Origin of the sequence: Proteus genomosp. 4 str. ATCC 51469, assembly GCF_003144375.1 — a bacterium.
Classification (GTDB): Bacteria; Pseudomonadota; Gammaproteobacteria; order Enterobacterales; family Enterobacteriaceae; genus Proteus.
This window is the reverse complement of the sequence record NZ_PENV01000004.1, coordinates 1-230,686: the sequence shown is the minus strand read 5'-3', so window position 1 is coordinate 230,686 and position 230,686 is coordinate 1. Positions and strand designations below refer to the sequence as shown.

Genomic DNA, 230,686 nt, shown 5'->3' with positions numbered 1-230,686 from the left:
AATCTTCGCGTATTGCAGAAATACCTGATAAATTTGTTGTGATCTTCGTTACATAGTTATATTTACCCGGTGTAAACGCCTCGCATAAATTTTCATCAGAGCTTGCGCTGAATGTTTGCCAACCATTACCTAAAAGAGAGCCTGATGGTTGTTTTTGAGCTATATCATCAATAATAAAACTATTAATACCGAGGTAAAAAGTACCATCACTTAATGCCTGAGATGAAAACAAGGTTAAAGAAGTAGCAATAATAAATTGTTTAATATTCATAATGAAGATCCTCTTAATTAACGGCAATTGACAGTTAAGGTTGGCAAATGCTGTTTTAATTGCTCTGCCGTTAAATGATAATCTGCAATACATTGATCTTGCGTGTTTTTGCCCCATGACACGGTAAGTTGTCCTTTCTCTGGCATTCCACTGAGATAGACATCCCCATTCTCATCGGCAATACCTGTACTTACCTCTTGTTCATTGGTTTGTTGTGATAATTGAGCTAAAGCACCAAATGGAACAGGTTTACCGTTGTTAATAACAGTAAATAACACGCGATATCCCACATGAGTTTGATAATCAGCAAGCATAGCGGCTCCCTTCGTTGGGATAAGCGTGACGGTATTATTCTTTAATTCAACGTTGTCAGGTAATGAGCTGATATCTAATGTAATTTCATTCTTAGAATATGCGTTTAAATAAGGTACGATGGCATAGCCTCGCCAATCGGTGGAAACGCCTGTGCGATTTTGAATTTGCACATTTTTGGCATCTGGCGCTCTAACAATGGCGAATGAATCATAAATAGGTTGTGACAGCGTCACGCCATAAGGATGAGCAACCACAGCACCTGTTAATCCATAATTAGCTCGTTGTGAATGTTTGTCATAACCATAGCCTACATTAGCGACACCATAACTTGCGCGATAAGAAGCAGATGCATTACCACTAGCATTATTTTCTTTATTGCCATAAGACTGCTGGACTGAATAATTTAGGTTATTGTTCTCAAGCAAACTGCCACTAATACCGGCCATCATGTCAGCATTACCGTTATTATCTGTTGTTACACTGCTGTTTAATGACGTGTAACTTCCCGCCATGCTATCCAGAGGTATAGAAACAGAGAACGCAAATCGATTATCTGACTTACGCTGATTAGGTGTGCTTGAATAGCTATAATTTAAATTATAAGAAATTCCGCCCATATTATTACTATAACCAGAGCTTATGGAGCGCTCTTTTCCTGAACGATCCCAATAATCTTGCTGATAGGTAGAAAAATAAATACTGCCGTAGTCATTTAAAGACTGGCTCAATGTTATTTGAAAGCGATTCTTTTTATTGTCATGATGTAACTCATCGTTGTAATGGTTATTGGCTTCAGTAAAGCTGTAATAACCTTCTGTTGAATAGCGATAATTAGCCAATGTGACAGAGGTTCCCGTTGTCATCATATTTTTAGAATATTGGAAGCGATAAGACTGCCCACTATTATTATTTTTACCTGCTAAGTTTTGAGTATTCGCATGTGTAATATCTGTTGAAAACGCCCCTAAACTGCCTAAGTTAACACCAACACCAGCAACATAAGATTGATGATCTTTTGAGAGCAATACGCCTGTATAACCTGTAACACCTTTAGGTAAACCATAAATGGCCGTACCTTGCACAAATTCTGGCTCTTTGGCGTTGTCAGCATTAGATTTAAATTTTCCCCCTGTGAGTGAATATTTTAATTGCCCCTCACGTTGCATAATGGCAATTGATGAAAATGGCACAACAAAAGAGCGCTCTGTACCATCCGCTTCTTTAATTAGCACCGTTAAGTCACCGCTAGTTCCTGTTGAATAGAGATCATCAATTTCAAAAGCACCTGGCGCGACATAAGCTTGGTAAATTACATAATTATTTTGTTTGATGGTAATTTCTGCATTACTTTGTGCAATACCACGGATCACGGGAGCAAAACCACGCATTGAGCTTGGTAACATTGCCTCATCACTTTGTAATTGAATGCCTCGAAATTGAAAGCTGTCAAATACGTCACTTGGTGTTGAGGTATCACCCATAATTAATTGTGATTTTAGGCTATTAATCCCTCTCTCTAGGCTCGTTTCGATGCTTTTCCACTCTCTACCTGCTGAACTTTCGCTAAAAGTTGAATAGTTTTTTAAGCGCCAAGGGCCTAAATTTGCACTACTGCGAAAGTTTACATAGTGATTATTAGTGTCTTGACCTCCTGTGCGGCTCCAGTTATTTGAACCGCTATAGTAGTAATTTAAAACGAATGCTGGTAACCCATTTTCCCATTTACTACTTGGAATTGTTCCCGGCACTATTTTTTCCATCGCAATTTGGGGGATAGAAAACATTAATTTTTGCTGATTTAATGCTAATTCTGTTTTTGCATCAGCAATATAATCGCTGATATCAGTAATTTCATGTGTTGGTGCTAATGAAGCCAAATCAGAAATAGAATCAACTTTGATACCCCAATCATTTAAATCTTCTTTTTTTAATACAGGCATTAATTGACCTGTTTTTTCATTACTAATAAATGTAATATTTTTTGCATCAACAACAATATTATTAATAATAATATCGACGTGATAATTTCCAGCTAATTGCCCTCCTGGTTTGGAAAATTGCTCAAGGCTTTCTATATCTGCAATGTTCTGCCCATCAATAATACTTAATGAATTTGGACTAAAATAGTCATTTGCAATGGAATAATTCGCTGTTGCTCCAACAATAATAATAGTAGCAATAGCTTGAGATATTCTTTTAAATTGAAATGTAAGTAATCCATTATGCGAAGAGATAATGTATTTATTACAATTTTTTTCTGTTTTTTTGTGATTTGTAATAAGGCGCATAATGAATAATCATCCAATTATTATTTCAATGTTTGTGTTTTATTATCCGTGATTGAACCGTGATCGTTAACTGCATTCCATGTCACTTGGTTGGCTTGAATACCAGAGATATTCCACGAGGCTTCAGCCATTGGAGGTACCATGCCTGGGTTATCTAATTCTTTATTACCTACAACTAATTGACCAAATGAAACATAATAAGGTGTTGGATTTTTAGCTTTTAATTGGTTGCCTTGTTTTTCAAACGTTAAGGTTTCATAAGCTGTCGCCGCCGCTGATTTCGATAAGTTTGCAGGTCTATAAATAAGCTTAATTTTATTATTAACAGAAATAGTCAAATTATTGACAGCATTAGGATCTGTTGGTGGAATAGATTTTATATTTAACCAATAAACAGATTCTTTATTTGTTGATAAACGAGGATCTGTTAATACAATACGCACTGCATTTGCTGATTCTGCTTCAATTCTAAATAAAGGTGGTGTTACTGAAAATGGCGGTTTAGTTGAGTCATTATTATCAAAATTTTCAATCCATGATTGAACTAGATAAGGTATTTTTTCATTATTTCTAACGGAGATTGATGCCTCTTTTTTGTCACCTTCATAAATAACTCGAGTACCACCTAATACTACACTCGCATTAGCATTAATAGTAACTAGGCTTAAAAGTGATAAGGCAATAATTGATTTTTTCATTTATATTTCCTTTGAGAAAAAAGAGGGAACCTACGTTCCCCTTTGACGTAAATACGGGGTAATTAAATATAGAGTAATAAATTATTGAGTATATTTAATTGTCACAGTAACATCCGCATTAGCATTTCCTGGTGATACTTCTTCTGCCGTGGTTACATAACGCGCATAATATGTTTTTTGACCTTGATTACCTTTTAGTGTAATACCTTCTGCTTCAGTATTTGGCGTGAAATAAGTCTCACTGTTAGGATCACCTAAAAGACCGATACCAACACCTTTTGCGTCACTTACTTTATATAAACTAGGGTTTTCATTATCTTCAGTTCCCTCAAATGTCACTCGTGCGGTTCCTAATGTTGCAGGGCAACCACTTAATCCGATGGTAAATGGCATTGCTTCTGTTTTTTCACCGACAGCATTAAAGGTATTTGTTAACCAAGTACCTAATTGGACAGTGCCTTCATTTTGATTTTGGTTATTAGTTTCAACTGTGCAAGTTGAATCAATAAATTGACCTTTAAAATGAATAACACCAGTTGTGTTACCATTAGCAGGTGCTGCATTTGCAATACCAGAAAATGAAGCTGCAATAATAGATGTGATTAAAAGTGTTTTAGAAAAAGTCATAAGTTTTCTCGTTAAATTAAATAATGTTTATTTATTTAGTCGGCAATATTTCGAGGATTTAAATATTAAATATGTGCCGGTATGTTCAACTCGAAAAAATTATATTTACTTTTTCTTATGAGATCTACATTGCAATACCTTTTCAAAAATTTGCTGTAGTTTGAAATATTAAATTTTTAAATATCATTTTTGTACCTTATTTTTAGTGATTTAATCTGGAATTTGACTTGTGAGTAATATTAAAATCTAACATTAAGCGTCTTGTGAGTGCTTGATATAATGTTCGAAATTGTAACGTAAAATTTCAGAGGACATAGAATTTAACGCTTTCTTAGGATTTATCCTTATATTAGATAAATAATATAAATGTTTGATCGCGCGCAGTATAAAATTTAGACTCTACGTATAAATCGCTAGTTCTAATAAAATAAAAGTTAATAACCTGTATTACAGATTAATTTTATTTAAATAAAGTGATGGTACAAAGAAATGATATTATTCATTGTGGCTAAAGAGTTAATGACTCTGTTGTAATCAAGCTTTAAACACTGTGGTTATAATGGAATGTTAAACTTAAAAATGAGAATGGGGAGTATCATGAGAAAACAATATAAGAAGATGGCCACTTATTTTTCGTTTTTATTTATTGTTTCGGCATTGGGTGCGTACTATTGGCTTAAACTGCCCTATTCTTTTTCTTATCAGCGTCAACTTGCTACTAATTTTATTAGTAATATCAATAATGAAGAATATGAACAGGCATTTAATCTGACACAACGAAACATGTACACAGGGAAAACATTAGAAGAGTTTAAAGCTAAAGCGATAAGAGAAATTCCTGCTTCTGGATATCAATTTGCTTATAGTTTTCCAAAACAGACAAATGGAAATCGACTACGTCGCTGGTTTAATGGCACTGAAGTCGAAATGCAGGATATCAATATCGAATTTAAAGGCCCCACTGATCTTAGGATCACGCTAAGGCATACTGGCGATGACAAATGGGAAGTTTTTTATATTACAAGTCATGCTGGATAATAACGCTTCATCTCTATTTTTATTCAGCCCATTTTATTGCCACTTCCTCGGCTTTCTTGTACTCTGCACCGCTTCTTACCTTGAAATTAATAATACGTATTTGAGAAAATCATGACAGGACATATTTCTAAAGATCCACTACATGGCGTCACTCTTGAAATGCAGGTAAATGCACTGGTGGCTAAATATGGTTGGGCTAAATTAGGTCAACTTATCAAGATTAACTGCTTTAGAAGTGATCCTAGCGTGAAATCAAGTTTGAAATTTTTGCGCAGAACTCCTTGGGCACGCGCTGAAGTGGAAGCGCTCTATCTTGATTCTCTTGAAGCTGATATTGATGATGTGATTGAAGTTATCGACCATCCTGATTGTGATCCTTGGGCGAATAGCCGTCGAAAGTAAAATACCTAGAATCGATAAAATAGTATTGAAAATATTACTCTCACTCATCCCTAAATTCTTTCGGTGTCATACCAAATTCTTTTTTAAAGATAGAGTAAAAGTATTGCAATGACGGATAGCCACACATCACGGAAATTTCTTGGATTGCGAGTGTTGTGGTGGCTAATAAATTTTGAGCGCGTTTGAGTTTCTCTTCATAAATAACAGTATGAATTGTCTTGCCAATTTCCTTTTTAAACCGTTGCTCTAAATTAGAACGCGACATATTAACCGCATCTAAAACTTGCTCTGTTTTTATCCCTTTACAGGCATTGTAATAAATATAATGCATAGCTTGAACTACAGTGGGATCGTTAAATGAGTGAAAATCAGTTGAGCGCCGTTCAACAATTTTAACGGGGGGAACTAATATTCTTTGCTGTTTATCTGTTACATGCCCTTCTAGAGTTTGATGTAATAATTTTGCAGCTAAATATCCCATTTGCCTTGAACCTTGCACAACAGAAGATAATGCAATGCGGGATAAATAACGTGTCATATCTTCATCATCAATACCAATAATACTTATTTCTTCAGGTACATTAATATTTAAATTGTCGCAAACTTGCAGTAAATGCCGTGCCCTTGCATCGGTGACAGCAATAATTCCTGTTTGTGGCGGTAACGTTTGTATCCAATCAGATAAACGATTTTGTGCGTGTTGCCAATTTTCTTGGGTAATATCCATGCCGTTATAAACAATACCTGGATATTTTTCACTGGTGACTAATTGACGAAAAGCGTGCTCTCGTTCATTAGACCAATGGGGATGATCTTTTGCGGGTAAACCATAAAAAGCAAAATGCTTAAGCCCTTTCTGTTTTAAATGCAAAAAGGCTTGCTGAACTAATTCATAATTATCAGTGGCGATATAAGGTACTGGCGGGTAATTTTTTTCTTGGTGATAAGAGCCACCTACACCAATTACCGCTAACGATGATTGGCTTAAATGCTTAGCAATAATTGGATCGTCAAAATCTGCAATAATACCGTCACAAACCCAGTGATTAATATTATCCAGTCGCGTACGAAAATCCTCTTCAATAAAAACATCCCAATGGCACTGTGATGCCTGAAGGTATTCTCCAACCCCCTCAACTACTTGACGGTCGTACACTTTATTAGCATTGAATAACAGCACAATACGAAAGTATGTATCTTTTTTCATTTTTGTTTACCTATTCCCCAAGGCTGGCATTAAACCATAGCTTTAGATTTGTAAGAACTTGCTTTCATCGCTATGTGATTACTATCACACAAGCCAAATTTCGTAATAGCAAAGTAAAAAATAGGAATAACCAATGTTAAGAACAACGAGTATTTTGTTTTTAAACACGATTGCCGAGGAGATTTTTCATGTATCAGAATAACTTTAATAAATTAATTTCTAGGCAAAATACCTATAGCGCAAAATGGTGTAATAGTAACGCCAATGTTATTCCATTATCTGTTGCAGATATGGAAATTGCTGCACCTGATTTTATTACAAACAAACTTGCTGAATTTAATCACAAGGGAATTTATGGTTATACCGATCTTAGCCATGATTGGAATAACGTTGCCGCTAATTGGTTTAAAAGCCAATATCAATGGATAGTTGCCCCTGAGAAGATTGTATTTTGTCCTCGTGTTATACAAGCGGTTTCACTTTATATCCAGAATTTCACACAAATAGGCGATAAAGTCACAACGCTGTCTCCAGCTTATCATCCTATTAGTAATGCTGTTTGTGTAAATAACCGTGAGTTATTAGAAAGCCCATTAATTTATCGTGATGGTTATTATGAAATTGATTTTGACGATCTAGAAAATAAGTTTAAACAGTCGGTCTGTTTTATGTTGCTCTCACCACACAATCCAACAGGTACGGTATGGCAACAAACTGACTTAATAAAAATAGCAAAGCTTGCACAAAAATATCACGTTTTTATTATTTCTGATGATGTGCACGCAGATTTTGTTTTTGATGATGCTCTCTATCACCCTATTTCATCCTTAAACACTTATGTAGAACAGCACTCTTTTATTTGTACATCTCCAGCTAAAACTTTCAATTTAGCAGGACTAGAGATAGCGAATATTGTGATTGCTAACCCTGAATATCGTGAAAAATTTAAACAGTGTTTGATTGCCGCTGGTATTCACAATCCAGGATATTTTTCTGTTCCCGCTTTTTTACAAGCTTATACCTTACAAGGCCAACAATGGCTTAGTGAATTAAAAACGTACCTTGCTGATAACCGACGTTGGGTAAAAGAACAATGTGAACGTCACTTTCCTGATTGGGTTGTCACACAAAGTCATGGCACCTACATGCTATGGATTAATTACCAAAAAATGCAGTTAACCGAAGAACAACTAAAACATTGGTTTGTTTCATTAGCCGAAGTGGAAATGAGTTGGGGGCGCGGTTTTGGTGCGGTTGGGGATGGTTTTTTCCGCATTAATATCGCGACACCTCGTTCAATATTAGAAACCGTTTTCACTCGGCTTATTCGTACCTTACCTCACGCCAGTTTGGAATAAATTACAATGAAAACGCAAACGATAAACAGCCCAAGAACGCCTACGCTTCTTGAATCACTTTTTCCTATTCTCACTATGGTGGTGTTATTAGGAGGAGGCTATGCCGCTTTTGATTTACCACCAGAACCATTAATGGTGCTTTCGACCGTTGTGGCTGCACTGTTAGTAAAACGGTTGGGATATCGCTATGACGAAATCTTAACAGCTATCTCACAAAAGATTGCTAAAACTATGCCAGCATTGCTGATTTTAATCAGTGTGGGCTTGTTAATAGGCACATGGATGATTGGTGGCACCATTCCACTGATGATCTATTATGGCTTGAAAATGATCAGCCCAGAAATGCTATATGTTACAGCATTATTGGTCACGTCATTGGTGTCGGTCTGTACAGGAACATCATGGGGTTCTGCTGGAACCATCGGTGTTGCATTTATGGGCGTTGCAGTGGGCATGGAAGCAAACCTTGCAGCTACAGCGGGTGCCGTAGTTGCTGGGGCTTATTTTGGTGACAAGCTTTCACCATTATCAGGTGATACTAACCTTGCCGCAATGGCAGCAAGGATCGACCTTTATCAACATATTTGGCACTTACTTTATACCACACTGCCTTCGCTGATTTTAACGGCGATTGTGATGACGGTTTATGGCATGAATGGCGATTTAGCGGGTCAAGGTGTGCCAGAAAAAGTGACATTAATTACCAATGGTCTTGAGAATGTTTATAACTTCAATCTTATTCTTCTCATTCCAGTATTAGTGATTTTATATGGTTCAGTAACGAAAAAACCCACTATCCCAGTGATGTTAGCTTCTGCCGCAATTGCGATGCTTAACGCTTATCTTATTCAAGGTTTTGGTTTACATGACATCGTAAAAAGTGCGGTTGATGGTTTCAACGTCTCGATGATCCAAGGTAAAGAAGTTCCTGAATTGTTAGGTAATTTGCTAAATCGTGGTGGCATGAACTCCATGATGAGTACTCTGCTTATCTGTTTCTGCGCCCTCTCTTTTGCTGGTACTTTATCGCTAAGTGGCGCATTAGAAGTGATTGTCCATGCATTGTTAAAAATGGTGCACTCAACAGGTTCAATGATCTTAGCCACAATTGCCTGCGGACTAACCATGATTGGCGTGACCTGTAATGGACAAATCTCAATCCTTATTCCTATTGAAATGTTACGTGGTGCCTATATTGAACGAGGCTTACATCCTAAAAATCTGGCGCGTACTGTAGAAGACTCCGCCACTATCTTTGAACCTATTTTACCGTGGACTGCTGCAGGCGCTTATATGGCGGGTACGTTAGGTGTTGCAACCTTAAGTTACTTACCTTGGGCTGTATTGTGCTGGAGTGGCATCTTCTTTGCCATGCTGTGGGGTTTTACGGGCTTTGGCATTGCCAAATTAACACCAGAAGAGCAGGAAGAAATGACTGCTGAGCTCGGATCACATTCAGAATTACAACTTGATACTAAATAAGGACGGTTCCATGTCTTACTTTGATAAAATTGAACAAATTCAATATGAAGGCACAACAAGCGATAACCCATTAGCATTTCGTTACTATAACCCTGATGAGATTATTTTGGGTAAACGAATGGAAGATCACCTAAGATTTGCAGCTTGTTATTGGCATAACTTCTGCTGGAATGGTTCTGATATGTTCGGTATCGGCACTTTTGATAGACCGTGGCAAACACCTGGTGAAGCTTTAGAGCAAGCTAAGCGTAAAGCAGATGTGGCCTTTGAGTTCTTTCATAAGCTCAATGTTCCTTTCTACTGTTTTCATGATGTCGATGTAATTTCTGAAGGGAATAGCATCAATGAATATATTTCTAACATGGCGGCGATCACCGACGTATTAGCGAAAAAACAAGAAGAAACTAACGTTAAGTTATTATGGGGAACTGCAAATTGCTTCACTAATCCTCGTTATGGTGCAGGTGCAGCAACTAACCCTGATCCTGATGTTTTTGCATGGGCTGCGACACAAGTTTGTGAAGCAATGAAAGCGACAAAAGCGCTGGGTGGCGAAAACTATGTATTATGGGGTGGACGCGAAGGCTATGAAACGCTGTTAAATACTGATTTACGCCAAGAAAGAGAGCAAATTGGCCGCTTTATGCAGATGGTGGTTGAGCACAAACACAAAATTGGTTTCCAAGGCACATTATTGATTGAGCCAAAACCTCAAGAGCCAACAAAACATCAGTATGATTATGACACTGCAACCGTTTATGGCTTCTTAAAGCAGTTTGGTCTTGAAAAAGAAGTGAAAGTAAACATTGAAGCAAACCACGCAACATTAGCAGGACATAGCTTCCACCATGAGATTGCAACTGCGATTGCGTTAGGCATTTTAGGCTCAGTTGATGCTAACCGTGGTGATCCACAATTAGGTTGGGATACAGACCAATTCCCAAATAGTGTAGAAGAAAATGCACTAGTCATGTATGAAATTCTTAAATCAGGTGGCTTTACTACAGGTGGATTAAACTTTGATGCTAAAGTTCGTCGCCAAAGCAATGATAAATATGACCTATTCTACGGGCATATTTCAGGAATGGACACAATGGCAATGGCATTACGCATTGCGGCAAGAATGATCCAAGATGGTGGCCTTGATAAATTTACAGCACAGCGCTATTCAGGTTGGAGTGCTGAATTTGGCCAAAATATCTTACAAGGTAAATTAAGCCTTGAAGATGTGGCGAAATATGCACAAAGCAATACATTAGCACCACAGTTACAAAGTGGACGTCAAGAAATGCTAGAAAGTTTAGTGAATCGCTATATTTTTGGTTAATGGCATAAATGTAATAACACAGCGGGTTTTCCGCTGTGTTTATTAATTAGATACAGGTCATGAGGTAATTTCATGTATTTAGGGCTAGATTTAGGTACTTCAAGCGTTAAAGCGATCATCATGAATGAGCAAGGCGATGTTGTTACCAGCCATTCTGTTTCTTTAGCAATATCACGCCCTCACCCTCAATGGTCAGAACAAGATCCACTGCAATGGTGGCAAGCAACGGAAGAAGCTATTCTCCAGCTTGGGCGCAATTATCCGATGGAACAAATAGAGGCAATTGGATTAAGCGGACAAATGCATGGGGCCGTTTTACTTGATGCTCAACAAGTCGTTTTACGCCCTGCGATCTTATGGAACGATGGTCGTAGTTTTAAACAGTGTCAGACGCTTGAGGCTAAATATCCTCAATTTAAAAAAATCACTGGTAACTTAGTTATGCCCGGCTTTACGGCACCAAAATTACAATGGGTTGCTGAAAACGAGCCTGAAAACTTTCAACGTATTGCGCATGTTTTATTACCGAAAGATTTTTTACGTTGGAAGATGAGTGGTAATTTTGCCAGTGATATGTCGGATGCCGCAGGTACGCTTTGGTTGGATATGCAAAAGCGTGACTGGAGTGATGAACTTTTAGGTGCAACAGGATTAACGCGTCGGCAGATGCCAACATTGTTTGAAGGTAATCAAATCACCGGTTATCTATTAGCTGATGTGGCTAAAAAATGGCAAATGAAGCAAGTACCTATTATTGCGGGTGGCGGTGATAATGCTGCGGGGGCAATCGGTGTTGGCGTTTACCAACCCGGTCAGGCGATGCTCTCTTTAGGTACTTCTGGTGTTTATTTTGTTGTTAGCGAAAAATTTCTCCAAAATAGTGACGATGCAGTACACAGTTTTTGTCACGCATTACCCAATACTTGGCACTTAATGTCAGTGATGTTAAGTGCGGCATCATGTCTTGATTGGGTGTGTCAATTGACAGGAATTGAGAGTGTGAGTGCGATGTTTGAAGAGTTTGAACACGCTACTTTTGCTGATTGCCCTCTACTCTTTTTACCTTATCTTTCAGGTGAACGAACTCCTTATAACAACCCTAATGCCAAAGGTGTTTTTTGGGGATTAACTCATGAACATCAACGTGCTGATTTATGCCTAGCTGTTCTTGAGGGTGTAAGTTTTGCATTACGACAAGGGATTGAAGTTGCTGATAATGCTGGGCAATTAGCGGATAACATTACGTTAATTGGTGGTGGTGCAAGAAGCGAATATTGGCGACAACTTCTGGCAGATATTACAGGAAAAACCCTTGATTATCGCCAAGGTGGTGATGTTGGCCCTGCACTTGGTGCAGCAAGACTGGCACAATTAGCAGTAAACCCTACTCATTCATCACAAGTAATTCTTTCTCAACCTAAGCTTGAAAAACGCCATACACCCAATTTAGAAAAACATAAAACATACGAAAAAAAATATCATGCTTTTAAAAAGCTATATTCATTGATTGATACGATGGAAATATAGCAATATTGCGTCAATATCAGGGTAATACTTAAAACCACTCAATAAAGAGTGGTTTTATTTTTCACTTACAGTTGTAAGATAAGATGCACTATGAGATCTCTCTATATTGAAAACATAATAGATAAGAAGGCAAAATGAAAAAATTAGGTTTAGTTATCATCGGAGTATCATTGCTAACGGGTTGTATGACTAAATCGTGTTTTTTTATTTAACAATAGTAATTGAAAATACGACTTTCAAGGTAATTCCTTGCTAGTAATAGGGCTTACTAGCAAGGAAAAAAATTAACGATACCCACTACGATGGTTTTTGGCTGACCAACTATAAGTTTCATCACTAGGGGCTAATTTCTGTTTTTTCTTGAGGGCTTGTGCTTTTTTGGTGGCTTTTTCAACTTCGAGGGAGATTTCGGTAATAATGGAGTCTTTGGTTCTGTTCATTTCAGCATTAGTTAATTCACGTCCGAACTTCTTTTTCTCTTGAGCTATTCGGGTTCTTACTCGCATTCGTTGGGCATCTGTCATTTCTTGGAGTGTCAGTTTCTTCATTCTTTTACCCTACTTATGTTGAGTGAGGAGAGATTAATATAACACTATTAAGATTCCTCTCCATCATTATATTTAAAATTGGAGAAATCAATTTATTATTACATTAAAAATGCATTACGCCTGAATAAGTGCGTAATGCATAAACAATAACTGTAAATAACAAATTAAACTAATTGCAGAAATGCTGTTTTAAATCCATCGATATCTTGCTGTGTTGTTGCCCAAGAAGTACAAAGACGTAAGCAACTCAAATTAGGATCTTCAAGTAATACACGATGAAAAACAAACTGTTGTGTTAATTTTTCCGCAATCGTGTTTGGCAGAATAACAAAAACTTGGTTAGATTCTGGCGGTGCTAAAAATTCAAAACCTTGTGCAGTAAAGAATTCGGTTAATTGTGATGCCATTTCATTAAGGTGTTTGCCTAATTTAAAATAGAGATCATCTTTAAATAAAGCTTCAAATTGCGCACCTAATAACCAACCTTTTGCTTGTAATCCACCCTTTTGTTTTAAGCTAAAACGAAAATCAGATTTTAATGCAGGATGGCAAATCACTAGCGTTTCAGCTGACATTGCACCGATTTTAGTACCACCAATATAAAACGCATCGGTTAAACTGGCGATATCTTCAATAGTCAGATCACTTTGAGCTGACATTAATCCTGCGGCTAAACGCGCACCATCAAGGTACAACCACAAATTATGCTCGTTACAGAAATCACGGAGTGCTTGTAGTTCTGTTTTACGATAAACCGTACCAATTTCGGTGGCATTCGTAATATAAACAAGCTTAGGTTGAACCCAATGTTCATCGTTATGTTCAGCAAGAATAGGTTTTAATAATGCAGGGGTTAATTTACCATCAGCCGAAAATGTGGTGATAACTTTATGCCCTGTTGCTTCAATAGCGCCGGTTTCATGTGTTGCAATATGTCCTGTACTCACAGAAATAACAGCTTGGTGTGGGCGTAAAAAATGAGAAATCGCGGTTAAATTAGTGATGGTACCACCATTAAAAAAGTGAATATCCGCATCAGGCTGTTGAATACGCTGTTTTATTGAGTGAGCAGCTTGATGACAAAGCGTATCCATGCCATATCCATCATAGCGTTGACCCACTGTATCCGTGATTGCCTTCATGACCGCGGGATGTGCAATTTCATTATAATCATTTTGGAAGCGGTACATGTGTTCTCCTGTCAAATGTTGTATTTTTTTATTGTGTTTTATAAATAAAAACGCTCCACATCTAATCAATACACCGATTAAATGTAAAGCGCTTTAATATCTTGAAAATGTAAGTTATTTAAAGCAGACCTCGCCCCAGCGTGCTAATCCTGCGGTAACCGATCCAAAATCATTCCCTTTCACAATAGGAATATTAGGTAATTGTTGTTCTATTGCTTGGCATAAAATCGGTGAACGCGCTGAGCCACCCGTCATAAAGATAGCATCCGGTTTTATTCCCCCTTGTTGAACAGCGTCATTAACTAATTCAATCATTTTACTTTTAGGGGATTCAATCGACTCCACCATTTGTTCACGTTCAATAGTGCATTCTAATGTTTCACTTAATAAGGCGATATTAGCAATATATTCAGGAGAATCTGATAAGGCAATTTTAGCTTCTTCAGCACGTCGAACAATGCTATAACCCAGTGTTTCATTATATACTTCGATTAGACGAGCTATTTTTTCAGGTTCTTTTGCATCTCGTCTAAGTTGATTTAATGCGGCTAAATTTTGACGAGAATAAAAATCTTTTTGTGCTTCGACATTATTAATCGCAATGGGGTCCCAGAATTGTTTCAGTGGTAATTTAATACCAGAAGAAGTTAATCCTGTCATACCGAATAAAGGCATAAGCTGTTTAAAAGCAAGATAAATATCAAGATCATTACCACCAACACGTTGTCCACTATGGGCTAGTAAGGTGTTTGAACGGTCAGTTTTTCCTTGATAACTCGGCCCCATCTGAATTAATGAACAATCTGTTGTACCTCCGCCAATATCAACGACGAGCACTGTTTGGTCTTTATTTAAGGTTGATTCATATTCAAGCCCAGCCGCTACTGGTTCAAATTCAAACATAATATTCTTAAAGCCAGCTCTTTTAGCTGCGCGGATAAGAATACTTTCTGCTTGTTTATTTGACGTTTCACCACCTAACCCATTAAAATTAATAGGTTTTCCAATAACGGTATCTGTAATTGCTTCTTGTGTGCTTTTTTCTGCTTGATGTTTAATATTCGCCATCATGGCGCACACTAAATCTTCAAAGAAGCTAATTTGTATATCATGTAGGCCAGAAGCCCCTAAAAAGGATTTCGGTGATTTAACGTAATAGACATCGCGCGGATCACGTAGATATAAACTTAGTGCGGATTGTCCGAAAAGAATATCTTCAGGTACTAATTCAATATCTTCTTCTCGATTAAACGCAATCGACTTTCTTAGTAATTGTTCGCCAATTTCACTGGAAGGTTTAATATTTAAATGGCGAAATAAGTGCTCAGAAACAGATTCACGGGTTGGCGCACAAAGGGTCGATGGAATATAGACATCATTGCCTTCTAAAGGCAAAAGAGTCGGTTTTCCTTCTTTCATGATTGCAACAGAACAATTCGATGTTCCGTAATCAAAGCCTATAAACATTCAGCCTCCCCAATAGACTTCATTAAAAAAAGACTGAGCACTCTACATCAAGATTTTTGCAATTACCACCAGATTATAAAGTCAAAAAGAGTGTCAATGAGCCAAGTAATTTAGTGTATGGGGGGCTTATAATATTCTTAACAAAATTAAAATGGTTATAAAATAATTAGAGATTTTTTCAAGAAGGCGCAAAAAACATGAAGATAATTTATTTATGCATTATAGGTATATCTGGTTATGAAGGCCCTGATTTTATTTTAGGGGCTTTTGACAACAGAGAAGCTGCTGAAAAAGCAAAAATGACTTTCATTAAAGATAATCAAAACGAAGAAAATCAAGTTAAAGTTCTCACTGAAAAGGACAGATGGATCGAAGTTGAAGAAGTGAAATTAGACACTTTTAGTTGTAATATCCCTCTTTCGGATTTTTATTATATTGTTTCACGTTTTAGTGAAGGTTTTGGTCAGATCTATCGAGATATTGAAGTTATTTTTGATAACTATGAAAATGCACTCTCTAAATTAGAACAACTTGAAAGAGAGTCTGATGAATCAGATATCTCATTCCCTGAATACTTTGCGATTGAAAAGCTACAAGCAAATCAAATTAATGCTAAAACCATAACGCAGTGGTTAACAGGTGACTTTTTCGGTGATGATAATCGTTTATTGTGATCATTTTCTTTCAATGTTGCGTTGGTAGTCGCTATGAACACCAAACTGCTCTTTTAAGAAATCAACAAATAGCGTTATCTTGCGAGGAAGATTTTTTTTATCAGGATAAACTACATAAATAAAGTGTTCAGGTAAATCGAAGTGCGTCAGTATTGGGATAAGTTTTTTATCTGTATTTGATAAAGCTGTTTGAGTAATAAAATGAGGGAGTAAAGCAATACCTATTCCCTGCAAAACGGCTTGTAATAATGCTTCACTGTTATTGGCACGATAACTACCTTTAGGAATATGGCTATATTTTTTACCTCTTTGATAAAAAATCCACTCTAAGCCAGCTTGATATAATGAATACGATAAGCAATTGTGATTTTTTAGCTCAGAAACTTGTGTGGGTTCACCATATTTCTCAAGATACTCTGAAGAAGCGTAAAGTTGGCTATGACAAGGTGATAATTGACGCGCTATTAATGAGGAATCGGGTAATTCACCAATTCTAATTGCAAGATCGTACCCTTCTGCTACTAAATCCGTTACTTTATCATCAAATAAAAGTTGTACCTCAAGCTCTGGGTACTTCTGCATAAATAAAGGCATTATTTTAGCAAGATGTAACGTACCAAATGACATGGGCGCTGAAATTTTAATGTTGCCTTTGGCTTTATCGCTAAATTGTGAAATGGCCTCTTCTGCCATTACAGCTAACTTATAAGATCCCCGAATATAGCCAATATAGACAATACCCTCTTCAGTTAAGCTGACACTTCTTGTCGTTCTATGAAATAGGCGTATACCTAATTTCTCTTCTACACCTTGGATAGCCTTACTGACTGCTGATTTTGTCATATTCAATGTTTTGGCTGCTTTGGTAATACTCAAATGCTCAGCCACAGCAATCAGAATGGGAAAAACGTTCATATCATTCATATTGTCAACCTAGAGTAAACAGTGTGTTTCCTTGCCAGTATTCTAAAAAAGGAATATTTTAAGCCTACACAAAAATAATTTATACAAATTTAATATTATGAATAACAAGTATATTCTCTCTCTTGTTGCGGTCTTTTCTGGCGTTTTACTTTCATTAATGATTATGAGTAATAGTTATTTAGCTAGTTTTACAACACCATTAACCGCATCCTGGATAACACACGCTATAGGAACTATTTTCTCTTTAATTATATATATTTTATATTTGAGAAAGAATCAACAGAACAAGAAAAATAATAATAAGATAAAAATTCTATGGTATTTGGGAGGGATACCTGGTGCTTTTACGGTGTTATTAGCTGCAATTACAGTAAATAGCTCATTATCGCTTTCAGGTAGTATTATTTTAATGATAACAGGACAAATTCTTTTTAGTGTTATTGTTGATGCAATGGGATGGTTCGGGGTTGAAAAAAGAAAAATTATCCTACGCGATTTATTTATGTGTTTTTTACTTATTTCTGGTAGCACATTATTAATTATAGGTAGATAACTAATGAGTATTTTTATTTTAATTGCATTGTTTAATGGTGTCTGTATTGTAACAAGCCGTACTTTAAATGGTAAGTTAGCACAAAATAGTAATGCTTTTTATAGCTCTTTAATCAATCACTTAATTGGTTTTATATTCTTAACCATCTTTGTTTTATGGATAAAAGATTATCATTCTATTGAACTATCAACGATCCCTTTAATTGCCTTTGCTGGTGGTATTATTGGCGCGTTCTTCGTTGTCATTAATAGTTATGTTTTACCGCTATTGGGTGTCATGTTAACTTCTGTTTTAGCCATCTGCGGACAAATGATCTCAAGTCTGATTATTGATATATGCAGTGGTGTTGAAAGCAATAACCTACTATTGCAAATAATAGGTATTTTATTGATTATTGGTGGTGTATTAATAAAATTCACTAAGCAATTTAAATAAAAAATAAAGGGAAGTTTATCCCTCCCTTTTTATTTTTCCTATTTTTGACTAATAAAGTTATTACTGAAATTGGATATAAAGTAATTTTTATCACAACTCATCGTTATTGTTAGATTGGGTTTTAATCCACCTAAATAGCAGTCAACCGAGTCGGTAAATAAATGGAATAAACATCCTACTGCAATGGCTTTTAATTTCCATGAAGGTAAAAACCATATACCCAAATAAACCAAAGCGGCCCAACCCGTGTGTAATGGATGAAATCCAATACTACAACGATTGGGATCAAAAATAGGTGTTGCTAGCAAATGGTCAATATCAATGGCCATTGTTCCGATCATAAGCAGTGAGGCTATCTTCCAATTCTTACGCCAGAAAAAATAGCCTAATAAAATGGGTGCCAGAAAATGTAAGCTGTAGTGTAAAAGTGTTCTAAAAATTTCAAGTATCACAAGATCCCCAATGTTCTAAAAATATTTATTATTTAATTACCAAATAGTTGTTGTATTCTTTATTTGAACTAACTTTAAAGGAGTTTTTTAATTAAGGAATTTATAATGAAACGCAATACAATATTGGTTGGCTTATTATCCTCATTACTCGCTGTTTCAGTAGCGAGTGAAGCCTGCTCTAGTTTGGCTATACTTGATAAAAATAATAACGTTTACCAAGGTAGAACACTTGAACTGACGGCAGATTTACCTTCATGGGTTACTTTTTATCCTAAAAACACACAATTTACAAAAAAAGCTCCTAATGGTGAAAATAGCCTAAGTTATAACAATAAATATGACATATTAGCCGTTACAACCGATATCTTTTTTGATGGTGATGATCATAACTTATTACAAGGTTTAAATAGTGCGGGTTTATCATTTAGCGCCAATATGATAACAGAAGCTGAATTATCACCGCTTGATAAAAACGATTATGATAAAGCCATTCCCGTTACTTCTATCGGTGAATGGGCATTAGCTAATTTTTCAACAGTTGAAGAAGTACAAAAAGCGGTTGAGTCAGGTTATTTTTGGGCTCCCGTGTTAAAAAACTTTGGCAATCTAAAATCACCTTTTCACTATGCCTTCTATGATAAAAAAGGTGGCAGTATCGTCGTTGAAGCCACAAATGGTAAATTACACGTTTATCAAAATCCAACCCGTGTAATGACAAATGGTCCAGACTTTCCTTGGCATTTAACTAACCTTAATAATTATAGCCAATTAACTAATATTGATAAATCTTCAGGTAAATTGGCTAATATCAATGTCGTACAGCCTGATAGTGGCATTGCAACATCTCAATTACCTTCATCAGATACGTCTGTCGGTCGTTTTATCCGCGCGGTTTATTTTTCAACCTATGCACCAACAGCCGAATCGACACCTGAAGCGATGAATACCCTAGCGCACATTATGAATCGCTTTGATAGAACAAAAAATATCACGGCTGATATCATGGGAGAAAGTCAAAGTACCAGTAATCAACTGCAAACGGAATACACGGTTTGGACAACGTTATCTGATTTAACGAATGGTGTAATGAAAATAAGAGGCTATAACGATATCAACTATACCGAATATTCTCTTTCACAGTTTAAAGATATGAATAAACCTGTTTTTGAACAGATTAACGTGAGTAAATAATCTTTCATCGTTGTGTTAGAGGCTGGCGGCTTATTATTAACGCCGCCTCTACTAAGATAACAATATACAAAAGAAATATTTTTAATATGATGCTGAATTAGGCAATGCCCTACCTATTTCACCTAATGCAAATGCTAAATCAACGGCTGCAATCTGTGATCCTGTATAGGCATCAATCTGAGACATTTGTGCATTTAATAATGCAATTTCTGCGGTATTAATTTCGGTTACTGTTCCCAATCCGTTACGATAAAATTCTACACTGGCGGTATAGGTTAATTGTGTTGTCTCTACTAAATTTTTAGACGCTTTATTTGCCTCAAGTGCCGACTTGAGTGTATTTTCGCTAATTGAAATCTCTTTTATTGCAAGATCTTGGCTTTTGCGTAAATTTTCTTGAGCTAGCCTAATTTCTGACTGTGCATTTGCCATTCTAGATTGACGTATTCCGCCTTCATATAATGGAATACTGACTCCAATCAAGATATTAGAAGATGACGTTCTTTGGCTAATATCAGGAAGTCCCTGAACATCAAAGCTACCTGTTCCTCCTGCAAGTGCACCAGCAAGATATACTTTAGGGAAATAGTCAGATTCGACAGAATTAGCAGCCTTAATTGCGGCTTGCTGTAATTCATATTGCGCTAAAACATCAGGACGTTGTGCAAGTGCTTTTTTTATCACATCATGAGTTAATGGTGAAATATCATCAGGAAGAAAATTATCATCGGCATAATTAATGGTTATTTTTTCAAAAGGTGAAACGCCAATAGCAGACAATAAGATTTGATATTGATCTTTTTCATGACCTTTAGCTAACACGTTTTGTAATTCAATTTGTGCAACTTGTTGTTTTGCTAATGCTACATCCAATACGGTCGCTAATCCCTTCACTTGTTTTTGCTCAACGGCATATAAAATATCTTTACTTCTTTGAAGGGCCATTTGAGTAATATTCACCTTTTTTTGTGCAGCACCATAGCTAAAATAGGCAACCGAGACATCATGAATAATCTTCTGATGCATCAGATTAAAATTAAGATTTATTGCTAATGAAGTATGTTTGGCAGCATCGACTAATGCTCCTCGTTTACCAAAATCAAAAATAAGCCACCTAAATGTAAGTGCTGGAATAAAAGCGCTACTAGATGTTTTTATATCATCAACAATAGGATTTTTAGGTAAATCAATTTTTCCATGTTGATATCCTGCGAGCGCTGTTGCTGTGATAATTGGCAAATATGTACTTTCTACCATACCAATATCAGTGGCTGATTTTTTGGCTAATTCCCATGCAATACGTGTGTCTGGGTTATTTTGTTGCCCTAAATCTATCAGGTCAGCTAAAGCATAGTGAGATTTAACCGTTCGTTCTTGAGGGAGAGATAAGTATTGCTCAGCCGGTGAGGAAAGATATTGAGTATTATCATAAGCGATAGGCTCTTGAGAATATTGCTTAAATGAACTGCTTGTGTCAACACAACCAACAAGTAATAGGCTTAACAGAGATGACAGAATATTTTTCTTGTTATTAATGACTAAATTTATCATTATAGTTTTTCTCTTATTAAATGTTTAAATACAAGCTCTCTTTCATCTGCTGGTAATATTTTCATTTCTTTGTTAAGGATGTCTTTTTTAAATTCATATTTTGAATTTTCATCGATAATTGAATAAGAAAAATTATCTTCAAAAATAAATTTATGAGCGTAATTATGATAGCTAATATAAGAAATTTTATTTAATGACTCTTTAAAAAAAAGCATTAGGTTTTTATTTCTTTCTCTATCTTTTTTTTCAAAAATGAGTAAGTTTATATTGTCTTTTGACTGTGTGATAGCTTCATTTACGGATGAAACTAAATCTAACATATCGTTTTTATTCGTCGAATATCTTAGGTCTATATAATTATCTAAAATAGAGGTGATTTGTTTGTATATTGTATTAACAATACTTGAAGGCCATACTTTTGTGAAAATAATGTACATCACAATATTACCTAACAAAATACCTAAAATACGATCAGAGACCACGTCCATATCAAAACTAGGTTTAAATCCATGTAATGTTGTTAATAAAAATGCTAAACCGACTTGTACGCCGGCATAAGAGATACGTTCATTACCAACCGCAACCCAAGCTGCAGGTAATAAACAGAAAAAGATCAGCACCATTAATTCAAAAACATCAGATAAGTTAGGGATAATATAGAGCAGTGAAATCATGCCAATTAGTGCCCCAATTAGGCATCCGGTGATCCGCAATGTTAATTTATGAACTGTTTCACCGACAGATGTTAATGCCACAACATAACAAGTGATCATTGCAGTATGAATACCCTGCCATTTAAAGTAATCATAAAAAATATAACATAGAATAGCGGCTATAGTGGTTTTTAAAGCGAAGTATTTATGGTTAGGATTTGTAAATGCATCACTAACAAAAAAAGGTGTTTTTTTCTGTACCGGTTTAGTTTCTCTTTTATTAGATAAAATCTTATCAAAAGTATTTAATAAGCGAAGTTTACTTATTGTATATTGTTCTTGTTGTTTATCTTTTATTTTATCTATTTGATGATGTGTAAAACAATCGGCAATTTCTAAACATCTGTTAGAAAGAAGAAAACGTATAGAAGTTGGTGTATTTTTATCAAAAGTTAATGACATAATTAATATTTTATAAGAGTTATCAATAATGTTCTCTAACCATTGAATATCTTCTCTTCCCCGCAAATAAAATATTTTAATAAACATTAAATAACGTTTACATTCTGTTTGTGTACTCAGTAATTCACTAATTTCGAGTTGGCTTTCTTTTCTTCCTAAAAAGAAATCACTTGCAGTAGAAAAGCGTTTGGCGATTCTGTTTAACAGTAATTTTCTTGGGCTAATGCCAACAAAGAAATTAAATAAAATAACCAATAACATTGGAGATACTGCCATCAATAATGCGTAAAGTAATGCTCTTGTTGCAACATCTCCGACAGGGATATCATCAATTAAAGTCATTAAAAAGGCGATAACTAAAGCGACTAAATTACCAATATCACCAAGGCTACTAGCCGATGCTAAGTACATAAAAACGGCTGAAAACAAAGCCATAAAGAAGAATCGTAAAATAATGTTTTGTATCGTGAGATTAAAAAGAACAAAGATAATACACACGACAATAGAACATAAAATAATTACGCCAACAGATAATAATATATTTTGTACAGCATCAGCTTTGATTAAATAGATAATTAAATAGCAACTTATTGCAGATTCGGGAATTTCATAAATCATCGCAATAGCAGCCATTAAGGCACAAAGCAATGCAATGCGCCAAGTAGTTGCTAAACGAAAATCAAAGGGTAACAAGTCTTTTTTGACTTGTTTCACTATTAGAGAGGGTTTAACAATCATCGTCGTTAGCTATTATATTAACAGTTGCAGTAGCGCCAACCCGCATAAGATCTTCTGGTGGATTGGTGATAGTGACTTTAACAGGAAACCGTTGTTGAACTCTAACCCAATTTAATGATTTAGGTACATAAGGTAAGTCTCTTGGAATATTAATAAGATCAGTTGACATGATCCCTCGGCTAATACCTTCTACTTTGCCTTTAATGGGATGTTTATTATCAATCATTGAATAAATAACGACGCAGTTGCCTATTTTTATATTATTTAAATCGGTCTCTTTAAAATAAGCTGAAGCATACCAAGTATCAGTATCAATTAAGGTAAAAACAGACTGTCCAGAAATAATAAATTCACCTGGTGATAGCACTAATCCAGCAACGTAGCCATTGCTTGGCGCTTTTACTTCAGTATTACTTAATTCCCATTCAGCCATTGCCAATGAGGTTTTTAACGATTTCACTAATGCTACTTCTGAATCTGTATTATTAATTAAGGCTTCTGAGGCAACATTTTGTTTTTGTGCCTGTTTTAATGTAACTTCAGCATCATGTTTTAATGTTCTAGCATCATCAACTTGTTGTGCGGTCACAAATCCTTTTGCTAATAATGGCTCTAATCTATTGAGTGATTGAGTCGCTAATAACAAATTGACTTGAGCACGTTTTATTTGTGCTTCTGCAACTTCTGAATTTGATGTTTCTGCAATAATAATACGTTGCTTGTTACTTAATGTTGCTTCAGCAATCATGAGCTGTTCTTTTGCTTGCTGAACTCTTAATGCGTACATAGTGGGATCGATAGTAAACAGTAAATCCCCTTTATTAACCTTGCTATTTTCTTTGACGTAAATAGCACTAATTCGACCTGGCACAGTTGATGATATGTTAATTTTATTGGCATCAATTATTGCATCTTCACTGAGTGGATTTAACGCTGATAATTGAATGTTTTTCCACAATAAGATGAGTGTAATCACAAAAACGCTCACCGTGATTATAAGTGCCAGCTTTTTTTTGATTTTTTTATCCATAATTTTTTAATAAGAAAAATAAAATAAAGAGATGGTTAAAGAAATTGATAACAATATTGCAAAATAAAAGATTAAAGGAAGTGGCAATTTATCATCAATACCCCAATAGATAAGTAACACACGTATGACCAAAGCCCCTAATAAGCCGATAAATGTACATAACATCCAATATGGGAAATAGGCGCCTAACATACTAATAAAAGGAGAATGGCCTCGAGAACAACCTGATAACAGCAATATCATTATGCTCAAGCTAATAATACGATAATATTTTTTTATTATGTCCAAGGTAATACACTCGTCATTTTACGATAAATTTTATGGTCCGTTTTCAACACGATAGTGTTTTTATTTATAGTATTTAATCAATGAATTAATCTAAAACATTCCATCAAATAGATGTTAGATGTTTTTTATCTATCAATCTATAGCCTTATCTTAAATTTTTTATTGGAAGAAGGACTCCATTTTCAAATATGACTGTAATTATGGGCGTTACATGATTTTAAGAGTATAGTAGCTAATCTTTCAGCCCGACTAGATATTACAATTTTTATTATGGAATCAGCGTTTTCTGCTCAAAACATTCGACATATTCTTGCTACTAACACACCTATTATTGATGTGCGTGCACCTATTGAATTTAATCAAGGTTCGATCCCTAATGCGGTTAATTTGCCTTTAATGAATGATGAAGAGCGCGCGGCCGTGGGGACTTGTTATAAACAACAAGGCTCACAAAAAGCCGTCGATTTAGGCCATCAATTGGTTAGTGGTGAAATTCGTGATAAACGCATTGAAGCGTGGCGTGAAGCCTGTGAGCAATTTCCCAATGGTTATATCTGCTGTGCTCGTGGCGGGATGCGTTCTCATATCGTTCAGCAATGGCTTAAAGATACTGGTATAGATTTCCCATTAATTGAAGGGGGATATAAGGCATTAAGACAGGCTGTTATTGAAATGACTAATGAATTCGTTCAGCGCCCTATTATCCTTATTGGTGGATGTACTGGTAATGGAAAAACGACATTAGTGCGTTCATTACCTGAAGGTATTGATCTTGAAGGTATTGCCCATCATCGAGGCTCTTCTTTTGGTCGTACTGTTGAAGATCAATTTCCTCAAGCGACATTTGAAAACCATCTTGGTGTTGAAATGTTGAAAAAATCACAAAAATATACGAGATGGGTGCTTGAGGATGAAGGTCGTGCTATTGGGGCTAATGGATTACCTGAATGTTTGCGAGCAAAAATGGCCGAGGCATCAATCGTTGTTGTTGATGATCCCTTAGAGCGACGTATTGAGCGTTTAAAAGCGGAGTATTTTGATCGTATGACTCATGATTTTTTAGAGGTATATGGCGAAGATAAAGGCTGGCAAGCTTATAGCGATTATTTACATCATGGTTTATTTGCTATCCGCCGTCGATTGGGATCTCAACGCGCTGCGGAATTAACACAATTACTCGATAATGCTTTAGAAATACAAAAAAAAGAAGCTAATACTGAAGCACACTTTACTTGGTTAACTCCTTTACTGAAAGAGTATTACGATCCTATGTATCGTTATCAATTAAGCAAAAAGGCAGATAAAATTATTTACCAAGGAAGTTACGAAGAAGTCATGCAGTGGTTTAAAAACTAATAAATAGCTAAGATTTTCTCTATTAAATACGGACACCATAGAAAAGCCTCATAAATTTATATTCTGGGGCTTTTCTAGTTTACTTGGTCAAGTTTTAGTTCGATATAACCATAACCCTAAGATTATCATTAAACCAAAGAAAAAAGGCACAGCTAAAGATAGCTCTAAGAAAATAAATCGATTAATGTTGATCCCCTGCCCTCTATTTGAGAATTGCAAAGCTAAAGGCAAAGCACATAACCCAGACAGGAAGCCGATCCCAACTAAACGATATAATTTAATACGGTTTTCTTTTTGTGTTAGATGGTCTTGTTTACGCTGATATTGAATGTATTTCCAACACAAATAAAGTAGCCCTATTACCGAGCCTAAATGTTGTAACAATTTATAAATCGCAATCTCTTGGCTGTCTGTCATTCCTTGTAATAATTGTGCTTGTAATACAGAAAAAAATCTGACGGCAGTTCCTGTTTCATGGGTAAATGAATCCCATACAATATGTGTTACTGCGCCAATATACAGGGATAAAACAAATAGACTCAATGTTCGAAGATTGAATTTTAGAGGATCATATAAAGGTATGGGCGATACACATTTTAATGGATTTCTGAATAAGTAATTTAAGATAAAAACGAAGATACAAAAAGGAAATGCAGTATAAAACCAACCTAATAAATCATGTGCCGTTGTTGCTGATTGATATAAACCAAAAGAATAGAGTAAATCAGGTGAAGTGCTTCCTACAATTAATGCAGGTAAATTAAGGTATTTACCTATTCGAGACTGTTTTATAGGGAAAACAATGGAAGGATGTGAAAAAGTCCACGGCATAGAAATATCTCTACAAAATAAAGTGAATAACAAAATAAGCATGAGTATATCAGCAGGTGAGTTAAGCTTTATCTGATATCACTGTGATCTGATGGATTAATAAAAAGCCCTCTTATTAATGCAAATTAATGCAAAAAACGCCATAAATGGTGAGAACATTAATGGCGTTATATAATGGGGTATTGATTATTTACACATTACTTTTTTGTGGATATATCAACAATTCGTTCTTCTCTAGGCATGTTTATCGTAGCTTTTTGCTTAATATATTCAATAACGGCCGTTGCTGCGCTGGTATTAGGAATATCTTTAGTATTTTGACCATGAGTAAAGGCAGTAAAACCATCACCACCTCTCGCTAAGAAAGAATTAGCAATAATGGGATAGTAAGTATTATCTTCCACTTGTTTTCCATTAATAGAAACAGAGATAACACGCTCGTTAACAGGTTTAGAGCTATCATATTTCATTTCAAAACCGCTAGAAGCTTGCAATACACCATTAGTTAAATTTGCAGAGTGATTCATTAAATCCCGTAAGTCTTTACCACTTAATTCCATGTAAGTTAAATCATCTGGGAATGGGAACATGCTAATAATATCCCCGATCGTAATATCACCTTTATGGATCTCGTTACGAATACCACCACTATTAACAAAAGCAATTTGAGCGCGGTTATCTGTGACTAGAAAAGCATCGGTAATTAAATTACCAATTTCAGAAGACTCACCATAAGAGCGTGTTAGTTCATTATTAGCATTACCTATTTTTTGTTGTGCAATTTCATCTAATTTTTTAGTCCATGTCTCTATTTTTTTCTGTGTATCCGGATCAGGCTTGTGTTCATCAGCAAAGATATTAACTAACTCGCCTTTATAGTTATCAATTTTTTTAGTTTTGTCATTTATATCTAACACCAATTTTCCAACGTTAATGCCATAAGCATCCGTAGAAACAATCAGCGTGTCATTTACTTTAATAGGTTCTGGTGTACCTACATGAGCATGTCCAGTAATTAAAATATCCAACCCTTTTACTTGCTGTGCCAATTCAATATCTTTTTGTAGCATACGAGCGACATCTGTTGAGCCAAAACTAGATTGTCTTGCAGGAACACCTTCATGAACGAGTAATACGGTTATATCAACTTTCCCTTTCAATTCATTAAGATATTTATTAAGGTATTCAACTTCGTCTCTTGCTTCTACACCCTCTCGTTTATCTTTATTGACAGTATCATAGAAAGCAAATTTACCGTGTAGTCCTATTACACCAAACTTAATACCCACTTTTTCTAATATAATATACGGTTTATCCCAAACCGCTTTTCCATTATTTTCATAGAAAATATTACCTAAGAGTACAGGGAACGTTGCTTTATTAAGCTGTGTAACCATATTTTCAACACCATGGTCGAATTCATGATTTCCCACAGAAGCTGCATCAAAAGACATTTCGTTCATGATATCAATAATGGCTTCACCTTGTGTTAAGGTGCTTAAATAAGGCCCTGTAAAATAATCGCCAGCATCAAAAAATAAGACGCCTGGATTATTCTTTTTGGCATCTTTAACAATAGTCGCAATATTGGCAAAACCACCGACTAATCTATCTTGGCTAACATAAGGGGCTTTAAAAGGGACAGCATTCGCGTGCAAATCGTTAGTGTGATAAATAGTAATTTCTTGAGCAAAAACTGAAGAATTCCCTAATAACGCACCAATTAAAAGAGGCAATATAAGAATAGGCTTACGCATAATAATATCCTGTAATAATGAGAATGCGGAAATAACGCTGTTGATGTTCGGTATCTAGTTAATAACAGCTGGGTCCTTAAAAGCATGATAACTATCACAGTAAGTTAGCAATATGCCTGACTGAATTATGTTATTATCGTTTCGTGTTGGTTTTTTGTGATAAGAGCTAATGAAAATAACAAATAAAATTAATGTTAATATATGTAAAACAGAGAGTTGTGAACATTTTTCTGACGTGATAGAAGAGGTTTATATCATCCCTTCTTTTAAATTGGGCTTTCCCGCTGTTTATTGTAATGGTTGTGGTGGCAGCAGTGTATTAATCAATAATGAAGATATAAAAACATTATTAAATCCTTATATTGCTTTTTTTAATTTAAATATCAATGAACACTGTCCAAATTGTGATTCATCAGAAAAAATACATTATGGAAAAACTGCAAAAGGAACAGTGCGTTATCAATGCAAAAAGTGTAATTCTGTTTTTTCTCTTAAAAATAATATAGATTTAAAACATCTTTATAATAAGATAATTGATCTCCTTATTTTACAAACACAAACACCTAGTTATATTATCAAGAGTTTAAATATTACCCCAGCTCTGTTTTATCGAAAATTAGAGACTATTGAACAATTGATAGAAATAAAAACACGAAAATATGAACAATCTTTGAATAAAAATAAAACCTATAATTTACAAACAAATATATTTACTTTGAATTGTCGAAATAATACAACAAAAGGCTTTTCAAATGAACTTTTTGGAATTGTAACCTGTTGTTCTAATACTGGTTATGTTTTTCTTTCTAGTGTTAATTGGAGTAAGGCTGTCGTGAGTCCAGACAGTCAATATCATAACAATACTAAAAAAGAGATATTAGATAATACTCAAGGTGTATTACTCGATAATATTATTATGAGATATGAGCAAATAAACAGTAGGAAAAGTTTTGGTCAAATTCAATACACAGAAAAAATTTGCTCTGAACATATTATTGAACCTGTTGTATTATCACATTTTCATTTTCTAAAATTAAAGTTTATTCTACCAATAAATATTCAACATCACTTTATTTATCATGATAGTTTTATTCGTGGTGGATGTATGGTTGCTTATGGCAAAGAAATAAAGCAAAGAACGTCTAACCTTTATTATGTGGTTTCAACGGGAACTCGCTTAACACCAGATTTTACTTATAAAGGAAGTTATACGCTGGGTTGGTGGAATAATAAATGGTATGAGTTTATATCTCAAGATAATCGAGAGTTATTCTATCTATGTAATTTGGGGTTAAATAAAACAGATGACGTTAGTTTTTATACTAAAATTTCCCCTTCTCTTGATTACAGCCATCTATTTATTCAATCATTTAAAGATAAATTTCCTGATGTGTTTTTAAGAAAGCTATCGCCTAGTACAGTAAATATATTATTGTCTATTTATAGCTTTTATTATAATTATTGCCTTACCAATGAGAGTAAAACACCAGCACAAAAAATAGAACTAATAAAAGAGAAGATAACGATAAAGTCACTGTTTAATTAAAACACCTCATTAAAAAATTTAACAAGGCATTTTTTATATCAGCTGATTTATCTATTTTTGATGGCTATTTTTCTTAATAGCAACGTGGCACATATAGCCATAATAAAATTGAAAATCATACTAAAACTAAATGCAATCTTATATTGCTCAATCATATTTGTTGAAAGTGTGTGACTAAGACTAAATTGTAAAATAATTGAAACACAAGTTGCTCCTATAGCTGCGCCAACTTGTTGTAATGTTGCAGTTAATCCTGAAGCGATACCAACAAATTCGGATTTAACTTTTGTTAATACTAAATTAAGCATGGGTGTCATTATCATGCCTTGTGTAAAGCCAACTAAGAATAGGAATGGGATCACAAGAGAGCTATTTTCTGGCGATATTAGATAATAAATACCTCCAATTAAAAAGAGATAGCTTAAAGCATAACAAACAGCTCCCCAATAAATAATCTGCTCACCAAACTTTCTTATCCATTTAGGTGTTAATAATGATGAAAGAACAAAACCTATACTTGATGGAACAAAAATTAATCCAGAATCGAGAACAGAACGTTTAAATCCACTTTGTAATAATATCGACATCATCATAGGGAAAGCCGATGATGTTGCATATACACAAACAACAATTCCGATCCCAATTACATAAGAGCGATTAGTAAATAAAATAAGATCAAAAAGCGGTTGTTTTCCTTGCTGTTTTAATCGATTTTCATAGTAAATAAACAGTGTTAACAATATTAGTCCGAAAAGAAAAAGTAACGTACTATGTAATTTCCACCCCCAGATAGGTAGCATTAATAAAGGAAGTAATGTGAACGTTATACTTAAAGCAGATAAAACAACACCACCAATATCTAATCTTATATAATCTAGAGTCTCACTTTGCGTTAAATAGTGAGAAAGTGCCAATGCAATAATACCAATGATAAGATTAATTAAAAAAATAGTACGCCACTCAAGCCCAAAAATATTTAACGATATTAAAAGCCCTCCTAATGCTTGCCCTGCTATTGCTGCTAATCCTAATGTCATTCCTAATAAACCAAATACTTTTTTAGCTTGTATATCATCAAAATTGAGGCGAATACTTGAGTAAACTTGGGGGAACAATAACGCTGCGGTTAATCCTTGCAGACAACGAGCAATAACAAGACTTACAGCATTAGGAGAAACTGCACACAATACAGAAGTTAAAGTGAAACCAAACATACCAATGCGATAAAGGGTACGACGGCCGTAAATATCACCAAGTCGCCCTCCTGTAATTAATAATAAACCAAAGGCTAATTCGTATCCTACGATAATTAATGTGAGTTCTGTTAGTGTTGCATTGAGCGTTTGTTCAATATTCACGATAGCGACATTGACGACAAATAAATCAAATATTGTGACAAATCCTGCTAATAGCAGAACAAATAAGGCGATGCGTTGTTGGGTATTCATTTTTTTGTCTCAATGATTAAAGAAATGAGACTATAATGAGTTATTTATCCTGATACAATTTAACCATTTATACTATTACTAAAAGCAATAGGCTATGACTGAAAGAAAACGAACTCGTCCTGAATTAGCTGATTTTTTACGAACTAAAAGGCAAAGTATTTTACCTGAAACCGTGGGATTACCTGGTACTGGGCGTCGCCGTACACCAGGATTACGTCGTGAGGAAGTTGCAGCACTCTCTGGCGTTGGATTAACTTGGTATACATGGCTTGAACAAGGAAGAGATATTGGCGTATCTAGCCAATTTTTAGATAGTTTAGCCACCGCTTTACGCTTAAATAGTGCAGAAAGGCAGCACCTTTATTTGTTATCGCATATGAGAGAGCCGACAGAGACAGGAATAACAGAACATCAGGTTCCTGAAACTATTTTGCGGATTTTGGCTGACTTTCCACAAGAATATCTCTGTTATGTTTTAAATCTACATTGGGATGTATTGGCTTATAATAAAAAAGCAGATACTTATTTTCATTTTTCAGATTACAGTGCCGAAAATCGTAATTATCTTTATTTGTTGTTTATGGATACCCGTTACAAAACGCGTATTGATGATTGGGAAAATATTGCGGAGAGATTATTGGCAAGCTTTCGTCGTGACCATGCAAGAACAAAGAATGATCCCAATATTCGTAAATTAATTGCCTCGTTAAATTGCTCATCACCTGAATTTAAGAGAATGTGGGAAAAACATGAGATATATCCCCCTTGTGATGGGGTAAGAACCTTAAACTTTGATAATAAAAAAGAGTATTATGAATACACATCATTAGCGTTTGATTTGGAAAAATATAATCGGATTTTAGTGTATATCCCTAAGAAGGCGTGATTATTCATTGATAATGAGATAAATATATTATTTCCAAAATGGAAATTAGAGATTGCTTTTTTGTCATTAGGTTTCAGTTTCTTTGACGACTAAAATGCCTCTTCATTAGAATAATTGAGGTGGCTGGATGACAAAATATATCCTTTTTAGCTTTTGTTTAGTGTTGATTTACCCTCTTGGGGTGGACTTACATTTAACGGGTTTAACGGCAATTGCAAATGATTTAAACGCATCGGAAGTGACATTACATCAAGCTTTTTCAATTTATTTAATGGGCATGGTTTCATCCATGTTAGTTGCAGGATGGTGTAGTGATAATTTAGGACGTAAACCTGTTGTATTGCTTGGAACAACTATTTTCTTATTGGCTTCATTTGGTGCTGGAGTTTCGGTAACGGAAAATAACTTTTTGATAGTACGCTTCTTCCAAGGTATTGGGGCTGGATTTTGTTATGTTGTTACTTTTGCGATATTGCTTTTTTAGGTCGTGAATATTATTCAGGCTCTAAAGAAGCATTACACCTATTACCTGATGTTATCGATTGCGAAGAGCTTTTTCGTGATACACCGTTAGTTTATGTGCGAAAAGATCATCCTTTATTAAAAGAATCTTGGAATTTAGAGACATTCTTGCGTTATTCTCATATTTCAACAGAATATGATAAACGAGCACATTGGGCTTTAGATGATATTCTGGCTGAACATGGGCGTTTACGTAATATCGCCATAACCTACACGTCATTTGAGCAAGCCTTATTTATGATTTCTCAACCTAATCATGAGCTTATTACTTGTTTGCCTGGGTATTGTGTACATTATATCTCTCGTGCTTTACCTAATTTAGTCACACTACCTAAAACAATCAATGAAATTGAAATTTGTTACAACCCATTAAATCCAGTAGCTAAAACATTCTATAGCTCTTTCGGTTTTAAAGAGACTGGTATGGATAAAGATGGGGATGATATGTTAGCAGTAATAAAAATAACACAATGAAAAATATAAAATTGATCTCTTTAAAATAGAAAAAGGTGCAATTGCACCCTCTTCTATTTTTGTCAACCTGAAATGACGTAATTATAGCCCCATAACTTGTCTATTTTTAGGATAAGAAAGCGTATAATTTAATGGTAAGGATTTTTCTTGTTTTGCCTCTAATGTGATATTCCACTCTATTTCACCTGTATCTTTATCAAGTACGCCATCTTTATAAACGGCATCTGCTACATTGATATTGTTTTCTTGACTAAGTGGTAGTTGATCGTAAATAGTGACTTTTACAGGAGAGTTATAAGTGTTTCTTACTTTAATGGTATAACTCTCTTTTTGTTCAATCGTGGTACCAATAAAGATAGGCTCTTTTCTTATTTTCTCATTGTTAATACGGCTAATTTGAATGTTTTTGTCTATCCCCATCGGAATATTAAGTAACTCTTCAAGTTCATTCGTATTAATATAGCTATTACCCACAAAGCTATTCATATAGTAGATATTCGCACGACCATTAAGTAAGTTTAAATTTTCCCAATCTTTAATTTCAGCTTGTAAATAAACTTCTTCGACTAATTTCGGTGTGGCTAAATAGCGATAATCAGCGGTGACTTCTTTTTGGTTAATCACTAATGTATTAGGCTCGGTGCTATTTTTTAAGGTGTAAGGTAACGCGATAGCATGGCTTAAATTAATTCCATTATTATTCGTCGTAACATATCGAGTCACACCTTTGTTTATTTGTTTTTCTCGAGTTAGGTCTGAAACATTTTCTTCCATAACTGCGACTGGTGCAGGCATCGCCATTCTCATACTGTCTTTTCTAAATTTTGAATTATCATTATAAAGAGATAAATACCAAGGTGATAATGTTGGTGCAGTGATATTAAGTGATGGATTAGTGGATGTTAAAACCAGTTTTACTTTATCCCAATTTAGGCCTGTATTTTGAATAACATCCGCCTTATAGGTGAGTAATATCGGCTTATCCATTCCTTGACTTCGAATATCGTAAGCAGGTGACCATCCAGCATCTGGTGTTATATAAGAAATACGCATCTTACTAGTTAGATTTTTTGACGTGCCTAAAGATAAAACAATTTGTGTTTTCTCTTCAGCAATAATTGGCATATCAATTTCTAATTGTCGGTTTAATTCTTCTAATTGTTCTGTTAATTTAGCAATTTCTTCACGCGCCATTTTTTGTTGATTTAAAATAGAAGTCATTCTTTGACTAATAAAATCAAATTTTTGTGATGATTGCTCTAATGTTTGCGTTTCACCATTACCAAAAAAGGATTGATCTTTCAGTAAAATAATTTGTTCATCACCAACGCTAATGTTGATGTTTAATACTTCAATTTGTTTATTAATCTCTTTTTGTTTATCCATTAATGTCGTAATGGTGGCTGGGTAACTAGGGGCAATAGGAATTTTTTTAACGTTAATGGTGTTAATAATCACATCTTCATTATCAATACTAATTGATAAGCTTCTAGGATCAATATTGTTTGCAACATTAGACAAAACAACGTCACTCTGCCCCGCAGGTAAGTTGAGAGTGACGTTATTTTCAAGTTCAGCACCCCGTAAAAAAATTGTTGCTTGATTGAGTTTTATATCATAATTAAGTGGTTTAGTGGGATCTACGGAATTGATTTCATTAGCAAAAGCACTAGTTGTACTAATAATAGATAATGTAATAAGCGATAACGTTAATTTATTGGGTTTAATCATCATTTTCATTCTATCCATAGTTGATGAGCAGTATTGTAAGAACCGTAAAATAGAGATGCACTGTTGCACAAGTATATTTAGATAGTATTGCATCTCTAATAAATTAGATAACAGAATAAACTTAAAGATCTAATAATTTGAGGATAAAAAACAATAGATAAAACAATATGTTATTGTTTTAAATTAAATGAATCTTTGAATAATAAGGATTATCTTAATGATGGCGAGATATTTAGCTTTTATTTGCTTTATATCGTCTTGTTTAGATAGAAATAAGATAAATATTTCAATAAAACTAAATAAAGGCAGTTTAAAAATAAACTGCCTAGGATAAAGATGTTTGTTATCAATTCTTATTTAACAACTTCACCACTATCAATAACAGTTTTGCGTACTTTATCAGAGAAATCTTGTGCCTCTTTAATAATCGCTTTCTCATCAACGGTTAATAGTTGGCGATCTTCCATTAAGATTTTGCCATCTACAATGGTATGGCGAACATTACTGCCATTTGCGCCATACACTAATGCTGCATAAGGGCTATACATAGGCACCATATTAGGTGATTTTGTATCAACAACGATAATATCAGCAAGCTTACCTGATTCTAATGAGCCCAATTTATCTTCCATATGCAAGACTTTTGCTGAACCCATCGTTGCTAACTCAACAACCGTTAACGGTGGCATTGCCGCACGATCTTTATTCTCTAGCTTATGAATTTTGCCAACAAGATTTAGCTCATTCATCGTCGTTAGTGTATTACTCGACATTGGACCATCAGTCCCTAAACCGACACGGACACCCTTTTCTAGCATTGCAACGACAGGCGCGACACCTTTCGCTGATTTAGTATTCGCACTGATATTATGAGCAACACCAACATCATATTTTTTCAGTAAATCAATATCTTTATCATCAACCATAATTGCGTGAGCTGCGATAACTTTATTATTTAGCGCTCCGATATCTGCCATATATTGAACGGGACTTTTACCACCAGTACGTTTAGCTATTTCTTCTTGTTCACGGTCTGTTTCAGCTAAATGGATCATAACAGGAACATCTAGCTCTATGGATAATTTGGCAATTTTCTGAAGGTTTTCAGTAGTGTTTGTATAAGGAGCATGTGGTGCAAATGCTGGGATAATACGAGGGTGATCTTTATATTCTTTAATAAAGTTTACTGCGTATTGAATACCTTCTTCTGGTGTTTTCGCATCTGCGACAGGGAAATTAATAACAGATTCTCCTAATACAGCGCGATTTCCCATTTTATCAACGGTTTTAGCAACTTCATCCTCGAAATAGTACATATCAACATACGTTGTTACGCCACCTTTTACCATTTCGATATTTGCAAGATCAGCACCTACTCTGACCATTTCACGAGAAACCATTTTGCTTTCAAGCGGGAAAATATAACGGTGAAGTCTATCTGGAACATCATCCGCTAATGAACGAAACACAGTCATCGAACCATGTGTGTGGGTATTAATTAAACCCGGCATCACAATATCACCATCAACATCTAGGACTTTATTCGCTTGGTATTCTTTAGAAAGCTCAGGGCCCCCAACGGCAATAATTTTATTTTCTTTTACGACAACAGTGCCCTGTTCAATAATTTTATTTTGCTGATCCATAGTTAGAACAGTACCGTCAACTATCATCAAATCAGCCTGTTTTGCAGCGTAACTGGAAAAAGAGACCGCCATTACAGCCAAAGCAAGCATAGATTTAGAAAATGACATCATTACCTCTCGTCTTGATGGGAAAAATTCCCTAAGATTATAAATAAATTCATTGGTTTTTGATATCTAATGAAAGTGAAAGAGATCACCGAATAAATAATTAATTGAAGTTATTATCACTTCTTTCATCTCAATTTCTTGCAGTTGGTCTTATCAATCAAGGAGCAGTTTTAATGAGTAAAACGTTGCAACCTGGTGAAAATACATCACTAAGTGAAAATAAAGGACAAGTTAGAGTCTCTCATGCAGTAGGCAATAACCTTGATATTAATCTGACTGCTTTTTTAGTCACTGAGTCAGGCAAAGTCGTTCATGATGATGATATGGTTTTCTTTAACGCTCCTCATCATGCCTCTGGTGCTGCATCATTTATTGCACCCGTTACTCAAGATTCATTGGTTATTCATAGTATTGATTTCGACTTATCTCGTTTACCCACCAATATTACCAAAATTGCTATTACCTTGACGCAAGATGGAAGTGCTGGCGGTTTTGCTGTTGTTAATCAATTAAAAGCGCAAGTATTGATAAATAATGATGTTATTGAATTAGCACCAAGCCAATTTTCGCAAGAAACGGGCATTATTGTTTTAGAGCTATATATTCGAAATGGGCAAAATAAAGTACGTGCTGTTTGGCAAGGGTTCGCGTCTGGACTTGCTGGGCTATGCGATCTTTATGGCATTGAAGTTGAAGAGCCTGCCCCAGTTATTGTGCCTGCATCAACACCACCTGTTAATATACAAAAAAGTGTGGTGAAACTGACGAAACCAGATAGTAGCCACCGTGTTTCTTTACTAAAAGGGAGTGATGCACCTAAGCGCATTTTAGTCAGTGCAACGTGGATAGATAATGGTGATGGTAAGGATAATGATGATTTAGATCTTCGTGTGGGTATTTTGCGTCCTAATGGTCAAATGTCTATAATTCAAGCGCCAGATAAAAGTGGTGCTTTTAATGCAGATCCTTTTGTTTTCCATACGGGTGATGTGGTCAGTGTTAGTCAAGATCAGCCCGGCTGTGAAACCGTTGAAATAAACCCCGCTATTTCTCAATTAATGGGCGGAAAAGTGGCATTAGTTTGTAGTGTTTATTCTGCCATTAGTAATGGTTGTGTTTCTGTTGCATCATTAAAACCAACAATGCGTATGGAATATGGTAATCAAATCGTTGAGTGCTCTTGCGAATACAAAAAAGGCTTTTTCAATAATATGATTTACACCTATGTCATTGGTATTATTGAAATCGATCAAGACAGTATTACATTAAAACCTTCAGGTGTGACATCAAGAGCAGGTAGTGAAGCCACTCCTTGGTTAACACGTATTGGTGATGAACTTAAGTTAACGATGGATGGCCCTCATGTTTTTAAAGGAAAGAAACCAAGTATTCTAGGCAAAAAACGTTATGTTTAATTTCATTATAAAAAAGAAATAACTTAGCGTTTGTCCTAAAAAAGGAAAACGGGCAATGATTAAAATGCCCGTTTTTTTATTTATTTACTTAAAGAGATGATAACCTGTGAAATTAAGCACGTCTTTTTTGCTCTAATAGCCACTTGTCTAATTCATTAGCAAAAAGCTGGCGGTCGCGTTGGTTTAGACTTGCTGGCCCCCCCGTTTGAATACCACTGGCTCTCATCGTATCCATAAAATCACGTATATTTAAGCGTTCACGAATAGTGGCTTCAGTATAACGTTCACCCCGAGGATTTAGAGCAACCGCCCCCTTTTCAATCACTTCAGCCGCTAATGGGATATCTGCGGTGATCACCAAGTCATCTTTATTAGTACGGCGGACAATTTCGTTATCCGCAACATCAAATCCAGCGGAAACTTGTAATGTGCGTAAAAAAGGCGATGCAGGTACGCTTAATCGTTGGTTGGCAACAAAAGTAATGATCATTTTTTCTCTGTCTGCTGCTCGATATAACACTTCTTTGATTACTTTAGGACATGCGTCAGCATCAACCCAAATAGGCATAACAACTCTCTCTTTATTCTGTATTAAATATTGCATGGTTAAGGAGGTTAAAATAACACAATAATCCTAACTAAGTGATTGAAGCTTTGCTCTTGCTCGTTTTTCTGATTGCTGATTAACCCAAATACTCACTAATATCACAATCATACCGATAATTTGTAAGCTAGTTAATTGTTGTCCTAATAACGCCCAACCTAAAATAACAGCACTAAGCGGGCTTAAAAATCCTAATGATGCTACTGAGCTTGGCCCTAATAATGCCAGTCCTCTAAACCAGAAAATATAGGTTAATGCTCCACCAATTAACGTTAAATAGGCTAAGCCTAAAAGATTAATCCCCGTTAATGAAGGTAATGTAGGTTCAAATAATAACGCAAAAGGTAATAATACAGCGCCACCAGCAGTTAATTGCCACGCGGTAAACGTTAAAGGAGTAACTGGCGGTTGCCAACGGCGACTTAATACAGTACCCGCTGCCATTGATAAGGCGCCACCTAATCCTGCCATTATTCCGATAGGATCAAGTGTTGCATTAGGTGTAAGTATTAATATTGCCACACCTAATATCCCACCTAATGCTGCTGAAATAGAAAGCCATGATAAACGTGTTTGTAATAACCAACGAGACAAAAATAAGACAATTAAAGGCTGAACTGCTCCTACAGTTGCAGCAACACCACCAGGTAAACGATAAGCAGAAATAAATAATAACCACCAAAATAGTGAGAAATTTAAAATACCCAAAATGATTACGCGTAACCACCATATCCCTTGAGGCAGTTGTCTCATAATTATTAATAATAAAATACCAGCAGGTAATGCACGTAATGCAGCCAATGTCATTGGTACGTTAGCAGGCAACATTTCGGTTGTCACAATATACGTACTTCCCCAAACAATGGGAGCTGAAGCTGTTAATAAAAGCGTTGTGTATCGATTCATAAAGTGACTCAATTTATTTGTCATTGTGATTTATCTTGAGGTCAAGATAAATTGATAATACCTTGACGTCAAGATAAATAATTGACATGATAAATGCATGGACAGAATAGATAGAATTACCGAACAATGGCAACGTGAACGACCTGATCTTGATATTAGCCCAATGGGGTTAATCGGCCGGTTGGGTAATATCACTTTGCATCTTTCCCGCGAAATGGAGAAAGTTTTTTCCCAATTTGGCTTGAATACATCAAGTTTCGATGTGCTTGCCACATTACGACGAGCAGGAAATCCTTATACTCTTTCTCCTGGTGAAATGTTATCAACATTGATGGTTACATCGGGCACAATGACAAACCGTATTGATCAATTAGAAAAAGCAGGCTGGGTTATTCGTAAAGTTAATCCGCAAGATGGTCGTAGCTTTTTAGTTTCTTTAACACCACAAGGTTTGGAATTAATCAATCAAGTTATTGAAGCTCATGTTAATAATCAAAAACGTTTGGTGGCGGGTTTATCACAACAAGAACAGCAAGCATTAAATGCATTACTCAAAGTTTTCCTTAATTCCCTAGAATAATATTTTTTCCCTATTCTATTTTCTGCAAGATATTTAATAATAAAGGTAAGTATAGAAACTGAGTGTTCTTACTTACCTTCTTTTCTTTGATTGCTTAAAAACCCTTCTTTTTATGCCGTTTTTGTTTATTTAGGCACCAAATGTGCATGAAGTCACATTTTTACTTTGATTTAAATCAAAGATGCATTCTATTTACTATTTTTAGGTTGCTGAATACCAAAAGTTAAATTATAAAGCGAATGATAATCATTATTGATCTCATTAGGATCTGTAACTATGTGCATTCAATTTAAATCTTGCTTCGTCTTATCTGCTCTAACTCTCTCACTTTCTCAATACGCCATTGCTGAAACGGCGTCACCTAAAGAAGAAACGCTAGTTGTTACTACAACACGTAGTGCTTCCTCTTTATGGAATAGCCCTGCGACCATTCAAGTCATTGATAAAGAGTCATTAAGTCAATCAACAGCTTCTTCTATTGCGGATCAATTGCGTGATATTCCTGGTGTTGAAGTGACTGATAATAGCCTCGCGGGCCGTAAACAAATTCGTATTCGTGGCGAATCTTCATCACGTGTACTTTTATTGGTTGATGGACAAGAAGTCACCTATCAACGAGGTGGTCAAAACTTTGGTGCGGGTATTTTAATTGATGAATCTGCACTAGAGCGTATTGAGGTGGTTAAAGGTCCCTATTCTGTACTTTATGGTTCACAAGCTATTGGCGGTGTGGTGAATTTAATTACCCAAAAAGGTGGCGATAAGCCCTTTGGTGGTAATGTTAAAGTTGTTTATGACTCAGCAACGATGGGATGGCGTGAGTCAGCGTTAATTTCAGGCACAATAGGTGATTTTGAATACCGTTTTAATGGGAGTTATGCCGATCATGGTGATCGCGATACGCCAGATGGTCGCTTAACTAATACGCATTTTAGAAATAATGGTCAAGGAGCATGGTTAGGCTATAAAGTTGATAAACATAAATTTGGGCTTTCACTTGATCGCTATGATTTATCTACGCAATCTTATTATGCTGATGAAGGCAAATATCAAGAATTTAGCGTTAAAGTACCTAAGCTTGAGCGTGAAAAAATCGGCTTATTTTATGATTATGATATTGATGCTGATTATTTTAAGAAACTTCATATAGATGCTTATACACAACGAATTGAGCGAAAATTTGAGAACCGCGTTGGTGTTGTTACGCCAACAGGTAGCCCAAAGATTGGTAATTTAACTGTTAAAAACCGAACACAGTCAGAGGATACACAGAATACTTATGGAATGACTATGCAGGCAAACTTTACGTTACCTGCAAATAATGAACTAATTTTAGGCGCACAATATCAACAAGATAAAGTAAAACAAACCTCTGCTGGCCAAACATCTTCAAATAGTACAACGGGTTTCCCACCTGCCGTAAACTATGAAAAACAATCTCTGTTACATAATCGCAGTAAACAAACTAATGCATCTGTTTTTGCCCAAAATGATTGGAAAATAACAGAAGATTGGTCATGGACTGTGGGTGCTAGGCAGTATTGGTTAAAATCAGAATTACAAGATGGTGATGAGACTGTTAACCATGATAAAACAGGCACAAGCTATAAGACATTATCCTCTACATCTGTGAGAGATAACGCTTTTATTATTTCATCCAATCTACGTTATTCCGGATTTAAAGATACTGAATTGCGCCTTGCATTTGCACAAGGTTATGTGTTCCCTACGTTAGTTCAGCAATTTATGAATACAACGGCGGGCGGTGCGGTGACTTATGGCAATCGTGATCTTGAGGCTGAACATTCTAATAACGTGGAATTTGGGGCGCGTTATAAAGGGAATAATTGGTATGTTGATAGCGCCATTTATTATTCTGAAGCAAAAGATTACATCACCTCAGTCGCTTGTGCTGGAGAACGTATTTGTGAAGGAAATAGCAAAACAGGCCGAGCAGATTACTTCTATTATGACAATATCGATCGCGCGAAAACTTATGGTATGGAGGTAATGGCCCAATACCAAGGCTGGTCAATTACACCTTATGTTTCTGCCAATGTGATGCGTCGTCAATTTATTAGCCCAACCCTAAAAACATGGGATACAGGGGAACCTACAGTCACTACACGTATTGGTGCTAAACATCTATTATTACTCAATAATATGAATCTAATGTCAGATTTATATTTAAGATCTGCAACGCAAGCTAAAGATTATAGCAATCCAGAAAATAAACAGCATTACGCTGGCTGGACAACGGTTAATCTTTCACTTAGTAGTGAGTTTGGTCATAACGATCAATATCGTATTAACTTTGATTTAAATAATATTTTAAATAAACGTTATCAAACGGCTCATGAATCTATTCCTGCTGCGGGTATTAATGCGGCAGTTGGCCTGACATGGGCGTTTTAACAATGAAAAAAATATTAATTACTCTCAGTTTATTATTGTTACCTTTTAGCTTAACGGCAAAAGAGAATATAAAAAATGACCGTTGGGTCATTGCGGGTGGTTCTATTGTGGAATTAGTTTATGCCATGGATGCTGGCAATAAGGTTGTTGGTGTTGATGAAACTACCTCTTACCCAGAACAAACTCAGGCATTACCTCATATAGGGTATTGGAAACAATTAAGTGTTGAAGGCATTTTGTCTTTGCGTCCTTCTACTTTTGTAACATGGGATGATGCTGAGCCGAAAATGGCCTTACGTCAGCTTGCACAGCATAACGTTAAGGTGATTTCTTTACCAAGAACGCCAGCAACCTTTGAGTTAATGCTTCAAAACATCCGCACGTTAGCCGTTTCACTGGATAAGCAGGCACAAAGCGATACATTAATTGATTCATTACAATCCCGCTTAGACACTATTAAAGCTAAAAATAACCAAATTAAACAGAAAGTAAAAGTGATGTTCTTTCTTTCACCGGGAGGTGGAATTCCTCAAGTTGCAGGGAAAACCAGTGTCGCAGATGCGATCCTTCAATTAGCAGGCGGTGAGAATATCGCAACACACGAGAATTATCGTATCTATAGCGCAGAGGCCATTATTGCCGCTGATCCAGAGTTAATTGTTATTACAACACAAAGCCAGAAAAACCAAACAGGTACAATAAGAGCGTCTGAAGGATTAGCTTCTGTGCCTGGTGTGTCAATGACTCAAGCATGGAAAAATCAACGCATTATCGAAATTGATCAATCCCTTATTTTAGGAATGGGGCCTCGTATTGTGGATGCCGTAGAATTATTGCATCAACAATTTTACCCCGCTGATCTAGTAAACGGTAATAAGGTCGAATAATAAGTAGGAATGATTTAATAATGAAAGAGTCAGTCGCAACACATATTATGCCCCCTTCTACTGAAATTGATCTTACTGCTCATTTCGCTTTAGAAGGTGATAGCCCTTTTCGAGATAGACATGCCACCATGCCATGGCGAGGTTCTGTACCTATTGCGAAAGAAGAACAGCAATCTACATGGCAAGCCTTATTAGAAAGTAAAACACCAGCCTGCAAACGTTTGTTGTATATTCATATTCCTTTTTGTGCGACTCATTGTACGTTTTGTGGATTTTATCAAAATAACTATCACGAAGAAGCCTGTGCACGCTATACCGATGCATTACTGCGTGAGATATCGGCTGAGTCAGATAGCTTACTTTATCAATCAGCACCAATCCATGCGGTTTATTTTGGTGGTGGAACCCCTTCTGCGTTATCAGCTAAAGATCTTTATCGTGTGATCACGCATTTGCGCCAATCCCTCCCTTTAGCGCCAGATTGTGAAATCACCATTGAAGGTCGCGTTTTAAATTTTGATGATAATCGTATTGATGCTTGTTTAGATGCAGGCGCAAACCGTTTTTCTATTGGTATTCAAACCTTTAACAGTAAAATTCGTAAACGAATGGCAAGAACCTCAACGGGTGAAGAAGCAGCCAAATTTATGAAAGGGCTTTGTTTGCGCGATCGTGCTGCCGTGGTGTGTGATTTGTTATTTGGATTACCTGGGCAAGATGCGACGAACTGGCAAGAAGATCTCACTATTGCTCATGATATTGGTTTAGATGGTGTCGATCTCTATGCATTGAATTTATTGCCTAATACACCATTAGGTAAAGCGGTTGAAAATCAACGAATTACTGTACCTTCACCAATACAAAGACGTGATCTTTATCTTCAAGGTTGTGACTTTATGGAAAATGTGGGCTGGCGTCAGATCAGTAATAGCCATTGGGCAAGAACAACCCGTGAGCGCAATCTTTACAACCTATTAATCAAGCAAGGGGCAGATTGCCTAGCTTTTGGTTCTGGTGCTGGTGGCTCAGTGAATGGTTATTCATGGATGATTGAACGTTCACTTGATAATTATTATCAAAAAATCACAGATAACCAAAAGCCCTTAATGATGATGAGTCGTACAACCGATAGTGGTTTTCGTTGGCGTCATGAGTTACAAGCTGGCATTGAGTGCGGACGTGTTGATTTAGCCAAGTTAAGCCCACAAGCGACTCTACTCTCCCCTTTATTAAATCAATGGTATCAAGCGGGTCTTGTTGAAGACGATTTTCTTTGTATGAAATTGACCAATGAAGGTCGATTTTGGGCAAGTAACTTGCTGACATCCTTACAGCAATTAATTTTGCAATTAAATACGCCTCGTTAATTTTATTACCCTGAATATTAATTAGAAGATGGAAACAACATCATGAATACTGAATTACAACAATTTTTAATGACTGAGCCTGATGGAACATTGGAAACTATTGCTACACAATTTAATACCACATTGTTGGAGGTTGTGAGACATTTACCATCACGCTCATTAATGAGTGGCGAACAATTCGATACTGTATGGGATAGTGTGATGAAATGGGGTAATGTCACCACGCTTGTGCATACTCAAGATGTCATCTTAGAGTTTAGTGGTGAGTTGCCAAGTGGTTTCCATCGTCATGGCTATTTTAACTTACGAGGTAAAAAAGGAATGACTGGCCATATTAAAGCCGAAAATTGCCAATCCATCGCAATGATCGAACGTAAGTTTATGGGTATGGATACCGCCTCTATTTTATTTTTCAATCAACAAGGCGTTGCTATGTTTAAAATTTTCCTTGGACGAGATGAACATCGTCAATTATTGCCAGAGCAACTATCAGCCTTCCGTCAATTAGCACAACAATTAAATAAGGAATAATTGCACGTGAAAACTTGGGTTATTTTTGGTGCTGGCGGTAAAGGTATTGGCGCACATATTGCAGATATTGGCGTTACACAACAACGCCCTATTGTGGCTTTAGTTCGTTCCGAAGATGCGGCTAATCGTTTAGAAGAAAAAGGGATCAAAACAGTTATTGGTGATGCGATTGATGCTAAAGCGGTTGAAGCTGTTTTAACACTAGCAGGAAAAGAAGCAGACATTATCTCCACAATGGGCGGAGAAAATGATTATCTTGCGCATAGAACCGTGATTGATATTGCAGAAAATATGGGTTTTCAACGGATGCTCATGGTTTCTTCTTTAGGCTGTGGCGATAGTTGGGTTGCTTTATCTGACAGAGCAAAAGCCGCTTTTGGGCAAGCCGTTAGAGAAAAATCATTAGCTGAAGTATGGCTGCAAACTAGCCGTTTTGATTATGCGATAGTAAGACCTGGCGGATTACTGAATGGTGAAGAAACGGGTAAAGCTCAGCTTTATCAATATGAAGAGACTCACGGCTTAGTTAATCGTCGTGATGTCGCACGTTTGGTGACTCAACTTCTTGAAGCCGATCTTCTAGATGATCAAGTTTATGCAGTGGTTGAACCGGGTTTGGTGCCAACTAAATCATAGATATTAATATCAACATAATTAGCTTAAGAGATAACCTATGTGTTATCTCTTTTTTCTTGCTTTTATTGTGGTCAATAACTCACATTATGATGAGTTTTCTGCTCACAATGAAATTTCCTCAATAGTCATTTGTCACTTTACTGTCTTAATGGGGGTAACTTGTGGCATAATGCGGCCCCATTACCTTTTGTCATTCACTAATAATGAGTATTCGTCTTGTTAATCAGCAATAATATCACTATGCAGTTTGGCTCGAAGCCACTGTTTGAAAACATTTCTGTCAAATTCGGTGGCGGAAATCGCTATGGTTTAATCGGTGCTAACGGTAGCGGTAAATCAACCTTTATGAAAATTTTAGGTGGCGATTTAGTGCCAAGTAGCGGTAACGTATTTCTTGATCCTAATGAGCGCCTTGGTAAATTAAAACAAGACCAATTTGCTTATGAAGAATATACAGTGCTTGATACTGTGATTATGGGTCACACTGAACTTTGGGAAGTTAAACAAGAGCGCGAACGCATCTATAACTTACCAGAAATGAGTGAAGAAGATGGCTTACGAGTTGCCGATCTGGAAGTAAAATTCGGTGAAATGGACGGTTATACCGTTGAATCTCGTGCTGGCGAATTATTATTAAATGTAGGCATTCCATTAGAACAACATAATGGCCCTATGAGTGAAGTCGCACCAGGTTGGAAATTACGTGTGTTATTAGCACAAGCCCTATTCGCTGATCCGGATATTTTGTTATTGGATGAACCGACGAATAACTTGGATATTGATACTATTCGTTGGCTTGAACAAACGCTAAATGAACGTAACAGTACCATGATCATTATTTCCCATGACCGTCACTTCTTAAATATGGTCTGTACGCACATGGCTGACCTTGACTACGGTGCATTAGCCGTTCATCCAGGTAACTATGATGAATATATGTTTGCTGCAACCCAAGCGCGTGAACGTTTATTAGCGGATAATGCGAAGAAAAAAGCACAGATTAGTGAATTACAATCTTTTGTAAGTCGTTTCAGTGCTAATGCATCTAAATCACGCCAAGCAACCTCTCGTGCTAAGCAAATTGAAAAAATTCAATTGGCTGAAGTTAAAGCATCAAGTCGCCAAAACCCATTCATCCGCTTTGAACAAGAGAAAAAATTATTCCGTAATGCGCTTGAAGTGGAAAATATCTCTAAAGGCTACGATGATAATGCCCCACTGTTTAAAGACGTCAATATGATGCTTGAAGTGGGCGAAAAAGTTGCCATTCTAGGTAATAACGGTGTGGGTAAATCGACGATGATTAAAACATTAGTCGGTGAATTAACACCAGATACAGGCCGTTTAAAATGGTCTGAAAACTCAAATATCGGTTATTATGCACAAGATCACGCAACTGATTTTGAAGTAGATATGACCGTATTTGATTGGATGAGCTTATGGATGAAACCAGAAGACGACGAACAATCTGTACGTAGCGTATTAGGTCGTTTACTGTTCTCTCAAGATGACTTGAAAAAATCAGTTCAAGTTTTATCTGGTGGTGAAAAAGGCAGAATGTTATTTGGTAAGCTGATGATGCAAAAACCAAACATTCTGATTATGGATGAGCCAACCAACCACTTGGATATGGAATCTATTGAATCACTGAATATGGCATTAGAACTTTATCAAGGTACTCTGATTTTTGTTTCTCATGACCGTGAATTCGTAAGTTCATTAGCAAATCGTATTATTGAAATTACACCTGAAAAAGTGACTAATTTCCAAGGTACTTATGATGAGTTCCTTGCCAAAAAAGGTGTTACGCTTTAATTTTACAGCAGAATTAAAGTAATAAACAAACAAAGGCTTGATAACTATTTATCAGGCCTTTTTATTGTAATCAAAAGATCCCGATAATTTCACCCTTCTATTTTTTATTTCATTTATGACTCATTCTATTTTTACGGCAATACAAATATAAATGATTATCATTTATATTGACTGACAGTCGGTCGTTAGTGTATGTTACCGACCACGAGTCAATCATGGTTTATTTCATTTTTTGGGATCATTATGTTGCTACTACCTCAAACAATACATTGTCCAAATAAGCAATTAAAAAATTATTGGAAATGTGGCTATTCTTTTGTTTTACCGACATTAATTTCACTAAGCGTGATGTCACCTTCTTTCGCATCAGAAAATATTGAAAAAATTATTGTTACTTCGGCGCCAAGTTCGTCGTCTGATGCACAACCTTACGGATATGTTGCAAAACAACAGACAACGGCAACTAAAAGTGATGCCACTTTATTAGAAGCACCACAAATGGTTTCTGTTGTTAATCGTAGCCAGCTAGATAACTTGCCCTCTGAATCTATTAGTCAAGCATTACGTTATAGCTCAGGGGTTGTGAGTGAAAAATTTGGCGCTTTTGGAAGCGGTATTGATTATTCAAAAATGCGCGGATTTGATGCCGATTATTATTTAGATGGCTTAAGAATGCTTGGTAATAGTGGTATTTGGGCACCACAGATTGATAGTTGGAGTTTAGAAAGTATTGAAGCCGTACATGGCCCGGCATCTGCCTTATATGGACAAGGTGGTGCAGGTGGCGTGATTAATATGACATCGCGTCGCCCTTCCGCAGAAACGCAACACCAAGTGCAATTACAAGCGGGTAATAATAAAAATCATGGTATTAAATTTGATACCACATCAGCTCTTAATGAGGATGAAACATGGTTATATCGTGTTTCAGGGTTAGCGCTTGAACAAGAGTCGCAAATTCCCTCTTCTCGTCAAACTCGTTTTCTTATTTCACCGGCTATCACTTGGAAACCGAATGATGCACTGAGTTGGACAATATTGGGACAATATCAAAAAGAGCCTCGCCTAGGTTACTACAATACGCTACCGGCTCAAGCATTAGGTTTATTACCGAATCCTAATGGTAAAGTTGATCCTAATCGAAATTATAATAATCAAAGTCATGATAATTCACATCGTAAACAACAGTCGTTAACTTCATTGTTTGAATATGAATTGTCCCCACAGTGGCAATTTAAGCAAAACACTCGTTTTATGAAGGTTGATACGGAAATAAGCCGTGACTATACCCGTGGTTTTTTACCTGGTGATCGCTTATTAACTGCGGTTTATCAGGAAGCACCAAGTAAATCAGAAACATGGGTAACTGATTCACAATTGATTGGTAAATTAGCAACATGGGATATCAATCATACTGTGATGGCTGGTTTTGATTACCAACATGGCTATATGACAAAAGATTGGTGGGGTTCACAAACGGTTAGTTTTGATCCGTGGGCATCACATCATAAGCCTGATTTTGAGCCTTACCCTGTTTCTCGTACTTCCACAAAACAACAATTTGATCGCTATGGATACTATTTACAAGATCACCTGCGTTGGCAGCAATGGAATTTATTACTCAGTGGCCGTTATGACAGTGCGGACTTAGATACACATAATCAAATATCAGGTACGACACAGCAAAGCCATAACACAGCATGGAGTCATCGTGTTGGTTTAAGTTATCAATTTAATAATGGGTTCTCACCATGGATAAGTACATCTGATAGTTTTGATCCTGTATTGGGCACTGATGCAGATGGAAAAGCTTTTATTCCAATGAAATCAAAACAATATGAAGCAGGCGTTAAATATCAAAATCCTGAGTTAACACAACTGGTTAGTGTTTCTGTATATCAATTAACCCAAGAAAATGTCACAACACATAATCCTAGAAATCCTGATTATTATCAGCAATCAGGTGAAATTCGTTCTCGTGGACTTGAGTTTGAAAGTAAATTAGCGCTAACGCCACAAGTTAATATGATGCTCAATTATGCCTATCTTCATAATATTGTGACATCGACTAGCGATCCAACCACCTTAAATAAACACCCTGTTCAAGTACCTACTCATACGGGATCTGCATGGATAGATTATCGTTTCCATCAGCCTTATTTAGACGGTGCATTATTAGGTGCAGGTGTCCGTTATTTAGGTTCAACTTACGGCGATAATACAAATACATTTAAAGTACCCGCAGTATGGTTAGGGGATGTGAGTTTCCGCTACCAATTATCGGCAATTAATCGTGAATTACAGGGTTTAGAATTAGGATTAACTGTCAGCAATATCACGAATAAATCCTATGTTTCTAGCTGTACTAGTTCGACTTATTGCAGTGTGGGAAGCGACCGTGTTGTGCTTGGTGTCCTCAATTACTATTTTTAGGAAATGAACATGGATAACTATCGACGTTCATTACTAAAAGGTGCCAGTGCATTCTCGTTACTATTAGCAAGCCCCTTTCCTGTCTATGCAAAACCAAAACAGAGAGAAATCGTTGATATTCTGGGAAGAGAAATTGTATTACCACAAGAATTAACACGTATTTATGTGGCAGATAGTGGGTTATTTTTACTTTATGCTTCATTAAATGAAGGCGCTCTTTATGAGCGCCTTATCGGGATGCCTTCTGCATTTCGTACCGCCGACTTAAGTTTATATCATCAATATACGCGAGCATTCCCCCAATTATTGGCATTACCTGAATTTACGGCTATGTCGAGTGGGAATTTCAATAGTGAGAAACTTATCGCGCTAAAACCCGATGTCATTATTGTGGCGGTTGGAACTTATCGTGCAATTAGTGTGAATGGTGTGCTGGATTTATTAACGAAAGCGAATATTCCTGTTGTGGTGTTTGATTTGAGTATCGACCCACTTAATAACACGCCAATCAGCACATCTATTATGGGGAATTTACTGGGTAATATTTCACAAAGCCAAGCCATGAATCAATTTCGTGAAAAACAACTCACTTATATTTCTCAGCAATTAGGAAAAAAACCATTTAAACGCCCTAATGTGTTATTTGAACGAGCTGCGGGCTTTACACCTGAGTGTTGTCTTTCTTATGGTAATGGCAGTATGGGACAAATGCTACAAAATGCAGGTGGGCAAAACTTAGGCTCAGAATATATAAAAGGCACTTATGGGGTTTTGAACCAAGAAACGGTGATTTATGCCAAACCCGATAAAATTTTTTTAACAGGGGCTGATTGGAGTGGCTATAACCCGTCAGGTGATTGGATTAACTTAGGGCCTGGTGCAAATTTAGATTTGGCAAAACAGCAACTTGAAATTTTAATGCAACGGCTTGCCTACAAAACACTCGATGCGGTTAAAAATAAACAAGTATATGCCCTTTGGCACTCATTTTATGACAGCCCTTTTGGTTTTATTGCAATCTTACAAATGGCTAAATGGCTACACCCTGATCGCTTTTCTCACCTCGATGTAGACACTATTTTTTATGATTACCATACTCAATTTTTACCTGTGAAATGGGAAACGGGCTATTGGGTAACATTACTTGATCAAGATAAGGAATAATCATGTTTGATATCTATTCACCCGATCCTTTACGGGCAAAAGTTGAGTCACAGTCAGCTGGAAAAAGAACCATTTTATACTCAGCAAAAGGCCAACCTAACTATATGTACGTTGTTCCTTATTTTCGATTAAATGAGGTATCAGATAATCTTGATGATACTATTCACTCTGCATTTATTGTAAATGAAAAAGTTAAGAATGGATTTTTCTATGCGTGTTACCCCGCTTCATTGCATCAAGGTGAGTTGTTAAGTTTGCCTAACCAAAAACCGGCGACATTATTAGACTTATTGAGTTTTCAGCAATATGCACAACATACAGGGCGGGGATTTCATTTAAGTACCCATGCAGAATGGGCTGCTTTAATGCTGTGGTGTCGCCACCACAATATGATTGAAGATGGCAATACAGATTATGGACGAAGTTTTCTTCATCCAGAGCAATCTGTTAATCGCGTTGATGGTAAAGAAGCTGGTGATACTGACTTTACTACAGGTGATCCCACGACAATAACGGGACCGCAATGGTTGAATTGGTATCATGATAATAGTGAGTTTGGTATTAGTGATTTATGTGGCAACCTTTGGGAATGGCAAAGCGGTATGCAATTAAATGCCGGAGAAATACAGATCATTAAAGATAATGATTCTGTATTTTGTGGTGATCCCTCTGTAACAGAACAATGGCACTCAATAGCATTATCAACGGGGCAATTATTGTCCATCAATCATCCCGATAGCGCAAAATACGATGCCCCTTCAGATCATTGTGACAAAAATGCAGGCACTCCCATTTTATCAACTTCAATAAAACACTATAACGGCACACCAACAGATAATGGTTATCCTGCGGGATTAATGGATGGTGATTTTAATGCAATAACAGCAGAAAATAGTATTGAAATACCTACATTATTTAAAGAATTAGGATTATATCCAGCAATAAACCAACAGGACAATGATCAGGTTTATTTACGAAATTATGGTCAACGCTCTTTAATGCGCGGAGGAGCTTGGTATTCACAACAAGCTGCAGGTATGCGAACTTTGTGTTTAAGCCACAATGCATCACATTGCAGCACTTCTGTCGGTGGTCGCCTTGCTTGGATTGATACAACCAGTTAATTAATCTAAAAAATTATTATTTATAGACATTTTTGCATAAATTAATTTACCTTAGTATCGATTGCATGAATAATAGTGCTAATAGTAATCATTATTATTCGGTGGCTTATTGTGATTAATCTTTATGTATTTAAATTAAAACCGGTGGCATTGCTCTGTTCTGCCACCCTTCCTTTTGTTTTGGCTACACAGGCTTTTGCAGAAGAAGCAGTAAAGACAGAACAAGTAGAAAAGCTTGTCGTTAGTGCTCAAGCATTAAAAGTAAATACTAGTTTGCAAGAAACGCCTAAATCCGTTTCTGTCATTTCTCAAAAAGATCTCGAAATACATGCGCCTCAAAAACTTGATGAAGCTTTACGTTATACGTCAGGTGTCGTTTCTCAACCCTTTGGTGCAGATAATGATACTGACTGGCTTCGTGTGCGCGGTTTTGAAGCTGCAACGTATTTAGATAATAGTCGTCTCTTTCGTGATGGTTATTATACATGGCTACTTGAACCTTATGGTTTTGAACAAATTGAAGTTGTAAAAGGTGCTTCAGCTGTATTATTTGGTGAATCTACACCTGGTGGTGCTGTTAACGTAGTACAAAAGAAACCCAGCTTTAAACCTCAAAATGAAGTATTTCTTGAAGTTGGAAATAATGATCAACGTGGGTTTGGTTTTGATGTTTCAAGTGCCACGGATGATAAACGTGTGCGCTATCGCCTTGTTGGGTTAATGAAAAAATCAGACGGAGAATTATCTCACACAGATAGTGAGCGTATTTATCTGGCACCAAGTGTTGCGATTAACTTGACTGACGATACATCATTGACGTTTATGGCAACTTATTTGCATGATGATGGCACACCGACTAACCCGTTCTTTCCTGCAGCAGGCACTTTGATTTCATCTCCTTTTGGTAAAATTAAGCCTTCAACAAATTTAGGTGAACCAGGTTACGATAAATATAAACGTACTCAAATTTCAGCGGGTTATTTATTAGAAAGTAATATCAATGATGTTTGGCGTTTTTCTCAACGTCTAAATTATGGTTATAACGATCTGTTATTGCGTAGCGTTTATGCCTTCCCTAATTCAGATATTACCGCAACAGAACTGAATCGTGGCATCGTTTTCCGTGATGGTAAAAACCAAAGTATCTCTTTTGATAATAATGTTGTTGGTGAATGGGATACAGATAATTTCGAGCATACATTATTAGCGGGTGCTGAATTGCAATATCACCAAACTAAAGGTGATGAACAAGATAATTACAATTTTGGTACGATTAATCCGTGGAACCCTGTTTACGGTAAATATATTCCTCTTGATCCTGCTAATAATGTCAATCGCACCATCGACAAAACACAATATAGCCTTTATTCACAGTATCAAACCAAATTTGATAGTCGCTGGGTTGCAGTAGCCGGTGTACGTCAAGATTGGGTAAAAACAGAAAATAAAGCACAAACAAAAAATGAGGACAAATCACGTACCGATAGTGAGTTTAGCCTCAATGCAGGATTAATGTATCTAGCCGATAACGGTCTCTCTCCTTATGTGAGCTATTCTGAGTCTTTTGAGGTGATGAGCACTATCGACCCTGCGACGAAAGATCTGTATAAACCGTTAAAAGGCGATCAAATTGAGGCAGGGATAAAGTACACACCTGATTTTATGGATGGTTACTTTAATATTGCCTGGTTTGATATCACACAAAAAAATGCTCTTGTAGCAAACCCAACGACTTTTGTTTCAACACAAACAGGTAAAGTGACATCAAAAGGTGTTGAAGTAACAAGTGAAATGCAATTAACGGAACGTTTTGCATTAAAAGCCAATTATACCTATACCGATATGCAAACTGATGACACAGGTAATAAAGGTAAACAACAAGCAGGTTTAATTCCTAAACATACCGCATCTGCCTGGGGTAGCTACACTATTCCAATTACTGGAACTCAAGATTTAACCTTAGGAACAGGTGTTCGTTATTTAGGTAAATCTAAAGATAATCCTAAGAGTAGTGATTTAACTGTACCAAGTGCAACATTATGGGATATGGCTGCAATCTATAACGTCAATAAACAGTGGCAATTACAGTTAAATATCAACAATATTCTTGATAAAGAATATCTCTCTGGTTGTGATTATTACTGTTATTACGGTCAATCCCGTTCTGTTTTATTGAATGCTAAATATCGCTGGTAAATTTTTCTTATTCCTCCATTTATTGCTCATCGTACAATAAATGGGGGAATATTATTTTATAAATGAGTGACCATGTTTGAACTCTCAAATATTCAAATGGATCGCGGTGGACGTACTATTTTATCAATCCCCTCACTGCGTATTTCAGATTCTGGATTAACTATTGTGCTCGGCCATAATGGTTCAGGTAAATCGACTTTAGTCAGTTTATTATCTGGTCAGCAAGCCCCAGATAGTGGAAATATTACACTGAATAATTGCAATATCTCACACTATAAACCACGTGACCTAGCCAAACAGATAGCCTTTCTTCCTCAAAAACTTCCTGCTTCTGCAGGATTAACAGTAAGAGAATTAGTGCGTTTAGGCCGTTTTCCTTGGCGTGGAACATTAGGCCGTTGGAATAAAAAAGATGATGAAATAATCACAACAGCAATGGTAAAAGCGGGAGTTCTGCCCTTTGCAGACACACTCGCTGATGATTTATCTGGTGGTGAACGTCAACGTGCTTGGGTTGCAATGTTACTGGCTCAACAATCACCCATTTTAATTTTAGATGAACCTACTTCTGCTTTAGATATACATCATCAATATCAACTAATGGAACTCTTAAGTGAGCTAAATCAAACTCAACATGTTGGTATTATTGTTATTTTGCATGATCTCAACCTTGCCTTGCGTTATGCCACTCATATTATCGCGCTTAAAAAAGGGAAAATTGCATTTGAAGGTGAAGCCTCTCTACTTTTTGATGATGAGCGACTTTCAGCACTTTATGAAACACCTATTAAGCTGATTGAACACCCTGATAATCAAGGTTTACAACAACATAAGGTGGCGGTGGTATGCGTGTAATATTACAAAAAATAGTTAGATTTCTGCCTTTTTGTCTGGCTATTTTATTTATCACTCCCATTGTTAATGCTGCGCAAAATAGCAATAAAATCCCCCAACGCATTATTGTTTTAGATTGGGATCTACTGGAACAAATATTGACACTTGATGTTATTCCTGTGGGGGCAACTGAAATTGCTGGGTATAACCAATGGGTAGCTCACCCTGTTGCTCCAAATACTATTGAAGAAGTGGGTATGCGAGCAGAGCCTAATTTAGAAAAAATGGCATCGTTAAAGCCAGATCTTATTTTGGCATCAAGTTCACAACAAGATTTATTGCCTGTATTAAAAACTATTGCCCCTGTCGTATATCTGCCTAACTTCTCTCGTCAAGATAATGCCGCAGAAGTTGCTTTGGCGCATTTTAATACCCTAGCCTCTATTTTAGGAAAAACAGCGCTTGCACAAAAAAAGTTAGCGGAAATGGATAGCACTTTTACACAATTAAAGAGCAAATTACAGCAAGCATTTATTACATTACCTGAAGTGGAAGTGATCCGTTTTTCTACATTAACATCTGTTTTTTTATACACCGAAAATTCAACAACTGAATATGTAGTTAATAAGTTAGGTCTAAAATCTGCCATATCATTACCTCCTCAACCTTGGGGAATTGATCAGCGAAGAATGAATATATTGCAGCATATTAGACAAGGATACGTTCTTTATATGTTGCCATTCCCTGATGAAAGTAAACTGCAAAAATCCGTGTTATGGCAAGCCATGCCATTTGTACAGAATGGGCATTTTCATTCAGTGAAACCAGTATGGAATTATGGTGGAGTAGCATCATTAACGTTAATGGCTGAAGCTATTACAGAAAGTTTATTAGATATGGCACAGAATAATGAACATTAAGCAATTTACTTTCTATTTTTTGGCAATCATCTTATTAAGCATTACTAGCTTACAAATTGATAATTCTCTTTCATTATCTCGTCAATGGTATTTGTTAGGGCATTTAGACACAACCACCCTATTTGCCGATGTTTTTTTTATTCATGCACAATTACCTCGTTTAGCTATGACACTGCTGATTGGGGGAATTTTCGGTGTTATTGGCAGCTTAATGCAACAATTAACGCAAAATAACCTGACATCACCGTTAACATTAGGAACTTCATCAGGCGCTTGGTTAGCTTTAGTTATTGTAAATATCTGGTTTACAGATTGGGTTGCTGATCACAGCGCATTCGCTGCGACAATGGGAGCGTTATTGGCTTTCTTTTTGGTGATTATGATTGCAGGTATTCGCAATATGACCGGCTTGCCCCTTGTTGTTTCTGGTATGGTAGTGAATATCTTATTAGGTGCGATTGCAACTGCATTAGTGACGTTAAATTCTCAATTCGCCCAGAATATATTTATGTGGGGAGCTGGAGATTTAGCTCAAGATGGTTGGGATACTTTTTTTTGGTTATTACCTCGAATTGCACCTATTTTACTTATTTTTATGTTTGCACCCCGTATTCTCACTTTATTGCGATTAGGGCATGAAGGTGCAACGGCTCGAGGGCTGTCTGTTTTACCCACATTTGCATTTTTTATTATATTAAGTACTTGGTTAGTTTCTGTTTCAATTACCGTTGTTGGGGTTATTAGTTTTATCGGATTACTTGCACCTAATATTGTCAGAACATTAGGTGCAAGAACGCCTCGTCAAGAGCTTATTGCCAGTGGACTAATGGGAATATGTTTATTGCTTCTTACGGATAGTTTGGCGATATGGATTGGTCAGTGGCTTAATACCGTTATTCCAAGTGGTGTTACCGCGGCTGCAATTGGCGCACCGGCACTAATTTGGTTTAGCCGCAAGAAAATGCGAGCTCAAGATCAACTTTCGATTTCAATTCATTCTCAGGCTAAAACAGTATCAAAATATACCGTGATAGGAATATTTGTATTATTAATACTCGGATTAGCCCTTACTCTGTTCATTCATATTAATGAACAACAATGGTTATGGGAAATACCTTCTGTTTATCAATGGGCATTACGATCGCCACGTTTATTGGCTGCATTATTTGCAGGTATTGCACTGGCTATTGCTGGCGTTATTTTACAACGTCTAATCTACAATCCATTAGCTAGCCCTGATATTTTAGGGGTTTCATCTGGTGCTACTTTTGCATTGGTTTTTTCTAGCTTAATTTTAGGGAGTACCTTACAAACATCACAGTGGGGAATTGCATTATTAGGTAGCTGTATTGTGATGATTGCTCTATTAGTCTTAGGCAAAAAACACCAATATGCACCAGCCAGCTTAATATTAACGGGTATTGCCTTAACCGCGAGTTTAGAAGCCTTTATTCAATTTTTCTTAGCGAAAGGCTCATTAAGCAGCTATAAAATATTATTGTGGTTATCAGGTTCGACTTACCGTGTTAATAGTGAACAGGCTCTCTATTTTGCATTCGCAATTACATTGATTGTGGGAAGTGTCTTTTTATTAACACGCTGGCTTGCATTAATATCAATTGGTCGAAGTTTTGCTTTAGCTCGTGGTTTACATACTGAACATGCCAGTATTATTTTATTAATCATCGTTTCACTATTATGTGCTTTAGTCACTTCAACGGTAGGCCCGATTGCCTTTATTGGCTTAGTTGCTCCTCATATGGCGGTATTACTTGGTGCTCAAAAAATCAACGCACAATTAATGGTTTCAGGGTTAATTGGTGGAACATTAATGGTTTGGGCTGATTGGCTTGGACAAATATTTATTTATCCCGCACAAATTGCAGCAGGAACTTTAGTCGCTATTTTAGGTGGTAGCTATTTCCTTTGCTTAATGTTGTTAAATCGTAGCCGTTGATTGAAAAGCCTAAGATATTGGTGTTATTTTTGCTGATATTCTTAGGCTTTGATCGTTATTAATTACGCATAACTTTTACTGTTTTTATGATTAATGCGTTGAAAACCTAAAAATGCAATTAACATCACTAAAGTACTTGCTCCAATTGCAATCCATACGCCAGATTGAACTTCAGAATAATCAATAAGTTGCCCTGTTAATGTTGCACCAATTGCTGTGCCTACATTTAATCCTGCAAGTAACCATGTCATTCCTTCTGTAAGTTGATTTTCGGGTACACTTTTCTCAATAAGTGACATTGTCACGATTATCATGGGGGCAAAGAAGATCCCGGAAATTAATACCACTAAACTTAAGCTATAAATTGAGTCTACAAAAACAAGAGGCAAAATAGTGAGGAACGTTGCGATGCCACCTAAGCATAATAAGCGGTGTAACGGTGTTGATAATTTTAACGTGCCAAAGAATAGACCTGCAAAACAAGAGCCAATAGCATAGGCGGATAATACAATGCTTGCACCTGCAGGCATTTTTTGGGTATTGGCAAAAGCCACACTAAAAATATCAATGGTGCCTACAATTACACCCATAAAAATCATAATAACAGTTAAGATTTTTACGAGAGAAAAACGGATCACAGATTGTGTCTTATGATGTATTAATTCTGATGATCTCAGTGTTATTGCGGGCTCTGTATTGCGTTGTAAAACAAGAAAGAAAATACCAATAATAAGAAAAATAGCAGACATTAATAACCCTGCTTGTGGGAAAAAAGCGACACTTAAGGTGACAGATATGGGGGGCCCAAGAATAAATGTGACTTCATCAAATACACTTTCTAATGAATAAGCTGTTTGTAAACGACTGTCTTCTTTATAAATTGCGGTCCATCTCGCTCTGATCATTGCAGAAATACATGGCATAAAGCCAATCAGCACTGCAAAAATAAATAATAAACTAATATGCCATTGTAACCATGTTGCCAATAACATGCCCCCTATTCCAATAACGCTGATTAATGTGAATAAAGGTAAAATTCGATATTGCCCATAAGTATCAACTAGGCGTGATATTTGCGGTGATAACATCGCGTAAGTAAATACAAAATTAGCAGAAATTGTTCCCGCTAATGCATAGCTGCCTGTAAGTTGTGAAATCATCATGATGATACCAATACCCATCATCGGTAGTGGTAATCGTGCAACCATTCCCGCTAAGGTAAAAGATAGCGTGCCTTTATAGTTAAATAATGTCCGATAAGTGCTTATCATAGGTTTCCTTATGTTTACCCTTGCCATTTTAGCGAGGGTTAAAGATAATACATACATTACGTATGTATAAATCATATATACATACGAACTGAATGTAAATATACAAACAACACGTATGTATATTTTGAAAAAGGAGATGAAATGGCTAGACGTACTCGTGCTGAAATGGAAGAAACACGGCTGCTATTGCTAGAAACGGCAAGAAAAGTCTTTTGTGAACAAGGTTATACAGAAGCCTCGATGGATGATTTAACTGCGCAAGCGGGATTAACTCGAGGTGCGTTATATCACCATTTTGGTGATAAAAAAGGGTTATTATCGGCTGTTGTTGCACAAATAGATGCAGAGATGGATGCTCGTTTGCAGGCTATTTCCGATACTATTGACGATCCTTGGTTGGCATTTTCAATGCGTTGTCATACCTATTTAGAAATGGCTTTAGAGCCTGAAATTCAACGTATTATTATGCGAGATTCACGCGCTGTATTAAGTGATAAAGTGACTGAACTTCCCACTCATTGTGTAGTATCTATGAGTAGTATGATTGATAAACTTATCGAGAATAAAATACTTGTAGAGGCTGACTCAAAAATGTTGGCTCTATTCATTTATGGCAGTTTAGAAGCCACTGCTTTATGGATAGCGAATAGTCTCGATGGTAAGGATCAGCTAGAACATGCTAAATCTACATTAGATACCTTATTAAATCGTTTACGTATTTTGCAGAATAAATAGAATATAGCGAGGATCACGGTGATAATCCTCGCTATTGCCTATTTGATTTTTTACACATTAATTATTATTCAAATCAAAGATTATGCTATTTGCCATATTGCTTTTCCTTGCCATTGCTTTTCAATAAAATCAAGCAAATAGCGTACTTTGGGAGATAAATGGCGTTTAGACGGATAAACGGCACAAATCGGTGCAAGATCAATTGTATGTTCTAATAAAATAGGTACTAATTTATCAGATTTAATAAATTCACCCACTAAAAACTCACCTAACTGGCATATTCCATAACCCGTTAATGCCATGTCTAAAATAGCTTCTGTATTATCTAAACGTAATTTACCTTTAACGGGAAGAGCGAATTCTTTTTGATGAACTTGATATTTCCAAGGCACTGTTGAACCTTGGTGAGAAAAGGTAATTAATTGATGTTCTGATAATGCATTAGGAGATTGAGGCTTACCATTTCGCTCAAAATAATCGGGAGATGCACAGGTTATTAAACGGTGAGGTGCTAATACCTTACGCATTAATCGACTATCGTCATTCCCTCCAATACGGATAGCTAAATCAATACCATTTTTAACTAAATCAGTGTATTCATCCGAAAAGGTAATTTCAGCGTCTAATTCAGGCCATTGTGTTAAATAGGTTTGTAATATAGGCAAAATATAACGCCGACCAAAAGCAATAGGTAAATCAATACGTAAACGCCCTCTCGGACCCTTATTTAGTTTATCAAGAGCAATTCCGGCCTCTTCAATTTCATTTAGGATAAGTAGTGCATGTTGATAAAATAATTCACCTTCAGCCGTTAAACTAATACTGCGTGTAGTACGATGAAATAAACGCAAACTTAGTCGTTCTTCTAAACGCACAATACTTTTTCCTACCGCCGAGCGAGACATTTCTAAATTTTCTGCAGCGAGGGTAAAACTCAATAAATCTGTCACTCGAATAAAAACAGTAAGATCAGAAACATTATCAAAAGGCATTGTGAGTTTATTATTGGCCACTTTTATTCCCCAATGTTGTGACTTTGACGGTGTTTATCTCCAATATAGCGACAGATAGACTAAAACGCGATAAATAAAGAGCGAGTAAATGGAGCATCAATGGAAAATATCGCGTTAGCATCACAGAAAATAAATAGTAGTCATCGTCATTGGAAGGCGATTGTTGCATTAAGTCTTGCCACATTCTCTGTGGTTACCACAGAAATGTTGCCTGTGGGTTTATTAAATCCTATTCGGGATAGTTTTGGTATCTCTACGGGAATATCTGGTTTTATGGTTGTGATCCCTGCCATTATTGCCGCCTTTTTTTCACCCATTGTTGTTATTTGTGCTGGTAAGCTAGATCGTAAAAAAATACTCTTATTTTTGGCTCTACTTTTAGTTGTAGCCAACCTTATTTCAGCTTATTCAACAACAATCGTTCAGTTATTAATTGCTAGAGCTATTGTTGGTTTTTGTATTGGGGGAATTTGGGCTTTTGCTGGCGGATTGGCATTAAGATTAGTGCCAGAGAAATCAGTTGCTTTGGCCACCTCCCTTATTTTTGGTGGTGTAGCTGCGGCATCAGTATTAGGTATTCCTATAGGAGTTTTTATTGGTGAATATTTAGGTTGGCGTGGTGCATTTATAGTTATGGGACTATTTTCATTTGTAGTATTAGTATTAATGTTTATTTGTTTGCCTTTATTACCAGGTTCAACGTCTTCACTTTCTAAGGCTTTTTTTGCACAGTTTAAAAATACAAAGTTAGTCTTAGGACTATTAATCACAATTTTTCTCGTGTGTGCACATTTTATGGTATTTACTTATGTTCGCCCATTACTCGAAACCACTGCAATGTTATCTGATTCAACCTTAGCGTTGCTATTATTTGCTTATGGGATCAGTGGTATTGCAGGTAATTTTATTTTTGGGTTCCAATCAGCAAAAAGGCTCAATGTTGCGGTTTCACTTATTATCATCGGTATCTTAAGTGTATTTTTAGGCTTTTTGTTTTGGGTTTCATCTACGATGACGGCGATTATTGTGATGTTAATTTGGGGGATAATGTATGGTGGTGTATCTGTTGCATTAATGACTTGGGTTATGGTGGCGGCTCCTAAAGGTGTTGAATTAGGAAGTTCTGCATATATTGCTGTGTTTAATTTAGCAATTGCTTTTGGGGCTTATTTAGGTGGCTTGCTCGTTGATAACTACCGTTTAAATTCAACAATAATTATTGCTAACTTGTTTATTATATTGGCTTTATTTTGTGTTTTTCTCTCAAGGTTCACAAAGAACGCGGTTAAATAACAAAATGCCTTCAATATAAATTAACAAGGGTGATCATGATATTATGATCACTCTTTTCTATAAAAGTAGGTTTTTAATGTGACATTGTCACAATATAAGGTTTTGTTTTATTTTAGTAATTGGGTGAATTGTTGATATAGCATATTGCCCAGTGTTTTTGCGGTGTATTCTTCACTATGGCCTAAGTTATCAACAGCGGCATGCATACCGTGATAAATCAATGTACTGGTTAATTCAGGCTGTGTGACGTGCCACGTTTTATTTTCAGTTCCCGCAATTAACAAAGTTTGTATTTGCTGCAATGCCCTATTTTCATGAATATTACTGCTTTGATGAAAAACTTGATGAAAAAGCATATCGTGTAATTGCTGTTTCTCAACATAAGCAATTACACTAATTTCACACCATTGTTTTAATTTTTCACGGTGATCTTGCTCTGAGCAGGCATCCATTGCACTGTCTATTTTATCCAAGTACCAATCCATATAACGAGTTCTTAAGGCATCAAGAACGTCTGTTTTAGCAGAAAAATAGTGATAGTATGTTCCTTTGGCTACCCCTGCCTTTTTTACGATATCGCTCACAGTTGTTGCATCGAAGCCTTTATCTAAAAATAATGTTTCTGCCGCATTCATTAACTCTTCTAAACGAACCTCTGCGGGTTTTGTTCTTGGTTTATCTGTAGTTTGTTCTTCTAATGACATTGCTTATCTCCCTCAAAGTCGCATGTAAAGAGTACTCTATATTAAAGCGAGCCACAATGATGATAAATGAAACTCATTATCAATAGCAATTGACCGACGGTCAGTCGAGTATTATTATGCCATTATTATTCATCATTAAGGCAATAAAACTTATGACTTATTTGAAACGACTGTCACTTATCTGTGCCATTTGTTTAGGCACTTTTATGGCAACACTTGATATTAGTATTGTGAATGTAGCATTACCCACTATTCAAAATGATATTCACGCTGATATGGCAACCTTACAGTGGATTGTCGATGCTTATGCGCTCTGTTTATCTGCCTGTATTTTGTCATCGGGCCCTTTAAGTGACCGCTTTGGGCGAAAAAAAGTATGGTTATGGGGTGTGATTATTTTTACAGTAGGATCGGTGATCTGTGCGATTGCACAGCAACATGAAGTGCTTATTTTAGGTCGTATTATTCAAGGTATTGCTGCCGCAGCACTAATTCCGGGCGCATTGTCTCTAATTACACATGCTTTTCCAATTGATATTGAGCGTGTCCGTATTATAGGTATTTGGTCTTCTGTCAGTGCTTTATCACTGATTATTGGTCCTATTTTAGGGGGAATATTAGTTCACACTAGTGGTTGGGCAAGTATATTCCTTATTAATATTCCTATAGGCATAATTACTGTATTACTAGGTTGGTATGGATTAAGTGAAAGTGCTGATCCTGAAAATGTGGCACTCGATCCCTTTGGTCAATTAACCAGTATGTTAGGATTAGGCTTGTTAACTTATGGCTTAATTGAAGCTGGATCGGTTGGTTGGTCGCATTATCGAACTTTATCGACATTGATTGTAGGCATTATATTCCTCGTCCTCTTTTTAATGATTGAAAAACGTGTTAAACGCCCTTTATTACCACTTACTTTATTTAAAGATCGTGCATTTTTTCAATATAACCTTTCTTCTTTCACTTTGGGCTTTGCCACTTATAGTAATGTCTTTTTTATTGCCTTTTTTCTGCAAAAAGCACAAGGCTGGAGTGCATTAGAAACAGGCTGGAGAATGGCACCTGAATTTATTGCGATGGCCCTATTTTCAATGTCTTTTGGGCGTTTATCTGCATATTTTTCAGTCAGAAAACTCATGATCTGTGGTTTCTTATTTATTGCTATTTCTTCTTGCTTATTAGCGACATTGGCAACAAATAGCCACTATGGAATAACTGGAAGTTACCTATTTGTATTAGGTGCTGGAATGGGCTTGTCAACACCAGCAATTGGTGCGTTAGTGATGAAAAGTGTTTCACCATCTCGCTCTGGAATGGCGTCTGCAACCATGAATGCATTAAGACAAACAGGAATGACGATGGGAATTGCTTTACTAGGCACATTAATGGTGCAACAAGCAATCCATTATATGGTTATGCAAAGTCAGGTATTAGGAATATCTGTAAACTATATCGATATTGTCAGTCTAGTAACTGAAAATGCTACGAGCAATTTAGACAAAGGATTCATCACCATGTTACCAGAGGCATTTAATTCTGGGTTTGCTTATGCAATCGCAACTGCTGGGATCTCATGTTTTGTCACTTTATTTATCGTGTTATTTCCTTTTAAAGCAAAACATAGCGCACTTTCTCAGCAAATAACGGATTAATATTTATAAACGTTGAGTGAGAAACTCAAGAAAAGATTCAATATTACGAGAAAGTGTACTACGACTTGCATATATTGCGATTAAATTGATACTGGCGGGCTGTTGAGGAAATTCAATAGCTCGCAAATTCCCTGCTTTAATTGCATCAAGGCAACAATGCTCAGCTAAAATAGCAAACCCTAATCCTTTTAATACCGCAGCTCTCGCTAATATAGCGCTATTTACTCGATAATGGCTATTAATAGTAACTTTTATTGGTTTTTTATGTTCATCAAGAAATATCCAAGGTTGCCCTTCTAGTGCACTTAGACTAGAAATACAAGGCATTTGGCTTAATTGTTCGATATGAGTTGGAACTCCTGTTTTTTCTAATAACTCATTAGAGGCAACAACAATACTGCGCCACGATTTAATTAACCGTGAATGGTAACTGCTATCTGCTAGATTTCCGCGATGAAAAGTTAATAGTAAATCCATATCATCATCAATGATATTTCTTGGCATTAATTGGGTGTCACATTGAATAAGTAAATTAGGATGAAGAACGGCAAAGTCAGCTAAAATATCAGCCAGTAGTTCGCTGCCATATTCACTTGGAATGGTTAAGCGGAATGTTCCTGTTAATGGGCCATCACTGGTGATGTTACTTACAACATTATCTAACTCAGTTAAGGTTTTCTTTCCTTGCTGATAGAGTAATTTACCTTGTTCAGTAAGGCGCATCTTTCGCGTTGTTCTATCAATAAGTTTACAATTGAGTTGCTGTTCAAGCTGTTTAATTGCACGACTGATATTTGAAGTAGGCATAGATAATAGTCGAGCAGCCGCGGCAAATTGTCCTTGTTCGGCTACGGCAGAAAAAATACGTAATAAATTAAGATCGATTTGCATAAATAATTCACTGCCTACTGTATTTCTATTGCTTAATGTAGGCAGTGTATCATTCATTTTCTTTTCTCTCGTTAATAATTAACAGTAACCATGAGACATGAGTTTTTGATAACGCTTATCTAAAAGCTCTTCGGTTGAATAGCTTTTTAATAAGGCTAAGTCGGTTAATAATTGTTGTTTAAGAAATTCAGCAGCTTGTTGATGATCACGATGAGCACCACCTAATGGCTCAGGAATAATAGCGTCGATAATGCCTAATGATTGTAATTTAGGTGCCGTCATTCCCATAGTTTCTGCCGCTATTGGCGCTTTATCAGAACTTTTCCATAAAATAGAAGCACAGCCTTCTGGTGAAATTGCCGCATAAGTGCTGTATTGCAACATATTAACTTTATCACCAACACCAATTGCGAGCGCACCGCCAGAAAATCCTTCACCAGTAATAGTGCAAATAATCGGTGTTTTTAATCGTGACATTTCAAGAATGTTACGAGCAATGGCTTCTGCTTGCCCTCGTTCTTCAGCACCAACACCAGGATAAGCTCCCGCAGAATCAATAAAAATAATAACGGGTAGATGAAAACGTTCAGCCATTTTCATTAAACGTAATGCTTTTCTATAACCTTCTGGTGATGGCATACCAAAATTGCGAAGAATTTTCTCTTTTGTATCACGGCCTTTTTGTTGCCCAATCACCATGACTGGCATTTTGTCTAATCGAGCTAAACCCGCCACAATCGCTTTATCATCAGCATAAGCCCGATCACCTGCTAACTCCTGAAAGTCAGTAAAAATCGCTTTAATATAGTCAAGGGTATATGGGCGCATAGGATGACGAGCAAGTTGCACTATTTCCCAAGCCCCTAAATCAGTAAAAATAGATTTTGTCAGCGAAAGACTTTTTTGTCTTAAACGAGCAATCTCTTCATCTAAATTAATACCTGTGGGTTCATCTTGAGATTGCTTAAAGGTGAGCAATGCATCTATTTTTTCGTCTAATTCAACAATAGGTTTTTCAAATTCAAGATGAATAAAAGACATAACGACCTCGGATTTAATGCAGTAAATAAAACGATAATTAGCTCAGTTTAGAAAAAATAACAATATGGCGATAGAGAGGAATTTGATAAACACTATTATCAAAAATGGGATAATTAAATCTTACTATAAGATCAGCAAGAAAAAAGACAGGATTAAAAAGAGCTTTTTCTCTCATTTTAATCTATACAGTAATTACTAAGTCATGTATTAATACACAGTGCGATTTTGTTCTTTTTGCACCCGTAAAAGATCGCATAAATTATAAAACACTTCATAAAATACAAATAATTAGAATAAAGATAATATGTTCTCAAAAAAAACACGATCAACAACTGCACTGCTGTTTTCATCACTGCTTCTTACGATAGGAAGAGGTGCAACATTACCGTTTATGGCAATCTATTTATCACGGGAGTATCAATTACCTGTTGATGATATTGGTATTGCCATGTCTATTGCATTAACAACCGGTATTTTTTTCAGCCTTGGCTTCGGGATGCTTGCGGATAAATTTGAGAAAAAACGTTATATGTTGCTATCTATTATAACGTTCATCTTTGGTTTTGCTGCAATACCTATGGTTCATAGTACGGTTTTAGTGGTTATTTTTTTCTCGGTAATCAACTGCTCCTATTTAGTGTTTTCAACCGTGTTGAAAGCCTATTTTTCTGAAACTTTATCGATTTCAGCGAAACCTAAAATATTCTCGCTAAACTATACCTTTATCAATATGGGGTGGACGGTCGGACCGCCTATTGGCACGTTATTATTAATGTATGGAACACAATTACCCTTCTGGCTTGCTGCTATTTCTGCCAGCGTTCCACTTTTTATGATCCAGTTGTTTGTTCAGCGTTCTAAAGCAATAAATACTGGTGAAGAAAATAGTGTGAAGTGGGATCCGAAAATAATGTTAAAAGACAGAGCATTAAGTTGGTTTGTGCTCTCGACTTTTTTTGGTACTTTAACATTTGGCTCTTTTGCATCATGTATTTCGCAATACATCTTAGTCGTCTACGACGCTAAATTAGCAGAGTCCGTTATTGCGGTTGTATTACCTGTAAACGCCGCTATTGTCGTTTCTTTGCAATATATTGTGGGTAAGCATGTTACAGCCGATAGATTGCGTAAATTAATGACCTTAGGCACGTTATTTTTTATGACTGGCTTACTTGGCTTTATGTTTGCGGGTGATAACTTAATATTTTGGGCATTAGCCATTGCCGTCTTTACTTTTGGTGAGTTAATTTATGCGCCCGGTGAGTATATGATGATTGATAACATTGCACCGTTAGGAATGAAAGCAAGTTATTTTTCTGCTCAGTCATTAGGTTGGTTAGGCGCAGCATTAAATCCATTAGCTAGCGGTTTTATTTTAACGTCATTCCCTCCTATTTCTTTATTTGCAATTTTAATGGCCGTTTCTGCATTGGCTTGGTTTTGTATGATCCAAGGAATGAACGCCAGTAAAACAAGAGCTATTGCACTCTAATTTTTGACGATTTCACAAACTAAAAAGACACCTTAAAGGTGTCTTTTTTATGGTTTGTAGATGACTGATTTTGTCTCTATTTTTTCTACAATGGATTAAGTAAGGCATATTTCTTCTTAATCTTGAGTTGTATGGCTGGTTAATACCATTACCTTATTGAGTTTTAAATAAAAAACACCGAGAAATAAGATTATTTCGATGTTCTTTTGAGTATTGTTTCAATGCTAATTGGGAAGAAATCGTTGACATCAACACCAACATTAATTGCATTTTTTCCTAAAACATCTAAACGTTTACGTTGAGTTGGATCTTTTTGTGAATTGTGTACATGACCATATAAATGAATAGCGTCACGGAAAAAACCACCCCATTCTAATATAGGATAATGAAACATCACAATTTTTCGTTTTTTATAATCCAATTCAAAGTAGTCTTTCACCCATTCAAATACTGATGCATCAAATTCTGGATCATCAAGAAATTTGTCGTGATTTCCACGGATAAGGTACTTTTTACCGTTTAACCGACGTAAAATTCGGTTGGCATCCTGTCCTGTTCCTCGATAGAGAAAATCACCTAAAATATAGATTTCGTCATGATCAGATACATAAGCGTTCCAGTTATGGATTAATGTATCATTCATATGGCTTACACTATTGAAAGAGCGATCACAAAGGTTGAGGATATTTGAATGGCAAAAATGTGTATCAGAAGTAAAATAAATCATAGTAATTTCTTAATAAGTAATAAAAATCTTAACCTTAAGAAAGTATTTTCCCTCGGTCTGTATAGTGATATTTTTTCAACATAATTACCTCCTTTAGCTAAAAATAGAACAATAAATACAATATCATCTGTTTTATTGTCGTTGATGTTGTTTACGGTAACCAGATAAAGAATGCCCCGTCTCTCTTTTGAAATATCGGCATAAATAAGAAGGATCATCAAAATGAAGCTTTATTGATATCTCATTTACTGAAAGTGAAGTGTGCATTAATAATGCTTTTATTTCAAGAATAACTTGACGATTAATCAATGTCTTAGGTGAATCATTAAAAAATTGTTTTGTTATTTGTGATAAATAAAACGGCGTAATATTAAGACAATTTGCATAAAAAGCAACTTCTCTATGCTTTAAACAATGTTTTCCAATTAATTCCCAAAATTGCCAACAAAGCTTTTCTTTGCGACTAAATTCTTTTTTAGCGATAGAGAAATGTGTTGGTATTAATTCTGTGATCGCAAAGAAGAGATTTTGTAGATGGTTTTTTAACATCAATTTTCGATGTTCAGAATAGTGATTATCTATATATTTTAGTTGTTCTACCCATCTATTTAAGGCTTCTTCTTGCTCTTTTTTTGGGGAGCAAATGGGATTTTCATGGAGAAAGGCAAATAAAGTATTAGAAAGAGAATAAGCAATTTCTGAAGCAAAAGATTTATCAAGAAAACAATAAAATAAGCGAAAATTTGCTGATTTCTGGCTCAAAACAGTCATCATATCATCGCCTAAAATAAGAATATCATTCGCTTTAATCGTCTGTTTCTGAAAACCAATATTAATTACAGCCCTTCCTTCTAAGCAAACCATAACCACGATATAAGATAAGGGTAATGGGTAATTAATTTCATTTGCCATACCGCTTTCACCCATAATGGCGTGTTGGGATGTGGTATTCAATTGTGACAATACTTGGCTTAACATAAATCTATTGTTCTCTTTTTATTCTAATTTGATAGTTTTTATATTTGATGATATTGCTGTTAATAACAAGTATTTCCTTTAATTTAGTTTTCAAAAGTACTGATTTTACCTCTTTTATGCCATTCGGGTTTTTATTTCTTTTCTTTAGAATGTACATATCTTAAAAACGTAAGATAAATAGCAACATATTGATAAAAAAGAAAATTGATTGAAATGAAAACATTAAAAACTGAAAGACTCATACTGCGGCCATGGAAACTTTCTGATGCGCCAAGCCTGTATGAATACGCTAAAGATGAACGAGTTGGCCCTATCGCTGGTTGGCCAACTCATAAAAGTGTTGAAGAAAGTGCTGAAATAATTCGTACTATATTTATGCGAAATGAAGTTTATGCTGTCACATTAATCGATGATGATCGCGCTATCGGCTTAGTGGGCCTATCTTTTGCTAAAGAGAGTAATTTCTCGATAGGCGATAATGATGCTGAAGTATCTTATTGGATTGGAGTTCCGTTCTGGGGGAAAGGTTTAATTCCTGAAGCAGTGAGAGAAATTAGTCGCCATAGCTTTGAAACTTTGGAATTAGATAATCTATGGTGTGGGTATTTTGCTGATAATAATAAGTCACAAAAAGTACAAGAAAAATGTGGGTTTAAATTTCATCACATTATTGAAGATCAATACGCAGAATTTTTAGATGAAGTGAAAGTTGAAAATATTTGCCGCTTAACTAAAGATGAATGGATTGAAACCCAAAAACAGACCTATTAAACCAAAACACCAGATAATGAAATCTACATTACCTGGTGTTTTTTTAATATTAATAAGCTTATTTAATTAAGCACTTGCTAATGCTTGGGATAAATCAGCAATTAAATCTTGAGGATTTTCAATACCAATAGATAAACGAATGGTAGTGTCTTGAATACCAATATTATGACGTAATGCTATCGGCACGCCAGAATGAGTTGTTGAGCCAGGATGGCAGGCTAAAGACTCAGTTCCTCCCAAACTAACTGCCAGTTTAAAAATTTTCATAGCATTAAGAAAACGGAAAGCTTCGCTCTCTCCACCCACAATATCAAATGAGAATGTTGAACCCGCACCTGTACATTGTTTTGCAAATACTTGGCCTTCAACTGAGTTTTTATCTGCAAAAGGCAAATAGTGAATAGCTTTTACTTTTTCATGATCACGCAGAAACTCTGCAACTAATAAAGCATTCTGGTTCGCTTTTTCCATTCTAATTTGTAGTGTTTCTAAAGAGCGTCCAAGCATCCAACAAGAATGAGGATCAAGTTGTGTTCCTATTGCTCCTCGTAGTAATCGGATTTGATTAATTAGTTCACGAGAGCCCATTGCAGCACCAGCAACTAAGTCCGAATGACCACCAACATATTTAGTTAAAGAATAAACAGATATATCCGCCCCTTGCTCAATTGGGTGTTGATAGACTGGGCCAAGTAATGTGTTATCACAAACAATAATGGGACGATAGCCCTGCTTTTCTTCTAGTTTATCAGCAACAATTTTTAATGCGTTAATATCGACTAATGAATTAGTTGGGTTTGCAGGAGTTTCTGCAAAAATAACGGCAACACGCCCTTTTTGGCTAGCGTTATCGGCTTGTGCTTGGATAAGAGAAAGGTTTAATCCGTCAGTAAATGGAGTGGCTTGAATACCAAATTTAGCAAGTGTTTTTGCAATTAATGTCTCTGTTCCACCATAAAGAGGTTGAGAGTGTAAAATGACATCTCCAGGCTGAGTTAAGGCCATTAATGTTGTGGTGATTGCTGACATACCTGAAGAGAATAATACACAAGATTGTGTATTTTCATACACAGCAAGTCTATCTTCAACAATCTCACTATTGGGCTGATTAAAACGAGAATAAACCAAACCTGCTTTTTCACCTTCAGGTAAAGGTTTTCTTCCACTTACTGTATCAAAGAAAGCTTTACCTTCTTCTGCGCTTTTAAAAATAAAGGTCGATGTTAAAAACACTGGCGGTTTTACTGAACCTTCAGAAAGTAATGGATCATATCCATAACTCATCATAAGTGTTTCAGGCGATAGTTTGTGTTCACCGATATATTGTTTTTTTAGTTGAGAGTCAGCCATTTTTTTATTTCTTCTGTGTAATGGAGGATGAGTTATCATACTGAAAAAAATTCATGTTGTTAGAATGTTTTATAAAGTATAAAAACTAGCAGTTATATAAAAATAGCGAAATTAGGAATAAAAATAAGGATTAATAATGAAATGATAAGAATTGAGTGATATTTAGACAAGAAAACACACCAAATAAGAGTGGAACATTCTAGGGCAAAAATAATAAAAACTTAAAGACAAAAAGCATTCTCTCTATCTTTAAGTTAAGACGTTACCATGCTTTTACTGCATCACCTTTATACATTTCTTTAAACTTCAACTCGATTTGTCGTGAGTGAAGTACTGAAATCAACTTCTTTATATTTTCATCATCTTTGTTATCTTCGCGGGTTACGATAACATTGGCATAAGGTGAATTTTTATTTTCTAGAATTAATCCATCACGAGTTGCAATTAACCCAATTTGAGACGAAAAGTTATTATTAATAATCGCCATTGTAATTGCTGGATCATTTAGTGCTTCAGTGAGCTGTGGCGTATCGACTTCAATAAACTTAATTTCTTTAGGGTTATAGATAATGTCATCCAATGTTGGGGTGAAACCAACATTCTCATTGAGAGTAATAAGATGGTTTTCTGCTAATAATAGAAGTGCTCGGCCTCTCATACTGGCTTCATTTGAGATAGCAACAAGAGATCCTAATTGTAACTCATTTATATCGCTAATTTTTTTAGAGTATGCTGCTAAAGGAAAAATATAAGTTTTACCCGCGATATGAAATTTATAACTATTTTCTTTCATTTGCGTTTGAAGGTAAGGAATGGATTGGAATGCATTCGCATCAACTTCTTTATTATTTAATGCCTTATTAGGAAGTACATAATCATTAAAAGCGACAACTTCAACGTCTAACCCTTCTGTTAATTTCGCTAAACGAATAACTTCATCCCAAATCACTTGATCAGGTCCTGTATTAATTGCCACCTTTACCTTATGTGTATCTTCTTGTGAACAAGATACGGTAAATAGTGATATTGAGGCTAGAAGTAAACCCGTAATAATCTCCTTCATATCTCCCTCTTAAACAGCCCCCGATAAGAACAGCACTATTAATATCATTTTGATTAAGAAATATCCTAACAGTAGATTAATAACAAGGAAAAAGAAATGATACAAGTACTCAATGAATATAAAGAAAGGAATATTCTTTGTATTCTTACAATTCATTGTTTTATAAAATAAAAAAATAACACATTAAAATGTGGTGTGTTTGTTAGCAAATTGTAGATTTATTCATTGATAATTTTATTTATACAAGCATCAGAATATGAGTCTTCAACGCTAAGATAGGATAATTCAGTGACACAATAAGTATTAAATTGCCATTTGAACTGAATTTCATCCCCTTGTTTCTTTTCTGATATTTCATAACTAGAAAAACGAATCGGAGTTGGTTGTTGTAAGTTGTTTCCTACTTTTTCAGCACTTAACAATACAACCCGACCTTTTTTTTCAATGAATTCAAAATCAGAAATAGTGATATTAGTACCTTTAATCTTATTATTGTAAAGACTTAATGCATTAGAATATATGGATGGGACAATATACACTTTTTGATCGCTACCTTTGATATAAACGGTCGTCATATCAAAAGATGATGAATCATTTAATGAGCGTCGAGACTTAACCACGACATCAGGAACACCATCACCATTAAAATCGATAAGATTTACTCCATATTCGAGTTTAATTTCAGATGATATTGAAGTGAAAGGTAATGATGCAAAAAGTAATCCTAGCCCAAGTTTTAATATCTTATTCATTGTATTCGCTTCTTTTTTTTTGCTTATTACTTGAGCATCAGACTACTTTGTGGCAATGATTAGTCAAGGAATTTTGTGTTTCAAAATAATACAGAATTTACAATTATATCACTTATGAAATATTTCCATGCTAATGAATTTACTTATTTGACTATTATAAAATGATTTTTTATTTTAAGACTTAATTTTTTATTTAATATAAAGCAATATAATTTTTAAGATCATTAATTCTTTCTTTTGTTTTATCTTTTAAGCAACTGCTATATACCATTGGTGCTAAACTCCCCCCTTGATAATAATCAGCCTCATACTGACAAGAGAGATCTCTAAAATTAATCCATATTAACTGTGCTTGCTTTAATTGCTCTTTTCTAGTGCTATCTAGCTTGGCGTAATATTGCTGGTAAATGTGGTTAAGTTCTTCATCTTTCTGCTGAAAGTCTTGATGTACACATTGATTAATTTCAGTTTGCGTTGCTGCATTTCTACAATCAAAGTTATCTGCTTGTAAATGTATAGACCAAAAGAGTATACCGCCAGATATTGCACTTAATAGGATAAGTTTTTTCATCGCACCGTCCATTTTTTGATTAAAAACATCGCTAAAATATTCATTTCACTCCTTTAATATTTAATTTAAGGGGTGAGGATAAAGTAAAACCTTTATCATTTTAGCAATATTTATCATATAACAATTAGTTGAAGATAATGCAAAATCTCTCTATTTAAGACAATCAAAATAAGATTAAAATACTAATGTGTTAGTAATTATACTGTTATTTTCTTCATAAAAAATATTTATTTAAAACAAATTTAAAAAAATGATAACTAAATACCTTTTTTCTTTAACAATAAGTGTTATTTGAAAAAACACTAAACAAAATAGAACACTTTTTATATTTTTATATTACCTAGTTATTGATATAACACGTTAAAATAGCTAATGAATTTAGCTTTTATGTATTACTCATTTACCCGCGCTTGTTTAGATTGCTATCTAGTAACGGTCATAAATCAATGTGATATTTAATAATATCCTTTATTTTTATTAGTGCATCACGTAATAAACTAATTTCAACTGAAGCTAATGCGATACGGATTGCATGAGGAATATGGGGTGTTGTGGCATAAGGTTCAGCAGTGGCGACAGATATTTGTAATTGATGTAAGGAAGCGACAATTTTATCAGCTCTAATTTCTTCTGGTAGTGGGATCCATAAAAAGTAAGAAGTAGGATGATGAATATAAGCTATTCCTTCAAAGATTTCGCTGACAATTTTTTGCCGTTGCTGTGCATCTTTGCGTAATAATCGCTCTAATTTATCAACAACACCCTCTTTAACCCATTGACAGACAATCGATGTCATCAGTGCTGGTGTATTCCATGTTGTCACCCTCATCGCTCGCTCTAATGATGCAATGGTCTTTGTAGGAGCAACCATAAAACCAACTCTTAACCCTGATGCAATATTTTTAGAAAATCCTGAAATATAAAAGGTAATTTCTGGCGCTAAAGTCACAATGGGAGCAGGTGCTTTTTGAACTAAGAAAGCGTAAGTTGCATCTTCAATAATTATAAAGTGGTATTTTCGCGCTAAGACAATTAATTGTTGGCGTTGTTTTAATGTTAATACCCACCCCATTGGATTATGTAGTGTAGGAATACAATAAAGTGCTCGAATTGCCCTTTTTTTACATAGTTCTTCTAATTTATCTAAATCTGTTCCTAAAGGTGTTATGGGGATCGGTAATATTTCCAAATGATGAGCTAATGCCGCTAATTTAAATCCTGGGTAGCTTAATGCATCAACAGCAACAACATCTCCAGGTTTTAATACACCTAATAATGTAATCGCAATACCCTGTTGTGCACCGTTAGTGATAATAATATTTTCAGGTTCAACGGTGATTTTTTTATTTTTGAGGTATTGGGAAATCACTATTTTATCGTGTAATTTTCCACTATGTGGTTGATAGCGAAGTAATGATTCAATTTCACCTGAAGTCGATAATCTTTTTAGTTCAGAGCGTAATAATTCAGCTTGAATAGGTAATGATGGATAATTGAAATTCAGATCCAACATATCAGTTGCCGTAGGATTTTCTATTCCATGGTTTGTTGGAAGTGATAACTCACGAACAAATGTTCCTCTTCCTGTTTCACCAATGACTAGACCCATATTTTCTAATTCAGCATAGACACGACTTGCCGTTGCAAGAGACATTTTATGCTCTGCGGCCAAATGTCGATGTGTGGGTAAACGTGTACCAGGTAATAATTTTCCTATACGTATTTCGTTCGCCAATTTATCAACTAAAGATTTATAACGGGGCTGAACCATAGAAATTGTATCCATGACAATTATTTGATTGTCATGATTGTGACTCATAAGATAGTACTCAGCAAGCACATAATAGATACAATTATTTAAAATGAATTTTATATTCCTTTCTATTATGAAAAATATAATTCTTTGTTTTTAAAAGAAAATTAATAATAATTATGGAACATCGTATGCAACAAATAAAACAAAAAACGCAAACTAATGGTTGGATAAATGGCTTTATTGGTATGCTAATTTTTAGTGGATCTTTACCTGCTACAAAAGCTGCTGTATTAGGTTTTGAACCTTTATTTCTAACAGCTGCAAGAGCAAGTATTGCTGGATTATTATCTTTAGTAATGTTGTTGTTATATAAAGAAAAATTACCAACATTTAAACAATGGATTTCATTAACAGTCGTTTCATTAGGTGTCGTGGTAGGTTTTCCGCTGTTAACCGCTATTGCATTACAAGAGATAACATCCGCACACTCCCTCGTTTTTCTGGCTTTATTACCATTATCTACTGCAATTTTTGCTGTAATACGTGGTGGTGAAAAGCCTCGTCCTATTTTTTGGCTTTTTTCTATTGTTGGCAGTTTATTAGTGATGGGATATGCCCTTTCTCAAGGTGGAGCATCATCTATCAGTGCTGATTTATTAATGATAGCGTCAGTCATTGTTTGTGGTTTAGGTTACGCAGAAGGCGCAACATTAACGAAACAACTAGGTGGCTGGCAAGTTATCTGTTGGGCTTTAATCGTATCATTGCCTCCAATGCTTATTCTTAGCTTTATTCTTATGCCAGAAGAATTAACAAAAATTAGCCTTTCTGCATGGATTGGTTTAGGTTATGTTTCACTTTTTAGTATGCTGATTGGTTTTATTTTTTGGTACAAAGGATTATCGCAAGGTGGGATAGCAGCTGTAGGTCAGCTTCAATTATTACAGCCTTTCTTTGGATTAGGTTTAGCGGCCGTATTACTTCATGAATCTGTCAATTTATTGATGTTGCTTGTAACTGTTGGTGTTATTTTTTGCGTTGCGGGTTCACGAAAATATGCTTAATTAATATCAATGAATTAAAGCTAAAAAACACGCTAAATATTTTTATTTAGCGTGTTTTCATTTTAATTAAAGTTCACACTTCGTTTTCAAAGCAGCCGTTTTTTTATGGTGATCCAGTGCTAACTCAATTAATTTAGTAATTAACGACTGATAGCCTAAACCAGCACTTTGCCATAATTTTGGATACATACTGATATTTGTAAACCCTGGCAATGTGTTTATTTCATTAATCACAACTCGGTTATCTTGAGTTAAGAATACATCAACACGAGCCATACCTAAGCAATTAAGAACACGGTATGCTTTTAATGCCACTTGGCGAATATGTAAACTAGTGTCTTCGTTCATTATTGCTGGAACAACGACTTTTGCACCATCGTCATCAATGTATTTTGTGTTATAGGCATAGAAAGCATCGTTTAGTACGATCTCGCCACACGGGCTGACTTCAGGATTTTCGTTACCTAAAACGGCACACTCAATTTCACGACCCACAATAGCACTTTCAACAATAACTTTAAGATCATACTCAAATGCCATTGCTAATGCTGCATTAAATTCTTCTTCATTATTAACTTTGCTTATTCCTACAGAAGAACCTAGATTCGCAGGCTTAATAAATAAAGGAAGTCCTAATTGACGAACCATTTCGTTGTAAGGAATATCATCAATTTGATGTGCCATGATCGTAATAAACGGTGCGACCGCTAATCCCGCACCATCAAGAAGGCGTTTAGTGATGTCTTTATCCATACAAGCAGCGGAACTCATGATATTTGGGCCAACATACGGCATATCTATCATGTGTAATAAACCTTGCAATGTACCATCTTCGCCATAAGCGCCATGGACAATTGGAAAGACAACATCAATTTGAGGAAGTGCTTGACCGTCTTCTAAAGAAATGAATTGATTTTTTTCACTACCTGGAATAATTGCAACTGCTCTTAACGGATTACTTAATGAGATAGTTTTAGGATTATCGCTATTGAGTAGATAGTCAGCTTCTGAATATTCATGCCACTGGCCTTGTTCATTAATACCGATTAAGCAAAGGTCGAATTTCGTTCGATCTAATTCATTAATAATATTTTTTGCTGATTGTAATGAAACTTGATGTTCTGTGGATTTTCCACCAAAAATAATAGCGACTCTTAATTTACTCATTTTCTAACCTTTTATAGGACAGCTATAGCGAATAGGTAGCAATATATCATGATAAAAACCCCCAATGTAGGTAGATAGTTCTTATCTGCGAAAAATCACGATAAAATGATGAAATTCTATGATTTAGAGTGTAAAAACATCACTCTTTAAAGCGATAACAACAACAAAGCTATTCGCATAAGTTAAATGCCATGTCTGATATAAAACAATCGATTGAAATGGATATTACTGAGGTTGTAAAAACAACAGGTATTGTTTCTTTAGCAATCCGCTATTATGAGAAAAAGAACTTATTAACTTGATAGGACGTAAAAGAATTAAGCGTGAATATCATCGTGATGTTCTGGGCTGTTTGGCATTAATTTCTTTAGCACAGCAAGTTCATTTTTCTTTAGATGAAATAGCTCTACTTAGCGCCAATCAACGGATACTGATAATAGATAGAGATTGTTCTTTATTTGTTCGTCATTATCTTAAGTCCGCTTAAATAGCGGGCTTTCACACAAAATGACACCTTTTGTTTTTCTTACAGGATTGCATATCAGAAATCTATCTTGATAGAATTACATTACCGATTAACTTTTAAACTTAGAGAAGGAGGCTAATTATGCTTTTGTGTGATCTTATTGAATACTCACACTTCTTTGGTAATCGCCACAGCTCAGGCTCTCACAGTATTTTACTGCGCTAACCTGCCTGAGCGACGTTAACTATTACCTCTCCTCAGCTTACAGGGTTATCGCAAGATATTACCCAAGGCGTTGTTACGCCTAAAAAATGAGTAAGCTATGAGCACATTATTATCTACACAAAATCTGTCTTTCCATAATAACTACGGTTTGTTATTAAATAATATTTCTTTAGCTCTAATTAAAGGCGAAAAAATTGGTTTAATTGGCCATAACGGCTGTGGAAAAAGTACATTATTAAAACTTTTATCACATCAATTAACACCGAATGAAGGCGTTATTTCCATTGCTAATCAAACCGTAATGGCCTATATAGAGCAGCACCTTCCTCAAGAGCTACAGCCAATGACATTAATGGATGCTGTACTTCATAAACTTCCTGAAGAATACAGATTATCTGAAGGCTGGCGAGCTGAGTTATTGCTAAGTGAAATGGGATTTAAACTTCACGAGAAAGATCTACTTGTTTCACAATTAAGTGGTGGTCAACACACTCGTTTATTATTAGCGAGAGCGTTAATTATTGAGCCTGATTTATTATTACTTGATGAGCCGAGTAATCATCTCGATTTGCCGACTATTTTATGGTTAGAAACATTTTTAAAACAGTGGCGTGGTAGTTTTATCTTGGTTTCACATGATAATACGTTATTAGACAACGTAACGAATTGTACATGGATCATTCGTGATAAATCGCTATCTATTTTTCGTTTACCCTGCTCTCAAGCTAGAGTGGCGCAAGAAGAGCAAGATATAAGTGCACAACATCGCCATAATGCACAACAAAAAGAGATAGATAGAATAGCCCAAAGTGCAAAACAACTCGCAATATGGGGTCACGTTTATGATAACGAAAATTTATCTCGTAAAGCCAAACAGATGGAAAAACATATCGTTCGTTTAAAAGATGAACAGACTGAAGTGACGGCTGGAAATCAATGGATATTACAATTTTCTGGAACGACGTTACGAGCTGATAGACTCTGTGAATTAAATCAGCTAGCTGTTACTCCTGCTGAAAACACTCCAACTTTATACACTGTCGAAAATCAGCGTATCAAAAGTGGTGATCGGGTTGCAATAATCGGTGCTAATGGAACCGGAAAATCATCACTATTGAAGATGATCTGGTCACTTAGTTCAGTTAAAGCAAATGAACAAAATGAAATAAGGTTGCATCCTCGTATTGAACTGGGCTATTACGATCAAAAAATTGCTCAATTAATTGATAATGATACTCTTTCTGATGCATTAAAACCTTTTGCTCCATTAACAGATGAACAACGTAAAATGGCACTGATTAGTGCAGGCTTTGTTTATACTAGACATGGGCAAAAAATTAGTACATTAAGTGGTGGTGAACGCGCTCGCTTATTATTTGTTGGACTAAGTTTAGCTAAGTATTCTTTTCTTATGCTGGATGAGCCCACTAACCATATTGATATGGAAGGTAAAAAAGCATTAGCTGAACAGATCAGTCAATTTCCTGGTGGTGTTTTATTAGTTAGCCATGATAGAGAATTGATTGAAAATAGCTGTAATCGTTTTTGGTATATTCACAACGGTGTCTTAACGGAACATCATGATATTGAAGTCATTTATCAGCTTATTTCAGAAGAAGAAATGCCAGAAACTCTGCTAATGGATAAACTCAATAACTCGCAGAATATCTCATCAATGCCATTAGTTTCACATAATGATGATGATAAAAAACTCTTTAAGTTAATTGAGCTAGAGGATAAGTTAGAGGCTGATTTAGCGCGTAAAACAAGTCATCAAAAACCGGCTTTGCAGGCTCAATGGAAATTAGAGATTAGCCAGCTAAAACATGCACTTAAATTGATTTAAGATAGATAGGATTTTATTTAAACAAAAAGGATCACATCGTGATCCTTTTTTATTGTTCTTATTTTACTAATTCATATTCAATAAGATATAAAGACTGAATTGTCGGATAAATATCTTTGATAAGCGCTTTCAACACAGGAAGTGTCATACCCTCCTGTTGTGCGTGATACTCATTGATATCATCATAGCATAAAGGCGATACCGCTATGATTTTCAATTTTCCATAGTAAGTGCGATGTTCGTTAGCAAATAATTCAACAATGCTTCCTGGTTTGTAATCACTTTCGCTTTCATCTCGGATGGTAATCACTTTTTTTTCTTCAAGAATAGAAGGAATTAAACGTTCAAAAAAAGTAATTTCTGTTGGTATTGCCGACATAATATTAACTCATATACTTATTGATAAATTACTAATTATCTTATCATGCAATAACTACTCTTTACTCTTTACTCTTTTTTGGCTATTGGCGAGTTATTTAATGCCTCCACCTGAAGTAACTTAGCTTTACGCTCAATTCCCCAACGATAACCTGATAAATCACCATTTTGACGAATAACACGATGACAAGGTATCGCCACAGCAAGTTTATTAGCTGCACAGGCATTTGCTACCGCACGATATGCTTTAGGGGAACCTATTTTATTGGCAATTTCTTGATATGTCATAGTACTGCCGAAAGGGATATCTAATAATGCCTGCCATACTTTTTGTTGAAAAACAGTACCTTGAATATCAAGAGGTAAAGATAGCGGTTGTTTGGGTAATTCAATAAAACCGATAACTTGGGCTATTATTTGTTCAAATTCTTTATTTGCACCAATTAATTCAGCAAGAGGAAATTGTTTTTGTAAATCTTTTAATAACTGTTCTGCATCATCTCCTAGCATAATAGCGCAAATCCCCTTTTCGCTTTGAGCCACAAGAATATTGCCTAAAGAGCACAATGCAATTGCAAAAAAGATAGCAATATTCTTACCGCCTGTACGCCAATTTGTTGGCGTCATTCCTAATATTGCTGCTGCATTTTCATAAAAACGGCTATTAGCATTGAAGCCTGATTGATAAATCGCATCTGTAATACTGCCATCTTGAACCAATGCTTTTTTTATTAATTTTTGGCGATAAGCATTAGCATAATCTTTTGGCGTGATCCCCATCGTTGATTTAAATAAACGATGAAAATGATATGGACTAGCCATAACATGCTCAGCAATACGAGCTAGTGAAACATCACCGTTGTTTTTTTCAATAAAACGGCAAGCTTGCTCAATAAGTTGATTATGTTTACTTTCCATTATGCTAGTCCTTTAAATGCGGAATTATGGCTATTATCGGCAGACATAATGAATAAAGAACTCCGTTTATTGCTCAATTACTCTGGCTCTTTAGATAATGCCCATAAATAAAGTGATGCCGTAGAACCGTAGGGTGAATAGCGTTTTCGGTAGCGTTCGAAACGTGTTTTATCTAATGTTTTATGACGATAAAGACGCATAATCCCACGTTGAATAGCTAAATCTCCCCAACTCAAAATATCTGGTCGATTAAGTGAAGAAATTAATAGCATTTCTGCTGTCCAAACCCCAATACCTTTTAATTGAATTAAAGTATCAATAACCTCTTTATCTGTCATATCAGGAATTTTATTTAATTTTAATTCCCCAGAGATTACTGAGTTTGCAATGCCAATAATATAACCTGCTTTGCGCATTGTCATACCACATTGCTGAATTTCTTGTTCAGTTAATATACTAATACGTTCTGGTGTATAGACACCTTCACATAAATTCAATAGCCTTTGATGCACCGTTATGGCAGCAGAAACAGAAATCTGTTGCTCGATAATATTTTTAACTAATGCTGTAAATAAATCAGGTGTAATAGGACGCTTAATATCCCCCATTCTTTCAATGAGTGCAGCTAAACGCTTATCACGCTGTTTTAAGGTTTTTATCTCTTTTTCACCATATTGGAAGTACATAAATTCACTCAGATAAACTGGAAACATTAAAATTAGTATAACGTGAAAGTAGAGATACTATGCACTCCATTTTTTGCTTTTTCCTTTATGTAGATCTAATAAGATAGTAACAATTTCCTAGTGTAGGCATTACTGTTCTATCAATAGAATAAAAAGATATTAAATAATTAAATTAATATCTTTTCATATTATTACATTAACGAGAGGAACTTGTTTTTTATATGATAATAGAACATAAATATTATTACAATTAAAAACCATTAAGTTTAAAAACGAAATATAAAATAAAAAATATTAAATAATCATCTATAATTTATTTGCTTTAATGATTTTCTATATCAATTATTAACTACATCTAATTATAAGGTTTAATATGAGAAATAGTACTTTGAATTTAAAAAACAAATCAGCAGCTTTAGATTTAATGAAAAAATCAATGAGTTTTACCGTACCTGGTGCGTTAAGAGTTGCTGCTAAATTAAAAATTGCTGATTTATTGAAAGACGGTCCTAAAAATATCAATGAGATTGCAGAAGAAACAAACTCTATTCCTTCAGTTTTAAATAGAATATTAAGAATGCTAGCGTCAGAGAACATACTTTATGAATCTGAAAATCTTAATTATTCTCTTGCTCCTGCCGGGCAATTTTTATTAAGTGATCACGAATATAGCTTACGTGATGCCATATTAATGTTAACGAATGAAACATTATGGCGACCTGTCGGCGATATAACTGAATCAGTGCAAGGTAACCCGGCTTTTGAAAACTTGTATGGAATGTCCTTTTATCAATACTGGCAAGATAATACAAGAGAAGATCATGATTTTCAGGCTGGCATGAGCTCACTTTCAAAAATAGAAAATTACTTCATTATTAAATATTATGAATTTCCTGAAAATAAAATTGTTACTGATATTGCAGGAGGTTTAGGAGGATTATTATTAGAAGTATTAAAAAATAATCCAACTTTAAAAGGTCAGTTATTTGATCGTCAACATGTATTAGAACGCACTAAATTAGTAGAGTTAGGTGATGATAGCCGCTGGAAATTAGTCCCTGGAGATTTATTTGGTAAATACCCTGAATCAGATATTTATTTAATTAAGTATATTATTCATGATTGGGATGATGAAAGTGTCATTAAAATATTTAAAAATTTCCGTGAGGCAATGAAAGAAGATTCAAAAATACTTATTATTGAACCTGTCGTTTTTAAGAAGAATATTCCTGATATTGCAAAATACATGGATCTTCTTTGTGTTAGTGCGTTTCCTGAATCAGGAGAGCGCACTGAAGAAGAATTTATTAAGTTATTAGATAAAGCAGATTTGAAAATTAATAAATTTATCAAAACAGAGACATATAATTCAATATTAGAAGTAGTTATCAAATAATAAAATTTTTTCTCTAATAAATTAGAGAGATCAAAAAAGGTCACTTTATAGTGACCTTTTTAACTAAAACTATATTCTTATGCTGTTAAAGCAAGTTTGGCACCAAAAAGTAAGAACACCGCACCTATACAACTATTTGATAATGATGCTAATCGTTTGTTATGTTTTACTTTATTGGTAATAGCAACACCGCCAAAAATAAGAACTGATAAATAAAGCATACTGCATGTTTCTAAAATCGCACCTAATACAAAGAATGGAACACCTGCATTTTCATATTTAGGATCGATAAACTGAATGAAGAAAGAAACATAAAAAATGATCATTTTTGGGTTAAGCATACTCAAAAATAACGCCTTAACATAAAGACCATCTTTTGCTTTTACTATTACTTCAGATACTTGCTCTGGGGTCTCTTTTTTCTTTTGGAACGTTGCATATAATGTTTTCAACCCTAAATAGGTTAAGTAAAGAGCACCAGCATATTTAATGACAATAAAGAATACGGGTGAAGTCTTGACTAATGAAGCAACCCCCAAAAATGCCAAAAAGATTAATAATGCATCACCCGTAAAAACACCAAGAGCGGCTTTATACCCCCCTTTTACGCCATGCTTCGCACTGGAAGTAAGGACGAAAATCGAGTTTGGACCTGGTACTAAAGTAATAAAAATAACGCCTAAAAGGTATGTCCAAATATTTGAAATACCGATACTTTCTAACATACGACGCCTTTTTTAAAAAAATAACATGCTGAATATATGAGCTATCATATCCACAATAAATTTTTTGTAAAACAATAATCTTTATATAAACTAAAAATAAGTTAATTAATCTGCTTTTGTTAATAAAAAGCAGTTTGTAAGTCTTTTTTACTTGCTAATATTGGACAAAAAAACTAGTTTGACTGTGCGTTATAGTATGATGCTGAAATTAAAAATTAAACAGTGATAAATTTCAAAATAAAAAATTATTATAGCCTTATAAACTACAAACAGGACAAATATAAGAAGTAATATCCTATTGTTTATTTTGTGTTATGGTTTTTTATTCCCTTTGTGATCTATATCTACCCAATATTGTCAAAATAAAAGCAATAACAGTCAATATCCTTATGAAAAATAATGATTTTTATAAATGTATCATTGAATGTATTAGCACAAAAAGTGAGAGGATAAATAAGATTATTTTTCTCAAAACTATTATTCTGTGTTGTTTTTTATAATTAGCATAAAAATTACCTTACTTCCTATTACCGTTAAGAGAATAAAATGGATATAAGCGCCTCATCGCTATCTCAAAAAACACAAAAGAAAATTATTATTGTTGGTGCTGGTATAGTTGGTGTAATGCAAGCTTGGTATCTTGCGAAAATGAGTAACATGCAGATTATCTTATTAGATAAAACCAATGCAGGAGCTGGTGCAACAAGTGCTTCATTTGCTTGGCTAAATGTCTCTTATGGACGACCAGATGCTTATCAACAATTACGAGCAGAAGCGATCCATTGTTGGCGAGAACTTGATAAAGAGACTCAAGGAAAATTAAATATTGATTGGGCAGGTGCAATAAGTTGGATGTCTTCTGACAAAGAAACTGCTCAATTTATTCAATCACATCACCAAGCTGGCTTTAATGTCCAAGCATTAAATAAAGAACAATTGATCCATAAAGTACCTAATTTATCCAAAGCCCCTGAGCTAGCGGCTTTTGCAAGTGATGAAGGTGCTGTGAACCCTTTTCATGTTATTGACATATTATTACGGCAAGCCCAAGAAATGGGCGTAAAATACAGAGCTAACACTGAAGTCATTCGTTTGATAGAAGAAGATCATCGCATTATTGGTGTAGAAACAGAAAATATTAAAATGCATGCTGATCATGTTATTTTAACCGCGGGAGTGGGCGCTTTAGCGTTATTGTCTGAAAAAAGTATTGATTTACCTTTATATGCATCACCCAGTATTTTACTCAAATTAACAACAGATGCTGAAACGCCGTTTTTACCTTGCATTATCTCAACACCAGAAATGGAGTTACGTCACTTTGCTCAAAATGAGATTATTGCGGCTGAGGATTACATTGATAATAGTGATGAACATCACCCTGAGCACATTGCATTCCATGCACAAGCGACTTTTTATGATAATTTTACGCAAACAGGTAAACTAACGATTGAACAGGTTGCTGTTGGTGAAAGACCCATGCCTAAAGATGAAATGCCAATTATTGGAGAAATATCTCCTTATCAGGGACTATATCTTGTTACTATGCACGCCGCCGTGACGTTGTCACCTTTATTATGTAAATTGGTTGCACAAGAACTGATTTACGAAAAAGCGAATCCTCTATTAACTCCTTATCGCTTATCACGATTTAGCTAGAGAACCATTATGGATGCACAACTGTATAAAGAATTTAAAATAGTAGAAAAAGCCTTTTGGTCAGAAATTTGTGAAAATAATATTCGTATTGGTGATCATACTCATTGCTTTATGACACCAATGGATGCGCCAATTTTTAACTTTATTTATTTACGTCAAGGCGCAACAGAAAGTTCGTTTCAGCAGGCCAGTACCCTTTTCTCATCGCAAAAAAAAGATCATATTCTGGTTTTACCTGAATCATTATTGCCTGAATTTGAAGAAATTATAAAAAATGCAGGCTATACCGGTGACGGTATGACAACAGCAATGTATTTAACATTGTCAGAAGCGGTTTACCCTTCTTATCGAAATAATCCATGCGATATTATTCTCACCAATCATAACCTAGAACAATGGGCGCATCCGTTAAAAACAGCGTTCCCTGTGGGAGATGATAGCGATGATACGATTGTTAATGAATATATTCGTTATCACCAAAAAGCATTAGATAATGGTGCGGCTATTTTCCATTATGCTCTGTTAGTGGAAGGTCAGCCCGTATCGTCATTAACGCTGACGTTACATGATAAATTAGCGCGTTTTGATGATATTGGGACAGATGTTGCTTATCAAGGCAATGGCTATGCTACTCATTTGATTAAACATGTTTTAGAGTTTTGCCGTGAGCAAGGTGTAGAACGTTGTTTCTTAGATGCATCCGCAGATGGTTTGGCGCTATATCGTAAGTTTGGTTTTAAATCACTCTTTAACTATTTAAGTTTTATTAAAGAGTAACCTTATCATAAGGCTCAATAGACTTATTGAGCCTTGATTTTTAGTAATTAAAGTTTCAACCTTCTTTCTGCATCTGTTTTATCTTTATCACTGATTTGTCTTATTACACGACAGGGATTGCCAACAGCAACACAATTAGCTGGAATAGATTTTGTTACTACACTGCCCGCACCAATAACACAATTATCACCAATAGTTACACCGGGTAAAATAATGCACCCTGCACCTAACCATACAGAATTGCCAATGGTAATGGGTAATGCATATTCGAGCTCACTGCTGCGTATTTCAGGATCGATCGGATGAGTTGCAGTTAAAATACTAACATTAGGCGCACACATTACATTGTTTCCAATTTTTACAGGTGCACAATCTAATATCGTTAAATTGAAATTGGCATAAAATCTCTCTCCAATTTCAATCAATTCACCATAATCACAATGAAACGGGGGTTCAATAGTAAAGCTATCGCCTGTTTTACCCAAAAGCTGTTTTAAATATGCCTTTCTTTTTTCAACTTCAGATGGTCGCGTTACATTAAAATCATAAATAATTTCGCGAGCTTTTACTCTAAGTGGCTCTAAACTATCATCTTTACATGCATGATAAAGATGGCCTGATACCATTTTTTCGTATTCTGTCATTGTGATACTCCGAAATTGAATAAAACAGTTTAGATAAACTTCAATATTTATCACCTCATTCTAGCGTGGATTAACCTAAATTAACGGCATTTTTTAAGACCATTACGTGCTGCTTGATGAAATTGAGCATTTAGATTAGCGGTCAAACTTTGTGAAATAGCAGTCATTTCAGATCCTGCAAGTGTGGGGGAACCTGTTCCAAAAGGAGGACGAGGATCATATTCAATCGCGAGTTCAACCAATTGAGCAAAAGGTGTACCGAGTAATTGTTCTAATACTAATAATGAGGCATCAAACGAACCTGTGGCTGGCCCTGAAGTATAAATATTGCCATCAATAACAACATCACTTCCCTCTACTGCTATGGCCCCCATATCAGGTAACATCGGAACGACATTTGAATTACTGGTTGCTTTTTTACCTTTTAATAATCCTGCTGCACCTAAAACTAAAGAGCCGTAACATGTACCAATAACATAACGTGCTTTATTACCCATATTAGCAAAAAATGCCAGTGTATCTTCATCTTCAACAATTTCTGGTGGTACCATTCCTACGACGAGTACATCAAGATCTTCTGGGCATTCATCAAAAGTCATGGTGGGCATTGTTGGCCAGCCAATATACCCTTCAACTAACTCCTTCTTTTTCCAGATCAAATAAATCTCAGCACTTGCAATCGTAAAGACTGATTGAGCGCCATTAATATCCATAGGCATAAAGCCTGGACAGACAAAAATACCTATTTTCAATGGTTTTAATTGCTGTTTACGCCCGTCTTCAACAAGTTTGATAATGGAGGGCATATTTTTTCCATACAGCATTTCATTGTGATTCATTTTACTTTCCTATTTTGTACTGGTTAGTAAAATAATGACATTTGTTTTATACTGAGTAAATGAATTTCTTACTAACTGGTATAAAATGCAAAAAAAAGGTCGCCCTCGTCGTTATGATAGCGATACTGCTCTTGAAAAAATAATGGCATTATTTTGGCGAAAAGGATTTACTGCAACATCGATGGATGACTTGGTCATTGAAACTCAAATGAATAAACCAAGTCTTTACGCTGCATTTGGTAATAAAGCCGCATTGTATGAAAAAGCCATTGAACGCTTTAATCATATTGCTTCTACGCGTTATCGCCATGAATTAGAAAAACAGTCACCGAAAGATAAAATTACCGCAAGAATAAATCGTTATCTGAATTCGGCCATCCATTTTTATACAGATAATGATGGATTAACTGGTTGTATGGTACTTTCAACCGCAGTAACTGAAATTGCCGATCCTGCAATCAAAAATATGCTTAATCGGGTTATTAATGCACAAACTCAGCAAGTTGAAGATGCCTTGCAAGAAGTGTTAGAGGCCGGTGAACTAAAAGAAGGAACTGATATTCACACCATTGCATTGGGTGTGATTGCGTTATTGCATTCCATTTCTTTAAGAGCAAGATCAGGAGCTACAGTTGATGAATTGTTGCCACTCGCTGATCTCTCACTGATAATATTAGCGCCTTATTTATCAGATTATTATGATCAATAAAGAAAATAAGTAATTACATTCGTTATTTAAGAGAAAAAACCATTAAAAAGCAGTGAGCCACCAGCAAAAATTAACATGACATCTAGTAGCCCTTGGAATAGCTTAGGTGTCAGTTTTAATACCAGCTTTTTGCCAAGGAAATTTCCTATGGTTAAGCCACAACCCACTAACACTCCACTAATTAGGATAAAACTATTAACTGCACCAAGTTGGCTAAAAGTTAGGGCTTTGGTGAGATAAATAATAAACGAAGCGGCCGCTTCTGTTGCTAGTAATGGCCCTAGTGTTAACCCATATGCAGAAAATATTGGAATAGTTAATGGCCCAGTAGAAAACACCACTCCCGTTAAATAGCCGATAACCGCGCCAGCAATAATAACTTGGTAAGTTTTCATTTTAATTTGATGTTGGCGTAATAAATGAATAATTGGGATCATCAGAATGAAGAACAGCCCCATCCCGATATTGAGCCATTTTTCAGGCATAACCCATAATGTATTGGCACCTAAAATAACCGCGGGAATACCAGGTAATAAATAATAAAAAAGTGGCTTAAAACGGATACTATGACGCCATAAGTAAATGCGAGATAAATTTCCCATTACGGAGGCAAGAGCCATAATAGGCACCGCCTCTTTAGCGCCAAATACATAAGTTAATGCAGGAATAAGTAAAATAGACGAACCTGTTCCAACCACTCCGCTGATAACACCAGAAAACACTGCTAATAGAATAACCGCGATAAAACTCATTATCATCCTTTAAGTTCAATAAGTTAAAGATGCTGTATCATACCTGCCTTCTTTATTTTTACCTGTGATAAAATATCACTGTACTGTGAGTTTTAATCAGAAAGACCGCCTTATTGGAGATAAGTAAACTATAGAGAAAATTATGATGAGAAACCTTCCTCCATTACCTTCATTGCGTGCTTTCTTAGTCGCTTGTCATAGCCAAAGTTATACAGAAGCGGCACAAACACTATGTGTAACTCATGGTGCGATTAGCAGACATATTCAAGTTGTTGAAAAATGGTTTGGTGTTACGTTATTTAACAAACAAGGTTTACGTCGTGTACCAACTCCCTATGCATTAACATTGGCACAAGAATTAAGTGATGTTTTTGATAAGCTAAATGACATTGGTGTTCGTTATGGCAATGGTGGTAAAAACGACATTTTAAATATCAGTGTTCCTACAACATTATGTTTAAAATGGCTTATTCCAAGAATGGAGGATTTTTATCTTCAATATCCTAATGCCAACATTCAAATTGCATCAGCAAATAGTGAGCGATTTCACTTAATCAGCCATGATGATTTAATTATTCGTCCGCAACCTCAGCAACAAGAGTATTCATCTCTTGTTTTTCTAAAGGATGTACATTGTTTAGTTGCCTCTGAAAAGCTCCTTAAACGTTACAGCGTCACAAATGTGGAAGATGTTTTTAATTGCCCTGTCATCGATACACTTACTCGTCCTGGTCATTGGCAACAATGGCTAATAGCAGCTCAATTTAATACTCAGCGATCATTTTTGCATCAGTATCGCTTTGATCACTTTCACATTTCTCTTCAAGCAATTATCGAAGGTTTAGGAATAGGTATTGGCCCAATCTCAATTTTATCGAATGAAATAAATCGTGGAACTTTAAAAATCTTATTTCCTAACATTCAAATAGCCCCTCTTTATTACTATGCATTAACACCATTAGGTGTACAAAAAACCAAAACACACCTCGATTTTGAGCAATGGCTCACACAACAGAAAAGTTAATTCTGCTAATGAAATAAGTGTTTTTTTTTCATAAAAATGACGATTTCACTCTTATTACTTATACTTTTTAAAACTCCATATTAAATATTTAATTAAAAATATTTAATATCAGCCTCTTTTTTAGATTAGGTAAAAACGCTATTTGTGCTGTATTTATAATTCGCGATCTTACTCTACTTCTCACATCAAATATATTTGTATTCAATTAATTAAAGGCAAACTTTAAGTATATTAACCCATGATTATTATTTTGTTTTTAAATAATCTGTTAAAAACACTTATTGTTTAACTTAAATTAACGTTCTATGCTGATATTTATATATAAAATTTATTAATTTATTTGCTGGCAACGAAGGACGATAAGATGTCTGTAGCTGTGACAAAAAAAACAATAGAAAAGCTAATTAATGGGTATGAGTCTGACCCTTTTGCACTTCTTGGTATGCATGAAACATCGGCTGGTTTAGAAGTTCGTGCATTTTTACCTGATGCTGTTTCAGTTAGTGTCATCGATAGAAAGAATGGCAGAAAAGTCGCGACATTAGAACGCAAACATCCTAGTGGTTTTTTCTGTGGTGCAATCCCCCGACGTAAACGTCGTTTTAGTTATTGTTTAGATGTTACTTGGGAAAATGCACAAGGGATTGTTGATGATCCTTATCAGTTCGGTATTTTACTACAAGAAATGGATATTTGGTTTTTAGCACAAGGTCATCATTCTCGCCCTTATCAATGTTTAGGCGCTCACCCTGCTAAATTAGGTGATATTGATGGTATTACTTTTGCTGTATGGGCACCCAATGCACAAAGTGTGAGTGTGGTTGGCGATTTCTCATTTTGGGATGAAAGACGTTTTCCTATGCGATTACGTCGTGAAAGTGGAATTTGGGAGCTTTTTATTCCACAAGCTCATCTTGGTGATTGCTATAAATATGCTATTTTAGATGCCAATGGAGAACGTCGATTAAAAGCTGATCCTTATGCTTTTGAAACGCAAATACGCCCCGAAACTGCATCAATCATCAATACATTACCTCCCGTTAAGCCAATGCCATTGTCGCGTCAGCAAGCGAATCAACGTAATGCGCCTATCTCTATTTATGAAGTTCATCTAGGTTCATGGCGCCGACACACCGACGATCAAAGTTGGTTAAGTTATCGTGAACTAGCCGAACAGTTAATTCCCTACGTTAAAGAAATGGGCTTTACCCATATCGAACTATTGCCTATTAATGAGCACCCTTTTGATGGTTCATGGGGATATCAACCTTTAGGGTTATATTCACCAACTCGTCGTTTTGGCTCACCTATGGATTTTCGTGATTTTATCGAAGCGGCTCATCAGGCTGAAATTAGCGTTATTTTAGATTGGGTTCCTGGACATTTCCCTGAAGATGACTACGGTTTACGTAATTTTGACGGTACATCACTCTATGAATATGCTGATAGGCGAGAAGGCTTCCATCCTGATTGGAACACCTTAATTTATAACTATGGGCGTAATGAAGTACTGAATTACCTTTCAGGCAATTTATTGTATTGGCATGAACATTTTGCGCTTGATGGTTTCCGTTTCGATGCAGTTGCTTCCATGCTTTATCGTGATTACAGCCGAAAAGAAGGTGAATGGATACCTAATAAACACGGTGGGCGTGAGAATTTAGAAGCCATTGATTTTATTCGCCATACCAACAAATTATTGGGTACAACTTGCCCAGGTACTATCACGATTGCAGAAGAATCAACCGATTTTCCAGGTGTTACCCTACCGCCTGATGATGGTGGTTTAGGTTTTAATTACAAATGGAATATGGGTTGGATGCACGACACCTTAGCTTATATGCAACGTGATCCTATCTATCGTAAATACCACCACAATCAAATGACCTTTGGCATGCTCTATGCCTATAACGAAAACTTTGTTCTGCCTCTTTCTCACGATGAATTTGTGCATGGTAAAGGTTCGTTAATAGGTCGTATGGTGGGTGATGATTGGCAAAAATTTGCCAATTTACGGGCATATCTTGGCTTTATGTGGGCTTATCCCGGCAAAAAATTACTATTTATGGGATGTGAGTTTGCACAGTGGCGTGAATGGAACCACGACAGTAGTTTAGATTGGCATCTTCTTGAAGAGCCAAATAGCCCGCACCAAGGTGTTCAACACTTTGTACGAGATTTAAATCTTTCCTATCAAGCCAATGCCCCGCTTTATGAGTGTGATTTTGAACGCGAAGGCTTTGAATGGCTTACCGTTGATGATCACGACAATTCCGTCTTTGCTTTTTGCCGTAAAGATGCACAAGGCAATGAAATTATTGTTATCAGTAATTTCACTCCTATTGTTCATCATAATTACGTTGTCGGTGTAAACAAAGCGGGTTCATATCAAGAAATACTCAATAGTGATTCTGAGTTTTACAACGGCAGTAATGTAGGAAATTTAGGTGAAATAGAGACAACTGCAAGTGCATTTAATGGCAAGCCTCACTCCTTGTCATTGTCACTACCGCCACTTGCGACGCTGTATTTAAGATTGAAGGATTAATATGTCTTTAGATTATGGTCGCCCTTTTCCTATGGGCAGTCATTATGATGGCTATGGAGTAAATTTTACACTCTTTAGTGAAAATGCCACTAAAGTCATACTCTGCCTGTTTGATAAAGCAGGCAAAGAGATCCGTTATCCATTACCGGGTAAAACTGGCTCAATTTGGCATGGGTATTTGCCTGGTGCAGGGCCTGGTTTACATTATGGTTATCGTGTAGAAGGCGAATGGGAACCAGAAAAAGGATTATTCTATCAACCTCAACAGTTGTTATTAGATCCCTATGCGAGGCAAGTCACAGGTATAGTGGATAACACCTTGCCTTATACATCCCCTGTTTTTAATGCATTAGAACATGATGATAGTGCAATAACACCTAAAGCAATTATCACGGATGATAGTGGTTGTTTTTGTCACTATTATAAAGAAAAAGGCACTTATCAGCGTTTAAATACACCGTGGTCAGAAACCATTATTTACGAAGGGCATGTAAAGGGACTAACAAAACTACATCCTGAAATACCTGAAAAATTACGGGGTACTTATGCAGCATTAGGACACCCTGCTTTTATTTCGCACTTGAAAAAATTAGGTATTACGGCATTAGAATTATTACCTATTCAATATCATTTAACCGAGCCACATCTTCATAAAATTGGTTTAAAAAACTATTGGGGTTATAACGTATTAGCGCCTTTTGCTTTATCGACACAATATTATTCCAACACAGGTCGAAATATTATTGATGAATTTCGAGAAGCCGTAAGATGTCTGCATAAAGCCAATATTGAAGTCATCCTAGATGTGGTATTCAATCACACTGCGGAATTAAGTGATCAATTTGAAGGTTATATTGTTTCTCAACGTGGTATTGATAACCAAAGCTATTATTGGTTAAACGATGAAAATAAAGCCCAAAATTGGACGGGATGTGGTAATACTCTCAATTTAAGTCGCCCTGAAACGGTGCAGTGGGTAATGGATTGCCTACGCTATTGGGTTACTGAATTTCATATTGATGGCTTCCGCTTTGATTTGGCAACCAGTCTTGGCCGAGTTCCTTATTTTGATACACAATCGCCATTATTAACGGCTATTCGCCAAGATCCGCTTCTTTCACGCATTAAACTTATCGCAGAGCCATGGGATTTAGGCTCTGATGGTTATCAAGTCGGTAATTTCCCAGTTCCATTTACAGAATGGAATGACGGCTACCGTGATGTTATTCGTCGTTTTTGGTTATGGCGAGATGTATCTATTGCAACATTTGCAGACAACATTACTGGCTCTGCAAAGCTATACCATAAAAACGGTCGGCCTCCCTATTCTAGTATCAATATGATAACAAGCCATGATGGCTTTACACTGCGAGATTTAGTGAGTTATCAGAATAAACATAACGAGGAGAATGGAGAATCAAACCTAGATGGACATAACACCAATTACAGTGTGAATTTTGGTGAAGAGGGTTTGATAGTTAATGAAAAAATAGGTCAATACAGATTGCTTGCGACAAGGAATATGCTGGCAACCTTACTGCTTTCTAGAGGAACACCTCATTTACTCGCCGGTGATGAAGTGGGTAATACGCAATATGGTAATAACAACGCTTATTGTCAGGATAATAAAGTCAGTTGGATCAAATGGTTTCAACAACCTTATGACTTAACTGATTACATTCGCCACCTTATTGAATTACGTCACCAAATTACACCTTTAAGTTCTCTTAAATGGTGGGAAGAAGATAGTGAAAACGTTATTTGGTTCAATCAAGATACTCAACCAATGAGCGATGAAGATTGGCAACAACTTCCGCCCTCACCATTACAACTTTTTTTAGCGCAACAATGGATTTTAATGATTAACCCATTAAGAAACAGCGCTGTCTTTTCTTTACCTGAAGGGTCTTGGTCTTGCTTGCTTGATACGGCTAGCTGGCCTCTTTGTCACCCAACACAATCTCAGCATTGTGAAGTACAACCTAACAGTATCACCCTTTGGCGAAATAGCGTTTTTTATACTCAGTCTTCTACTGAAAAATTACCCAATATTTCCTCCCAAGTTAAGTAATTTGATTGGAGTGCTATAACTATGATGACAACAGAACAAGGCCAAAAATTAATGTTGGCACAACAACTTCCTAAAGAGGCGATTGCGCTCGTTTTAGCTGGAGGTCGTGGCACACGCTTGAAAGCATTGACAGCGAAACGTGCAAAACCGGCGGTTTTCTTTGGTGGGAAATTTCGAATTATCGACTTTACGCTATCAAACTGTCTTAACTCAGGGATCCGTCGTATTGGTGTAATAACCCAGTATCAATCGCACTCCCTCGTTCAACATATTCAACGCGGTTGGTCATTTTTTAACGAAGACATGAATGAATTTGTTGACTTATTACCAGCTCAACAACGTCGTAATACCGATCATTGGTATATGGGTACAGCTGATGCGATATATCAAAACCTTGATATTCTTCGTAGCTACAAAGCTAAATATGTGGTGATTTTAGCGGGTGATCATATTTATAAAATGAACTATGCGCGTTTATTACTTGATCACGTTGAAAATAAATCAAAATTCACCGTTGCCTGTATTCGAGTTCCTAAAGAAGATGCATTTCAGTTTGGTATTATGGATATCGATGAAAATCGTCGAGTACTAAATTTCCTAGAAAAACCATCAAATCCACCGTGCATTCCTGATGATCCAGAGCATTCATTAGCGAGCATGGGGATTTATGTGGTTGATAGAGATTATCTATTTGATTTACTCGAAGAAGATAGCCGTGATCCTGATTCACATCATGATTTTGGCCAAGATATTATTCCTAAAATCACTGAACGTGGTGATGTGTTAGCTCACCCATTTGAACTCTCTTGCGTTAGTTCTGATCCGTCTGTAGCACCTTATTGGCGTGATGTAGGAACCATTGAAGCGTATTGGTCTGCAAACCTTGATTTAGCCTCAGTGACACCTGAGCTTGATATGTATGCCAAAGATTGGCCAATTCGCACCTTTATGACCCCGCTACCACCTGCAAAATTTGTACAAGATAATCATGGTGAGCATGGGCAAATGATGAACTCTTTGATTGCAGATGGCTGTATTATCAATGGTTCAACCCTCTATTCTTCTATTTTATTCCCATTGGTTCGTGTTGAATCTTTCTGCCACATTGAAGATTCTGTCATTTTACCTGATGTTACCGTGAGTCATCACTGCTACTTAAAACGTTGTATCATCGAGCGTAGTTGTACTATCCCCGAAGGGACAGTCATTGGTATGAATGCAGAAGATGATGCGGCTCGTTTTCATCGTACTGAAGAAGGTATTGTGCTAGTGACAAGAGAAATGCTTGAACAATTAGCACATCAAAAAAAAGAAAACCCAATTGAGAAAAACGAAGAACAGAAACCTCAAAATGAGGAGGCATTTTCGTGAATGTGCTTCACTGTTGTTCTGAGTTATTTCCTCTGCTAAAAACAGGGGGATTAGCTGATGTTATGGGCTCTTTGCCCCTAGCTCAGAAAAAAATAGGCTTAGATGCGCGGGTTGTTATACCCGCATTTCCTGCGATTAAAGATAATATTGCTGATCTCAAATTAGTCACTGATGTTGATACCTTTGCAGGTCATATGTCTTTGCTTTATGGTCAATACCAAGGTGTTGATATTTATCTTATTGATGCACCTCATCTTTATCAACGAGCAGGCAGCCCTTATCACGATGAATATCAACATGCTTATAGTGATAATGTTTTTCGTTTTGCCCTATTAGGTTGGGTTGCCAGTGAATTATCCGCAGGATTAGATCCTTTATGGCATGCTGATATTGTTCATGCTCACGACTGGCATGCGGGATTAGCTTGCGCTTATTTGGCTGTAAAACACTACCCTGCAAAATCGGTTTTTACAGTTCATAACCTAGCTTATAAAGGCGAGTTTTCACCTTATCATCTTCATCAACTTGAATTACCTGATTACAGTTTTTCAATTAATGGGTTGGAATATTATGGACAGATTTCATTCTTAAAAGCGGGCTTGTTTTATGCAAATCATATTACGACGGTTAGCCCAACATATGCCAAAGAGATAACGCGCCCTGAATTTGGTTATGGACTTGAAGGTTTATTGCGTCAACGTACCGATGAACAGCGATTAAGTGGCATATTAAATGGCATAGATGAGGCGATTTGGGAGCCTGCAACGGATAACTTAATTACACGTCGCTATGATATAAACAACCTCAATAAGCGCCTAGAAAATAAAACAGCATTACAGAAAAAATGCGGTTTACCTGTTAATAATAATGCGCCTCTTTTTGCTGTTGTGAGCCGTTTAACATCACAAAAAGGGCTTGATTTAGTGATTGATGTATTACCTGATATTGTTGATCAAGGTGGTCAATTTGTGTTGTTAGGCACAGGTGATAGCCATCTTGAATCCGCATTTTTACATGCCCAACAACAATACCCTCAACATGTTGCTACTCATATTGGTTATGACGAAAGTTTTTCACACCAAGTTATCGCGGGTGCTGATGTGATTATGGTGCCTAGTCGTTTTGAACCTTGTGGGTTAACTCAGCTATATGGCTTGAAATATGGCGCCCTTCCTTTAGTGAGACACACCGGTGGATTAGCTGATACGGTGAATGATTGTTCATTAGAAAATCTAGCCCATCATAAAGCCACAGGTTTTGTTTTCCATGAAGCAACCCCTGATGATTTGCGTCTTGCTATCAATCGAGCCTTTACCTTGTGGGGCATGCCAAAACAGTGGCAACAAGTTCAAACAGATGCCATGAGCCAAACTATTTTTAGTTGGGAAACAGCGGCTAAGACATATGCAGCGCTGTATCACCGTTTATAGACATGATGTCTATTTGACCTGTGGATCACCAAAAGAGATTTATAATGAAAAAGTTATGTGAATTTGATTATTTATCACCAGATAAGGATGTTGAATCGTTAAAGCGTTCTATTGTTTATAAACTGATGTTTATTGTTGGTACTTCCCCTAAATACGCCACACCAACAGATTGGTTAAATGCAACTTCCTACGCGATACGAGACCGTTTAGTTGAACGTTGGTTGAAATCAACCAAAGCTGAACTTTCACCGAAAGTAAAACAGGTTTACTACATTTCGATGGAATTTCTTATGGGGCGTTTTTTAACGAACGCAATGCTTTCTTTAGGGGTTTATAACGAAGTTAAAGAAGCATTAAAAGAATTAGGACTTGATCTTGAAAAGCAAATCGAACTTGAGCCAGACCCAGGTTTAGGTAACGGCGGTTTAGGTCGTTTAGCCGCGTGTTTTCTTGATTCTTGTGCCACATTAGGTTATCCGGTGACAGGCTATGGTATTCGCTATGAATACGGTATGTTCCGTCAGCAAATTCAAAATGGTGAACAGCATGAAGTTGCGGATAACTGGCTTGAAAAAGGTAATCCTTGGGAATTCCCTCGTCATGATGTGCAATTTGAAGTGGATTTTGGTGGGCGTTTACAACAAGAAGGTGATAAAAGTTATTGGGTTGATACCTTGAATGTGCTGGCTCAACCTTATGACTCTATTGTTCCTGGTTATAACACACAAGCAACAGATACCATTAGGTTATGGTCTGCTAAAGCAAATGGTGCGTTTAATTTAGGTAAATTCAATAAAGGTGAATACCTTGAAGCTACAGAAGCCAAAGATCGCTCTGAAAATATCTCTCGTATTCTTTACCCAGATGACTCAACTATGTCAGGTAAGATGTTGCGTTTACAGCAAGAATATTTTTTAGTCAGCGCCTCTATTCAAGATATTTTGCAACGTCATTATCATCTTCATCAACGCTTTGATAATTTAAAAGATTTTATTGCCATTCACCTTAACGACACTCACCCTGTTCTTGCTATTCCTGAATTAATGCGCCAACTTATTGATAATCATGGATTTAGTTGGGATGAAGCATGGAAGCAAACAATCTGCATATTTTCATATACCAATCATACGTTAATGGGTGAAGCATTAGAAACATGGCCTGTTGATATGATAGGACGCGCACTTCCTCGCCATTTACAAATTATTTTCCAAATCAATGATAAATTCTTAAAGCAAGTTAGAGAACAATATCCTAATGATAACGACTTATTACGTCGTGTTTCTATTATTGATGAAGAAAATGGTCGTAATGTCCGTATGGCTTGGCTTGCGGTAATTATTAGTCAGCAAGTTAATGGGGTTTCTGAACTTCATAGCCAATTAATGGTGCAATCCTTATTTGCTGATTTTGCGATGATCTATCCTAAGAAATTCTGCAATATTACCAATGGTATTACCCCCCGTCGCTGGTTGGCATTAGCTAACCCTTCTCTTTCTCAAGTCATTGATAACCAGATTGGTACCAACTGGCGAACCAATTTAGAGCAATTAGGTGAATTAATGCCACTGGTGAAAGACAAAGATTTCTTACACCAATTAAAAGACTCAAAGCGACTGAATAAACAAAACTTGGCTAACATTATTCAGCAAGATTTGAATATTACCATTAATCCTGATGCGTTATTTGATGTGCAAATTAAACGTATTCATGAATATAAACGTCAACTTCTCAATGTGTTAGGTATTATCACTCGTTATAATCGTATTCTAGAAAATCCAGAGAAAAACTGGGTGCCTCGCGTATTTATTTTTGGAGGTAAAGCTGCGTCAGCTTATTATAATGCGAAAAAAATTATTAATCTTATCAACGATATTGCGGTGAAGATTAATAATGACGAGCGTATTAAAGATAAACTAAAAGTGATCTTCATTCCTAATTACGGCGTGAGCTTAGCGCAACATATTATTCCTGCTGCGGATTTATCTGAACAAATATCTTTAGCTGGCACAGAAGCTTCTGGTACAGGTAATATGAAATTTGCGTTAAATGGTGCGCTAACTATCGGAACTCTGGATGGTGCTAATATTGAAATTGGTGAGCATGTTGGTTTTGAAAATATGTTTATCTTTGGTCATAACGCACAAGAAGTTGCTGAGTTAAGACAGCGTTATTCGCCACGTCGCTATTATGATGAAGATGTTGAGCTACATACAGTGCTCAATCAAATCGCTAATGGCTTCTTTAATCCAACTTCTCCAGATAGATACAAATCAATTTTCGATAGCTTAATTGAGTTTGGCGATCATTATCAGGTATTAGCTGATTATCGTAGCTATGTGGATACTCAAGATAGTGTTGATGTTCTCTATCAAGATGAAGATGCTTGGTTGAAAAAATCTGCATTAAATATCTGCCAAATGGGCTATTTTTCTGCAGATCGTGCAGTAACAGAGTATATGCAACGAATTTGGAAAGCTTCTGCAATTACCTTGTAAAAAATAAACTTATTTTCTAAGGAAAGAACGTAACCGCGCTTTATTGCGCGGTTTTGCTTTTATTGTTCAAGACTGAATAAGATTAGATTTTAATGCGGTAAGCACAACGTCTTGCACCTTCTAAGATATATTCAACACGTTGTAATTCTACCCCTAGCGTTTCAGAAAATAGCTCTTTTTCTGTATTACAAAAACCTTGGCAAACTTTAGCTGCGGCACATATTGGGCAATGATCTTCAATAAACAGGTATTCGTTATCTTTTACTTGTTCCCAGTGTGCCATATAGCCTTCTTGACTACGCAGAGAAGCCAAAATATCTAAGCGTTCTGTTAGTTCATCAGCTTCTCTTATTGCTTGTGTGTAGCGTTCATAGCTCTGTTTTTTTCGTGCAAGAATAATTTTATCAATCGCATCTTCACCCAATTCTTCACGAATAGTCATCAGAATTTGTGCTGTTAATTCAGCATGAGTATCTGGAAATTGCTTTTGCCCTAATTCTGTTAAGTGCCAATATTGAATAGGTCGTCCAACCCCTCTTGGCTCAGTTATTGCTTCAACCAATCCTGCGCTGGCAAGCTTTACAAATTGTTGCCTTGCCGCTTCGCTACTTGTACCAAGACGTTGGCCAACATCATTTGCTTGCATTGGCCCATGTTTTTTAATTAAAAACAGAATTTTATCGCCAACACTACGTTGAGCAGGATAATTATATTCCAAGTTTTTTCTTGACATATTAGACGTCTCAGTATTTATTAATCCAAGTTTTACCTTGGTAATTTAACGAAGCTATGTCGTAATAGCAATAAAAGAAGGATGTTTTTTCTAATGATCCCAGATAACAATAGCCAATGGCGTGATCTTTTCTCAGGGAGAAATGGGGCAATTTCATTTGCACTTTCCTTTGGTGTCGTGATCCACGCAATTAATATTTTAATGGTAACCACGATTTTACCCTCAGTTGTAACCGATATTGGCGGAATGGGATTATATGCATGGAACACCACGCTATTTGTTGCGGCCTCTATTATTGGTTCGGTATTATCTGCACGCTTATTAAGTTTATTAGGTGCCAAAGGTGCCTATTTGATAGCAACAGTACTTTTTTTTATTGGTAGTTTGTTGTGTGCAATAGCACCTAAAATGGAAGTCATGCTAATTGGTCGATTTGTTCAAGGCCTTGGTGGTGGGCTTTTATTTGCACTTTCCTACGCCATGGTGAATATCGTTTATGATCAAGCACTATGGCCAAGAGCAATGGCATTAATTTCAGGAATGTGGGGGGTTGCTACATTAATTGGCCCTGCTATTGGTGGAATTTTTGCTCAATTAGATGCTTGGCGTTATGCCTTTGGTATTATGTTACCTATCATGCTTTTTTATGGTATTTACCTGTGGTTTATCTTACCAAAGAATGACAACGAGGCTCCAAAATCATCATCACAAAGTCTGCCTTATCTTCAGCTAATAATTTTAACAGCAGCAGTTTTGCTTATTTCATCAGGTAGCCTTTCTTCTTCACTCATCATCAACTTACTCAGTATCGTGGTGGTATTTGGTTTAATTGGTTTACTTATTTTTTGTGAGAAACGCCTTTCTGTTCGGTTATTACCGTCAAATACTTTTAAAGGTCTTTCTTTACATGCTCTTTTATATCTGACTATCTCGTTATTAGCGATTGGCATGACATGTGAGATCTTTGTCCCTTACTATCTACAAAGCTTGCATATGCAAACACCTTTAGCTTCTGGTTATATGAGTGCATTAATGGCGTTAGGCTGGACAGTTGCTGAAGTGATTAGTGCAAGTTGGCAAGGCGCTAAAATGCGTTTTAGTATTTTAAGTGGTCCTATTATTGTTTTTGCTGGTTTATTAGCGTTAGCTTTCGTTATTCCAAATCCACTGCTGCAATCGGAAAATGCGGTTAGTCTTTCTATTATATTATTCGCTTTATTCTTAGTGGGATATGGTATTGGTTTTGGTTGGCCACACCTATTAACACGAATATTACAAGCCGCATCAGAACAAGATAAAGATATTGCAGGTGCTTCGATTACCACGGTACAGTTATTTGCAACTGCACTCGGTTCTGCTCTTGCTGGTATGATAGTTAACTTAAATGGCTTTAATAGCGGTACACCGGAAGGACTTTCTTCTTCTGCATCTGCCCTTTTCTTATTTTTAGCATTCGCACCATTAATAGCGATTTATACAGCGTGGAAAATAACGCGGTGCTCATACTAAAGCTTCTATAGTCAAATAATTAAGAGGTGATTTTTTCACCTCTTTTTATTTTTTGTTTACATTATCTTTTTACAGCTTACATATTTCATTCTTTTTTTATCTTTAAATTAAAAATAAATATAATCGTGCATTTTATAAAAGACGTATTTACTTATTAGTCTAATAATATAATAAAGTATTATTTTTATATATTTAGGATAATGAAATGATCAATGTTTTATTTGGAAATAAATGCAGAATATCTCATAAGATAGATCAGAAAAAATCAGTAAAGATTGATGAAATTTCAAACTATCAAGCGTTGTTAAAAAATATTAATGATGCGAAAAATACATTTGCCACATTGAAATACAAAGAAAAACAGATAGATATCAATCTTAAAGATGTAAGTCAAAGACTCACAATTATGATGCTAGAAAGCACAGTAAAAGATTTAGACTCGCCAATAACTAAGAAGCTGACACTAGAACAGATGATAGGAAAATGGGAACAAGAAGAAAGAGTTACGCTTATATCAGCCATAATTAATAGAGAAATTGATCATATTTTTGCTAAAAAAGGTACACGTTTAACAGATGAAAATCGAAAAAAAATATTCGATGAATTGAGCAAGGAATATCACATTGAAATAAATAGTAAATGTGCCCAAAGTTCCATTATTCAATCACTATTACGTGATACTCAAGTAATGGAGAAAATATCATCACTAAAGATAGATGATATATTAAGAAATAATTTAGCTATTAAAACTCTTAATAATGAATTATTAAAAATAGAAAACAATTCTCAAGAAAATAATAATACCATTAGTAATATTTCTAATGATAATAATATGATGATAAATATCGAGTATTCAAAAATAAAAGGAGATTTGTATAACGATTTGGCAAAAAGTGTTTATAACACATTGTTTTATAATGATAAAATCAAACCAGTCTCTTTTGAAGATATCATTCAAAAAGTCAATTATTTAACATTAAAACAATGACAAGATCATAACCGTTCTTTGATTTTTTTATAAAAAAATTTATTGGCAAATAAGTAAATGAACTATTGATCTAATATTAGACATTATGTATAAATAAGTATACATTTTATCTAACTTAAGTGAGATAGGAAAATACCATGGCATCACATCTTACACTACAAAATATTGAAACCCTTGCCTCACCTGGTGGGCATTACTCTCATGTTGTTACTGCAAATAATATGTCATTTATTTCTGGACTATTGCCTTTAGATAAACAAGGAAACCCATTGGCAAACAAGCCAGTTGAAGTTCAAATCACACAAGTTCTTGAAAATTTAAATGCCTGTCTTCTCGGAATAAATGCAAAGAAAACCGATATTGCTCAAGTAAAAGTCTATGTGACTGATATTAATGAATGGCCCGTTGTTAATGAGTTATATGCAAAATGGATTGGCGAACATAGACCCGCAAGATTAGTCGCTGGCGTAAAAGAATTACATTTTGGAAGCAAAATTGAAATTGAAGCCGTGGTGATCAAGGAGTAATCTTATGAATAAGCTACCTATTCCTACCTATAAAGATGTTGCACAGGCCCATCAACGCATTTTGCCTTATCTTAATAAAACACCTATTTTAACTTCTCGTACTATTAATGCGCTAACCGGGGCGCAGTTTTATTTTAAATGTGAAAACTTTCAGCGTATGGGCGCATTTAAATTTCGGGGGGCAATAAATGCGTTATCACAATTTACCACACAGCAACGTAAAATGGGTGTCGTGACTTTCTCATCAGGTAACCATGCGCAAGCTATTGCTTTATCAGCAAAATTATTAAGTATTCCTGCAACAATTATCATGCCAGAAGATGCGCCAAAGGCTAAAATGGAAGCGACAAAAGGCTATGGTGGTCGTGTGATCACCTATAACCGTTATACAGAAAATCGTGAAGAAATTGGCCAACATCTGGCACAAAAAGAAGGATTAACGTTAATTCCACCTTATGATCATCCTCATATTATTGCAGGGCAAGGTACTGCAGCAAAAGAGCTATTTGATGAAGTTGGTGAATTAGATATGCTATTTGTTCCATTAGGTGGTGGTGGTTTACTTTCTGGCTCTTTATTATCAACCAAAGCCCTCTCACCAGATTGTAAAATATTTGGCGTTGAACCTTTAGCAGGAAATGACGGACAACAATCATTACGTAAAGGCGAAATCATTCATATTGATACTCCGAAAACAATTGCAGATGGTGCGCAAACACAACATCTAGGCAATTATACTTTTGAGATCATTCGTAATAATGTGGATGATATTTTAACAGCAACAGATGAAGAGTTAATTTCGGCTATGCAGTTTTATGCCCAGCGAATGAAAATAATTGTAGAGCCAACGGGCTGTTTAAGTTTAGCAGCAGCTCGTCAATTTAGTGATAAATTAAAAGGTAAGAAAATCGGAATTATTATCAGCGGTGGTAATGTCGATATCGCACAATATGGTCGTTTTTTAGCACAATAAAAAGATGTTATTAATAATTAAAAAAAGCAGTATGGATTATTTTTCATACTGCTTAAAATCATAAATATATTGCCACTCAATTAAGATAACGAAGATGTTTTTTGCTTAGTCTCTTTTAATTAAGTGAAAAAGTGATCCCTGCTTCTTTACACAATTGTGTTAAACTCTCTTTTAATTGTTGATTTTCTTCAGGTAATAAATCGAGTTGTGGCAAACGCATATGACCGCCATCTAAACCACGCATGGTTAATGCTGATTTAAATATTGCCATATTTGCCCCTGATTTTAGTGCATCACTAAATTTCACACAAAATTGTTGCCAGTGTTTTGCTTCTTGATGATCACCTGCAATATAGGCTTTATACATCTTCACAAATGGTTCAGGGAATACACAAGCACAACCTGAAACAGTACCATCACAACCTGCATCTAATAGACCTAGGAATAATTTATCGTAGCCATGAAGCACTGAAAAATTATCAGCTACAGCAAGGTAACTTAATGTTGTATTGTTATCAGCAAAACTGTATTTAATCCCAATCACATTTTTACACTGTTGTTGTACTTTTGTCGCTAATTCAGGCTTGATATTATTTGCCGCACATTGTGGAATGTTATACAGATAAACAGGGAAATTATCCGGCACACTGTTTGCCACCGTCACAAAATAATTTTCTAATTCTCTGTCTGTCGCACCAAAAAATTGTGGTGTCACTACACCAATACCATCAGCGCCAATTTCAACGGCATGTTTCGCTAACTCAATGGTTTCACTTAATGTCATTGCGCCAACATGAATAAAAACGGGTAAGCGTTTATTAGCTGTTTCGACAACAGTTTTTGCAACACTTTTACGCTCTGAAGCTGATAAACGTAGCATCTCTCCCGTAGTGCCACAAGGATAGAGGCAATCAACACCTTGAGTGACTAACATATCTGTTAATGTAGATAACGCATTAATATCCACTTGATCGTTCGAATCAAACGGAGTAACCATTGCCACTGTAACGCCAAATAATTTTTTCATATTAAGACCTTTATTAAATCAGATTGCTTCAACAATAACTTTAATTGCCAACATGCCAGGATCATCTAAACCAATAGATTTTTCTGGAAACATACGCGCTCGACCTAATAAATTAGGTTTTTGACGAAATTCAGTAAGCGTATTATCAATACTGAATAAGGCTGCCGCTTTTAATTCCGATAGAGATAAAACAGGTTTTAGCGCTTCAGATAATTGGTAAATAATATCAAGTACCGATTTTTGCCCTAACTCCCCTTTTCCTCTCGCCATCATGCTTTGATACGCGACAGTTAAAAGTGGTGAAATATCGGTGGGGGCTATTTCTTGCAGTTGATTTTCTTTGCAATATTTCGCCATTGCCATAAAAGCAGTCGCTTGCAACGTACCAAAAGAAGAAGCGCAGGCTTTTTGTAGTGATTTACTGCATTGAAAAAGTGATTTACTTAAATCGTCAGGCCAATCTTGTGCATCATCTGCAATTTGCCGCCACCCTTTTTGCATGGTGATCCCTAAATCACCATCACCTAAACGACTATCAGCTTCACACAACATTGACTGTGATTGCTCACAAGCAATAGCAATACGTGCAACGCCTTGTTTTAGCATATCAAGAGTGATATTCATCGCTAGACTCTCCAAAATGCACAATAAGCTGGTGCATTCATTAAAGCTTCGAGTTCATCATCTAATTTACACAGCGTTAAACTTACCCCCGTCATTTCCATTGATGTGGCATAACGGCCGACTAATGGATGAATAATCGTAGCACCTGTTTTTTCAATAAGCTGTGCAACTTTGTTATATAGAATATAGAGCTCTTCAAGAGGTGTTGCGCCTAATGAATTGACTAACACTGAAACCTTATCATTTGCTTTGAATGATAATTCAGCTTGCAGACGGTCGAACATTTCTTGGGCAATTTCATCAGCGCTGCGTAACTTATCACGCCAAATTCCCGGTTCACCGTGAATTCCCATGCCCATTTCCATTTCATCCTCACCAATTTCAAAGGTAGGATGTCCTACCGCTGGTAAGGTACAAGATGTTAACGCACAACCAATCGTTCGGGTATTTTCCATGGTTTTTTGAGCAATACGTGTTACTTCATCAAGTGAAGCCCCTTCTTCTGCTTTGGCGCCCGCCATTTTAAAACCATAAACCATCCCAGCTACACCACGGCGTTTATGCGCCTCTTCAGGCTTTGCTGAAGCAACATCATCCGCAGCTAATACCGTTGTGCAACGAATATTATCTTCAAAATCAACCGTTTCAGTTGCCATATCAAAATTCATTACATCGCCACCGTAATTGCCATAAAGTAGCAATACGCCTAAGCCGCTATTTGCTTCACGAATAGTATCGGCCATTAAATCCGCTGAAGGTGAAGCAAAAACATCTCCCACAGCAGCTGCATCTAATAAACCTTTACCGACATATCCTGTGAATACTGGCAAATGGCCAGAGCCTCCGCCTGTTACAATACCCACTTTCGGCTTATCTGCTTTTTTTGAACGAGCAATCAATCTTGGCTGTGGTTGACGATAAATATGGCTATGTGCAAGACATAAACCGGCTAATGTTTCATCGACATAATTTTCTGGCTTATTTAATATTTTTTTCATTCGATCACCCGATATTTTTATTTATCTGCTGATTTCTAACATCTTAAAAAACGTTATTTTGTTTATTTAAAATGAGCTTTCCCTGATACTTAAAAAGTATCTTTATATTTAATTTATTTGGTATAAAAACGAGATGCGTTATTTAGCTTTCAATGCACCTCTAATTTGCATAATAACAATGAGAAAAAATGCACTGGCTAATACCATCGAAATAGGTCTATTAACAAAATTAATAAAATCACCATCAGATTTCATTAATGATGAGAGTAAGTTCTTTTCTAACATAGGCCCTAATATCATGCCTAAAATAATTGGCGAGATTGGGAATTTTCGTTCTTGAAGGAAATAGCCAATAACACCCATAACTAACATAACCACAATAGAAGACATCGTATTTGTGATTGCATATGAGCCAACGATACTAAATAGAATGATTGCTGGGTAAATAATCGCATTATCGATAGCAACAATTTTCTTCAACAAATTGACAACAATAAAAGCAATCGGAAGTAAAATAAGATTAGCAATAAAAAAGATAATAAAGACAGCATACAATTTATCGGGATTAAATAAGAATAACGTTGGTCCCGGTTGCATATCTTTCATATATAGTACACCGATAATAATTGCAGCCGCAGAATCACCGGGAATACCAAAGACTAGAGATGGGATCCAACTTCCGGCTAAGCTTGCATTATTACTTGCTGATGCATCAACAATACCTTCCTCAGAGCCATGACCATATTTCTCTGGTTTTTTAGAGAGTTTCTTTGAAACAGCATAAGAGATCCACGCTGCAATATCGGCTCCAGCACCAGGTAAAGCACCAATTAATGTTCCTATTATTCCGCTACGGAAAATGCCGCCCTTACGTTGACGAACAACCCCCCCCACACCTTTAAAGATATTGTAAGAGTTATTTTCCACATTCACTTCTGTTAGTGTAATTTGCTTTTCTTTCCAACGTTCAACGTAATATTTGATAGCACCAGAAATAGCAAATAACCCTATCATTGCTGGAATAAAGCTGACACCTTGCATTAAAGAAACTTCACCGAAAGTAAAGCGGGCTTGACCTGTAAACTCATCATAACCAATGGTGGCTAATGCAATACCAAAGAACAGAGCTAATAAGCTTTTTCTAATATGAGAGCCGGAAACAATAGTTGCACAACTTAAACCGATTAGAGACAACCACATATATTCGTAAGAGCTAAATTTTAAAGCAAATTCAGCTAATATTGGTGCTGTTGAGGCTAATATAATCGTACCAATTACGCCACCAATCACAGAGCTGGTTAATGACATACCCAATACACGATTTGTTTTACCTTCTTTAACTAAGGAATGTGCATCATTGGTATAAGCTGCCGATGCAGGTGTACCCGGAATATTTAATAAGGCTCCGGGAATGTCCCCTGCAAATATAGATGATGCTCCAACGGAGATCATTAAGGCTAAAGCAGGAATGGGTTCAAGAAAAAAAGTAAACGGTACCATTAATGCAATAGCCATTGTTGACGTTAATCCGGGAATTGCACCAACAAATAAGCCAAATAAACAGGCACCAATAACGACAAGAATTGTTGTGTAATCAATATAAGCAAGTGCGCTAATTAATATATCCATACTGTTGTTCTCTATTTATGAAAATAGCTGAGGCAGCGGTACTAACAGTACAGCGGTAAATAAGTAATACACACCTAACACCACTCCTGCCGAAATAATAAAACTATATATAGGTTTTACTGTTGCATATTTCATCATTAATGGTGCTGTAATAATTAATCCGGTTAAAATAAATCCCAAATAATCAGATGCAAGCACATAAAAAAGAATAATACTGATAATTAATAAGACAAATTTTATTTCATGCCACGTCACTAATGGAATATCACTTTCTTGTTTACGTGAAAATATATCTATTAATGAAAATAGGATCATGCCACCGCCAATAATAGAAGGCATAAACGCAGCACCATATTCACTAAAATCGCCTAATGAATATGCACTATAAACAATAAGGAATAAACCAAAGCAACAAAATATGAGCGATAGAATATGACGATTTAGCATAGGCATAAAAACGGCTGTTGCTCAGCCGTTCCCTCAGTTATTTCTTTATAATTTCGCCAAACTTTTTATCTTCATTGGCCATAAATTGAGTGGCATCATCGCCATATAATTCGATAACTTCAAAGCCTTGTTTATTTGCAAATTCGGCTAATTCACCAGAGGCATATACTTTTTTCATGGCCGCGGTAAGTTTATCTTGTACTTCTTTATCAAGACCTTTAGGGGCAACTAACATATTCCACGCTTGCAGATCCCAATTATAAGCTGTAGCTTCTTTGAATAAGGGTACATCTGGGTAGAAAGCCGACTTTTCATTGGACATAATGGCCATATGTTTTACTAATCCCGCTTTTACCATACTATCGGCTTCACCTAATGAAGATGTCACTATATCAACACCCCCTGATGCTAATTCTTGTAACGCCGCACTCGCACCTTGAGAAGGAATAAAGCGAATAGCATTATCTGGTAATCCAGCCGCACGCAACATACCAATAGTATTCAGATGCCAAATTGAATTTAAGCCACTACCTGATGCTTTTAATTTACCTGGATTTGCTTTCGCATAATCAATAATTTCTTGTGCATTTTTAAATGGCGAAGATTTTCCAACTTGCAATCCACCATAAATAACGGCAAGACGTGTAATCGGTGTGTAATCTTGATATGTTAAATTCGTCATTCCCTGATGATGCATCATGGTAATTTCAACTGTTGCAATTCCTAATGTGTAGCCATCAGGTTTTGCATTTTTAATGGCATCATGACCTACAACACCACTGCCGCCAGTTTTATTGACTACATTAACAGTAACGCCTAATTCTTCTTGTAGTCCTTTTGCTGCTAAGCGTGCAACCGTATCGGTATTACCACCTGCAGCCCAAGGAACAACAATAGTAATCGGTTTTTCAGGGTATTGCGCGAAAGCCGGAAGTGTAAAAATGGAACTGCATAGGGTAAATGCCAGAAGTGTTTTTTTCATTATATGCACCTTTTCTCATTGCAGATTATTTGTGGCCGAATATCTTCAAGCCTTGATTTAAGGCGAGCCTGAACTTGGGAAAGCACAGGCATTGCTGTTACGCCTTTTTGTTCTATAAATGCAGAGAGGAAAGCACTGGCAAATAATACACTCTCATGCATTGTGCCTCCTGCTGCTATCTTTGATGCAAATGCGCCATTAAACGCATCTGTTGCTGCCATCGTATCTACGCGTAACGATGGCATCGGTGGAATATGAAATGTGGCTCGACCATCAAAATAAACCACACCAAGCTCATCCATATAAATAATCACTTTCTTACTTTCGTCACCGGAAATAATATTGATCGCCTGCTTTGCATCATTAATATCGTTTATTTCAAAGTCAGCCCAATGAGATGCTTGGTTCGCATTTAAAGTAATAAAATCAAGATACAAATAAAGTTGTTTTAGGTTTTCGTTATAAGGCGCAACATTTAGTATGATGATCTTATTAACCGACTTAGCAAATAAGGCGGCTTTAATATTGGCTTCTATATTAATTTCGCCTTGGAGCAATAACACATCGGCTTCACTGACATACGGCAATGAAATATCAATCTCTTGTTCAGAAAAAGTGTTATTTGCGCCTAGATAAGTTGCTGTAATATTGTTTTGTGTTTTGTCAGCTAAATAACTAATCGAACTGCCTGTTGGCTCGGTTTCTGTTTGAAAAATAGTGAAAGAATCAATGCCACTTTCTTGTAAATATTTATAAGCATATTTACTAAAATGATCTTCACCGACTTTTGTTATTAAATGGACTTTGGCATCAGAAAAACTTGCTGCCATCGCCTGATTTGTTCCTTTACCACCAGGACCTATCGAATTGCTTTTTGAATTAACTAATTCACCAACTTTCGGAAAAGATTCGACATTGGCGATGATATCTACTACAAACGATCCTAAAACACAGACTTTACCTTCCGGTTTTCTATCTTTACGTTCTCTAACAATTAATAAGTCGTGCAATAAACATGAAATATCAAAACTATCACTGAATTTACTTATTTTTTTAATTTCTTGTTTCCCTAGTATGGCGCCACCATGACAACGTTTGATCAACCCTTCTCCTTCAAGGTATTTCAAATCGCTACGGATAGTCTCCAATGTGACACTGAATTTCTCCGCAAGCTGAGCCACTTTAACTTTCTTTTGTTCCCTGATGATGGTGTAAATTTCCTGCCGCCGTTCTTCTGAAAACATATAAAGTGCCTCCGTATCATTGATAACGAGAATAAGGAGATCAGGTCTGTGATTCTGCGATGGTATTCAAAACAAAAAACCAAAAACAGAAGCAAAACCAAATCGAAGCAATTTAGATCACATTTTTTTAACACAACATCAATTGGTATACGTTAAAAATGAGAGGTGAAACGAGTCGGATAATGAATGGTAATACAGAAAAGAGAGGTAGAATCAGCCGTTCAAAGACGGATGATAAAATAACGAACTACATTAATACAAAAATGATTATTTTTAAATGTAAATATTACGTTAAATAAAATCACCTTTAGTATTCAGTTTAATAAGGCATTAAGAAGATAAAAACCAACCAAGGTCAGTAAAACCACTATTAATGTATTGCGTATTTTAAGCGCTAATCCTACACATAATAAAGTTCCCCAAAGATAAGGGTTATCTAAAATACCTTTAAATTCGCCTTTTTCTAACAGTACAATTGGCGCACAGATTGCGGTTAATAAACAGGGTGCAGAGTATCCTAAGGCTTGTCTGATCACTGGCGGTAATTTGACAGGTACTGCTGGTTCGAGAAAGAAATAACGCAGCATGAAAATGACCAGTGACAAAATTAATAATAACGACCATGTCATTTTTGCTCTCCTCTTATTCTTGCAACACAAACCGCGATAAACATACCTGTTAGCCCACCAATAACGACACCACCCTCTATATTTAACCAACTGAAAACAATTGAAAGGCAAAATGAGACAATAACACCGACTAACGTACTAAATGTTTTTATTAACGGGATCACAATTGCCAATAACGTAGCAACAATAGAGAAATCAAGATGATAACGTGATAAATCAGAAACTTGGCTTGCCATAATAATGCCAACAATACTGACCGCTACCCAGGCTAAATAAAAACATAATCCTGCACCGATCATATAAGCAGGTGTTAGTTTCACTTTAGGTTGTGCTGATACTGCAAAAAGCTCATCCGTTAATAAAAAACCTATCGTAATGCGTTGATACCATTTTAAATGAGCAACATGAGGGCGTAAGGTTAAACCATATAAAAGATGTTGGGCGGTAATAAAAAAGACAGAAACAATAATGGTTAGCATCCCTGCTCCAGAAACAACTAACCCTAATGTTACTAATTGCGCCGCACCTGCAAAAACAATGGCAGACATTCCGACACTTTGTGCAAAGGTTAATCCTGCATCCACAGCCATTGAACCTGCGAGTATTCCCCAAGGGATCACCGCAAGGCATAAAGGCAAAACATGTAAAGCGCCTAAACCAAAGGCACGCATAGTTTGCTTATCTTCAGTGTTATTTTTGATTTTTTCCATTTACCTGTCTTCACGTCTAATACATTAATTCTATAGAGAATGATTATCAGTCAGTAAAGATAAATGGGATTGTATAAAATTGCTCTTTTAATTTTTTATTACAACAAGGGGGATTTTAAAGAGGAAGATAATCGAAGCCCTTTTAAATAGTTTCCCGGTGTAACACCAATAGCGTTTTTAAAATGACGATGGAAATGGCTTTGATCTGAAAAACCACAACGTTGTGTTACATCAGTAAGTGTATGACCTAAAGAGAGTAACTGCCTTGCTTTACGAATTCGGGCTTGAATAAGCCAAGCATGGGGGGTCATACCTATTTCTTTTTTAAACTGACGTAAAAAGTGCCATGGACTTAAATTCACCATTTCAGCTAACGTGTTGAGTGAAAACTCATTTTCAGGTGTGTCATTCATTAATTCACTCACCCACTGTAACCGTTGCCCTATAGCACTTAAGGGCTTTTCTTGGGTTCTTGTTTTGCTATAACGCAAAATCAACATTGCCATTGTTGAAAGCAATAGCGATTCTTTTAAAAGATAATTATTAGGCTGTTCCAGTAATGAAAAAAGTAATAAAAGTTGCTGACTTAAACCAGGATCGTGAATAACAGCATCAGGAAACCAAGGCGTGGCACCCTGCTCTTGTTGTAGATCACGCGTTAATGTTTGCAGATATTCTGGTGTGGGATAAATAGCTTGATAAGCCCAACCAGATTCAACCGCAGAGGAGCCGGTATGAACTTCATCTGCATTAACAATAATGATATCTCCTTTAGGAGCGATATGTTCGCTTCCTGTGCGATAAAACTGCTGTGCGCCATCATCAATTACACCAATACAGAAGCCTTCATGGGTATGGCGAGAGAAAGTTTGGTGTAAATATTCAGCTTGCAGATAAGCAAGGCTATTCAGCTCAGGAAGGTGGATAAGTTTAGCCTGCTCTTGGCGCATTGAATATTGACTCCATCAACAGTAAAAATCATCAGCTTGTATCATAAACACTATACTGATGATTGCATAAAATTGCTCAGTCTTACTCATGTCGTTGATGAATTTTTGCTGGAACAAAAATTTGATGAACTTCTAAGTTTGTCTGGTTAATTAATCCCATAACCAATCGGAAACAGTGTGATGCTAATTCAGGATTATTTTGTGCAATAGTATCTATTGGTATTGATAATGAATCATACAAATAGTGATCATCAAAACCGGCTAAATAGACTTCATTTTGCATAATTTTATTTTGACTTAGATAGCGCAACACGCCATCCAATAAGCCACAAGCAGAAGTAAAAACAAACTTAGGCGATCGTCCTAACGATGCACACAAAGAGCCAAACATTTCATAACCTGAACTTGGGTGATAATGCCCATGTATGATCCACTCTGATTTTAGATTGATTTGTGCTTGTGAAAGCCCTTGGGTGAAACCTAAAAGACGATCTTTAGTTGGTGAAAGCGTTGATTGCCCACCAAGGAAATAAAACTCATCAATACCTTTTGTCGAAGCAATTTCTGCAATAATTTGTTGTGTTGCCGTTATTGAATCGGTGACAACAAAAGGTAATGTTGTTCCTTCAAAATACCGGTCAAATAACACAACAGGTATTTGCTTACTTAAACGTTGATATTCAAAATCACTTTGTAAACAAGAAGCCACAATCAAACCATCTATTTGACGTGATAATAGATGTTCTATTGCCAGCGTTTCTTGAGCCGCATTTTCATCAGTACAAGAAATAAGTAATTGAATACCTGCTTCTCTGCATAATATTTCTAGTTCATACGCCACAGAAGCAAAACCATAGTTAGTAATATCAGGAATAACCAACCCTAATGCATAACTACGATTATCACGTAAAGAGCGAGCATGAATATTAGGCTGATACTGATATTGTTCAGCAATAGCCGTAATACGCGCGATAGTATCATCAGATACACGCATTTCTTTACCACGGCCATTTAATACTAAACTTGCCGTTGTTTTTGAAACGCCCGCTAATTTTGCAATATCGGTGATCGTGATACGTTTTTGTTTTTTCACTATTATTCTACTTAATGTCACGTTCGCTAAACTTAAACTGTTTTATTGTTTATATAATTGGATCTAACTGAGTAATGCATTCTTTAATGGCCAAGCTGTGAGGTTTATTGTGTCTTTTCCCAAGAAACAAATAGTCTGTTTTTCTAAAGGGAAAAAACGGCTACTCATCACACCGGCTCCGCCATTAAAGAAAATCTCTACACTGGAGCTATCACATAATATTTGAAGATGTTTTATATCACCAGACCAGAAACGTGATTGCCACTCCCCATTTTTAACACTACGGCGTTTTAACACGGCTTGATCATCTTCAATGAATAAAGCAAGAGTATCAGAAAAATAAATAGTAAGAGAGCCAAATAGCTCTACTTCAAATTCAAACGAAAATCCGCTGATATCTGGCGCATCATCAGCAATACCCTGCCAATATGCTGGCTTTTGTCTTAATTGCTGTAACTCTTTTACGGGTTGTTGATAAAGCTTCCCTTCTTTTATATGTAATTCGCGAGGGCAAGTCATTTGGTGAATCCAGCTATTAGCAATAGTCGGTTGATACATCTCTTCACCATCAGGAACTCCCATCCAACCAAATAATAAACGTCTGCCATTCACTAATGTTGTTTGAGGTGCGTAAAACTCAAAACCTGCATCTAGTTCGACTAAATCACCATGCTGAAATTGCAATGTTGAATAATCAAAATCCCCGATTAAATAGGCACTAGAATGCGAATTTAAAAATCGTTGTTGTTCTCTTTTTATCCCTTGGGGACATGTTAATAAAATAAAGCGATCATCTAGTTCAAAGAGATCTGGACATTCCCACATATAACCCGCATCAGCTAACCCGCCTAAATAACTTCCCGCTAACTCGCCGACTAATTGCCATTGATATAAGTGAGATGCACGATAGAGTAAAACTTTACCCTGTTTATCTAAGTTCTGCGCGCCTAATACCATGTACCAGACATCATTATATTGCCAAATCTTCGGATCACGGACATGACCACTATAGCCTTCAGGAAGCCCTAATACAGGCCCTAACTTATCAAAACTTCCCTGTTGATTTTCAACGGCTAAACATTGCCATGCTGTACGTGAGCCATCCTCAAATTTGACATTACCGGTATAGCAAAGAGTTAATTTCCCTTGATAGATCACGGCACTACCAGAATAACAGCCATCTTTGTCATAAAATTCATCAGGTAGTAAAGCAATAGGTTGATGCTGCCAAGTAATCAAATCCTTTGAGCGCCAATGACCCCAACATTTATGTTTATGCTCACAAGACAAAGGGTTCCATTGATAAAACAGATGATAATATTCACCATCAAAACAAAATCCATTGGGATCATTTAATAACCCAGTTACTGGCGCTAAATGCCAATGTGGATAATATTTATCTTTTATGGCTTTAGCGCTATTACGCATGACCGATTGTAAAATCGCAGATAACCCTTCGTTTGTGTTCATTTATGCAGACTCCACTTTGTATTTCAGCAAAAGAGAGATAACAAACGCAGTCACAAAGGCAATCACAAGGCCAATAATATAGTTCATAATTGAACCTGCTTGCACGATTGCAATACCTGGAATAGCAGTCAACCCTACGGCTGTCATATAAACATGCGATCCTACAACCCAAGCACCGCCAGCTGCACCACCAATTAACGCAGCAATAAAAGGTTTTCCATAACGTAAGTTAATCCCGAAAATTGCCGCTTCAGTGATACCTAACATAGCGGAAAAACCAGATGGGATTGTGATTGCTTTAATTTTTGCATCATTAGTTTTAAACCAAACGGCTATACAAGCACCACCTTGAGCAATATTTGCCATTGCCCAAATCGGCAATAAAAAGTTAACCCCAATATTAGGGTTACCTAATAAACCCGCTTCGACAGCATGAAAACTGTGGTGAATACCCGTAATAACAATCACAGAATAAAGGCCACCAAAAATCAGCCCTGCTATCCAACCCGCTTGTGTAATTAAGGTACTTAATAATAGTGAAATACCATCACCTAAAAGGCGACCAACAGGCCCTATGACTAATAACGCCACAAAGCCCGAAATAATAACGGTTAAAAATGGCGTGATAATTAAATCGAGAGCATTAGGAACAACTTTACGTAATTGTTTCTCCAATACACTCATAAACCAAACGGCAAGCAAGACTGGAAAAACAGTACCTTGATAACCAATCATTGCCACCTCTAACCCAAAGAAGTTCATGGTGTTAAAACCAGCGGCAACGCCCCATGCGTTAGTTAATGCAGGATGCGTTAAAATTCCACCTAATGTAGCGCCAAGATAAGGATTTCCGCCAAACTCTTTTGCCGCAGTAAAACCAATCAAAATAGGCAAAATAATAAATGCCGCAGAGCTACACATATCTAACATAATATAGAGTGCATTATCAGGGCTCACCCACTGGTTAGTTTTCATTAACCCAAGTAACCCCATTAATAAACCCGATGCCACAATGGCAGGGATAATAGGTACAAAAATATTAGAAAGCAGTCTAGCTATTCGCTGAAATGGGTTAAGCTTTTTGGCTGCAATATTTGCCGCTTCAGATTTACTTGATTCACCAATACCCGCCGCAGCAATAAAGGCAGCATGCACTTTATTAACTAAGCCAGTACCAAAAATTACCTGAATTTGCCCCGCATTACTAAAACACCCTTTTACACCTTCTAATTTATTGATTGCCTCTTTATCAGCTTTAGTGTCATCGACTAATACAAGTCTTAAACGAGTAGCACAATGCGCCGCACTGGCAATGTTTTCAGCACCTCCCAATAAAGGTACTAGTTGGCGAGCAATATTCTCAATATTCATCATAGCCTCGGTAAGTCTTACTTCGTTTATAAACCAATCATTAATAGCAGTCACAAAAACTAAAACGGTTTAGCTAATAACATGATTAAATAAAAACCTATCTCGAATGGCAATAGATATACGAATAAAAGCGCTTTATTTGTGATCTAAACGACAAAAAAGACACATAGACAGTCTTAATTAGATAATAAAAAGGAAATTAAAATAACCTAATAGCTAAACAAATTATTTTTTATTTAGCTAAACAAATTAAAATAATGTTAAATAATTTTATTTTAGAAAAAAATATTCCATTCATTAATTTTATTGGCAAATTATCCAGTCAAATCTGATAGATAGTACATTATTATTTCGTCTATTCTCTGTTATCAGTAACATTATAATACTTCATCAATCGTTATATATTCTATTATATAGCAATATCAATCATTTGATTAAATTTAACTAATACAAAAACTTAAGTTAACCTCAAAAACTGGTAACGCTTGTAATAAATCACTTTTCTTTGATGTAAAGCAACTACAACTTTTAGAAAATACGTAGTATCCACATTAACAGTTGGGTTTTATTACCTACGTTAAAGTGCTTATTTTTTAACAACAATAACAATAATTATTTCTCTATAAGCTTGTTGGCTTCTTTTTTCTTAAAAATATAAATAATCAAGTGAGTAATGTATGAAAAACATCAAAGAGATGGCGTTACTTTCCACTCCCTTATCTCGCCGTCGTTTTGTAAAAACAGGTGCAGCGGGTGGTTTAGCAATAACTGCTGGGGGATTATCTCTTCCCTTTAATCAAGCCATCGCCACAGAGACAAAACCGACAACGAATAGCGAAAAAGTGGTGTGGAGTGCCTGTACAGTAAACTGTGGTAGTCGGTGCCCATTACGTATGCATGTTGTTGATGGTGAAATTAAATATGTAGAAACCGACAATACGGGTAATGATATCTACGAAGAATTACACCAAGTTCGTGCCTGTTTACGTGGTCGCTCAATGCGTCGCCGTGTTTACAACCCTGACCGTTTACGCTACCCAATGAAACGTGTGGGTAAACGTGGTGAAGGTAAATTTGAACGTATTTCATGGGATGAAGCCTTTGATACGATTTCAGATACCATGAAACGTTTGATTAAAGATTATGGTAATGAATCTATTTATTTGAACTACGGCACAGGTACTTTAGGTGGCACGATGACGAAGTCATGGCCACCAGGAGCAACATTAATTGCTCGTTTAATGAATTGTTGTGGTGGTTATCTTAATCACTACGGTGATTACAGTACGGCACAAATTGCGGCTGGCTTAAATTACACCTATGGTGGTTGGGCAGATGGTAATAGCCCTTCAGATATTGAAAACACCAAACTGGTTGTAATGTTTGGTAATAATCCAGGTGAAACACGGATGAGTGGTGGCGGTGTCACCTATTACGTTGAGCAAGCCCGTGAAAAATCTGATGCACGAATGATTATCATCGATCCGCGTTATACCGATACGGGTGCAGGTCGTGAAGATGAGTGGATACCTATTCGCCCAGGAACGGATGCAGCATTAGTCAATGCCTTAGCGTATGTCATGATCAAAGAAGACTTAGTTGATAAGCCTTTCCTAGATAAATATTGCGTAGGTTATGATGAAACCACTCTACCAGAAGGTGCGCCAAAAAATGGGCACTATAAAGCCTATATTTTAGGTGACGGCGCTGACGGTCAACCTAAAACACCAGAATGGGCAGCGCAAATTACAGGTATTCCCGCTTCACGTATTGTGAAATTGGCTCGTGAAATTGCAACAGCAAAACCAGCTTATATTACACAAGGATGGGGGCCTCAACGCCGTTCTAACGGTGAACTTGCTTCTCGTGCTATTGCGATGCTCTCTATTTTGACTGGTAATGTAGGAATTAACGGTGGTAATACTGGTGCTCGCGAAGGCTCTTACAGCATTCCTTTTGTTCGTATGCCTACGTTTACTAACCCTGTCACCACCAGCATTTCCATGTTTATGTGGACGGATGCAATCTTACGTGGCCCAGAAATGACAGCAACTCGTGATGGTGTTCGTGGTAAAGACAAACTTGATGTGCCTATTAAAATGGTATGGAACTACGCAGGTAACTGTTTAGTTAACCAACATTCTGAAATCAATCGTACTCACGATATTTTGCAAGACGATAAAAAATGCGAAATGATTGTGGTGATCGATAACCATATGACAGCATCTGCTAAATATGCCGATATTTTACTTCCTGATTGCACGGCATCAGAACAGATGGATTTCTGTATGGATGCATCGGCGGGTAATATGGCGTATGTAATTTTTGCAGATCAAGCAATAAAACCTCGCTTTGAAAGCCGTAATATCTATGAAATGACCAGCGAAATTGCAAAACGCATGGGTGTAGGTGAAAAATTCACTGAAAATCGTACTCAAGAAGAATGGTTACGTCACCTTTACGAACAATCTCGTCAAAACTTACCTGAACTTCCCACTTTTGAAGAGTTCCGTACTCAAGGGATCTTCAAAAAACGTGACCCTGAAGGTCATCATGTTGCTTATCGTAAATTCCGTGATGATCCTGAAAACAACCCATTAACGACACCATCAGGTAAAATTGAGATTTATTCTTCTCAACTTGCTGACATTAAAGCGACATGGGAACTTGCATCTGACGATGTCATTGATCCACTGCCGATTTATTCTGCTGGTTTTGAAAGTTATGGTGATCCAGCAATGGAAAAATATCCATTACAAATGACGGGTTTCCACTATAAATCACGTACTCACTCAACTTATGGCAACGTAGATGTTTTAAAAGCCGCATGTCCACAAGAAATATGGATAAACCCTGTTGATGCATCAAAACGAGGCATTAAACACGGTGATTTAGTACGTATTTATAACGATCGTGGTGAAGTTAGGATCAACGCAAAAGTGACACCTCGCATTTTACCCGGTGTAGTCGGTTTAAGTGAAGGTGCTTGGTATAACCCAGATAGTAACCGCATTGATCACGCAGGTAGCATTAACGTGTTAACGACACAACGCCCTTCGCCACTTGCCAAGGGTAATCCTTCTCACAGTAATCTTGTTGAAGTCGTCAAGGCGTAAGGAGTCTGGTTATGTCAACGCAATATGGTTTTTACATTGATTCAAGTCGTTGCACCGGCTGCAAAACCTGTGAACTGGCGTGCAAGGATTTTAAAAATTTATCCCCTGAAGTCAATTTCCGTCGGATCTATGAATATGCAGGTGGCGATTGGACTGAACAAGATGGCGTTTATACACAAAATGTTTTTGCCTATTACTTATCCATTTCGTGTAACCACTGTGATGATCCTGCTTGTGCAAAAGTTTGCCCAAGTGGTGCAATGCATAAACGTGAAGATGGCTTTGTTGTCGTTAATGAAGATATTTGTATTGGTTGTCGTTATTGTCACATGGCATGTCCTTATGGCGCACCGCAATTTGATGAAGTTAAAGGTCATATGACCAAATGTGACGGTTGTTATGAGCGTGTAGCTGAAGGCAAAAAACCGATTTGTGTTGAGTCTTGTCCATTACGTGCATTAGATATGGCACCGATTGAAGAATTACGCGCTAAATACGGTGATTTAGCTGAAATCGCCCCACTTCCTTCAGCAAAATATACCAAGCCAAATATTGTCCTTAAATTAAATGCCAATAGCCGTCCTGTGGGTGATACCACCGGTCATCTGGCAAACCCAGAGGAGGTGTAAGATGGTGGGATTGCATGAATGGCCACTGATGTTCTTTACTGTTATCGGTCAAAGTGTTGCTGGCGCTTTTATTATCATGGGATGCGCTATTCTTTCGGGGAAACTTTCTCCTGAAATGAACAGAAAAGTACATTACAGCATGTTTGGTCTTTGGGTATTAATGGGTATTGGTTTCTTATTATCCATGATGCATATGGGAACCCCATTACGCGCATTTAACTCATTACTTCGTCTGGGTCACTCATCATTAAGTAATGAAATTGCCAGCGGTTCAATTTTCTTTGCTCTGGGTGGGATCTACTGGTTACTGGCTGTACTTAATAAGATGCCGGCTGCATTGGGCAAATTATGGGTCGCCCTTGTGATAGTATTAGCTGCATTATTTATTACAGCAATATCTCGCGTATACCAAATTGATACCGTTCCAACATGGTATAACAGCTACACTACATTTAATTTTGTGCTAACCGCCTTTATCTGTGGCCCTATTTTAGCGGCACTTTTACTGCGTATTGCGGGTTTTAACCTCAATTGTGTCAGTGCATTGCCATTATTAAGTGTTATCGCAATTGTTGTGAGTGCTATTGTGGCAACATCACAATGCTTTGAATTAGGCTCTATTCAAACTTCTGTACAAAAAGCCGTAGATTTAGTCCCTAACTATGGTGCTTTAATGGGAATTAAATTAGTAGCTTTAGTTTTAGGCTTAAGTTGCTGGATTGCACCACTTCTGCGTAAAAATAACCCTTCTGTTGCTTTATTAGCATTGGGCTTTATTTTAGTGTTTGCCGGTGAGTTTATCGGACGCGGTGTGTTCTACGGTTTACATATGACTGTCGGTATGGCGGTGGTTGGTTAATTAAAAACACTGCCTTTAAACCGCCGTAATAGTTAAAAAGCCCACACTTTTTATCTGTTATGGCGGTTTTCCTTTTATAATGCGGTATCACTCTTTTTTAATCTTCGTCATTATGTTTAGATAGAAAATCGCATATAGTAAAGACAATAAATCTAAGCGGATTATAAAAATATTATGGAACAACAACTTATTACTGACATTTCTCTCACTGCCCGTATTTTAGGTGCGGCATTTTATTATGCACCCACTGAAAAAAATGACATTGTCGAACTGCTGTCGAGCCCAAAGTGGATTGATGAATGGCCGTATGGCAGTGAGGAAGAGAAGCAACGTATTGCAAGTCTACTTTCACAAACCTCATTAAATGAAGAAACTTTAGCACAAGCTTATCAGCGTTTATTTGTCGGTCCTTACGCACTTCCAGCACCGCCTTGGGGCTCAGTCTATCTTGATCATGAAAATGTATTATTTGGTAATTCAACATTAGATTTACGTGAATGGATGCTAGAAAATGGCATTGATATTGCGTTAACTCAAAATGAGCCTGAAGATCACTTTGGATTAATGGTAATGATGGTGGCATGGATTGCAGAAACTCGCCCTGAAAAGCTCAATGAGCTATTAGCAGAACACCTTCTGCCATGGGCTTATCGTTATTTAGAAAAGTTATCTTTACAGGGGGCATTCCCTTATTACGAAGGTTTAGCCATGTTGGCGACATTAACGCTCAAAAGTTGGCAATCGCAGTTAAATGTGACCCCTGCTGAAAAACAATTATTTTGTTAATTAGTCATCAATAGTAAAAATAAAAAGTCCTAAAAGTATCTGATCTTATGCTGTTACTTCAATTCTCGCTTTTAGGACTTTTATTTATAGAAAAATTAGCATCTTTAAGATTGACCAATACTGATAAAGCTCAGGTTGTATTTCATTCTCAGCTTTTATCTGTACAAATTGAAGGCCTTCTTGTTGCTCTGGTACCTTTCTTAATGCTTTAGCAATACGGGCTGTCGATAATCCGTAAGGCTCTGCATCCTCATTAGAATAAGCATAAAAAATTTTAGAGATCCCCGCCATACGCATGGCTGCAAGACACATTGGGCAAGGTTGTCCACTGGCATAAACAATACAATCATCTAATTTTGTTCGCCCTAATACTTTACCTGCTTCTCGTAATGCTAATAATTCAGCATGGGCAGTGGGATCATTTGTCGTTACTATTTGATTAACAGCACTTGCAATCACTTGATCATTATTCACAATAACCGCACCAAATGGCCTTCCCCCCACTTTCACATTATCCATTGCAAGCGATATAGCTTGTTGTATAAATTGCTTATCTGACATTATTTTGCCCCCGCTTTTTCAAGTATATTAACGATGTTTGTATAGCCTTTATCTTTAGCTAAGGTTAATGGTGTGTGGCCAGAGCCATCAGCGAGGTTAACGTTAGCTCCGCCTTCAATAAGTAAAGTCACAATCTCTTCATATTTTTGGCTACCATCACCTAAAATAATAGCTTCGATTAAAGCCGTCCAACCTAAACGATTAATATGATCAACATCCACACCAGCATCAATCAATGTTTTTACTGTTTTTACATGACCTCGCTCTGAAGCAGGAATTAATGCTGTTCCACCATAACGATTAACACTTTTAAGCGAGGCACCATGCGATAACGTTAATTCTAAGATCTCCTGTAAACCTCTAGCGCCTGAATAAAGATATGGTGAATCATGAATAGCATCACGAGCATTAACATCTGCACCATGCTCAATCAGATATTTTGCAACCTCAATTTGGTTGGCATGTGTGGCCGCCATTAGCGGTGTGCGTAACTTTAGATCACGTTGTTCAATATCTGCACCTTGTTCTATCTGACGTTTTAATTCAGATAAATTTCCCTCTTGTGCCAGTGTAACTAGGTATGCCTTATCAGAATTTGCCATCGCTTTAACCATGAAGATAGATGAAATTATTAATAAGCTTAAGAAGTATAAAAACCATTTGGCCTTTAGATAGAGAGTATTCATTCAATATCCCCTAGAGAGTGCTAATTTCTATTCACTTAATTAGCATATTATTTGAACCTAACTTAGATCTAACAAAGGCATGACATTATTTCAACCAATCAAGGAGTCAATAGATCACCTATCTGCCATTTTTATACTTTTTTTACACTTCACCTATCTCTTTTATCAACATCTTTACAGACCTTTAAGTACGCTCTCTTAATCTAAATAGTAAAAGGATCGTTCTGATGGTGATATTCGGTGCTGTGACATTAGTTGTTTTGCTCACTGCTTATCTTATTTATGTGTTATTTCATGCAGAGGCATTTTAAAAATGGCAACAACAGCGTTGATATATATTGCTGTTTTTCTTATTACACTATTTGTAATGGGAAAAATGCTTGGACATTATTTAGCTCGCCTGATTGAAGGTGATTTACCTCATTGGGTTACTCAAACTGAACATGTCATTTGGCGTTGCTGTGGTTTTAAACCCGCAGGTAAGTCTATTCAGCCTATGAGTGGGTATCAGTATATGCTCGCTCTGCTTATTTTTAATTTAATGGGGGCAATTCTATTATTTGTCATACTGCTTAACCAAGGCTATTTACCGTTAAATCCCCAATTTGCCCCTAATATGAATTGGGATTTAGCACTAAATACAACTATTAGCTTTATTACAAATACTAACTGGCAAGCTTATAGCGGTGAAACTGCTGTTAGTTATTTGAGCCAAATGATGGGGCTCGCAGTACAAAACTTTTTATCTGCCACAACGGGAATTGCGGTAGCTTTTGTTTTAATTAGAGCATTAACACAATCTTCTTGTACTTCTTTAGGGAATGCTTGGGTCGATATTGGGCGTATTACATTATATGTCTTACTACCTTTAGCGATTATCTGGTCTCTGTTATTTGTCAGCCAAGGCGTGATACAAAACTTTCAACCTGCGCTATTCAGTCAAGGTCTTGATGGTCAACAACAATGGTTGCCAATGGGGCCAGTTGCTTCTCAAGAAGCAATTAAGTTATTAGGCACAAATGGCGGTGGTTTTTTTGCGGCAAACTCTGCACATCCTTATGAAAATCCAACTTCATTAAGTAACTTCTTACAAATACTCGCTATTTTTCTTATTCCTACTGCCTTATGTTTTGCCTTTGGGCGTTTAAGTGGAGTTCAGCGCCAAGGCTACACCTTACTTTGGGCAATGACGCTGATTTTTATCGTTGCCGTTGGTGTTATTACTTGGGCTGAATGGCAAGGAAATCCAGAATTTATACTCGCAGGTACCAATAGCTCACTGAATTTTGAAGGAAAAGAAACACGATTTGGAATAATTGGTAGCGCCATTTTTGTTGCTGTCACAACGGCCGCTTCTTGTGGTGCCGTTAATGCAATGCATGATTCATTAACGGCATTAGGTGGCATGGTGCCAATGTGGTTAATGCAAACAGGTGAAGTGGTTTTTGGCGGTGTAGGCTCAGGATTTTATGGCATGATCCTTTATGTATTATTAGCTGTATTTATCGCTGGCTTAATGGTTGGTCGTGCACCGGAATATCTCGGTAAAAAGATTGGTGTTGCCGAAATGAAATGGGTAGCCGTTGCCATTTTAATCTCTCCAGCTGTTGTTTTATTAGGTACCACCCTTGCGTTATTTACTGATGTTGGTCGTGAAGCCATTTTAAACCCAGGATCTCATGGCTTTAGCGAAGTGTTATATGCTTTTACTTCTGCTGCGAATAATAACGGTAGTGCCTTTGCTGGGCTCAATGTCAATTCACCTTTTTATAATCTGTTATTAGGTATCACAATGCTCATTGGTCGCTTTGGTGTCATGTTACCTGTTTTTGCTATTGCTGGTAGTTTAGCGGTGAAAAAACGTCAACCAGAAAGCTTGGCGACACTTTCTACCACTTCACCACTGTTTATTTTTTTATTGATCCTCACGGTATTAATGATCGGTGCTTTGACCTTTGTTCCAGCATTAGCACTTGGCCCTATTGCAGAACACTTACAGCTGTTTTGGGCTAAATAAGGAAACGTATCATGAAAACAACGCAACTTTTTGACAGAAAAACCGTGATGTCGGCTTTCTTTGATGCAATAAAAAAATGCACACCTCAAGCACAATGGCGTAACCCCGTTATGTTTATTGTTTATGTAGGTGCGCTTTTAACTACCGGAATTTGGATTGCTTCGCTATTAGGATATCTCCCTAGTGATAATCATTTTACTTCACAAGTTATGTTTTGGTTATGGGTGACATTGTTGTTTGCCAATTTTGCTGAATCATTAGCAGAAAGCCGAAGTAAAGCACAAGCAGCCAGTTTACGTGGTGCGAAACAACAATCCAAAGCAGTGCGTTTGCATCACGCTGACATCAATGCACCGAAAGAAACCGTTGATTCTTTTTCATTACATAAAGGTGATATTGTTTTAGTCAACGCGGGTGAAGTTATTCCTTGTGATGGCGAAGTAATTGAAGGTGGTGCTTCAGTTGATGAAAGTGCTATTACGGGTGAGTCCGCACCTGTGATCCGTGAATCAGGTGGTGATTTTTCTTCTGTCACTGGAGGTACTCGTGTGTTATCCGATTGGTTGATCATTCGTTGTACTGCAGAAGCGGGGAATTCATTTCTCGATCGCATGATTGGAATGGTTGAAGGCGCTAAACGCAGAAAAACACCAAATGAAGTGGCTTTAACTATTTTATTAACAGCGCTCACACTTATTTTCTTATTAGCCTGCATCACCCTTTACCCGTTTAGTGTTTTCGCTGTCGAATTTCAAGGCCATGGCGACGTTATTTCAGTAGTAACCTTGATTGCTTTGTTAGTATGTCTGATCCCTACCACGATAGGTGGGTTGCTTTCATCGATTGGTGTTGCAGGTATGAGTCGAATGCTAGATGCAAATGTTATCGCAACTAGTGGTCGTGCTGTTGAAGCGGCTGGCGATGTTGACGTTTTACTACTTGATAAAACAGGCACCATTACGTTAGGTAATCGCCAAGCATCTCGTTTTATACCCCTCTCAGGGATCGGCGAAAAACAACTTGCTGATGCTGCACAGTTAAGTTCTCTTGCAGATGAAACACCAGAAGGTAGAAGTATCGTGATCCTCGCTAAACAACGTTTTAATTTACGTGAGCGTGATTTAGCATCAATGGGAGCTTCTTTTATTCCTTTTTCTGCAATGACACGAATGAGTGGTGTCAATATTGGGGAGCGCTTGATCCGCAAAGGTTCTGTTGATGCTATTCGTCGTCATATTGAAGTTAGTCACGGCCATTTTCCTGATGAAGTCACCGCTATAGTCGAACAAGTAGCAAGAGCTGGTGGAACACCACTAGTGGTCGTTGAAAATCAGAAAATTTTAGGTGTGGTTGAACTTAAAGATATTGTGAAAGGCGGTATTAAAGAACGTTTTGCCCAACTTCGCCAAATGGGGATAAAAACCGTCATGATCACCGGTGATAATCATCTTACGGCAGCAGCTATCGCAGCAGAATCTGGTGTTGATGACTTCCTCGCAGAAGCAACACCAGAGGCAAAATTAGCATTAATTCGTCAATATCAATCAGAAGGTCGATTAGTCGCAATGACAGGTGATGGTACTAATGATGCCCCTGCATTAGCACAAGCCGATGTTGCTGTTGCGATGAATTCAGGTACTCAAGCCGCTAAAGAAGCAGGCAATATGGTTGATTTAGACTCTAATCCAACAAAATTAATCGAAGTTGTGCATATTGGCAAACAAATGCTAATGACACGAGGTGCGTTAACTACTTTTAGTATTTCCAATGATATTGCTAAATATTTTGCCATTATTCCAGCAGCCTTTGCCGTCACTTATCCTCAACTCAATATGCTTAATGTGATGAATTTGCATTCACCCGTATCGGCAATGCTATCTGCGGTTATTTTTAATGCCTTAATTATTGTTTTCTTGATCCCACTTGCACTTAAAGGTGTGAATTACCGTCCAGTATCAGCACATGTATTACTTCGTCGTAATCTTTCCTTATACGGGATCAGCGGGCTATTAGTACCATTTATTGGTATTAAAGTTATCGATATGATTTTAGCGCTTATTGGGTTTTAGGAGTTATATATGCCTCTATTTCGTTCATCATTAGTAATGTTATTATTACTTACACTAATAACAGGGCTGGCCTATCCTCTTTTAGTAACGGGATTAGCTAACTTAATATTCCCATGGCAAGCGAAGGGTTCTCTTATTTATCAAGATAACACGCTCATTGGCTCTGAATTAATTGGTCAACAATTTAATCGAACCGATTATTTTAAAAGCCGTCCTTCAATGACTACAGAAATGCCTTATAACAGTATGGCATCAGGTGCTAGCCAATTGGCAGTTTCTAATCCTTTATTACTAAATGAAATCGTAAAACGTGTTCAAACATGGCAAAAAAACGTTGGTAATCATCATATAGTACCCGTGGATTTAGTAACTGCATCAGGAAGTGGGCTTGATCCACATATTTCATTACAAGCAGCCTATTACCAAGTTGAAAATATTGCACAGTTACGTCAATTTTCAAAAAATGAAATAGAACAATTAATAAAAAACAACACGATATCTCCATTAATGTCATTTATGGGAGAGCCTGTTGTGAATGTATTTATGCTGAATCAAGCACTTGATAAATTAAGTGCTGAAAAACAACAGAAAGCGAGTATTCAATAGAATGGAACACGATCAACAATGGCAACGCCCTTCTCCTGATGATTTACTCGCTTCAACGCGAACAACAACTCGTGGGCGTTTAAAAATATTTTTTGGTGCTTGTGCTGGCGTAGGGAAAACCTACGCCATGTTGCAAGAAGCTCAACGCCTCCACCAGCAAGGTATAGATATTATTGTTGGCGTGGTTGAAACACATCAACGCCAAGAAACTGCAGCATTATTAAGTGGATTGCCGGTATTGCCACCACAACGTATTCATTATCATGGTAGAAAATTAACGGCATTTGATTTAGATGCCGCTTTAGCAAGGCACCCTGCGGTGATCTTAATGGATGAATTAGCATTTAGTAATCCTCATAAATGCCGACATCCTAAACGCTGGCAAGATATTGAAGAGTTATTGGATGCAGGTATTGATGTTCTTGCTACGATAAATGTACAACATATTGAAAGTCTTAATGATATTGTTGGTAGTATTACCGGCATTCGAGTTCAAGAAACAATCCCTGACTATATTTTTGATAGTGCCGATGAAGTAGTTATGGTGGATTTACCACCTGACGATTTACAACAGCGATTACACGAAGGCAAAGTGTATATTGCAGGACAAGCCGAGCGTGCAATAGAACACTTTTTTCGTAAAGGTAATTTAATTGCCTTGCGTGAATTAGCTTTACGCCGTATGGCCGATCGTGTTGATACACAAGTTAAAGAATTTCGTGATAGTCAAGGAACAGCCCCAGTCTGGCACACTACAGATAGTTTAATGGTTTGCCTGGGGGCTCATGGTGGTAATGATAAATTAGTTCGTACAGCGGCACGTTATGCGGCTGCTTTTGGTTGCCAATGGCATGCCATTTATGTTGAAACACCTAAACTTCACCAAATTGGAGAACATAAACGCCGAGCAATTTTACATTCATTAAAGCTGGCCCAACATCTTGGTGCAAGAACCGCGATCCTCTCCGACAATCATGCAGAAAAAGCGGTGATCCGTTATGCTAGAGAGCATAATTTAGGAAAAGTCATTATTGGACAGCGCACTTATCAAAAGTGGCAGTGGCTAAAACGTTGGATACGTATGCGTTTTGCTGAAAAATTAGCGCGATACGCTCCCGACCTCCATGTTATCAGCGTTGCACTTAGTGATGAGGAGCTTCGTTACAAAACTAAAATACCACAACTGCAAAATGATAAATGGCGACAAAATCTAAAAGGTTATCTCACAGCCATTGGATTATGTTTAGTAATAACTTTATTTTCTCGTACTTTTCTATTAGCACTTGATAAGGCCAATTTAGTCACACTTTATTTATTGGGTGTTGTATTAATCGCGCTCTTTTTTGGCCGCCGCCCTTCCATTTTTGCCGCATTAATTAATGTTATTAGCTTTGACCTATTCTTTGTACAGCCTCACTTTTCTCTCGCTGTCTTAGATATGCAGTATTTAATTACATTTACTGTAATGCTTATTGTTGGGCTAGTAGTGGGAAATTTAACCGCAGGTATGCGTTATCAAACACGAGTTGCACGTTATCGAGAACAACGCACTCGCCATTTATTTGAAATGACTAGAGAACTTAGTCGCGCTGTAACGTTACAAGAAATAGCTCAGACAAGTTATCATTTTCTATCAAGTGCATTTGACGCCAAAGTTTGTTTACTTGTTCCCAATAAACAAGACGAATTAACTCCTTTTCATGCTCAAGGAATGGGGCATTTACCTCTTGATAATGCAATTGCGCGTTGGTGTTATGACAAAGACCAGATTGCTGGCGCAGGCACAGATACGCTTCCAAGTGTGCCTTATCAATTACACCCTATTACGGCATCTCAACAAGTTTTGGCTATTTTAGCCATTGAACCCAATAATCTTCGCCAGCTACTTATTCCTGAACAACAACAGTTATTACAAACGTTTAATGGACTGATTGCCAATGCACTTGAGCGATTACAACAGGCAGAAATAGCCGAACAATCACGAATTAATATAGAACGAGAACAATTACGAAATGCCCTCTTAGCGGCTCTTTCTCATGATTTAAAAACCCCTCTTACTGTGCTTTTTGGTCAATCTGAGATTTTACTTCTAGATTTAAGTGCCGAAGGTTCATCACACACTGAGCAAGTGAACCAAATTCGACAGCAAATTCTCACAACTTCACGATTAGTCAATAACTTACTGGATATGGCTCGGTTCCAATCAGGTGGATTCCATGTCAATTTACAATGGAACTCACTACAAGAAATTACAGGAAGTGCCATTCGTTCACTCTCTTATTTACTAGATAAGCATCCATTACAAATTGATATTTCAGCCGAGCTATTGCTTTACTGTGATAGCAATTTAATTGAACGAGTTATCACTAATTTGCTAGAAAATGCGGTTAAATACACAGCATCAAACACGAAGTTAGGCATAAAATCCTACACAGAAGAAACAAAAATTCATGTTGAAATTTGGGATGAAGGTCATGGTATTCCCAGTGATCAGCTACAGCTTATTTTCAATAAATTTTCACGCGCAGTAAAAGAATCGGCTATTCCTGGCGTTGGATTAGGTTTAGCGATTTGCAATGCGATTATTCGCTTACATGAAGGTGAAATTTGGGCTGAAAACAATAAAAAAGGTGGAGCAAGTTTCCACTTTGTTTTACCTTTAAAATCACTCCCTGATATTGATGAGATTGAAATAAAACAGTGACTCCATATAACATTTTAATTGTTGAAGATGAAAAAGAGATCTTACGCTTTGTTCGGCTAGCATTAGAGAACGAAGGTTTTCGTGTTTATGAGGCTTCTGAATGTCAACGAGGGTTAATTGAAGCGGCATCAAGAAAACCTGATTTGGTTATTCTTGATCTCGGTTTACCAGATAAAGACGGACTCTATTTTATTCAAGATTTTCGCCAATGGAGTAGTACGCCGGTGATCGTCCTTTCTGCAAGAGATGGTGAACAAGATAAAGTAAACGCACTTGATGCTGGAGCTGATGATTATCTAACGAAACCTTTTGGCATTAGTGAACTACTTGCCAGAGTAAGGGCTTCACTACGTCGTTTTGTAAAACAAGAAACTGAAAACACACAATTTACCTTTGGTGATATTACTATCGATTGGGTTAATCGCATTGTCACACGCCAAAATGAACAGGTTCATTTAACACCAACAGAATTTCGCTTACTGAGTGAACTGGTTAATAACAGTGGTAAAGTGCTTACTCAACGACATTTAATGCAACATGTTTGGGGACCTAACTTTGTCGAGCATAGCCATTATTTACGTATTTATATGGGGCATTTGCGTCAAAAATTAGAAACCGACCCCACATGTCCTGTACACTTAATAACAGAAACAGGGATCGGTTATCGATTTATGCCATGACTGACATTATTAGAGGATGGGTAAAGTTAATCTATTAATTAATCAGTTTTCTTGTTTATATAAAATATACATACCTAATCCTCGTAAGATCTCACCAGACCAAAAACCATAGAACATACCATTATCACTCCCGACTCTTACAGCTGGGGACCAACTTCCATTCATGGGACTTGTTGGAGACACAATTTGATAATGTTCAATAAGTTCAGTAACTGATTTTTCAATAATCCAATTTAATTTACTGTTTTTACACCCAGACATTGCTGCAAAACAAAGGCCACATAGCCACAATCCTGTCATATGACCAACAAAATCTCGCTTTTCTGGTGGTGGAGAATCCGCAGGAAATTCGCAAGGAAATCCACCTACTTTTTCGAAAAAATGAATAAGATAAGCAACCCAATTATTTGTAAATTGAATAAGATTTTCAGGAATATTTTTTTCACATAAAGCTAATTCATACCACGCTCTAGCTGCTGAAGCAAAAGCCCTAGGTTGATAACCTGCCCAAGCATCACTCCCCCAGTGATTAAAAATAAAGGTATCTGCCTCACCATACTCAATGTTATCCCAGCGATCCCAAACATAGGCCATAGCAACAGGTCCTTTCACCTTAAACTTCTCTTCATAAGCCTTTTGGGCATCAAACAAAAACTGACACATATTTTCTAAATGGGTTTGTGCATTTTCTTCATGGATATAAATAAAAGGATGTTGATAGCCAGGATAAGGTAATCCACGCCATGAATCGAATTGAGAGGAATCTTTTGTAGAATTATTGGAAAAAGGAATAATTCCGGGGGTATAAGCAAGTTTATTGAGATCGTTATAGCTAATATCACAATCACCAATAAGTCCTTCAAAACTATCATCACCTGATAGGGTTATTGAAAATTTATGCGTCCAACCATCAAGATCATTAAAATGAATGGGAATATCGTTAAAGCAATACCAAGTAAGTTCGGAGCTATTCTCTTTTTCAGCTTCATTTATAGCAAGAGTAACGCTAGATACAGCTTGTAATTTTGGATAATTAGGCTTAATTTCGTCATCTGAGTAATAAGGTTGGTAAGTCGTTAATGCAAGAGATTCAGGTGTTAGCTGAATAGTAGACCATTTGCCTCCTGTTGCAGGTAATATCCAGTGCCAGCGCCAAAATTCAGCATCATAAATAATGATTTCCCATTTATTTCTATTCAATTTATACGTAAATGATGTCGGAATCGTTTTTTCTTCTTCTGTTAACCAAAAACCCACCATCATTTTACTGCTATTTTTAAGTTCCACATGTTGTACAACAGCTGAACGACCATCAACAACATTATCCTCAAACTCAAATGAGGTTTTGATATCTTCACCAAGTTCAACATACCCTACATCATTAACAGTAAGGTATTCAATATCTTCATTTTTTTGAATAAACGAACTCACACTGAATTCATATTTTATTACGTTATTATTTGTATAAGTATGAGGTAGTGACAAAAACCAATTTTTCACAGCATGACTGTTCTTTTGCGGAATAATACCCATATTAATTCTGACGTTTAATGGGGCTTTATTTTTATCCACTCCTCCTACATTAATGGTTATTTTAGAGTTTTTATCAATTTTCTTAGAAATACTTTGCTGCTCTAAAGTCACCGTAGCATTTCCATCCGTTTTTATTCTGATAAATCCCTGTTTATTCCTATCAAGAGTAATTTGGCGATTTTTGGGGTAATGATATTCATAGGAGATCCCGTCAGTAAACGGACTTAATTCAGTAGTAGATTGTCTGAAGAACTTATCATTAGAATCAATATTTGCATATCTCATGCACATTAATGCGCTATTTCGCCAAGCTAACCAATAACGGTGTTCATTCGTTATTTTCCATAATGTATAACTTGCCTCTAAAAACCACTCTTCTGCATCAGCAGCATTCCCATAGTTCTGTTTATCAATAATAGGAATATTAAGAGGTCTATTATGCCATGCCATATTTCGTTTTATCAGAAAGCCACCTTTCTCTACAGGTTGAATATTTGCATGACACAATTTCCATAATCCATTAATTGGCGATGCCATTTTTACATAGCCTTTGGGTTCAATCGCATTTTCTTCTAATACATAACCTTGCTTATCAATTTTTCGTCCGTATAAATCAATCAACCATGCTAATTCAACGGATTCACCCTTTTTACTCCAATTAATACTTCCATCATTATTAATTCCGACAACTCTGGCATTTATATTTGAATAAGATAATACTCCACGATAGGCTTGTGTCACTATATCAAGGTATTCTCCCCAATAAGGCGTGCCATGGGGTATTTGACATATTCCATCAACAAACATAATTTCAGTATCAATAAATCCTGAATTAGTTGGTTCATCAAAATTAATTGGCCAATTAGATAATGTGGGCTCTTTACCATTAATAATCCATTGGCTTAACCATCTATTATGAGGAGGGTCGGGAATTGTTTGATCTTGATAGAAATATTTAATATAGGCATCAAAGCACCAAATTGCTTTATCTAACCAATATTTATCCTTTGTTGCCTTATATACATAAAGATAACCCAATATTTGTAAAGATTGACCTTCTGTTGTTGCATCTCCATTAGGCTGTGATTCTAAACGTGTATATCCTATTGTGTGTCTATTATTTGATAAAACACCATCAAGATTAAAGACAAAATGTTGTTTATTTCTATCCATTGTTAAACCAGTATTATTATCTAAGAATCGTTGATGACCAAATAACAAATTATATACAGACATTAAATTATCATTCTGATACATGCATACCTCCCCCAATAAATCGCCCCATCCATTTCCCGTTAAGTGCAATAAACTGGATCATATCAATAGCATTTTTATCCCATGACAATAGAGGTTTACGACCTAAAGGCCATAATACACCATCAACAAAAGTCACTTGATTTGCACCTGAACCTTGAGTGATATGAAGTAAAATTTGAGAGCCGGATGTCGCTGTAGGAAGTTGAATAAAAGTCATCGGTTCATTAAGTGTTGTGGTGTACCAAGCATTTACAGAGTGAGGTAAATATAATTTATCTCTAATTGGCTTAATATCCATTATATCTATACCAATTTGCTCTTCTTTATTAAATTTACTTTCTCTTATTGCAACTTTAAATATTCTTATTACCTTCATAAAACCAACCTTATTTAAATATTTTTAAAGTAATCGATAAAAATATATTAATTTCATTATTTTTATAATGGGTAAGGTTATTTACTAATGAGCTTTACTTAATGTCTTACCTTAAATATATTATTTACCCTTGTAAATATTAATTATTAAAACCCCATAATTAAGTAAAAACACCAAGTGGAGATGATTTAATTAATAAAAAACCTATCCACTTCTATATTTAATAATAGAAGAGAATAGGTTAAATTATCGATTAATATTTAAAATTTATTAGGCCATAGCCGAAATGGTTTTTCTAAAACGTAATAAGGCTAATGAGAAAAATACCGACCCAATAACAATTAAGACAATAAATTGAGGCCACACAATAGAGAAATCAGCACCACGATATAAAATAGCCTGAGCTAAACTCACGAAGTGTGTTGTTGGCATTGTTTGCATTACATCTTGTACAAACTGAGGCATACTTTCTCGTGATGTCATACCACCAGATAGCATATTTAATGGTAGTAAAACCATAATCATCAATAAACCAAATTGTGGCATTGAACGCGCCATTGTACCTAAGAAAATACCAATAGAAGTTGTCGCAAATAAGCTTAAAGCAACACCACACATAAACAGTAAAACCGAGCCTTCAATAGGTACATTAAGCAAGGTTTTTACCACTAAGACTAACGACATTACCGATGCCAATAGTACAACCAAACCCATTGACCATATCTTAGAAAGCATGATTTCAAACGGAGTTACAGGCATAACCAGTAAATGTTCAATGGTTCCGTGCTCTCGCTCCCTTATTAATGCGGCTCCTGTTAATACTATTGATAACATAGTGATATTATTGATAATTGCCATCACAGAGCCAAACCAAGATTGTGTTAGGTTAGGGTTAAAGCTCATTCTTACTTCTAAATCAACAGGTAATGGGTCATTGGTTCTGTTTTTGGCTAAAAAGGTTTTCGCCTCTCCCATTACAATATTTTGTATATAACTATTACCTAAAAACGCTTGGCTCATTCGTGTTGCATCGATATTAACTTGTATTTCCGGTTTACGACCCGCTAAAAGATCGCGCTGAAAATTAGGTGGAATATCTAATGCAAACGTATAAGCGCCTCGGTCTAACAAACCATCTATTTGCTCAGGAGTGATATCTGCAGGTGGCAAAAAATAAGGCATATAAAAACTATTTACAATACGTGCAGATAATTGTGATTTATCCTGATCAGCAACCGCAATCGGTGCATGGTGTAATGAACCTGGTGTTACCGTTGCAGATGAATAAATCGATACGGTAAAAGCAAACACAATTAATGCCAGCATGGCCTTATCACGTGAGAGGCTTCGTAGCTCTTTTATACCTAAGTTAAATACATTTTGCATTGTGTGCCACATTTAAGCCTCCTGCTTTTTCAAGAAAAAGACACTTAGCCCAATTACAATAGGGATAGTAATAAGCAAAGGAATAAAAGACCAAGGCAAATCAAAAAGGTTTAATCCTTTAGAAAAAGTCCCTCTTGCGATAGTTAAGAAATGAGAAGTCGGATAAATATGCCCTATCCATTTACCAATGCCTTCTAATGATGAAACAGGGTCAATCATTCCTGAAAATTGTGTTGCTGGAATTAAGGTAATAATTGAAGTACCAAAAATAGCGGCAATCTGACTTTTCATGAAACAAGAGATTAATAACCCCATCCCTGTTGCGATCGTAATATAGAGCAATGCCCCTAAAGAGAGCGTAAGCATACTGCCTTTAAAACTGACGCCAAATACAAAGACTGAAAGCGCACAGAGCATAAAAAAGTTAAACATTCCCAATAAGATATAAGGAAATTGTTTACCTAATAAAAACTCAGCCTTGGTAACAGGTGTAACATAAAGATTAATAATAGAACCCAGCTCTTTTTCACGTACCACACTCAATGCACTTAACATTGCAGGGATCATCATTAATAAAAGTGGGATAACAGCCGGTACAATAGCAGGTAAGCTTTTTACATCAGGATTATAACGATAACGTGTTTCGATATTAATTGGTGATAATTTATCAACCACGTTTGTTGGTTGACGCATTGCCATATCAAGCATCCATGTTAAGTGCATTGCCTGAATATAACCACGTACTGTTTCAGCTCGATTTGGCATCGCACCATCTATCCAAACGCCTATTTTTACAGTATTTCCCTTTGCAACATCACGGGCAAAGTTAGGCGGAATTTCAATAGCAACAGTGATATCGCCACTACGTAGCCGACGTTCAAGTTGGTCATAATCAGTGATTGGTGCTTTTTCAATAAAATAACGAGAACCTGACAGATTTTGGCTATATGCTTGACTTAAACCCGTTTGGTCTCTATCCATAATACCAAAGCGTAAGTTTTCAACGTCCATGCTAATTCCATATCCCATAATAAACATGAGAATAACCGTTCCTAATAACGCCAGTGTTAGACGCACAGGATCGCGGCGCAACTCCATCCCTTCACGAATACTATAGCTAAATAAACGTCGTAGGCTAAATCGTTGCTTTAAGGCTTTTTCTGCACTTTCATCGCTAGATGTGGGAAGTTGTAGTGTTTTTTCATTAAGTTCAGGATTTTCCTGTTCACCCGATGCCTTCTTAAGATAATCAATGAAGACTTCTTCAAGGGTATCAAATTGACTATTTTTGACTAAATTACTCGGAGTATCAGTGACTAAAACTTTACCCGCATGCATAAGTGACATTCGGTCACAGCGTGCGGCTTCATTCATGAAATGGGTTGAAATAAAAATAGTGACACCGTCACGTCTTGATAAGTCAACCATCAAGTTCCAGAACATATCTCGAGCAATAGGGTCAACCCCTGAGGTTGGTTCATCCAGTATCAACATCTCAGGTTTATGAATAACTGCGACTGCAAGGGATAAACGTTGGCGAATACCTAATGGCAAACCATCAGGAAGGACATCTTCAACATCGGTTAAATTAAAACGCTCACTCATCGCCTTAACTTGTAGAGGAATTTCTTCTTCAGGAATATGGAAAAGTTTGGCATGTAATTCTAGATTTTGTCGTACAGTTAATTCACTATAAAGTGAAAAGGCTTGCGACATATACCCCACTCGACGACGAGTTTCGATATCTTTAGGATCAACTTCTTGACCAAATAACCAAGCTCGTCCCTCACTAGCTTCTAATAATCCCGTCAGCATTTTCATTGTGGTTGATTTACCACAACCATTTGATCCCAAAAATCCAAAAATTTCGCCTTTAGGAATACGAAAGCTCACATGATCAACCGCAACAAATTGACCAAAACGCATGGTTAGATCTTTAGCTTCAATGGCAATCACATCATCGTCGCTTTTATCTCTAGGAGGAATAATTACTTTTTGATGATTCTTTTTCTTTTCTTCAGGTAACAACTCAATAAAAGCGGCTTCTAATTCATCCGTATGAGTTTGTGCTTTTAATTCATTGGCATGACCTGTTGCTAAAACTTTTCCAGCATCCATAGCAACCAGCCAATCAAAGCGCTCAGCCTCTTCCATGTAAGCAGTCGCAACTAACACGCTCATGTTTGTTTGACGTTTACGGATACGATTAATTAACTCCCAAAATTGAGCACGAGATAAAGGGTCAACCCCTGTTGTCGGTTCATCTAGAATAAGTAATTCAGGATCATGAATTAATGCACAACATAAACCCAGTTTCTGTTTCATCCCACCAGAAAGTTTACCTGCTGGTCTGTCACGAAACGGCGCTAGACCCGTACTTTCAAGTAAGTCGTTTATACGCTCTGCTCGTTCTTGTTTTGATTGACCAAATAGACGGCCAAAAAAATCAACGTTTTCAAAAACAGAAAGTGTGTGATAAAGGTTTTTACCTAATCCTTGTGGCATATAAGCAATACGGGGACAAACAGCCCTTCGATGTTCAACATCATTCATATCACCATTTAAAACAATGACTTGCCCTGTTTGAATCTCTCTGGCTCCTGAGATAAGAGAAATTAAACTCGATTTACCTACACCGTCAGGGCCTATTAGGCCGACCATTTTTCCTGCTGGAATAGTCAATGTCACATCATCAAGTGCTTTGGTATCGCCATAATGTTGGGATACATGAGTCAATTCAATGATATGAGAATGACTTTGCGTTCTCATTGTTTGACTCATTGTGGTAATTTCACCTCTAAATCAGTTGGCCAAGATTGATTGTTATCTAATCGAATATAAGCACGACCTGGTAATCCGGTTTTTACATATTCAAGATGTTTTTCAAGTAACTCAGGTGAAATTCTCGCTCTTACACGAAACATCAATTTCAGTCTTTCATTATCCGTTTCAACTGTTTTTGGCGTAAATTGAGCAACACTAGCGACATAAGTCGTTTTTGCAGGAATAACAATATGAGGGGCTGCATCTAAAATAATATGAACGTCACTACCTAAAGCTGCTTGACCTGCCGCTTCAGTTGGTAAAAAGAAGGTCATATAAACATCACTTAAATCAACCATATTTAACACACGACCGCCAGCGCCTAAAACTTCGCCTGGCTCAGCAACACGATATTGAACACGACCATTACGAGGGGCTTTTAAAATACTGTCATCTAATTCAGCCATGATGCGTCTTTCGGTTGCTGTTGCGGCATCTACTTTTGTATTTGCTTGAATAATGCCCGCTTTTGCAGATTCAATAGCTGCTACGGTTGCCGTTTCTTGCGCTTTGGCAGCTTCAACGGCAGCTCTAGCTCCTTCAGTTCTGGCGATATCATCATCTAATTGTTGAATAGAAATAGCATTGGTTTTTACTAATGCCCGAGAACGATTGAGTCTTTTTTGTGCTGCATCCAGTTCAGCAATACGTTGACGAACCACCGCTTGGGCAGCAAGTTGTTCGCTGTTACGTTGTGATAATGCAGATTGAGCAGTAACAACACTGCTTTTTGCTTGATTTAATTGTGCTTGAACTTCATGAAGTTGTTCTTTTAGTGTACGAGTATCCATGTTGGCTAAAACTTCACCCGCTTTAACAAAATCACCTTCTTGCACTAAAATAGAGTCTATTCTTCCTGGACTTTTTGTTGATATATCAATTTCGGTTGCTTCTATTCTCCCATTACTTTGAGCAAATCCAGAAGGAAGTGTCGGTGCTTGGGATTTCCACCAAAAAACACCGGCAGCAATTATCGCGATAAGAATAATACCGTAAACAAAAAAACAACTCTTTTTTTGATTTTTCATATAAATTATTTAACCTTCCTTTAGCCATAAAATAATACCCAAAATGTGTTTATCTGCTGTATGTCAGAAAATAGTTAAATAGTAAAAACTGATTAATTTTTTATTTTATCTATATTTAAAAATAGTTCATTTGTATTAATAAAGCTAACTCATACCTAATAAAAAAATAAAATGTTAAAAGCTAACCTTATGAATTATAAATATTATGTTATTATAATAGAGCCTTAACTCAAATTAATGTAGTGCTTTTATCACAGAATCCATTATCCCTTTTTGATTATTCGAAGAAGCACACAAATTGTATATAAAAAACACCTTTTTATTACATTCAAATACAAACGAAACAATAACAACTGGTTATCAATCTGTTATCAATATTAAAACGATACTTGTCTTTTTATTTTCTTTTATAAAATAACTAATTATTAGTTAACTGTAATGTAACCATCTATAGCAACTGGTTGAATTTATTAAATAAATTAATTTAATCCTATTTTTAAACACTTATTTTAAATACCTGGAAATAATCAGTAAAAATAGCATTATTAATTTTAAATTGAATATATTATTACTTACTTAACATATTGCTTCTGATATAAAAATAACCTCTAAAAAACATAACTATTTGAATATTTTATAAAATAAATCGTAAAGTAAAATCACTCTATGACCGAGATCGACAAATCAGAAATAAATTCAAGTGTTCAGACCACTTATGTCTTAAACTTTTTATATAGTGATTATTGCAGTTAGTTATTATAGCTAACTTACGTAATTAATTAGAACTTAGGAATAAAGTAGTAAGAAAATATATGAAAATATCAAATTAATTTTAATCTAAAATAAGAAGGGTTATATGAATAATATAAAGTATAAACTCGCCACAATGACACTCTGCACTCTATTTGCTACCTCTGTTTTTGCTAATACCCAATCCCCTATTCGCCTTGTTATTCATGGTGGTGCAGGCACAATTACTAAAGACACTATCACCCCTGAGCAAGAAAAAGAATATAAAGAAAAACTGACTGAAGCATTAAACGCAGGATATGCTGTTTTGAATAGCGGAGGCACTAGTATAGAAGCGGTTCAAAAATCAATTAACGTAATGGAAGATTCGCCTCTCTTTAATGCAGGAAAAGGCGCCGTTTTTACCCATGATGGACGTAATGAACTTGATGCTTCTATTATGGATGGAAAAACACGCAATGCCGGTGCTGTTGCTGGAGTCACTACAGTTAAAAATCCTATCAATGCAGCTATTGCAGTAATGGAAAAAAGCCCTCATGTTTTAATGGTATCAAATGGCGCAGATGTTTTTGCTAAAGAACAAGGGCTGACAATTGTAGACCCTTCTTATTTCCGTACCGAAAATCGCTGGCAACAACTCCAAAAAGCGATAGAAAAAGAACAAGTCGTTTTAGATCATGATGGAAAAACAGCTGCACTTTTTGTTGATCCGATGATGTACGATTATAAATATGGCACAGTAGGTGCAGTTGCTCTGGATCAACATGGTAATTTAGCAGCAGGAACTTCAACTGGCGGAATGACTAATAAACGCTATGGCCGAGTAGGCGACTCCCCTATTATTGGCGCAGGTAACTATGCCGATAATGAAACAGTTGCTGTATCTGCAACGGGTTCTGGTGAAATGTTTATCCGTACATTAACCGCCTTTAATATTGCTGCCCAAGTTAAATATCAAAATCTACCTTTAGAAACAGCGGCACAAAATGCACTTGATGAAGTCAAAGCTATTAATGGAAGTGGTGGTGTTATCGTATTAGATAAGTCAGGCAACTATACGATGAGTTTTAATTCTGAAGGTATGTACCGTGGCACAATCGGTAATGATGGAAAACCTGTTGTTGCTATTTATAAAGAGTAAATTTAAATAGTCATTTTTCTATTTCGTACCCAATTTCTTCCTTATTTTTAAACAGAGAAAAAATGAAGATCTTGGGTACGAAACCTTAGCTCATCTCCTATTGTTTGTCTTATTCCCTACATTTTTTCTGAAAGAAATCTATTCTTAATTTTAGAGACAATTCAACTCGATTACTATTTACACTAACTATGTTCAATTAATGCGCCAATTGATAGTAAAACAAACAAGATCCACTCTACTTATTAAAATGATCCTTTGAAAAAGTAGCTTTTTTCTTTTTTAGATCTGTTAGAATATTCATCATGGTTATGTTGATTTAATAAGGAAATTACAGTGGAATTTCACCATGACGATCAGAATTTAACACCTGAAACATCGCTAGTGCTGCCTGAAAAACAAGCATTATTAGATCTGAATGCAACATTCACCTCTCCATCTCACACAAATCCCGCAATGGCTTATTTAATGAGTTTGGGATCGAAACGCAGTCGTCAAACCATGGGATCGTTTTTAACTATCGTTGCCAAAATGATTGGTTTTTCTTCTCTTAAAAACTGCCAATGGGGTGCGCTTCGTCGTCATCATATTCAAGCTATTATTGATATGTTATCTGATGCCAATAAAGCCCCTGCCACAATCAATACTTATCTTGCTGCATTAAAAGGTGTTGCTTTAGAAGCATGGGCAATGAAACAAATGGATACTGAAAGTTATCAGCATATCCGCCAAGTTAAATCTGTCAGAGGAAGTCGATTACCTAAAGGTCGCGCATTAACAAGTCATGAAATTCGTGCTTTATTTAAAAGTTGTGAAAAAGACAACTCATCGAAAGGTTTAAGAGATGCTGCAATATTAAGTGTACTACTGGGGTGTGGATTACGCCGTTCAGAAATAGTCGCTATTAATTACGAGCATATTCAATTTCGTGATCAAGCTTTTCTTGTCAGAGGTAAAGGTAATAAAGAAAGAATATCTTATATGCCCGATGATACTTGGGATCGAGTTCAATTATGGATTGATGAAATAAGAGGTACTCAAGATGGCCCTCTTTTCACTCGAATTCGTCGTTTTGACGATGTAACAACTGAACGAATTACAGACCAAGCTATTTACTATATTTTAGAAACTCGTCAGCAAGAAAGCGGTATTGATAAATTTGCTCCTCATGATCTTCGAAGAACTTTTGCTTCCGCAATGCTTGATAATGGCGAAGATATTGTGACTGTAAAAGATGCAATGGGTCATGCCAGTATTATGACAACTCAGCGTTATGACAGACGTGGGGATGATCGACTAAGAAAAGCAGCACGCCATTTACGTTTTTAAATTTTATTTTTGAATAATTTACTTTTGATAAAATCAAATAAAAATCCCAAACTATTGAATTAATTATAATTTGGGATTTATTATTACTTACAATTTATCTGAAAGGTGGTTCATTAAATGTTCTCAATTTTCGAGAGTGCAAATTATTTTCTTCTTGTTTAAGTAACTCGATAGCTTGTATACCAATTTGCAAATGTTCTGATACAGCGCCCTCATAGAAATGATTAGCCTGACCAGGTAATTTAATTTCACCATGTAATGGTTTATCAGATACACATAATAATGTGCCATAAGGGACACGGAAACGATAGCCTTGTGCAGCAATAGTGGCACTTTCCATATCAACAGCAACCGCACGACTTAAATTAAATCGTCTTGCTGATACCGAAAAACGTAATTCCCAATTGCGATCATCCGTTGTAACAACGGTTCCTGTTCTTAATCTTTGTTTTATTTCATGCCCTGGTTTTCCACTGACTGCTTTAGTGGCGTCATAAAGTGCACGTTGTACTTCTGCAATATTTGGGATTGGAATATCAGGCGGTAAAACATCATCTAAAATATGGTCATCACGCAAATAAGCATGGGCTAAAACATAATCGCCAAGTTGTTGGCTTTCACGTAATCCGCCACAATGACCAATCATTAACCAAACATGAGGCCGTAAAACCGCCAAGTGGTCACAAATTGTTTTTGCATTTGAAGGGCCAACACCAATATTAACTAATGTTATTCCGGGGCCTTCTTTAGCAATTAAATGATAGGCAGGCATTTGATATTTCTTCCAAGTTAAATCTGATATTAACTTTTCAGGATCAACAGTATCTGCTGTAATTTGTTGAAACCCAGCACAGGAAAGCGCGCAATATGGACTATCTTTATCCGCAACTTGATCACATGCCCAACGAACGAATTCATCAACATAACGATTATAATTCGTATATAAAATATAGGGTTGAATATCTTCAGGCAATGTACCAGTGTAATGCTTTAAACGTGCCAGTGAGAAATCAGTACGTAAAGCATCAAAATGAGAAAGTGGCAATATTTCCCTATCACAAATTAAGCCATCGGTAATTTCATCACCAATTTTAGATAGATCAGTTGTTGGAAAGTATTTTGCTAAAGAGGCACTCATTTTTCTATCAAAACCAATACCAGTTCCATCAATTACAAAAGGATAAGGGATCTCTTGTTTTGAGGCGCTGACTTCAAAAGTTGCATGATAGGCATCAGCAATAAGTTGCAGTTGTTCTGACAAATAATTTTCAAATAAAGCAGGATTAGTAATAGTGGTGGAATAAGTACCAGAACGAGACAAACGTCCATAAGCTCTCGTTTTATCTTCTGTTTTTATTTCCCCAGACCAATATACCGTTAATTGAGGATAAGCAAATAACCCTTCTGCTCTTTGCTTTACATCGGGTAATGTTCCATTTTGTGCATAATCAACAATTGCATTACGTAAAGCATCAACGGCGCTTTGGTATTGTTGTTTTAATTTATTAATAATCTTTTGAATTTCAAGGTAATGAAGTTGTGACATAAAAAGAGCCTTTTACTTATTATTGATTTTATAGCCATCATAGCAAGAAGCTCTCTTTATCCCAAGATCAAGATTTTAATAAACTATATTCAACTTTACTTTCATTAGTAGAAATGGTTAGTTTTTTTATCAGTTCAGGATTAAATTCAAATTTGATATTCATACTTTCTTCCAGCAAAGCAAATCTATTTTGTTTATAATTAAATTTATCGCCAATGCTATCTTCCATTCTTTTCACAATTTCATTTGTGTATTCAGCTAATGCGGTATCTACTTTTTCCCTTGACATAGGAGCATCAACAAAATTTTCAACATATAAATTCATAGAGTTATAATCAAACTCATTTAAAATAACACCTGATAGTTGGCTCACTTTTTCAACATCAGATTCTATAATTTCTTTTTTATTGTTGACCGTTATAATGTATGTGTTACCTTTATTTTCTATATTAATAGATGTCTTTCCTGTAAAAGGTGAGTACATTGAAGCTATAGGCTCATATTTTTCAAATGAATCTTTTATTATTGGAAAAATACCTTGATTGAGCAATTCAAAGATAATCATAGTATCTTGATTATTTAATGATTTAAATTTATCTTCTAATAAAACAATGTCAGATATATTCTCATTATTGAATTTCAAAACATACCTTGATATATCTTTCGCTACCTGATCTCTTAGTTTTTCGTAATTATGCTGATATGCAGAATTATATATATTATCGATTAATTTTTCAGCATCAACATTGGCAACGTATTTTTTACTATTTTCTTTCAAATATTCGTATTTATCATTAAATGTTTCTTTTGCTTCAAAGGTATTTAGAGCAAACCTTTTTTCGTCAAGATGAATTTTTTTATCATTGATACATTCCATAAGAATTGCTCTAAATGCAATAAACTTTTCCTCATAATCTTTAATGTCATTACTTAATATAGATAACTTATAATAATTATTAATAAATGCATCTAGTTCTTCACTACTATAATTTTTTAAATCCAAGTTGAGTTCATTCTTTATAGCGTTAATAAATGGTGTGATATCACAGCTCGCCTCAATAAACCCATCATTAAAATCAATAATATAAGAGATATATTCATTATTTGATTTATATTGAAAATTACTTTTATACTGTTCTCCAGCGAGTTTCTTTAAATGAAAGAAATCTCTATTTTTTTCTAAGGTCGTTGTTTCTTCGCTAAAATAAATATTATGAATTAATGTTAATACTTTTTTTTCTTGACTAAACCCAAACCAGTCTTTTATTTTCCCCCAAATACTCATTACATCAGATGGTGAGTTATCTGATAATTTATTTATTTTTTCCTGACTAATATTTGCATTTAAAATTTTCATGTTAGCCTTTATTTCCATTTTAAATAAATGAAAAATAAATGTAATAAAAAATAAAATATTTTAATATAAAAAAACGCCACAAAATCATGCTTGATTTAATATAAAGAACATCTCACTTAAATAAGTATTTTAAAAAATCACCCAGATAGCAAGCTTAATACAATAGGCAATGTAATTACTGCAAACATTGTTTGAGAAGTAATAATTCCCGCCATTAGTTCAGAATCTCCGCCAAGTTGTCGAGTTAAAATATAGGAAGTAGGCGCAGTAGGAATAGAAAAGAAAATAACTAAAAGCATTGTCACTAATGGTGATAAATCAAGAAGATAAGCAATACCATATGCTATTATCGGTACGATAAGTAAACGAGTCACAGTATTAATGCTAATCATTTTACTTTCCGCTTTTAACGTTGATAGATGTAATGCGGCACCAATACAAATTAAGCCTAAAGGTAAACTGGTGGCAGCTAATAACTTAAGAAACTGATCACTGCCAAAAGGAAGCCCTATTCCAGATAAATTGATCACTATTCCTATGACACAAGAAATAATTAAAGGGTTTTTAATAATAGGTAATACCAATTGACGCAATGTTACATTTTGCCCAGCTGTTAAACAAAGTACCGAGGTCACATTTGATAGCGGAACTAAAGTTGCCAATATTAATGCCGCTATTCCTAATCCCTCAACACCAAATAAATCAGCAACAATAGCTAAACCTAAATAAGTATTAAATCGAATATTGCCTTGAACAATTGCACCAAAACGCCCTGCAAGCCAACCTGTGATTTTTTTCAATACAGTACATAACAAAGTAATAATAATGACCACAGAAAAAATAGCCCCAGCAAGGTGGGGTAATTGAGGATCAGATAAAGGTGCATTTGCTAGGCTATTGATCAGTAACGCAGGAAAAAGTAAAAAGTAATTTAGCTTTTCAGCACCAACCCAAAAAGCAGGCTCAAACGTTTTATTTCTTCTTAAAATTGCACCTAGCGCAATTAACGCAAATAAAGGCCATAACGTTAATAACACATTTTGCATAATATTTATCCTAGAGATGTCGTGATACTTTACAATATCGTAACATCAGGGCGATTGCTATTTTATGTTGTTAATACAATAACCAACTCAAAATATGATAAAAATATAGCAATATCGCATTTTCAGAATAGCATTTTTTATTTTTAGATCATTCAGTACAAATTTTCTTTTTATGTGCATAAATTCTCGAAGCTAATCTAAATCAATGTACATTCGATAACAATGTAGATTTGCTTTTGCTAAATTTGAATAGTAATCTCGCTCTTCTAATGCTTTAAAGCCCTGTTTTAAATAAAATATTACTGCGTTAGGCGTTGCATCCAAAAATAATTTTTTTTGCCCCCTCTTTATTGCTTCATGTTTCAACTGTTTTAAAATAAGTCCTGCAAATCCTTTCCCCATATATTCTGGTAATGTAAAAATTGCTTCAGCAAAACCTGTTTTGATATCTAAAAAACCAGAAGCTACTGGAATGTTATACTCTTTATAATCAATTACATAAAATGGATTATCTATAATAGCTTGTCGATACCCATCAGGCATTTCATCGGGAGTCCAAGCAGCTAAAATATCTTTTGGATAAACATTCTCACAACCAAATCGCAAAGCTTGATTTCGTAAATACCACAATCTTTTTGCTTCCTGTGGTTCAGCAAGTCTGAGTTGAATCATACTCATTTCCATCTTATTCATTAGAATTAAAAGCCTCGAATCAGTAAAAAACTATTATTCTAATAGTGCATTTTAAATTTTTTAGTGTTACTTTTTTTTAGAGCATGATATGTTTTGGCAGAAGGATAATGTAAGGAAATCTTATGCCTAATTCAATATTACCTTCCCCAATAAAAAAAACCTCCTCTTTTGTTGCTGGTTCTGAACTTCCTTTTTATTATCAATTCATATCCACTTCAATTAGAGAAATCTATTTTTCAAAAGTTTCACTTATTTACCATAATAGATCTCAATCCGAAAATACACATCCAAAGCTAATTCTTTGTAGTCATCGGAACAGTGCTTTTGATGGTTACATTGCATTGAAGGCATTTCCTAAAGCTCAGGCTTTAGCATCAATACAATTATTAAATAGTTGCATAATGAAGACTTTTTTTACGGGTATTCCCGTAGTTAGAAAAAAGGATAGACAACGTTTAGGTATAAATACAAATATATTTTCAAGCCCTTCAGAAGCAGCAATTGCACATATAAAAGCAGGCGGAGATCTACTTTTATTTCCAGAAGGCAGTAGTGAGTGGGGTTACCAGCCTTTACCTTATCAACGAGGAGCTGCAAGAATTATTAGAACATTAATCAGTGAGGGAGTAGGTTTTGATATTATCCCTATGGGATTATTTTATATCGCACCTGATAAATTCAGTTCAAAAGTTGAAGTTTATATTGGAGAGAATATATGTATAACCTCGAAAAAAGATAATTTATCAATCAGAGAATGGGAACAAAATATTCATAAAGAAGTATCTAATGCATTAAATAAAATTTCTGTTAATTGTCCAGATGTTGATATTTTTGAAAAAGCCTCATCCTATGCTTTTAATAAAAATAAAGAAGGATACTCTTATGCTGAATCCTTTATTGATTATCAAAATAATTTATCTCAAGCAGATAATAGCAATAAAACTATAGAAGAAACCTCTCAATCTTCTATTCTAATTTGGCGTTATATTTCATTTTTATTTATGTATATTTTATTCCCGATATTACTTTCATCATTTATCGCATCTCATTTTGCTGATGCACGTAATACCGTTAGCTTCTTTAAAATATTAGGTGGCGCTATTGCCTCAGCAATTTGGCTTCCGATCTTAGTCATGCTCCTATTCTTTTCACCTCTATTTATTGGTATAAGCTTAGTCAGTGCATCATTCGGCTTCATATTGATAAGGAAGAAAGGCGCCCAAATATGTTAACGACTAAAGCTAGGATGCTTTTTAACCATCTATTTTCCGTGCAACTCTTTATTATCTGGGGACTTGGTGCTTATGGTAGTTGGTTAATTCATGCTACAGAGATGCTAACACCTATTTTCTTAGGTTTGTTTTTATGGATTTTATTGGTTTTTGTCGGATATAAAAATCAACATTCAACATATCATTCGCGATTTTATTGGTTAGGTTTGTTACAACTGATTGTATGCTGGACCATTTTTCCCTTATTTAAGTCAATTCGCTATGGATTATACCAATGGAGTTTTGATGATATTTTATATACTTTGGATAAGTTTTTGTGGTTTGGAAAAAGTTTACCCGAATGGTCTATTTTTTTACAATCAGGATGGCTAAGTGAATTTCTTTCTTTTTGCTATTTTAGTTTCTATTTTCTAATTATTGGTAGTGCCCTGTTCTTCTTTTTTAGCCGGAATAACGTGCTAACTAAAAACTATTTTTTCGGTTTAATGCTGATGTATTTTTTGGGATTTATTGGTTACTTTACTATTCCAGCCGCAGGTCCTTACTCTGCATTTCCTTCTGATTTTAACTATCCCGTTTACTCTGGCGCTATGACATTATTTCTGACTGATCTCGTTGATAAGGGCATTACAGGAATGGATGTTTTTCCTTCATTGCATACAGGGATAACGCTTTATATTGTTGGTTTTTTCTATTTATCAGGTTATCAAAAAACGGCTTATTGTTTATTTCCTATCCTAATAGGGCTGATTTTGGCAACTGTATATTTACATTACCATTATGGCATTGATGTTATTGTCGGTGCTTTACTTGCATTATGGGTGCTTTACATCACAGGTAAAAATAATAAGGTCGAATATGGAACTCATTTATAAAATTAACGAGCCTATTGCTTCAGAAATTTCTATTAGCGGAGGTAAAGGTGCAAGTTTAGCGAAAACGATTCAATCACTGCCTGTTCCAGATGGTTTAATTCTTTCTTGCCAAGCTTATCAGTTATTTATTGCACCTTTGCTCCCTAAAATTAATCTTTTCTTATCAGATAAAAAGCAAGAAATTGAATCAATTAGTAATAATATTCGGCATCTTATTTTACAAGCACCTATGCCTGAAAATTTAATTCATTCTCTAAGCACAATGTTAAATAGTCTTCAGCTGAATGATACCGCTTTGGCCGTGCGATCATCCGGAACATTAGAAGATATGCCTGGAGCAGCCTTTGCTGGCCAGCATGACACGTTATTAGGAATTAAAACGTTACCTCATTTACTTGACGCTATTCGCCAATGTTATGCCTCTTTATGGCATACTCACGTCATGCTTTATCGTCAACATTTAAATTTACCGCATACTCAAGCATCAATGGCTGTTGTATTACAAAGGATGATTGATGTTCAAAAAGAAGAAGCAGCAGGCGTTGCTTTTTCTGTTGATCCTGTTCAAGGCTCTCTTTCTACCGTATTAATTAATGCAGCCTTCGGTTTAGGTGAAACCGTAGTTGCAGGTGAAGATCCTGTAGATGAATTTCTCGTTGATAGAGAAAGTTTAGAATTAAAGCAAACAACAATTTCTCAGAAAATAAATGCCATTGTGATGGTGAATAATGGTACTGAAATTTTACCTCTCGAACCTCAAAATCAATCTATACCTTCCTTAACGCCTGAACAGTGTAAACAAGTAGCTGAACTGGCTATTTCAGCAGAAAAATATTTTGATTTTCCACAAGATATAGAGTGGGCATTTCATGATGGAAAATTATGGCTTTTACAATCACGAAATGTGACACAAATTGCCCCAATTTGGACAAGAGAAGAATCAGCAGAAAGATTTCCTAATCCTATTACGCCATTAACATGGGATATGTGTGAAGCGGGTTTTCATTCATCATTAAACTTTAGCCTTAATCTTATGGGGCTTCCTTCATTTAATGGCAAATGGTTTGGGATGCAAGATTATTATATTTATGGTAACCAAAATGCGGTTTCTTTGTATAGTAATCGGCTTCCCACCTCAATGATGAATGATTTACCTACCCTACTAAAATCTTTGCCTGAAATAGCTCAAAAATTTAGTTGGGTACAAGAATTACCTATTACTTGGATGCGCGATTTAGACAAATACTTGATCTCAATCGGAGCATTAATGAATGAACCATTAGAAGACAAAAATTTGTCTCAACTATGGGATTATGTGCAAAGAATTAATAAATTAGGTGCTGATTACTTCTTACCTAATATTGCTATATCATTGACCCAACGCTCTCTCTATTCCGCACTGATGGCCTTGCTAAAACTCTTTTTTAAAGAAGAAAAATATGCACATACTGCATTCGATAATTTAATAGCAATGTCTGAAACTAAAACTGGGCAAGTGAATGCAGAACTTTGGACTCTTTCTCGTTATGTTCGTCAGCAACCTAAACTTCTTGAGCTTATAGCATCGATTGTTCCTGAAAACATTATGCAAGAAATTGAAGAATGTGATCCTCATTTTCACCAGCAATTTTCCTTATTTTTAGCAAATCACGGTCATCGAGAATTAGACTTTGATGCGTATCATCCAACTTGGCTAGATGCCCCCCATATTGTGTTGACTCAAATTAAGGCAATGGCTGATTTAGCTGATGATAAACAAGTAGATGATCCATTAGGTAAAAAAATTCTACAATCAGAAACTGAATTTTCAATTGTTTCTGATGCTCCTGAAGAGTTACGTTTTTTCTTACAAGAGATTATTCGATTAGCTCGAGTTTATACTGCACTTGATGACTTAGAACATTATCAAACAACACGACTAGCTTTACCTATGCGTCGCGGGTTAAAAGCACTAGGAGAACGACTGGTTATTCGTAGTGTCTTAGACTGCCCTATGGATATTTATTTTGCTAATGAACAACCTTTAGCCGAAGCAATTCTTGCAGATAATCCTACAACTTGGAATAAGCTACGCCATCATATATACCAAAATAAGTCTGGGTATTTAAAAGCAAAATCAGTTACCCCACAATGGATTTATGGCGAAGATGGCGGTGATGAACTGAATACAAATGAGCACCAATTAAAAGGGTTGGCTGGAAGTGCAGGCATTGTTGAAGGTGAAGTTTATCTTGTTCATGGCCCTGAAAATTTTGCCGAATTTCCACAAAATGCCATTTTAGTTGCAAGAACAACCAATCCAGCTTGGACTGCACTTTTTTATCGAGCTTCCGGCATAATTACAGAAAGTGGTGGACCATTATCTCATGGTGCTGTTACTGCTAGAGAATTGGGATTACCTGCCATTATGGGCGTTCGTAATGTATTGAATATTTTAAAGAATGGACAAAGAGTAAAAGTTGATGGACAAAAAGGAGTCATTGAGATTTTATCCTAACTTTTTGATAAACCATGAGCCATATGCCTTGATCAGAAAAAGCATCTTTTTAGATGCTTTTTCTCATTTCACACAACACATTTTTTAATTAGTTATTTTCTTTTTCTTCTGGCGTTTTATTAATGTCGATATCAACTTTATAAGCAGAAGGTGCAAGTAAAGCAACCAACCCACCTATTAATAAAACAACAAAAAGCACCATTAACATGGTTGGCGCATTAAAGAGCAAATATGGCATTAATAATATAGGACTGATAGTAAAAACAAGTGAAATAATGACTGGATAACTTATACCAATATCTCTCACTCGTTGTGATAAAATCAGAGTAAATATGTAGATTTGTATTATTAAAAGTACAATTTCGATTAAACCATATGGCGTAAAAGAAAATTGATAATAAAATGCACTTTCAATTATTGAATCTGCGCTTTCAGGATAAAGTAATATATACCAGCGATATATTAAGTTTTCGACAATAGCAAATAAAATTGACCAAGCAATTTCTAAACCTAAAAAAGAGAGCCTTCCACGTCTTTGTTTTTTCCATTGATAAGCAAGTTTAGCTTGCATCATAAATCCCTTCATTTTTTAAAAAGTAACCTTCTTATCATAATATACTTAATGTCTTTTTCCAAAAAAATGTTATTGTAGTTAGTATCAGCACAAAAATATCTTTAATATTTAATAATTAGTGCGATAATACGTTATATTATCTTTTATAATAATTAAATATGTGGTGAGTTATTATGCAGCCTATTCAGACAACCCGTTTTGCCCTTCTTCACTAAGAAAATTATTACTTAACAAGAAGGGCTTAAAAATGAATTATAAAAAAATTGATTTAGAACAATGGCATAGAAAAGAACACTTTTTACATTATCGTCATAACTTGCAATGTGGTTTTAGTTTGACAACTAAGTTAGATATTACGGCCTTAAGGGATATATTAACTAAAAATCATCTTAAGTTTTACCCTGTAATGATCTATTTGATTGCAAAAACGGTAAATTATTATCCTGAATCTAGAATGGCAATAAAGAATGATGAATTGGTTATTTGGGATTATATCGATCCTGCATATACGATTTTTCATCCAGAAACGGAAACTTTTTCAGAGTTATGGAGCAAATATGTTGAAGATTGGCGTTCTTTTTTAAAAGAATATAAGCAAGATTATCAAAAGTATAAAGATAATCTGAATCTATCTGCAAAACCTAATTTACCTGAAAATCATTTCTGTATTTCGATGATCCCTTGGGTAAGTTTTGATGGATTTAATTTAAATGTTGCTAATGTAAAAGATTATTTTCCTCCCATTTTTACTATGGGAAAATATATTCAACAAAATGACAAATTTTTATTACCAATATCCATTCAAGTACATCACGCTACTTGTGATGGTTTTCATATAGCAAGAATGGTCAATAAACTTCAAGAGTTATGTGATGAGTTTTCAGTCTAACTATATTGACTTTTAGATAAAAAACTCGCCCTTTTATCAATTAAATAAAAGAGCGAGTTATTAAAAATTTGTTCAAATATAAATCAAATCATTATCGAACTTGTTTATTGATCCATTTTATTTCTTCATTAGTGAATCGAATATTGCTTTCTTTATTTGTATCAGTATCTTGTAAAATTTTATCTTTAATTAATTTACTGACTGGAACAATAATATTAAAGTGATCACCATTTTTAATACTATATATTTTTAATGGGATATCATGCACCATTGCAACGGCACGTAGCTCATTAAACTCATTCCAAAAATAGTCTCGACCTTCAAAATAAAAAGTTGGTGTTTTTATTGATTTAATATAACGATATACAGATCGAACATTAAATTCCTCTTCCTTATTTCTATCAAAAGGTAACTCAACTATCATATCTCCTTCAGCTCTTAATTTAAGATCAGGTATTCCACCTAAAGAGAAAACAGCTCTAAATTTATCACTATATTCACTCGCTAATAATGCACGTGTTCCTCCAGTGCTATGTCCAACGATATAGATACGTTTAGCGTCAATGTAAGGCAATGATGCTAAATATTCTCTCGCTGATTCTAGATCTTCCAATTCGCCATAGAACATTTCATAACGACCAGGATTGGTATTTTCACCTCGAAAAGATGGGATCATCAGTACCATATTGGGATCTCGAAAAATAGCACCAGTTTGATCATTATCAGCCGGTTTAGGTTGCCAAAAATAGTCATCACCCCCTATTCCACCGTAGCCTCCATTTAACCAGATCACGGCAGGCAATTTCGTTTTTTTGTTTGCTGGAGGTGGTGTTAAATAGGCATACATATCACCGGGTTTGGCTGGGTATTTAATAACATTAAATATTTCTGGTGGCGCTTCCCAAGGTGGATCAATATTATCAAAACTGTCATTTATAATTTCGGTTTTAAAACGCTGATGTGCTTCAAATAAAGTTTCATCACGAATTTCGATATCTGCATTAACAGAAAAAGAGCTAATACTTACCAAAGAAAAAAGAATTGCAGGAACAATTTGTTTAAAATTCATCATTTTTATATTCATATCAATCAACTTCCCTATAGATTATTTAAGTCGTGAGATAATAGCATAGGTTGTTTGAGGTTTATGAATAGAGATTTTTCGATAAATTAAAAATTCAAGGTAGAAAAAAGCATCTCAATTGAGATGCTTTGATAATGTAAAATAGTTAATTTTTAAGCCTAGCTTGCTTATTTTGCAGTCGTACGAATTAAGTAATCAAATGCGCTTAATGAGGCTTTAGCACCTTCACCAGCAGCAATAATAATTTGCTTATAAGGTACTGTAGTACAGTCACCAGCGGCAAAAACACCTTTAATATTGGTTTCGCCACGAGCATCAACAACAATTTCGCCCACCTTATTACGCTCAACTGTACCTTCTAACCACTGCGTATTAGGTAATAAGCCGATTTGAACGAAAATACCTGCTAGCGCAATATCGTGCATAGAATCATTGGTGCGATCTTTATATTTTAGACCGGTTAATTTAGTACCATCACCATACACTTCTGTAGTTTGAGCATTTAAGATAATCTCTACATTGCTTAAGCTACGCAGTTTTTTCTGTAATACAGCGTCGGCCCTCATTTCTGGCGCAAATTCTAATACTGTGACATGTTCGACTAAGCCGGCTAAGTCAATTGCAGCTTCAACACCTGAGTTGCCACCACCAATTACAGCGACTCTTTTGCCTTTAAACAGTGGGCCATCACAGTGTGGACAATAAGTTACACCACGAGTACGGTACTCATTTTCACCGGGAACATTCATATTTCTCCAGCGAGCACCTGTTGCAATAATTAAGCTACGAGTTTTTAAAATTGCACCTGATGCTGTTTCAATTTGGTGTAATTCCCCTTCTGATGCCCCCGGAATTAAACGACTGACTGTTTGGCTATCAATCACATCCACTTGGTAATCATCAACGTGAGCTTTTAAAGCACCCGCAAGTTTTGCACCTTCTGTTTTTGGTACAGAGATATAGTTTTCAATATCAACAGTATCAAGAACTTGACCACCAAAGCGCTCACCAATAAGACCCGTGTTTAAACCTTTACGTGCTGAATAAACAGCCGCTGATGCACCTGCAGGGCCACTACCAACAATCAATACATCAAATGCATCTTTTTGGTTTAATAATTCCGCAGTACGTTTTTCTGCATTGCTGTCTACTTTGTTAACGATTTCAGCTAAAGTCATACGACCTTGACCAAACTCGTTACCATTTAAGAATACAGCAGGAACGCCCATAATATTACGTTCCTGAATTTCATTTTGGAACATGCCTCCGTCGATCGCTGTATGTGTGACCTTCGGATTTAAAATCGCCATTAAGTTTAATGCCTGAACAACATCTGGGCAGTTATGACAAGAGAGCGAATAATAGGTTTCGAAATGAAACTCACCGTCTAACTGACGAATTTGTTCAAGTAATTCTTGTGCTTCTTTTGATGGGTGACCACCAGTTTGCAGTAATGCTAAAACTAATGAAGTAAATTCATGGCCTAATGGCGAACCGGCAAAACGAACACCAGTTTCTTTTCCTGGGTTAGTAATAAGAAAAGATGGTTTACGCACATCAGCGTTATTATCTTCACGATAAGTGACTTTATCGGATAATGGTTCGATTTCTTTTAATAGCGCTTGAATATCAGCTGAATGTTTGCTGTCGTCTAATGTTGCTACTAACTCAACTGGCTGGGTTAATCGTTCTAAATAAGCTTTCAATTGAGCTTTTAAATTATTATCTAACATTTTTGCACCCTCAATAAAATCGGGTGCCGAAACACCCGATAAATAACTTTTTTAGTGGCTTAATTCTTATTTAGATTTTGCCAACTAAATCCAGTGATGGAGCTAAAGTTGCATCACCTTCTTTCCATTTTGCTGGGCAAACTTCGCCTGGGTGGCTAGCTACATACTGAGCAGCTTTAACTTTACGCAGCAGGTCTGATGCATCACGGCCAATACCTTCAGCTGTGATTTCAATTGCTTGGATGATACCTTGTGGGTCAACAACAAAAGTACCGCGGTCTGCAAGACCTTCGTTTTCACGCATATTTTCGAAGTTACGAGTTAATGCGCCAGTTGGGTCGCCAATCATACCATATTTGATTTTACCGATAGTTTCTGAGCTGCTGTGCCATGCTTTATGGGTAAAATGTGTATCGGTAGAAACTGAATAGATTTCTACGCCCATTTTTTGGAACTCAGCATAATGATCCGCTAAGTCACCTAATTCGGTTGGGCACACAAAAGTGAAGTCTGCAGGGTAAAAGAAGAAAACGCTCCATTTGCCTTCGACGTCCTTTTCAGTCACTTCTACGAATTGACCGTCTTTAAATGCCATGTTTTTGAATGGTTTGATTGGGGTATTAATTAAAGACATTGTATTTCCTCCTGTTTGGTATGGGAACTAATGTACCTATTCCACTTGAGAATAGCTAATACATTCCTGCTATCAGTTCAATAGGTTTTACCTAATGAGTTGAAGAAATTGATAGAGATAGGTTAACGAAATGTAGCTATTAATGCAATTAAACAACAATGCAGCATGCCTTACTTACTATCAACAACTCTCTCTATTTAACATCCTTGCCTTAAATGGCGATATACTTATAACATTATGAATTATAAAAATAATAATTCAACCTACAACAGATTAGTTTAATATTATTGTGCTAATTTAGCAGGTTTAAGGATAGTATAAGTACACTCAAATGCTGCCTTTTGAATACGATAAATATCTTGGTCATCCGTTGTGGATTGAACAACCGCATCACCCGGTTGAAAGCGTTGCAATTCTCCCCATGGAGCTTCCATTGCAAATGCAGGTGTAGATCCCGGTACAATAAAATAATTCATTTCGATCCCTTTTGGGATAAAAGGTTGATAATCATTAGGATAAGACACTAAATTAATTTCATTTTTCTCTGCCGTATTGTAACGTTGAGCAAATTTAGCTTTTCTTACCAATATTTCTTCATTACCTGTCTCTGGACAGATATTTTGTACGACCCAATCTCCCCCTTTTGCAGGTTCAGAGACAGTTTCAACACCTTCACCTTTAATAATGGTTGTGATGATTTCACCTTCTTTAGCCGGCCTTGCCAATACAGGCTTGGTTTTAATAGCAACACCAGTGATCCCTGCTTGCTGAGCTTGAGTAAAATAAGCTACTCGCTCTTTTTGTGGTAATTGTGATAGGTCATCTGCAAATACGAAGGAAGGAATTAAGGCCAAACCTATTAATAGTGTTTTTATTCTATTTTGCTTATAGGTCTTATTATTTGAATAACTGTTTTGTGTATAGAAAGACATTGAATTGTTTCCTGCTTAATATTAATCGTATTTAAATACGTTATTTTATGTCTGTATTTGTTAAACAGATTATGGCAGGAAATAAAACTATGGCACGAGTAAAATCAGTTATCTAGCTGAGAAAAGATCAAAAAATCGAGAGATCTCACAACTTAAAAAAGAGAACATGTAATTAAGAGAAAAAAGCTTCAAACCATTAAATAGAGCATTAAAATATCTTTCTTTGAATTTATTGAACTAAAAGGAATTACTTATGCAAATAATTTACCCTGATGATTATTCTAAAATTGGTAAACCCGATGAGGCCTTTGAGCAAGAATATCGTTGTGCCAAAGCACTCAACATCCATTGCTTGTTACTCTCATCAGAAGATGTCACGTTGGGTAAATATAAGTTTTCACATCCATTTGAATCAGAACATCCCGTTATTTGGCGAGGATGGATGTTAAATAAAAATGAGTATCAACAGTTATACCATGCTGTGGATTTTCATGGCGGAAAAATGCTTGAAACACCTGAAGATTATATTCGTAACCATCATATAACTGGTTGGTATAAATATTGTAAAGAGTTCACACCAGAAACTGTTATTGTTAATGCAGAAACAGATTTTGAAAAGTTAACTAAGCAGCTTCAATGGCCAGCTTACTTTGTGAAAGATTATGTAAAATCGCTAACGACAACGAGAGGCTCTATCGCTAAAAATGCAGATGAGATTAGGGAAATATTAAAACTGATTACACAATTTAGGGGAAATATTGAAGGTGGCGTCAGCCTTCGCCGAGTTGAAGAATTTATTAATAATAGTGAGCGTAGATATTTTGTTTTAAATCAGAAAATATTTTCTGCGGATAATGAAATTCCTGAACTTGTAAGAAAAGTAGCGAAACAGATAAACACGCCATTTTATTCCATAGATGTAGTCAGGAATGCTGCTGGAGAGTTACGCTTAGTTGAGATTGGTGATGGGCAAGTTTCGGATATTAAAGAGTGGCAGGTTGAAAAACTGGTCAAAACATTTATTTTATCAGGTATTTGAAGTTTTACATATTTACCATTTTACATACTTATCGCTATACATAAAAAGCAAAGACTTCAACTAATAACAGTACATTAAAAATTGAAGTCTTTCGATGTGGGACTGATATCTAACTTAAAGTATCAAAAATAAAATTAAAAGAGATACTTAAAGCGAATACGAGCACCATAGCGATCCTTATCACTACTATGTACATTTATCTCGTCTTTGCCATCTATCCGTGAATAATAAGCACCTAAATAGGTTTTAAAATTATCCATATCCAAGATATTAGGTAATTCATAAGAAGCAAATACTGTATTGATATTGTACTTACCAGGATTAAGCGTTAGATAGGTTTCATTTTGCTCATTATTTCCGCTTGTTTGATAGTAAGCTTTAATATCATTATGTGCATAGATATAACCTAATTGGAATTTACGCCACAATACATTACTACCAATTGAAAAATCATTTTCATCTTTAGCATCAAGATAAGCAGCACTTAAATTTGCAACAATGCCATTAATAGGATCATCAGCTAAAGTATCCCATTTTAATGTTAGACCATAACCAGTACGACGTGATTGATCTTGGAATTTTCCATTTTCATCCTCGTAACCATAAGCTTTACTTATTACGTTTGCGTCTATTGCACCTGCAATTGTTAAGTTATCTTTCTGCCATGCAACAACAGGTCGCATATAAATAACATTTTTACGATTATCAAGTTTACGCCCGTGATACTCACCATCTTTGAAAACTGAAGTTCCATCTTCAACTAATGCATTTAACTCAAAATACCAGTCGTTGTAATGTGTATTAACCATCATGCTACCGCCATCACTACTACGACCACGCCCTTCTTTCATCATATAAATATAGCCAAAACCATCACCATATAAATCATTTGCGGTATTACCTGAATATTCGACAAAAGTATCTTGATTTAAAGGGAACATATCATACGCTTCATAACGACCAATTTTATATTCCCATTTATTACGTTGACCAAAGTAAAAGGCTGCATCATCTAGATTCATTTTACCGGTCATGTCAGCCATAGGCTGAACACGAAAACCAGCATAATTGCCATTTTTTAATTCTCTCTCACCATCGATACCAATTAAAATACGCCCATTAAGTGACCACTTTTCGTTATCTTCAAAGTCTTTTTGCTTACCAGGCATCATTCTCATTGATGTTAATTGACCTTTTTTACTTGCCGCATCAATATTATATTCAACATCGCCATACAATTTGAGGTCACCCCAATTTGTATTAGTAGAGAAAAAACCTGTAGCTTCTTTATTCCCTGTATTAGCAAGCTGAACTGATTGTTTTTGTTGAAGTTCATTTAGCTGGGTTTGAGCGATATTGGCTTTAGCTTGAGCTTCATCTGATTGCTTTTCTAATACAGCAATGCGTTGCTCCATATTCATTGAAGCAACGTTATTTGTAGGTTTTCCTTTATATCCATTATTTGAATTAATGAGTTGTTCAAGACGAGCTGCTTTTTGTTCTGCAGCAGCAGCTCTTGCTTCAGCCGCATTCGCACGTTGTTCTAACGCATTTAATCTTGCTTCAATAGCACTTATATCAGTTTGCGCATTAGCACATAACGGTGTAGCGAGTATCAAACTTATCACTACAGATAATGCTTTCACTTTCATTCGAATATTCCTAAGTTAGCAAATGTTGATTCAATAGGTACGGCAAATACATAACAATCAACTTAGTCGATCGATTGTTCTATTTGATGAGCGTATTGTTATTTTTATGCGGCAATACTTTTATGAATATCAACCGCTTATTCGCATCGTTATTTCTATTCTTAACAATAAATAAACCACTATCTATGTTACTTTTCTCTAATTTATGCGCATTAAATGCATGCATTATTGAGTAAGGTATACGTTTGAAGTAATGCACTTATTCTCGTTTAAGTGCTTACGAACGTTTATTATTTTGATCTGGTATTTATTTTATTGTTATTACAAGCATATCTCTGGTTTACGTTTTCTATTTTTATAATGGCTTACTAACCTAAATAAAATAATCGCTAACATGGAACATTTCCACAATCATTTATGATTTTTTTGATATTAGTACAATAACCTAAGAAAAACACCACAAATGGCCATCAAAAAAAGATGACTTGCAGAAAATAAACGAAGGCAGTGATTGCTAAGATAGTCATTGGGAAGTAAAACAAGTTTCACAAAGAAATTGTTGGTTTCTGTTAGTTAAAAACCACTTTGTAAAGCAGTAGATAGGAGGAACAACGGGTAGAAGAAAAACTGACAGAGGTCATATCATGATAACCTCCGTCCATCATTATCATATTCTGCCAGGTTTACGTAATGCTCTACGAAAGTAAGAAACTGGCATTTTAGGGCAAATTTGCTCTTTTACAGCTGGATTATTTTCTAAATCCTCTTTTTCTATTTCATTATGTCTTCTTGTATTTTGTGGTTGAGTATCTGTTTTATTCATCTTCCCTTTCCTCTGAGATCAATGCCTCATTAATAGCTTCGATTTTCTCAACTGCTTCATTAAGAATGGAAGCAATACGTTCCGCTTTTTCCACAGAAAGCTCTTTTAACACCAGTTTATGGCGTAATACAGCCTTTAATTTTCCAACCGCAGATTCAATCTCTTCTGAAACACCACCCGCGTTTTGAGACAAGTCTCTCGCATAAGCAAGTTTTCTTTGAATATTGGCATTTATTTCCTGATGTTCAGTTAAAAATGCAGAGCCTTCAGGTGTAATGCTGTAATTTTTACGACCTTTTTCAGCAATGGTGGCAACCAGTAGATCTTGCTCTTCAAGTAATGTTAGTGTTGGATAAATAACACCGGGGCTAGGCACATATAATCCTGAAGAGGCTTCATCAATTTCACGAATAATCTCATAACCATGGCTCGGTTTTTTCGCAATCATGCTGAGTAATAAAACTCGTAAATCACCATGATCAAACATACGTTTTAATTGACGTCCTTGACCTTTACCTCGCCCACCGCATCCACGACCGCGTTGTTTACCTTGTCTTTCAGAACCATGTTCACCATGACAGCATTCACCGTGACCCTCATGTCCATGTCCATGTTCACCATGACGACATTCACCGCGACCTTCATGTCCATGACCATGCTCACCATGGCAACATTCACCGCGGCCTTCATGTCCGTGACCATGTTCACCATGACAGCAATGCTCGCCGTGATTTCCATGGTTCCGACCTTGTTTAGCTTTACCTCCACAACGCCCTTTTCCGTTTCCGTGACCATGACTACCATGTTCGCCGTTTTCAGCGCGCTGTTGATAAAGTGAGTGTAATGCTCGAATCATCATAAATATTCCCTCATTGTTTTAGATATATCGAATTTATGTAATGCAATATAAACCGATATATCTAAATGATCAAGCTTTAGATATATCTAAATGTATTACTAAATCAATTTTATCTTTAACAATATGATTTATTTATGATTATATCCATACAAGAAACAGTGTTATTATGAATGATTCTCATTCTCTAGCTTGCTTTTATGTGCTATCAATGGAAATAAAAGAAGAAAAAATCAAAATAGTTATAAAAAATAAATTTTGAGGAAGTTGTGGTCGCTCTGTTTTAGTGAGCTGATGATTGTAAGTAATAAAGAGAAAACGATAAGTGACAATGTCACTTATTTTGTAAGGGGAGCAATTAGATGCAGACATTACCCCCCCAAAAAAGCGAAGATAATGAGATATCACCCACTTCTTCGTTTTTTAGGATGGATATTTTTAGTGATCAAAAGTTATTGTTATAACTCTCTCTCTAACGCAGATAAAACGACCTTCTTAATATATTGGTACCCTGCCTCAATTTGTTGTTTATCACCTATTTGCGTACTTTTTATAGTAAGTTGTAACAGACTTAAATGCTTGATTGTTTCCCACTCATTTTTATCTAGATAACACTCATGACAAAACTGTGCAGGTGCATCATCACTATTACGAGCACAAAGTGTAAGTAAGCTTAGGTCTTGTCTGTAGTGACTTTTTACAACTAAGTGTTCATATATTTCTTTATTCAGCTTATTTTGTGTTTCTAAACACGTATTCCCTTTTTTCACAACTGCAAAATTCAATTTATTAAAATCGGATGCTGATAAAACTCGAATAAAGTAGTGCTCCCCTTCCTTCTCAAAGGCTTGAGCTTGATTAAAGAATTGTTCAAGTTTGACTCGTGTTTCCCATTGAATTTGAGCATATTTTCCATATCCCGATAAAGTAAAAGGATAAAGTTGATGTACACTCCACATCGAAGCCACTGCAGGTGCTGATTGAATACCGTCAATTTCGGGAACACCATCAGCTTGCTCTGGACATAATCTTGGTGGATTGGTTAGAAAATGACTCATGCGTGCATCTTTAATACACACGACACCCGTGGGATAAGGTGAAAAGCCAGCTTGAAAAGGCTCAAAAGAGACAGAGTCTGCAAGAGAAAGCTGTGTGACGCTTTCATATATTTCTGGCGTTAATTCAAGTAGAGGCGCTTCTTTTTTTAGTTTTTTGCACAACGTCTTATAAGGAATAAGTTCGTAATTATCATCAAGAAACAAACTTTTCATATAACCAAATTGTGAAGCATCTATATGAATGTAAAAGGAATTTTTGTATTTTTCCTCACATTCTCTTCTTAATTCAAAAAGTGGTCTTAATTTATCAATGCTGCCATAAGATGGGGAGCCTAACATACCAATAATACCCAAAATAGGTTCACCCTGTTCAATAAGGCGTAAAACAATACTACGCATTTTTTCAGTATCTGTTTTAAATGATCCATCGATAGGCAATGCAATAAGGTTGTCATATCCTAACCCCAATATATCCATTGCTTTCTTCCAAAATTCAAAACGCGAAACAGGGACAAGTAATTTTCCTAAATGCATTGTTTTTGTCATACCCGTTCCCCGGCATGTCAAATAACTAACATCATCAAAAATTTTACGTTTATGGAGTTGTTCACCCATAGCTAGAATATCTGAGATAGACATATTGAATAGCTCAAATGCTTTTTTATCGGCAACCAAATCTCGTGACTTGGGATGGCGGGCAATTGCCATTGGTAATGTTTTTAAATTTCTAAGTGCCCATAATATTTCATAACAAGCAAGGGTATGGCTTGTCGTGATATGCCCAAATGCATCTTTCGATGAAAAGCCAATTAATTTACAGAGATCTTCTATAATTTTCTTTTCTTGTTGTTTTTGTAAGGGCGAATGGTGATTAAAAACATTATCTGAATTGTAAGCCAATGCAGAAAGATAGCCGAATTTAGCCAATTGCATCACCTGTGAATGATGATGAGAAAAATAAGGCTCAATATCTGATTGAGTAAAATTGCTTTGCTGTTTTAACGACTCTAAAATAGAGTCAAAAGAATTATCTACTGCTTTTTTTTCAATCGTACAATTTTTTATTTTAGTCTCTAAATTATCACTATTATTTTTTTTTGCTTTACTTGCATTAGGAAAAGAATACTCACTATTCATTAATATTTTTGCCATCTCTCGATGATAACATGCTAGCGTATCAACGGTTCGGGTATGGTATACACGCTCTGCAGCACTCAGACAGGTTTGTTTATGATTTGCCATCATCGCACCTATATATAAATTTTTGTTATTTGTTTTAATGAGAATTGTGTTTATTAATCGTAAATAATTAATCTCTATTCAAATGATATACTACATGATGAGTAAGAATCTTCTTTATTTTATTGATATCAGTTAAGATTTTTTCAATTCAACCTAAAGTTTTCTCTATTTAATGATTAATGATTTAGTTTTATTTGTTAGTTTCTTTATTATATTATCAATTTTGATTTAAGTTACTTTTCAGTCAATGTGATATTATTTTTACTAAGGTTAATACTTAAACCTACCTTAATTAGAATTAATAAATATTTCTATCGTCCAGCATCAATTAAAAAGGATGGATAATAAATTTTATGCGCCACCAAAAATATATTTATTTAATTGTTATTCATTTTTACTTCAATATATAAAAAAACACATGATAAATTGCTCATGTGTTTTTCGGAATATTCGCTTTTTTAAACAAAAAATAACCATTACTTCTTATAACAAATAATATTTAATACCCTTAGTTACTATCATTTACGTTATAAGTCGTATTTTCCAGCATAACTTTACCAATTAAATCACCAGACTCCATTAACTGATGAGCTTTTCCTGCTTCTGTTAATGGGAAAATAGCATTAATTATTGGCTTAATTTTACCTTCAGCAATCAATGGCCACACATGTTGTTTTAATTCTTGTGCAATGTGAGCTTTTTCTTCTACTGAACGGGAACGCATCGTTGAGCCGGTATGAATTAATCGTTTAATCATCATTGGCATCATATTTACGTTTTTAGGCATCCCTTTCATCATGCCCACTTGTATTATGCGTCCAAATTTGCTCGCAACTTGGTAGTTCTTCTCGACATAATCTCCACCGATAATATCAAGTACAACATCGACACCTTTACCGTGAGTTAAGATAGGAATTTCTTTAGCAAAATCGGTTTGTTTGTAATTGATGACATAATCAGCACCAATTTTGTAAGCTACTTCCTTTTTTTCTTCAGAACCTACGGTTGTATAAATGGTTGCCCCTATAGCATGGGCAAGCATAATTGCAGTAGAACCGATCCCAGAAGTTCCACCATGAATAAGAACAGATTCGCCCTGTTTTAGTTTGCCTAACTGGAATAAATTAGCCCAGACAGTAAAGAAGTTTTCAGGTAATGCAGCTGCTTCAATATCTGTTAAATTCATTGATGGTAATGCGATGTCTTCATGTGCAATACAATATTGAGAGTAACCACCACCTGCGACTAAAGCGCAAACCCGATCACCCAATTGCCATTTAGTACAACTTTCACCTAAAGCCACTACTTCTCCAGCAACTTCAAGGCCAGGAATAGGCGAAGCATCTGCTGGTGGCGGATAGCTTCCTTGTCTTTGAAAGATATCAGGTCGATTAACACCTGAGGCGGCAACTTTAATTAAAAGATAATGAGGAGGAAGTGAAGGTATGGGTGATATTTTTGCTTGTAATTTGTCTATATCACCAGGTTCTGTAATAGCAATCTCTAACATGTTTGCAGGTAAAACATTATTCATCATATGCTCCCATTTAATTTATCCACTCTCTGATCTTAACGCTAATTAAGCTTTTTCTATCGCTTATCTTACTTATTTCAAGAAAAGTGTTCGCCAATTAAGCAATAAATAGATCAAAGTGTATTTAAAGGAAGATTATAACCAACCTTGCTTCTGATGTTGTATGCAAATCGGGCATAATGTTGCGTCAGATTTCCATGATAAGAAAGCTAACCGACATTTTTCACAGTGTGCATCATAATAGTGATAAAAAATAGGTTCGTTATTTTTAGCGACATGTTCTTTAACATGAATGGATTTAGGAAAACAAACAACTTCACAATTCATACAACCAGTACAACGTTTTTCATCCAGTTGGAATATATTGTTTTCGAGTTCAATCGCACCTTCATCACAGACCTTTGCACATGCGGAACAAAGAATACACGTTTCGGTATCTAACTGAATTTGGAACCAACTATCTTCTGGATATAGTTGTTTTCTTGCATTTAACCCTGTTCTTACTTGATCTTTATTTAATGGTTTTTCATCAAGTTTTTGACGAAAAAGCATAAAACGACGACCACTATCAATATCAGTAGGTTCTGTGATCATTAATTGCCAGATAGGCTCTTGTAATGTTTTTAGTTGAATATTTAAATTCGCCAAAACAGGAAGCCATTTATCCACTAAAGGCTGCGCTATTTTCATTCCTCTAATGTGATATTGACGATGCCACACTAACAATTCTTCTGTGCTTGCTAGTGGTTCATCATGATTAACAACAAGATAATTATCCTGATGTGTTCTTTCATGAGGTGTAATGTTTTCTATTGCATCTACAGGGCAAGTAAATAGACAATTACCGCATTGAAAACAGCGTTCATTATCTATCTTTACATCTAGATGACCAAAAGTGATAGCGCCCACAGGACACACTTTAGAGCAACTATCACATAGGCTTTGTTTGAGGCGTTTTCTAACACATTTATCATTAATAATTGGTTCAGGAGGAAGATCCACCTTAATAAAACGCCTCATACTTCACTACTCCACTACTTTACAATAAAGAATGCAAAACGATTGAGAATTTCTGCAATCAGTATTGTTGCGCTACTTGCTAATACCATACGCAATCCTGAAGTAAATACAGCATTACGATATTTCCATACGCTGTATCCCATCATTAAAATACCAAGAATTGACAAAATCCATGCAGATATTCTTAATCCGAATGTTTCATTATACGCAATGATAGGCGTATGAGGGAACGTTATTGCATCATTTGTTGAAATGACTGATGACATCCATTCTAAATAAAAGGGTTGCTCCGCCATACGTAATGTTACTGCAAGGAAAATAACCACTAATGCACTGATTACAATTCTTTTTGCTAGCTCACTATTTACAAAGGCTTTAACGCGAAGTGCTGTTATTAATAGCGCTATAGCGGCCCCAGTTGAAAATAGTGCGCCTATAAACATAAAGTAAGTATTAATGTGCATCCATGTCAGCATCGAAGTGTTGTAATACAATGACGCCATACAAATTATATCAATGATGCCAAGCAGACCAATAACCGCTAATAAGGTTTTGTTCATGTGCCCTTTAATCAAAACCACTAAGGTATAAAGGCATAACGCACCAAGATAAACAGCAGCAAATATGATTTCACGACTCAACCATGATGAAGAAATATGGCGTAATGCATGAAAAGCATTCCATGGATATCCCATATGTAACGTTGATGCTAATAATCCTAAACACCCTAAAATAGCGGCAGTTAATAACACGGGTCGCATAGCAACCGTGGCTCTTTGATTACCAATCTCTTTTTCTAACCAACAAAAATAAAGGGCTGAAAAAAGAGTTACGCCAACAGAACTCTGGACGAATAAAGTAAAGGTCACTAATGGCCATTCATTCATGCTTGAACTCCTCCCTTTTTCGTCGCACCAGTATGAGGTTTGATAACTAAATTTGGATTTGTCATCGTAAAGTCAGGTAATCCTTGAACTTGGCTTAAATGCCCATATTTCGCTCTTAACTCTTTAATCTTGCCAAACTTAATCGCATTTAGCGGGCATGTATCAACACAAATTGGATTTTTGCCTTCTGATAGTAAATCAATACAAAAATCACATTTTGACATTTGTCCGGTCTCTTCATTCATTTGTGGTGCGCCATAAGGGCATGACCATGCGCAATAACCACAACCTACACATTTAGAGGTATCAACACGAACAATGCCATCACCTTCACGTTTGTGCATTGCTGTTGTTGGGCAGTTTTTCACACAAACGGGTGATTCGCAGTGGTTACAAGAAATAGTTAATGTATATGCAAACACATTATTAACCAAACCACCTTGCCCTGTCGGTGCAAAACCGCCTCCTTTTACTTCATAAATACGGCGAAAACGACGACCAACTTCTAAATTATTTTTATCTTTACATGCTACTTGGCAAGCTTTGCAACCAGAACAACGAGAGGAATCAATAAAGAAACCGAGCTGTTCGTCGCTTACCGGTGCATATTCTTTAAAGTCACTCATGCTTTGGTTACCTCAACTAAAACAGTTAAATGTGAATTACCATGTGATAATGGTGTCATTCGTGTCGATGTTAAAACGTTAGGGCATCCCCCATGATCAACGCCGTTTTCATCGGGAGCCCACCAAGCACCAGCTTGTAAACCAACAACACCAGGAATAATGCGTTGTGTTACTAATGCTGGGATCTCAGTTATTCCGCGTTCGTTATAAATACGCACCATATCACCATTTTTGATACCTCTATTTTCAGCATCAATTGGATTTATCCACGCCTCTTGACGTTGAGCTTCTTGTAACCAAGGGTTAGCATACTGCGTTGAGTTAGCTCGATTTTTTCCTTTCCAAGTCAACATTTGTAATGGATATTTTTCTGTTAATTTGTCTTCTGGGCCTTCAATTGCTGGCACATAATGAGACAAAGCCGGAATATCCGGATTATTCATGTCATAAAGACGTTTAGAAAAAATCTCAATTTTACCTGAAGGTGTTGGGAATGGATTATTTTCAAAGTCACTGATGTTTTTTTCAAAGGCAACGAAAGGTTTATCTTTAAACAGATAACGGCGTGTTTTTTGTAACTCTTCAAAATTAGGAAAATCAGGTCTATCTTCAAAACGTGTTTTGTTAATATCAACAAGGTGAGCAATCCATTCTTTCTCACTACGACCTTCAGTGAAAGCTTCTTTTACACCCATTTTTTCAGCAACTTCTGTAATCCATTCATAATCAGAACGGCGTTCAAAAGCGGGCTCAACAACTTTTTCAGAAAGTAGGAAGTAATTTCCTGTTCCCCACGTATTTCCTATGTTCCAGCGTTCCAAGAAACTGGTTTCAGGTAAAACGAGATCGGCATATTTTGCAGAAGGTGATAAATAGAGATCACTAACAACAATAAATTCTACTTTCGAGTCATCTGCTAATAATTTTGCTGCTGCATTCACATCGGGATTTTGGTTAACTAAATAATTACCCGCTAATGAGAAGATCATTTTGATATTAGTATCAAGTTTATCTGCATCAAGAAGCCCATCTTCAGCACGAACTTTACTTGCATCTTCAACGGCCTGCATCCAGTTCATAATAGAGATTTTAGCTTTTATTGGGTTTTCGCCAATATTAGGCCCACGCATAGATTGACGGTTACCAATACCACCATATCCAGCCGCCCACGCCCCTTTCTTACCAACATTTCCTGTAATAGCAGCGAGTAATGACGAGCCTCTAGCACTGCGTTCACCACAAATATGACGTTGAGGTCCCCAGCCTTGAATTAAGGCAGCAGGTTTTGTCATGGCATATTCACGTGCAAGTTGGCGAATGGTATTTGCAGGTACTCGAGTAATTTTTTCTGCCCATTCAGGTGTTTTTTCTATTCCATCTTTTTTACCTGTCAAATAAGCTACCAAGGACTCATTAGCAGGAACACCTTCTGGCATATGCTCTTCATCAAAGCCAATAACATATTTATCAATAAAAGGTTTGTCATGAAGGTTTTCGGTGACAATGACATACATCATTGCATCCATTAAAGCATTATCAGTTGTTGGTAAAAGCGGTATCCATTGGTCAGCAAGAGATTGGGCGGTATCAGAATAACGAGGATCGACCACAATAAATTTAGTACCATTATTTTTCATCTTTTGAAAATAATGGTTAGTATGCCCAAAAATAGTTTCATTAGGGTTATGGCCCCATAAGATCACTAATGGTGTGTCTTCAAGGGTGTCTAAAGAGCTACCTGTTTTTGCAATACCATAAGTATAAGGCGTTACCTTTAAGGTGTTACCCAAGCTAACCGAATGGTAATAAGGAAGATAGCCTCCTGTTAAATTAAAGAGTTTCTTCATCATGGTATCACCAGAGAAGATCCCCCCTGTTACTGCTGTGCTCACTGTTAAAAAACGACTTGCAGCACCATGTTTTTCCGTCAAACGTGTCACATTTTCCGCAATGAGCGTTGTTGCCTCATCCCATGAAATGCGTTCAAATTTGCCTTCACCACGTTTGCCGACCCTTTTCATTGGGTATTTCAATCTATCAGCATGGTAAGAAAACTTGCGATAACCTCGTCCACGCACACATGCCCTCATAACAGGCATCGCTTCATCTAATTCATTATCTGGTCTCGTGGTAATACGAGTAACAATACCTTCCTTTATATGTGCACGGATATCACACTTACCACCACAGTCAAAAGTACTGCATGTAGCAACAACAGTGGCCGGTTCTTTATCATTTCGTGCAATAGGTAAGCTTTTATCTGTATTAGCTTGTGCATTTCGTGCGAAAAAAGGCACAGTAACTAATGCCGCACTTGTTTGAACAAAATGGCGACGACTTAAAGACATCATCCCTTTGTTTTCTTCACTTTTTTCTATTTTTTTCATTAGTTTATCATTCTCACATAACAACTCTCATCAGTGAAAATAATAGGGTATAGTGGTAAACCCTCATTGATGTACATCAATACCACTTAATAGGTAATAGAATGTTTCAATTTTCCACACTTCTTTGCAGTTCCCCCATCTTTTATAAGGAAAAGCTAATTCAAGGTAGCATTAAGTTGTATCAAAAATACACCTAGTTAACTTTACTTATTTTTTGTTAAGAAAATAAAGAGTTATGTATAAAAAACACGAATTTAAGGTAAAGCCGTAAACTAAATGTCAATATAAAGATAGAAAATATTGAAGCACACCTTCATTTTTGGCTTTTGACGAGGATAATTTAGTAATAGCACTATAATTTCATTAGAAAATCGAATAATATACCAATCGAGTATAGGGTTAGCGCAAATTGTTCTAAATAAGCCTTTAAGCAAAACATCGTTTTTATCAAGATACATGTTTTGTTACATTCAGAATTATTTCTACACGTATCGTTATTCCCCTTACCAATTACTGCAATATGTGTTAAAATTGACGCATATCAATATTTTTATTTGTAATGAGCAAGCTTATGATCCCAGAAAAACGCGTCGTTCGCCGAATCCAATCTGGCGGTTGTGCAATCCATTGTCAGGATTGCAGTATTAGCCAGCTCTGCATCCCGTTTACTTTAAACGAGCATGAGCTTGATCAACTCGATAATATTATCGAGCGTAAAAAGCCCATCCAAAAAGGTCAAACCTTGTTTAAAGCCGGTGATGAGCTGAAATCACTTTACGCCATACGTTCCGGTACTATTAAAAGTTATACCATTACGGAAGAAGGCGACGAGCAAATAACAGGATTTCATCTTGCTGGTGATTTGGTTGGATTTGACGCCATTATTAATACTGAACACCCTAGTTTCGCTCAAGCCTTAGAAACATCAATGGTTTGCGAAATTCCATTTGAGACTTTGGATGATCTGTCAGGCAAAATGCCTAACTTACGTCAACAAATGATGCGCCTGATGAGTGGTGAAATCAAAGGTGACCAAGAGATGATCTTACTGCTATCGAAAAAGAATGCAGAAGAACGTCTGGCTGCTTTTATTTATAACCTCTCTCGTCGTTTCGCTCAGCGTGGTTTTTCTCCTCGTGAATTCCGTTTAACCATGACACGCGGTGATATCGGTAATTACTTGGGTTTAACCGTTGAAACGATTAGCCGTTTATTAGGTCGCTTCCAAAAAAGTGGCATGTTAAGCGTTAAAGGTAAATATATTACCATCGAAGATGGTACGTTATTAAGTGAACTAGCTGGTAAACTTCCTTCGTCAGCTGAAGTTTAATATCTGTTACATTTCACTCGCTAATTTTATAACGGGGCACACAAATTTGTGCCCCGTTTTCTATTTTGTACTATTGCATTTTATCTTCTTGGGTTATCTTTAAATTGTAGATGGATAAATCCAGCCCTAAAGAGGATATTACAATGGAAAAATATCAAAACCTTCTCGTTGTCATTGATCCTAACCAAGATGACCAACCAGCACTTCGCCGTGCTGTCTATATCGTTCAGCGTAATGGTGGGCGGATAAAAGCTTTTCTACCTGTTTATGATCTCTCCTATGACATGACAACCCTTTTATCTCCCGATGAACGCAACGCAATGCGCAAAGGTGTTATTAGTCAAAAAGCAGCTTGGATCAAACAGCAGTCTCGCTATTACCTTGAAGCCGGTATAGAAATTGATATTAAAGTCATTTGGCATAATCGACCTTATGAAGCCATTATTGAAGAAGTTGTAGCACATCAACATGACTTACTCATAAAAATGGCTCATCAACACGATAAATTAGGTTCCCTTATTTTTACTCCTCTAGATTGGCAATTACTTAGAAAATGTCCTTGCCCTGTCTGGATGGTTAAAGATAAAGAGTGGCCTGAATACGGTACTATTGTCGTGGCAGCAAATTTATCAAATGAAGAATCTTATCATGATGCTCTTAACCTAAAACTTATCGAATTAACAACTGATTTGTCTCATCGCATACAAAAAGATCCTGATGTTCATCTACTCAGTGCTTATCCTGTTGCACCAATTAATATTGCGATTGAGTTACCTGATTTTGATCCTAATCTTTATAACAATGCACTTCGTGGTCAGCATCTTATTGCGATGAAAGAACTTCGTCAGAAATTCTGCATCCCTGAAGAGAAAACACATGTTAAAGAAGGATTACCAGAACAAGTTATTCCTCAAGTTTGTGAAGAGTTAAATGCAGGTATTGTTGTTTTAGGTATTTTAGGAAGAACTGGGCTTTCAGCAGCCTTCTTAGGAAATACCGCAGAACAACTGATAGACCATATCAAATGTGATTTATTGGCCATCAAACCAGATGGTTTTACCTGCCCTATTACAGTTGATAGCGATCACGATTGATTGTTGAAGTATCCATTAAAAAAGCCAGTCAAAATTGACTGGCTTTTCACTATTCACTATCTGTATCTATCACAGTGCTTTTAAAATTGCGTCTACGCTAGCTTTAGCATCGCCAAATAACATTTGCGTATTCTCTTTAAAGAATAGAGGATTCTGAACCCCAGCATAACCTGTATTCATGGAGCGTTTAAACACAATGACGTTTTGTGCTTTCCACACTTCTAACACTGGCATACCTGCAATTGGGCTATTTGGATCATCTTGTGCTGCTGGGTTTACCGTATCGTTAGCCCCAATAACTAAAACAGTATCAGTATCAGAGAAATCATCATTGATTTCATCCATTTCTAATACAACGTCATAAGGCACTTTAGCTTCCGCTAACAATACATTCATATGGCCCGGTAAACGCCCTGCTACCGGGTGAATACCAAAACGTACTTTCACACCACGTTGACGTAATTTCTCAGTGATGTCATGCACAGGATATTGTGCTTGAGCCACCGCTAATCCATAACCAGGAGTGATAATTACAGAAGTTGAATTTTTCAGCATATCAGCGACTTCTTCAGCCGTTGTTTCGCGATACTCTCCCATTTCACCTTCTTCAGTTGGAGCTGAACCATCTGTACCAAATCCACCTGCTATTACGCTAATAAAGGAACGATTCATCGCTTTACACATAATATAAGAAAGGATCGCACCTGAAGAACCCACTAATGCACCGGTTACGATTAACAAGTCATTACTCAACATAAAGCCTGCGGCAGCAGCAGCCCATCCTGAGTAGGAGTTCAGCATCGAAACAACCACTGGCATATCAGCGCCACCTATCGATGCAACTAAATGCCAACCAAATGCTAATGCAATTACTGTCATTACGATGATTAAGAAAACTTGTAAGCCAACACTGTCGGTTTTAACAAACCAAATCATCAATAAGAAAGAAACAACTAAAGCAGCAAGATTTAATTTATGGCGATTAGGCAACATCATCGGTTTCGACGACATTTTTCCACTTAATTTACCATAAGCAACAATCGAACCTGTGAATGTAACAGCACCAATGAAGATCCCTAAAAAGACTTCTGTTAGATGGATATTCACCATCACAGTATCCATTGCTGTGTTGTGGTCAAGATAACTGTTAAAACCTACTAAAACAGCCGCTAAACCTACAAAACTGTGTAAGATTGCAACCAATTCTGGCATTTGAGTCATTTCGACTTTTTTAGCTAAACGGATACCAATAACAGCACCGATTACCATTGCAATAATGATCCAACCTACATTGCCAGCATAAGGCCCAAAAATGGTTGCGAACAGTGCAATCGCCATCCCTGCAATACCAAAGTAGTTACCTTGTTTAGAGGTTTCATGCTTTGATAAGCCGGCAAGGCTAAAAATAAATAATATTGCGGCGACAATATATGCCGCTGTAACAACTCCGCTGGACATAATTGTCTCCCTTATCCTTTACGGAACATTTTCAACATACGTTGAGTAACAGTAAATCCACCAAAAATATTAATACTCGCAATTAAAATTGCGACAAACGAAAAGAGGCTAACCCAACCACCACTCCCAATTTGGAGTACAGCACCGACAACGATAATGCCTGAAATTGCGTTTGTAACTGACATCAATGGTGTATGCAATGAATGGCTAACATTCCACACAACGTAATATCCCACCACACAAGAAAGCGCGAATACCGTAAAGTGAGATAAAAACTCTTTTGGTGCAACATTGGCAAGCCATGCAAATAATAAGAAAGCAATAGCTAATAAGCCGTATTTCTTCCAAGGTGAAACAGGTTTAGCAACGGGTTTCTCTTGTGGTTTCGCAGCAGGTGCAACTTTAGGTTGTGCTGAAACTTGAATCGGTGGTGCAGGCCATGTTACTTCACCAGCACGAATAACAGTCACACCTCTAATAACAACATCATCAAAGTCAATATTGATATTGCCGTCTTTCTCTTTACAAAGTAATTTCAGTAAATTGACTAAGTTAGTACCGTAAAGCTGAGACGATTGTGCCGGCAAGCGAGCTGCAAGATCTGTGTAACCAATAATTTTCACGCCATGTTCTGTCGTAAAGACTTTATTAGGTACGGTATATTCGCAGTTCCCTCCATTTTGGGCAGCCAGATCAACAACCACACTCCCTGGCTTCATTGAATCAACCATTTCTTTCGTAATTAAACGAGGTGCTGGCTTTCCAGGAATTAATGCGGTTGTAATGATGATATCAACATCTTTTGCTTGCTCTGCAAATAACGCCATTTCAGCATCAATAAAGGCTTTTGACATTACCTTCGCGTAACCATCACCACTGCCTGCTTCTTCCTTAAAATCAAGCTCAAGGAATTCAGCGCCCATACTTTGAACTTGTTCTTTCACTTCAGGGCGAGTATCAAATGCACGAACAATTGCGCCAAGGCTTCCTGCAGCACCAATTGCAGCAAGACCTGCAACACCGGCACCAATCACCATCACTTTAGCTGGTGGTACTTTACCCGCAGCAGTAATTTGCCCTGTGAAGAATCGACCAAACTCATGAGCGGCTTCAACAACAGCACGATAACCAGCAATGTTTGCCATCGAGCTCAATGCATCAAGAGATTGTGCACGAGAAATACGTGGCACACTATCCATGGCCATAACATTAATGTTCTTTTCAGCTAGTTTTTCGAGCAATGGCGCATTTTGTGCTGGCCATATAAAGCTCACTAACGTTGCGCCTTCTTGCAATAATGTTATTTCATTATCAAGTGGTGCATTAACCTTCAAAATAATGTCTGACTGCCAAACATTTTGGAGGTCGAGGATTTCAGCGCCAGCTTCTTGATAAGCTTTATCTTCAAAGCTTGAAGCAATACCAGCACCATTTTCAATTGCGACTGTGAATCCTAATTTTATGAGTTGAGTTACTGTGGCTGGTGTTGCCGCAACCCTTGTTTCATTAGAAAGTCGCTCTTTGGGTATACCAATTCGCATAATTTTCCCTTCTTATCCATAGTGACCTGTTAAAACTTCTCCATTAACTTCACATTCATGCAAAAAAAATGTTAAAAATAATAATATGCATGCCATTAATCGGAGCTCTAATAACCTACTGAAAATAAAACCAATAATCTATATCTGTGTAAAGCTAAAATTGAACTTAATTGGATCATTTTAGTCGAAAAGGCATATTTATGAATTATTCACTATATTCAGGTAAATATCTGGTAACATATACTGGTCATTTGACTCTGTGGTGATTCGCTAAATAAAATAATGCGACAAATGCTATTATTACATGTAATAATTAATCCCTATGTGATAAACCACTACGTTCAGCACATGACCAATATTAATTGCGCAAGGCGGAAGGATTTTGTATGAAGCTGAAAACCTCAGTCATCGCAGCAGCGATGTTGTCTTTAACTAATATCACTGTTGCGCAGGCTGCTCAGGAATTAACACCCGAACAAGCTGCAGAACTAAAACCATTTGAAAGAATCACAGTTATCGGTCGTTTTAACGCTATTTATGAAGCCGCTGATGCGGTATCTCGTCGTGCGGATAAAGTCGGTGCTGATAGTTTCTACATTCAAGGTCTAGATGATATTAGTGATAGTGGCAACATGAGTGTTACTGCTGATCTATACCATAAAGATGCACCCAAAGCAGAAGAAGAAAGCTATCGTGTTTTTCATGGCGTAACTGAATTACCAAAACCTGAAGCAATTCTGTTACAACCATTTGATACTGTTTCTATCCGTGGTTACTTCCCAACAACCCCTGATATTAACGATGCAATTGCAAAAGCGGCTGCTAAAAAAGGTGCTGCATCATTCTTTATTGTACGTAATGTATCGACAAATGATGGTGGTAACCAAGAAGTCACAGCTTATATCTACAAAAAAGATGCACCTAAACGCGCTATTCAAGCACCAGAAGCCGTTGTTCCTTATGATTCTGATGCCGGTCGCGCACTTATTGCTGAAGGCGGAGCCTCTGCCAATAAAGTTGAAAAGCCAGGTCTTGCATCAAACACTGATTTTGATAGAAGTGTAGGTGCATTTGCTGATACACAAACTTCGGGTGCAAGTGGTCGTTACACTGTCACATTACCTGATGGTACTGAAATCCAAGAAGTTAACAAAGCAGCTGCTGCCTTAATGGACCCTTTTGATACCATTACATTTAGCGGATACTTTGTAAACTCGCCAGAAATTTCTTATCAGGTTGCTAAACGTGCTGCCGCAAAAGGTGCCAAGTATTACCATATTACCAATGAATGGCAAAGTGATGGTGGTACAGTCACTATTACTGCTGACCTATTCAAGTAATAAAACTTCCTAATTAATAAAAACCTTGCTTATGCGAGGTTTTTTTTTACTCAAAATATAATCAAATAAACCACATTTTGTAAAAGTGCATAATTTTTATGATTTAATGCATAGACAACCAAGTTAACTCTCCGTAAAATCTCGCTGTTTTTTAGTGTTTTTATCTTTATTTAAATTTGAGATATTCATATTTATTCTATTTACTGACCAAAAAACAAGAAAATACGCTATTTATTTACAATTTTAATCACGTAGGTAATTATCCTTGAATAAAAAACTTGGCTTAATATCACTCACCGCGTTAGTGTTAAGCTCAATGGTTGGTGCTGGTGTATTCAGTTTGCCTCAAAATATGGCTGAAGTTGCTAGCCCTGCTGCATTGATTATTGGCTGGGTGATAACGGGTGTTGGGATACTCTTTCTTGCCACGTCTTTATTGCTTCTCTCTCGCCTTCGCCCCGATCTTGATGGTGGTATTTTCACTTACGCTAAAGAAGGATTTGGTGAGTTTATTGGTTTTTGCTCTGCATGGGGTTATTGGGTCTGTGCGGTTGTCGCTAACGTTTCTTATCTTGTTATTGTCTTTGCTGCCTTCAGTTTTTTTACAGACTCTCCAGAAAATGTCATTTTTGGTGATGGTAATACTTGGCAGGCCTTAATAGGAGAATCCATATTACTTTGGGTTGTTCACTTTCTTATCTTGCGTGGTGTACAAACAGCAGCCAGTATTAATTTAATGGCAACAATGGCAAAACTTATTCCGCTGGGATTATTTATTATTGTCGCCCTATTAGCTTTCAATATGGACATATTTACCCTTGATTTCCAAGGAATAAATATGGGTGTTCCTGTTTGGGACCAAGTTAAAAATACAATGCTGATCACACTATGGGTATTTATTGGTATTGAAGGTGCCGTCGTCGTTTCTGCAAGAGCTAAAAATAGACGAGATGTTGGTTTAGCGACTGTACTTGCTGTTGTTATTGCTTTGATTATTTATATTCTTGTGACACTTTTATCACAAGGTTTAGTCAGCCAAGCTGATCTAGCTGCAATGAAAAACCCGTCAATGGCTCCTCTGCTTGTACAACTGATTGGTAGTATGGGTGAAATAATTATTGCTGCAGGTCTTATTTTATCTGTTTGTGGTGCATATTTAAGCTGGACTATTATGGCTGCAGAAGTTCCCTATATCGCAGCATTGCATCATTCATTCCCTAAACAACTTGGTAAGCAAAATAAAAATGATGCACCATCATCTTCATTATGGTTTACCAACTTAGCTGTTCAATTCTCTTTAGTATTAATCTGGCTAACAGGAAGTAACTACAACACATTACTGACTATCGCTTCAGAGATGATCCTTGTTCCTTACTTCTTAGTGGGTGCTTTTCTATTTAAAGTTGCTATTGCACGTAGTAGCCGTGCTTTGTTACTGATAGCCATACCCGCAAGTTTATATGGCTTATGGTTACTCTATGCGTCTGGTGTTATTAATTTATTGTTATCTGTTGTGCTTTACGCACCTGGTATCTTAATGTTTTTATATACACGCAAACAATATAAAGACAATAACCCCTTACTTTTAGGCGAGAAGATCCTGTTGGTACTTGTGTTATTTGGTGCCATTCCTGCATTAGGTTATTTATCTCTTTACTAAAGTTACTTCTAGAGGTGCGATAAAAATCGTACCTCTTTTCTCTCTTTTTTTCTCTCATGTTTGTTTCTATTAACAACCCTATTTTTTAAACCGGTAATTTTTTCCCTACTAAGCTGTCATTTTTTATATGGATGGTTAGGTGCTAATAAGTTAGCTAATCAATAGTATGTTGTAACTAATATATAGGTAGCTATTAATTGCCAAGGGTATAAAAAAACCCACGAAAAGCATTAGTTTTCGTGGGTTCAAACATGTCACTATTTAATTAGTTAAAATTAATTTGTTCCATTGCCTGCAATATACGTTTATCCGAGATTGGATAAGGTGTTCCTATCTGTTGAGCAAATAGACTCACTCTTAACTCCTCTATCATCCAGCGAATATTTTGTACATCATCTTGCTGTTTTTGTTTTTCAGTCAGTTTACCTAGCCATTGTTGCCATTGCTGTATAACATTTTCAACTCGACTCATTTGTGCACGATCACGATTAGGATCGATAGCTAATTTTTCCATTCGTTTTTCAATCGCACTCAAATAACGAGGAATATCAACAAGGCGTTTCCAGCCGTGAGAGGTAACAAAACCAGGAAAAACCAACTGCCCAAGCTGGGCTTTAATATCAGATAATGCAAAAGCAACACTAATATCAACCCGCCCTTTTAAGCGTTTATTGATGGCAAATACCTGCGTTAAAATTGTTTCAACTTGTTTTGCTATATCAACCACAGCATCATTTAGTTCTGCTCTGACATACTCTTGTAGCTTTTGATATTCGTCTTCTTGCCAAATTAAGCCGCCATAAGACGCCATAAGTTTATCAACACCACAAGCGATACAGTCATCAATTAAATCAAGCACTTTGCCATAAGGATTAAAATAAAGACCAAGTTTTGCTTTATTTGGTAATTTTTCATGCAAGTATTTAATTGGAGAAGGAATATTTAATAGTAATAACCGTCGTATCCCTTCCCACATTGATGCTTGTTGTTCAGTTTCTGTTTCAAAAAGCTTAATACCTACACTGTTTTTTTCATCAACTAAAGCAGGATAAGCCTTCACTGAATAACCACCGCGTTTTTGTTCATATCGCTGAGGCAAATCACCAAAACTCCAAATATGTAAATCTTGTTGTTCAATACCATCATCGGCTACTGCTGATAATGTTTCTTGCACTTTTTCCTTTAAGTTATCTTTTAATTTATTGAGATCTTTACTTTCTGCCAGTGTTTTATTTTTTTCGCCAACAACACGGAATGTCATTTTTAAGTGGTCGGCAACTTGATCAAGTTGCCAACTTTCTCTATCAACCATCACCCCAGTCATTCGACGTAACTCTTTTTCAAGTCTATCAAGTAAATCACCTTCAACTTGAGGTACTCGCTCTAAAAATGCAGAAGCATAATTAGGTGCAGGTACAAAATTACGACGGATAGGTTTTGGTAATGATTTAATTAGAGCCACTATTAATTCATGACGAATACCCGGAATTTGCCAGTCAAATCCTTCATTTTTTACCTGATTCAAAATAGGTAATGGAATATGAACGGTGACACCATCAGCTGCAGTGCCGGGTTCAAATTGATAAGTGAGGCGTAATTTTAAATTATCTTGTTGCCAATAGTTCGGATAATCTAATGCACTAACTCGTTTAGCATCATCTTTAATAAGCATACTTTTTTCAAAGTTAAGCAGATCAGGTGATGTTTTTTGTGTATCTTTCCACCATTTGTCAAAATGACGAGATGAAACGACGTCCTGAGGTATTCGCTGATCGTAGAAGGTAAACATTGTTTCATCATCGACAAGAATGTCACGACGACGGGATTTATGCTCTAACTCTTCAACTTCTGTCCGTAGTTTTAAGTTGTCACGGAAAAATGCATGACGAGTTTGCCAATCCCCTTCCACTAGGGCGTGTCGGATAAACAGTTCACGGCATAAAAGCGGATCAATTTGACTGTAATTTATAGGTCGAGAGGCAACGATAGGTAAACCATATAATGTCACTTTTTCATTAGCCATTACTGCGCCTTGCGCTTTTGACCAATGGGGTTCGCTATATTGATGCTTCACCAGATGTTCAGCAATAGGTTCAATCCACTCAGGTTCAATCCGAGCCGCAATCCTCCCCCATAAACGAGATGTTTCAACGAGCTCTGCCACCATTGTCCATTTAGGCGGTTTTTTGAATAGACCTGAGCCTGGATAAATAGAAAAACGAGCATTTCTTGCACCAGTGAACTCTTGTTTATCCGCATCTTTTTGTCCAACATGCGACAATAAACCGCTTAGGAGTGCAACATGAACACTTCTAAAATCAGCAGGCTCACTATTGACAGGGAAACCTAATTCTTTCACAACTTGTCTTAATTGCGTATAAACATCTTGCCACTCTCGCACGCGCATAAAATTTAAAAACTCTTGGCGACACAGTTTTCTAAACTGGGAATGACTCAACTCTTTTTGTTGAGTTTTCAAATAATCCCACATGTTTAAAAAAGACAAGAAATCAGAATCTTTATCTTGGAAGCGCCGATGTTTCTCATCAGAAGCTTGTTGTTTATCCATCGGTCTTTCACGAGGATCTTGAATTGAAAGTGCGGAAGTAATGACCATCAACTCTTTAACAGCACCATATTTACGCGCTTCAAGTACCATTCTTGCTAAACGAGGATCAATAGGAAGTTGTGCAAGTTGTTTTCCCATAGGGGTTAAACGATAAGCACCATTATTATCGGTTCCCTCTTGTAATGCACCTAGCTCTTCTAATAATCGAACACCATCTTGAATATTACGTTTATCAGGTGGCTGTACAAATGGGAATGCACTAATATCACCTAATCCTATTGAGGTCATTTGCAAAATAACAGATGCAAGATTAGTTCTTAATATTTCAGGATCAGTAAACTCAGCACGAGAAATAAAATCATCTTCTGAATAAAGACGAATACAAATACCATCAGAAACACGACCACAACGCCCTTTTCTTTGATTTGCTGAAGCTTGAGAAATAGGCTCTATTGGAAGTCGTTGTACTTTAGTCCGATAACTATAACGACTGACACGCGCAAAACCGGTATCAATAACGTATTTAATACCAGGTACAGTTAATGAAGTTTCGGCAACGTTGGTTGCTAAAATAATGCGTCTGCCATTATGAGGATGAAAAATTCGATTTTGTTCACTATTAGATAAGCGGGCAAATAAAGGTAATACTTCGGTGTGGCGAAGTTGTAATTTATTCAGAGCATCAGCAGTATCGCGAATTTCTCGTTCACCACTCATAAAAATAAGAATATCACCCGCACTTTCTCGGCTTAATTCATCAATAGCATCGATAATCCCATCAGTCATATCCTTATCACTATCCAGTTCATCACCACCAATTGGGCGATATCTCACTTCAACAGGATAAGTTCTACCTGAAACTTCAATAATTGGAGCTTGACTAAAGTGTTTAGAAAAACGCTCAGGATCAATGGTTGCTGACGTGATGATAACTTTTAAGTCAGGACGTTTAGGTAATAGCTGTTTTAAATAGCCAAGAATGAAATCAATATTTAAACTACGCTCATGGGCTTCATCGATAATAATCGTGTCATATTGCAGTAACAGTTTATCTTGCTGTAATTCTGCTAACAAAATCCCATCAGTCATCAATTTAACAAGTGTATTGTCACCAACATGATCGCTAAAACGAACTTTATAACCTACAGCTTCTCCTAACGTACTTTTTAACTCATGAGCAATACGTTCAGATACAGAGCGCGCGGCTAAACGGCGTGGTTGAGTATGGCCAATATATCCTTTGATCCCTCGCCCTAATTCAAGACAAATTTTAGGGATCTGTGTTGTTTTACCTGAGCCAGTTTCCCCTGCAATAATAACGACTTGGTTATCTTTTATTGCATTATAAATAGCATCTTTCTTTTGACTAACAGGAAGGTTTTCAGGGTAAGTAATTTCAGGACAATTAGCTTGGCGGCGAATTATCATCTGGTGTGCTGTGGTGATATCTTGCTTAATTGCATTTAATACCGCCTGTTTGGACTCTTCATTATTAATTTTAGCGACGCCATGTAGACGTTTTCTTAACCGTTGCTGCTCCCGCAACGATAATTGCTCTATTTCTTGATAGAGCATGGCAGATGATAATGTCACCTTTTATTATCCTTTTTGAGGTTATTTTCAATCAAAACTAATGCCTTTATGATATCACAACAGATTATTGGCACATAAAGGCTTGGTTAAATTTCTTAGTCTATGATTTTATATAATCAATATATTTGAATAGCATATTCAAAGGATTGAGATGTGATTTTTAAAAGATAGCGTAAAATACCGTAAACCAACAAATTTGAACAAATAGCATATTTGATAGATCAAGAGAAAATAATGAAAAAGATCCTTGTACTGAAATCTAGCATTTTAGAAAACTACTCACACAGCAATAAAATGGCTGATTACTTGATTGAAAATTGGCAGAATAACCATAAAGATGATGTTATTACTGTGCGTGACCTTGCTAAAGATACGGTGCCAACCTTAGACCAAGCTACTCTATTCGCTTTTGGAAAAGAAACAACAATGCTATCTGATGAACAAAAAGTTGCCAGAGCATTATCTGATGAATTAATTAGCGAATTAAAAGCACATGATATCATTGTTATCACTGCACCAATGTACAACTTCTCAATTCCGGCACAGTTAAAACATTACATTGATTATATCGCTCGTGCGGGTGAAACATTTAAATACACCGAAGCGGGTTCTGTAGGTTTACTTGAAGATAAACAAGCGATTGTATTAACGAGCCGTGGTGGCGTTCATAAAGATCAACCTTCTGATCTTATCGCTCCTTTCCTAAAACAATTTTTGGCATTTATTGGTATTAACGACGTACAATTTATTATGGCTGAAGGTACTGCCTTTGGTGAAGAATACGCACAGCAATCTCACCAGCAAGCACAAAAAGAAATTGATGCAATCATTAATACAAGAAGTATTACAGTAAAATAATAATTGATATTTTTCTTAAAGCACCTACTCAGGTGCTTTTTTTTATACCTAAATTTAATATTCCATTGCAATAATTATCACATTATTTTTCTTTTATAAAAAAATCATAGTTAATTTATAATTTACAAACCTTAATAGAGATAAATTCTATTTTTAATAAAACCCTTGAAATAATATTCAAACACAGGTTATTTTATTAACCATATTTTAATTTTTATCTTTTTATTCACACCATAAATAAATGTTTATATAAAAAATAAATTGGATTTATAAAGAATAAATCAATAATATTTAATCGCTTTAAGTGACATAGAAATAATTAAATAATTTTCTTAATTCAATAAATGGAACTTACAATGAAAAAAAATATACTCTCATTATTTATTCTATCTACAACTCTTTTATCTGCTCAATCAAATGCTCTTGAATATACAGAAAAAAGTGTAGGAACAATTACAATTAATGGTTCTGTTACAGCAAACCCTAGATGTCAACTAGAGGCAATAAAACCCGTTGAGTTACCATCTGTTCAAGCGAATAACTTTGATGATGATCATATTGCTAAAACTCCAGAACAGCCTCTTTCTATTGAATTTACTAACTGTAGTGGAAACATTAGTAATATACAATTAAAAATACCTAAACAACCTAAACCACTTCTAAAAAATTTAGCCAACAGCGGTAGTAATGTTGACATTGCTATTTTTAATACTGATAAAAGTATTATTGAATTAAGTAATGAAAAACCTAATGCATTTAATGCAAAGATAAACAAAGAAAATAAAAATGCACAATTTTTATTTAATGTTAACTATATGAAACCTACTGACAAAGATGCAACACCAGGTCTAGTTTCATCCACTTTAACTTTTGATGCTATATATAGCGATATTACCACAGATTAAAATTCCATAAATTAACAAAGCTGGCATTCCAGCTTTGTTTTAATGTTTATAATTTCCACTTTAACTAGCAAAAGAATATGTTTAAAAAAATTAAGTTTTTCATATTGTTTTTTATCTTTCCTACATATAGTCAGTCATCAATAGAAATAAATAAAGATAAATTTATTTTCATTGATAGTAAAAATCAAGAAATAGTCGAAATAAATAATAAAACAAACAATGACTATTTTATACAAAGTTGGATCACACATTATAATAAAGAAAATAACACTGAACTTCCTTTTATGGTAACCCCTCCTCTTTTTAAAATAGAAAAAAATGAAAGTTTTTCTTTAAAAATATTTAAAATCGATGAAATAAAAGAAAAAGATCGTGAGACATTATATAAAATAAACATTAAGAGAATACCTATTCTATCAGGCACAGACAACAATAAAAACATGCTGCATATTTCTATAAATTCCGTTTACAACTTAATATACAGACCTGCATCAATAGAAAAAAACGCAACAAATGCTTATGAAAAAATCACCTTTTTAAAAAACAAAAACAATGAGTTTATTATAAACAATCCTACACCTTATTTTATTACTCTATCTTCAATTTCTTTTAATGAAACTTTAATAATTGATGGAAGTAAAACAATCCCTCCCTTTAAAAAATATAATACAAAAAAAGAAATTTCAGAAAACGGGATCGTGAAATGGAAAACACTTAATCAATATGGAGTTGAAATAGAAGCAGTAGACAAGGAGATTATTAATGATTATTAATAATATGAAAAAAAAGGTAGCACTTTTTATTTTAATTTCTATTTATAACAAAAATACTATAGCTCAAGATAGCTCACTCTCAATTTATGCTCATTCATTTTCTAATGTTGATAATGAAACCATAAAATTACTCCTTGATAATAAAAAACCTGAAGGTTTCTACCATTCTATTATTCATATCAATAATAGAAAAAAAATGGCAAAACTCCTTTATTTTAAAAATATAGAAAACAAGTTAACACCTTGCCTTTCTATTAATGATTTTATTTCTCTTGGCATTGATACTAATTTCTATTCAATAAAAAAAGAACCTCTAGATATAATTCCTTTAAGTGATCATTCAATTAATTTCAAATACTCTTTTTCAAATCAAAAATTGAATTTAATTGTTCCACAAAAAGCATTAATAAAAAAAGAAAACTATATTATCGATAAAAAAGATTGGGATGATGGAATACCTGCATTATTTAGCCAATATTCCTATTCAATTAGACATCATCAAAAAAAAACTCTAGAACAAAAACTTAATTTACAAACAGGCCTTAATTTAGGTGCTTGGCGCATACGCAGTCAAAATAATTTTGATTGGAATAAAAATCGTTATCTATCGAAGCTTTTATCAATATATACCTATCGACAAATTAATTCTTTTCCTGCTCTCTTTTATGGAGGTAAGTTTTCACCTACAACACGAATATTACCGACTGATAAAATAATTGGCTTTCAATTAATATCCAATAATTTAATTTCAAGTAATAGTCTTTATGCTAACAAACCTATTATAGAAGGAATTGCAGACACTGAAGCTCAAGTAGTTATCAAACAAGGTGACAAAGTTATTTATGAAACTACTGTTCCCCCAGGCCCTTTTATTATAAATTCATTACCTGTATTAGGGAGTGAAAAATTCATTTTAGAAGTTAAAGAGGCAGATGGAAGAATAAAAATCTCAACACATTACTTTACATCGCTTCCAAATCAACTAAATAAAGGTAGTTATCAATATAATTTAATTTCCGGTACATTACCCAATAATCGCCATAAAGAAAATTCAATTTTCCTTTTAAGTGAATTTTCCTATGGTCTTAGCCAAAGAATTACCTCATATAGCGCAATAAAAAAACGAGATAACTATATAAATTATCTATCTGGACTATCTCTTGATTTAGGTATATTGGGCGGTTTAGCAACAGATCTAAGTTATGATAAAAATAAGAATAAATTAAAATATCAATTTCGTTATCAAAAAAGCATGATAAAAACACAAACTTATTTTACTTCTGAAATGTCTTTTTATCATTATTTAGATAATTTCCAAAAAAAAGACAGTGTTAAAAGAAATTATTCATTTTCTTTATCAAAAAACTTTAGTGATTTAGGTTATCTTTCTTTTCAGTATCACGAAAAAATATATAAAACTACATCTAAAAATTTTGAATTAGGTACTTCTTTCTCATCTTCAATAAATAAAATAAACTATAATATTAAATATAATTTTAAAAAAGATAGATCTATTTTTGATCATTCCTTCTCACTTAATCTCCATATGCCACTGGGGAACAATAGTACTCACCTTCATTGGTTTAATAATCAAACAAATTATCAAAATGATAAAAAACATTACATCAATACTACCAATATCGGAGGGACTCTACTTAATTATAATTTAGGATATTCATTAAATTATCAACACTCTTATGATGAGAAAAGAAAATCTAACCGTTTTTCTACCAATGTCCGTTATCAAAACAACTATCAATCTTACACATTTAATGCAAATAAAATGGAAGATAGTTATAATTACAATGTTTCTATTAATGGAGGAATTGTTCTTCATTCTAATGGTATTACTTTTACACCTCGTTTAGGAAGAACATTTGCATTAATTAATACACAAGGAATATCTGGGATCAAAACGTCACTTTCATCAAAAATGGAAACTGATATTTTTGGAAATCTAATTTTAAATAATATTACACCTTATCGAATAAATAGCATTAAATTAGATGTAGCGACATTACCTCAACAAGCAGAAACAGAGATTTATAGCAAAAATATTATTCCCACATTAGGTGCAGTATCTAAAATAACTTTTCCTATAAAAATAGGCTATCGTATTATTTTTAAATCAACAACTCCACTTCCTTTCGCATCAATAGTTACCGTATTAGACTCTGAGGGTAATATTACATCACATGGATTAGTGTCAGAAAATAATGTTATTTTTCTTTCTGGTGTTACAGAAAGTGGATTAGTAAAAGTAAAATGGGAGGAAGAAAAACAGTGTCAATTTAATTATGAAATTAATGATAATGAAAAGAATGCCACAATAATAAAAAAAGAAATTAACTGTATTTAAACTAAATTATTTCCATTAAAAAAATATGAAGAAAACCATCCATTTAATTATTATGTTACTACTCGTATCGTTTTCATTACCATCAAAAGCTAGACGTGGTGATCATGATATTTCTTTAAGTTGTGATATCAATTATATCTATGAAAACATTAGTGATAGATTCTCTGTTAATGAAAATGACTTTTCATCATTTGATGCGGGAACATTAGCTGATATTGATAATCAAATTATCATTATTGTTATAAACGATTGTTCTAAAAGTTATGGTGAAATTCGTTTGAAAATTGAAAATTCCAGTATTGATAATAATACTGGATATCTAAAAAATATGATTGTTGGCGATAGTGCAAGTACTAATATTGCATTTCAATTATTGTATAATATAGAGGAAAAAATCATCAATCTTAATGAAGAAAATGAATTTATTGAAACACTAAATGATGGAGCAGCAGAGTTTTATTTTTTAGTTAATTATGTAAAAAAAGATAATATGGCGCCCAACCCAGGTCATATACAATCAAATATTTTTTTCACTGTCATGATAAATGATGATGTGGTTATATTTGATGATGATGCTTAATTATAATTATAAAAAGCATGAACTCTATTTACAGTGTTCATGCTTTTTTATTTATCTAATAATTTTTAAATATCAACTTTTAATTTAGCTATTTTTTTACCCATTTTCCATTAATGCCTTTAACAAACTCACCTTCATTGGCTCTTGCCACTAATTTTTCACCAGCCAATCGAGCCACAGATTCAGGCGTTATCTGATTAGTTTTAGCGATTTCAGCATATTTGGTTTTTCTAGCTTGATTTATTTCATCAACAAGTTGTTGAGCTTGTTTGTTATTTGTCTGCACAAGTTCAATATAGCCACTAAAGGTCTCCCCTACTAATCCTTGTGATCTCGCTTCATCAAGCGTTAATGCTATGGCATTTACACTAGTTAAAGCTATCATTAGACCAAAGCTTAAGAGATATTTTTTATAATTCATCATTTATCCTTTAAAAAATGGCACTGTTATTTTTCAAGAGATCTTCGACTTGTCTGTCTATTTTCACATTAATCTCATGTTCAATTTTAACATTCATATTAATATTAATCGGCTTATCGGGCGTAGCGACTTCTAGTCGAATACATCCTGTTAACGCTGATATTCCCATCATTAAGGCCGTTAATAAAAATAGTTTTTTTAAAAATAATGGTTTCACTCTGACTCACTCCCTAAATCTGATAAGCTTTTTTCTAACCACTCTTCCAACTGTGAGCCAAATCGTAAACTTCGCCATAATTGAAAGATATTTTCTTCGTGCCGATAATTGAGATTAACTTGTCGACGTTTATCTTCTAGAGGATTCGTTCCTTGAATTTCAGCCTCTAATATTAACTCACCTAAATTGCTTAAATTGACGCGAGTCCATGAACGACTGATCTCTAAATATCGCAACCACGCCATAGCAATACCTGCTGACATATTATTATCATCGATTGAATCAACAAAATCTTTATCAAGTCTTAACGTCAAGTAAGATGAATTAGCAAGCCATCCATCTTTAATAATCCATTGATTATTGTTAATAAAGAATGGAAATTCGCCACTAACTTTACCCGATGCAGCAAACTGAGTCACTTTTAATAAAGTGAATAGATGACTTAATTGAATATTATCAAGAGAAATAATTGCCGCATCTCGTTGTGGAATAGTGAGTTTTGCCAATGAAATGGTTCCATCAAGCATAGCCACATTCACATTGGATAAAACTAATGGTTTATTTTCTGTTGCCGGATAAAAACCTTGAAGATCAGCTGTAATATTGGTCATTTCAAAAAGATTATTAACACGCTTTATTCGTAACTGAACAGGCTGTTTAACACCAAGTTGCCATTCATCACCGTTTAAACGCCAAGGTAAAATAAAATCTAACCCTTCTAAAACCCCATCTTTAAGCCACATTCCTCCTTGCTTAACAACAAGATGTCCTCCAGCAATTAAACCTTGTTCTGGTGCAATAGAAAAATCTGCTTGAGTATAGAGTTCTCCTTTATCAAGAGTAATTCCTAAATCTTCTGGCACTAAAGATTGAAAAACATTTATTGGTTGTGAAGGCCAACGCATTTGCCCTCTCAGCCTAGCACCATCCCAACGCGTATTAATTGCAATTGGTCCTATATTGGGTTTGGCACTTAATTCACCTTTCATATTAAAATTAAAGGGTGATTTACCATTGATTGTGGCAATAAAATCGGTTTTATCTAGAAAACCACCAGCAGGAAAGTCTATACGTTGACTGGTTAATTTTAATTTTCCACCAAATGTTGGTTTTTTCTCGTCTCTTACCCAACGAAATGGGCTCTCTAAAGATAATCGAGGTGCAGTCATCGTTGTATGTTGGTATTTTAAAACATCAAACCCTGTATTAAGCTTTTCAAAACTGACCAATTTATCAGCCCAATACCCTGTACCAGCAATATCCCAACGAGCTTTTAAAGGCAATAAGTTTCCTTCCCCCCAATAACGCCATTGCCACGTTCCATTATCAGGTAAAAAATCAATTGCTTTACCTTGAAAATGAATACGATAGTCGCCCCAAATACTGTCTTGTGCGACAACAATTGCATTTAAACGTCCGTTAAAACCTTTTGATGAAAATGTTGTTCCTGCTAATGGTAAACGTGCATCTTTTATAGTGAGCGTTTCAGTTAATGGGCCTTTAAAGCGAAGTAATGAACCAGATTGAAATTCAATCGTAGGATCAGCTAATGCTCCCGTCACGAAAACAGGTAATTGCGCACTGGCTTGCATTAATTGTTTATTAACCACACCAGTAATCTGAATAGGAATATGTGCATCTAGTATATTTACAGCTGTTTCAGGAATTGAAATAACTAAATTTCCTTTTCCAGCATTACCTTCTGTCATTACATTTAATCTTGCAGTTAATCTTAAATCAGACAGGCCTTTTTGCCATTGGGCAATATTAATATTAACGCCACCACGTAATGGCTGATCTAGTCCAAACCATTCCCAACGACCTTGTTCAATCTTTATATTTTCGGGAGTAACATGCCAAGGTAGCAGAGCTAATGCATGGCCTCCCCCTTGTTCAGCAAGTGAAATAGTGCCTGATTGTCCTACCCATTCAAGAATAAGAACTAAGGGATAAGCATAATGCGAGGTTAATAAAGTCGCATCAATAGTACCTTTTTCAGGTAATGAGGTAATATCAAGGGGTAATGCTATTTCAGCAGCAAGTTCAATATTATTGTCATCAGGTAAATTTATTTTAAACTGCTTTATATCCAGCCATTTATTGTCTCTAATAAAAATACCAAGTTGAACATTTTCTCCTTGATACGTCACTAATCGGCCACCTTGTTGTGTCTTTAGCTGTAGCGCACCTTGATAGCGAGTATTTTCTTTTAAAAATACATTTTCTACATTGACGGCTAAGTAAGGTATCGATGTTAATAATGAATTTATCTCAACAGGCACTGTTGCTGTTTCTTCCTGTTTATTAGGTGGCATCGTTGAAAAACAATGTTCATCAATACTGAGCTGCTGGCTATTAAATTGCAGTTTATCAATCTGTTCTTTTCGATAAGAAAAAGCAAAGTTGTCAATATTTGCTAAAGTACAATGGGCTGTCGTTAATGCAATATTTTCAATAGAAATGCCTGTTCGCTGTAATTGAGGCTGAGATAATGAAAGAGAGACTCCTTCAGGTAGGTAAGATTTTGCAATAACAGGCAACCAACGAGGGATAGACACCCACAACGCCGTACCGATTAGGCCTATACCTACCAGTATCGTCCCTGTCCATTTGATTGTTTTTCTTAACAACACATCATATTCCTTTTAAACAAACCTGAATCATCCACTTACCTCGTTAAATTGTTTATAATGATAGTATTAATTTCTTTCATATTGGGGCTGGATAATTCTTGTTTTTCCAGTCTCTGAACAAAATTTTAATCGAGAGTAGAGAAAACTGGATGAAAATCGTTTCCTATAGTACTAAACATTATGATCGTAAACACATGGAATGGGTCAATCAGCATAATGGATATCATTATGATATTGAATATTTCGATTTTAATTTGACAGAACAAACCGCAAAAAATGCCGTTGGCGCAGATGCTGTTTGTATCTTCGTCAATGACGATGCCAATCGCGCGGTTTTGCAAGAACTTGCTAGCCTTAATATTCGCATACTTGCTTTACGCTGTGCGGGCTTTAATAATGTTGACTTAGATGCAGCCGCTGAATTGGGTATCACTGTTGTCCGTGTGCCAGCCTATTCACCAGAGGCTATTGCAGAACATGCTGTTGGTATGATGCTCTCCTTAAATCGTCGTATACACAGAGCTTATCAGCGTACTCGTGATGCAAACTTCTCATTAGAAGGCCTAACTGGCTTTAATATGCATAATCGCACTGCCGGTATTATTGGCACAGGCAAAATTGGGTTAGCAACATTACGCATATTAAAAGGCTTTGGTATGAAATTACTAGCCTATGATCCTTACCCAAATCAAGCCGTACTTGATTTAGGTGCTGAATATGTCGATTTAGCTACAATTTATGAAAACTCTCATGTGATTTCATTACATTGTCCATTAACCGCAGATAACCACCATTTATTAAATGAATCTGCTTTTGCACAAATGAAAGACGGCGTGATGATTATTAACACCAGCCGTGGTGCATTAATTGACTCTGCTGCAGCGATTAATGCTTTAAAACAAGGAAAAATTGGTGCATTGGGTATGGATGTTTATGAGAATGAACGTGATCTTTTCTTTGAAGATAAATCCAATGACGTTATTCAAGACGATATTTTCCGTCGCCTTTCATCTTGTCATAATGTGTTATTTACAGGGCATCAAGCATTCTTAACAGAAGAAGCCTTGATTAGTATTAGTGAAACTACATTACATAATATTAAAGAAGTTTCTTCAGGCAATACCTGTATAAACCAGATTAAAGCGTAATACTCAGCATTCAGATTAAAAGTAATAAAAAAGCAAAAGCCCCCTTCGGCATAATTTAGCCAAGGGGGCTTTTTTATCAGCGAGCAATGTTGTATTTATTTCTCTTGGGTATCGAGAACATCAGCCGATTTTGTAACACCAAAACGAGATAATTTTTCGTTATCTTCATCAACTTTAAATTGTGAAACCAATTTAGCTAACTGATGGGCTTCATCATCCATATTGGCTGTAATTGCTGCTGATTCTTCAACTAATGCCGCATTTTGCTGCGTCACAGTATCCATCTCACTGACTGCTAACGCAATTTGATTGATCCCCATACTCTGCTCATTAGAAGCAAGGGCAATCTGTTGCATAAAATCATTTACTTGATTAATTGTCGTAACGATCTCTGACATCGAACGACCCGCTTGAGCCACTTGCTGAGAGCCTACATGTACTTTATTAACAGAATGGGTGATCAGTTCATTAATCTCTTTGGCGGCTTCTGCACTGCGACTTGCTAAATTACGCACTTCCGATGCAACAACGGTAAATCCACGACCTTGCTCACCAGCTCTAGCAGCTTCAACGGCAGCATTTAATGATAAAATATTGGTTTGGTTTGCAATGCTATTAATGATGTCATTAATATCTGCGATTTTCTTCGCACTTTCAGAGATTGAAGACATGGTTTCTACCACGCTATCCATAACACTCTCCCCATTTTGAGCAGAGCTTGTCGCTGTTAGAGCTAATTTACTGGCTTCTCGTGAATTATCCGCATTTTTTTCAACTGTTGTTTTAATTTGCTCCATACTTGCAACCGTTTCTTGTAATGCACTTGCTTGCTCTTCGGTACGAGAAGATAAATCAGTGTTTCCTGTCGCAATTTCGCTTGCACTCACACTAATGGTATTAACAGCATTTTTGACAGAAGAGATCATGTGGCTGAGTGAATTTTTCATCTTATTCATTTCATTGAATAATTGACCAAATTCATTAGTCCCATGATTATCCACTCGCATACTTAAATCACCTTGGCTCATCTTACTAAAAATATCGATAAGTATTTTGATATTGCCAATAAAGGTATGAGAGAACCAACGTAATATAAAGATAAATAATAGAATAACGATAATGCCAGTTGTGATCGACACTATCATTAAGCGTTCTTGTGATACTTTTGCAATATCGATATAGCTATTTTCAATACCATTAGCCACAGCATAATATTGCATGGTGATATCATTTAGCTCGTCCATTTTTACGCTAGCAGAATGTGTTGTCAGCTCACCTCGACGCAATCGTTCTAACGCTCCCGTAAAAATATCAAGCAGTTCATCAAAGCGTTTTGTCATATCATCTGCTATTTCACGCCCTTCCATCGTTAACTTTTCAGCATCTGCCCAACGGTGGATCTCTTCACGGGTAATTTCAATATACTCAGCTGTTTGATGAAAATATTTTGCAGATGGTTTTTCATTAACTCTTAATTGCCCATCTAAGCCATTAATATTTGCCCTTATCACAGCCATTTGATATCGAGCTTTGCCCATTAGTAACATTTGCTGGCTTAGGCTATTTGATGAAACGAAATTATTATAAGATCGAGTGGAAGCATCATAACTAAAATAAATAATGCTCATAATCAACGCAAATAAAATGGCCAGCATGACCTTAACGGTCTTTTCTATACTGATATTTTTAAACATGGTCATATTCCATCAAAATATACAGAGTTTTTTATCTGTACATTTGTAAGATATCAGAATGCACTCTTTCTCTGACAAAGAGTGTATTCCCTGGTGTAATAAAATAAGGCTAAAATTTACTCATTAGAATATAAAGGCACGTAAGATCTGCCTTTGCTTATAATGTCGGTAATAATGAGAGAAAACTTTAGAGTGCAGTGAAAAGCATTTTTCATTTACCAAATAAACGATTGTTTTATCCAGCCAGAGATAAATTAACTCTATAATATCCCGCAATGATGCTGATTTTACTCAGAAAAAGATAATTTATTAAATATTTTTTAGTTTTTATACTTTTTTTATTTGTTTTTATCTTATTAAAAAATAAGTGTATTTACTTATTATCATTAATTTATTTAATTACAGTGTTAATTTATATCAAATATTAAAGATGATTTATTTCCAAATAAAAAAAGACAGTTTCTAAAAACCGTCTTTATTGCTTATTTATTAGGATTAATTTAGTTTTATTGAGAAATTTAAATAATTTTTTCTATTAATAACTTTTCAGTTAGTTCAATAAGTCTTATCACATTCAACGGTGCTTTTCTTTTTTTTAGTTCATCTAAAGAAAGCCATTGGAAAGATTTATTTGCCAATTGACTATTTTTTAGCGGTTTGCAAAGGTAAATCATATCAATGTGATAATGAAATCCTTGTTTTTTATCGTGAATAGGTTCTTTTAAAATAGCGAGGGGTTTAACAAGCTCAATAACATCACCATTATTTAAATCAAGATTTAAACCAAGGTTAAATTCTGGCTGGTAGCACAAGCACTCACACAATAATCCCGTTTCTTCTTCTATTTCTCTTAATACGGCATTTTGTGGTTCTTCGTTTTCTTCGATATGGCCTCCTGGTGGTAGCCAATATCCTATCTTAGGATGTAAATGGAAAAGAAATTGCCCCTGTTGATTAAATACAATACCTGTTGCAGTGAAATGGCTTTTAGGTACTTCTATTGACATAACATGCGTATCCTTAAGTTTTATAATCTTGTTCCAATGTACATCAAGTCACTCTACTTTTTGTGCTATTGATTATTTTTCGCATTTGTTGAAGCTTGTTTTATCCCCATCAAAAAATCAAAAAAGATCTTCTTAAAATCCTTGCAGGCATTTTCTGGTAATGTGGCTTCATTTTTTAAGTTAATCGCAATATGTGTGAGAAAACCATAGATTAAATTAACGACAACATCAGGAGAGTAAGTGCAAATTTCTTGCTTAGAATAGAGTGTTTCTACGCAGAATTTGATTCGAGGAATAAGAATTTGTGCATCTATTTCATCCCACTCTTTCCAACCTAAAACTGAAATAATCTCTTGTAGCGGAATAAGCTTGTCTTTATTTTGGTAGATATGATCAACACAAAAACTAAAAATAGCCTCAAGCTCTTGCCATTTATCATCATAAATAGGAATTTTAACTAGTTGCTTCATAACGTTATCAACTTGAAAAAGATAGCACTCTTTTAACAACGCTTTCTTATTACTAAAATGATGATAAAACGCCCCTTTCGTCACTCTTGCGTGACGTGATATTTCATCTATGGAAACATCACAATAGTTTTGATTTATAAATAGTTCTTGCGCTGCTTCACGTAATGCTGTGCGTGTTTGCTCTGAATTCTCTTGTTGCCGTGATTTTATTTTCATGATAAAACCCTTAAAACATACCATAAGTATGTAATAATATATGGGTATCAGTTTCGTGTAAACTGAACAAAATATTTTCAGGAAATTATCATGTCATCTCCGTACAATGGGTTTGCTCCCTTAAATACCTTATCCACATTTAATATAGAAATTATCAAAGAACTTCTTCTCTGGATTGAGGTAAATCTGGAAAAACCGTTGCTACTTGATGATGTTGCGATTAAATCTGGCTATACAAAATGGCATTTACAACGAGTATTTAAGCAGGCTACAGGTTTAACATTGGCTTCATATATCCGTGGGCGACGCTTAACAAAAGCAGCAACCGAATTACGTTTAACAAAATTGCCTATTCTGACAGTGGCACTACGTTATCAGTTTGATTCTCAGCAATCATTCACGCGTCGTTTTAAAGCCACGTTTGGTGTCACACCCACTGAATACCGCAAACTTGATAATCTTTGTGGTGATAATTTTCAACCACCAATTAATTTTGATGTCACTGATTTGCCCATTCCTAAGATTATGGATCTGCCAGAAAGTTATGTTTATGGCATGCAATACCAATATTTTTGTTCTATCGAAGATATTGGAAAATTACATGAAGATATTCGCCATCAATTTTGGAATGATTTTTTACTGTATACCGATAAGAACTTTACAGAAAGTACAGTACTGATTTCATATCAACCTAATACGTTGCGTAAAAATAAAATCCAAATTGACTATGAGATTGGCTTAAATAGCTTAGATCATTTTACAAAAACGAGTGGCTTTAGAAAAAAACTTATAGGATCGGGTCGTTATGTAAGATTTCAATTTAAAGGGACACTGGAAGAATATAAGCAATTTGCGATGAAAATTTACTTTTATACACTTCCTGCTTTAGGTCTATGCCGTCGTTTAGGAGCTGATATCGAAAAGTATATCAGTATAGAAACAGATATCGATTTAATGGAATTACCAAAAACCTTAGAAATAGATTATTTCGTTCCAATTCACTGATAGCTGTACTAAAAAGCCTGAATATTTCAGGCTTTTTACCCTTTCTTTTTATAAGAAACTTTACTCATTTAAAAGTTATACTTAATTTAAATCACCTGATCTGTATCTCTATAAAAATTAATAAGGTCATCGTGCGCACTTCACTTCTATTTTTTCTCTCTACTTTTTTGCTTCCTTCTTTTACAGGTTATGCCGAAATATCGACACATCTACTTCCACGCAAAGATGGTAGTGAAATTAACTATTACTTGGATAAACGAGCTGAAAAAAATCAAACTCTGATAGTGTGATAGTGTTAATGCAAGGCTCTGACTGTAATAGCGTTAAAAACAACATGTTTATTCAAGAAACATTTGGCAAATGGTTACCTGATAGTGATGTTTTAATGGTAGAAAAATACGGTATTACAGCCCAATTGCCCTATTCTCAATATAATGATGAACGTCTTAATTGTCCTATAAGCTATAAGCGTCATGATAATCCGAAGCAACGACTTGAAGATTATGAAGTCGTTTTAAATAAATTATCATCGCAGTACCCAAATATTATTTTAATTGGTGGAAGTGAAGGCGCTACGATGGTGCATTTAGTGATAGCTAAACGCAATGATATTAAAGCCGCTATTGCAATAAATGGAGGCGGTCGTTTTTTTCTTGATGATGTTCTTTATAATATCCGTCATACCACACCGAAAGAACACGTTGAAGATGCTGTAAAGGGCTTTCAGCAATTTGCTGATGCGATAAAAAATAATCAAATTGATGATGAACAATTTATAAGCGAACACAGCAAAATATGGTGGCAACAATTTTTTACTATTGATTTACTTAAAGTAATTAAAAGCAATCAACACCCCCCTATCTTAATTATTCAAACACTCAATGACATAAATGTAAACGTTGATAGCTTCCATCAACTAAGCCAAGATATTAACCAACCTAATGTGAAATTTATTAAATACGATAAATTAGATCATGGATTTTATAATGAACAAGGCGAACGTTTAACAAGTGAAATAATCAGAGATATACAGCAATGGTATACGCTATTTGTGAAATAGCTTAATAACTGACTTAAAACAGGATTTTTATATCACTATTTCTGTATAATGATAACTATTCTCTCTTCTATAATTAGGATAAGAATGGAAAGCACAACTGCACTTTTACGGCTTGATAAAATAGGCTATCGAATTGACAACAAAACTATCCTCGACAACGTAAATTTTGAACTTCAGCCTTCTGAATTTAAACTTATTACAGGCCCTTCGGGGTGTGGTAAGAGTACCTTACTTAAGCTTATTTCCTCTCTGCTATCCCCCACCAGCGGTAGCATTTTCTTCGAAAAGAAAAATTATTTAACTCTCTCACCAGAAGCGTATCGTCAGCAAGTTTCTTACTGTACACAAACTCCGATGTTATTTGGTGAAACTGTTTACGATAACCTTAAGTTTCCTTATTTATTACGAAAACTTTCTGTGGATGACAAAAAACTGGCACACGATTTAGATTATTTTTGCTTGCCCATATCTATTATGAAAAAAGGGATCAACGAGCTTTCTGGTGGTGAAAAACAACGTATTTCATTAATAAGAAATCTGCAATTTATGCCTAAAATCTTATTGCTTGATGAAATAACAAGTGCATTAGATGAAGATAATAAAACAAAAGTAAATGACATTATTCACCACTATGTTAAAGATCAAAATCTCGCCGTGTTATGGGTCACTCACGATCAAAATGAAATAAAACACGCTGATGATGTGATTTTATTACCTTCTCACAATGATGCCTGATTCTTTATCAGTCACCTTTTTGTTATGAGCGAACATAATATTATGAACGAACATACGATTAGCAATGAATCTCTTATTTTCTCACTTTTACTCGTTCTTGTAGCTATTCTAATTAGCCGTAAAGAAAAATTATCATTAGAAAAAGATATTATTTGGAGTACCGCTAGAGCTATTATCCAACTCTTAATTGTTGGCTATGTATTGACCTATATATTCCATGTAGACCATTTTATTCTCACCTTTTTAATGGTGCTATTTATCTGTTATAACGCAGCACATAACGCCAAAAAACGCAGTAAATATATTAAAGATATATTTCTTATCTCTTTTACGGCTATTACCACCGGGGCACTATTAACCCTAACTATTTTATTACTCACTAGTTCGATTGCTTTTACTCCTATACAAATCATCCCTATTACCGGAATGATTGCAGGTAACGCAATGATAGCTACTGGTCTTTGTTATAATAATTTAGGGCAACGTTTTCAAAATCAGCAACAGCAATTACAAGAGATGTTAAGTCTTGGAGCTACCCCTAAACTAGCCTCAATGAGTATTATCAGAGACAGTATTAAATCTTCATTAATCCCAACGGTTGATGCAGCAAAAACCGTCGGTATTGTCAGTTTACCAGGTATGATGTCAGGGCTCATTTTTGCAGGTGTTGATCCATTACAAGCCGTGAAATATCAAATTATGGTGACGTTTATGTTAATGGCAACAGCCAGTATTTCGACTATAATTGCATGTTACTTAACCTATAAAAAATTCTTTAATCAACGCCATCAGCTCATTAATTTAGAAAATAGTTAATTTTATTGAAAAAGGTCACTAAATAAAGTGACCTTTTATTATTAGTATGCAGGTTTAAATAATTACTTTAATACCGTACACCCCATTTTTTTAACTAACTCACCAGCTTGAGATTTTACATCTTGAGCGCTTTCAGGTAACTGGCTCCAAAGTGTTAAACCTGTTCGTGCTTCCACTTCTTCCGCCGTTACTTGGAATTCACAAAAATCTGCTTTTTTCGGTGTTTGTTGATCCATAATAAACGCCGCATAAGAAGAATTTTCTGGTGAATCATTTAGAAAAACCACTTTAAAATAAGCACTTGGAATTGTGTGATCTTTATCTGTACTTGGCAATTTACCCATATCTCTTTCATAGATAGGGCCTGTCACTGTAAAGACTTTGTGGCCTGCTTTTGCCAAATTACGCTCTTGATCTTCTAATCGCACCCATGCACCTTGGTTTAGATCTGCTTTCTGTGGTGTGATATTAGAAAGATAGTTAAGTGCACTCCAACCCGGTAATGCAGCCAATGAAGCTAAAGGCGCCTGATGACCACGGTCAACTTTTAATGTGGCATTGGCATTTTTGTAATCCGCTGGCGATAAGGTTTCATCATTGCCTAAAGCCGGATCTTTTTTCCAGTTACGTGCTTTACCACTACCGATGCTGTCTTTAGTTACTAAATAAGCAACCCAGTCTGCAAACTTGGTTTCGCTATTATTATTTAATGTATAAACATCTCTTTGAATAGTGGTTTCACTTCCTCCTAATGGGCAACCAATGCCACAATTTTCATCATTCATTGAACGTTTGGAAATATCACGATCCGAAGTTAACAATGAAGATCTAACATTAGCATTAGGTTCAACAGTTATATCGGTATTCGCATAACTGGTGGAGATCATAAGAAATGATAAAATAATAGGTGTAATACGTTTCATATAAAATTCCTTTTTAAAATGAAGAAACAAAAAAACTCGCCGAAGCGAGCTTTTTGTTAAAAGAGAAAAATCCTATTTTCTCTCAATGATGTATTCCAGCTATAAACTGCAACACAAAAGCCCCATCGTATTAATGAGGCTATTTTTAATCACAATTTACAGCTCAGAATTTTGCTAAGAAATAAAAACGATGAGTAAAAAATCTAAACATCAAATATTACAAACACCGTTCATGGTGGATATTTATTTTCACTGTCCCCAAAAGCAAAAAACCCCGCATTAAGCGAGGTTTAAAACTTATTAGGTTTGGTAAAGACTAAATTTCCACCATGAGAATAATCATGGGATATAATTCTTATTATGTCAATATGTTTTCTAAATATATCTTTATAGATAGAAAAATTTATCTTTTTTTCATTAACAAAGAGATAATTATTTACATCACAATTTTCTTGTTGCTCTTGAATTATTAATACTTCTAATCAGTGAGTAGACCCTAGAGCTTTATTTTTTCGTATGTATTATTATTCAAAATCTAATAGATAAGAACTATCATCATTTTTTACTATATAAAACTATAACTTACCAATAATTAACTATATTAAACTTTATATAAAAGATTTACATTGAGTTGGGTTATAACACGAGAAATCCATATGCAAAACAGCACCATCCTCCCTATTGAGCACGAAATAAAGGTATACCTTGTAAACGCATTTACTCGAAATAATTCTGGAGGTAACCCTGCAGGTGTCGTACTTAATCCCCCTAATCTAAGTGATACACAAAAAATAGAGATCGCGCGTTTAGTTGGTTTTTCTGAAACAGCATTTGTCTATACAGCCAAAGAGACAGATTTTAAGGTTGATTTTTTCACTCCAGAAGGAGAAGTTGATTTTTGTGGGCACGCAACATTAGCCACTTTCTATACTCTGGCCTCACTTAATCTCATTGAGTCGGGTAGTTACACGCAAAAAACAAAAGCGGGTATTCTAAGTGTCGCAGTAAACTCACAAAGTATTGTTATGGAGCAAACACGTCCTGTTATGCGTCAAGGTCCTAATATTGATGTTGTCGCCACAGCGTTGGGTGTAGACCGTGATGTTATTGAAAAAACAGGCTTACCTATTACGATCATTTCAACAGGTTTACACGATATCATTGTGCCTGTGCAACCAGGTTCACTAGATACTTTACAACCCAACTTTGATGCGATTGCAAACCTAAGTCGTGAATTTGACACCATTGGTTTTCACGTATTTGAATTAAGCCAAGATACCGCCATTACAGCTCATTGCCGAAACTTTGCGCCTTTGTATGGTATTAATGAAGAATCCGCAACAGGCAGTTCTAGTGGAGCATTAGGCTGCTATTTGGTCAATTACGTTTTTCCTAATGAAACTTATTTTCTTTTAGAACAAGGTCGGGCGATGGGATGCTCATCGTTGCTTGAAGTGACGATTAATTCACACGCTCAAGAAATTCTTCGTGTTAGTGTTGGCGGGCAAGCCGCTATATTCGGAGAAAAGACAATTCATATTTAAATAGAAAAAGCCCTTTTAGGGCTTTTTCTAATTTATAACACGCAAAGTTTTTGGGTTTTAATTAACCACGCCCTTTCGGACGATTAAGAATATGATCTTCCCAATCTTCAACTTCCGTTTCTGGCACTGCAATATACCTTACAGATATATTACCTTGGTGCATTTTTGCTTTATTTCCCGCAATAAGTGGATGCCAACTTTGTAATGTTTTGCCTTCAGCAAGAAGACGATACGCACATGTCAGTGGTAACCACTCAAATGTCGGTAAATTATACCGTGTAAGCTTGATACAATCTGGCTCATAACGGAAACGATCTTCGTAATTACTGCATTGGCAGGTCTTAATATTAAGTTGATTACAAGCGACATTGGTAAAATATATTTCGTCGGTATCATCATCCATTAACTTGTGTAAACAACATTGTCCACATCCGTCACAAAGTGATTCCCACTCATCATCACTCATTTCATCTAATGTTTTAGTCTGCCAAAAAGCCTTTGTCATCTCTACGTTATTACCTTATTGCTCATCTGATACGAATTAAATAACCCGCGTTGTCAGCTGATGCTCGTTAACACTTAATACCAACATATCACCCGATTCTAGAGGGCCAACACCTTCAGGTGTTCCCGTTAAAATCACATCACCAGGACGTAGGGTAAAAAAGCGAGACATATAGCTGATAAGGGGTAAAACAGGAGTAAGCATATCACGACTGTTACCCTGCTGACGAATCTCGTCATTAACACGTAACATTAAATCGGCATTTTGTGGATCACCAAAAGAATTGACGGGAATAAAACCTGACAGCGGTGCAGAGCCGTCAAACGCTTTACTTTTTTCCCATGGTTGTCCTGCTTTTTTCAATTTACCTTGTAAATCACGTAACGTAAGATCAAGACCAATACCGAAACCTGCAATTGCGCGATCAACACGATCTTCATTGGCTTGTTTGAGCGGTTGACCAATAAGTACAGCTAATTCAATTTCGTGATGAACGGCACCCATATCTTTTGGAATTGCAATAGGTTGTCGAAGATCGCACATAGCAGTTTCTGGCTTGATAAAAATCACTGGTTCTTCTGAACGAACTGAACCCATCTCTTTAATGTGATTTGCATAGTTACTACCAACACAAATGACTTTATTGACAGGGAAATCAAGTAACGCACCTTCCCAATCGCGATGTTGATACATAATGTGTTCCTTTTAGGTAAATTGCTGTGTTTTATTTCACTGCAAATATGGCTAACCAGCGTTAGGCAGTGAGTTTATTTTATTAGCAACGCCATCAGCCATTGTGACAATGCTGAGGGCAAAGAAGTAAGAACTATTCCAATGCATAATTGTGCGGAAGTTTTGTGTCACTAAATAACTTCTGTGTAAATCATCATCTGGAATTATTAACCATACCTGCATATCGTCACTTAATTGGCTATTAGCAGGCAATTGAACGCCTAATGCTTTCCATTGGGCGACTGTTTTTTGTTGCTCGGCCTTAATGCCTTCAAGTTGCTGGTTAAAATCTACTGATAAAGTAACCTGTTCCCCCCAAGGAAGTCCACTTTTCCAGCCTTCAGTCGCTAAATAATTAGCAGCCGAAGCAAATGCATCTTCACGCGTATTCCAAATATCGATTTTTCCGTCACCATTGCCATCTGCAGCATAAGTAAGGAAAGAAGATGGCATAAACTGAGTTTGTCCCATTGCTCCCGCCCAGGAACCTTTGAGGCGCTGTCCTTGAGGTAAGTGCCCTTCCTCGATAATTTCAAGTGCTGCCATAAGTTGGCGTGCAAATAGCTCTTCTCGACGACCTTCAAACGCTAGTGTAGCCAGTGCAGAAACGACATCTTCTTTGCCTTGTACCTTACCAAACCCACTTTCAAGTCCCCATAACGCAACAATATAGTTTGCAGGCACACCATATTTTTTGCTGATTTGTTCTAGGGTATCTTGATTCTCTTGGTAAAGTTTAGCCCCTTGGTTTAAACGACCATTGGTAACAATGCGTGGTAAATAAACATCGAGTGTAATTTTCTTTTCTGGTTGATTTCGATCCGATTTAATCACTCGTTCAATAAAATGTGCTTCTGAAAAAGCAAAATCTATTGTTTCTTGTTTATATCCCAATTGAGCCGCTTTCAATTTCAGTGCTTCAACATAAGCAGGAAATTGTACAGCTGTGCGAGCATCTTTAGGAAAAGCCTGCTCTAATGATGCAATATCCACTTGTTTCCATCGAGGTGTTTTTTGTGTTTCAACTGCCGTTGCCTCTGGCGCGATAATTTGTCTTTCCGCCAATTTTTGTTGGCTATTAGTACACGCTGATAGCATTAAACCAGAAACAATCACAGCGATGAACGAATATTTGAACATTTATGCTCCTTTTATCTCGATGATTTATTCAGTTTTTTCTGATTTTTTTAATTCATCTAAATAAGCATTTAACATACTTTCGACAGGTGGTGGAACTTGTAAGTAAAAACCCTGCTCAACTAATGCTTTTTTAACTTTTTCAATGTCAGCATGCGCTAAACGCTGTCTATCCGCGAGATTGAGCAACATTGCAAATTGAGGTTCACCAAAACTTTGTAATAATTCGTCCGGAATTCGAGAAAAATCATCCTTTTTTTCGATGTATAAATAAGTTTGATCACGTTTGGTACTACGGTAAATTGCACAAATCATTTTCATTAAACTCTAATTATTAAAATAAGCGACTTGCCTGAATATTTTAGTAAATATAACATGCTTATATACTTTCGTAATATCGTCTCTGGTTTTTTGTGCCAGATTATAAAAAATTTACTGAGTCAGATAGATGTCAAACACGCCCATTGAGTTAAAAGGCAGTAATTTTACCCTTTCGGTACTTCATTTAAATGATGGAACACCGAAAGTTATTCGTCAGGCAATTTCAGAAAAAATTGCACAAGCGCCTCAATTTCTGAAAAACGCGCCTGTGGTTATCAATGTCTCTGCATTAGCAGGTGACAATATTGATTTTAAAAAACTGAGGCGAATTGTAGAAGATGCTGGCTTACGTGTCGTGGGAATTAGTGGTAGTTCAGACGCTCAACAGAAAGAAGCGATAATTGCCGCACAGTTACCTATCTTAAATGAGGGTAAAATAGCTAAGCCAACAACTCAGGCAAATAACGATAAAACGAATGAAGCACCTTCAGTTGTGCGTCAAAAAACAAAAATCATCCATACTCCTGTACGTTCAGGACAGCGCATTTATGCTCAAAATAGCGATTTAGTGGTTATTAGTAATGTGAGTGCAGGCGCTGAATTAATTGCTGATGGTAATGTTCATGTTTACGGCATATTGCGTGGACGTGTACTGGCCGGAGCATCGGGTGATCAAGAGAGCCATATTTTTTGTACACATCTGTCTGCTGAACTTGTTTCTATTGCTGGTCAATATTGGCTAAGCGACCAAATTCCTACGGACTTTGTTGGTAAGTCAGTACAACTGAGTCTGCAAGAGAATGAATTAACAATCGAGAACTTAATTTAGAGCATCGACAAGGAATCACTCCATGGCACGCATTATTGTTGTTACGTCAGGTAAAGGTGGGGTTGGTAAAACAACTTCCAGCGCGGCCATTTCTACCGGCCTCGCTCAAAAAGGTCATAAGACGGTTGTTATCGACTTTGATATTGGGTTACGTAATTTAGACCTTATCATGGGTTGTGAACGTAGGGTTGTTTATGATTTTGTTAATGTTATTCAGGGCGATGCATCTTTAAATCAAGCATTGATTAAAGATAAGCGTACAGAAAATTTGTTTATTCTCCCTGCATCACAAACAAGAGATAAAGACGCTCTCACCCGTGATGGTGTAGAACAAGTATTAGATGAACTCGATGAAATGGGTTTTGACTTTATTATTTGTGACTCTCCTGCGGGTATTGAAAGTGGCGCATTAATGGCCCTTTATTTCGCAGATGAAGCTATTATCACAACAAACCCTGAAGTATCATCTGTACGTGACTCCGACCGTATTTTAGGCATTCTTGCCTCTAAATCACGTCGTGCTGAACGTGGTGAAGATCCAATTAAAGAACATCTGCTATTAACTCGTTATAATCCTGGCCGCGTTAACCGTGGTGACATGTTAAGTATGGAAGATGTTCTTGAAATTCTATGCATTCCACTTTTGGGTGTTATTCCCGAAGATCAATCTGTTTTACGTTCATCTAACCAAGGTGAACCAGTTATTTTAGATAGCGAGTCTGATGCAGGTAAAGCTTATTCAGATACAGTAAATCGTTTGTTAGGTGAAGAACATCCATTCCGTTTTATTGAAGAAGAGAAAAAAGGCTTTCTGAAACGCCTTTTTGGGGGGTAAAAGATGGCTTTACTAGATTTTTTCCTGTCGCGTAAAAAGTCGACAGCTAATATTGCCAAGGAGCGTTTGCAAATTATCGTCGCTGAACGCCGCCGTGGTGATAGCGAGCCAGCTTATTTACCTGATATGAAAAGAGATTTATTAGGTGTTATCTGTAAGTATGTGCAGATAGATCCAGAGATGCTTTCTGTTCAATTTGAACAAAAAGGTGATGATATCTCTGTATTAGAGCTAAATGTGACCTTACCTGAAAGCGAAGAACCAACAAAGTAAATCATATTTTACGCTTTATATAAGCCATTACTCACAGAGCCAACCATGAACTATAATTAATTTGATTGGCTCTGTGTTTAATTATATACAAATTGAATTCACCTGAATGCGCAAATAGCGCTATATCTCGTTGCTATTTTAATCATTGGTGATAAGTCACAGGAGCCATTTTATTCCGCAATAACATTTACTTTTACTGTTTCTCTATTTAATGCATTCGTTACTCTCACCTATTCTTATAGGCGTTTTTTGTGCATAAAAAATAAGAGTCTCTAAAGAGACTCCCATTATTATTTACTGTTTACTTTGACTATTGCATCTATTTACTGTGCTACACATATCTGTTTCATATCAGATAGAAAATAAATGCTCAATAAAATTAAGGATATTGCGCCAGAATTTCAGATACTTTCTCTTCTAGTAATGCTTTACGCCAGCGTGAAATAAGTTCCGGTTTCCCTTCTTTTATTTTCCAATGAATACTCAATAATTGGTTAATCTGTCTTCTTGATGCCAATAGTTCGGGGTTATATCGTTCCCCTTCACTAATTTCTTGAATAACCGCCTTAATAGCTTTAAATGCTTTTTTATAGTTTGGCTGTTCAATAATATTGCTAATAGGTTCAGGGCAATCTTCATCTTTAATTTCTTTCGCCTTCGCAACAAAATCTAATAAGCGACGACCATGGCAGCGGATCTCTTGTCCAGAGAGTGACAATGCATCTAATTCTGCTAAAGAAGAAGGAAGATAACGAGCAACAGACCATAAATGCTCTTCTCTCACAACGAAGTTTAATGCCATATCACGAGCTTTAGCTTGATTTAAGCGCCATTGAGCAAGCATTTGTAAACAGGCTAACTGTTGGCCTTTTAATTGCCATGCATTGCTAATATCACGGTAGGCAAGCTCAGGTACTACAGTTTCTTGACGGCGTTCTGCTATCATTTCACATTCATCAGTTATCGCGTCCATATAACCAGCGTCTTGTGCTTCTGCAATAAGCTTTTTAGCGAGAGGGAGTAAATAGAAAACATCACCACTGGCATATTGGCACTGTTTTTCCGTTAAAGGACGAGCTAACCAGTCAGTGCGCGATTCACTTTTATCTAACGCGATATCTTCATATTTCTCAACTAACGTTGCAAATCCACAAGAAATCGGATAGCCCAAAAAGGCAGCAACTACTTGAGTATCAATCATTGGTGTGGGAACACAACCAAATTGGTGGGAAAATACTTCAAGATCTTCGCTCCCCGCATGGAGATATTTCATGATGTTTGGATCAGTTAATAATTCAACAAAGGGAGCCCAATTTGTTATTGCTAGGGGATCAATAAGAGAGATCTGTTTACCATCATACATCTGGATCAAACCAAGATGTGGGTAGTAGGTACGTATGCGGACAAACTCTGTATCTAATGCGATTTGTGAAGCTTGTGATGCAGCTTTACAAGCGGTTTCTAATGCAGTGTCTGTCGTAATCAATTGATAATTCAAAACAGGTTTCTCTTGTTTTTATGTCTAATGACTTTTTATGTAATGACAAAAACGCCGGTATAAACCGGCGAAATTGAAAAAGGTTATTGAGTGTTGTATCAAGATTCAGTTGAGGTTTTCAACTGTTTTTCTTCATTTCTTAACTCTCTGCGTAAAATTTTACCGACATTAGATTTTGGTAATTCATCACGAAACTCAATAATTTTAGGTACTTTATAACCAGTTAAATAGCGACGACAGTGTGTTTTTACCTCATCTTCCGTCAATGTAGGGTCTTTTTTCACAATAAAAATCTTAACTGTCTCACCTGAACTTTTACTCGGTACACCAATTGCCGCTGATTCTAATACTTTAGGGTGAGCCGTAACCACTTCTTCAACTTCATTGGGATAAACGTTGAATCCTGAGACTAAGATCATATCTTTTTTGCGGTCAATAATGCGAATAAAACCTTCGTCATCCATTGTTGCGATATCACCCGTTGCAACCCAACCATCGTGTAAAACCTCGTCAGTGGCATCAGGGCGGTTCCAATATCCTTTCATGACCTGAGGCCCACGAACCCACATTTCACCGCCTACAGTGCGGTCAACTTCGTTACCTTCATCATCGATAAACTTAACGTCAGTTGAAGGTACAGGTAATCCAATACTACCACTGTATTTTTTCAGATTATAAGGATTACCAGTGACCAGAGGAGAACATTCTGTCAGGCCATAACCTTCTAATAAATGTTTGCCTGTTAACTCTTCCCATTCTTTGGCGACACTGCTTTGCACTGGCATACCACCACCAACAGAAAGATTTAGTTTGGAGAAATCAAGTTGACGAAATTCAGGATTTTGCAACCAAGCGTTAAATAACGTGTTTACACCTGTAATAGCCGTGACAGGGTAACGCCCTAACTCTTTAATAGTACCTTTCACGTCACGTGGATTAGTGATCAGTAAGTTTTTTCCACCAACCTCAATAAATAGCAGACAGTTAACCGTTAAAGCAAAGACGTGATACAGCGGTAATGCCGTTACCACCAGCTCCTTACCTATATGTAATGCAGGTACATAAGCCGCTTTTGCTTGTTCAAGATTTGCCAACATATTGCGATGCGTTAGCATGGCACCTTTAGCAATACCTGTTGTTCCCCCTGTATATTGCAAGAAGGCTAAATCTCCTCCTGTAATTTCAGGTTTAATATATTGCATACGATAGCCAAAATGCATTGCTCTACGAAATGAAATGGCATCAGGTAAATTATATTTAGGCACTAATCGTTTGATATATTTAACAACAAAATCGACTAATGTTGCTTTAGGTCGGGATAGCTGATCACCCATCCGGGTTAAAATAACGTGTTTAATACTGGTATTAAATACGATTTTTTCGAGTGTATGTGCAAAGTTAGAGACTATGACAATGGCACTTGCACCACTATCATTTAATTGATGTTCAAGTTCTCTTGGTGTGTAAAGTGGATTTACGTTTACGACAACCATACCTGCACGAAGAATACCGAAAAGCGCGATAGGATACTGCAATAAATTAGGCATCATTAAGGCAACACGATCACCTTTTTTCAATCCTAAGCCATTTTGCAGGTATGCTGCAAAAGCACGGCTACGCTCTTCAAGTTTGCGATAAGTCATGACCTCGCCCATATTGATAAAGGCGGGTTGATCTGCGTAATTTGCGACAGCGTTTTCAAGCATCTCAGCAAGGGATGCGAAACGGTCCGGGTCAATTTCAGCCGGGACATCTGCCGGATAACGTTTAAGCCAGACTTTTTCCAAAGTAGTACTCCTGATTAATCGCACTTCTTGGGTTAATATTATGTTTCATTTTTAACAAAGTATTAACTCATCCTACCAGCACAAACAATTTTCTGTTGTGAAGATGCGAAGTGTGTCACTAAATATTTTATTTTTAGATTAACAAAAAAGAAGGCGGTCAAAACCGCCCTCTCTTTTATTTTTATTCAACTTTAATAACGCTATTAGATAGTTACCTAATATATTATAGATATCAATTATACACCGTTTCATCCAAATGGATGATGAAATATTATATCGTCATGTAATCACAAACCCAGTTTTTATTCTAAAATGGGTACGACCTGACCAGTTCCATATGGATATCCACCATAACCACCATATCCATGATGATAACCCCAATATGGACCATCACCATAATATCCCCATGTCATAACAGGCGCTGGCATAATCACTTGCTGTGTCAAAGTCCAACGTTTCATTCCTGTTACATCCATACGTAAAAATGGATAGCTTGCTTCTCCGACTTTCCCTGTTTCAACACCTTTAATCGTTCCAACTACCGTTACATATTGGTTTTTATAATCTGTGGGATCTAAGAAATGCATGACATTTGCATAGAGACGTCCAATAGACGGTTGTTGTAATTCAGGTGCCGCATCATATTGAGAAAGGGGCATAACGGCAATTTCTAGCTGTGTCGATGATTGAAGGTTTTTAACATCAATCACACGTCCGCCAAAACGACCTTCTTGACCTACATAAAGTTCAGGCGCTACAAAAATACCATTTAAATCAGTGACAGGCGTTGCTGATGTTCCTTTTATTGATTCAGGTATTGAGACACATCCCGCTAGAAACAAAGCACCAGATAAAAATAGCGCTTTGCTTACCAAACGGTAGTTTAATTGTCTTTTCATAAACCACCTCATTGCAAGTCATTATTGACGTCACTCTATAATACTATTATAGCTTTACTCTGTAATTTCTAATAGATACTCATAATCTATTCACGACCTGGTAGTTTTTTCCACGTAACTTCGTTACGTAAATAAACAGGTTCAGCCTCTTCCACTCTTGTGGCTTTTCCTTCATGCCAAGCAACAACGGCAAGCGGTAGCATATCTTGTGCTGCCGGCAATGTAATATCTGTTTCAACAACGGTAAAAGGTAATCCCTCTTTTAATTCTGAATAGGCTTGCCAACCCGTACCCGCCATTGCCCAAGTACCCGTGGTTGATTGTAAGGCTTCAACAAAGTGTTCAGGTTTCATCACTGCTTCTGTTTCTTCGCCTAACCAAATCCCTTCGTCATTACGTTGATATTGAGCACAATAAATTTCACCCATACGTGCATCTATTGCAACCAAAACCTGCTTGATCCCTGTTGTTCTGAATACACCTTCTGCCATGGTGGCAAGTGATGATATGCCAATCATGGGTAATTCAGCACCCAATGCGATACCTTGTGCAACACCGACGCCAATACGAACCCCAGTAAAACTACCTGGACCACGCCCAAAGGCAAGGACATCTAATGATTGCAATGTTAAGTTCGCTTCTTCTAAGGCGCTTTTGACCATAGGTAAAATCTTTTGTGTATGTTCACGAGGTGAGATTTCAAAACGTGAAGCAACAACGCCTTCATTCCAAACTGCAACTGAACAGGATTCTGTTGCAGTATCAATTGCTAAAATTCGCAGTGACACGCCATAACTCCGGCAAATTCGATAATTAAAAGAGAAAGAATAATATCATAATAGTGTTCAGCAGAATAAACACACATTCTGTGCGATCGCTATTATGAACCCGATATTTCTTGTATTTCATCATGCTGTGCGCGTTGACTCAAAAATTCCATCGTTTTCTCAAGCGAGCGTGTGCGTGGCGATGGAGGTAAACTGCTTAAAAAAACCTCACCATATGCACGAGAAACTAACCTATCATCACACACTATAATTGCGCCATAATCGTGTACATCACGAATTAAACGTCCAACACCTTGCTTTAAACTAATTACAGCATCAGGAATTTGCACATCTCGGAATGCATCACCACCTCGTAATTCACAATCTTCAATACGTGCTCTTAATAAAGGATCATCTGGTGCAGTAAAAGGTAATTTATCTATAATCACACAAGAAAGTGTATCTCCTCGAACATCCACACCTTCCCAAAAGCTTTGAGTTGCAACCAAAAGTGCATTCCCTGATGAGACAAACTTTTGCAGTAATTGTGTTTTACTCATTTCCCCTTGCATCAATACAGGTAATGGCAAACTGGCTTTAAACTCTTCAGCAAGCCCTCGCATCATGGCATGTGAAGTACAGAGGAAAAAACAGCGCCCCTGATTTTTTAATATGACCGGCGTTAGCATGGCGGCTAAACGTTTTGCCGTATAAGGCTGATTTAAAGGTGGCAAATAGCGCGGTACACAGAGTAATGTTTGATGTTGATAATCAAACGGGCTGTTTAAAATCAGTGTTGTCGCATTTTCTAAGCCCAATCTATCTGTGTAATAAGACATCTGCTCATTTACAGAAAGAGTTGCTGAGGTAAACACCCAACTACTTTTATGTGATTTGATTAATTCGCGAAATTTATCCGCAACAGAAAGTGGCGTAATAGCTAATAAGAAATGGCGACCATAACTTTCAAACCAATAGCTATAACCAGGAATTGTAGTATCAATCAGGCGTTTTAAGCGATTGCGGTAAACGGTGGCACGTTCAAAAGCACTATCAAGTAATTGGCTGCGCCCTAACGAGAGTTTCATTACGTCATAACTCAGTTCTAAGGCATCATCCAGTAACGTTAGAAAACGTTTTGTTTCACCACCTTGTAGCAGTTCACGTAAATTCCCTCGATAGCCTGTTTCACCTAATACTAAGCGAAAATCCATTACCATTTGCGTTAATCGATCGGCACTTTTTTGTAACTGAACTTGGTCTCTCACTTCTGTGCGATAAGCAACGGTCATATCTCTGGCGAGATCAAAAAGCTGTCTACTGGTAAGTTGTTGACCAAAATAGTGGCTGGCAATATCTGGTATTTGATGAGCTTCATCAAAGATCATAATTTCAGCCTCCGGAATTAGCTCACCAAACCCCGTATCTTTAACGACAGTATCCGCCATAAATAAATGGTGATTTACTACCACAACATCCGCATCCATTGCTTTTTTACGTGCGCTTAAAACATAGCACTCTTTGTAGCGAGGACAATCACTCCCTAAACAGTTATCGTTGGTGCTCGTAACTAAAGGCCAAACTCGGCTATCTTCAGCAACACTATGACAACGGCTAACATCACCATCTTCTGTCTGTGTTGACCATTGGCGTACATACATCACATCAGATAATACTTCTGCTTCCAGATCACCACCACTGAGCATTTGTTGATCGAGTCGCTCTAAACACAAATAATTTGAACGTCCTTTTAATAAGGCGGTGTTGCCATCATAATTAATTGCTTCAATGATTGTCGGTAAATCCCGACTATAGAGTTGATCTTGTAAGGCTTTAGAGCCTGTTGAAATAATGGTTTTTTTACCTGAACGCAAAGCAGGTACAAGGTATGCATAGGTTTTCCCTGTTCCCGTACCAGCTTCCGCAATAAGTACACCCTGCTTATCAATAATATCTGTTATTGATTTCGCCATTTGTCGTTGAGCTTCACGGGGATGAAATCCAGGAATAGTTCGGGTTAAAATCCCGTTTTCTGCAAAATCGTCTGACACAGGCATACTCTTTTTATAAAATAAGACGTAAATTATGCCAGTGGATAATCAAAAGTACCACCTATGCCGTTAATACAAAGGAGAACTCAATGACAATTAAACGTATCGACCCTGAAGATCGCTGGTCTGAAGCGGTTATTCATAATGACACTATTTATTACACCGCTGTACCAGAAAATTTATCGGGCGATATTATTGAACAGACAGCAGATACATTAGCGGCAATCGATGTCTTATTACAACGTGTAGGTTCTGATAAAACCCAAATTCTTGATGCGACAATCTTTTTAGCTGATAAAGCCGATTTTGAAGGGATGAATAAAGCATGGGATGCTTGGGTTGCTAAAGGTAGTGCGCCTGTACGTTGTACAGTGCAAGCACAATTAATGCATCCTGAGTATAAAGTCGAAATTAAAATTATTGCGGCAATGTAAATATATTTATAATAAGCACCTACTTTTATAGGTGCTTATTTTCTTTGATTTAACCTATTTTTATAATGTTATTTTAACTCAGGTATCCTATTTTTTATTGTCTCGGCATGACAGCGGTATATTTTGGCTAATTTTTCATCACTACCTTCGGATGTGACTTTTCCACAAATAAGATCTTTATTTTTTATCCACTGACGCTGACCTAATAATAAAGCTTTTCTTTGTTCACTACTTAAACTTTGCCATCTATTATTTAATTCAGCATCTGCTGTAAGAAAATCTTGTTTTGCTTGAGAAAGTGAAAGTTCTGGTGTTTCTTGTGCTTCTTGCAAAGCTTGTCTTTGACGACGAACTTCTTGTTGCTCTAACGCCTGTTGGCGTAGTGATTCTTGCTCTGCTTGTTGGTCTAATAATTGTTGTTGACGATTCAATTCTTGCTGTTGGCGAAGTTCTTCTTGTTTCTTTTGTAATTCTTGCTGTTGCTGTTGTTGCAATATTCTTTGCTGTTCTTTAATCGGTTTTATTATAGATAGAGTGGAAACAAAAGCAGCACCATTCGAAATACTATTTCTTGGCGCAATATTTACAAATACTGTTTTATTATCATCAGTTGGCTGAGCACTATAATCTATTCTCGCAGAGAAAGTATTCGCGTTTTGCTCTAATGATAAAGTTTCAAGAGTTTTATCAAGGTTACTATTGAATTCAGTACGATAATAATCATGTAATATTTCATAATTATTTGCAGGTATGGTCATTGACACCATTGCAGAACATGACTTCATCGTACTATTAGGATCGTTCGCTTTAGTCATTATTTCAGACACATTAAAACTAATCTCTTCTAATGTTGCTCGTTTTAATTGATTTGTGACATCAGAGTAATTACTTGTTTGTCGAGAAATTTCTTCTAGTGTTGTTTTTTTTAAAGCATCTTTAAAAGCAGATTGTGTTAATTCTGAAGAACAACCAATAGGTTCTGTTTTTTCACCACAAGCTGTTAATAATAAAGGAAAGCATAGAGCGATATATTTCATTTTCATTGTCATTTTCCGATAATCTCAAGCAATCACATTTTAAAGTAAAAATAGTTAAATATATTTTATATTAAATATATTTAATTTCACTTTATTTAACTGATATCAGAAACACAATTTTGACTCAAAAAATAGAACAATAATATTTTAGGTATAAAAATAAAGGGCTGAGTTCAGAAAAACTCAGCCCTTGGTTGTTTTCTAATTTTACTGTGATATTAATTTTATTGCTCTTACCTATTCATTACTCATTGCATTAAGTAGATTTAGGCAAATTTAATCATTACCATACCAACCAGTAATAATATAATTCCACCCCATCCTTTATAATTGAGTCTCTGATTAAATAAAATCCAACCGGCAGCGATAGTAGCAATAATGCCGAATGCTCCCCAAAGTGCATAAGCAACTGAAAGTTCTATCCCTTTCACTGCCATTGCCAGCGCACTAAAGGCCCCTAACACACAAACCAGTGATAATATTCCTAATCCCATTCGGCTAAAGCCGTTAGACATTTTTAAGAATATATTCGCAACAATCTCAAGCACTACGGCAAGTATTAGGAATGCACCATGCCACCATTCAAATTGAGCTAACATAATTAAGCCTCCTTGATATTGGCAGGAATTGGCTTATTCGCTCCTTTTACGGCACTTGCAACGTGCTTGGCTTTACCCGCGATACTTTTTACCGAATCAGTTGTTTTCTTAGCAACAGTTGATTTTTTAGTACCTGATTTGATAAGCGTGATCCCTGCAATTAACATCGCTAGACCACCTAACTTTAATGGTGACAGCGATTCACCAAACCACAGAACGCTGAATGTCGTAATAATGACAATTCCAATACCTTCCCATAGTGCATACGCTACACCTAATGCCACTTTCTTAACGGCTATGGCTAAAAAGATATAGGAAGTGGCAATCATTAACCACATCACTATCATACCGGTGTAACCACCGCTTACACTGGCGTACTTCATTGATAAAGTACCAATAACTTCACAAACGATAGCTAATGCTAAAAATATCCAATAAATCATTTTTTCATCTCTCATACACATTTGAAATACGCCGAAACGTTTCTTGCGCAGGAAGATAGAGAATATGTAGATAGTCTTTCTGGCGGCAATAAAAGCCGAACGTTAAGGCAACGTCATTTCCTGATTGCGTCAGGAATTAAGATGAGAGATTTCTATAATGCGCCACACCAGTAGTGTTCGCTGGATAAAATAGCAGAAAGGAATAACTTATAGGTAGAACGTTTAACTTTGACGCTTTTGGCGCTAGTCATGATTATTTATTCTTTCATCGCACAGACCATCCGCACGATATACTCCGAACCCTCATATAAGATGGTTAAATGTTACATGATATTTCTATCACGCCGAATTATTTAAAGCAATGCCTTTTTGCAAAATATTTTTGTTAATTGATTGGTTTTATTTAAGTTTTAGTTTCTAACCAAAATCAGATTGCATAGTTAATCAGTGTTTTTACGATCCTTCAGTAGTTTTATTCATCTAAATTGCTGTAATTATGCTTAAAGGTATTTAACTGATACAAAAACACCCAGCATAACTGGGTGTTTTTTCTTTAGAATAGATAATCAAAATCAATTATTCAATTTCATTCCAAGAGCGGCCATCGCGGGTGATCATGGCAACAGATGCCACTGGTCCCCAAGTGCCCGCTTGATATGGCTTAGGTAGCTCATTATCGCATTCCCATGCGTTAATGATTGAATCAACCCATTTCCATGCTTCTTCTACTTCGTCTCGACGAACGAACAATGCTTGAATACCACGCATTGCTTCTAACAATAAACGCTCGTAAGCATCAGCTAAATGCGTTTGATTGAATGTTTCAGAAAAGCTCAAGTCCAGTTTCGTAGTTTGTAAACGATGTTTATGATCAAGACCCGGAGCCTTATTCAACACCTCAATATCAATACCTTCATCTGGCTGTAAACGAATAGTCAGTTTGTTTTGTGGTAACTCTTGATAAGTCTCACTAAAAATATTCAGTGCAGGTTTTTTAAAATAAACCACAACTTCTGAACATTTACTTGGTAGACGTTTGCCTGTTCTTAGATAGAACGGAACCCCTGCCCAGCGCCAGTTATCAATATCAGCACGGATAGCCACAAAGGTTTCTGTATGGCTGGTTTTATTTGCCCCATCTTCATCAAGATAACCTGGTACTTTCTTACCTTGTACAAAACCACCCGTATATTGCCCACGAACCGTTTTCTCACGAATATTAGTATTATCAATACGACGTAATGAACGTAAGACTTTCACTTTTTCTTGACGAATACTATCAGCAGTTAAATCAGCTGGCGGTGACATTGCGATCATCGTTAGGATCTGCAATAAATGGTTTTGCACCATATCACGCATTTGACCCGCTTGATCGAAATATCCCCAACGCCCTTCAATACCCACTTCTTCTGCAACAGTAATTTGGACATGATCAATCGTTTTATTGTCCCAGTTGTTAACAAATAATGAGTTTGCAAAGCGCAGTGCTAATAGATTTAAAACTGTTTCTTTACCTAAATAGTGGTCGATACGATAAATTTGGCTCTCTTTAAAGTATTTCGCCACACTATCATTAATAGAAACAGAAGACGCTAAGTCTGTGCCCAATGGTTTTTCCATCACAACACGGTTTGGCTCTTTATTAAGTTTTGCATGGCCTAAACCTTTACACATTGCACTAAAGGTACTTGGTGGCATTGCAAAGTAATAAATAGCCGGTAATTTGTCTTGTTTGAGGTGCTTTGATAGCTCAATGAAATGGTCTGTTTCATTGACATCAAGATTACAAAAATCTAAGCGATCACTTAAACGCTGCCAAATTTCAGGATTAATTTCTTCTTTTAAAAAGGTTTTTAATGCTTCATGGGCAACATTTTTATATGTCTCAGCATCCCAATCAGCACGACCTACACCAATAATGCGAGAGTCAGGGTGAATATATCCTGCTTTTTCCAATTGATATAATGATGGAATAAGCTTACGGCGTGCTAGATCCCCTTTCGTACCGAAGATAACCAGATCACAGGCCTGAGCAGTCGATATCGCTGCCATAGTACGTCTCCTCATGATGAGATTTTGTAATTTTGTTACAGAATTTTGTATTAATGTACTCTTTTGGGTGTATTCAGTAAATACGCTCGCACATTTTAGTCTCTAACTTACCATATATATTGTAACGCTTCATTTTATGTCTAGTGTTTTATCCTTTCTTGTAACTTTACAACAGTTTTGTTTCTGGTTTTCAGCTTTGAAAGTTAGACACACGTCATACTTTAACGAAAAAAGCCCTGTTTACCGATGGTTTACACTGCAAACCTTGTTCTTTGCGTAGTATATTTTCATAAAACCGTTATAGATTTCTCCTTTTATTGAAATTGGCAAAGCCAAGGATCTGTATATTTAATGAATATATTGGAAAGGGTTCAGTCTAATCTGGACATCTTGAGCAAATCAGAAAAAAAAGTTGCAGAAGCTGTTTTAACTGCACCACAAACTGTTATCCATTCTAGTATTGCCTTAATGGCTAAAACGGCTGATGTCAGCGAACCCACGGTTAATCGTTTTTGCCGTCGCATGGCAACCAAGGGATTTCCTGATTTTAAATTACAATTAGCACAAAGCATTGCCAATGGCACACCTTATGTAAATCGTAATATTGATGATTCTGATACAGTATCTTCTTATACCAATAAAATTTTTGAATCCGCCATGGCGGGACTTGAGAACGTTAAAAATAATATTGATATCGCCGCAATCAATCGTGCTGTTGATATTTTGACGCAAGCTAAGAAAATCTCTTTTTTTGGCTTAGGCGCATCAGCCGCTGTGGCTCACGATGCCATGAATAAGTTTTCTCGTTTTAATATTCCTGTCACTTACTTTGATGACGTTGTTATGCAACGTATGAGTTGTATCAATAGCACTGATGGTGATGTTGTCGTGGTTATCTCCCATACGGGACGGACTAAAAATCTCGTGGAAATAGCTAAAATTGCGCGTGAAAATGATGCCGCAGTAATTGCTATTACAACACCCGGCTCACTTTTAGCCTCTGAAGCCACCCTCCCTATTTTACTTGATGTGCCTGAAGATACTGATATCTACATGCCAATGATCTCCCGCCTTGCACAACTCACTATTATTGATGTTCTCGCGACAGGATTTATTTTACGTCGAGGACCAAAATTCAGAGATAACTTGAAGCGCGTCAAAGAAGCTTTACGTGATTCACGGTTTGATAAGTAACCGTTTTTAATTATTCTGTTAGTATTGTCACACTTCCTATTGTGCCCCTGACTAGATAACTTTTTGAAAACTGGTAGCATATCTGCGAGCTAACTCTCGCATATAATGAAAACAGTAGTGTATGTTGCAATTAGCTTGATGCGTTTCACTTAACATATTGGATAAAATATTGTCTAATTTCTGTTTTATCCAATAGCCAACACCTTTCGTTCAAGGTCAACGGAGTAATACATGTCCAGACGGCTCAGAAGAACAAAAATTGTTACCACCTTAGGCCCAGCAACAGATCGTGATAATAACTTAGAAAAAATTATTATTGCTGGTGCAAATGTTGTTCGATTAAATTTCTCTCATGGTTCTGCGGAAGATCATCTTGCTCGTGCTAATCGTACGCGTGAAATTGCAGCAAGACTTGGTCGCCATGTTGCTATTCTTGGGGATTTACAAGGCCCCAAAATCCGTGTTTCTACATTTAAAGACGGAAAAGTTTTCCTGAATGTCGGTGATAAATTCTTGCTTGATGCCGCCCTTGAAAAAGGCGAAGGCAATCAAAATCAAGTCGGCATTGACTATAAAGGCCTACCTGCCGATGTAGTTCCTGGTGATATTCTACTGCTCGATGATGGTCGCGTTCAGTTAAAAGTTCTCAAAGTTGATGGACTAAAAGTCTTTACTGAAGTCACTGTGGGTGGTCCTTTATCTAATAATAAAGGAATTAACAAGCTCGGTGGCGGTCTTTCCGCAGATGCATTAACAGAAAAAGATAAACAAGATATTATTACGGCAGCTAAAATTGGTGTCGATTACCTTGCTGTTTCATTTCCAAGAACAGGTGAAGATCTTCACCTCGCTCGGCGTTTAGCTCGTGATGCAGGTTGTGAATGCCAAATTGTATCTAAAGTAGAGCGCGCTGAAGCAGTAGCTAATGATGAAATTATCGATGAAATCATTATGGCATCAGATGTTGTGATGGTAGCTCGTGGTGATTTAGGCGTTGAAATTGGCGATCCTGAACTTGTTGGTGTACAGAAAAAATTAATTCGTCGTGCTCGTCAGCTTAATCGTGTTGTTATCACTGCTACTCAAATGATGGAGTCAATGATAACAAATCCAATGCCAACACGAGCAGAAGTTATGGACGTTGCTAATGCCGTGTTAGATGGTACTGATGCTGTTATGCTTTCTGCAGAAACTGCAGCAGGACAATACCCAGCAGAAACCGTCGCTTCAATGGCACAAGTCTGTTTAGGGGCTGAAAAAATGCCTGCGGCTAATGTTTCTAAGCATCGATTAGATATGGTGTTTGATACTGTGGAAGAAGCCATTGCGATGTCCACCATGTATGCTGCTAACCATATGAAAGGCGTTAATGCGATTATTGCGATGACAGAATCAGGTCGTACCGCGCGCATGATGTCTCGTATCAGTACTGGTTTACCTATTTTCTCAATGTCTCGCCATGAGAAAACACTAAACCAAACGGCACTTTATCGTGGTGTGACACCAGTTTATTGTAGTACGCATACTGATGGTATTGCTGCAGCTAACGAAGCAATTGCTCGTTTACGTGATAAAGGTTTCTTAGTTTCTGGTGATTTAGTGTTAGTCACTCAAGGTGACCTTATGGGTACAATCGGTAGCACTAATACATGCCGTATTTTGACGGTTGAATAATACCAAGCTATAAATCTTAACAGTAAAACGGGCACTTAATTAAGTGCCCGTTTTATTTACTTCTTTTTCGTGCAAGAACTAGTCCAAAATATTTTCACGAGCGTAAGGCTCTATTTCGCCCTCTTTGCGTGTCTTCAATAATTTTAATATCCACGTATATTGCTCAGGTGTCGGTGTCACTAGTGCTTCTAACTCTTCATTCATTCTGCGTGCAATGTACGCATCATCTTTATCTTCAATATCATCCATTGGTTCACGAATAATAATGTGAAGCTGATGTGTTTTATGACAATACACTGGGAACAACGGCACAATAGCTGCTCGGCATACTTTCATTAATCGCCCAATCGCAGGCAATGTCGCCTTATAGGTACCGAAAAAATCCACAAATTGGCTATGCTCTGCACCATGATCTTGATCTGGTAGATAATAGCCCCAGTAACCTTGCCGCACAGAAGAAATAAAAGGCTTAATACCTGCTTCGCGGGAATGTAATCGCCCATCAAAATGGTGGCGTGCTTTATTCCATAAATAATCAGCCACGGGATCTTTTTGGTGATGAAACATCGCCGCCATTTGCTGACCTTTGGCGGCTAATAACATGGCAGGGATATCAACCGCCCAACCATGTGGCACCATAAAAATGACATTACGGCCTTGCTCTTTAAAACGTTCGATGATCTCTAAGCCTTGCCAGCTTGTTCGTTTTAATATGTGCTCAGGCCCTCTTAAACAAAGCTCTGCTAGCATCACAAAGGATTGGGGAGCCGTTTCAAACATACTATCAAGAACTGTTTCACGTTGTGTTTTATCCCATTTTGGAAAACAGTATCTCAAATTGATATCTGCACGACGTCTTGCGCTTTTCGCTTTACGCCCAACAAAACGACCAATAGAAGCAAGAAATGGATCACGCCATTTTACTGGCATATAAGCCAATGCACTTAAAACACCAGCACCTATCCAAGTTCCCCAGTGACGAGGATGTAAATATGCACGGTGAAAAGTAGGCACATAACCCGCTTTGCTATCTGTATCTTTTTCTTTATTCATCAGATAACTCTCTGAACTGACACCCCTAATAGGCGTAAAAAACGTTAAAACAAAAACGGATGATATCAATCATCCGCTTTTATGTCTTTAAAATCGTGTTTATTGTCAATCGGCTAGCACTAATTGAGGCTTAATCTCTTTGACTTTCGCTAGATATTCTTGCTTGTCTTTGCCTGTTAAACCATCAGCACGAGGTAATGTTGCTGTTAATGGATTTACTGCTTGTTGGTTGATCCACAGTTCATAGTGTAAATGAGGCCCTGTAGAACGCCCTGTATTACCTGATAACGCAATTCTATCGCCACGTTTAACACGTTGGCCAGGTTTTACTAATAATTGACGTAAATGCATATAACGCGTGGTGTATTGGCTACCATGGCGAATAGCAATAAAGTTACCTGCAGCACCGCTATATTTTGCCACAATCACTTCGCCATCTCCTGTTGCTAATACTGGTGTACCTACTGGCATAGCAAAATCGACACCTTTATGAGCAGCTAAACGTCCTGTAACAGGGTTAATACGACGAGGATTAAATTGAGAAGACACTCTAAATTGCTTGACCGTTGGGAAACGCATAAAACCACGTTCTAATCCGCCTGCTTGGCTATCGTAAAAACGGCCATCTTCAGCAAGAAACGCATAATAATCTTTACCTGCACTACGTAAACGGACACCAATTAGCTCACTTTGTTCAGTGCGCCCATCAAGCACTTCACGAGAAAACAGTGCCGCAAATTGGTCACCACTTTGTAATTTTTTAAAGTCTACTTGCCACTGTAATGCTTTAGTAACAGCACGAGCTTCAGCGTTAGTTAAACCGGCATTTGTTGCACTAACAGAAAAACTGCCTCGAATAACACCTGTCGTTACGCTATTTTTCCATTCCCCTTTTTGAAACTCTTTTGTTTCTTTAAAACCCGTTTCTGTACGGGTATAAACGCGAGTTTCACGACGAGAAACACCCCAGCTTAATTCTTGCAGTAACCCATTATCATCAAGTTCCCAGCTAATTGGTTGCCCAATCTTAAGATTTCTGAGATCTTTATTTTGATTAGAGATAGTCGCGATATCAGCAGAATCAATACCAAACTGAGTCAGTATTGAACTCAATGAATCCCCACTAGACACAATATAAGTATGAGGAACTTGTGCGACTGTTGTACTTGTATCTGTGCCGTCATCTGCACCAACTAAGCCTTCGTCTGTAAGTTGATCGCTACTATCAGTGATGATGTCATCGGTATTTTCGCCTTGATTAGCGAGAGGCATTTGAATACTGACAGGGACTTCTCGGCTTTGTTCATTTTGAAGAACCACTGGCCGCCAAATCGCGACAGCCAATGTTGCTGCAGTTAACGAACCAAGCATGATTTTATGTGGGAGTGGTAAACTTAAATATACCTGTGCAATGGATTTCTTCTGCTGCACGCTCTTAATTCCTTATTGTGTTTCATTCAGGCAGCTCGCATATTGGTTAGCTAGTTGGGTAAGGAATTTCACATAGCTCTCTTGAGTTAGAGCAATCCCACTTCCTAGGGGGTCTAATACACCCATTTTAACCCCAGTGCCTTTCGCCACTGTTTCTATTACTGTCGGCCTAAATTGTGGCTCAGCAAAAATGCAGGTTGCTTTTTGCTCAACCAACTGTGTTCGTATTTGATGTAATTTCTGCGCACCTGGCTGTATTTCAGGGTTGATAGTAAAATGACCTAATGGCTTTAAATTATAATGTTTTTCGAAGTAGCCATAAGCATCATGAAAGACAAAATAACCCTTATTTCTAACAGGCGACAGAATATTAACAAGATTCTTATCAGTTTGCTTGAGTTGTTCGCTGAATTTACCTAGGTTTACGTCCAGAAGTTCTTTTTTATCTGGATAAAGTGCAATTAACCTTTCATGGATCTGTTTTGCAGACGACAACGCAATCTCTGGTGATAACCAGATGTGCATATTATAATCACCGTGAGAATGATGTTCGTGATTTTCCTCATGTTTATGCACATTGTCATCATCATCTTTCAATAAAAGCGACTTTATTTCGTCAGTTTCCGCTAAAGCCAACTTATGATTGTCTGTAAGTCTGTTTAATGGCCTATCTAAAAACACTTCCATATCAGGCCCAACCCATACCATTAGGTCTGCAGAAGTAATTTTTTTCAAATCAGAGGGTTTTAACGCGTAATCATGTGGAGATGCACCATCTGGTAATAAAACTTCCGTTGGGGTCACTCCGTCAGCAATAGCGGCAGCAATAAACCCGATAGGTCGTATAGAAGTCACCACATCGGCCTGAACAGAAGCGCTGAATGAACCTATCATCGCTGTCGCTAAAAATGATTTCAATAAAAAACGATGCGCAAATTTGTTGTTTTTATGTAACATAGGAAGAATTCTCGTGAATCATCATTGGAAATGTTATATTATAACGTTTCAATGATTCTGCAAGTGCTAATTTTATGTCTGACTTGATTTGTTTAAAATCGGTTTCTGTTTCTTTTGGTGAAAGAGAAATTTTAAAAGATATCTCTTTTGATTTAAAAGCAGGCCGTATTCTTACTTTACTTGGCCCTAATGGTGCGGGTAAATCCACGGTTATCCGTTTAGTTCTTGGATTATTAAATCCAACCTCAGGAAAAGTAGAACGCCATAATACGTTACGTATTGGTTATGTTCCTCAAAAGCTTTATCTTGACCCTACAATGCCATTGACAGTTAAGCGCTTTATGACGCTAAAACCCGGTGTACAAGATAAAGATATTCTCCCTGCCCTTGAGCGTGTTAATGCGGCTAAATTAATCAATCAACCCATGCAAAAACTGTCTGGTGGTGAATCTCAGCGCGTGTTATTAGCAAGAGCCTTGCTTAATCAACCTCAACTTTTAGTCCTAGATGAACCGACTCAAGGTGTTGATGTTAATGGGCAACTGGCCCTTTATGATTTAATTAATCAACTTCGTAATGAATTAGGTTGCGCTATTTTGATGGTTTCTCATGATCTTCATTTAGTCATGGCAAAAACAGATGAAGTGCTCTGTTTAAATGGTCATATTTGCTGTTCAGGCACACCAGATGTTGTTTCATCTCACCCAGAATTTATTGCTATGTTTGGTAGTCGTGGTGCTGAACAACTAGGTATTTATCGTCATCATCACCAGCATAGTAAGGAGTGCCGTCATGATTGAGTTGCTGTTACCGGGTTGGATTGCCGGTATGCTCTTAGCAATGGCGGCAGGCCCTCTGGGCTCTTTTGTCGTTTGGCGTCGTATGTCTTATTTTGGTGATACCTTAGCTCATGCTTCACTACTTGGTGTTGCTTTTGGTTTGCTATTTAATATTGAGCCTTTTTATGCCGTTATTGCCGTCACACTTCTTTTAGCTATTTTATTAGTATGGTTAGAATTAAAACCGCAACTTTCTGTTGATACTCTTTTAGGGATCATGGCACACAGTGCGCTTTCCTTAGGGCTTGTGGTTGTTAGTTTAATGTCCAATGTACGCGTTGATTTAATGGCTTACCTATTTGGTGATTTACTTTCTGTAAACTATCAAGACGTTATCAGTATCTTTATTGGCGTTGTGATTGTTTTATTTGTGATTATCCGTTCATGGCGTCCATTGCTTTCTATGACTATTAATCAAGATATGGCCTTTGTTGATGGCGTAAATATTCAGAGAGAACGCTTAAAACTAATGATGATCACCGCACTAACCATTGGTTTAGCCATGAAGTTTGTTGGAGCATTAATTATCACCTCACTGCTCATTATCCCTGCCGCAACGGCGCGTCGTTTTGCTCGTTCACCAGAACAAATGGCTGTGATCGCAATCGCTGTTGGTATGCTGGCAATTACTGGCGGTTTAACTTTCTCTGCTTTCTATGACACTCCTGCAGGCCCTTCTGTTGTTTTAGCAGCGAGTTGCCTATTTATCTTGAGTTTATTTACCCCCACTAAGCAATAATCATTTCCAACTCTCTAGATAAACAAAACCCCAATAACACGTGAACTGCACCCCAAAAGTTGGACACCAACTTTGGGGTGTTTTTCTATGGCTAAATATTCTCTTGATTTTAAACTAAATGTGATTAATTTTTATCTCGAAGGTAATGGTTTTCTATCAA

196 protein-coding genes and 1 pseudogene (1 of these 197 cut by a window edge) are annotated in these 230,686 nt (G+C 36.2%); 91 read left to right on the top strand and 106 right to left on the bottom strand.

The genetic code is table 11. The annotated features are described in order from the left end of the window. The 4 genes from DK866_RS06730 to DK866_RS06715 form a co-directional block, all read right to left on the bottom strand. Positions 1 to 271, bottom strand: partial view of a fimbrial protein gene (locus DK866_RS06730; RefSeq protein WP_162556984.1) — the 5' end (the start) only. Its footprint begins 758 nt before the window's first position; 271 of the gene's 1,029 nt are visible here — the first part of the coding sequence; it begins with the start codon at positions 269 to 271; its stop codon lies beyond the left edge, outside the window. Positions 272 to 288: 17 nt separating this feature from the next. Beyond that, positions 289 to 2,874, bottom strand: coding sequence for a fimbria/pilus outer membrane usher protein (locus DK866_RS06725; RefSeq protein WP_109408264.1), 2,586 nt, complete (start codon positions 2,872 to 2,874; stop codon positions 289 to 291). Between the two features lie 20 nt (positions 2,875 to 2,894). After that, a complete protein-coding gene (locus DK866_RS06720) occupies positions 2,895 to 3,572 on the bottom strand; it encodes a fimbrial biogenesis chaperone (RefSeq protein WP_109408263.1) in 678 nt (225 codons plus the stop codon). Positions 3,573 to 3,653: 81 nt separating this feature from the next. Beyond that, a complete protein-coding gene (locus DK866_RS06715) occupies positions 3,654 to 4,199 on the bottom strand; it encodes a fimbrial protein (RefSeq protein WP_109408262.1) in 546 nt (181 codons plus the stop codon). A gap of 597 nt (positions 4,200 to 4,796) precedes the next feature. Here DK866_RS06715 and DK866_RS06710 point away from each other — a divergent pair. Continuing rightward, entirely contained in the window at positions 4,797 to 5,237 is a 441-nt protein-coding gene (locus DK866_RS06710) for a hypothetical protein (protein ID WP_109408261.1), read from the top strand. A 111-nt stretch (positions 5,238 to 5,348) separates the two neighbouring features. After that, a complete protein-coding gene (locus DK866_RS06705; RefSeq protein WP_109408260.1) occupies positions 5,349 to 5,639 on the top strand; it encodes a VF530 family DNA-binding protein in 291 nt (96 codons plus the stop codon). A gap of 40 nt (positions 5,640 to 5,679) precedes the next feature. Here the strand turns inward: DK866_RS06705 and DK866_RS06700 are convergent, their stop codons facing one another. Then, positions 5,680 to 6,846, bottom strand: coding sequence for a XylR family transcriptional regulator (locus tag DK866_RS06700; RefSeq protein ID WP_109408259.1), 1,167 nt, complete (start codon positions 6,844 to 6,846; stop codon positions 5,680 to 5,682). A 188-nt stretch (positions 6,847 to 7,034) separates the two neighbouring features. On the opposite strand from DK866_RS06700, the gene DK866_RS20025 reads away from it, so the two are divergent. The 4 genes from DK866_RS20025 (at position 7,035) to xylB (ending at position 12,540) form a co-directional block, all read left to right on the top strand. Continuing rightward, on the top strand, positions 7,035 to 8,204 hold the full coding sequence (locus DK866_RS20025) for a MalY/PatB family protein (RefSeq protein ID WP_109408258.1): 1,170 nt from the start codon (positions 7,035 to 7,037) through the stop codon (positions 8,202 to 8,204). Between the two features lie 6 nt (positions 8,205 to 8,210). Continuing rightward, on the top strand, positions 8,211 to 9,686 hold the full coding sequence (gene nhaC, locus DK866_RS20020) for a Na+/H+ antiporter NhaC (RefSeq protein ID WP_109408257.1): 1,476 nt from the start codon (positions 8,211 to 8,213) through the stop codon (positions 9,684 to 9,686). Positions 9,687 to 9,696: 10 nt separating this feature from the next. Next, entirely contained in the window at positions 9,697 to 11,013 is a 1,317-nt protein-coding gene (xylA, locus tag DK866_RS06685) for a xylose isomerase (protein ID WP_109408256.1), read from the top strand. 72 nt (positions 11,014 to 11,085) lie between these two features. Next, on the top strand, positions 11,086 to 12,540 hold the full coding sequence (gene xylB / locus DK866_RS06680) for a xylulokinase (protein ID WP_109408255.1): 1,455 nt from the start codon (positions 11,086 to 11,088) through the stop codon (positions 12,538 to 12,540). Positions 12,541 to 12,824: 284 nt separating this feature from the next. Here the strand turns inward: xylB and DK866_RS06675 are convergent, their stop codons facing one another. The 3 genes from DK866_RS06675 to yegD form a co-directional block, all read right to left on the bottom strand. Then, positions 12,825 to 13,088, bottom strand: coding sequence for a DUF3811 domain-containing protein (locus DK866_RS06675; RefSeq protein ID WP_109408254.1), 264 nt, complete (start codon positions 13,086 to 13,088; stop codon positions 12,825 to 12,827). Positions 13,089 to 13,252: 164 nt separating this feature from the next. Then, positions 13,253 to 14,278, bottom strand: a complete 1,026-nt coding sequence (locus DK866_RS06670; protein ID WP_109408253.1) for a threonine aldolase family protein — start codon at positions 14,276 to 14,278, stop codon at positions 13,253 to 13,255. A 114-nt stretch (positions 14,279 to 14,392) separates the two neighbouring features. Continuing rightward, positions 14,393 to 15,745, bottom strand: a complete 1,353-nt coding sequence (yegD, locus tag DK866_RS06665) for a molecular chaperone (protein ID WP_109408252.1) — start codon at positions 15,743 to 15,745, stop codon at positions 14,393 to 14,395. Positions 15,746 to 15,942: 197 nt separating this feature from the next. Between yegD and DK866_RS06660 the strand changes: the two genes are divergently transcribed. Next, a complete protein-coding gene (locus DK866_RS06660) occupies positions 15,943 to 16,419 on the top strand; it encodes a hypothetical protein (protein ID WP_109408251.1) in 477 nt (158 codons plus the stop codon). Here the strand turns inward: DK866_RS06660 and DK866_RS06655 are convergent, their stop codons facing one another. Beyond that, positions 16,420 to 17,343: a LysR family transcriptional regulator gene (locus tag DK866_RS06655; protein ID WP_109408250.1), complete on the bottom strand. Its 924-nt coding sequence runs from the start codon at positions 17,341 to 17,343 to the stop codon at positions 16,420 to 16,422. A 97-nt stretch (positions 17,344 to 17,440) separates the two neighbouring features. Between DK866_RS06655 and DK866_RS06650 the strand changes: the two genes are divergently transcribed. Next, positions 17,441 to 17,896 carry a DMT family transporter gene (locus DK866_RS06650; RefSeq protein ID WP_109408249.1) on the top strand — a complete coding sequence of 152 codons (456 nt, stop codon included), beginning with the start codon at positions 17,441 to 17,443 and terminating at the stop codon, positions 17,894 to 17,896. A gap of 3 nt (positions 17,897 to 17,899) precedes the next feature. After that, on the top strand, positions 17,900 to 18,331 hold the full coding sequence (locus tag DK866_RS06645; protein WP_109408248.1) for a DMT family transporter: 432 nt from the start codon (positions 17,900 to 17,902) through the stop codon (positions 18,329 to 18,331). A gap of 38 nt (positions 18,332 to 18,369) precedes the next feature. Here the strand turns inward: DK866_RS06645 and DK866_RS06640 are convergent, their stop codons facing one another. Then, a complete protein-coding gene (locus tag DK866_RS06640) occupies positions 18,370 to 18,783 on the bottom strand; it encodes a DUF6122 family protein (RefSeq protein ID WP_109408247.1) in 414 nt (137 codons plus the stop codon). Between the two features lie 102 nt (positions 18,784 to 18,885). On the opposite strand from DK866_RS06640, the gene DK866_RS06635 reads away from it, so the two are divergent. Further along, positions 18,886 to 19,974 carry a linear amide C-N hydrolase gene (locus DK866_RS06635; RefSeq protein WP_244179665.1) on the top strand — a complete coding sequence of 363 codons (1,089 nt, stop codon included), beginning with the start codon at positions 18,886 to 18,888 and terminating at the stop codon, positions 19,972 to 19,974. Between the two features lie 81 nt (positions 19,975 to 20,055). Here the strand turns inward: DK866_RS06635 and DK866_RS06630 are convergent, their stop codons facing one another. From DK866_RS06630 to DK866_RS20105, 4 genes are read right to left on the bottom strand one after another with little or no spacing between them, the layout of a single operon-like run. Next, positions 20,056 to 21,525 carry a TolC family protein gene (locus tag DK866_RS06630; RefSeq protein WP_109408245.1) on the bottom strand — a complete coding sequence of 490 codons (1,470 nt, stop codon included), beginning with the start codon at positions 21,523 to 21,525 and terminating at the stop codon, positions 20,056 to 20,058. Continuing rightward, on the bottom strand, positions 21,525 to 23,378 hold the full coding sequence (locus DK866_RS06625; protein ID WP_109408244.1) for an FUSC family protein: 1,854 nt from the start codon (positions 23,376 to 23,378) through the stop codon (positions 21,525 to 21,527). Before DK866_RS06625 ends, DK866_RS06630 begins: the two co-directional genes overlap by 1 nt. Continuing rightward, a complete protein-coding gene (mdtN, locus tag DK866_RS06620) occupies positions 23,368 to 24,408 on the bottom strand; it encodes a multidrug transporter subunit MdtN (RefSeq protein ID WP_109408243.1) in 1,041 nt (346 codons plus the stop codon). The genes DK866_RS06625 and mdtN overlap by 11 nt, the downstream gene beginning before the upstream one ends. A gap of 6 nt (positions 24,409 to 24,414) precedes the next feature. Then, entirely contained in the window at positions 24,415 to 24,573 is a 159-nt protein-coding gene (locus tag DK866_RS20105) for a hypothetical protein (protein WP_244179664.1), read from the bottom strand. Between the two features lie 393 nt (positions 24,574 to 24,966). Here DK866_RS20105 and mnmH point away from each other — a divergent pair, with 393 nt between their 5' ends. Further along, the gene (gene mnmH / locus DK866_RS06610; protein ID WP_109408241.1) at positions 24,967 to 26,052 is read left to right on the top strand and encodes a tRNA 2-selenouridine(34) synthase MnmH; all 1,086 of its coding nucleotides are present in this window, start codon (positions 24,967 to 24,969) and stop codon (positions 26,050 to 26,052) included. Positions 26,053 to 26,139: 87 nt separating this feature from the next. On the opposite strand, the gene DK866_RS06605 is transcribed toward mnmH, so the two are convergent. Then, on the bottom strand, positions 26,140 to 26,883 hold the full coding sequence (locus tag DK866_RS06605; RefSeq protein WP_109408240.1) for a DUF4184 family protein: 744 nt from the start codon (positions 26,881 to 26,883) through the stop codon (positions 26,140 to 26,142). Between the two features lie 197 nt (positions 26,884 to 27,080). Then, positions 27,081 to 28,640 carry a bifunctional metallophosphatase/5'-nucleotidase gene (locus tag DK866_RS06600; protein WP_109408239.1) on the bottom strand — a complete coding sequence of 520 codons (1,560 nt, stop codon included), beginning with the start codon at positions 28,638 to 28,640 and terminating at the stop codon, positions 27,081 to 27,083. A gap of 169 nt (positions 28,641 to 28,809) precedes the next feature. On the opposite strand from DK866_RS06600, the gene DK866_RS06595 reads away from it, so the two are divergent. Beyond that, the gene (locus DK866_RS06595; RefSeq protein WP_109408238.1) at positions 28,810 to 30,186 is read left to right on the top strand and encodes an IS1/IS1595 family N-terminal zinc-binding domain-containing protein; all 1,377 of its coding nucleotides are present in this window, start codon (positions 28,810 to 28,812) and stop codon (positions 30,184 to 30,186) included. Positions 30,187 to 30,233: 47 nt separating this feature from the next. Here the strand turns inward: DK866_RS06595 and DK866_RS06590 are convergent, their stop codons facing one another. Continuing rightward, entirely contained in the window at positions 30,234 to 31,634 is a 1,401-nt protein-coding gene (locus DK866_RS06590; RefSeq protein ID WP_109408237.1) for an MFS transporter, read from the bottom strand. 94 nt (positions 31,635 to 31,728) lie between these two features. Between DK866_RS06590 and DK866_RS06585 the strand changes: the two genes are divergently transcribed. The 3 genes and pseudogenes from DK866_RS06585 to DK866_RS20015 all read left to right on the top strand — a co-directional run bounded on the left by DK866_RS06585 (position 31,729) and on the right by DK866_RS20015 (position 33,516). Then, on the top strand, positions 31,729 to 32,520 hold the full coding sequence (locus tag DK866_RS06585; RefSeq protein WP_109408236.1) for a helix-turn-helix transcriptional regulator: 792 nt from the start codon (positions 31,729 to 31,731) through the stop codon (positions 32,518 to 32,520). A gap of 127 nt (positions 32,521 to 32,647) precedes the next feature. Then, positions 32,648 to 32,995: pseudogene (locus DK866_RS06580) on the top strand (MFS transporter); the annotation flags it as partial. Next, positions 32,968 to 33,516: a LysR substrate-binding domain-containing protein gene (locus DK866_RS20015; RefSeq protein ID WP_244179658.1), complete on the top strand. Its 549-nt coding sequence runs from the start codon at positions 32,968 to 32,970 to the stop codon at positions 33,514 to 33,516. The pseudogene DK866_RS06580 and the gene DK866_RS20015, both read left to right, overlap by 28 nt. Positions 33,517 to 33,597: 81 nt before the next feature. Here the strand turns inward: DK866_RS20015 and DK866_RS06570 are convergent, their stop codons facing one another. After that, positions 33,598 to 35,250: a DUF4139 domain-containing protein gene (locus DK866_RS06570; RefSeq protein WP_162556983.1), complete on the bottom strand. Its 1,653-nt coding sequence runs from the start codon at positions 35,248 to 35,250 to the stop codon at positions 33,598 to 33,600. Positions 35,251 to 35,600: 350 nt separating this feature from the next. Next, positions 35,601 to 37,001, bottom strand: coding sequence for an amidohydrolase (locus DK866_RS06565; RefSeq protein ID WP_109374035.1), 1,401 nt, complete (start codon positions 36,999 to 37,001; stop codon positions 35,601 to 35,603). Between the two features lie 173 nt (positions 37,002 to 37,174). Between DK866_RS06565 and DK866_RS06560 the strand changes: the two genes are divergently transcribed. Next, a complete protein-coding gene (locus DK866_RS06560; protein ID WP_109408233.1) occupies positions 37,175 to 38,416 on the top strand; it encodes a TerD family protein in 1,242 nt (413 codons plus the stop codon). Positions 38,417 to 38,528: 112 nt separating this feature from the next. Here DK866_RS06560 and DK866_RS06555 read toward each other — a convergent pair whose 3' ends face one another. Both DK866_RS06555 and DK866_RS06550 read right to left on the bottom strand, forming a co-directional pair. Further along, positions 38,529 to 38,984 (bottom strand): YaiI/YqxD family protein, encoded by a 456-nt coding sequence (locus DK866_RS06555; protein ID WP_109408232.1) that lies wholly within the window; start codon positions 38,982 to 38,984, stop codon positions 38,529 to 38,531. Between the two features lie 66 nt (positions 38,985 to 39,050). Further along, the gene (locus DK866_RS06550) at positions 39,051 to 39,926 is read right to left on the bottom strand and encodes an EamA family transporter (RefSeq protein ID WP_109408231.1); all 876 of its coding nucleotides are present in this window, start codon (positions 39,924 to 39,926) and stop codon (positions 39,051 to 39,053) included. Positions 39,927 to 40,023: 97 nt separating this feature from the next. On the opposite strand from DK866_RS06550, the gene DK866_RS06545 reads away from it, so the two are divergent. The 14 genes from DK866_RS06545 (at position 40,024) to fhuB (ending at position 58,785) form a co-directional block, all read left to right on the top strand. Further along, complete coding sequence (locus DK866_RS06545) at positions 40,024 to 40,506, top strand: MarR family winged helix-turn-helix transcriptional regulator (protein WP_109408230.1); 483 nt, start codon at positions 40,024 to 40,026, stop codon at positions 40,504 to 40,506. Between the two features lie 276 nt (positions 40,507 to 40,782). Next, positions 40,783 to 42,921 carry a TonB-dependent receptor plug domain-containing protein gene (locus tag DK866_RS06540; protein WP_109408229.1) on the top strand — a complete coding sequence of 713 codons (2,139 nt, stop codon included), beginning with the start codon at positions 40,783 to 40,785 and terminating at the stop codon, positions 42,919 to 42,921. A gap of 2 nt (positions 42,922 to 42,923) precedes the next feature. Next, positions 42,924 to 43,808, top strand: coding sequence for a heme/hemin ABC transporter substrate-binding protein (locus DK866_RS06535; RefSeq protein ID WP_109408228.1), 885 nt, complete (start codon positions 42,924 to 42,926; stop codon positions 43,806 to 43,808). Between the two features lie 20 nt (positions 43,809 to 43,828). Continuing rightward, positions 43,829 to 45,175, top strand: coding sequence for a heme anaerobic degradation radical SAM methyltransferase ChuW/HutW (gene hutW, locus DK866_RS06530; RefSeq protein WP_409076903.1), 1,347 nt, complete (start codon positions 43,829 to 43,831; stop codon positions 45,173 to 45,175). Positions 45,176 to 45,217: 42 nt separating this feature from the next. Continuing rightward, positions 45,218 to 45,706 (top strand): heme utilization cystosolic carrier protein HutX, encoded by a 489-nt coding sequence (gene hutX, locus DK866_RS06525; RefSeq protein WP_208105246.1) that lies wholly within the window; start codon positions 45,218 to 45,220, stop codon positions 45,704 to 45,706. 6 nt (positions 45,707 to 45,712) lie between these two features. Beyond that, on the top strand, positions 45,713 to 46,342 hold the full coding sequence (locus DK866_RS06520; RefSeq protein WP_109408226.1) for an NAD(P)H-binding protein: 630 nt from the start codon (positions 45,713 to 45,715) through the stop codon (positions 46,340 to 46,342). A gap of 216 nt (positions 46,343 to 46,558) precedes the next feature. After that, positions 46,559 to 48,157, top strand: coding sequence for an ABC-F family ATPase (locus DK866_RS06515; RefSeq protein WP_109408225.1), 1,599 nt, complete (start codon positions 46,559 to 46,561; stop codon positions 48,155 to 48,157). A 192-nt stretch (positions 48,158 to 48,349) separates the two neighbouring features. After that, the gene (locus DK866_RS06510; RefSeq protein ID WP_109408224.1) at positions 48,350 to 50,590 is read left to right on the top strand and encodes a TonB-dependent siderophore receptor; all 2,241 of its coding nucleotides are present in this window, start codon (positions 48,350 to 48,352) and stop codon (positions 50,588 to 50,590) included. Positions 50,591 to 50,599: 9 nt separating this feature from the next. Continuing rightward, positions 50,600 to 51,754 carry an ABC transporter substrate-binding protein gene (locus DK866_RS06505; RefSeq protein WP_162556982.1) on the top strand — a complete coding sequence of 385 codons (1,155 nt, stop codon included), beginning with the start codon at positions 50,600 to 50,602 and terminating at the stop codon, positions 51,752 to 51,754. 2 nt (positions 51,755 to 51,756) lie between these two features. Continuing rightward, on the top strand, positions 51,757 to 52,878 hold the full coding sequence (locus DK866_RS06500; protein ID WP_109408222.1) for an SUMF1/EgtB/PvdO family nonheme iron enzyme: 1,122 nt from the start codon (positions 51,757 to 51,759) through the stop codon (positions 52,876 to 52,878). 111 nt (positions 52,879 to 52,989) lie between these two features. After that, the gene (locus DK866_RS06495; protein ID WP_109408221.1) at positions 52,990 to 55,074 is read left to right on the top strand and encodes a TonB-dependent siderophore receptor; all 2,085 of its coding nucleotides are present in this window, start codon (positions 52,990 to 52,992) and stop codon (positions 55,072 to 55,074) included. Positions 55,075 to 55,146: 72 nt separating this feature from the next. After that, positions 55,147 to 55,929 carry an ABC transporter ATP-binding protein gene (locus tag DK866_RS06490; RefSeq protein WP_109408220.1) on the top strand — a complete coding sequence of 261 codons (783 nt, stop codon included), beginning with the start codon at positions 55,147 to 55,149 and terminating at the stop codon, positions 55,927 to 55,929. Then, positions 55,920 to 56,828: an iron-siderophore ABC transporter substrate-binding protein gene (locus DK866_RS06485; RefSeq protein WP_109408219.1), complete on the top strand. Its 909-nt coding sequence runs from the start codon at positions 55,920 to 55,922 to the stop codon at positions 56,826 to 56,828. Before DK866_RS06490 ends, DK866_RS06485 begins: the two co-directional genes overlap by 10 nt. Further along, entirely contained in the window at positions 56,818 to 58,785 is a 1,968-nt protein-coding gene (gene fhuB / locus DK866_RS06480; protein ID WP_109408218.1) for a Fe(3+)-hydroxamate ABC transporter permease FhuB, read from the top strand. Before DK866_RS06485 ends, fhuB begins: the two co-directional genes overlap by 11 nt. Before the next feature lie 62 nt (positions 58,786 to 58,847). Here fhuB and DK866_RS06475 read toward each other — a convergent pair whose 3' ends face one another. After that, positions 58,848 to 60,056 (bottom strand): MFS transporter, encoded by a 1,209-nt coding sequence (locus DK866_RS06475; RefSeq protein ID WP_109408217.1) that lies wholly within the window; start codon positions 60,054 to 60,056, stop codon positions 58,848 to 58,850. A gap of 141 nt (positions 60,057 to 60,197) precedes the next feature. On the opposite strand from DK866_RS06475, the gene DK866_RS06470 reads away from it, so the two are divergent. Then, on the top strand, positions 60,198 to 60,791 hold the full coding sequence (locus DK866_RS06470) for a TetR/AcrR family transcriptional regulator (RefSeq protein WP_109408216.1): 594 nt from the start codon (positions 60,198 to 60,200) through the stop codon (positions 60,789 to 60,791). Positions 60,792 to 60,871: 80 nt separating this feature from the next. Here DK866_RS06470 and DK866_RS06465 read toward each other — a convergent pair whose 3' ends face one another. Further along, the gene (locus DK866_RS06465; RefSeq protein ID WP_109408319.1) at positions 60,872 to 61,783 is read right to left on the bottom strand and encodes a LysR family transcriptional regulator; all 912 of its coding nucleotides are present in this window, start codon (positions 61,781 to 61,783) and stop codon (positions 60,872 to 60,874) included. Between the two features lie 120 nt (positions 61,784 to 61,903). Here DK866_RS06465 and DK866_RS06460 point away from each other — a divergent pair, with 120 nt between their 5' ends. Beyond that, positions 61,904 to 63,097, top strand: coding sequence for an MFS transporter (locus tag DK866_RS06460; protein WP_109408215.1), 1,194 nt, complete (start codon positions 61,904 to 61,906; stop codon positions 63,095 to 63,097). 107 nt (positions 63,098 to 63,204) lie between these two features. Here DK866_RS06460 and DK866_RS06455 read toward each other — a convergent pair whose 3' ends face one another. Continuing rightward, the gene (locus tag DK866_RS06455) at positions 63,205 to 63,801 is read right to left on the bottom strand and encodes a TetR/AcrR family transcriptional regulator (RefSeq protein ID WP_109408214.1); all 597 of its coding nucleotides are present in this window, start codon (positions 63,799 to 63,801) and stop codon (positions 63,205 to 63,207) included. A 152-nt stretch (positions 63,802 to 63,953) separates the two neighbouring features. Between DK866_RS06455 and DK866_RS06450 the strand changes: the two genes are divergently transcribed. Next, entirely contained in the window at positions 63,954 to 65,456 is a 1,503-nt protein-coding gene (locus tag DK866_RS06450; RefSeq protein WP_109408213.1) for an MFS transporter, read from the top strand. Between the two features lie 3 nt (positions 65,457 to 65,459). Here DK866_RS06450 and DK866_RS06445 read toward each other — a convergent pair whose 3' ends face one another. Further along, complete coding sequence (locus tag DK866_RS06445) at positions 65,460 to 66,347, bottom strand: LysR family transcriptional regulator (protein WP_109408318.1); 888 nt, start codon at positions 66,345 to 66,347, stop codon at positions 65,460 to 65,462. 78 nt (positions 66,348 to 66,425) lie between these two features. Next, positions 66,426 to 67,388 carry an acetyl-CoA carboxylase carboxyl transferase subunit alpha gene (gene accA, locus DK866_RS06440; protein WP_109408212.1) on the bottom strand — a complete coding sequence of 321 codons (963 nt, stop codon included), beginning with the start codon at positions 67,386 to 67,388 and terminating at the stop codon, positions 66,426 to 66,428. 304 nt (positions 67,389 to 67,692) lie between these two features. Here accA and ydeE point away from each other — a divergent pair, with 304 nt between their 5' ends. After that, on the top strand, positions 67,693 to 68,880 hold the full coding sequence (gene ydeE / locus DK866_RS06435; RefSeq protein WP_109408211.1) for an efflux MFS transporter YdeE: 1,188 nt from the start codon (positions 67,693 to 67,695) through the stop codon (positions 68,878 to 68,880). Between the two features lie 190 nt (positions 68,881 to 69,070). Here the strand turns inward: ydeE and DK866_RS06430 are convergent, their stop codons facing one another. Together DK866_RS06430 and DK866_RS06425 are read right to left on the bottom strand one after the other, a co-directional pair. Continuing rightward, positions 69,071 to 69,607: a metallophosphoesterase gene (locus DK866_RS06430; RefSeq protein ID WP_109408210.1), complete on the bottom strand. Its 537-nt coding sequence runs from the start codon at positions 69,605 to 69,607 to the stop codon at positions 69,071 to 69,073. A gap of 132 nt (positions 69,608 to 69,739) precedes the next feature. Continuing rightward, the gene (locus tag DK866_RS06425) at positions 69,740 to 70,585 is read right to left on the bottom strand and encodes a helix-turn-helix domain-containing protein (protein WP_109408209.1); all 846 of its coding nucleotides are present in this window, start codon (positions 70,583 to 70,585) and stop codon (positions 69,740 to 69,742) included. A gap of 213 nt (positions 70,586 to 70,798) precedes the next feature. On the opposite strand from DK866_RS06425, the gene DK866_RS06420 reads away from it, so the two are divergent. Continuing rightward, positions 70,799 to 71,356: a GNAT family N-acetyltransferase gene (locus tag DK866_RS06420; protein ID WP_109408208.1), complete on the top strand. Its 558-nt coding sequence runs from the start codon at positions 70,799 to 70,801 to the stop codon at positions 71,354 to 71,356. A 66-nt stretch (positions 71,357 to 71,422) separates the two neighbouring features. On the opposite strand, the gene DK866_RS06415 is transcribed toward DK866_RS06420, so the two are convergent. From DK866_RS06415 to DK866_RS06395, 5 genes are all read right to left on the bottom strand, one after another. After that, on the bottom strand, positions 71,423 to 72,706 hold the full coding sequence (locus tag DK866_RS06415; RefSeq protein ID WP_109408207.1) for a cystathionine gamma-synthase family protein: 1,284 nt from the start codon (positions 72,704 to 72,706) through the stop codon (positions 71,423 to 71,425). Positions 72,707 to 72,968: 262 nt separating this feature from the next. Further along, entirely contained in the window at positions 72,969 to 73,769 is an 801-nt protein-coding gene (locus DK866_RS06410) for a MetQ/NlpA family lipoprotein (protein ID WP_109408206.1), read from the bottom strand. 218 nt (positions 73,770 to 73,987) lie between these two features. Beyond that, positions 73,988 to 74,521, bottom strand: a complete 534-nt coding sequence (locus DK866_RS06405) for a carbapenem self-resistance protein CarG family protein (RefSeq protein ID WP_109408205.1) — start codon at positions 74,519 to 74,521, stop codon at positions 73,988 to 73,990. Positions 74,522 to 74,714: 193 nt separating this feature from the next. Next, positions 74,715 to 75,092, bottom strand: coding sequence for a lysozyme inhibitor LprI family protein (locus tag DK866_RS06400; RefSeq protein ID WP_227336887.1), 378 nt, complete (start codon positions 75,090 to 75,092; stop codon positions 74,715 to 74,717). A gap of 436 nt (positions 75,093 to 75,528) precedes the next feature. Next, the gene (locus tag DK866_RS06395) at positions 75,529 to 76,863 is read right to left on the bottom strand and encodes a PLP-dependent aminotransferase family protein (protein ID WP_109408203.1); all 1,335 of its coding nucleotides are present in this window, start codon (positions 76,861 to 76,863) and stop codon (positions 75,529 to 75,531) included. Between the two features lie 173 nt (positions 76,864 to 77,036). On the opposite strand from DK866_RS06395, the gene DK866_RS06390 reads away from it, so the two are divergent. Then, positions 77,037 to 77,912, top strand: a complete 876-nt coding sequence (locus tag DK866_RS06390) for a DMT family transporter (RefSeq protein ID WP_244179657.1) — start codon at positions 77,037 to 77,039, stop codon at positions 77,910 to 77,912. Positions 77,913 to 77,978: 66 nt separating this feature from the next. Here the strand turns inward: DK866_RS06390 and ddlA are convergent, their stop codons facing one another. Further along, a complete protein-coding gene (gene ddlA, locus DK866_RS06385; RefSeq protein ID WP_109408201.1) occupies positions 77,979 to 79,079 on the bottom strand; it encodes a D-alanine--D-alanine ligase in 1,101 nt (366 codons plus the stop codon). Positions 79,080 to 79,377: 298 nt separating this feature from the next. On the opposite strand from ddlA, the gene DK866_RS19800 reads away from it, so the two are divergent. Continuing rightward, entirely contained in the window at positions 79,378 to 79,566 is a 189-nt protein-coding gene (locus tag DK866_RS19800; RefSeq protein ID WP_162556981.1) for a hypothetical protein, read from the top strand. Positions 79,567 to 79,867: 301 nt separating this feature from the next. Further along, complete coding sequence (locus tag DK866_RS06380; RefSeq protein ID WP_109408200.1) at positions 79,868 to 81,616, top strand: ABC-F family ATP-binding cassette domain-containing protein; 1,749 nt, start codon at positions 79,868 to 79,870, stop codon at positions 81,614 to 81,616. 58 nt (positions 81,617 to 81,674) lie between these two features. Here the strand turns inward: DK866_RS06380 and yqfB are convergent, their stop codons facing one another. The 3 genes from yqfB to DK866_RS06365 form a co-directional block, all read right to left on the bottom strand. Then, positions 81,675 to 81,995 carry a N(4)-acetylcytidine aminohydrolase gene (gene yqfB, locus DK866_RS06375; RefSeq protein WP_109408199.1) on the bottom strand — a complete coding sequence of 107 codons (321 nt, stop codon included), beginning with the start codon at positions 81,993 to 81,995 and terminating at the stop codon, positions 81,675 to 81,677. Between the two features lie 68 nt (positions 81,996 to 82,063). Continuing rightward, a complete protein-coding gene (ada, locus tag DK866_RS06370; protein WP_109408198.1) occupies positions 82,064 to 82,912 on the bottom strand; it encodes a bifunctional DNA-binding transcriptional regulator/O6-methylguanine-DNA methyltransferase Ada in 849 nt (282 codons plus the stop codon). Positions 82,913 to 82,989: 77 nt separating this feature from the next. Beyond that, positions 82,990 to 83,598: a DNA-3-methyladenine glycosylase family protein gene (locus tag DK866_RS06365; RefSeq protein ID WP_109408197.1), complete on the bottom strand. Its 609-nt coding sequence runs from the start codon at positions 83,596 to 83,598 to the stop codon at positions 82,990 to 82,992. Positions 83,599 to 83,971: 373 nt separating this feature from the next. Here DK866_RS06365 and DK866_RS06360 point away from each other — a divergent pair, with 373 nt between their 5' ends. After that, entirely contained in the window at positions 83,972 to 84,994 is a 1,023-nt protein-coding gene (locus tag DK866_RS06360; RefSeq protein ID WP_244179656.1) for a methyltransferase, read from the top strand. A gap of 77 nt (positions 84,995 to 85,071) precedes the next feature. On the opposite strand, the gene leuE is transcribed toward DK866_RS06360, so the two are convergent. Then, positions 85,072 to 85,719: a leucine efflux protein LeuE gene (leuE, locus tag DK866_RS06355; protein WP_109408196.1), complete on the bottom strand. Its 648-nt coding sequence runs from the start codon at positions 85,717 to 85,719 to the stop codon at positions 85,072 to 85,074. A 546-nt stretch (positions 85,720 to 86,265) separates the two neighbouring features. Here leuE and DK866_RS06350 point away from each other — a divergent pair. Next, a complete protein-coding gene (locus DK866_RS06350; RefSeq protein ID WP_109408195.1) occupies positions 86,266 to 87,378 on the top strand; it encodes an NAD(P)/FAD-dependent oxidoreductase in 1,113 nt (370 codons plus the stop codon). Between the two features lie 9 nt (positions 87,379 to 87,387). Beyond that, on the top strand, positions 87,388 to 88,155 hold the full coding sequence (locus DK866_RS06345; RefSeq protein WP_109408194.1) for a GNAT family N-acetyltransferase: 768 nt from the start codon (positions 87,388 to 87,390) through the stop codon (positions 88,153 to 88,155). Positions 88,156 to 88,202: 47 nt separating this feature from the next. Here DK866_RS06345 and DK866_RS06340 read toward each other — a convergent pair whose 3' ends face one another. Together DK866_RS06340 and DK866_RS06335 are read right to left on the bottom strand one after the other, a co-directional pair. Then, positions 88,203 to 88,799 carry a sugar O-acetyltransferase gene (locus DK866_RS06340; RefSeq protein WP_109408193.1) on the bottom strand — a complete coding sequence of 199 codons (597 nt, stop codon included), beginning with the start codon at positions 88,797 to 88,799 and terminating at the stop codon, positions 88,203 to 88,205. Positions 88,800 to 88,879: 80 nt separating this feature from the next. Further along, positions 88,880 to 89,638, bottom strand: a complete 759-nt coding sequence (locus DK866_RS06335; RefSeq protein WP_109408192.1) for a DJ-1/PfpI family protein — start codon at positions 89,636 to 89,638, stop codon at positions 88,880 to 88,882. 85 nt (positions 89,639 to 89,723) lie between these two features. On the opposite strand from DK866_RS06335, the gene DK866_RS06330 reads away from it, so the two are divergent. Then, on the top strand, positions 89,724 to 90,347 hold the full coding sequence (locus tag DK866_RS06330) for a TetR/AcrR family transcriptional regulator (RefSeq protein WP_109408191.1): 624 nt from the start codon (positions 89,724 to 89,726) through the stop codon (positions 90,345 to 90,347). A gap of 26 nt (positions 90,348 to 90,373) precedes the next feature. Here DK866_RS06330 and DK866_RS06325 read toward each other — a convergent pair whose 3' ends face one another. Next, on the bottom strand, positions 90,374 to 91,099 hold the full coding sequence (locus tag DK866_RS06325) for a sulfite exporter TauE/SafE family protein (protein ID WP_167395474.1): 726 nt from the start codon (positions 91,097 to 91,099) through the stop codon (positions 90,374 to 90,376). 142 nt (positions 91,100 to 91,241) lie between these two features. Between DK866_RS06325 and DK866_RS06320 the strand changes: the two genes are divergently transcribed. The 6 genes from DK866_RS06320 (at position 91,242) to glgP (ending at position 102,038) form a co-directional block, all read left to right on the top strand. Further along, complete coding sequence (locus DK866_RS06320; protein WP_109408189.1) at positions 91,242 to 92,123, top strand: LysR substrate-binding domain-containing protein; 882 nt, start codon at positions 91,242 to 91,244, stop codon at positions 92,121 to 92,123. Between the two features lie 364 nt (positions 92,124 to 92,487). Beyond that, entirely contained in the window at positions 92,488 to 94,671 is a 2,184-nt protein-coding gene (gene glgB, locus DK866_RS06315; protein WP_109408188.1) for a 1,4-alpha-glucan branching protein GlgB, read from the top strand. Between the two features lies 1 nt (position 94,672). After that, complete coding sequence (gene glgX, locus DK866_RS06310) at positions 94,673 to 96,742, top strand: glycogen debranching protein GlgX (protein ID WP_109408187.1); 2,070 nt, start codon at positions 94,673 to 94,675, stop codon at positions 96,740 to 96,742. 21 nt (positions 96,743 to 96,763) lie between these two features. Continuing rightward, positions 96,764 to 98,113 (top strand): glucose-1-phosphate adenylyltransferase, encoded by a 1,350-nt coding sequence (gene glgC / locus DK866_RS06305; RefSeq protein ID WP_109408186.1) that lies wholly within the window; start codon positions 96,764 to 96,766, stop codon positions 98,111 to 98,113. Beyond that, the gene (gene glgA, locus DK866_RS06300; RefSeq protein WP_109408185.1) at positions 98,110 to 99,543 is read left to right on the top strand and encodes a glycogen synthase GlgA; all 1,434 of its coding nucleotides are present in this window, start codon (positions 98,110 to 98,112) and stop codon (positions 99,541 to 99,543) included. Before glgC ends, glgA begins: the two co-directional genes overlap by 4 nt. A gap of 44 nt (positions 99,544 to 99,587) precedes the next feature. After that, positions 99,588 to 102,038 carry a glycogen/starch/alpha-glucan family phosphorylase gene (glgP, locus tag DK866_RS06295; protein ID WP_109408184.1) on the top strand — a complete coding sequence of 817 codons (2,451 nt, stop codon included), beginning with the start codon at positions 99,588 to 99,590 and terminating at the stop codon, positions 102,036 to 102,038. A gap of 82 nt (positions 102,039 to 102,120) precedes the next feature. Here the strand turns inward: glgP and DK866_RS06290 are convergent, their stop codons facing one another. Next, a complete protein-coding gene (locus DK866_RS06290) occupies positions 102,121 to 102,771 on the bottom strand; it encodes a helix-turn-helix transcriptional regulator (RefSeq protein ID WP_109408183.1) in 651 nt (216 codons plus the stop codon). A gap of 93 nt (positions 102,772 to 102,864) precedes the next feature. Here DK866_RS06290 and DK866_RS06285 point away from each other — a divergent pair, with 93 nt between their 5' ends. The 4 genes from DK866_RS06285 to DK866_RS06270 all read left to right on the top strand — a co-directional run bounded on the left by DK866_RS06285 (position 102,865) and on the right by DK866_RS06270 (position 106,768). Continuing rightward, positions 102,865 to 104,280, top strand: coding sequence for an MFS transporter (locus DK866_RS06285; RefSeq protein ID WP_109408182.1), 1,416 nt, complete (start codon positions 102,865 to 102,867; stop codon positions 104,278 to 104,280). A 205-nt stretch (positions 104,281 to 104,485) separates the two neighbouring features. Then, positions 104,486 to 105,268 (top strand): hypothetical protein, encoded by a 783-nt coding sequence (locus DK866_RS06280; protein ID WP_109408181.1) that lies wholly within the window; start codon positions 104,486 to 104,488, stop codon positions 105,266 to 105,268. A 137-nt stretch (positions 105,269 to 105,405) separates the two neighbouring features. Next, positions 105,406 to 105,795 (top strand): RidA family protein, encoded by a 390-nt coding sequence (locus DK866_RS06275; RefSeq protein ID WP_109408180.1) that lies wholly within the window; start codon positions 105,406 to 105,408, stop codon positions 105,793 to 105,795. A gap of 4 nt (positions 105,796 to 105,799) precedes the next feature. Continuing rightward, entirely contained in the window at positions 105,800 to 106,768 is a 969-nt protein-coding gene (locus tag DK866_RS06270) for a threo-3-hydroxy-L-aspartate ammonia-lyase (RefSeq protein ID WP_109408179.1), read from the top strand. Between the two features lie 115 nt (positions 106,769 to 106,883). Here the strand turns inward: DK866_RS06270 and DK866_RS06265 are convergent, their stop codons facing one another. From DK866_RS06265 to DK866_RS06205, 13 genes are all read right to left on the bottom strand, one after another. Next, positions 106,884 to 107,795, bottom strand: coding sequence for a dihydrodipicolinate synthase family protein (locus tag DK866_RS06265; protein WP_109408178.1), 912 nt, complete (start codon positions 107,793 to 107,795; stop codon positions 106,884 to 106,886). An 18-nt stretch (positions 107,796 to 107,813) separates the two neighbouring features. After that, entirely contained in the window at positions 107,814 to 108,419 is a 606-nt protein-coding gene (locus DK866_RS06260; RefSeq protein ID WP_109408177.1) for a dihydroxyacetone kinase subunit L, read from the bottom strand. A 2-nt stretch (positions 108,420 to 108,421) separates the two neighbouring features. Beyond that, a complete protein-coding gene (locus tag DK866_RS06255; RefSeq protein WP_109408176.1) occupies positions 108,422 to 109,417 on the bottom strand; it encodes a dihydroxyacetone kinase subunit DhaK in 996 nt (331 codons plus the stop codon). A 138-nt stretch (positions 109,418 to 109,555) separates the two neighbouring features. Beyond that, entirely contained in the window at positions 109,556 to 111,046 is a 1,491-nt protein-coding gene (locus DK866_RS06250; protein ID WP_109408175.1) for a tripartite tricarboxylate transporter permease, read from the bottom strand. Positions 111,047 to 111,061: 15 nt separating this feature from the next. Further along, positions 111,062 to 111,499 carry a tripartite tricarboxylate transporter TctB family protein gene (locus DK866_RS06245; RefSeq protein WP_109408174.1) on the bottom strand — a complete coding sequence of 146 codons (438 nt, stop codon included), beginning with the start codon at positions 111,497 to 111,499 and terminating at the stop codon, positions 111,062 to 111,064. A 31-nt stretch (positions 111,500 to 111,530) separates the two neighbouring features. Then, positions 111,531 to 112,475, bottom strand: a complete 945-nt coding sequence (locus DK866_RS06240; RefSeq protein ID WP_109408173.1) for a tripartite tricarboxylate transporter substrate binding protein — start codon at positions 112,473 to 112,475, stop codon at positions 111,531 to 111,533. Next, positions 112,475 to 113,719, bottom strand: coding sequence for a PfkB family carbohydrate kinase (locus tag DK866_RS06235; RefSeq protein ID WP_109408172.1), 1,245 nt, complete (start codon positions 113,717 to 113,719; stop codon positions 112,475 to 112,477). The genes DK866_RS06240 and DK866_RS06235 overlap by 1 nt, the downstream gene beginning before the upstream one ends. A 314-nt stretch (positions 113,720 to 114,033) precedes the next feature. After that, positions 114,034 to 114,348 (bottom strand): AzlD domain-containing protein, encoded by a 315-nt coding sequence (locus DK866_RS06230; RefSeq protein WP_109408171.1) that lies wholly within the window; start codon positions 114,346 to 114,348, stop codon positions 114,034 to 114,036. Then, positions 114,345 to 115,058, bottom strand: a complete 714-nt coding sequence (locus DK866_RS06225) for an AzlC family ABC transporter permease (RefSeq protein ID WP_227336904.1) — start codon at positions 115,056 to 115,058, stop codon at positions 114,345 to 114,347. Before DK866_RS06225 ends, DK866_RS06230 begins: the two co-directional genes overlap by 4 nt. A 98-nt stretch (positions 115,059 to 115,156) precedes the next feature. Beyond that, positions 115,157 to 116,008, bottom strand: a complete 852-nt coding sequence (locus DK866_RS06220) for an AraC family transcriptional regulator (protein WP_109408170.1) — start codon at positions 116,006 to 116,008, stop codon at positions 115,157 to 115,159. 82 nt (positions 116,009 to 116,090) lie between these two features. Then, positions 116,091 to 117,104: a LacI family DNA-binding transcriptional regulator gene (locus DK866_RS06215; RefSeq protein ID WP_244179663.1), complete on the bottom strand. Its 1,014-nt coding sequence runs from the start codon at positions 117,102 to 117,104 to the stop codon at positions 116,091 to 116,093. A gap of 60 nt (positions 117,105 to 117,164) precedes the next feature. Next, positions 117,165 to 118,571, bottom strand: a complete 1,407-nt coding sequence (locus DK866_RS06210; RefSeq protein ID WP_109408168.1) for a sucrose-6-phosphate hydrolase — start codon at positions 118,569 to 118,571, stop codon at positions 117,165 to 117,167. Further along, complete coding sequence (locus DK866_RS06205) at positions 118,572 to 119,942, bottom strand: sucrose-specific PTS transporter subunit IIBC (RefSeq protein WP_109402365.1); 1,371 nt, start codon at positions 119,940 to 119,942, stop codon at positions 118,572 to 118,574. It lies immediately after the preceding gene. Between the two features lie 677 nt (positions 119,943 to 120,619). On the opposite strand from DK866_RS06205, the gene dmsA reads away from it, so the two are divergent. From dmsA to dmsD, 4 genes are all read left to right on the top strand, one after another. Continuing rightward, complete coding sequence (dmsA, locus tag DK866_RS06200) at positions 120,620 to 123,058, top strand: dimethylsulfoxide reductase subunit A (RefSeq protein WP_109408167.1); 2,439 nt, start codon at positions 120,620 to 120,622, stop codon at positions 123,056 to 123,058. Positions 123,059 to 123,069: 11 nt separating this feature from the next. After that, on the top strand, positions 123,070 to 123,687 hold the full coding sequence (locus DK866_RS06195) for a DMSO/selenate family reductase complex B subunit (protein WP_023582154.1): 618 nt from the start codon (positions 123,070 to 123,072) through the stop codon (positions 123,685 to 123,687). Between the two features lies 1 nt (position 123,688). After that, positions 123,689 to 124,546 carry a DmsC/YnfH family molybdoenzyme membrane anchor subunit gene (locus DK866_RS06190; RefSeq protein WP_109408166.1) on the top strand — a complete coding sequence of 286 codons (858 nt, stop codon included), beginning with the start codon at positions 123,689 to 123,691 and terminating at the stop codon, positions 124,544 to 124,546. A gap of 174 nt (positions 124,547 to 124,720) precedes the next feature. Beyond that, positions 124,721 to 125,332: a Tat proofreading chaperone DmsD gene (gene dmsD, locus DK866_RS06185; protein WP_109408165.1), complete on the top strand. Its 612-nt coding sequence runs from the start codon at positions 124,721 to 124,723 to the stop codon at positions 125,330 to 125,332. A gap of 84 nt (positions 125,333 to 125,416) precedes the next feature. Here the strand turns inward: dmsD and DK866_RS06180 are convergent, their stop codons facing one another. Together DK866_RS06180 and DK866_RS06175 are read right to left on the bottom strand one after the other, a co-directional pair. Next, the gene (locus tag DK866_RS06180) at positions 125,417 to 125,893 is read right to left on the bottom strand and encodes a nucleoside deaminase (RefSeq protein ID WP_109408164.1); all 477 of its coding nucleotides are present in this window, start codon (positions 125,891 to 125,893) and stop codon (positions 125,417 to 125,419) included. Further along, a complete protein-coding gene (locus tag DK866_RS06175; protein WP_109408163.1) occupies positions 125,893 to 126,579 on the bottom strand; it encodes an ankyrin repeat domain-containing protein in 687 nt (228 codons plus the stop codon). Before DK866_RS06175 ends, DK866_RS06180 begins: the two co-directional genes overlap by 1 nt. Positions 126,580 to 126,892: 313 nt before the next feature. Between DK866_RS06175 and kdpA the strand changes: the two genes are divergently transcribed. Genes kdpA through kdpE form a run of 5 tightly spaced genes read left to right on the top strand, consistent with a single transcriptional unit; the run spans position 126,893 to position 134,655 of the window. Continuing rightward, positions 126,893 to 128,596: a potassium-transporting ATPase subunit KdpA gene (gene kdpA / locus DK866_RS06165; protein ID WP_109408161.1), complete on the top strand. Its 1,704-nt coding sequence runs from the start codon at positions 126,893 to 126,895 to the stop codon at positions 128,594 to 128,596. Between the two features lie 11 nt (positions 128,597 to 128,607). Next, entirely contained in the window at positions 128,608 to 130,665 is a 2,058-nt protein-coding gene (gene kdpB / locus DK866_RS06160) for a potassium-transporting ATPase subunit KdpB (RefSeq protein WP_109408160.1), read from the top strand. A gap of 9 nt (positions 130,666 to 130,674) precedes the next feature. Beyond that, complete coding sequence (gene kdpC, locus DK866_RS06155) at positions 130,675 to 131,271, top strand: potassium-transporting ATPase subunit KdpC (RefSeq protein WP_109408159.1); 597 nt, start codon at positions 130,675 to 130,677, stop codon at positions 131,269 to 131,271. Position 131,272: 1 nt separating this feature from the next. Beyond that, a complete protein-coding gene (kdpD, locus tag DK866_RS06150) occupies positions 131,273 to 133,975 on the top strand; it encodes a two-component system sensor histidine kinase KdpD (protein ID WP_109408158.1) in 2,703 nt (900 codons plus the stop codon). Beyond that, a complete protein-coding gene (kdpE, locus tag DK866_RS06145) occupies positions 133,972 to 134,655 on the top strand; it encodes a two-component system response regulator KdpE (RefSeq protein WP_109408157.1) in 684 nt (227 codons plus the stop codon). The genes kdpD and kdpE overlap by 4 nt, the downstream gene beginning before the upstream one ends. 42 nt (positions 134,656 to 134,697) lie before the next feature. Here kdpE and DK866_RS06140 read toward each other — a convergent pair whose 3' ends face one another. From DK866_RS06140 to DK866_RS06120, 5 genes are all read right to left on the bottom strand, one after another. Then, entirely contained in the window at positions 134,698 to 137,445 is a 2,748-nt protein-coding gene (locus DK866_RS06140) for a phage tail protein (protein WP_109408156.1), read from the bottom strand. Further along, complete coding sequence (locus DK866_RS06135; protein ID WP_109408155.1) at positions 137,432 to 137,821, bottom strand: hypothetical protein; 390 nt, start codon at positions 137,819 to 137,821, stop codon at positions 137,432 to 137,434. The genes DK866_RS06140 and DK866_RS06135 overlap by 14 nt, the downstream gene beginning before the upstream one ends. A gap of 270 nt (positions 137,822 to 138,091) precedes the next feature. Next, positions 138,092 to 139,219, bottom strand: coding sequence for an ABC transporter permease (locus DK866_RS06130; protein WP_109408154.1), 1,128 nt, complete (start codon positions 139,217 to 139,219; stop codon positions 138,092 to 138,094). After that, positions 139,220 to 141,976, bottom strand: a complete 2,757-nt coding sequence (rbbA, locus tag DK866_RS06125) for a ribosome-associated ATPase/putative transporter RbbA (protein WP_208624172.1) — start codon at positions 141,974 to 141,976, stop codon at positions 139,220 to 139,222. It abuts the gene before it with no gap. Positions 141,977 to 141,984: 8 nt separating this feature from the next. Further along, complete coding sequence (locus tag DK866_RS06120) at positions 141,985 to 143,058, bottom strand: HlyD family secretion protein (protein WP_109408152.1); 1,074 nt, start codon at positions 143,056 to 143,058, stop codon at positions 141,985 to 141,987. An 856-nt stretch (positions 143,059 to 143,914) separates the two neighbouring features. Here DK866_RS06120 and DK866_RS06115 point away from each other — a divergent pair. Together DK866_RS06115 and DK866_RS06110 are read left to right on the top strand one after the other, a co-directional pair. Next, the gene (locus DK866_RS06115; RefSeq protein ID WP_109408151.1) at positions 143,915 to 144,949 is read left to right on the top strand and encodes an isoaspartyl peptidase/L-asparaginase family protein; all 1,035 of its coding nucleotides are present in this window, start codon (positions 143,915 to 143,917) and stop codon (positions 144,947 to 144,949) included. Positions 144,950 to 145,282: 333 nt separating this feature from the next. Continuing rightward, on the top strand, positions 145,283 to 146,275 hold the full coding sequence (locus DK866_RS06110; protein ID WP_109408150.1) for a tyrosine-type recombinase/integrase: 993 nt from the start codon (positions 145,283 to 145,285) through the stop codon (positions 146,273 to 146,275). A 94-nt stretch (positions 146,276 to 146,369) separates the two neighbouring features. On the opposite strand, the gene DK866_RS06105 is transcribed toward DK866_RS06110, so the two are convergent. The 4 genes from DK866_RS06105 to DK866_RS06090 form a co-directional block, all read right to left on the bottom strand. Beyond that, entirely contained in the window at positions 146,370 to 147,821 is a 1,452-nt protein-coding gene (locus tag DK866_RS06105; protein WP_109408149.1) for an AMP nucleosidase, read from the bottom strand. Positions 147,822 to 147,888: 67 nt separating this feature from the next. Then, the gene (locus DK866_RS06100; protein WP_109408148.1) at positions 147,889 to 149,178 is read right to left on the bottom strand and encodes a hypothetical protein; all 1,290 of its coding nucleotides are present in this window, start codon (positions 149,176 to 149,178) and stop codon (positions 147,889 to 147,891) included. Between the two features lie 137 nt (positions 149,179 to 149,315). After that, positions 149,316 to 150,224: an AEC family transporter gene (locus DK866_RS06095; protein WP_109408147.1), complete on the bottom strand. Its 909-nt coding sequence runs from the start codon at positions 150,222 to 150,224 to the stop codon at positions 149,316 to 149,318. A gap of 192 nt (positions 150,225 to 150,416) precedes the next feature. After that, positions 150,417 to 150,902 carry a GNAT family N-acetyltransferase gene (locus DK866_RS06090; RefSeq protein WP_109408315.1) on the bottom strand — a complete coding sequence of 162 codons (486 nt, stop codon included), beginning with the start codon at positions 150,900 to 150,902 and terminating at the stop codon, positions 150,417 to 150,419. A 137-nt stretch (positions 150,903 to 151,039) separates the two neighbouring features. Here DK866_RS06090 and DK866_RS06085 point away from each other — a divergent pair, with 137 nt between their 5' ends. Genes DK866_RS06085 through DK866_RS06075 form a run of 3 tightly spaced genes read left to right on the top strand, consistent with a single transcriptional unit; the run spans position 151,040 to position 155,521 of the window. Then, complete coding sequence (locus tag DK866_RS06085) at positions 151,040 to 152,149, top strand: glycerol acyltransferase (protein WP_109408146.1); 1,110 nt, start codon at positions 151,040 to 151,042, stop codon at positions 152,147 to 152,149. Then, positions 152,143 to 153,024 carry a phosphatase PAP2 family protein gene (locus DK866_RS06080; protein WP_109408145.1) on the top strand — a complete coding sequence of 294 codons (882 nt, stop codon included), beginning with the start codon at positions 152,143 to 152,145 and terminating at the stop codon, positions 153,022 to 153,024. The genes DK866_RS06085 and DK866_RS06080 overlap by 7 nt, the downstream gene beginning before the upstream one ends. Continuing rightward, positions 153,008 to 155,521 (top strand): PEP/pyruvate-binding domain-containing protein, encoded by a 2,514-nt coding sequence (locus tag DK866_RS06075; protein ID WP_109408144.1) that lies wholly within the window; start codon positions 153,008 to 153,010, stop codon positions 155,519 to 155,521. The genes DK866_RS06080 and DK866_RS06075 overlap by 17 nt, the downstream gene beginning before the upstream one ends. Positions 155,522 to 155,609: 88 nt before the next feature. Here DK866_RS06075 and DK866_RS06070 read toward each other — a convergent pair whose 3' ends face one another. Further along, positions 155,610 to 156,092, bottom strand: a complete 483-nt coding sequence (locus tag DK866_RS06070; protein ID WP_109408143.1) for a hypothetical protein — start codon at positions 156,090 to 156,092, stop codon at positions 155,610 to 155,612. A gap of 250 nt (positions 156,093 to 156,342) precedes the next feature. Between DK866_RS06070 and catA the strand changes: the two genes are divergently transcribed. Further along, positions 156,343 to 156,984, top strand: a complete 642-nt coding sequence (catA, locus tag DK866_RS06065; RefSeq protein ID WP_109408142.1) for a type A chloramphenicol O-acetyltransferase — start codon at positions 156,343 to 156,345, stop codon at positions 156,982 to 156,984. 91 nt (positions 156,985 to 157,075) lie between these two features. On the opposite strand, the gene DK866_RS06060 is transcribed toward catA, so the two are convergent. The 4 genes from DK866_RS06060 to DK866_RS06045 all read right to left on the bottom strand — a co-directional run bounded on the left by DK866_RS06060 (position 157,076) and on the right by DK866_RS06045 (position 161,367). Then, positions 157,076 to 158,068, bottom strand: coding sequence for an alpha/beta hydrolase family protein (locus tag DK866_RS06060; protein ID WP_109408141.1), 993 nt, complete (start codon positions 158,066 to 158,068; stop codon positions 157,076 to 157,078). 167 nt (positions 158,069 to 158,235) lie between these two features. Continuing rightward, entirely contained in the window at positions 158,236 to 159,801 is a 1,566-nt protein-coding gene (gene ahpF, locus DK866_RS06055) for an alkyl hydroperoxide reductase subunit F (RefSeq protein ID WP_109408140.1), read from the bottom strand. Between the two features lie 70 nt (positions 159,802 to 159,871). Beyond that, complete coding sequence (gene ahpC / locus DK866_RS06050; RefSeq protein ID WP_006536680.1) at positions 159,872 to 160,435, bottom strand: alkyl hydroperoxide reductase subunit C; 564 nt, start codon at positions 160,433 to 160,435, stop codon at positions 159,872 to 159,874. 284 nt (positions 160,436 to 160,719) lie between these two features. Beyond that, on the bottom strand, positions 160,720 to 161,367 hold the full coding sequence (locus tag DK866_RS06045; RefSeq protein WP_109408139.1) for a hypothetical protein: 648 nt from the start codon (positions 161,365 to 161,367) through the stop codon (positions 160,720 to 160,722). A gap of 253 nt (positions 161,368 to 161,620) precedes the next feature. Here DK866_RS06045 and DK866_RS06040 point away from each other — a divergent pair, with 253 nt between their 5' ends. Next, positions 161,621 to 162,406, top strand: coding sequence for an ATP-grasp domain-containing protein (locus DK866_RS06040; protein ID WP_109408138.1), 786 nt, complete (start codon positions 161,621 to 161,623; stop codon positions 162,404 to 162,406). Between the two features lie 134 nt (positions 162,407 to 162,540). Here the strand turns inward: DK866_RS06040 and DK866_RS06035 are convergent, their stop codons facing one another. The 9 genes from DK866_RS06035 to DK866_RS06000 form a co-directional block, all read right to left on the bottom strand. Continuing rightward, positions 162,541 to 164,058, bottom strand: coding sequence for a carbohydrate porin (locus DK866_RS06035; protein ID WP_109408137.1), 1,518 nt, complete (start codon positions 164,056 to 164,058; stop codon positions 162,541 to 162,543). A gap of 667 nt (positions 164,059 to 164,725) precedes the next feature. Beyond that, a complete protein-coding gene (locus DK866_RS19905) occupies positions 164,726 to 164,881 on the bottom strand; it encodes a hypothetical protein (protein WP_164526352.1) in 156 nt (51 codons plus the stop codon). Then, positions 164,874 to 165,740, bottom strand: coding sequence for a PadR family transcriptional regulator (locus DK866_RS06030; RefSeq protein WP_109408136.1), 867 nt, complete (start codon positions 165,738 to 165,740; stop codon positions 164,874 to 164,876). Before DK866_RS06030 ends, DK866_RS19905 begins: the two co-directional genes overlap by 8 nt. 455 nt (positions 165,741 to 166,195) lie before the next feature. Then, entirely contained in the window at positions 166,196 to 168,037 is a 1,842-nt protein-coding gene (locus tag DK866_RS06025; RefSeq protein ID WP_109408135.1) for a tyrosine decarboxylase, read from the bottom strand. 508 nt (positions 168,038 to 168,545) lie between these two features. After that, entirely contained in the window at positions 168,546 to 169,574 is a 1,029-nt protein-coding gene (locus DK866_RS06020) for an NAD(P)H-quinone oxidoreductase (protein WP_109408134.1), read from the bottom strand. 132 nt (positions 169,575 to 169,706) lie between these two features. Next, entirely contained in the window at positions 169,707 to 170,591 is an 885-nt protein-coding gene (locus tag DK866_RS06015; RefSeq protein ID WP_109408133.1) for a 4Fe-4S binding protein, read from the bottom strand. A 14-nt stretch (positions 170,592 to 170,605) separates the two neighbouring features. Then, positions 170,606 to 171,478, bottom strand: a complete 873-nt coding sequence (locus DK866_RS06010; RefSeq protein ID WP_109408132.1) for a dimethyl sulfoxide reductase anchor subunit family protein — start codon at positions 171,476 to 171,478, stop codon at positions 170,606 to 170,608. Continuing rightward, positions 171,475 to 172,104 (bottom strand): DMSO/selenate family reductase complex B subunit, encoded by a 630-nt coding sequence (locus DK866_RS06005; RefSeq protein ID WP_109408131.1) that lies wholly within the window; start codon positions 172,102 to 172,104, stop codon positions 171,475 to 171,477. The genes DK866_RS06010 and DK866_RS06005 overlap by 4 nt, the downstream gene beginning before the upstream one ends. Beyond that, positions 172,101 to 174,491 carry a DMSO/selenate family reductase complex A subunit gene (locus DK866_RS06000; protein ID WP_109408130.1) on the bottom strand — a complete coding sequence of 797 codons (2,391 nt, stop codon included), beginning with the start codon at positions 174,489 to 174,491 and terminating at the stop codon, positions 172,101 to 172,103. Before DK866_RS06000 ends, DK866_RS06005 begins: the two co-directional genes overlap by 4 nt. A gap of 571 nt (positions 174,492 to 175,062) precedes the next feature. On the opposite strand from DK866_RS06000, the gene DK866_RS05995 reads away from it, so the two are divergent. Both DK866_RS05995 and uspE read left to right on the top strand, forming a co-directional pair. Continuing rightward, a complete protein-coding gene (locus tag DK866_RS05995) occupies positions 175,063 to 175,821 on the top strand; it encodes an FNR family transcription factor (protein ID WP_072068170.1) in 759 nt (252 codons plus the stop codon). Positions 175,822 to 175,964: 143 nt separating this feature from the next. After that, positions 175,965 to 176,915 carry a universal stress protein UspE gene (uspE, locus tag DK866_RS05990; RefSeq protein WP_109408129.1) on the top strand — a complete coding sequence of 317 codons (951 nt, stop codon included), beginning with the start codon at positions 175,965 to 175,967 and terminating at the stop codon, positions 176,913 to 176,915. A gap of 69 nt (positions 176,916 to 176,984) precedes the next feature. On the opposite strand, the gene pntB is transcribed toward uspE, so the two are convergent. Together pntB and pntA are read right to left on the bottom strand one after the other, a co-directional pair. Then, positions 176,985 to 178,373: a Re/Si-specific NAD(P)(+) transhydrogenase subunit beta gene (gene pntB, locus DK866_RS05985; protein ID WP_109408128.1), complete on the bottom strand. Its 1,389-nt coding sequence runs from the start codon at positions 178,371 to 178,373 to the stop codon at positions 176,985 to 176,987. Between the two features lie 11 nt (positions 178,374 to 178,384). Then, on the bottom strand, positions 178,385 to 179,914 hold the full coding sequence (pntA, locus tag DK866_RS05980) for a Re/Si-specific NAD(P)(+) transhydrogenase subunit alpha (RefSeq protein WP_109408127.1): 1,530 nt from the start codon (positions 179,912 to 179,914) through the stop codon (positions 178,385 to 178,387). Positions 179,915 to 180,300: 386 nt separating this feature from the next. On the opposite strand from pntA, the gene ydgH reads away from it, so the two are divergent. Together ydgH and DK866_RS05970 are read left to right on the top strand one after the other, a co-directional pair. Beyond that, complete coding sequence (ydgH, locus tag DK866_RS05975; protein ID WP_109408126.1) at positions 180,301 to 181,254, top strand: DUF1471 family protein YdgH; 954 nt, start codon at positions 180,301 to 180,303, stop codon at positions 181,252 to 181,254. Between the two features lie 265 nt (positions 181,255 to 181,519). Then, complete coding sequence (locus DK866_RS05970; protein ID WP_109408125.1) at positions 181,520 to 182,914, top strand: basic amino acid/polyamine antiporter; 1,395 nt, start codon at positions 181,520 to 181,522, stop codon at positions 182,912 to 182,914. A gap of 265 nt (positions 182,915 to 183,179) precedes the next feature. Here DK866_RS05970 and hrpA read toward each other — a convergent pair whose 3' ends face one another. After that, positions 183,180 to 187,076: an ATP-dependent RNA helicase HrpA gene (hrpA, locus tag DK866_RS05965; protein WP_162556980.1), complete on the bottom strand. Its 3,897-nt coding sequence runs from the start codon at positions 187,074 to 187,076 to the stop codon at positions 183,180 to 183,182. Between the two features lie 234 nt (positions 187,077 to 187,310). Between hrpA and DK866_RS05960 the strand changes: the two genes are divergently transcribed. The 5 genes from DK866_RS05960 (at position 187,311) to DK866_RS05940 (ending at position 192,551) form a co-directional block, all read left to right on the top strand. Beyond that, positions 187,311 to 187,934, top strand: coding sequence for an FMN-dependent NADH-azoreductase (locus tag DK866_RS05960; RefSeq protein ID WP_109408124.1), 624 nt, complete (start codon positions 187,311 to 187,313; stop codon positions 187,932 to 187,934). Positions 187,935 to 188,290: 356 nt separating this feature from the next. After that, positions 188,291 to 188,839: a fimbrial protein gene (locus DK866_RS05955; protein ID WP_162556979.1), complete on the top strand. Its 549-nt coding sequence runs from the start codon at positions 188,291 to 188,293 to the stop codon at positions 188,837 to 188,839. A 77-nt stretch (positions 188,840 to 188,916) separates the two neighbouring features. Beyond that, positions 188,917 to 189,612 carry a fimbrial biogenesis chaperone gene (locus tag DK866_RS05950; RefSeq protein WP_109408122.1) on the top strand — a complete coding sequence of 232 codons (696 nt, stop codon included), beginning with the start codon at positions 188,917 to 188,919 and terminating at the stop codon, positions 189,610 to 189,612. Further along, entirely contained in the window at positions 189,602 to 191,971 is a 2,370-nt protein-coding gene (locus tag DK866_RS05945; RefSeq protein ID WP_109408121.1) for a fimbria/pilus outer membrane usher protein, read from the top strand. The genes DK866_RS05950 and DK866_RS05945 overlap by 11 nt, the downstream gene beginning before the upstream one ends. 25 nt (positions 191,972 to 191,996) lie before the next feature. After that, positions 191,997 to 192,551, top strand: a complete 555-nt coding sequence (locus DK866_RS05940; protein WP_162556978.1) for a type 1 fimbrial protein — start codon at positions 191,997 to 191,999, stop codon at positions 192,549 to 192,551. Between the two features lie 88 nt (positions 192,552 to 192,639). Here DK866_RS05940 and DK866_RS05935 read toward each other — a convergent pair whose 3' ends face one another. From DK866_RS05935 to DK866_RS05925, 3 genes are read right to left on the bottom strand one after another with little or no spacing between them, the layout of a single operon-like run. Further along, the gene (locus DK866_RS05935) at positions 192,640 to 192,972 is read right to left on the bottom strand and encodes a YdbL family protein (protein WP_109408119.1); all 333 of its coding nucleotides are present in this window, start codon (positions 192,970 to 192,972) and stop codon (positions 192,640 to 192,642) included. Positions 192,973 to 192,982: 10 nt separating this feature from the next. Then, positions 192,983 to 193,189: a YnbE family lipoprotein gene (locus DK866_RS05930; protein ID WP_109408118.1), complete on the bottom strand. Its 207-nt coding sequence runs from the start codon at positions 193,187 to 193,189 to the stop codon at positions 192,983 to 192,985. After that, positions 193,186 to 195,822: a YdbH family protein gene (locus DK866_RS05925; RefSeq protein ID WP_109408117.1), complete on the bottom strand. Its 2,637-nt coding sequence runs from the start codon at positions 195,820 to 195,822 to the stop codon at positions 193,186 to 193,188. Before DK866_RS05925 ends, DK866_RS05930 begins: the two co-directional genes overlap by 4 nt. Before the next feature lie 149 nt (positions 195,823 to 195,971). Between DK866_RS05925 and DK866_RS05920 the strand changes: the two genes are divergently transcribed. Next, positions 195,972 to 196,970, top strand: coding sequence for a 2-hydroxyacid dehydrogenase (locus DK866_RS05920; RefSeq protein WP_109408116.1), 999 nt, complete (start codon positions 195,972 to 195,974; stop codon positions 196,968 to 196,970). 95 nt (positions 196,971 to 197,065) lie between these two features. Here DK866_RS05920 and DK866_RS05915 read toward each other — a convergent pair whose 3' ends face one another. The 3 genes from DK866_RS05915 to DK866_RS05905 all read right to left on the bottom strand — a co-directional run bounded on the left by DK866_RS05915 (position 197,066) and on the right by DK866_RS05905 (position 200,357). After that, on the bottom strand, positions 197,066 to 198,664 hold the full coding sequence (locus DK866_RS05915) for a methyl-accepting chemotaxis protein (RefSeq protein WP_109408115.1): 1,599 nt from the start codon (positions 198,662 to 198,664) through the stop codon (positions 197,066 to 197,068). A gap of 518 nt (positions 198,665 to 199,182) precedes the next feature. Further along, positions 199,183 to 199,671 carry an NUDIX hydrolase gene (locus DK866_RS05910; protein WP_109408114.1) on the bottom strand — a complete coding sequence of 163 codons (489 nt, stop codon included), beginning with the start codon at positions 199,669 to 199,671 and terminating at the stop codon, positions 199,183 to 199,185. Between the two features lie 65 nt (positions 199,672 to 199,736). Continuing rightward, positions 199,737 to 200,357: a TetR family transcriptional regulator gene (locus tag DK866_RS05905; RefSeq protein WP_109408113.1), complete on the bottom strand. Its 621-nt coding sequence runs from the start codon at positions 200,355 to 200,357 to the stop codon at positions 199,737 to 199,739. Positions 200,358 to 200,447: 90 nt separating this feature from the next. Between DK866_RS05905 and DK866_RS20250 the strand changes: the two genes are divergently transcribed. From DK866_RS20250 to fetB, 4 genes are all read left to right on the top strand, one after another. Continuing rightward, positions 200,448 to 201,362 (top strand): helix-turn-helix domain-containing protein, encoded by a 915-nt coding sequence (locus DK866_RS20250; RefSeq protein WP_109408112.1) that lies wholly within the window; start codon positions 200,448 to 200,450, stop codon positions 201,360 to 201,362. A gap of 298 nt (positions 201,363 to 201,660) precedes the next feature. Then, positions 201,661 to 202,422, top strand: a complete 762-nt coding sequence (locus DK866_RS05895; protein ID WP_244179655.1) for an acyl-CoA thioester hydrolase/BAAT C-terminal domain-containing protein — start codon at positions 201,661 to 201,663, stop codon at positions 202,420 to 202,422. An 84-nt stretch (positions 202,423 to 202,506) separates the two neighbouring features. Further along, complete coding sequence (gene fetA / locus DK866_RS05890) at positions 202,507 to 203,157, top strand: iron efflux ABC transporter ATP-binding subunit FetA (RefSeq protein ID WP_109408111.1); 651 nt, start codon at positions 202,507 to 202,509, stop codon at positions 203,155 to 203,157. A 42-nt stretch (positions 203,158 to 203,199) separates the two neighbouring features. Continuing rightward, on the top strand, positions 203,200 to 203,973 hold the full coding sequence (fetB, locus tag DK866_RS05885; RefSeq protein ID WP_109408313.1) for an iron efflux ABC transporter permease subunit FetB: 774 nt from the start codon (positions 203,200 to 203,202) through the stop codon (positions 203,971 to 203,973). A gap of 62 nt (positions 203,974 to 204,035) precedes the next feature. Here the strand turns inward: fetB and DK866_RS05880 are convergent, their stop codons facing one another. Then, positions 204,036 to 204,860, bottom strand: a complete 825-nt coding sequence (locus tag DK866_RS05880; protein WP_409076905.1) for a DNA/RNA non-specific endonuclease — start codon at positions 204,858 to 204,860, stop codon at positions 204,036 to 204,038. Positions 204,861 to 205,552: 692 nt separating this feature from the next. Here DK866_RS05880 and DK866_RS05875 point away from each other — a divergent pair. Next, the gene (locus tag DK866_RS05875) at positions 205,553 to 206,440 is read left to right on the top strand and encodes a PhzF family phenazine biosynthesis protein (RefSeq protein ID WP_109408110.1); all 888 of its coding nucleotides are present in this window, start codon (positions 205,553 to 205,555) and stop codon (positions 206,438 to 206,440) included. A 61-nt stretch (positions 206,441 to 206,501) separates the two neighbouring features. On the opposite strand, the gene DK866_RS05870 is transcribed toward DK866_RS05875, so the two are convergent. From DK866_RS05870 to DK866_RS05855, 4 genes are read right to left on the bottom strand one after another with little or no spacing between them, the layout of a single operon-like run. Further along, positions 206,502 to 206,945, bottom strand: coding sequence for a YcgN family cysteine cluster protein (locus tag DK866_RS05870; protein ID WP_109408109.1), 444 nt, complete (start codon positions 206,943 to 206,945; stop codon positions 206,502 to 206,504). Between the two features lie 36 nt (positions 206,946 to 206,981). Then, the gene (locus DK866_RS05865; RefSeq protein ID WP_109408108.1) at positions 206,982 to 207,638 is read right to left on the bottom strand and encodes a fumarylacetoacetate hydrolase family protein; all 657 of its coding nucleotides are present in this window, start codon (positions 207,636 to 207,638) and stop codon (positions 206,982 to 206,984) included. 51 nt (positions 207,639 to 207,689) lie between these two features. Continuing rightward, positions 207,690 to 208,817 carry a lytic murein transglycosylase gene (locus tag DK866_RS05860; RefSeq protein WP_109408107.1) on the bottom strand — a complete coding sequence of 376 codons (1,128 nt, stop codon included), beginning with the start codon at positions 208,815 to 208,817 and terminating at the stop codon, positions 207,690 to 207,692. A 24-nt stretch (positions 208,818 to 208,841) separates the two neighbouring features. Beyond that, complete coding sequence (locus DK866_RS05855) at positions 208,842 to 209,129, bottom strand: YcgL domain-containing protein (protein WP_109408311.1); 288 nt, start codon at positions 209,127 to 209,129, stop codon at positions 208,842 to 208,844. Positions 209,130 to 209,262: 133 nt separating this feature from the next. Here DK866_RS05855 and minC point away from each other — a divergent pair, with 133 nt between their 5' ends. The 3 genes from minC to minE are packed head-to-tail and all read left to right on the top strand — an operon-like array spanning position 209,263 to position 211,072. Continuing rightward, the gene (gene minC, locus DK866_RS05850) at positions 209,263 to 209,964 is read left to right on the top strand and encodes a septum site-determining protein MinC (RefSeq protein ID WP_109408106.1); all 702 of its coding nucleotides are present in this window, start codon (positions 209,263 to 209,265) and stop codon (positions 209,962 to 209,964) included. A gap of 22 nt (positions 209,965 to 209,986) precedes the next feature. Beyond that, positions 209,987 to 210,799 carry a septum site-determining protein MinD gene (gene minD / locus DK866_RS05845; protein ID WP_109408105.1) on the top strand — a complete coding sequence of 271 codons (813 nt, stop codon included), beginning with the start codon at positions 209,987 to 209,989 and terminating at the stop codon, positions 210,797 to 210,799. A 3-nt stretch (positions 210,800 to 210,802) separates the two neighbouring features. Next, the gene (minE, locus tag DK866_RS05840) at positions 210,803 to 211,072 is read left to right on the top strand and encodes a cell division topological specificity factor MinE (RefSeq protein ID WP_023582089.1); all 270 of its coding nucleotides are present in this window, start codon (positions 210,803 to 210,805) and stop codon (positions 211,070 to 211,072) included. A gap of 379 nt (positions 211,073 to 211,451) precedes the next feature. On the opposite strand, the gene rnd is transcribed toward minE, so the two are convergent. The 5 genes from rnd to DK866_RS05815 all read right to left on the bottom strand — a co-directional run bounded on the left by rnd (position 211,452) and on the right by DK866_RS05815 (position 218,080). Continuing rightward, positions 211,452 to 212,570 carry a ribonuclease D gene (rnd, locus tag DK866_RS05835; protein WP_109408104.1) on the bottom strand — a complete coding sequence of 373 codons (1,119 nt, stop codon included), beginning with the start codon at positions 212,568 to 212,570 and terminating at the stop codon, positions 211,452 to 211,454. Between the two features lie 98 nt (positions 212,571 to 212,668). Further along, a complete protein-coding gene (gene fadD / locus DK866_RS05830; RefSeq protein WP_109408103.1) occupies positions 212,669 to 214,357 on the bottom strand; it encodes a long-chain-fatty-acid--CoA ligase FadD in 1,689 nt (562 codons plus the stop codon). A 302-nt stretch (positions 214,358 to 214,659) separates the two neighbouring features. Continuing rightward, complete coding sequence (locus tag DK866_RS05825) at positions 214,660 to 215,256, bottom strand: Slp family lipoprotein (protein WP_109408102.1); 597 nt, start codon at positions 215,254 to 215,256, stop codon at positions 214,660 to 214,662. A gap of 86 nt (positions 215,257 to 215,342) precedes the next feature. Then, positions 215,343 to 216,044: a tRNA (adenosine(37)-N6)-threonylcarbamoyltransferase complex dimerization subunit type 1 TsaB gene (gene tsaB / locus DK866_RS05820; protein WP_109408101.1), complete on the bottom strand. Its 702-nt coding sequence runs from the start codon at positions 216,042 to 216,044 to the stop codon at positions 215,343 to 215,345. A gap of 92 nt (positions 216,045 to 216,136) precedes the next feature. Next, a complete protein-coding gene (locus tag DK866_RS05815) occupies positions 216,137 to 218,080 on the bottom strand; it encodes an ATP-dependent DNA helicase (protein WP_109408100.1) in 1,944 nt (647 codons plus the stop codon). 83 nt (positions 218,081 to 218,163) lie between these two features. Here DK866_RS05815 and DK866_RS05810 point away from each other — a divergent pair, with 83 nt between their 5' ends. Beyond that, positions 218,164 to 218,508 carry a RidA family protein gene (locus tag DK866_RS05810; protein ID WP_072068200.1) on the top strand — a complete coding sequence of 115 codons (345 nt, stop codon included), beginning with the start codon at positions 218,164 to 218,166 and terminating at the stop codon, positions 218,506 to 218,508. A gap of 68 nt (positions 218,509 to 218,576) precedes the next feature. Here the strand turns inward: DK866_RS05810 and DK866_RS05805 are convergent, their stop codons facing one another. The 4 genes from DK866_RS05805 to zwf form a co-directional block, all read right to left on the bottom strand. Next, positions 218,577 to 219,551 carry a lysozyme inhibitor LprI family protein gene (locus DK866_RS05805; protein ID WP_109408099.1) on the bottom strand — a complete coding sequence of 325 codons (975 nt, stop codon included), beginning with the start codon at positions 219,549 to 219,551 and terminating at the stop codon, positions 218,577 to 218,579. Between the two features lie 260 nt (positions 219,552 to 219,811). Continuing rightward, positions 219,812 to 220,144, bottom strand: a complete 333-nt coding sequence (mdtI, locus tag DK866_RS05800; protein ID WP_006536614.1) for a multidrug/spermidine efflux SMR transporter subunit MdtI — start codon at positions 220,142 to 220,144, stop codon at positions 219,812 to 219,814. 2 nt (positions 220,145 to 220,146) lie between these two features. After that, positions 220,147 to 220,587 (bottom strand): multidrug/spermidine efflux SMR transporter subunit MdtJ, encoded by a 441-nt coding sequence (gene mdtJ, locus DK866_RS05795; protein WP_072064011.1) that lies wholly within the window; start codon positions 220,585 to 220,587, stop codon positions 220,147 to 220,149. Positions 220,588 to 221,163: 576 nt separating this feature from the next. After that, positions 221,164 to 222,639, bottom strand: coding sequence for a glucose-6-phosphate dehydrogenase (gene zwf, locus DK866_RS05790; RefSeq protein WP_109408098.1), 1,476 nt, complete (start codon positions 222,637 to 222,639; stop codon positions 221,164 to 221,166). 351 nt (positions 222,640 to 222,990) lie between these two features. On the opposite strand from zwf, the gene DK866_RS05785 reads away from it, so the two are divergent. Together DK866_RS05785 and pyk are read left to right on the top strand one after the other, a co-directional pair. Next, the gene (locus DK866_RS05785) at positions 222,991 to 223,833 is read left to right on the top strand and encodes a MurR/RpiR family transcriptional regulator (RefSeq protein ID WP_109408097.1); all 843 of its coding nucleotides are present in this window, start codon (positions 222,991 to 222,993) and stop codon (positions 223,831 to 223,833) included. A gap of 231 nt (positions 223,834 to 224,064) precedes the next feature. After that, complete coding sequence (gene pyk / locus DK866_RS05780) at positions 224,065 to 225,507, top strand: pyruvate kinase (RefSeq protein WP_109408096.1); 1,443 nt, start codon at positions 224,065 to 224,067, stop codon at positions 225,505 to 225,507. Between the two features lie 78 nt (positions 225,508 to 225,585). On the opposite strand, the gene lpxM is transcribed toward pyk, so the two are convergent. From lpxM to znuA, 3 genes are all read right to left on the bottom strand, one after another. After that, positions 225,586 to 226,560, bottom strand: a complete 975-nt coding sequence (gene lpxM / locus DK866_RS05775) for a lauroyl-Kdo(2)-lipid IV(A) myristoyltransferase (protein WP_109408095.1) — start codon at positions 226,558 to 226,560, stop codon at positions 225,586 to 225,588. Positions 226,561 to 226,665: 105 nt separating this feature from the next. Next, positions 226,666 to 227,991 (bottom strand): murein DD-endopeptidase MepM, encoded by a 1,326-nt coding sequence (gene mepM / locus DK866_RS05770; RefSeq protein ID WP_109408094.1) that lies wholly within the window; start codon positions 227,989 to 227,991, stop codon positions 226,666 to 226,668. 12 nt (positions 227,992 to 228,003) lie between these two features. Further along, positions 228,004 to 228,948: a zinc ABC transporter substrate-binding protein ZnuA gene (gene znuA, locus DK866_RS05765; protein WP_109408093.1), complete on the bottom strand. Its 945-nt coding sequence runs from the start codon at positions 228,946 to 228,948 to the stop codon at positions 228,004 to 228,006. A 74-nt stretch (positions 228,949 to 229,022) separates the two neighbouring features. On the opposite strand from znuA, the gene znuC reads away from it, so the two are divergent. Both znuC and znuB read left to right on the top strand, forming a co-directional pair. Then, positions 229,023 to 229,748: a zinc ABC transporter ATP-binding protein ZnuC gene (gene znuC, locus DK866_RS05760; RefSeq protein WP_109408092.1), complete on the top strand. Its 726-nt coding sequence runs from the start codon at positions 229,023 to 229,025 to the stop codon at positions 229,746 to 229,748. Further along, on the top strand, positions 229,741 to 230,526 hold the full coding sequence (gene znuB, locus DK866_RS05755) for a zinc ABC transporter permease subunit ZnuB (RefSeq protein WP_109408091.1): 786 nt from the start codon (positions 229,741 to 229,743) through the stop codon (positions 230,524 to 230,526). Before znuC ends, znuB begins: the two co-directional genes overlap by 8 nt. The last annotated feature ends 160 nt before the right edge of the window (positions 230,527 to 230,686 follow it).

What these genes read in the sequence shown, in the direction of transcription:
- DK866_RS06725 (WP_109408264.1), bottom strand. Translation starts at nt 2,874, where the DNA reads ATGCGCCTTATTACAAATCACAAAAAAACAGAAAAAAATTGTAATAAA.
- DK866_RS06720 (WP_109408263.1), bottom strand. Translation starts at nt 3,572, where the DNA reads ATGAAAAAATCAATTATTGCCTTATCACTTTTAAGCCTAGTTACTATT.
- DK866_RS06715 (WP_109408262.1), bottom strand. Translation starts at nt 4,199, where the DNA reads ATGACTTTTTCTAAAACACTTTTAATCACATCTATTATTGCAGCTTCA.
- DK866_RS06710 (WP_109408261.1), top strand. Translation starts at nt 4,797, where the DNA reads ATGAGAAAACAATATAAGAAGATGGCCACTTATTTTTCGTTTTTATTT.
- DK866_RS06705 (WP_109408260.1), top strand. Translation starts at nt 5,349, where the DNA reads ATGACAGGACATATTTCTAAAGATCCACTACATGGCGTCACTCTTGAA.
- DK866_RS06700 (WP_109408259.1), bottom strand. Translation starts at nt 6,846, where the DNA reads ATGAAAAAAGATACATACTTTCGTATTGTGCTGTTATTCAATGCTAAT.
- DK866_RS20025 (WP_109408258.1), top strand. Translation starts at nt 7,035, where the DNA reads ATGTATCAGAATAACTTTAATAAATTAATTTCTAGGCAAAATACCTAT.
- nhaC (WP_109408257.1), top strand. Translation starts at nt 8,211, where the DNA reads ATGAAAACGCAAACGATAAACAGCCCAAGAACGCCTACGCTTCTTGAA.
- xylA (WP_109408256.1), top strand. Translation starts at nt 9,697, where the DNA reads ATGTCTTACTTTGATAAAATTGAACAAATTCAATATGAAGGCACAACA.
- xylB (WP_109408255.1), top strand. Translation starts at nt 11,086, where the DNA reads ATGTATTTAGGGCTAGATTTAGGTACTTCAAGCGTTAAAGCGATCATC.
- DK866_RS06675 (WP_109408254.1), bottom strand. Translation starts at nt 13,088, where the DNA reads ATGAAGAAACTGACACTCCAAGAAATGACAGATGCCCAACGAATGCGA.
- DK866_RS06670 (WP_109408253.1), bottom strand. Translation starts at nt 14,278, where the DNA reads ATGTACCGCTTCCAAAATGATTATAATGAAATTGCACATCCCGCGGTC.
- yegD (WP_109408252.1), bottom strand. Translation starts at nt 15,745, where the DNA reads ATGTTTATAGGCTTTGATTACGGAACATCGAATTGTTCTGTTGCAATC.
- DK866_RS06660 (WP_109408251.1), top strand. Translation starts at nt 15,943, where the DNA reads ATGAAGATAATTTATTTATGCATTATAGGTATATCTGGTTATGAAGGC.
- DK866_RS06655 (WP_109408250.1), bottom strand. Translation starts at nt 17,343, where the DNA reads ATGAATGATATGAACGTTTTTCCCATTCTGATTGCTGTGGCTGAGCAT.
- DK866_RS06650 (WP_109408249.1), top strand. Translation starts at nt 17,441, where the DNA reads ATGAATAACAAGTATATTCTCTCTCTTGTTGCGGTCTTTTCTGGCGTT.
- DK866_RS06645 (WP_109408248.1), top strand. Translation starts at nt 17,900, where the DNA reads ATGAGTATTTTTATTTTAATTGCATTGTTTAATGGTGTCTGTATTGTA.
- DK866_RS06630 (WP_109408245.1), bottom strand. Translation starts at nt 21,525, where the DNA reads ATGATAAATTTAGTCATTAATAACAAGAAAAATATTCTGTCATCTCTG.
- DK866_RS06625 (WP_109408244.1), bottom strand. Translation starts at nt 23,378, where the DNA reads ATGATTGTTAAACCCTCTCTAATAGTGAAACAAGTCAAAAAAGACTTG.
- mdtN (WP_109408243.1), bottom strand. Translation starts at nt 24,408, where the DNA reads ATGGATAAAAAAATCAAAAAAAAGCTGGCACTTATAATCACGGTGAGC.
- DK866_RS20105 (WP_244179664.1), bottom strand. Translation starts at nt 24,573, where the DNA reads ATGTTATGTACATTTATCGGCTTATTAGGGGCTTTGGTCATACGTGTG.
- mnmH (WP_109408241.1), top strand. Translation starts at nt 24,967, where the DNA reads ATGGAATCAGCGTTTTCTGCTCAAAACATTCGACATATTCTTGCTACT.
- DK866_RS06605 (WP_109408240.1), bottom strand. Translation starts at nt 26,883, where the DNA reads ATGCCGTGGACTTTTTCACATCCTTCCATTGTTTTCCCTATAAAACAG.
- DK866_RS06600 (WP_109408239.1), bottom strand. Translation starts at nt 28,640, where the DNA reads ATGCGTAAGCCTATTCTTATATTGCCTCTTTTAATTGGTGCGTTATTA.
- DK866_RS06595 (WP_109408238.1), top strand. Translation starts at nt 28,810, where the DNA reads ATGAAAATAACAAATAAAATTAATGTTAATATATGTAAAACAGAGAGT.
- DK866_RS06590 (WP_109408237.1), bottom strand. Translation starts at nt 31,634, where the DNA reads ATGAATACCCAACAACGCATCGCCTTATTTGTTCTGCTATTAGCAGGA.
- DK866_RS06585 (WP_109408236.1), top strand. Translation starts at nt 31,729, where the DNA reads ATGACTGAAAGAAAACGAACTCGTCCTGAATTAGCTGATTTTTTACGA.
- DK866_RS06570 (WP_162556983.1), bottom strand. Translation starts at nt 35,250, where the DNA reads ATGATGATTAAACCCAATAAATTAACGTTATCGCTTATTACATTATCT.
- DK866_RS06565 (WP_109374035.1), bottom strand. Translation starts at nt 37,001, where the DNA reads ATGTCATTTTCTAAATCTATGCTTGCTTTGGCTGTAATGGCGGTCTCT.
- DK866_RS06560 (WP_109408233.1), top strand. Translation starts at nt 37,175, where the DNA reads ATGAGTAAAACGTTGCAACCTGGTGAAAATACATCACTAAGTGAAAAT.
- DK866_RS06555 (WP_109408232.1), bottom strand. Translation starts at nt 38,984, where the DNA reads ATGCCTATTTGGGTTGATGCTGACGCATGTCCTAAAGTAATCAAAGAA.
- DK866_RS06550 (WP_109408231.1), bottom strand. Translation starts at nt 39,926, where the DNA reads ATGAATCGATACACAACGCTTTTATTAACAGCTTCAGCTCCCATTGTT.
- DK866_RS06545 (WP_109408230.1), top strand. Translation starts at nt 40,024, where the DNA reads ATGGACAGAATAGATAGAATTACCGAACAATGGCAACGTGAACGACCT.
- DK866_RS06540 (WP_109408229.1), top strand. Translation starts at nt 40,783, where the DNA reads ATGTGCATTCAATTTAAATCTTGCTTCGTCTTATCTGCTCTAACTCTC.
- DK866_RS06535 (WP_109408228.1), top strand. Translation starts at nt 42,924, where the DNA reads ATGAAAAAAATATTAATTACTCTCAGTTTATTATTGTTACCTTTTAGC.
- hutW (WP_409076903.1), top strand. Translation starts at nt 43,829, where the DNA reads ATGAAAGAGTCAGTCGCAACACATATTATGCCCCCTTCTACTGAAATT.
- hutX (WP_208105246.1), top strand. Translation starts at nt 45,218, where the DNA reads ATGAATACTGAATTACAACAATTTTTAATGACTGAGCCTGATGGAACA.
- DK866_RS06510 (WP_109408224.1), top strand. Translation starts at nt 48,350, where the DNA reads ATGTTACCGACCACGAGTCAATCATGGTTTATTTCATTTTTTGGGATC.
- DK866_RS06505 (WP_162556982.1), top strand. Translation starts at nt 50,600, where the DNA reads ATGGATAACTATCGACGTTCATTACTAAAAGGTGCCAGTGCATTCTCG.
- DK866_RS06500 (WP_109408222.1), top strand. Translation starts at nt 51,757, where the DNA reads ATGTTTGATATCTATTCACCCGATCCTTTACGGGCAAAAGTTGAGTCA.
- DK866_RS06490 (WP_109408220.1), top strand. Translation starts at nt 55,147, where the DNA reads ATGTTTGAACTCTCAAATATTCAAATGGATCGCGGTGGACGTACTATT.
- DK866_RS06485 (WP_109408219.1), top strand. Translation starts at nt 55,920, where the DNA reads ATGCGTGTAATATTACAAAAAATAGTTAGATTTCTGCCTTTTTGTCTG.
- fhuB (WP_109408218.1), top strand. Translation starts at nt 56,818, where the DNA reads ATGAACATTAAGCAATTTACTTTCTATTTTTTGGCAATCATCTTATTA.
- DK866_RS06475 (WP_109408217.1), bottom strand. Translation starts at nt 60,056, where the DNA reads ATGATAAGCACTTATCGGACATTATTTAACTATAAAGGCACGCTATCT.
- DK866_RS06470 (WP_109408216.1), top strand. Translation starts at nt 60,198, where the DNA reads ATGGCTAGACGTACTCGTGCTGAAATGGAAGAAACACGGCTGCTATTG.
- DK866_RS06465 (WP_109408319.1), bottom strand. Translation starts at nt 61,783, where the DNA reads ATGCCTTTTGATAATGTTTCTGATCTTACTGTTTTTATTCGAGTGACA.
- DK866_RS06460 (WP_109408215.1), top strand. Translation starts at nt 61,904, where the DNA reads ATGGAAAATATCGCGTTAGCATCACAGAAAATAAATAGTAGTCATCGT.
- DK866_RS06455 (WP_109408214.1), bottom strand. Translation starts at nt 63,801, where the DNA reads ATGTCATTAGAAGAACAAACTACAGATAAACCAAGAACAAAACCCGCA.
- DK866_RS06450 (WP_109408213.1), top strand. Translation starts at nt 63,954, where the DNA reads ATGACTTATTTGAAACGACTGTCACTTATCTGTGCCATTTGTTTAGGC.
- DK866_RS06445 (WP_109408318.1), bottom strand. Translation starts at nt 66,347, where the DNA reads ATGCAAATCGATCTTAATTTATTACGTATTTTTTCTGCCGTAGCCGAA.
- accA (WP_109408212.1), bottom strand. Translation starts at nt 67,388, where the DNA reads ATGTCTTTTATTCATCTTGAATTTGAAAAACCTATTGTTGAATTAGAC.
- ydeE (WP_109408211.1), top strand. Translation starts at nt 67,693, where the DNA reads ATGTTCTCAAAAAAAACACGATCAACAACTGCACTGCTGTTTTCATCA.
- DK866_RS06430 (WP_109408210.1), bottom strand. Translation starts at nt 69,607, where the DNA reads ATGATTTATTTTACTTCTGATACACATTTTTGCCATTCAAATATCCTC.
- DK866_RS06425 (WP_109408209.1), bottom strand. Translation starts at nt 70,585, where the DNA reads ATGTTAAGCCAAGTATTGTCACAATTGAATACCACATCCCAACACGCC.
- DK866_RS06420 (WP_109408208.1), top strand. Translation starts at nt 70,799, where the DNA reads ATGAAAACATTAAAAACTGAAAGACTCATACTGCGGCCATGGAAACTT.
- DK866_RS06415 (WP_109408207.1), bottom strand. Translation starts at nt 72,706, where the DNA reads ATGGCTGACTCTCAACTAAAAAAACAATATATCGGTGAACACAAACTA.
- DK866_RS06410 (WP_109408206.1), bottom strand. Translation starts at nt 73,769, where the DNA reads ATGAAGGAGATTATTACGGGTTTACTTCTAGCCTCAATATCACTATTT.
- DK866_RS06405 (WP_109408205.1), bottom strand. Translation starts at nt 74,521, where the DNA reads ATGAATAAGATATTAAAACTTGGGCTAGGATTACTTTTTGCATCATTA.
- DK866_RS06400 (WP_227336887.1), bottom strand. Translation starts at nt 75,092, where the DNA reads ATGAAAAAACTTATCCTATTAAGTGCAATATCTGGCGGTATACTCTTT.
- DK866_RS06395 (WP_109408203.1), bottom strand. Translation starts at nt 76,863, where the DNA reads ATGGTTCAGCCCCGTTATAAATCTTTAGTTGATAAATTGGCGAACGAA.
- DK866_RS06390 (WP_244179657.1), top strand. Translation starts at nt 77,037, where the DNA reads ATGCAACAAATAAAACAAAAAACGCAAACTAATGGTTGGATAAATGGC.
- ddlA (WP_109408201.1), bottom strand. Translation starts at nt 79,079, where the DNA reads ATGAGTAAATTAAGAGTCGCTATTATTTTTGGTGGAAAATCCACAGAA.
- DK866_RS06380 (WP_109408200.1), top strand. Translation starts at nt 79,868, where the DNA reads ATGAGCACATTATTATCTACACAAAATCTGTCTTTCCATAATAACTAC.
- yqfB (WP_109408199.1), bottom strand. Translation starts at nt 81,995, where the DNA reads ATGTCGGCAATACCAACAGAAATTACTTTTTTTGAACGTTTAATTCCT.
- ada (WP_109408198.1), bottom strand. Translation starts at nt 82,912, where the DNA reads ATGGAAAGTAAACATAATCAACTTATTGAGCAAGCTTGCCGTTTTATT.
- DK866_RS06365 (WP_109408197.1), bottom strand. Translation starts at nt 83,598, where the DNA reads ATGTACTTCCAATATGGTGAAAAAGAGATAAAAACCTTAAAACAGCGT.
- DK866_RS06360 (WP_244179656.1), top strand. Translation starts at nt 83,972, where the DNA reads ATGAGAAATAGTACTTTGAATTTAAAAAACAAATCAGCAGCTTTAGAT.
- leuE (WP_109408196.1), bottom strand. Translation starts at nt 85,719, where the DNA reads ATGTTAGAAAGTATCGGTATTTCAAATATTTGGACATACCTTTTAGGC.
- DK866_RS06350 (WP_109408195.1), top strand. Translation starts at nt 86,266, where the DNA reads ATGGATATAAGCGCCTCATCGCTATCTCAAAAAACACAAAAGAAAATT.
- DK866_RS06345 (WP_109408194.1), top strand. Translation starts at nt 87,388, where the DNA reads ATGGATGCACAACTGTATAAAGAATTTAAAATAGTAGAAAAAGCCTTT.
- DK866_RS06340 (WP_109408193.1), bottom strand. Translation starts at nt 88,799, where the DNA reads ATGACAGAATACGAAAAAATGGTATCAGGCCATCTTTATCATGCATGT.
- DK866_RS06335 (WP_109408192.1), bottom strand. Translation starts at nt 89,638, where the DNA reads ATGAATCACAATGAAATGCTGTATGGAAAAAATATGCCCTCCATTATC.
- DK866_RS06330 (WP_109408191.1), top strand. Translation starts at nt 89,724, where the DNA reads ATGCAAAAAAAAGGTCGCCCTCGTCGTTATGATAGCGATACTGCTCTT.
- DK866_RS06325 (WP_167395474.1), bottom strand. Translation starts at nt 91,099, where the DNA reads ATGAGTTTTATCGCGGTTATTCTATTAGCAGTGTTTTCTGGTGTTATC.
- DK866_RS06320 (WP_109408189.1), top strand. Translation starts at nt 91,242, where the DNA reads ATGATGAGAAACCTTCCTCCATTACCTTCATTGCGTGCTTTCTTAGTC.
- glgB (WP_109408188.1), top strand. Translation starts at nt 92,488, where the DNA reads ATGTCTGTAGCTGTGACAAAAAAAACAATAGAAAAGCTAATTAATGGG.
- glgX (WP_109408187.1), top strand. Translation starts at nt 94,673, where the DNA reads ATGTCTTTAGATTATGGTCGCCCTTTTCCTATGGGCAGTCATTATGAT.
- glgC (WP_109408186.1), top strand. Translation starts at nt 96,764, where the DNA reads ATGATGACAACAGAACAAGGCCAAAAATTAATGTTGGCACAACAACTT.
- glgP (WP_109408184.1), top strand. Translation starts at nt 99,588, where the DNA reads ATGAAAAAGTTATGTGAATTTGATTATTTATCACCAGATAAGGATGTT.
- DK866_RS06290 (WP_109408183.1), bottom strand. Translation starts at nt 102,771, where the DNA reads ATGTCAAGAAAAAACTTGGAATATAATTATCCTGCTCAACGTAGTGTT.
- DK866_RS06285 (WP_109408182.1), top strand. Translation starts at nt 102,865, where the DNA reads ATGATCCCAGATAACAATAGCCAATGGCGTGATCTTTTCTCAGGGAGA.
- DK866_RS06280 (WP_109408181.1), top strand. Translation starts at nt 104,486, where the DNA reads ATGATCAATGTTTTATTTGGAAATAAATGCAGAATATCTCATAAGATA.
- DK866_RS06275 (WP_109408180.1), top strand. Translation starts at nt 105,406, where the DNA reads ATGGCATCACATCTTACACTACAAAATATTGAAACCCTTGCCTCACCT.
- DK866_RS06270 (WP_109408179.1), top strand. Translation starts at nt 105,800, where the DNA reads ATGAATAAGCTACCTATTCCTACCTATAAAGATGTTGCACAGGCCCAT.
- DK866_RS06265 (WP_109408178.1), bottom strand. Translation starts at nt 107,795, where the DNA reads ATGAAAAAATTATTTGGCGTTACAGTGGCAATGGTTACTCCGTTTGAT.
- DK866_RS06260 (WP_109408177.1), bottom strand. Translation starts at nt 108,419, where the DNA reads ATGAATATCACTCTTGATATGCTAAAACAAGGCGTTGCACGTATTGCT.
- DK866_RS06255 (WP_109408176.1), bottom strand. Translation starts at nt 109,417, where the DNA reads ATGAAAAAAATATTAAATAAGCCAGAAAATTATGTCGATGAAACATTA.
- DK866_RS06250 (WP_109408175.1), bottom strand. Translation starts at nt 111,046, where the DNA reads ATGGATATATTAATTAGCGCACTTGCTTATATTGATTACACAACAATT.
- DK866_RS06245 (WP_109408174.1), bottom strand. Translation starts at nt 111,499, where the DNA reads ATGCCTATGCTAAATCGTCATATTCTATCGCTCATATTTTGTTGCTTT.
- DK866_RS06240 (WP_109408173.1), bottom strand. Translation starts at nt 112,475, where the DNA reads ATGAAAAAAACACTTCTGGCATTTACCCTATGCAGTTCCATTTTTACA.
- DK866_RS06235 (WP_109408172.1), bottom strand. Translation starts at nt 113,719, where the DNA reads ATGTTTTCAGAAGAACGGCGGCAGGAAATTTACACCATCATCAGGGAA.
- DK866_RS06230 (WP_109408171.1), bottom strand. Translation starts at nt 114,348, where the DNA reads ATGACATGGTCGTTATTATTAATTTTGTCACTGGTCATTTTCATGCTG.
- DK866_RS06225 (WP_227336904.1), bottom strand. Translation starts at nt 115,058, where the DNA reads ATGGAAAAAATCAAAAATAACACTGAAGATAAGCAAACTATGCGTGCC.
- DK866_RS06220 (WP_109408170.1), bottom strand. Translation starts at nt 116,008, where the DNA reads ATGCGCCAAGAGCAGGCTAAACTTATCCACCTTCCTGAGCTGAATAGC.
- DK866_RS06210 (WP_109408168.1), bottom strand. Translation starts at nt 118,571, where the DNA reads ATGAACACAAACGAAGGGTTATCTGCGATTTTACAATCGGTCATGCGT.
- DK866_RS06205 (WP_109402365.1), bottom strand. Translation starts at nt 119,942, where the DNA reads ATGAATATTGAGAATATTGCTCGCCAACTAGTACCTTTATTGGGAGGT.
- dmsA (WP_109408167.1), top strand. Translation starts at nt 120,620, where the DNA reads ATGAAAAACATCAAAGAGATGGCGTTACTTTCCACTCCCTTATCTCGC.
- DK866_RS06195 (WP_023582154.1), top strand. Translation starts at nt 123,070, where the DNA reads ATGTCAACGCAATATGGTTTTTACATTGATTCAAGTCGTTGCACCGGC.
- DK866_RS06190 (WP_109408166.1), top strand. Translation starts at nt 123,689, where the DNA reads ATGGTGGGATTGCATGAATGGCCACTGATGTTCTTTACTGTTATCGGT.
- dmsD (WP_109408165.1), top strand. Translation starts at nt 124,721, where the DNA reads ATGGAACAACAACTTATTACTGACATTTCTCTCACTGCCCGTATTTTA.
- DK866_RS06180 (WP_109408164.1), bottom strand. Translation starts at nt 125,893, where the DNA reads ATGTCAGATAAGCAATTTATACAACAAGCTATATCGCTTGCAATGGAT.
- DK866_RS06175 (WP_109408163.1), bottom strand. Translation starts at nt 126,579, where the DNA reads ATGAATACTCTCTATCTAAAGGCCAAATGGTTTTTATACTTCTTAAGC.
- kdpA (WP_109408161.1), top strand. Translation starts at nt 126,893, where the DNA reads ATGGCAACAACAGCGTTGATATATATTGCTGTTTTTCTTATTACACTA.
- kdpB (WP_109408160.1), top strand. Translation starts at nt 128,608, where the DNA reads ATGAAAACAACGCAACTTTTTGACAGAAAAACCGTGATGTCGGCTTTC.
- kdpC (WP_109408159.1), top strand. Translation starts at nt 130,675, where the DNA reads ATGCCTCTATTTCGTTCATCATTAGTAATGTTATTATTACTTACACTA.
- kdpD (WP_109408158.1), top strand. Translation starts at nt 131,273, where the DNA reads ATGGAACACGATCAACAATGGCAACGCCCTTCTCCTGATGATTTACTC.
- DK866_RS06140 (WP_109408156.1), bottom strand. Translation starts at nt 137,445, where the DNA reads ATGTATCAGAATGATAATTTAATGTCTGTATATAATTTGTTATTTGGT.
- DK866_RS06135 (WP_109408155.1), bottom strand. Translation starts at nt 137,821, where the DNA reads ATGAAGGTAATAAGAATATTTAAAGTTGCAATAAGAGAAAGTAAATTT.
- DK866_RS06130 (WP_109408154.1), bottom strand. Translation starts at nt 139,219, where the DNA reads ATGTGGCACACAATGCAAAATGTATTTAACTTAGGTATAAAAGAGCTA.
- rbbA (WP_208624172.1), bottom strand. Translation starts at nt 141,976, where the DNA reads ATGAGAACGCAAAGTCATTCTCATATCATTGAATTGACTCATGTATCC.
- DK866_RS06120 (WP_109408152.1), bottom strand. Translation starts at nt 143,058, where the DNA reads ATGAAAAATCAAAAAAAGAGTTGTTTTTTTGTTTACGGTATTATTCTT.
- DK866_RS06115 (WP_109408151.1), top strand. Translation starts at nt 143,915, where the DNA reads ATGAATAATATAAAGTATAAACTCGCCACAATGACACTCTGCACTCTA.
- DK866_RS06105 (WP_109408149.1), bottom strand. Translation starts at nt 147,821, where the DNA reads ATGTCACAACTTCATTACCTTGAAATTCAAAAGATTATTAATAAATTA.
- DK866_RS06100 (WP_109408148.1), bottom strand. Translation starts at nt 149,178, where the DNA reads ATGAAAATTTTAAATGCAAATATTAGTCAGGAAAAAATAAATAAATTA.
- DK866_RS06095 (WP_109408147.1), bottom strand. Translation starts at nt 150,224, where the DNA reads ATGCAAAATGTGTTATTAACGTTATGGCCTTTATTTGCGTTAATTGCG.
- DK866_RS06090 (WP_109408315.1), bottom strand. Translation starts at nt 150,902, where the DNA reads ATGAGTATGATTCAACTCAGACTTGCTGAACCACAGGAAGCAAAAAGA.
- DK866_RS06085 (WP_109408146.1), top strand. Translation starts at nt 151,040, where the DNA reads ATGCCTAATTCAATATTACCTTCCCCAATAAAAAAAACCTCCTCTTTT.
- DK866_RS06080 (WP_109408145.1), top strand. Translation starts at nt 152,143, where the DNA reads ATGTTAACGACTAAAGCTAGGATGCTTTTTAACCATCTATTTTCCGTG.
- DK866_RS06075 (WP_109408144.1), top strand. Translation starts at nt 153,008, where the DNA reads ATGGAACTCATTTATAAAATTAACGAGCCTATTGCTTCAGAAATTTCT.
- DK866_RS06070 (WP_109408143.1), bottom strand. Translation starts at nt 156,092, where the DNA reads ATGCAAGCTAAACTTGCTTATCAATGGAAAAAACAAAGACGTGGAAGG.
- catA (WP_109408142.1), top strand. Translation starts at nt 156,343, where the DNA reads ATGAATTATAAAAAAATTGATTTAGAACAATGGCATAGAAAAGAACAC.
- DK866_RS06060 (WP_109408141.1), bottom strand. Translation starts at nt 158,068, where the DNA reads ATGAATATAAAAATGATGAATTTTAAACAAATTGTTCCTGCAATTCTT.
- ahpF (WP_109408140.1), bottom strand. Translation starts at nt 159,801, where the DNA reads ATGTTAGATAATAATTTAAAAGCTCAATTGAAAGCTTATTTAGAACGA.
- ahpC (WP_006536680.1), bottom strand. Translation starts at nt 160,435, where the DNA reads ATGTCTTTAATTAATACCCCAATCAAACCATTCAAAAACATGGCATTT.
- DK866_RS06045 (WP_109408139.1), bottom strand. Translation starts at nt 161,367, where the DNA reads ATGTCTTTCTATACACAAAACAGTTATTCAAATAATAAGACCTATAAG.
- DK866_RS06040 (WP_109408138.1), top strand. Translation starts at nt 161,621, where the DNA reads ATGCAAATAATTTACCCTGATGATTATTCTAAAATTGGTAAACCCGAT.
- DK866_RS06035 (WP_109408137.1), bottom strand. Translation starts at nt 164,058, where the DNA reads ATGAAAGTGAAAGCATTATCTGTAGTGATAAGTTTGATACTCGCTACA.
- DK866_RS19905 (WP_164526352.1), bottom strand. Translation starts at nt 164,881, where the DNA reads ATGAATAAAACAGATACTCAACCACAAAATACAAGAAGACATAATGAA.
- DK866_RS06030 (WP_109408136.1), bottom strand. Translation starts at nt 165,740, where the DNA reads ATGATGATTCGAGCATTACACTCACTTTATCAACAGCGCGCTGAAAAC.
- DK866_RS06025 (WP_109408135.1), bottom strand. Translation starts at nt 168,037, where the DNA reads ATGGCAAATCATAAACAAACCTGTCTGAGTGCTGCAGAGCGTGTATAC.
- DK866_RS06020 (WP_109408134.1), bottom strand. Translation starts at nt 169,574, where the DNA reads ATGATGAATAATGTTTTACCTGCAAACATGTTAGAGATTGCTATTACA.
- DK866_RS06015 (WP_109408133.1), bottom strand. Translation starts at nt 170,591, where the DNA reads ATGAGGCGTTTTATTAAGGTGGATCTTCCTCCTGAACCAATTATTAAT.
- DK866_RS06010 (WP_109408132.1), bottom strand. Translation starts at nt 171,478, where the DNA reads ATGAATGAATGGCCATTAGTGACCTTTACTTTATTCGTCCAGAGTTCT.
- DK866_RS06005 (WP_109408131.1), bottom strand. Translation starts at nt 172,104, where the DNA reads ATGAGTGACTTTAAAGAATATGCACCGGTAAGCGACGAACAGCTCGGT.
- DK866_RS06000 (WP_109408130.1), bottom strand. Translation starts at nt 174,491, where the DNA reads ATGAAAAAAATAGAAAAAAGTGAAGAAAACAAAGGGATGATGTCTTTA.
- DK866_RS05995 (WP_072068170.1), top strand. Translation starts at nt 175,063, where the DNA reads ATGATCCCAGAAAAACGCGTCGTTCGCCGAATCCAATCTGGCGGTTGT.
- uspE (WP_109408129.1), top strand. Translation starts at nt 175,965, where the DNA reads ATGGAAAAATATCAAAACCTTCTCGTTGTCATTGATCCTAACCAAGAT.
- pntB (WP_109408128.1), bottom strand. Translation starts at nt 178,373, where the DNA reads ATGTCCAGCGGAGTTGTTACAGCGGCATATATTGTCGCCGCAATATTA.
- pntA (WP_109408127.1), bottom strand. Translation starts at nt 179,914, where the DNA reads ATGCGAATTGGTATACCCAAAGAGCGACTTTCTAATGAAACAAGGGTT.
- ydgH (WP_109408126.1), top strand. Translation starts at nt 180,301, where the DNA reads ATGAAGCTGAAAACCTCAGTCATCGCAGCAGCGATGTTGTCTTTAACT.
- DK866_RS05960 (WP_109408124.1), top strand. Translation starts at nt 187,311, where the DNA reads ATGAAAAAGATCCTTGTACTGAAATCTAGCATTTTAGAAAACTACTCA.
- DK866_RS05955 (WP_162556979.1), top strand. Translation starts at nt 188,291, where the DNA reads ATGAAAAAAAATATACTCTCATTATTTATTCTATCTACAACTCTTTTA.
- DK866_RS05950 (WP_109408122.1), top strand. Translation starts at nt 188,917, where the DNA reads ATGTTTAAAAAAATTAAGTTTTTCATATTGTTTTTTATCTTTCCTACA.
- DK866_RS05945 (WP_109408121.1), top strand. Translation starts at nt 189,602, where the DNA reads ATGATTATTAATAATATGAAAAAAAAGGTAGCACTTTTTATTTTAATT.
- DK866_RS05940 (WP_162556978.1), top strand. Translation starts at nt 191,997, where the DNA reads ATGAAGAAAACCATCCATTTAATTATTATGTTACTACTCGTATCGTTT.
- DK866_RS05935 (WP_109408119.1), bottom strand. Translation starts at nt 192,972, where the DNA reads ATGAATTATAAAAAATATCTCTTAAGCTTTGGTCTAATGATAGCTTTA.
- DK866_RS05920 (WP_109408116.1), top strand. Translation starts at nt 195,972, where the DNA reads ATGAAAATCGTTTCCTATAGTACTAAACATTATGATCGTAAACACATG.
- DK866_RS05915 (WP_109408115.1), bottom strand. Translation starts at nt 198,664, where the DNA reads ATGTTTAAAAATATCAGTATAGAAAAGACCGTTAAGGTCATGCTGGCC.
- DK866_RS05910 (WP_109408114.1), bottom strand. Translation starts at nt 199,671, where the DNA reads ATGTCAATAGAAGTACCTAAAAGCCATTTCACTGCAACAGGTATTGTA.
- DK866_RS05905 (WP_109408113.1), bottom strand. Translation starts at nt 200,357, where the DNA reads ATGAAAATAAAATCACGGCAACAAGAGAATTCAGAGCAAACACGCACA.
- DK866_RS20250 (WP_109408112.1), top strand. Translation starts at nt 200,448, where the DNA reads ATGTCATCTCCGTACAATGGGTTTGCTCCCTTAAATACCTTATCCACA.
- DK866_RS05895 (WP_244179655.1), top strand. Translation starts at nt 201,661, where the DNA reads ATGCAAGGCTCTGACTGTAATAGCGTTAAAAACAACATGTTTATTCAA.
- fetA (WP_109408111.1), top strand. Translation starts at nt 202,507, where the DNA reads ATGGAAAGCACAACTGCACTTTTACGGCTTGATAAAATAGGCTATCGA.
- fetB (WP_109408313.1), top strand. Translation starts at nt 203,200, where the DNA reads ATGAACGAACATACGATTAGCAATGAATCTCTTATTTTCTCACTTTTA.
- DK866_RS05880 (WP_409076905.1), bottom strand. Translation starts at nt 204,860, where the DNA reads ATGATCTCCACCAGTTATGCGAATACCGATATAACTGTTGAACCTAAT.
- DK866_RS05875 (WP_109408110.1), top strand. Translation starts at nt 205,553, where the DNA reads ATGCAAAACAGCACCATCCTCCCTATTGAGCACGAAATAAAGGTATAC.
- DK866_RS05870 (WP_109408109.1), bottom strand. Translation starts at nt 206,945, where the DNA reads ATGACAAAGGCTTTTTGGCAGACTAAAACATTAGATGAAATGAGTGAT.
- DK866_RS05865 (WP_109408108.1), bottom strand. Translation starts at nt 207,638, where the DNA reads ATGTATCAACATCGCGATTGGGAAGGTGCGTTACTTGATTTCCCTGTC.
- DK866_RS05860 (WP_109408107.1), bottom strand. Translation starts at nt 208,817, where the DNA reads ATGTTCAAATATTCGTTCATCGCTGTGATTGTTTCTGGTTTAATGCTA.
- DK866_RS05855 (WP_109408311.1), bottom strand. Translation starts at nt 209,129, where the DNA reads ATGATTTGTGCAATTTACCGTAGTACCAAACGTGATCAAACTTATTTA.
- minC (WP_109408106.1), top strand. Translation starts at nt 209,263, where the DNA reads ATGTCAAACACGCCCATTGAGTTAAAAGGCAGTAATTTTACCCTTTCG.
- minD (WP_109408105.1), top strand. Translation starts at nt 209,987, where the DNA reads ATGGCACGCATTATTGTTGTTACGTCAGGTAAAGGTGGGGTTGGTAAA.
- minE (WP_023582089.1), top strand. Translation starts at nt 210,803, where the DNA reads ATGGCTTTACTAGATTTTTTCCTGTCGCGTAAAAAGTCGACAGCTAAT.
- DK866_RS05825 (WP_109408102.1), bottom strand. Translation starts at nt 215,256, where the DNA reads ATGAAAAGACAATTAAACTACCGTTTGGTAAGCAAAGCGCTATTTTTA.
- DK866_RS05815 (WP_109408100.1), bottom strand. Translation starts at nt 218,080, where the DNA reads ATGCCTGTGTCAGACGATTTTGCAGAAAACGGGATTTTAACCCGAACT.
- DK866_RS05810 (WP_072068200.1), top strand. Translation starts at nt 218,164, where the DNA reads ATGACAATTAAACGTATCGACCCTGAAGATCGCTGGTCTGAAGCGGTT.
- DK866_RS05805 (WP_109408099.1), bottom strand. Translation starts at nt 219,551, where the DNA reads ATGAAAATGAAATATATCGCTCTATGCTTTCCTTTATTATTAACAGCT.
- mdtI (WP_006536614.1), bottom strand. Translation starts at nt 220,144, where the DNA reads ATGTTAGCTCAATTTGAATGGTGGCATGGTGCATTCCTAATACTTGCC.
- mdtJ (WP_072064011.1), bottom strand. Translation starts at nt 220,587, where the DNA reads ATGATTTATTGGATATTTTTAGCATTAGCTATCGTTTGTGAAGTTATT.
- zwf (WP_109408098.1), bottom strand. Translation starts at nt 222,639, where the DNA reads ATGGCAGCGATATCGACTGCTCAGGCCTGTGATCTGGTTATCTTCGGT.
- DK866_RS05785 (WP_109408097.1), top strand. Translation starts at nt 222,991, where the DNA reads ATGAATATATTGGAAAGGGTTCAGTCTAATCTGGACATCTTGAGCAAA.
- pyk (WP_109408096.1), top strand. Translation starts at nt 224,065, where the DNA reads ATGTCCAGACGGCTCAGAAGAACAAAAATTGTTACCACCTTAGGCCCA.
- lpxM (WP_109408095.1), bottom strand. Translation starts at nt 226,560, where the DNA reads ATGAATAAAGAAAAAGATACAGATAGCAAAGCGGGTTATGTGCCTACT.
- znuA (WP_109408093.1), bottom strand. Translation starts at nt 228,948, where the DNA reads ATGTTACATAAAAACAACAAATTTGCGCATCGTTTTTTATTGAAATCA.
- znuC (WP_109408092.1), top strand. Translation starts at nt 229,023, where the DNA reads ATGTCTGACTTGATTTGTTTAAAATCGGTTTCTGTTTCTTTTGGTGAA.
- znuB (WP_109408091.1), top strand. Translation starts at nt 229,741, where the DNA reads ATGATTGAGTTGCTGTTACCGGGTTGGATTGCCGGTATGCTCTTAGCA.